Origin of the sequence: Acinetobacter colistiniresistens (genome assembly GCF_024582815.1) — a bacterium.
Taxonomy (GTDB): Bacteria; Pseudomonadota; Gammaproteobacteria; order Pseudomonadales; family Moraxellaceae; genus Acinetobacter.
The window spans coordinates 1,787,208-2,017,893 of record NZ_CP102099.1; the positions used below are offsets into that span (position 1 = coordinate 1,787,208).

Sequence of the window (230,686 nt, forward strand, 5' to 3'; positions counted from 1 at the left end):
AGGCATGCTAGAAGGCGGAGAGCCAATTGTGTATCAAGCACAGCTGGTCGGTGCTGTAGGGATTTCGGGAGTACAATCTTTTCAAGATGCAGAAATTGCCCAGTATGCAATTCAACAATTTTTAGAGCAACAAACCTAAATCATCATTTAAATTCGATTCTGGATGAAATATCGAGAGAAACACGAAAAAAATTAGTAAAAATACGTGTCATGCATTGTAATTCAGCGCTAAGCTTTTTATGATTGCCCGCTTGTTTTCATCCAGTCGTTGGAAGGCTACCTTGAGTGATTTTCTAAGTGAACATTTGATTCATCGTGATGAAGATTTTATGGTCATCCATAAACCTGCAGGCTTACTCACTGTGCCAGGGAAAACGCCAGATTTACAAGATTGTTTAATCAATCGTCTATTAGAACTAGAACCCAAAACCTTACTGATTCATCGTCTAGATCGTGACACTTCAGGTATCTTGGTCTTTGGCCTATCCAAATTTGGACAGAGCACGATTTCACGTCAGTTTCAGGATCGTCAGACTTCCAAAATTTATCAAGCTTTGGTTGCTGGGCATTTAGAAGGTCAGGGCACCGTCGATATTCCTGTAATTTATGATCCAAGCCGTCCACCCTTACATATTGTGGATGCCTCTTATCACAAACCTGCATTAACAGAATGGCAAGCGATCGAACATTTAGAAATTCAAGGACAAACTGTAACTCGAGTTCAACTGATTCCGATTACAGGGCGTTCGCATCAGCTTCGTGTGCATATGCAATATTTAGGTCATCCGATTCTGGGTGATACCTTATATGCCACACCCGAACAGCAGCAGCTTTATGCGCGTTTGTGCTTACATGCAACGCAATTAAGCTTCGCTCATCCTAAAACAGGTGCACAATTGACATTCGATTGTCCTGTACCGTTTTAGTCTAAAAACTTTTTTATGAAACACGATGTGATGCACGCTATTTGATTGCGCTTTGTGTCAAAATACATCGTTGAAAACTACATAAAATGCCTTAACTTTTATTTGGGTCAGGGCATAAAATGTGTAGGCTAACTTGAGATAAAGGTGGAAAAATTGCAGCAGTTTGCTATTGGTCAACGTTGGTTATCAGATACTGAAACTGAACTCGGTTTAGGGGTTCTTATTGATGTAGATGAACGTTCTATCAGCATTTTATTCCCTAAAAGTGATGAAACTCGCGTCTATGCACGCAACAATGCGCCTTTATCTCGCATCATCTTTAATGTAAACGATGAAGTCCAAGACCAAGAAGGCCTTAAGTGGATTGTTGAGTCGATTGAAGATCGTCATGGCGTACTTCGTTATGATGTGGTTCGTACATTGGAAGATGGCAAACAAGAGCGCAAGTCACTGAACGAAACCCGTATCGGTGCACAAATCCAACTGTCAAAACCTTTAGAACGTCTGTTGGCCAGCCAAGTCGATTATAAAGAATGGTATGACCTGCGTATTGAAGCGATGTTGTTGCAAGCACAAATGCATACCAGCCCTTTACGTGGTTTTCTCGGTGCACGTGTGGGCTTGATTCCACATCAGCTTTATATCGCACATGAAGTCGGTAAGCGTTTTGCACCACGTGTCTTGTTAGCGGATGAAGTGGGCCTAGGCAAAACCATTGAAGCAGGTTTGATTATCCACCAACAACTGAAAACAGGACGTTCAGAACGTATCCTGATTTTAGTGCCTGATTCACTGCAGTATCAGTGGATGATTGAAATGCGTCGCCGTTTCAATTTGCAATTCTCGCTATTCGATTTAACCCGCACTGCTTCGATCAAAGAACATGATCCTGATCTGAATCCATTCCTGACTGAACAATGCATTATTGCCAGTGTCGACCTGATGGTTGACCATGATGACTTGCGTGAGCAAGCCATGGAAGCTGGTTTTGATTTGCTGGTTGTGGATGAAGCGCACCACTTGATGTGGAGTGAGGAAGAGGGCGGTAATGATCGCTATGACCTTGTTGAAGAACTGGCAGAACAGACCGCAGGCGTACTACTGCTCACGGCAACGCCGGAACAGTTAGGGGTTGAAAGCCATTTTGCCCGTCTTCGTTTGCTTGATCCGCAACGTTTCAGTAGTCTCGATCGCTTCCTTGATGAAGAAGAACAATATCAACATACTGCAAAAATCGCGGAAGTGTTGATGTCAGATCAAGCATTAACAGAAGAGCATCTTGCTGCATTGGATGGCTTATTGGGTCATCGTATTGATGATCAGCCTGAACAGCGTATGCGTGCGATTCACGAATTATTAGACCGTCACGGCACAGGTCGTATCTTGTTTCGTAACACCCGTGAAGCGATTCAAGGCTTCCCTGGTCGTGATTGCCAGCCAGCGCCTTTGCCAGCACCAGAAGACTGGTCATTTGATGGCAAAATGCGTGAGCAAATGTGGCCAGAAGAAGGTCAGCTCGACGGTGCATGGATGGAAAATGATCCGCGTGTGCCGTGGTTAATGGAAGTGCTACGTAAAGAGTTAAAACACAAAAAAGTGTTGTTGATCGCGCGTAGCGGCCCTGTAGTTGAAGCACTTGAAAATGTACTGCGTTTACATGCGGGTATTCGTACCGCGATGTTCCATGAAGGCATGAGCTTATTGGAACGTGACCAAGCGGCAGCCTACTTTGCTGAAGATAGCTATGGCGCTCAGATTCTCCTCTGTTCGGAAATTGGTTCGGAAGGTCGTAACTTCCAGTTTGCCAGTGATTTGATCTTATTTGACCTGCCTGCAAACCCGGATGTATTGGAGCAGCGTATTGGTCGTCTGGATCGTATTGGTCAGGAAAACCGGATTCAAATTCATGTGCCCTATCTGATGGGTACAGCACAGGAGCGTATGTTCCGCTGGTATAACGAAGCGCTCAATATTTTCAGCAATATTTCTCCAACTGCACAAACGTTACAAGAGAACTTCATTGTTGAATTGAAGGATTGTTTATTGGCAGATCAAGGCCAGACTTTTGAAGATTTACTGGAAGAAGTCAATGTACAACGTCAAGCCTTGGAAGCAGAACTACAGGCAGGTCGTGACCGTTTGCTCGAGTATAACTCTTGTCGTCCAATCGTGGCGCAGGGGATTGTCCAAGCGCTTGAAGATTATGATGACAATACCACTCTGCCAATGTTTGTGAAGCGTTTCATGTCATCCACCAATATTGACTTTGATGAGCAGAGCAACGGTACAGTGATCATCAAGCCAACGGATCAAATGCAGGTTCAAGGTCTCACTTTGGACGAAGAAGGTATGACAGCAACCTTCTATCGTGATCAGGCACAGATCCGTGAAGATGCGCAATATTTGACTTTGGAACATCCGTTTATTGAAAGTGTGATGGAAATGATCCGTACACAATCATTCGGTTGTACCAATGTGGCTTTGCTGAAATCCAATGCGTTGAAACAGGGTTCGGTATTGCTTGAAGTGTGGTTCAAAGTTGATGTGGTGGCACCAAAAGCATTGAACCTGCCATCAAGTTTACCGAAACAATTGATTCGTGTATTACTCAGTGAAAATGGTCAGGACTTGTCTGCCAAGATCGATCCAAGCATTTTACGTCCATATCTGCATCATCTTGATGGCAATAGCTGTCGCCAAGTGGTGAAAGCACGCCGTGAAGTGATTGAGTCACGTTATGCACAAGCTTTAGAGATTGCAAAAGGATCATTACCAGAGTTAATGCAGCAAGCCAAAGAGCATTACAGCGGTAAATGGCAGTATGAAATTGATCGTTTAAGCTATCTCAAGCAATTTAATCCAAGTATTCGTCAAGATGAAATTGAGCGTTTACAGAAATTCCAGAAAGAGGGCCTAGGTCTCCTAGATGGTCTTTCTGTGACGCCAGAAGCAATTCAAGTTTTGGTTGTTGTTAAACCTTAACTTGAGGCGACGCAATAAAAAAAGAGGACCATTACAGTCCTCTTTTTTATTTTCAATACTTTTTAGTGATCAATATTGGCTTCCAAGAACCATAAATATTGATCCAGATCCTCGAGTGCTGCATGAATAATATCTTCGGAAATGGGATCTTGAATTTCGTCAATCGTGTCACGTAAATGATTGGCGACCACGCCATAGCGATCAGCCAGTTCTTTTAAATGATCCTGTACGGCATGAATCGTGACGGGATAAGCTTTGAGATGTGAACTTTTAGCAACCGATTGCGTTGTGCCCAGTGCGGTCCCACCGATCTGTACGGCACGTTCGGCGACATTGTCCAAGTGAGTGATGAGTGATGTTCTAAACATATCTAACATTTCATGCACTGCAATAAAGTTGCTCCCCCGCATATTCCAATGTGCTTGTTTGGTTAGCAAGGAAAGATCAATTAAGTTGGCAAGGATTTGATTTAAGATTTTTATGGTGGACTCTTTGATCGAGTCATCTAAATTATTACGTGTATATACTTTTAAAGCTTTTGCTGTTGAAGAATTCATAGTTACCTCATTCAATTCTAATGTGATGAAACATTGTGAATAAAAACCATTCATTACATCACTAGCTTATCGCTTGAATGTGCACTTGAGTGTTTTTGTTGTCTAGGCTTTTGTAAGTTTGCTTATCATCTATTCTCTTTTTGATAATAGCTGTTTTAATTCAGATTCATGGATCATTGCATTCGAAAAAGGGTCTTTTTGCATGTTGAGCATTGCTTAGATCAGCCCCGCATCTTTGCATTCCAATTTGATATAAGCATAGAAAATAGGGGCAACGATTAAACCACTTAATCCAAAAATGGATTCAAAAATCAGCATTGCCAATAACACTTCCCATGCACTGGCATTAATTTTAGTACCAATAATCTTGGCATTGATGAAGTATTCAAGCTTGTGAATAATCACCAGATAGGCAAGAGCGATGGCTGCCACAGACAGCGAAATGGTTAAGCCTGCCATGATGATCAAGGTATTTGAGATCAGGTTACCAATAATAGGCAGTAAGCCAAAAATAAAAGTCAGAATGGTCAGCGTCTTCGCAAAAGGCAAGTGGATATTAAAAATCGGTAAAACGATAAAAACGAAAATGATAAACAGACCAGTATTGATCAGGGAGATCTTTACTTGGGCAAATACCACATTCTTAAATGAAATTGAGAGCTTTTGAATGCGATGCAAAATTGCAGCTTTAAATGCAGGTTGTGGCGCATGTTGTTTAAAATTCTGAATCGATACCAAAATACCGACAATCAGGCCAATGACCATGGTCGCAAGGTTGTGCAGAATATCTGTGCCTGTATTTTTGACAATCGAAATATTATTTTTGATAAAGGATAAAATCTGGTTCTTGATATCGGCAACACTATGCGGTAGATAACCTGGTAAATACTGGCTCATCTCGGTCTGAAACTTAATCAGTGTTTGATCAATTTTAAAGTTAAATGAATTAAGCCCGGTTCCTTTTAGATCATAGATCACAAAACTAATCAGGCTGGTAATAAAGAAACCAAGCAAAACGATAGTGGCTACGCCTAAGATAATACTGATAAAGATTCGTGCCCGTTGTCCATCAATATGCTTCTCAACAATTGAACTTAAGCTATTAATAATTTCAAAGACCAGAAAACCAGCAAAAAAACTCGGTAACAGATGTAAAGGAATGACCATCATTAAAAATAAAGACATCAGAATAAAACTGGCGATGATACTTTGACGGTCATTAAGTAGATTCATGATCTATATGCCTGATTTGAGTTGTTGTTATGCTAAAGGACAAAAGTATGATTTTGATTACATTCGGAGAGTTTAAGCCGATAATTGAGCTTAATCAATTTCCATTTTATCAATATGACGTGCGCCTTCTAGAATCATACGGATCATCACCATGGTCTGCTCAGCCACTTCGGTACGCTGTTCAACAGGCAAATCCAGCACTTTTGCCCCCATATTGAACACCAATTGAGTAATGGCCTTAGCGACAAGATCGGCATGACTGATTTTACTGTTGTTCATTTGTTCTAAACGGATTAGGTCTTCTTGAAGCTCTTGCTGAAAGAAATTGAGTTGCCGATCAACCGCTGCTTTATATGAGGTTGAGCCCGTATAGCCTTCGCGTAATAACAAACTCAGGTTGCCTTCATCGGTATTCAATTGTTGAATAAACACTTCTACCGAGCTGCGGATAACGCTGTGTTGCTTTGAAGCCTGCAAGCGAGCTTCACGAATAATTCTGCGCAGCACCAAGCCAGATTGATCAATCAAGGCAATAGCCAGTTCATCAATGTCCTTGAAATGGCGATAAAAACTATTGGGTGCAATACCAGCTTCACGTGCAATTTCACGTAAGCTGAGAGAGGCAATACTTTTTTGTGGGCCGATCAGATTCAGTGTGGCCTGAAACAGCTCTTCTTTGGTAATGGTTGCTTTTCTACCTACAGAGCGCACAGGAGATTTCATGGGAATGACATCTTGTTCATTTACGTTGTCATTGCCGAGCGGTAAAAAAGAAGAATGAACCATTGTTTTCAATATATAAGTAAGCTACTCGGGATTATAACGATTGTCTGTGGACTTGTGAAATGTAAATTCTTATACGAGTGTATATACAAATATATATACATATGTATAATAATTAGCAAACAACCAGAGTAAAACTGCTCATGCAAGCAATTGAAAAGAGAAATTCTCTATTTAATTCGTTGGCTCAAAGTGTCATGAATAGCCATGACGCCAATTTTTGGTTACAGAAAATCAATCCATTGTGGTCCATTAATCAGCCTCTTGCCAAAATCGTAGAAAAACAAATTGTGGCAAAAGATACGGTCAGTCTAATGTTGCAATGCAACCGACATGTCGTTCGTGGGGTTGCAGGGCAGCATCATCCTGTGACTGTGGATATCGCAGGGCGTCATTACGAACGGACTTATAGCATGATGCAAGTCGATGCAGATCATCTTTGTCTAACCGTGAAAAAAGTGGATCAAGGTTTGGTGAGTTCATGGTTGGTTGAGCAAAGCCAAGCAGGTGACATTTTACGCTTAGGGCATCCCTACGGCGAGATGCAGCAATCTGTTGTAACCCCTCACTTATTATTGCTGGCTGCAGGAAGTGGTATCACGCCCATGTTGAGTTTGATTGAAGCTTTATGTCAGTCAAAACAATTGAATACTACGACGGTCCAATTGATGTATTGGGTAAAAACTCATGCAGATGCGGCCTATGCTGAATATCTGAAAGAAGTGTCAGAAAATTTTTCAAAATTTAGCGCTCAAATTTTTTATACCCAAGAGCAAGACTCACGTTTAAATCAGAGTCATGTTGATCAATTGACATCTTTAAATGAAACCACCGTGTATGCCTGTGGTCCTTCAGGTTTTGCTGCAACAGCAGAAAGTCTGTTTCAGAATGCTGCCGCACTGCACACAGAAGCATTTAGCTTAAGCCAATTTGAGCAAGAGCAATCCGAGACTGGCTTTATTAATGTTACGTTGACGCAATCCAATAAAACCATTGCCATTCCTAAAGGGCAGTCGATTCTTACAAGCTTGGAACATCAAGGGATCAAGCCGGATCATGGTTGTCGGATGGGCATTTGTAATAAATGTGCATGTAATAAGGTGCAGGGGGCAACCAAGAACTTGTTGAATGGAGCTGCCAATAATGAACCAACGCAGTTATTAAAAATTTGTGTCAATTCAGCCCAGTCTGATCTTGTGATTGATCTATAAGAGAGTCATTGATTATGAACATGCTTGTTAAAAATGAATTTTTTAAAAATCCAAAAAATCGGGATTTAACGACTGCAGAACTAGATGCTTTTGCTCGTGAATTGGATCAAATCAAACAAGAGGTACTGGATGATTTGGGTGAAAAAGACGCTCGATATATCCGCCGTGTTTATTCTACCATTCGCTATAGCAGTTTGGCTGGACGTGCTTGCCTGTTCTTAGGATGGTTTCCACCAGCATGGTTGTTAGGTACTGGGTTATTAGGCTTTGCCAAAATCATGGAAAACATGGAGTTGGGTCATAATGTCATGCATGGTCAATATGACTGGATGAATGATCCGAAGTTTAACGGTCAAACCTATGAATGGGATACGGTTGGAACGTCAGATAACTGGCGCCAAACCCATAATTATAAACATCATACCTATACCAATGTGAAAGGCATGGATGACGATGTTGGTTATGGTGTATTTCGTTTATTCCCAGAACAGCGTTGGTCGAAATTTACCTTAATTCAGCCTATTTATATTGTGCCTTTTAGTCTGTTATTCCAGTGGGGCGTCGCAATTCAAAACCTTGAATTGGGTAAAGTGCTGTATAAGCGTAAAAGCATGGCTGAATTTAAACGTGAATGGCAGCCTGCACAAAAGAAAATCATGAAACAAGTGTTTAAGGACTATGTATTTTTCCCATTGATTGCAGGCCCAGCAGCACTCCCTGTATTTGCAGGTAACTTGGTGGCGAATGGGATTCGTAATGTTTGGACATTCAGTATTATTTTCTGTGGCCATTTTACCAAGGATGTTGAGGTTTTTCCGAAGTCGATTTTAAAAGATGAAAGCCGCGGACATTGGTATATGCGTCAGATCCGTGGCTCATCTAATCTTACGGGATCAGAAGCTTTCCATATCCTAACTGGGCATTTGAGTCATCAGATTGAACATCATCTATTCCCAGATATTCCTGCACGTCGCTATCGCCAAGTTGCTCCCAAAGTGCAAGCCGTGTGTGAAAAATATGGTCTGCATTATAACAATGCCAGCTTTGTGAAGCAGTTTAGTGAAGTGGTTGGGCGTATTTTTAAATACGCATTACCTTTTAAAAAGTAAACCATAAAGCCTTAAAAAGCCCTGCATGTATTTGCTTCAGGGCTTTTTTTATTTCTTCTTTTTGGAAATCCACATGGTAATGGTGGCATGGAAAACTTTTTCATTGTGCTGATTAAGGACATCAACATTCACCAAGTATTCTCCAGCTTTGTCCCAATCGTAATGGTCATCAACAGGGGTGGCGATCGCAACCAGATCAGATTCGGCCTTCTTTAAATATTCAACCGTCATACCTTTCGGAATCCAACGATGTGTGTTGGGAACCGTGACTTCAGTCATGGTGCCACCTGCAAGTTCGGCCATATTACACATCGCAATTGCGTGTACCGTACCAATATGATTCAGCACAGAACGCTTTTTCTTGATGCTGATTTTACAAGAATTGGGTTTTAGTTCTTCAAACAAAGGCGAGATACTACTGAAATAAGGGGCTTTAACACACAGCAGTCGAGTGAATGTCCACTTTCCTGCAGGTAAGGCTGAGACTTTATTCCACAATTCTAAGGTTGAAGCCATGTTCAGATTTCCTGTGACAGAATTAAATTCTTTTACAGAATATAATTCTGTTTACAAGTTGCGGTCAAGTCATACACAATAGTTCCGACCATTGGTAAATTTGATTGAACTATGCAAACGGCACAGCAGTTATTGGAACGCTTATATCCACAACGTCGATCGTTGCTCAAAAGACAAATTTTGTTAGATGCATTGTCTTGTTTTCTTGAACATGGTTTGGAAACCACCAGTATTGAAATGATTAGGGAAAAATCTGACAGTAGTGTGGGGGCGATTTATCATCATTTTAAGAATAAAGATGGGGTCGTTGCAGCATTGGTATTTGCGGCTTTAGATGATCAGGCACAATTGCGAGATCAATATTTACAACAAGCAAAATCGCTGAAAGAACTGCTCTATGCGCTGATTTATAGTTATACGGATTGGGTCTCTGATCAGCCCAAGTTTGCACAGTTTTTATTACTTGCCCATTATAATGTGCGGCAGGGTGAGTATGGGCAAAGCTTAAATGATAAAAATAAACTCAGGAATCAAAAGATTGCCGGTTATATTTCCAATTATGCAGATGCCAGTTTATTCAAATCAGTACCAACCGAGTTAATGATGTCTTTGGTGATTGGTGCAACAGAAAGCTATTGTCGCGCTTGGTTGTCTGAAAAAGTAGTAACCAATCCTAAAATGTATAGAGAAAGCTTGGCGCAGGCGGCTTGGGATTCCTTACAACATTTAAGCAAAGTTCCATCAGATCAAGAGCATTAGGGGCATAAATGATGACAGCAAATCATTCGAAGCTACACTGTTAAATAGTATCTTGGTTAATCAATATAAATTAAATAATTCATTTAAAGTTGTGATGAGTTAGCTCTAAAATATTTGGGTGAAACGTTCTTCCAGCGTTTAAATGCTCTAGAGAAGGCAGAAGCTTCAGAATAGCCCAACTGTGCGGCAATTTCTTCAATGGTTAATTCTGTTGTGGTAAGTAAATCTTCTGCTAAATCTTCACGAATATTACTCACTAAGCGCTCATAGGTAATGCCTTCACTTGCTAGATGCCGTTGTAACATCCGAACGGTGATTTCAAGCTGTGTTGCTATCTCCTCTATATTAGGCATTTGTGAGGGTTTTAATAACAGGATATTGCGAATTTTTTGACTAAACTTGCCGATGGTGCTTCTACGTATCCAAAGATTTTGACATTCTTTTTCATAATAGGTACGGGTAAAGTGGTCGGCTTGAGGGAGAGGTAAATTTAACAGGCTGGTCTCAATAATAATGCAACTGCGAGGTTGGTCAAAATTAATGGCGTACCCTGTCAGTTCTACAAATCGATCTGCATACACAGGGGTGGGGAGAGCGACATTAATTTCCATGACAGGAAGTGAGAGCGGCAAAATATCCTTTTGCAGTGACATGATGGTGGTGTAGTCCCGTTCAGCTAGAAAATAGACCAAATCTTGTGGTAAGTCATCATGATTAAAGGTGATGACAGTATGTTCCCCGACTTTACTGGTTTCGAGTTTGCAAAAAAAAGAACTTAGCTGCAAATATCTTAAGGCGAGATGTAAAGCTGCTTCGATGGTTGGGCTACTGAGAATGGCAAACCCCCATGCCCCAAAGGTGGTGGTGTGATGTCTTAAACCAGCTTCAACCCCTATGGGGATTTCAGAACCTAATAAATCAATTAAGTTACGCAGTACTTGAAATTCTTGCTGAACATTGATTTCATGATGAATTTTCGATAAATCTTCAAGAGTAATATCACTCTTTTTTAGACATTGTGCAACGGTCAAACCATGCGATTGTCCGACGGCAACTAGCACACGAACAGCGTTTATATGGCGTGGAAAATCCCAGTGATGTTGCATATAATCATGTCATGAAATGTCATGTTTTATATTATAAAGTCATTCTTTTGTGATGCAATCCTTTATATCTTTGACCATGTTGTTAAGTTAGATTGGAAGGTTGCAGATGTTGGTCGCACACAACGATGACTCTAGTAAAAATCAAAGTTTAGTCCTTGAGTTAAAGGCTTTATATGATACAACGAAAGCAAAAGTTGGCGATGAAGATTTAGCTCATATCAGAAATGTTGCCGCGTATTCAAAAGCGATTAAAGCGCGTAGTGATAAGCTGATACAACAAGGTGGAAAACCCAATGCTGTAATGCGTGGCTCTGTGTTGGGTGCGTTGCATATCTTGCTGGAATTTTCTGAACTGGGTCATAACATTATGCATGGTAGTTATGACCATTTGCCAAATTGTGGTGAATTCCATTCTGAACGTTGGGTATGGGGGATTGTTGCAGATCCGCATGAATGGCGTGTGATGCACCATCAAAATCATCATCCTTTTACTAATATTGTTGGTAAAGACCATGATATAGGCTATTCATTTTTGCGTTTAAAACCTGGTCAGAGTTGGTATGGGCATAATATTATTCAATTTCCATTACTCTGGTCGATAGCTTTAACACCAAGTTATTATTTTACCTTTGTCACGGGGACATCGGCAGCGCGTACAGAAGGGCGTCGTGTATTAAGTAAAGAGACTTTAGCCCAATCATTTAAACTTATTAAGCAACATGCTTTAAAAAATTTTATAAAAGAACCGCTTTCTGTTTCCCCTAAGCGAGTGTTGCCGACCTTTGCAGGGAATTATGCTAGTACGGTACTGGGCTATTTTCTTACTACAGCAGTTTTATTGCTGGAACATCATGCCCCAAATGTCGAATTATTTAGTGACCCTGGCGATGATGAGTCGGAAGAGGAGTATTTTCGTCGTCAAATTTTAGCAACCAGTAATTTTACGCCGTATGCCGACCTGGATCATTATTTTAAAAAACTGCTTGCGGAAGAAGTGAGGTTTGATAATCCACCGCCCTTTGAGGTATTTTATGGTGGCTTAAATACGCATCTGGAGCACCATTTATTCCCCGATTTACCCTGTAATCGCCAACGTGAAATTCAACCGCGGGTTAAACAGCTTTGTTTAAAATATGGGCTGCCCTATAACGTGACACCGTTTGAAACGGTTGTTCCTTATATGATTAAAAATATTTTTAAACTCACTTTGCCAACTGGTGAGCTTGAACAAGGGAAACCGACAAAAATTCTAAAAAAACCGATGGAACTGCTGCGTCGCATTGCTTATGGCACTCGCTATAAACAACCCGACATCATGACCTATTTACAAAAACCATTGTTTTATAATGTGCCAGTTAAAGTGGTAGCGGTCTATCCACAGGCTGAGGGACAGGCCTTGAAAGTGCATCTGGAAAAGCCTTTGGGTTGGGAGGAAGTGACATGGGAAGCCGGCGCATTTATTTCAGTCCGTGTCGAGGTCGATGGTCAATCGCTTGTTCGCCAATATAGCTTATTAAAAGACAGTATTGATGCTGGGAATAGCCTGGAAATTACCGTTAAACGCGTTGCGGATGGTCGGGTTTCAAACTATATCAATGGCCACATCAAGACCAATTCGACAATGATTGTCGTCGGTACACCGCAATCATCACCCGATTTTATTATGAAAGAAGTGCCACAACAATCATTGTTTTTAGCGGGTGGTGTGGGCATTACCCCGATCATCAGTATGTTGCGTAAAGCACATCGCGAGGCGCCGGATAGTCGGGGGACATTGTTGTACTTCAACCGCAATGAAAGCTCAATTATTTTTGAACATGAACTACGTGAAATTGCTGATGCATCAGGGTTTGACGTACAGTTTATCTGTGATGCGCTCAATTCGGAAGATGCACATAGGGGACAGATGCAGCAGGCTAAATTAAGCCCTGAACTGCTCTCAACACTGGTGCCAGATATCACGCAACGTGAAGTCTATGTTTGTGCCCCGCCAGGATTCATCGCCGCGTCAAAATCCATGCTATTAGACTTGGGTTTGCCTGAAACACAGTTTCATACTGAAAGTTTTACCGCACCGAGTGTAGAGCACCCGACCGATGGCAAAGACCATGTCATTCAGTTTGCGCGAAGTGATGTAGAGATTATTGTCGATGGCGGTACAACTTTACTAGAAGCAGCTCGGCAAGCTGGGGTTCACATTGCCTCAGGCTGTGAAAGAGGACTGTGTCGTGCGTGTGTATGTAACAAACTTGAAGGCTTGACCCACCTCGATGAGCATAAGGCTAGCCCTGATACACGTATTACTACCTGTAACAGCCTGCCACGCTCTGACAGACTGGTTTTGGATGTGTAAGTGTAAGCACATTATGGATAATCGCTTAGATGAGAAAAATGCATGACGAAAATTGCAGTAATTCAGCCATCTTTATTGCTGGGTGAGGTTGATGCGAATCTGAAACGAGTTGAGGCTTTAATTCGCGACGCCAATCGTGAACATGCACCCGAGATTATCGTTGTTCCTGAGGCTTTTACTTCACCTAATGTTTATTCGCCTATCTTGCGAACCACGCCACAGCCAATTGATGGCCGCCCATTTCAATTGATGAGAAATTTGGCAAGAGAACTAGGTGTAGTTCTGGCTGGTGGTTTCCTCTCGATTCGGGGGAAGCATACGTATGGCACTTATCTGTTAGCTGAACCCAATGGGGTCGTGCATCTGCATGACAAGGATATTCCTACGGCCTGGGAGCAAAACTTTTATATTGGTGGCAAAGATAATGGTGTCGTGGAATGCCAAAGCTTAGGTTGCAAAGTTGGCCTTATGTCTGGTTGGGAGTGGGCCCGTATGGGGACAGCTGCCCGTGTGCGCAATGAAAAGGTACAACTGGTGCTTGGTGGTATGTTTTGGTGGTCAATGCCCTTGAATTGGTACGGCCCGCTAGGCCGCCTCTTGAGAGCGGAACATGCGTTGTATCGCGAGCAACAACGTCAATTACCAGGACAAGTGGCTAGGTTGACTGGCGTACCCGTGGCGCATGCTGCGCATGTGGGAAAAATTCAATGCAATACCCCTTTACTGCCTGTAGTCAACTGGCAAACTGAAATGATTGGTGAGTCTCAGATATGTGATTCTTCAGGGAAAATATTAGTAAGACTTGGTTACGATGATGGCGAAGGCCACGTTGCTGCTGATGTTTCTATCGATATGCCAAAACCTATTGATCCCATTCGTGATCAATATTGGATTTTTAAAATAACGCCATTAAGCCAAATCGGATGGCTTGCAACAAATTTACATGGAACTGTTTCTTACCGATTACGCCATCGACTCGGGAGATTTCCTTGGCAATCGTTGAAGTCACATGATTTGCCAAATTTCATAGATTCAGAACATGGTTGTTTATAACAAATCCCGTCATCAGCATCTATATGCATTTCTTTTGAATGATGTCATTTCAGCAAATGGCATTTTACTATCTGTAGAATATCGAGTTAGAACATGAGCAAGACCAATTACATTTCTCTAAACCGTTTTGCCTATCAGCTGCCGTTTATTGCTAGGAAGCTGCCAAAAATGTTGCAGGGCTTATTGATTACTCAAAATAGCAATGCCAAGTCCAAGACTGGTTTAGGCTGGGCTGTAGAAAAGGCAGCCAAGAAAAACCCTCAAGGTACGGCAGTGCTTTATCAAGATGTAAAACTGAGCTATCAGGAGTTTAATGCTTGGGCTAATCAGATTGCCAACTATTTTAAGGCACAGGGTTTTCGTAAAGGGGATGTCGTTGCTGTTTTAATGGAAAACCGGCCTGAATTATTGGTTTTGGTTGCGGGTTTGGCCAAAATAGGGGGCGTTGCTGCACTGATTAATACTTCACAAAGTGGTCGAGTACTTGAACACAGTATTAATCTGGTTAAGCCAAGAGCAGCAATTGTTGGGCAGGAAATGTATGAAGTACTGGCTCAGTCACAACACAATATTGAATTGACACAGGCTGCAATCTATTGGGTAGCGGATGCGGATACTCGTATTGACGTGGGTTGTGAACCTGAAAATACACAAAACTTGATGCGTTTGATTAGAAATTCTGCAAAACATAACCCTGCTACGACCAATAGTATTTGTGGCAGTGATGGTTTATTTCTGATTTATACTTCGGGGACAACAGGTTTACCAAAGGCTGCGATATTTAATCATGCCCGTTTTATGAAAGCTTATGGTGGTTTCGGATATACCTTGCAACTTGATAAAGACGATATTATTTATGTTACATTGCCGCTTTATCATGCAACGGGGATGGTGGTCTGTTGGGGGGCGGCTTTGGCTGGTTATTCCGGCATTGCGTTACGGCGTAAGTTTTCGGCTTCTGCGTTCTGGAAAGATATTTCTGCGTTTCAGGCAACTGCTTTTGGTTATGTTGGGGAGTTATGCCGATATTTATTGGAGACACCCCCATCAGCATATGATAGTAATCATCGACTGACTAAAATGATTGGTAATGGTTTACGTCCTAATATCTGGATGGAGTTTAAGCAACGTTTTGGTGTGCAACAGGTGATGGAGTTCTATGCCTCATCTGAGGGAAACATTGGTTTTAGCAATGTTTTCAATTTTGATAATACCATGGGCTTTTCACCTATGCCTTATGCTGTGGTGAAATATGATGAGGTGGCTGGCGAACCGCTACGCAATCAACAAGGCCATTTAATTCGTGTTAAACGTAATGAGACAGGTCTGTTGATTGGTAAAATTACTAAAAGACCCCCTTTTGATGGTTACACAGATGCCAGTAAAAGTCAGAGTTCTATGCTTACAGATGTCTTTAAACAGGGTGATTGTTACTTTAATACAGGAGATCTGGTCAAGAATATTGGTTTTCGTCATACGCAATTTGTCGATCGTACCGGGGATACCTTTCGCTGGAAAGGTGAAAATGTCTCAACAACAGAAGTTGAAAATATCATTAGCAGTTTGCCATTTGTGCAAGATGCAGTGGTCTATGGTGTTGAAATCGCGGGGACGAATGGGCGCGCAGGGATGGTCGCAATTACACTCGCAGGCGGATCTGCTATCGACAAGATAAAATTAAGCGTGCTGTTAAACCATTTAAAAGACAATTTGCCGAACTATGCGGTCCCACTTTTTGTTCGTATTCGGCAAAATGTGGAAACGACGGCAACATTTAAATATCAGAAGCATAGTTTAAAACAAGAGGCTTTTAATCCTGAAAAAGTGGGCAATGATAGATTGTTTGTGCTATTGCCCAAAGCTCTCCATTTTTCCCCTATAGATCATGTAATCTATGATGCAATTCATCAGGGTGACTATCGTTTTTAATCAATAAGACTCAACTTTAGAACAACCAATTTATTTTCTAATTGGAAGCGTTGGATAAAAATTAAATATTGCTCACGCAATTTTAGAGGGCGTATACGCTACTACGCCCTCGACCCATATTGACTTATTTAAACTGGATTGAACCATTGGCACTGACCGTGATTTTTGATTCACCTGCAGCCATGTCCTGTGCTGGTGCAGCTTCAGCCATTGCAAACTTGGCCATTCCACCACGCATCATTGGTTGCGGGAAATAATTGCTGGTATTCAAGTTTAAACTCACAAGATTATATTGGCCTTTATTCCATGCTTGGGTAATGGCTTGTGCGCGTTGTTGGAAGTTTTTCGATGCTTCAATCATGAGTTCATTTTCAACTTTTTTACGCTGTTCATCAGAGACAGTGAAGTTAACCGATTGAGTTTGGAAACTCTGTTGCAACTCGCTGATCAACTGACTTGCTGCTTTAAAGTCTTTACTTTCTAGCTGGATTTCAGCACGAGCACGCCACTCTTTCAATTTATTGCTGTCATTGTCGTACACAGGGTAGGTACTTTGTGCACCTGTTTCGACTTTAACTTGTGGATATTTACGGGCAATCGCTTGCGCCTGATTCATCAGTTGGTTGATCTGGCTAGAGAGCTCTGCAGGTTGTTTGTTACTTTTCTCAATAAATAATACGGCACGCATTTCATCATTGGCGACTTGGCGTGAGGCATCCGCCTGGATATTAACGATGTTGTAGTTCAAATTCTCAGTCTCGTGAGCAAAAAGGTTTGGGCTTAATGCTGCCCCGATCATTAATGTAGCAAGTGCTAAAGTACGCATAAAAATGTCCTTAGAATTGGGTATCGAAAAATTATTTTTACTCGTTCGATATTAAAAAGAACTGATGGTGAACTTCAGCATATTTTGTGGTGACTTTGTAAGAGATTAGCAGTGTTTTGCAACCACAAAACAAAACAAAAAATATTATAAATGAAAGGATTATATGTATTGATTTGACCATTTATCTAAAAATGGAAGCAGGATTAAAAAAGCTTACTTTCTTTAGCTTGTCACATAGTATGATGATAATTCATCATAACGATTGGAATGAAACATCTTTTCAATATGTTTAGATGCATGTAAGACAGAAAAAGTGTTTATTTTATTTCAAAATTAGGTATCATCTCGCTCCTAGTTGAAAGATATAAACATGTGTCTGCACTAGATTCTAAAAAGCACCGAGTCAAACGACCGCAAGTCACCAGACTTATTTCTTTTACCCATATCAGAGATGGTAATTCGATATGAGCGTTACTTCCGTAAATCCTGCCGCTAATGCAACTAACGAATATTATCTGACTCGCCAAAGTCAGATGGAATCGAATGTTCGTAGTTATCCACGTAAATTACCGTTAGCGATAGCGAAAGCACAAGGCTGCTGGGTTACTGATGTTGAAGGTACAGAGTACCTTGATTGTTTAGCTGGGGCAGGAACATTGGCTTTGGGCCATAATCATCCTGCGGTGATTCAAAGTATTCAAGACACACTGGCAAGTGGTTTGCCATTGCATACTTTAGACTTAACGACTCCTTTAAAAGATGCGTTTACTGAAGCGCTTTTGGCTTATTTGCCAGGCGGTCAAGAAGAATATTGCCTACAGTTCTGTGGTCCATCTGGTGCAGATGGTACAGAAGCAGCGATTAAATTAGCGAAAACTTATACGGGTCGTAGCACAGTGATTAGTTTCTCTGGTGGCTATCATGGTATGACGCACGGCGCGCTTGCAATGACAGGTAACTTGTCAGCGAAGAATGCGGTGAATGGCTTAATGCCTGGCGTGCAATTTATGCCATACCCACATGAATATCGTTGCCCACTTGGTTTAGGTGGGGAAGCAGGTGTTGACGCTTTAACTTACTTCTTTGAAAACTTCATTGAAGATGTTGAAAGCGGTGTCACCAAGCCTGCAGCTGTGATCCTTGAAGCAATTCAAGGTGAAGGTGGTGTTGTTACTGCGCCAGTAAAATGGTTGCAAAAAATCCGTGAAGTGACTGAAAAGCACAACATCGTTTTAATTTTGGACGAAGTTCAAGCTGGTTTTGCACGTTCAGGTAAAATGTTTGCCTTTGAACATGCAGGAATCGAGCCTGATGTTGTGGTGATGTCTAAAGCGGTAGGTGGTAGCTTACCACTTGCAGTATTGGGTATTAAACGCAAGTTTGATGCTTGGCAGCCTGCAGGTCACACGGGAACTTTCCGTGGTAACCAACTTGCGATGGGTACAGGTTTAGCATCACTTCAAGTGATCAAAGAACAAAACCTTGCTCAAAATGCGCAAGAGCGTGGTGATTTCTTACAAGCCGAGTTCAAGAAACTTGCGCAAGAATTCCCATGTATTGGTAACGTACGTGGTCGTGGTTTGATGATCGGTGTTGAGATCGTTGACGAGCGTAAACCTGCGGACCATATGGGTTCATTACCTGCGGATGCTCAATTGGCTGCTGCGATCCAGACGGCTTGTTTCAACAATAAATTATTGCTTGAAAAAGGTGGTCGTAACGGTACTGTAATTCGTTTACTTTGCCCATTGATTATCAATCAAGAAGAGTGCGTAGAAGCGGTTGCTCGCTTCAAGAAAGCTGTTGCTGAAGCATTGAAAGCAGTACGAGGCTAATTCATGGTTGATTTTGCAGAACATCGTAAAGCGTTACTCTGCAATGATGCTCAATCCATTGCTGACTATCAGTCAGCAATGGGCGAGGCGGTAACGGCCGTTTCAGCATGGTTGCAAAATGATAAAATGTACACGGGTGGCAGCATTAAAGATTTGCGCGAAGCAATTTCTTTTGCTCCTTCAAAACAAGGTTTAGGTGTACAGCAATCATTACAACGTATGGTTGAGCTTTTTCTCAACAAAAGCTTAAAAGTACATCACCCACATTCACTTGCACACTTACACTGCCCAACCATGGTGATGAGCCAGATTGCGGAAGTGTTGATCAATGCAACCAACCAATCAATGGACTCATGGGATCAAAGCCCAGCGGGTTCTTTGATGGAAGTACAACTCATTGATTGGCTTCGTCAAAAAGTGGGTTATGGTGCAGGTCAAGCAGGTGTGTTCACTTCTGGTGGTACACAGTCAAACTTGATGGGTGTATTGCTGGCGCGTGACTGGTGTATCTCGAAAAACTGGAAAGACGAAAATGGCAAGCCATGGTCGGTTCAGCGCGATGGTATCCCAGCAGAAGCGATGAAGAACGTCAAAGTCATCTGTTCTGAAAATGCACATTTCTCTGTGCAAAAGAACATGGCCATGATGGGAATGGGCTTCCAGTCTGTTGTCACTGTTCCTGTGAATGAAAATGCACAGATGGATGTTGATGCACTGGAAAAAACCATGGCACATCTTCAGTCTGAAGGCAAAATCGTAGCCTGTGTTGTTGCAACCGCGGGTACGACAGATGCTGGTGCGATTGATCCACTCAAGACAATCCGTGAAATTACCACTAAATATGGTTCATGGATGCATATCGATGCAGCTTGGGGCGGTGCACTGATTCTTTCAAATGACCATCGTGCAATGTTAGATGGTATTGAATTATCAGACTCAATCACGCTTGATTTCCATAAGCATTATTTCCAAAGCATTAGCTGTGGTGCTTTCTTGTTGAAAGACGAAGCAAACTATCGCTTTATGCATTATGAAGCAGAATATCTAAACTCTGCTTATGATGAAGAACATGGTGTACCTAACCTTGTGTCTAAATCATTACAAACGACACGTCGTTTTGATGCATTGAAATTATGGATGACGGTTGAAGCATTAGGCGAAGAGCTTTATGGTTCCATGATTGATCATGGTGTGAAATTAACACGTGAAGTTGCAGATTATATTAAAGCAACTGCAGGTCTTGAATTGTTGGTTGAACCACAATTCGCTTCAGTCCTGTTCCGTGTGGTACCAGAATCTTATCCTACTGAGTTCATCGATAGCTTAAACCAAAACGTGGCAGATGAATTATTTGCTCGTGGTGAAGCGAATATTGGTGTAACCAAAGTAGGTAATGTTCAATCATTGAAAATGACGACTTTAAGCCCAGTTGCAACGCTTGAAAACGTTCAAAACTTGCTTGCGCTTGTGCTTGCTGAAGCTGATCGTATTAAAGATGCAATTGCTGCGGGAACTTATGTTCCAGCGATTGATTAATTTCAGTCTGGCACATCCATCAAAATAAAAAAGAGGTCCGTTCGGGGCCTCTTTTTTATTGCATTTTAAGATTAAATTTAAGCATGGACTAGGCCGCAAAAATTGGATTGAATCCCATTTTTCTTAGCAGTCGACGATACATACTTGAGCTACGGTCAGCGGGGAAGTGTGCTTCCATCGATAAATCCAGGGGGAGATATTCAGGTTTCTGGGTTTCGACAATCAGGCGATCTTCTTCAAAAATCTGTAAATTGAATGCATAGGCATCCTCAACAGGTAAATCTTTATCATAATTACGGCAGATGGGTGCAAATAGGCGAGTTTGTCGCGCACTTACGGGAGAAGCGGCATTCATGATGACCTGTTTAGTTTGATTTGGGAAATGGATGGTCAGTGTTGCCGTAAAAGGCAGGCTGATTTCAAAATGTCTGAGCCAGTTAAAATTGTCTTGCCCGCGTTGCGCTGTCCCGATCGGATAGCGACCGACACTGCTGACATAATCCGCACTGAATCCATAACTGGTTTCTGTGGTGTGATAGTCTGGCACTTCAACATCGTCAGGGTCGCCAAAAGTATCAGGATGTACCCAAGCAAAATGGGCGACATCAATAAACCCTTCTAACTGGCGACCCGCAAAGCAATTTAAATTGACAAATGGACATACCAGTTGTTGGTAGTCTGAATCTTCCCAGTAGGGCATGTTGGGGATAACCGCTTCCTCATCAGGGCGAGCAGCTAAGCAACACCAGATCAGTCCATACCTTTCAGTGGCGGCATAGGTGGTGAGATGAAAGCGCTCAGAGATTTTATGCTGTGGATGTGCTGGAATGCGATTGCATTTTCCCTCATGCCCAAAGCGTAATCCGTGATAGCGACACACGATGCCCTGACCGTCATTATGGCCTAAGCTGAGGGGCACACCGCGATGCGGACAAATATCTTTTGCAACAATCAGTTCATCTGCCATTTTGTAAATCACCAATGGCATATCCAGCAACATGGCTGCTGTTGGCTGTTCCGAAATATCACGGGCAAGCGCGATGGGGTACCAGTGCTGAGCAAGCAGTTGCCAATCGTGCTCTGAAAACGTCATATGTACGGGCAAATCTATAGGATTAAAGCTTGTGATCACTTTGCTATTCATCTTGTTATCTTCTGGCTTATTTGTATTGAATATAACGAAGCCAGCTGTTCTAAGAAATTTCAATTAATTGAATGAAGTGTCGTAACTTTTAGAACGCAGAAGCTGGGCTGAAATTTTTGATGCAATGCCTGAAACTGGCATTGTAGAAGGAAGAGCATTTGACTTGCTGTTTAGATAGATTCTGTCCAGAGTTAATACGATGCTTTTTTATAATAACTCAGTAGAAAAATGTCGCTGTTATGCACAAAATGTGCATTTTAAATCTCAATCAGAAATAATTATGCATAAACTGTGATGCACAAATTCCATATTGTAGTGATAGATGCTCAATATTTTGATGGATAGATGTCATCCATTTTGTACTTGCAACCGCGTAGGTTAGATAAGGCAAAAATCATGATTACAATGAATAGAAGGAACAAGGTATGCAACACTTGAATATGCAAAACCCATTTAAACTCATTATTAACGGTCAATCTTGTCTGGGTGAAGCAGGCGAACTTGAGATTATCAATCCTGCGACAGGTGCAGTTGCAGCACAATGTGCACAAGCTTCGATTGCGCAAGTGAATCAGAGCATCGATGCAGCAAAACAAGCATTTAAATCTTGGCAACACAGTTCCCATCAGGAACGTAAAACCATACTGAATAAGATTGCGGATGGGATTGAGCAACATGCTGAAACTTTGGCTGAACTGATTGTACTCGAGCAGGGCAAACCATTGGCGTTGGCTCAAATGGAAGTACAGGGTGCAATTGGCTGGACACGTTATACCGCAAGTCTAGAGCTGCCAGTTGATGTTATTGAAGACAGCGAACAGAAGCGAATTGAACGCCATTATCAGCCCTTGGGTGTGGTGGCTTCAATCACGCCGTGGAACTGGCCGCTGATGATTGCGGTATGGCATATTATGCCTGCTTTGCGTGCGGGTAATGTGGTGATTAATAAGCCGTCTGAATTTACCCCATTAGCGACTTTGAAACTGTGCGAAATCATCCAGCAAGAAGTGCCCGCGGGCGTGATTTCAATCGTGGTAGGTAAAGGTGATATTGGTGAGGCTTTGTCGAGCCATCCTGATGTCCAGAAAGTTGTTTTTACAGGTTCGACCAAGACGGGTCAGCACATTATGTCTGGAGCCGTAAAAACCTTAAAGCACCTGACCTTAGAACTGGGTGGCAACGATGCAGGAATTGTTTTACCTGATGCCGATCTTGACCAAATTGCCAATCGAATTTTTAACGTCGCATTCTTAAATGCTGGACAAACCTGCGCAGCCTTAAAACGTTTATATGTACATGAAAGCCAATATGAGGCTTTGGCACAAAAACTGGCTGATATTGCCAATGCGCAGGTTGTCGGTGATGGCATGGCATCTGAAACGACCTTCGGGCCAGTGCAAAACCAGTTGCAATACCAGAAAGTCAAAGCCTTGATCACTGATGCGATTGTACAGGGAGCGAATGCTTTATCGGGTGATCAAGCATTACCTGAACAGGGCTATTTTATTGCACCGACTATTCTCACAGGACTGGATGAAACATGCCGCGTCGTACAAGAAGAGCAGTTTGGCCCAGTGTTGCCGATTCTAAAATATACCAGCATTGATGATGCGATCGCACGCGCGAATGCCAGTGAATTCGGGTTGGGCGGTTCAATTTGGTCTTCTAATCTAGATGCTGCAGAGTTTTATGCTTCACAATTACAGTGCGGCACAGTCTGGATCAATACCCATGCTGAAATTGTACCTCATGCACCTTTTGGTGGTTGGAAAATGTCTGGTGTCGGTGCCGAATTTGGTATAGAAGGCTTGTTGGAGAATACCGTTGGGCAAACACGACACATCAATAAACTTTAACTGAGCTTATTTTTAAGGCGGATGTGATATCCGCCTTTTTTATTTTGTTCAATCACTTGGTTTAAGTGGCTGGATGATAGTTATGATTTTTGGATTTGCTAAGGAAGTGATTCTGTTCTTTTATTTTTTTTAACACAATGTAAGATTTTATATGCCCGATAAAGCCATAAGACAATAACCGTTCCGTGACGAACTGGGACAATTGTTCCAGATTTTCTGCAACGACTTTTAAGATAAAATCGGCATCGCCACTGATTGAAAAAGCATCTTGAATATGGTCTTCTGCTTCGATTAAATCCTGAAAAGCTTGTTGTGATTTTGCTTCGTGGATCCTTAAATTAATATGAATCATAGCCGTCACCTCAAAGCCTAAGGCTTGTTGATGAATGCGTGCTGCATAGCCCAAAATCACGCCTTTTTGTTCAAGCAGTTGTCTTCTTCTAGAGCATTGTGAAGCAGATAAACCGATTAAATCTCCAACTTCCTGATTGGTGAGCCGTCCATTCTTTTGTAGGGCCTGAATGATTTGCCAGTCGAACTTATCCATTGCATAAAATCCTTTTATGATACACAAATATTGTATTTTTATTAAAATGCGTTTTTATTATGCACGAAATTTAACAGGTAGATGAAATATTATTTTTCTATGGAATAAAAAATTGACTTGAAAGGATATAGAGCAATGTTCATAGAAATCGGTGATTTTTTAAATCTTCGTCTCAAACAAATGGGTATCCAGCATCTGTTTGGCGTACCTGGTGATTTTAACCTTTCTTATCTCGAACAAGTTGAGGCCGATGCCGAACTTGAATTTATCGGTAACTGTAATGAATTAAATGCGGCTTATGCCGCTGACGGATATGCACGAATCAATGGTTGTGCTGCTTTAACCACGACCTATGGGGTCGGTGATTTAAGTGCGATGAATGGTATTGCAGGCGCTTATGCTGAGAATGTGCCTGTGGTACATATTTCAGGGACTCCACCTCTGCATGTCGTTCAAAAGGGGACCTTAGTCCATCACACCCTGATCGATGGTAACTATGACAACATCATGAACTGCATGAAAGAGTTTACCGTTGCCCAAACGCGCCTGACACCAGCCAATGCCATCTCTGAAATTGACCGTGTGTTACGTCAATGTTTTCTTGAACGTCGACCTGTACATATCCAGTTGGCATCAGATATCACGCACGTCAAAATTGAGCTTACAGAACGTTCACTCGATTTATCTTATCCAACGGTTGAGCCAGAGTTGTTGCACAGTGCAGTGAGCAAACTGTGCGAAGTGATTGCACAAGCCAAACGTCCAGCGCTACTGATTGATAATGAAGCTTCGGTTTTTGGGGTGACTTCGTTGCTTAGTGATTTATCACAAAAATGTGCGATCCCTTTTGCCAGTATGCTGACCGCTAAGAATATTATGGATGAAGGTTCAGCACGTTATGTAGGCACTTATGTCGGTGGGGCAAGTCAGCCGCATGTACGTCATACCATTGAGCAATCCGACTGTCTGATTGGTGTCGGTGTCCGTTTCAGCGATGTCGGAACAGGAGTATTTACCCATCAAATCGCCCCTGAAAACTATATTGAAATCAGACCTTATAGTTTGACGATTTTCGGGCAGGATTTTCCAGGCATTGAAATCGGACAACTGCTGGTGGAACTGAATAAAAAAGTTGCTCCACGGAAGTTAGCTCAGCCGATGTTGGAGAAGCAAGTACAACAGACCCTAGATGTGCCAGAACAGCAAAAACTCAGTCAAGACATCCTTTGGCACTATGTTGAACGTTTTCTAAAAGAAGATGATGTGATTATTGGTGAGGTGGGGACATCTAACTCTGCCTTGTCTGGGCTAAAGTTACCTGCAACGGCAAAATATATTGCTCAACCACTTTGGGGCTCTATCGGTTATACCTTGCCTGCTTTGTTGGGTAGCTTGCTCGCGGCACCTGAACGCCGTCAAATTCTATTTATGGGGGATGGCTCATTTCAGCTCACTGTGCAGGAGCTTTCGACCATTATTCGTCATGGATTAAAGCCGATTATCTTCTTACTCAATAATGGAGGTTATACCATTGAGCGTTTAATCATGGGGGAAAATGCAGCTTATAACGATATTCAAGACTGGAATTATACTGAGATTCCTCGGGTGTTTAACGGCAGTCAAGACTATAAAAGTTGTGTCGTAGAAACCGTAGGGCAGTTAAAGCAGGTCTTGGACAATATGCATCAGTTTGACGGAATGAGCTTTATTGAACTCAAACTACCTGCCATGGATGCCCCATCCAGCTTGAAAAAATTTGCGTCGGTGATTGCGCGTTTTGATTATGGTGATCGCGGTTATGAAATATTAAAGCAACGCGCCCAAGCATTGCCGTGTAAAAAAGCGATTTCCTTCTGATCTGAAGGAAAGTGAAAAATCTTCAAATTTATAAATTCATAAGAGAGCGCATCTGATTCGAAGTTCGATGTTGAGCTTCGGATTCAGCGCTGCATAAAAAGGTGTACAGGATGTGACACACACATTGGAGATAAATTGATGGATGCAAATCATACACATGAGTTAAAACAAGGACTGTCCAATCGACATATTCAACTGATTGCGCTCGGCGGTGCGATTGGGACGGGGCTGTTCCTAGGTCTTTCCCAAACCATCAAACTGGCAGGACCGTCTATTTTATTAGGTTATGCGATTGCAGGCGTGATTGCGTTTTTAATTATGCGCCATTTAGGCGAAATGGTGGTGGAAGAGCCTGTCAGTGGTTCCTTTAGTTATTTTGCCAACAAGTACTGGGGCAGAATGGCTGGTTTTATGTCAGGCTGGAATTATTGGGTGCTGTATGTATTGGTCAGTATGGCAGAGTTGAGTGCGATTGGTACCTTTATTCAGTTTTGGTGGCCAGATGTGCCCACATGGCTGACTGCCTTGATTTTCTTTATCTTGATTAACGGAATTAATCTGGTGAACGTTAGATTCTTTGGTGAGTCTGAGTTTCTGTTTTCCTGTATCAAGATTGTTGCGATTTTAAGTATGATTGGCTTTGGTGCTTATCTATTGCTTTCCGGCTCGGCTGGTCCTCAAGCTGGTATTGCCAATTTATGGCAGCATGGTGGCTTTTTCCCACATGGTACGCATGGCTTTATTATGGCACTGGCGGTGATCATGTTTGCTTTTGGTGGACTTGAGCTGATTGGGATTGCAGCAGCAGAAACCAAAAAACCTGAAACCACTATTCCGAAAGCAGTCAATCAGATCGTGTACCGCATTTTAATCTTTTATATCGGTGCAATCGGGATTCTCTTATGCCTTTATCCGTGGAATATGGTAGCGGAAGGGGGTAGCCCATTTGTGTTGATCTTCCAGTCGCTGAACAGTAATGGTGTTGCCAATGTGCTGAATTTTGTGGTGCTGATTGCGGCAGTGTCTGTGTATAACAGCTGTATTTATTGTAATAGTCGTATGCTGCACGGTTTGGCAGAGCAGGGGAATGCGCCTGCCATACTGAAAAAAGTCAATGCGCGTGGTATTCCAGTGCCTGCGGCTCTAGTTTCTGCTTCGATTACAGCGATCTGTGTGGTTGTGAACTATCTTATTCCAGGTCAAGCATTCCAGTTATTTATGATGTTGGTGGTTGCAGCACTGGTGATCAACTGGTTAATGATTTCTGTCACGCATTTAAAATTTAGCAAGGCCATGCGACTCAAGCAGCATCAAACCAAGTTTAAAAGCATCTTGAGCCCATGGAGTAATTATCTCACCATTGGCTTTGTCTGTTTCATTCTGATTATTATGGCCATGACACCTGATATGCGCTTGGCTGTGATTCTTGGTCCGATCTGGCTCGCGATTCTGGCAGCGATGTATTTCTTTAAATACCGTAAAAAAATAGTCGTTTTACCTGAAGTGCAATCCAATTTATAAATCATAAAAGGCACAGTTATGTGCCTTTTTTATTGCATCGATGTTGTATCGATCTAGAAGGGTGGAAACTTGTCCTGAACTAGATTGAGTTGAATCCCATGTTCTAAATAGGCTTTCAAGCTATCTACGACAGTAGTGAAGCCACCAGTATTATCAATAATAAAGGCAATCAGCTCATCACCTTGTAAGGGGATATTATAATTTTGAATTCTGAGATAGGTTTGATCGTCATTGATCGCTTCAAAGATAAAGTCTACGGTACTGCTCGGTTCACCCCACTGAATCTGAATCAATTCATTGCTAATGATTTTTGTCACCTTTACGTTTGTCGAAACTTGATATTTTTCCCAAGTCCATTCAACAGTTTTTCCTTGTTCAAGTGGCGCTGTTGCTGAACTAAACCAAAATTTTGACGTGATTTCAGGGGCAATAAAGGCTGTAAAAACTTCGGTGCTGGGTTTACGAATCAGCATTTGTGTTTCAATTGTGACAGGATTTAGCATTGTAGCTGTCCTTTTTTATAGAGAATTGTCATAAAACATATATAAACTAGTCACAGTTATTAAGGTGCTTTCTGTGAAGAAAGATATATGTTAAGTTTTATATTTATCAATAAAATCAATTATTAATCATCTGTTTTAAATGACTCTAAAACATCTTTACTGCAAAAGTGGAGTGAAAAACAAGCATTTGTGACGAATAACTTGCCAAAAGCTAATTGTGAAAAATGGCCATCACAAAAGCGTCATAAAGTTGTCACTTAATTGTCATATTATCTGCTCAAAATGCAGTTAACCAAAGTACAACACTTAACTTGAAAAGAGTTGTAAACCAAATTGCATAAATGAGAGAAAATAGAATGCGCTTAAATCCACGTCACATCGCAATTGCATTAGCTGTATCAGGGGCAACTGTTGTAACGACTGCAAATGCAGCTCGTGAAACGATTCAAATTGCTGGTTCATCTACTGTATTACCTTTTGCAAGTATTGTTGCTGAAGAGTTTGGCAATACTTTCCCTCAGTTTAAAGCACCTGTTGTTGGCTCAGGCGGTACAGGTGGTGGTTTGAAACAATTCTGTCAAGGTGTGGGCGATAACACCATCGACATCGCAAATGCTTCGCGTAAAATTAAAGATACAGAGCTTGATGCGTGTAAAAAATCTGGCGTAAACCAAGTACAAGAAATCAAAGTAGGTTACGACGGGATTGTATTCGCTTCAAATGTAAAAAAAGCGGCATATAAACTAAAACCTGTTCATGTATTCACTGCATTGGCAGCACAATTACCTTCAAATGGTAAATTAGTTCCAAACCCATATACCACTTGGAACCAAATCGACAAATCACTACCAAATGAACCAATTACTTTGGTTATTCCTGCATCAAACCATGGTACTCGTGAAGTATTCCAAGAAAAAATGATCGATGCGGGTTGTGAATCATTTGATTACTTTAAAAACCTGGATAAAGAAGAGCAAAAGAAAGCATGCTCTAACTTCCGTAAAGACGGTCGTGTGATTGAAATTTCAGGTGACTATACTGAAACACTTGCTCGCTTAAAAACTTCTCCAAGTGCGGTGGGCGTGTTTGGTTTAGGTTTCTATGATTCAAACCGTGATAAGTTACGTGTAGCAACAGTGAACGGTGTAACACCGTCTGAGAAAACTGTACTGGATGGTAGCTATCTCGTTTCTCGCCCATTATTCTTCTATGTAAAAGGCGAACATTTGAAATCGATCAAGGGCTTATCTCAATATGCAGAATTCTTCTTGAACAAGAAAATTTCTGGTAAAGGATCTAAGTTAGAAAAAGCGGGCTTGATTCCTTTAAGCGACAAAGAGCGTGCCAAAATCCTTGCTGATTTCAAAGCGGGTAAATCAGTTAAGTAATATTGTTAAAAGGGAGGCTGGTGAGACTTAGGTTCATCAGCCTTTTTGTCTAGCTAAGTTTTTTCAAATCATGAAAATTGAGAAAACAGTGGAGATTACATGAATCTGCTACTTATCGGTGTGTTATTAGCCCTTGTGGCCATTGCATATCAAATCGGGCTGAGCAAAAGCCGTAACCTAGCAGGTAAGGGAAATAACTCAGCAGCACTACATTCTCGCCCTGGTTATTATGGGACATTGGTTGCTTTGTGGTGTGGTGTTCCTGCTTTTTTAATTTTGATCATTTGGAACTTGGTAGAACCGAGCGTTTTACAACATATTATTTTCAATAATATCCCAGCTTCTGTAAGTTCGACTCTGGATGGTGCAGGGCGCGATGTCTTGACCAGTCGAGTAAAGGCAATTGCATCTGGTTTTGGGGTGACTGACCAGCCTGTAGCTTATGAGATTGTAGCAGCACAACAACTGGCAAAATTTCAAACGATTGGTTCTTTTGCAAAGATCGCAGTGGTGATCAGTGCAGCTCTTGCAGGTTTGGTCTGGGCAAAACGTCATGTGAGCCAGCAATTCCGTGCACGTAATCAAGTTGAAAAAGCCATTAATGTCGGCTTAATCCTGTGTTCTGGTGTTGCGATTTTGACAACGATCGGAATCGTTTTATCAATGTTGAATGAAGCTTTGCATTTTTTCCGTTTTGTTAGTCCATTTGATTTCTTTTTCGGGACTGAATGGAATCCAGGTTTCAGTACATCAGGCAATGCAGAAGGCAGTTATGGCATTTTACCCTTAATTTGGGGCACCTTGATGGTGAGTGGTATAGCCTTACTTGTGGCCGTGCCGATTGGCTTAATGATTGCAATCTACTTGGCTGAATATGCATCATCAAGTTTACGTTCTTGGGCTAAACCTGCGATTGAAGTGTTGGCGGGTATTCCAACTATCGTCTATGGTGTATTTGCACTGATGATTATTGGTCCATTCTTCAAAATGTTGGGGGAGCATGTTGGATTACATATTAATGCAACCAGTGCACTCACCGCAGGTTTTGTGATGGGGATTATGATTATCCCGTTTGTCTCATCACTGTCTGACGACATTATTACGCAAGTTCCTCGTGCGTTACGTGATGGTTCACTGGGCTTAGGGGCAACAAAATCAGAAACGATTCGTCAGGTAGTTTTACCTGCCGCATTACCCGGGATTGTTGGCGCATTTTTATTAGCGGCATCCCGTGCAATCGGTGAAACCATGATTGTGGTACTCGCTGCCGGAAATAGCCCATTACTACACGTTAATCCATTAGAAGCAGTTTCTACGGTTACAGTGACGATTGTGAACCAGTTAACTGGCGATACTGATTTTGCCAGCCCACAAGCACTGGTGGCATTTGCCCTTGGTCTGACGTTGTTTGTCATCACGTTGGGTTTAAACATTATTGCACTGTACATCGTGCGTAAATATCGTGAGCAATACGAATGAGTTCATCAAATACAACTTCTCTGGATCCGAATAGCTTAGATCCACAAGTGGCTGCTGAACAACGTGAACAGCGCAAAAGAAAAATTCAAAGCTCTTTAGCCAAGCGTCATCGCCGTGAAAAAACATTTCGTTTTGCGGGTTTCTCCGCAGTTGTGATTGGTCTAGCCTTTGTTGCTTTACTCTTCAGTAGTATTTTAAGTAAAGGTTTACCTGCCTTTTGGCAAAACAGTATTACGGTACCTATCTATTTTGACCCAGCCATTATCAATGCTGGTGCAAAACCAAAACCAATGCCAGGTGAAACACCTGCACATTTCGAAGAGCGTTTTGTGGCTTGGCAAACTGAGATGGGGATGGTGGACTGGGATGCTTTAATCGTCAATGGCATGGTTGCGAAAGATAAAACTTTAGAATCTCAGCGCGATTATTTGGGAAGTTTATATACCAGTTCTGAGGCCTATCGTTTACGTGATATGGTATTGAAAAATCCAGCTTTAGTTGGCAGTAAGCAAGAGATCAAATTCTTGGCTGATGCCAATGTGGATGTTTGGTTAGCAGGCAATATTGATCGTTCATTGCCAGATGATCAGCAGCAACTTGAACCTGAGGTACGTCAACTCGCAGATAAATTGAAAGCAGAAGGAATCATCAAGAGTACTTTTAATACCAATTTATTTGTCAGTCCAGACTCACGAAGTTCGCCAGCAACAAGTGGTTTGGCTGGTGCTTTCATGGGTTCGTTATTCATGATGCTCATTGTTATTGCTATTTCGATTCCAATTGGTGTTGCGAGTGCAATCTATCTTGAAGAATTTGCACCCAAGAATATGATGACCGATATCATTGAAGTTAACATTAACAACTTGGCTGCGGTTCCTTCCATTGTATTTGGTTTGTTAGGTGCTGCCATCTTTATTGGCTGGATGCATTTACCGCTATCTGCACCATTGGTGGGGGGGCTGGTGCTTAGCTTAATGACCTTGCCTACTGTGATTATTACCACACGCGCCTCATTAAAAGCCGTACCGCCATCGATTCGTCAAGCCGCACTTGGTCTTGGGGCATCAAAAGTACAAACCATTTTCCATCATGTCTTGCCACTAGCATTGCCAGGTATTTTAACTGGGGCAATTATTGGTGTAGCTCAAGCTTTGGGTGAAACAGCACCATTACTGTTAATTGGGATGAGTGCATTTGTTGCCAATATCCCTGCCACACCGCTGGATCAAGCAACGGCCTTACCTGTACAAATTTATTTATGGCAAGGTAATGAATTGCGTAACTTCTTTGAAGGACGTACCGCAGCAGCGATTATTGTATTACTTGCACTCATGATTGGTTTAAACGGCCTTGCTATTTGGCTCCGTAAGAAATTTGAAGTGCGTTGGTAATAGAGGAGAGTACAATGAATACGATTGATATTATGAACGCCGTAGAAAAGGATAAATCAGTGAATCCACAGCAAACAGAATTTACTTCACCTGAAGGGCAAGTTCAGCAATCGAACACGGCATTTGTTTCTCAGTTCGAAACGGCTGCTTCGAATAAAAAGCCAAAAACCAGTGAAGTGAAAATCAGTACCAAAGATGTTCATGTTTACTATGGTGATTCTGAAGCGATTAAAGGGATTGACCTAGATGTCTACCAAAATGAAGTGATTGCTTTCATTGGTCCATCAGGTTGTGGCAAATCGACATTCTTGCGTACCTTGAATCGTATGAATGACACTATTGATAGCTGTCGCGTGACGGGTAAGGTCACTTTAGATAATCAAGATATCTATGATCCAAACCTTGATGTGGTGTTGCTGCGTGCTCAAGTGGGCATGGTGTTCCAAAAGCCCAACCCATTTCCAAAGTCTATTTTTGACAATGTTGCTTATGGCCCTAAATTGCATGGCCTAGCACGTGATAAATATGATTTAGAAGAAATCGTGGAAAATAGCTTGCGTAAAGCAGGCTTATGGGATGAGGTTAAAGATCGTTTAAGCCAGCCAGGTACAGGTTTGTCAGGTGGTCAGCAACAGCGGTTATGTATTGCGCGTACCATTGCCGTGAGCCCGGAAGTGATCTTGATGGATGAACCATGTTCGGCACTTGATCCAATTGCAACAGCAAAAATTGAAGAGTTGATTTCTGAGTTGTCAGAACAATTTACGATTGCAATTGTAACGCACTCAATGCAACAAGCGGCGCGTGTCTCTGACCGTACTGCTTATTTCCATTTGGGTGACTTGATTGAAGTGAACTCGACTGAAAAAGTATTTACTCAACCAGATCATCAGTTAACCGAAGCTTATATTACAGGGCGTTTTGGTTAATCTGGATCAGATCAATCAAAGGGCCTGCGGGCCCTTTTTTGTTATAGCGATGAAAATGAGTCTATTTTGCAAAATCGCTATTGAATTTTTATTGAGCAGGCCACATCTTAGGTAAATAATGCCGAACTTATAGAGCACATACTTTATGTTATTCCATTTACCTAAATTTCCTGCTGAAATACGTATTAGTCATTTAAATGCGCGTGTGAATGAACAAAGAAAAAAAATTGCGCAAACTACAGCATCTCGTCTGGAGTTATTACAGCTGGTTCAACAATTAGCGAAAGAAGCGAAAGTTCGTAAAAAGAATGATCAAAAAATTTATGTCCTCGATTTTAAGGGCGATGTACAGGCTTCCGCTGTTGATACCATTCGTGAAGAAATTACTTTGATTTTGGCAACTGCGAAAGCAGGGCATGACCGTGTTGTGGTTCGTCTGGAAAGCCCAGGCGGTATGGTGCATGGCTATGGTCTGGCTGCAGCTCAGTTGGTGCGCTTACGTGACGCAGGGTTCCATGTCACGATTTGTGTAGATAAAGTGGCGGCAAGTGGCGGTTATATGATGGCATGTATCGCCAATGAAATCATTTCTGCGCCTTTCGCAGTTGTTGGGTCGATTGGTGTGGTTGCACAAGTACCAAACTTCAATCGTTTGCTCAAGCAGCATAATGTCGATTTTGAACTTTACACGGCTGGTGAGTATAAACGTACTGTGACCATGTTCGGTGAAAATACCCCAGAAGGTAAAGCGAAGTTTGAAGAAGAGTTACAGCAGACACATTCACTATTTAAACACTTCGTTGAAAAATATCGTCCGCAGTTGGACGTTGCAAAAGTGGCAACGGGTGAACACTGGTATGGTGAGGATGCACGTGAGTTGAATTTGGTGGACAAACTGCAAACCTCTGATGAGTATTTATTAAGCTTGCTTGGCAAGCATGATATTTATGTAATTAATACGCGTAAACGTCCAACTTTGGGTGAAAAACTAGGTTTACAGGCGGCTCAAATGGCTGAGAACTTGATTCCTGCTGTCATGGGTAAAATTACAGATAGCTTAGCTAAAGCCAACAGTACACTGGTACAAATGCGTGATCCAAAATTCTAATTCGAATTTGCTAAAAAACCAGTCCTATCGGGCTGGTTTTTTTATTTAGTCAGAATCAATTTCTGTATATTTTATGCTTGGGATTTGAATGTTTGGTGAATTAAACAAACATGACAAAACTTTTGATCGAAGAGATTGTGGCAATTCAGATCATTTGATATTTTAACTGCAAGATGAATTACTTAATTATTCATTAATCTAAAAAGTACTTAAAAATATAATTGATAAGTGAGCATAATAATGACAAGAGTCGTTGTTTTTTCAAAGAAAAACTCGAATGTTTTACAGGATGCGCAATTGCAAAAAGTGCTATTAGACCAGCCCTCAATTGTGCAAATTGGTGTAAATCAGGGTGATATTAAATCAATTGTCAAACAGGGTAATGATCTTGTTATTACGCTAAAAAGTGGTGAGAAAATCATCGTCAGTGATTTTTATAACGAAGCCAATCTCACAGAGCACAGTTTGGCCCTTTCTAAAGGTGATGGGACTTATGCTGTTGCGGAGTTCGATGATTCAGGAAAGTTTGTGCGTTATTCAACGATGACACAAGCGACTCAGCTTCAACATACAGCGATGACGACACAAGCTGCATCTGCTTCGGCTGCTGCTGATGAATCGGGGATTAGTAAATCACAGTTGCTCAAAGTTGGTCTGGCAGCCTTAGCCGCTGAAGGTGTGTATCTATGGGCTGTAAAAGATGATGATGCAGGCAAGAACAAAAGTACGCAACCAATTGACATTACACCACCAGTTACCCCAACTGCAAACTTAGGTGCAGATACTCAAACGATTACAGGTAAAACAGAAGCCCAAGCAAAAATTGTAATTAGAGACGCTGTAGGTAAAGTAATTGCAACTGGCCAAGCCGATGCAGAAGGAAACTATAGTGTCAAATTGGATCAGCCTTTGGTCAATGGTGGAAAGGTGAGTGTGACTGCTGTCGATAATGCAGGCAATGTCTCGAAAGCAACTGTGGTAACAGGCAATAAAGATACCATTGCACCCGACGCACCAACAGCACAACTCAATGCAGACGGTACCATTGTCACAGGTAAGGCAGAAGCAAATGCCAAAGTATCCATTTATGATGCTGACGGTAAACTCCTTGGCTCTGTCACCGCAAATAAAGAAGGTTTATATTCAATCAATGTGTCACCAGCATTAACAAGTGAAAAAGGCGGAACCGTTATTGCTGAAGATGCTGCCGGAAACAAGTCCAAACCTTCTCAGGTCTTTGCTGGAAAAGATACTGTAGCACCAGACCAACCGCTAGTTGAGGTTAATAAAGAAGGGAACTCTATTCAGGGGCGGACAGAAGCCAATGGCAAAATACAAATTAAAAATGCAGATGGACAAATTATCGGTAGTGGAACGGCAGATGCCCAAGGCAAATTTCAGATTACACTTTCACCTGCCTTAACGACGGATCAAAAAGCGTCTCTTGTTGTAGAGGATGCTGCGGGCAATCAGTCTAAGCCACTTGAAATAACAGCCGGAAAAGATACCATTGCCCCTGATAAAGCTGTTGCTGAAATCAATGCGGCTGGGGATACTGTGACTGGAACGGCAGAAGCAAACAGTAAGATTGAAATTAGAAGTGCTGATGGTAAAACATTGTATGGTTCAGGTACGGTGGGAGCAGACGGAAAGTTTACGATTACGTTATCATCGGCGCTAACCGATAAAAATATCGGTAAAATTTACATCATAGACGCTGCCGGCAATCGTTCTGATGCGACTGATGTTATTGGAACAAAAGACACGATTGCACCGAATAAACCCATACTACAAACGGTGACAGATGACGTTGGCCCAGTAAAAGGCCCGATTGTTGCTGGTGGTGATACCGATGATACAAAGCCAACCTTATCAGGCATAGGTGAAGCAAAGGCGCTACTGACGGTCTATGATAATGGTCAGCCAATTGGAACTGTAACGGTTGGAGATAATGGCAAATGGAGCTTTAATGTTAATCAGGATTTAAGTTTAGGGACACATAAAATTACTTTAACATTGACTGATGCTGCGGGAAATATAAGTGAAGTCAGTGATGCATTTAGTTTTAATGTGGTGGCACCCGTTGCTAAAGCATCTTTGGCAGATACGGTTGATCTGAATTCGCTTCACGGTAATCTGCCAGAGACTGCAGTGATGAATACTGAAAAAGCGAATTTGAATGAGTTATTACCTTCTTCAGTTCAAACATCAAATCAGTTGGATAGCGTTTTGGATCAACTGCTTAGCAACCACAATGTGACGCCTGTAACAACAAATACAAGTAATTCTGCTTTGGTTCATTCTGATTATGCACAAACCGTCAAGGTGGATCCGCTGGATCAACTGGCCGTGCTGCAACATTCCATTATTTAACAGATGTCCTATAGAAACGCTTATTTTTGAATAAGCGTTTTATCTTTGAGTAGCTGGATGCTACCCATCAAGATTGCCCCGATGGTTGCAAGCAACATATCTTTATGTGCATCCCAAATATCGCCTTGTTGACCATTATAATTTTCAGCATCTTCAGGGGACAAACTGATTGCTATCCACCATTCGATCAATTCATAAAACATGCTGGATGCCATGACAAATTGAATAACAAGTAAAAATAGGGTCAATGATTTGGCTGAAGGTAACCAGACTTGAAAGCCACGGTAAAAGAAAGGGTAGAGCAGAAGTCCATACGCAAAATGAACCAGCCGATCATACATGTTGCGTGACCAACCCATACTTTTATTCAAGTCAAAATCAAAAATCTGTCCAATCCAGTCATTATACGGGACATAAGAATATAAGTAGTGCGCGCCCAAAATATGGATCAGAAGAAAGCCGAGGTAGAGACAAAAACAATAAAAGCTGAGACCAATCTTTTTCATCGCGATGATGAGTATGATCAGCATCAAAACGGTACCGGCTTGATGGAGTAAATAGGCTTCAAACTCAAGAGGCTGAATACTTGCAATCGCAACCGCCAGAAGTACAGTTACAAGTGCAAGATAATGTTTTAACCCCAGTTGTTTTTCGATCATGCTGTATCCTAAGTTACAGTCAGGCAAATTATTTATAGTGCTTACTCTGTTGCCATTACAGTGACGTTTTCCTTATTTGTAGAGACGCCACCGAGTGCCTGACATGCTTGTTTATAAAGTTGATATTTTTGTTTTACAACCTCATCGAGTGGAATGTCAAAAAGATCTTCACCATTTTTATATTGTTCGATATAAGACGCCGCTTTTTCCTTGTTGACAGCCAATGATTGCTGATAAAAATTTGAGATAGATGAGTTTGCTAACTCACTAGATTCAATATTATTACATTGAAAACTCTGTAGGACTTTTTCTGCACGTTTTACCTCGTTTGATTTTCCAAACAGACAACCGGTTAAGCCCACAGTGACAATGAGCAAGTACAAAAGTTTCATGATCGATCAAGTGAAATTTTAAAGGGGCTATTATTGTATATATGATGAATTTTATAAATTAATTATTTATGTCTGACACGATAAAATTTTGATGCTCAGTCATTTGATCTAAGCAAAATTTCAATCGGTTCAAGATGTAAAGATAAAAAATAGATTTAATTGATTGATACAAAATAATTTTTAGCGTTATGCTAGATAAGCGCCGTTAGCAATATCTGGATTATGCAACTGAAGTACATTTTTTTATTTGCTCTATTGAGCAGCCTCACGACTTGGTCTTATGCAGATGGCTACAATTTTTTTGCAGAGGATCATGATGATACCGAAGAAATGTTTGATTCAGCTTATCCTCAGATGAAAACAGAATATTCCGTTTTGCATAACCAGTTTTTTCAAAATGAACGTTGGCGAGTCTATAACTATACTGCGTATCAAACCAATCATTTTAACCATAAGATGTTGACGGGTGATACCAGCAGTCTTTCTCTGGATGATTTCTCGATTTCAGTGGGCTATGGAATGATGTATCAACTGAATCAGACCAACCGGATAGGCTATGAATATTTGTCCAGTTTTCCTTTTGATCGTGGACAACTGATCCGGTTTTTCTGGTTACGGATTTTTTAACTGATTTTTTGATACAAACCCGCTCTGACGATCCCCGCTTTGGTTTCTTTGATTTTGTGCCATGTTGCGGGCAAGTTGAGTTGCGCTAGGTCGCGATCAGCCTCGACATAAATCAAGGCTTTATCACTAATCAATGGATTGCTAAGTTCAGCAAGCTCTTGCCATAAATCAAGGTCATAAGGTGGATCAAGAAACACGACATCAAAGTTATTTTTTAACTTGTTTAATGCCAACTGTGCTGTTGTGACCAGCAACTGGCAATTTTCTGCTTTTAACAGTTGAATATTATCTTTTAAAAAGCGTGCTTGGGCTGGATTGGGCTCAATCATAACGACTTTTGCTGCGCCGCGAGAGAGTGCCTCAAAGCCGAGTGCACCCGAACCGCTACACAGATCTAAAACCTGTGCATTTTGAATATCCCACATGAGCCAGTTGAATAATGTTTCACGGACACGGTCTGGTGTTGGGCGTAAACCTTCAATACTCGCAAAAGGGAGGCTACGACGTTTCCATTCACCACCAATAATACGCAATTGATTTTTCATTATTCAGTGATTCCATCCGCGGGTTGAGGCATATTATTCGCAGCAGGGCTAGAGGCCGCCGCAGATACAGACGTTACAGGGCTTGATGCAGCCTGTGTATTTTGTTCAGTCGTTGCAATACTGCCACTTGGTAGTTCGCCAGGTTTAATTCCCGCCGTCATTAACCCCCCACTGACTTGATGGCCTGCAGGGCGAAGTGGGTTCTTTTTACGTGTTACTAACCAGTAGTCAAATATTGGACGTGCCAGTTGGGCGGCTGAACCACCATGCTTACCATTTTCCCATACCACGGCAATCGCGATTTCTGGGTTATCAGCGGGAGCAAAGCCAACAAATAAACCATGGTCCCATTGTCGAGAAGACAGCGCAGCTTCGTTATAGCGTTTCCCTTGGGCAATACTTTTAACCTGTGCGGTCCCTGTTTTACCTGCAATTGAATATTGTAATCCGCCTTTGATACCACGACCTGTACCCGATTGAATTACATCGACCATAGCTTCATGCATATTGATCCAGTCTTGTTCTGTACCATTGAAGTTAATTTTGCCATCAGGTGCATTGTGGACGTTAAATTTTTTGGCGCCTTTGGTTTCTCTGAGTACATGTGGTGTGACATGTGAACCTTTATTGGCGGTAATAGCAGTTGCCATTGCCAGTTGTAGAGGCGTGGAGGTAAAGGCGCCTTGCCCGATACTGACGGAGATGGTTTCACCTTTTAGCCATTTGGATTTGCGTGTTCGCATTTTCCACTCTGGGCTTGGATAGAGACCTGTGCTTTCACTTGGCAAGTCGACGCCTGTTTTTTCACCGAAACCAAATTGACGCATCCAGTCATTCATTTTTTCAATGCCCATCCGATAAGACAGGACATAGAAATAGGTATCACAAGAAACGATCTGAGCTTTATGCATGTTCACTGAACCATGACCTGTCTTCTTATGGTCACGGAAACGATGGCTATCACCTGGCAGTGAGAAATAACCTGGATCGGAAATTGCAGTGCTCCAATCGACTAGCCCATAATGAATCCCCCCTAAACCAAACATCGGTTTAATGGTTGAACCTGGTGGATAAGCACCTTGAACCGCACGGTTATAAAGGGGCTGGTCGAGGTTGTCACGGAGGCCACTATAGTCTTTAGAGCTAATTCCCGTCACGAAGAGGTTCGGATTGAAACTTGGACTAGAGACGAGAGCCAGAATTTCACCTGTGCGTGGGTCCATTGCTACAATTGCGCCACGACGGTCAGCCAATTGTTTTGCCGCAATGGTTTGCAGACCATAATCAAGTGATAAATACAGATCATTACCACGCGCTGGATTTTGACGGCCTAAATTACGCAAGACATTGCCGTGTGCATCGGCTTCGACCGATTCATAGCCTGGCGTCCCATGCAACAAGTCTTCATAACTTTTTTCGACCCCGATTTTACCAATCAGGTTGGTGCCCGCATATAAGTCCTTATCAATCGATTTCAGTTCTTTATCATTGATACGACCCACATAACCAATCACATGTGCAAACAGTTCACCATGTGGATAGTAACGCGTCATTTGGGTTTCGATCTTGACTCCAGGAAAGGCATATTTGACTTCACTGAATTTGGCAATATCCGCTTCCGTTAAATTTAGCTTAATTGCAAGACGTTCTGTTTTGCGAGCGGTTTTGACACGGCTTTTAAAACGATCAACATCATCCTGAGTTAAACCTAAAACTGGAATTAAACGGTTAATGGTTTCATCAATATCTGCTACATCGGCACGGCTAAGTGTTGCTGTGAACACTGGGTAGTTATCGGCAAGTAATACGCCATTACGATCGTAGATATAACCACGTGCCGGTGCCAGAGGCTGTAAACGAATCCGGTTTTTATCTGAGGCGGTTGTAAAATCATCGTAATGAACAATCTGTAAATATGCATAACGACAGATGAGCAAAAGTAGAAAAATCGCCACCAGAAAGATTGCAAAAAAGATACGACCCTTATAAATGCGCTTTTCTTGTTGCATATTTTTTAAAGGAAAGTGCTGTTTCATAGGGTGTCGACTTAATTACAAAAATGGAGAGAGGAACAAGGCTACGCATTTTAACGTAAGTTGCATGATGATACTGTAGAATTTTCAACAAATCATGCAAATGATGCTGCGACAGTTTTTGACTTTGCAGACATGAAAATTGTATGGTCTTGTATATTAGAAGCAAAATAATTCTGTTAAAGTCACAAACTATTCGAAATAGGATTTTCCAATACACTCTTAGGGAAAATGGAGAAAATAATGAGAAAAATTTGCCTTTTATTATCGGTTTTAACACTTACAGGCTTAGCCCATGCTGACGAAAATCCGTTTAAGCCTGAGCCTAAATTAAAAGATGCAAACGTTTCAACATGGAATGTGGGTGCTGGTTTTACCAAAAAGTTATTACATGCCAACCTTGAATGGGTAAATCCTTATGGTATTGCTTATGCCAAAGCAGGCGCATTTTTAAATGATGACAATGAGCCTGGTGCGCAAGTTGGCTTCCGCTATCCATACTATTTAACGGGAACAGATAAAAATGGCTATTATCTGGGCGTCTATGCGGGACATCTCGACAGTAAGAACTACGGCGGTAAGCAAAAGGGCAATTTAGGTGTGGGTGCTGATATTGCTTATGTTTGGTTGAATAGTGAACGTATTAGTACATTCAGTGTGGGCGCAGGGGTACGAGAAAAAATAGAAGACGGCAATGGCAATACGGTGAAAAAATCCGAGCCTGTCCTTCAGTTTTCTTATACCTTAAGTTTTGGTTTATAAGAGGAAATTAACGTTCATCCTTTTATAGGCCATCATGTATCAATAATTCAGAGAGTCATGCATGTTTGATTACGTCAATGAATTGTGGCAGATTTTCCTAAATCGACCTGACCATCTGGCAGTCTTGAGTATCATCCCTGTGACCGCCTTTGTAACATGGGCGCACGTGTGGATGGCATTGAAAATGGTATTTTACCCAATCAACTTTTGGGGATTCCATTTAGGACCATTACCTGTAGGTTGGCAAGGGATTGTGCCACGGAAAGCTGGACGTATTTCAGGCATTATTACCGATAATACTTTATCTAAACTGGGTTCCTTGCGTGAATTTTTAGAAGCCATGGACCCAGAAGATATGGCAATGATTATTGGTGAACAAGTTGGTTTTGAACTTGAGCATCTGATTGATGAGGTGATGATTGATCGCAATGCGGTGCTCTGGGAAAACCTGCCTTATTCAATTAAACGCCGTATCTATGCACAAGCCCATAAACAATTACCAAATACCTTAAGAGAACTAGTGACTGAGCTGACCATGAACGTTGAGTCACTGGTGGATATGCGTGAAATGGTGGTCAGCCAAATGGAAGGTGACCGCCGTTTAATGGTGCGAATGTTTCTGAAAGTGGGTCAGAAAGAGATCAATTTTATTTGGCATATCAGCGCTTTAATCGGGATGTTCTTTGGTATTTTTCAAATGATCGTGTGGTTTGTGGTGCCTTGGCACTGGACCGTTCCGTTCTGGGCTGCCATTTGGGGCTTTTTAACCAACTGGATTGCCATCTGGATGGTATTTAACCCGATTGAACCACACTATATCCGCTACCCGCAGATTTTCCGCTTGACTAAAGATCGTAAATTTCCTTGGATTGTGCCTGTCTTGAAGATTGGTACTTATAATGTTCAAGGTGCCTTTATGAAGCGTCAGGAGGAGGTTTCAGATGTGTTTGCCAGTGTCGTGACTGAAGATTTAATTACTTTAAAGTCAATCATGACAGAAATGATGTACGGCAGTAAAAAAGATAAAACTCGCCGTATTGTCAAGCGTCATATCAATGAAATTATGGAAACTCCATTGGTCAGAACCTCATTGCAGCTATCATTAGGGCCAAGAGAGTATGCTAGACTCAAGACCGACTTGATTGATCGCTCAATTGAAATTACCATGGGACCAGTATGTGACCCAGCTCTGAATGCAAGTCGCGCGCAGAAGATCTTTCAAATGTTTAGAGACCGCATCCGTGAACTAACACCGAAAGAGTTCCAGAACCTATTGCGTCCTGCGTTCCAAGAAGATGAGTGGATCTTGATTGTACTGGGTGGAGTAACTGGTTTCTTTGCTGGTTTAATTCACTTATTTGTTGCTTTCTTATAATTAATTTGATGTTGGTTGAGTGATAAGTCTGTATGATATTGCTCAATTTAAGATTTATTGTTTTTAAATGAGGATGTTCTTTTATGCGCATTATTTTACTCGGACCACCTGGGGCAGGCAAAGGTACTCAAGCTCAGTTGATCTGTAAGCGCTACAATATCCCACAAATTTCAACCGGTGATATGCTCCGTGCTGCAATTCGTGAAGGTACTGAACTTGGCTTAAAAGCGAAAAGCGTCATGGAGTCAGGTGGTTTAGTCTCTGATGAGCTGATTATTGGCTTGGTTAAAGAACGTATTGCTCAGCCTGATTGTGAAAATGGTTGTATCTTTGACGGTTTCCCGCGTACGATTCCACAAGCTGAGGCATTAGAAACAGCTGGAATTAGTATTGATCACGTGATTGAGATTGCTGTACCTGACGAAGAGATTGTGCAACGTCTTTCTGGTCGTCGTCAGCACCCAGCTTCTGGCCGTGTTTATCACATCGTTTACAATCCACCAAAAGTGGAAGGTAAAGATGACGAAACAGGTGAAGACCTTGTTCAACGTCCGGATGACCAAGAAGAAACGATTCGTAAGCGTCTGGGGTCTTACCACAGTGAAACTGAGCAATTGGTTGGCTTCTATCAAGGCCGTGCTGCTTCTGGTGAAAATGCGCCGACGTATGACAAGTTAGATGGTTTACGTCCAATTGAAAATGTTCAAGCTGATTTATTTGCAATCTTAGATAAATAATTTAAGCTATTGATTTTTAAAAGAGCTCTTAACGTAGGGCTCTTTTTATTTGGAGAAAACCCGTGCTCAAAGTTGTTCTGATCTTAGTGGTTATCCTGAGTTTTGTATTACTCTTATTTTTGTTATATCAAAGCCAAAAAATGCTGCGTCATGTACAACAGCAGCAAGCTTTAGAAAATAAGAAAAATGGCAAAACCCGCCAGTTGCATCCAAAACTGCAACAGCAAAAAAAACCTCAGGATTAACTGAGGTTTTTTATTGCAATGGTTTTATTGGCGCCAAACTCAAATCGATCAGGCCAATTGCAAACATCGGAAACGATACATTCGCCACATTTGGGTTTACGTGCAATACAACAATAACGTCCATGCAAGATCAGCCAGTGATGTGCATCAATGATAAATTCTTTCGGAATCACTTTAATCAAGCGATCTTCGACTTCTAAAACATTTTTTCCAACCGCGAGTCCGGTACGGTTGCCTACACGGAAAATATGGGTATCAACGGCCATGGTCGGTTGACCAAAGGCAGTATTAAGCACGACGTTTGCTGTTTTACGTCCCACGCCTGGTAGGGCTTCCAGCTCTTTGCGTGTTTCTGGGATTTGTCCTTGATATTGATCGACCAGGATCTGACAGGTTTTAATCACATTTTCGGCTTTGGAGTTATATAAGCCAATGGTCTTGATATATTGTTTTAGCCCATCGACCCCAAGATTCAATATAGCCTGAGCGGTATTGGCAACAGGATAGAGTTTATCCGTTGCTTTATTGACACTAACATCGGTTGCTTGGGCAGACAGCAACACAGCGATCAGTAACTCAAAAGGAGAGGAATAGTTCAGCTCAGTCTGTGGATGAGGTCGTTGTTCACGCAAACGTTCAAAAAAAGTCTGAATCTGCTTTTTGGTCATATTTTTTACGGGCATTTAGATGTCCTGCAATTCATTTAAACGTTGTTGTAAAGCAAGCAATTGTGCTTGCTTTGACTCATCGGCACGAACACTGAGCTGCTTTTCCAGTTTTTTAACTTGGGTGCGTAGTTTAGCCAGTTCAATGGTTGTTTTTGCATCCAACGTCGTGCTTTCTTTGGGTTTCTCCGTCAGGGTAATCACAGGAACATTGTTCAATGCTTGAGAGAACTGAGCAAAGAATTCAACATCAATTTCTGCACGAACAATTGGCCCTTTACGGCTGAGACGGCGTGCTTCTTCGCGTTGGATATGGGCGTAATAACGCTGTCTTAAATCATCCTGTTCAGCTGTACGTTGGTCTGTGGTTGGTAATGGCTTGGTATCTGCAACCAGATCAATACAATCCACAGGACAAGGTGGAATACATAATTCACAACCAGTACACAGGTCAGTCAAAATGCTGTGCATTAATTTGCCGCTACCAATAATCGCATCGACAGGACAGGCACTAATACATTTGGTACAGCCAATGCATTCATCTTCACGAATGACTGCCTTGATCCGTTGTGGTCGACCATCAGCTTGAATATCCCAAACACTCGGTTCAGCTGTTAGGGGAGCACGTTTTAATAACGCTGCGAGTGCATCTGCAACGGGCTGTCCACCAGGCACACATTTATTTGCTTCTTCACCTTCAGCAATTGATTTTGCATAAGGTAAACAGCCGTCACGATGTCCACATAAACCACATTGTGTCTGTGGTAAAAGCTGGTCAATTTGGACAATAAGTGCGTGTTGTGCAGAAGGTGACATGTATCAAGAATGAAGCAAAAAAATAGGGAGCTTAGTATAGCAAATAATGCTTTAGCACGGCGACGCAATCTCAAATATCAAAATGAAAAATAGAAAAAATGGAATGCTTAACAATGGTGCTAATAGTGAAAATTTTTGGTGCATTTTTATGTATAAATGGAGTTTCTTGAGAGGTGGGATGAAAATATTGGTATTTTTTAAACTAAATTTACTTATATTTATTATATAAATAACGAACATTTTCTGATTCAAGTTTATGATTTTAATTGATAAAAAAGTTAAATGTAAAAAAATATTGTGATGAAATAGTAATCTGTATTTAATAGGGACAGAATCCTGTTTTGGTGCATTTTTCGCACCAAGATAATTCATGCACTCGGGGGTGAATGTTGAAATACAATAGCTTAAATGACTTTCTGGATTATGTTAAAGCGAGAGATCCTTATCAGCCTGAATTTTTACAGGCGGTTGAAGAGGTCATGACCAGCTTGTGGCCATTTATTGAGAAGAACCCTAAATATGCTCAGTATGGTTTGTTAGAGCGATTGGTTGAACCTGAGCGGGTGATTCAATTCCGCGTGTCATGGATGGATGATCAAGGCAAGACTCATGTCAATCGTGGTTTTCGTGTGCAATACAATTCAGCGATTGGACCATATAAAGGCGGGATGCGTTTCCATCCTTCTGTTAATTTATCTATTTTAAAGTTTTTAGGTTTTGAGCAAACCTTTAAAAATTCACTAACAACTTTACCTATGGGCGGTGGCAAAGGAGGGGCAGATTTTGACCCTAAAGGCAAATCTGAAGCTGAGATTATGCGTTTTTGCCAAGCCTTGATGCTTGAGTTATATCGACATCTAGGTTCGAATACAGATATCCCGGCAGGAGATATTGGCGTCGGTGGCCGTGAAGTCGGCTATATGACAGGCATGATGAAGAAACTCAGCAACGACACCTCATGCGTATTCACAGGCAAAGGGATTTCATTTGGGGGGTCATTGGCACGACCAGAAGCGACAGGCTATGGCACAGTATATTTTGCAGAGGAAATGCTGAAAACCCGTGGTGAGAGCTTTGCCAATAAAACAGTATCGATTTCAGGTTCAGGCAACGTTGCACAGTATGCTGCTGAAAAGGCGATGTTCTTAGGGGCTAAAGTCATTACGCTATCGGATTCAAATGGCACGGTTTATTTAAAAAATGGCTTTACGAAAGCGTTGCTGGAAGAAGTCATGGATCTGAAAAATATCCAACGTGGTCGTATTTCCGAATTTGCTTCGAAACATGGTTTTGAATATTTTGAAGGAAAAACACCGTGGCATATTCCTGCTGATATCGCGTTACCTTGTGCAACTCAAAATGAGTTGGGTGCTGAGGATGCTCTAACTTTATTGGCAAATGGTGTTATCTGTGTTGCAGAGGGTGCCAATATGCCATCAACGCTTGCTGCCGTTGAAAAATTTATTGCAGCAAAGATTTTGTATGCGCCAGGGAAAGCCTCGAATGCGGGTGGTGTTGCAACCTCGGGTCTGGAAATGTCGCAAAATGCGAATCGTTTGGGCTGGTCATTTGAACAGGTCGACGAACGCTTGCATGCGATTATGAAAGAGATTCACCGCAACTGTGTCAAATATGGGACTCAGCAAGATGGTACGATCAACTATGTCGATGGTGCGAATATTGCGGGTTTTGTAAAAGTTGCCGATGCCATTCTCGCGCAGGGAATTTATTAAAAATCTCTCTCAATCCTTCTTTATTAAAGAGGGATTGCCATAAAAAATCCGATGACAAAGCATCGGATTTTTATATATACGATTAAATTATGGTTTTTTCACAATTTCTTGTTCAACAACCATATCGAGTACGTCTGCAATACTTGATTGGTCAGCAGCAGGGTTTTTAATGTCAAAACGTTTAACACGTACAATCACACGTTGTTGTGGATTGTGCTCAAAACCTTCGATTTGACCGTAATACAATGACCAGTTTTTGTCTGCGTAAGTTTTTAAACCTTTGTCATCATATTTAATTTCACGAACTTGCATACAGGTTTGTGGTGCAACACCTGTGCATGATTTAGTTTCTGGTGAAATTTCGAGGAAAACTGTTTTACCTTCAGACTGGTATTTTGCTTCAGGTGTCATTTTACCTACAAAAGTATATTTTTGACCTTTGGCATCAGCAATCACTAAGGTTGGTTGCTCTGGATTCGCTGCATTGACTTCAAACGCGATTTGACGTTTTTGTAGAAGCTCACCTGCAAATTGTTCTTGCTTCATCAATGCTGGCTCACATGCCATTAATGTAGATGCGCCATCACCTGTAACGATCAAACCATTTTCAACTTTCCATGATGTGTTGAGACGGTTACAACCTGTGTTTACAGATAAACGATCATTGTCCAAGAAGCTTAATACGATTGGGCGTTTAGTATCAGCAGGTTGATATGACCATGTGTAGTTGGTTAATACATTGCTATTTGCCACTTTTGCACCTGTAAATACATGTTTTTGACCTTTGCTATCTGTTACAGTCAAAATAGCTTGACCATTCACTGTGCTGATTTCAAATGGTACTTTTTTCTCACTAAAGATGTCAGCAGATAAACGTTCTTGCTGCATTAAATCATCAGCACAAGCCATCATGGTAGATACAAGTGGAGAGGTTACAATTTTATTGCCTTCAATTTTCCAAGTACCACCTTGGTTATTACAACCTGTTTGGATTGCAAGTTGTTGATCAGCATTAAATCCAAAGGTTTTGATGCTTTAGAACCTTGATAAGTCCAGTTATATTCAACTAAGTTTTTTGCAGCAGTTGTATTAATTTGAGAAATTACATTATCAGTCACATTTTGCACAGTTTGGCACGCCATTAACGAAAGCGGAAGTAATGCAAGAACTAAATATTTGATTTTCATATTCAAAACAACGATAAGTAAATAACAGACATAAGCTTAAAGTATTCTTAAAAAGAGAACATGGTATCCGTTTAGGAGTTAAGTTCGTTAAATGTTTCTATTTGTAAAATTTTGGAAAATATAGAAGATTTATAGGCTTGCTGCTATTTGGTTCAAGCCTATTTTGTAATTTTGTGATGTAGTTGGTTATTTAGTCAAAACGATAAATGTCCATTCCCAATGAACCCATCGAGAAGCTACTATGCACAATATTGAAACGATGACCCGTACCCATTGCAAAGAATAGTGGTGCAAGATGCTCAAGGCTTGGGTGATTACGCTCAATATAAGGCAATGATGGCCAATTCAGTACAGCATCAAAATCTTGGTGACTAAGTTTACTGACGACAGTATTGCGAAACGTACTGGCCCATGTGGGTACATCGGCATCAGCATGCCATGATAACTCAGCTAGATTGTGCGTGATGCTGCCTGAACCAATCAACAGAATTTGTCGTGCTCGTAAAGGTGAAAGCACTTCTCCAATACGGTAGATATCATCAGCACTCATATAAAGAGGCAGTGAAATTTCAATCACGGGAATATCCGCATTTGGATACATGTGTAAAAGCGGCATCCAAACGCCGTGATCTCGTGGACGAGTACTATTTGCATGAGCTGGAATACCCGCTTCGGCAAATAAAGCTAATATTTCTTCTGCCAGTTTGGGTGCACCCGCTGCAGGATAGCGGATATTGTAGAGCTCAGGTGGGAAGCCGCGGAAGTCATGCCAGGTTTCTGGGCGTGTTGAGGTATTGACTTCTAAAGCTTGGCTTTCCCAATGTGCTGACATGACGATAATTGCTTGAGGCTTGGGTAAGTTGCTACTCAGGCGATACAGTGCAGGACCCACTTGTTCGGGATCAAGTGCTAGCATGGGCGAACCATGAGAAATAAATAATCCGGGTAAAGTCTGCAAGTCCATAAATAAACACCTGAAAGGGAATATATGATTATCCTGACAAATTCTGTACAGCAATGATATCCCTTAAAATTCAACATATTGTTCTAAAATCAGAACAGTTTAAGCCCGATGATAAGGGTGGTTATGATTGATACTCATGGCACGATAAAGCTGTTCAATGAGAAGAATTCGAACCATTGGATGTGGCATGGTGAGTTTTGACAGTGACCAATGCCAAGCTGCAGTTTTACGGACAGCTTCGGAATGACCATCAGGTCCACCAATCGCAAGCGCAATATCGTTGCCTTCGAGCATCCATTGCTTCATCGTGTCAGCTAGTTTTTCTGTACTCAGTTCGCGACCACCCACCTCTAAAGCGATCAAAGTCTCATTGGGCTTAAGTGCATTTAAAATGCTGTCACCCTCAATTTGGCAATATTTTAAAATATCGGCTGCAGAGTCATTTTTCCCACGCTTTGCCATTGGGAGCTCAATGACTTGCGTTTGCACGAAGGGTTGAATACGTTTGAAATAGTCTTCAAACCCAGTTAACACCCAAGCCGGCATTTTTTGACCAATGGTGAGAATGCGAATTTTCATAAGCGCGTTTGATTAAAGAAATGACAGCTATTATAACGCTGTTACTGGTTTATGGCGGAAGGGCGTGGTTTATCTAGTCATAAATAATACAAAAGACTCAAATAAATGACTCATAAAAAACGCAGCTCAAAATGCGTATGAGCTGCGATCAAAGTGTCATCCGTCTGGAGTTCGGATGACGCTAAAATGAGTTCAGAGTCAAATTTAGCCTTTATTTTTATCGACTCTATTTTATTATGCAAGATATTGGTTATTTTTCAACCGCATTGTGTAACAAAAAAAGAGAGCCGAAGCTCTCTTTTATTTACAATCATTTACTTAGTGACGTGCAGCTTTCGCATCTTCTACCGGTTTCACAATAGGTGTCTTCGGTAAAGGTTTTGGCGTGTCTGTCAAAGCTAAAGGTAGGATTTCATCAATGCTTTTCACTGCTTTGATTTCTAGTCCTTCTTTCACATTGTCAGGAATCTCGGCTAAATCGCGGATGTTATCTTGTGGAATAAACACCAGTTTAATTCCACCTCGGTGAGCTGCAAGAAGTTTCTCTTTCAAGCCACCAATACGCATCGCACGACCACCAAGACTCGTTTCACCTGTCATCGCAATATCTGGACGAATTGGAATACCTGTAAATGCCGAAACAAGGGCAGTGGTCAGTGCCAAACCAGCAGATGGACCATCTTTTGGTGTTGCACCTTCAGGTAAGTGAACGTGGACATCTGTTTCTTCAAAACGTGATGCTTCAATTCCCAATTCATCGGCACGGGTACGTACCACAGTCATCGCAGCGGTAATCGATTCTTTCATGACATCACCGAGTGAACCGGTAGTAATGAATTTACCTTTACCTTTTACTGCTGCTACTTCGATAGTGAGTAACTCACCACCGACTGAAGTCCAAGCCAAGCCATTGACACGACCCACTTGTGCTTCATCTTCTGCAATACCGAAGTCAAACTTATGTGGACCTAGGTATTCAGGAAGATTGGCAGAAGTGACGTCAATCTGTAAGTTTTTAGACTTTTTGCTGACGGCCTCTTTCACGACTTTACGGGCAATTTTAGAGACTTCACGTTCTAAGCTACGGACACCGGCTTCACGTGTATAACGTTGTACGATATCGCGGATTGCTTCTTCATGAACAGTTAGCTCTTTTGTACGTAGGCCATTGTTCTTGATTGCTTTTGGAACAAGGTAACGTTCAGCAATATTCACTTTTTCATCTTCGGTATAACCCGGTAGACGAATCACTTCCATACGATCCAGTAAGGCTTCAGGAATATTCATACTGTTCGCTGTACAGATGAACATCACTTCTGAAAGGTCAAGATCAAGATCTAAGTAATGATCATTGAACTTACTGTTCTGTGATGGATCAAGGACTTCAAGCAATGCAGAAGCTGGATCACCACGGTAGTCTTGAGCCATCTTGTCGATTTCGTCGAGCAAGAATAATGGGTTCTTCACCCCAACCTTGGTCAATGACTGTACGATTTTACCTGGCATCGCACCTATATAAGTACGACGGTGACCACGAATTTCAGCTTCGTCACGAACACCACCGAGTGCCATCCGAACAAACTCACGACCAGTTGCTTTGGCAACGGATTCACCCAGAGAAGTCTTACCAACCCCTGGAGGGCCGACCAAGCATAAGATCGGGCCTTTGAGTTTCTTAACGCGAGACTGAACCGCCAAGTATTCAACAATACGATCTTTAACGTCATCTAAGCCGTAGTGATCTGTATCCAGAATTTCCTGGGCTTTCGCAAGGTTAATACTGACTTTGCTGGCTTTGTTCCAAGGTGTATCTAAAATCACTTCTAGATAGTTACGTACCACCGCCGCTTCACTGGACGCAGGTTGCATCGCTTTCAGTTTACGAAACTCAGCTTCAGCTTTTTTGCGGACGTGTTCAGGTAAATCAGCTTCAGCAAGACGTTTTTCAATTTCGGCAACGTCATCTTCAGCACCGCCATTCATATCGGAAAGCTCACGTTGAATGACTTTCATCTTTTCATTTAGAAAGTATTCGCGTTGGTTCTTTTCCATTTGGCGTTTTACACTGTCATGCAGCGTTTGCTCAATTTGCTGTTCAGCAGATTGATTCATCAAATAGCTCATTAACTCTTGCAAGTGGTCTTCAAATTCGTCGTGTTCTAAAAACTTTTGTTTCACTTCGATATTTAAAGGCACACGCGTTGCAACGAAGAACATGAGTTGTAATAAGTCTTCGATTTTATTTGCTGCTGCAACGAGTTCACGTGCATTACGTAGTTTCGCTTCTGCATATTGAGCGAATAGGGTACGCAATTCATTTAAGCGAGTCTCTTGGGTCTCTTGATCCAAAGGTAATGTCATTGGGCTTAAACGATGTTCAGCTGTTAGGTATTCTTCGCCATCAATAATACGTTCAAGTTTAGAACGATGCAGACCTTCAATCAGTACTTTAATGCAGTTTTCATCATTTTCATGATTTACAACCTGTACGATTTTGGCCACAGTTCCATATTGATAGAGATTATCGTGATCAATTTCTTCTGTGAGCGAATCTTTTTGCGCAACTACAAATACTAAATTGTCACTGTTACGAGCCACATCCACTGCATTGATCGATTTTTCACGACCCACGAATAGCGCGATTTGCATGTGTGGATACACCACAACATCACGTAACGCTAATAGTGGTAATACACTTGGAACCTGTGGCTCTAAGCTTGTTTCATTATTTAAAATATATTCAGACATGGGCACTCCTAATGAGTGACAACGGTGTTGCCATGTTTTTATAGTGATGTGCATTTCAAAAAATACAAGGGGGTGGGGTTAGAAAATATAAAAAAAAGACTAAATTACTCAAGATTCATTGCGGAAATAAGAAAAAATAACCTGCTAAGGCTTGAAATAATGAAATTTTTTAGGGGTAAGCAAAGCATTGAGTGGTTGATCCCATTTTTGTCTTAATAAAGGTTGATCTACATATTGAAAGGCATGGGCAAGACCGAGTCGATAGGGGCGATGTTTGGCCGTCGCCAACGTTCGATCATAATAACCTCCACCCATACCGATTCGCGTTCCCAGATGGTCACAGGCCAAGAGCGGCAGGATGAGTAGATCTAAATGAGAGACATTTTTTCCGCGACTCGCCATCGGTTCTTTCATCCCGAATGGGTGATGAGAAAACCGTCTATTTAAGTATTGGCTAGAACTCACTCTTACCCAAACTAAATGCTGATTCATATTACAAATCATGGGCAAAAACACCTGTTTATTATTTTTAAAACAAAGCTTTATCAATTTATCAGTATGTAGCTCTCCAAAGGCATGTAAATAAAGTCCAATTTTTGATGCGGCTTTAAATTTAGGTGATTGTCTAAGTAGAAATAGAACTTGTTGTTCAGCCTGTTTTTGTTGGTAATGAGAAACTTGCTTTCTTGCTGAGCGAAGTTGTTTTCTTAATGAGTTTAATGTATGGCTCATAAGGATAAAAACTAGTTTTGATAAAGCCATCATACTTGATTTACACAGTAAATTCTAAAAGTAAAGAATCTGTTATTTATAAGTAAAATTTTAAATTCGCAGTATTATTTATATTTTTCTAACAAATAAACATTCAATGATTTATTCCAATAATTAATGAGAATTTTGGGTATTGATTACTATTTTATTATGACTTATGGAGCTATTACTCTATTTTTCACATTCTTTATAAAATAAAACAAAACGAAAACAAAATAAAACATTTTTAGGTTTTTGTGATTTAAATCATATATTTGTTAAATGTATTTTTTGCAAATATGAGAAATATGTCTCATATTTTTAATATCAATATTTACAGAATCTTTACCAATTTACTCGATTTTATTAGCATCCGCGACTCTTTTTTTGGCACCGAAACTAAAAATGCTCTCAATGGTGGCCAGATCCATAACATCTCGAACAGTATAAAGAACAGCATTGGTGGAGAGACTGTTGTTAATCAAGATGGCAGTATTACGACCAACAATATCGGTGGTACAGGTAAGAACAATATCAATGATGCGATTGGAACTTTGAATCAATCAAATCAAGAGTTGGGTAACAAGATCAACAACCTTGGTGATCAGTTACAACAAGTGTTCTACGACACCAACAAACGTATCGACAATTTGGAAGACAAAATGTCTGCGGGTATTGCTGCGACAGCTGCACTTGAGCAAGCACCTTATGTGCCAGGTAAGTTAACTATGGCAGTCGGCGCGGCTTACTATAACGATCAAAATGCAGTGGGTGTGACGTTCCGTCGTACTGCAGATAATGGTCGCTGGTCATTGACAACGGGTGCTGCTTTAGGCAGCCAAGGTAGCCCATTGGTACGTATTGGTGTAAGTACAATTATTGACTAATTGCCCTCAATAAGGAGAGTCCTAGACTCTCCTTATCCAACAGATATTGTGAGTAAAGAAATGAACAAGAATATTCAAATTTTGATGATGGCAACTTTTGTCGGTTTAACAACAACCACTACTTTTGCACAAGAAGAAGTTGTGGCTCAGCAAGAAGAAATTAAATTTCCAGCGGTTGAGAAAAGTTATTTAAAACAAGTACAGCGTTATGAATATGATAATGTTGCACGTTTAGACACAGGTCTGACCAAAGATCAAATTCGTCACATTTTGGGCCATCCTCAATTTAGCGAAGGCGTATTCTTTGTAAAAACTTGGAACTATGTTTTAGATATTCGTCAGCCAAATAGCCAAGACTATTTACGTTGCCAATTACGTGTCGATTTCGATAAGAAGTATCTTTCGGAAAGATTGTCTTGGAAAGGTGAAGCATGTGAGGGCTTAATGGCTTGGGGTGCGAATAACCAAGTTCCAAATGATGCAAATGTAAATGGTACACGTTCTGGAAGTGTATTCTTTGCTTTTGACCGTTTTAATACTGCTGCGATCGAACAAGGTTCTAGTTCTGTAACTTCAATTGCACAGCGTATCAAACAAAGTAATTCAACTGGACCAATTTTAGTTGCAGGTTTTGCTGACCCATTAGGTAAGTTTGCTTATAATCAGCAACTTTCATCACAACGTGCCAATACAGTGGCAAAATTATTGGTGAATGAAGGTATTGATGCAAATCGTATTCAAATTCAAGCCAATAGCCAAACTGATATATATCAGCAATGTACAGGTAATAAGGCAAATGCACAATTGGTTGGCTGTTTAGCTCCGAATAGACGCGTTAATGTGACTTGGTAAAATTTTTCAAATCAGAAAAGCCAGCATTTATGCTGGCTTTTTTATTTTGACATTTAGATACAAATATTAATGCGAAATTTGAACATAAATTTAGGAGGAGAATGTCAATTTACGTCATGTATCGACTTTTTTGTATATAAATTTGCATAATGTGAAGATTATGCGATTTACTTTTACTTGTAGTTAAAAATTAACTATTGATTTGTAATATTTAATTTTAGAAATAAAAATTAAAATTTTAATTTAAATTGGTGAATTGATAGATGTACAACATGTACTAATGTGATTTACATCTCATTTTAAAAAGTTATTTTAATAGTAATAAATTACATTTCTTTATTTAATAGACAGACTTGTACACATAAGTGAACACGTTGTAACTTTTATCTGCGTTTGGAAAAATATTATGAATAAGGTTTATAAGGTTGTATGGAACGCCTCATTGGGTGCTTGGGTAGCGGTTTCGGAACTTGCTAAGGGAAAAGTAAAAGGTAGTAACGGGAAGGTTGGGGGAATTTCGACTGTAGAAGAGTCTAATGAGAAGAGTCATTCCGAAACAATAAATTTAAAGACTTTATCATTAGCAGTAATTACTATTGTTGCCCCTAATTGGGTTTATGCAGGTACTGAGGTTAGTGGAACCCCGACTAAAAGTGGGTCTAATATTACCAATATTAATACTTGTACAGCATCTGCGACTACTACAAATGGAGTAGCAATAGGATGTTCTAGTATTGCTGGAGCAAAGGACTCTGTAATTGCGGATAGATCCAATCCATATAATACTAGTACTAGTAACAGCAGAGTAACTTTTGATACTACATCTGGTGGTAATACTGCGATTGGTACAGGTGCTTCTGCTGGAAATGCAAATCAGGGATTAGCTACTGCTATAGGGACATACGCAACTGCAAATAATGTTGCTGCAGTAGCAATAGGTGCCGCGGCTTTATCGACAGGAAATACATCTTTATCAATTGGTCGTCAATCTGCTGCAACTGCAGATTATGCTCAAGCTATAGGTAATGTAGCTGCAGCAACAGGAACTGGTGCTCTTGCTATTGGCCATTCAGCAACAGCTACAGGTTATCGTGGTATTGCGATTGGTTCACCTGATATTGATAATGCTTCTGTAGTTGCTGGCCAAGCTGGGGCAGCATATCAAACTGTTGGGCAAACGAAAGCATCTGGGCGGGACGCAATTGCTTTTGGTGGTGGTTCTCAATCGTTAAAAGATGAAGGGATGACTATAGGGGCCTTCTCTGGTGCAACAGAACAAGGTGCAGCAGTGGTTGGTGTCCGTGGTGCCGCATTGGGACAACAAAGTTTATCTATTGGTAATGGTGCAACGAATGTTACAAGCGGTACAAATGCACCTATTCAATTAGCAACGTCTTTAGGGCAAGGTACAATAACTAATAAAACGGTCGGTTCTCGAGTTTTTAATGGTTCTAATACAGTAAAAGATACCCTAGGAGGGACTGCCGGTACGCTAACTGGAACAGTGGATGGTGTTGCAATAACAATTAATCAGGCTGCTGGAACTGGTAATGCAACGACAGGTACAGTTGGTGCGATTACTGGTGGATCATACAACGGACAAACTTTAACCGCTGAACAAGCGAATGCATTATATCAATCTTTAGGACACGGCGGGTCAGTCACATTAGGACAGCGTGCGATTGCTATTGGTACTGCAACAGCTGCACTAGCAAATAATGCCTTGGCTATAGGTAGTACATCGTTAGCAAGTGGAGAAGGTTCTGTTGCAATTGGTAGTGGTTCTATTGCAACAAAAACGGATGCTGTATCTATTGGGCGAGGAGCTGGTAGTAGTGTTACGTCAGGTGTTGCTATTGGAGCAGAGGCAAAAGTCACAGGTGATAATAGTATTGCATTAGGGCAAAAATCAGTTGCTTCCGCACAAACAGGCTCTTCATTTTTAACAAATGTAGGGGCAACAACACAAGGAACAATTTCAGTTGGTGATGGCACTAACAATGTTAAACGTCGTCTAACTAATTTGGCAGATGGTGCCGTAGACTCTGATGGCGTAACAGTTGCGCAATTAAAACAATTCAAAGTAATAACAGATAAGCAAGGTGCTGATACTGCTGCTGCTTTAGGTGGTGGTTCAACTTATAATTCAACGACGGGGGCAGTTACAACCCCAACTTATAATGTAGGTGGTACTACAAAAACGAATGTTGGTGATGCTATTACGAATATTGATAATCGTACAACTAGCTTAGAAAATCAGACATGGAAGTTAAACACCAATTCGGATACTGCTGCAGTCGTAGGTAAAGACGCAGAAGTTAAATTTATTGATGGCAAAAATATTAAGCTTTCTCGGACAGGAACTAGCATTACTGTTGCAACAGCAGACTCTGTAAAATTTGATAGTGTTAATGCTGGTGGTACAGTTATTAACAACAATGGTTTGAGTTTTGTACAGGCAGATGGAACAACACCTGTTACCAATAGTCCAAGTATCAGTAAGACAGGCATCAATGCGGGTAACAATAAGATCAGTAATGTTGCGAATGGCGCGATAACATCTGGTTCTAAAGATGCGGTGAATGGTGGTCAGTTACAAGGCGTAGCGGATAGTGTTAAGACCGCAATTGGCGGCAACACGACCATTGATGCAACGACGGGTGCAATCACCACAAGTAACATTGGTGGCACAAGCTCGAACACCATTGATGGTGCGATCACGAGTGTAAAAAGCACAGCAGACGCAGCTAAAACAACAGCAGATAAAGGCATCAACTTTGGTGGCACAACAGGCAAGAACAACTATGCGTTGGGCAGTGATATTAATGTTAAAGGCGACGGTAACATCACCAGCACAACAGTTGCAGGCGGTGTTCAACTTGGCCTAGCGAACAACATTACCATCGGTAGTGGTGCCGGAACGAACCCTGTAACGATTAATGGTACAACAGGTACAGTTAGCGGATTAACGAATAAGGCTTGGAGTGGTACAGCCACATCTGGTCAAGCAGCAACAGAAGACCAATTAAAAATCGTAAGTGATGTTGCAAGTAATGCAAATAAAGGTTGGAAAGTTAACACTGGCGCTATAACTGGTGGAACCGTATCAGGTAATGCTTCAACGCAGGTTTCCCCAGACCAAGAAGTGAAGTTTATTGCAGGTAAGAATGTTGCAATTACGCAAAATGGTAAGGATATCACCGTTGCAACCAGCGATAACCCTAACTTTACTTCTGTTACCACTGGGAATAGTAAATTAGATAACAGTGGTTTAGTTATTAAAGATGCGGCTGGTGGCATTAATATAAGTAAAGATGGTGTCAAGTTTGTTGATGGCACAGGTACAGCGATTGCGAATAGTCCAAGCATCAGTTCTACAGGCATCAATGCGGGTAACAATAAGATCAGTAATGTTGCGAATGGCGCGATAACATCTGGTTCTAAAGATGCGGTGAATGGTGGTCAGTTACAAGGCGTAGCGGATAGTGTTAAGACCGCAATTGGCGGCAACACGACCATTGATGCAACGACGGGTGCAATCACCACAAGTAACATTGGTGGCACAAGCTCGAACACCATTGATGGTGCGATCACGAGTGTAAAAAGCACAGCAGACGCAGCTAAAACAACAGCAGATAAAGGCATCAACTTTGGTGGCACAACAGGCAAGAACAACTATGCGTTGGGCAGTGATATTAATGTTAAAGGCGACGGTAACATCACCAGCACAACAGTTGCAGGCGGTGTTCAACTTGGCCTAGCGAACAACATTACCATCGGTAGTGGTGCCGGAACGAACCCTGTAACGATTAATGGTACAACAGGTACAGTTAGCGGATTAACGAATAAGGCTTGGAGTGGTACAGCCACATCTGGTCAAGCAGCAACAGAAGACCAATTAAAAATCGTAAGTGATGTTGCAAGTAATGCAAATAAAGGTTGGAAAGTTAACACTGGCGCTATAACTGGTGGAACCGTATCAGGTAATGCTTCAACGCAGGTTTCCCCAGACCAAGAAGTGAAGTTTATTGCAGGTAAGAATGTTGCAATTACGCAAAATGGTAAGGATATCACCGTTGCAACCAGCGATAACCCTAACTTTACTTCTGTTACCACTGGGAATAGTAAATTAGATAACAGTGGTTTAGTTATTAAAGATGCGGCTGGTGGCATTAATATAAGTAAAGATGGTGTCAAGTTTGTTGATGGCACAGGTACAGCGATTGCGAATAGTCCAAGCATCAGTTCTACAGGCATCAATGCGGGTAACAACAAGATCAGCAATGTTGCGAATGGCGCGATAACATCTGGTTCTAAAGATGCGGTGAATGGTGGTCAGTTACAAGGCGTAGCGGACAGTGTTAAGACCGCAATTGGCGGCAACACGACCATTGATGCAACGACGGGTGCAATCACCACAAGTAACATTGGTGGCACAAGCTCGAACACCATTGATGGTGCGATCACGAGTGTAAAAAGCACAGCAGACGCAGCTAAAACAACAGCAGACAAAGGCATCAACTTTGGTGGCACGACAGGCAAGAACAACTATGCCTTGGGTAGTGATATCAACGTTAAAGGCGACAGCAACATCACCAGCACGACAGTTGCAGGCGGTGTACAACTGGGCTTAGGCGATACGTTGAATGTTAAAGATGCAATCAATGTGGGCAGCGGTGCAACCAAAGTTAAGATTGATGGCACAACCAATACCATTGGTGGCTTAAGCAACACGACTTGGAACGGCACAGCAGTATCAGGTCAGGCAGCAACCGAAGATCAATTGGCAGCAGTTGATGGCAAGTTGGGTAACTTGGACGATGCAGCGGTTAAATATGATGACCCTGCAACCAAAGACAAGATCACGCTTGCAGGTGCAGGTGGAACCACCATTACCAATGTTAAAGCTGGAGATATCAGTTCAGCAGCATCAACAGATGCGGTGAATGGTGGCCAATTATTCACAACGAATCAGAATGTAACCACTGCGCAAAATGCAGCAGATGCAGCACAAGCGACAGCGGACAAAGGGATTAAGTTTGGTAATGGTACCAGCAGTAACCAATTTGCATTAGGCGATACGCTGAATGTTAAAGGTTCAACGGATGGTAGCATCACCAGTACCACGACAGCAGATGGTGTCCAGCTTGGTTTAGGTGATACCGTTAATGTCAAAGATGCAATCAATGTGGGCAGTGGTGCAACTAAAGTTAAGATTGATGGCACAACCAATACTATTGGTGGTTTAAGCAACACGACTTGGAACGGCACAGCGGTATCAGGTCAGGCAGCAACTGAAGATCAATTGGCAGCAGTTGATGGCAAGTTGGGTAACTTGGACGATGCAGCGGTTAAATATGATGACCCTGCAACCAAAGACAAAGTGACTTTAGCGGGCGCAGGTGGCACCACCATTACCAATGTTAAAGCTGGTGCGGTGAACTCGACTTCGACTGATGCAATCAACGGCAGTCAATTACACGGTGTTGCAGACAGTGTTAAGAGTGCCATTGGTGGCAACACGACGATTGATGCAACGACGGGTGCAATCACCACAAGTAACATTGGTGGCACAGGTTCGAACACGATTGATGGTGCGATCACCAGCGTTAAAGCAACAGCGGACAAAGGCATCAACTTTGGTGGCACAACAGGCAAGAACAACTATGCCTTGGGTAGTGATATCAACGTTAAAGGCGACAGCAACATCACCAGCACGACAGTTGCAGGCGGTGTACAACTGGGCTTAGGCGATACGTTGAATGTTAAAGATGCAATCAATGTGGGCAGCGGTGCAACCAAAGTTAAGATTGATGGCACGACCAATACCATTGGTGGCTTAAGCAACACGACTTGGAACGGCACAGCAGTATCAGGTCAGGCAGCAACCGAAGATCAATTGGCAGCAGTTGATGGCAAGTTGGGTAACTTGGACGATGCAGCGGTTAAATATGATGACCCTGCAACCAAAGACAAAGTGACTTTAGCGGGCGCAGGTGGCACCACCATTACCAATGTTAAAGCTGGTGCGGTGAACTCGACTTCGACTGATGCAATCAACGGCAGTCAATTACACGGTGTTGCAGACAGTGTTAAGAGTGCCATTGGTGGCAACACGACGATTGATGCAACGACGGGTGCAATCACCACAAGTAACATTGGTGGCACAGGTTCGAACACGATTGATGGTGCGATCACCAGCGTTAAAGCAACAGCGGACAAAGGCATCAACTTTGGTGGCACAACAGGCAAGAACAACTATGCCTTGGGTAGTGATATCAACGTTAAAGGCGACAGCAACATCACCAGCACGACAGTTGCAGGCGGTGTACAACTGGGCTTAGGCGATACGTTGAATGTTAAAGATGCAATCAATGTGGGCAGCGGTGCAACCAAAGTTAAGATTGATGGCACGACCAATACCATTGGTGGCTTAAGCAACACGACTTGGAACGGCACAGCAGTATCAGGTCAGGCAGCAACCGAAGATCAATTGGCAGCAGTTGATGGCAAGTTGGGTAACTTGGACGATGCAGCGGTTAAATATGATGACCCTGCAACCAAAGACAAAGTGACTTTAGCGGGCGCAGGTGGCACCACCATTACCAATGTTAAAGCTGGAGATATCAGTTCAGCAGCATCAACAGATGCGGTGAATGGTGGCCAATTATTCACAACGAATCAGAATGTAACCACTGCGCAAAATGCAGCAGATGCAGCACAAGCGACAGCGGACAAAGGGATTAAGTTTGGTAATGGTACCAGCAGTAACCAATTTGCATTAGGCGATACGCTGAATGTTAAAGGTTCAACGGATGGTAGCATCACCAGTACCACGACAGCAGATGGTGTCCAGCTTGGTTTAGGTGATACCGTTAATGTCAAAGATGCAATCAATGTGGGCAGTGGTGCAACTAAAGTTAAGATTGATGGCACAACCAATACTATTGGTGGTTTAAGCAACACGACTTGGAACGGCACAGCGGTATCAGGTCAGGCAGCAACTGAAGATCAATTGGCAGCAGTTGATGGCAAGTTGGGTAACTTGGACGATGCAGCGGTTAAATATGATGACCCTGCAACCAAAGACAAAGTGACTTTAGCGGGCGCAGGTGGCACCACCATTACCAATGTTAAAGCTGGTGCGGTGAACTCGACTTCGACTGATGCAATCAACGGCAGTCAATTACACGGTGTTGCAGACAGTGTTAAGAGTGCCATTGGTGGCAACACGACGATTGATGCAACGACGGGTGCAATCACCACAAGTAACATTGGTGGCACAGGTTCGAACACGATTGATGGTGCGATCACCAGCGTTAAAGCAACAGCGGACAAAGGCATCAACTTTGGTGGCACAACAGGCAAGAACAACTATGCCTTGGGTAGTGATATCAACGTTAAAGGCGACAGCAACATCACCAGCACGACAGTTGCAGGCGGTGTACAACTGGGCTTAGGCGATACGTTGAATGTTAAAGATGCAATCAATGTGGGCAGCGGTGCAACCAAAGTTAAGATTGATGGCACGACCAATACCATTGGTGGCTTAAGCAACACGACTTGGAACGGCACAGCAGTATCAGGTCAGGCAGCAACCGAAGATCAATTGGCAGCAGTTGATGGCAAGTTGGGTAACTTGGACGATGCAGCGGTTAAATATGATGACCCTGCAACCAAAGACAAAGTGACTTTAGCGGGCGCAGGTGGCACCACCATTACCAATGTTAAAGCTGGAGATATCAGTTCAGCAGCATCAACAGATGCGGTGAATGGTGGCCAATTATTCACAACGAATCAGAATGTAACCACTGCGCAAAATGCAGCAGATGCAGCACAAGCGACAGCGGACAAAGGGATTAAGTTTGGTAATGGTACCAGCAGTAACCAATTTGCATTAGGCGATACGCTGAATGTTAAAGGTTCAACGGATGGTAGCATCACCAGTACCACGACAGCAGATGGTGTCCAGCTTGGTTTAGGTGATACCGTTAATGTCAAAGATGCAATCAATGTGGGCAGTGGTGCAACTAAAGTTAAGATTGATGGCACAACCAATACTATTGGTGGTTTAAGCAACACGACTTGGAACGGCACAGCGGTATCAGGTCAGGCAGCAACTGAAGATCAATTGGCAGCAGTTGATGGCAAGTTGGGTAACTTGGACGATGCAGCGGTTAAATATGATGACCCTGCAACCAAAGACAAAGTGACTTTAGCGGGCGCAGGTGGCACCACCATTACCAATGTTAAAGCTGGTGCGGTGAACTCGACTTCGACTGATGCAATCAACGGCAGTCAATTACACGGTGTTGCAGACAGTGTTAAGAGTGCCATTGGTGGCAACACGACGATTGATGCAACGACGGGTGCAATCACCACAAGTAACATTGGTGGCACAGGTTCGAACACGATTGATGGTGCGATCACCAGCGTTAAAGCAACAGCGGACAAAGGCATCAACTTTGGTGGCACAACAGGCAAGAACAACTATGCCTTGGGTAGTGATATCAACGTTAAAGGCGACAGCAACATCACCAGCACGACAGTTGCAGGCGGTGTACAACTGGGCTTAGGCGATACGTTGAATGTTAAAGATGCAATCAATGTGGGCAGCGGTGCAACCAAAGTTAAGATTGATGGCACGACCAATACCATTGGTGGCTTAAGCAACACGACTTGGAACGGCACAGCAGTATCAGGTCAGGCAGCAACCGAAGATCAATTGGCAGCAGTTGATGGCAAGTTGGGTAACTTGGACGATGCAGCGGTTAAATATGATGACCCTGCAACCAAAGACAAAGTGACTTTAGCGGGCGCAGGTGGCACCACCATTACCAATGTTAAAGCTGGAGATATCAGTTCAGCAGCATCAACAGATGCGGTGAATGGTGGCCAATTATTCACAACGAATCAGAATGTAACCACTGCGCAAAATGCAGCAGATGCAGCACAAGCGACAGCGGACAAAGGGATTAAGTTTGGTAATGGTACCAGCAGTAACCAATTTGCATTAGGCGATACGCTGAATGTTAAAGGTTCAACGGATGGTAGCATCACCAGTACCACGACAGCAGATGGTGTCCAGCTTGGTTTAGGTGATACCGTTAATGTCAAAGATGCAATCAATGTGGGCAGTGGTGCAACTAAAGTTAAGATTGATGGCACAACCAATACTATTGGTGGTTTAAGCAACACGACTTGGAACGGCACAGCGGTATCAGGTCAGGCAGCAACTGAAGATCAATTAGCAGCAGTGGATGGCAAGCTCGGTAACTTGGACGATGCAGCGGTTAAATATGATGACCCTGCAACTAAAGACAAAGTGACTTTAGCAGGCGCAGGTGGCACCACCATTACTAATGTTAAAGCTGGTGCGGTGAACTCAACTTCGACTGATGCAATCAACGGCAGTCAATTACACGGTGTTGCAGACAGCGTTAAGAGTGCCATTGGTGGCAACACGACGATTGATGCAACGACGGGTGCAATCACCACAAGTAACATTGGTGGCACAGGTTCGAACACGATTGATGGTGCGATCACCAGCGTTAAAGCAACAGCGGACAAAGGCATCAACTTTGGTGGCACAACAGGCAAGAACAACTATGCCTTGGGTAGTGATATCAACGTTAAAGGCGACAGCAACATCACCAGCACGACAGTTGCAGGCGGTGTACAACTGGGCTTAGGCGATACGCTGAATGTTAAAGATGCAATCAATGTGGGCAGCGGTGCAACCAAAGTTAAGATTGATGGTACGACCAATACCATTGGTGGCTTAAGCAACACGACTTGGAACGGCACAGCAGTATCAGGTCAAGCGGCAACCGAAGATCAATTGGCAGCAGTTGATGGCAAGTTGGGTAACTTGGACGATGCAGCGGTTAAATATGATGACCCTGCAACCAAAGACAAGATCACGCTTGCAGGTGCAGGTGGCACCACGATCACTAATGTGAAAGCAGGTGATATCAGTTCAGCAGCATCAACAGATGCGGTGAATGGTGGCCAATTATTCACAACGAATCAGAATGTAACCACTGCGCAAAATGCAGCAGATGCAGCACAAGCGACAGCGGACAAAGGGATTAAGTTTGGTAATGGTACCAGCAGTAACCAATTTGCATTAGGCGATACGCTGAATGTTAAAGGTTCAACGGATGGTAGCATCACCAGTACCACGACAGCAGATGGTGTCCAGCTTGGTTTAGGTGATACCGTTAATGTCAAAGATGCAATCAATGTGGGCAGTGGTGCAACTAAAGTTAAGATTGATGGCACGACCAATACCATTGGTGGTTTAAGCAACACGACTTGGAACGGCACAGCGGTATCAGGTCAGGCAGCAACTGAAGATCAATTGGCAGCAGTTGATGGCAAGTTGGGTAACTTGGACGATGCAGCGGTTAAATATGATGACCCTGCAACCAAAGACAAAGTGACTTTAGCGGGCGCAGGTGGCACCACCATTACTAATGTTAAAGCTGGTGCGGTGAACTCGACTTCGACTGATGCAATCAACGGCAGTCAATTACACGGTGTTGCAGACAGTGTTAAGAGTGCCATTGGTGGCAACACGACGATTGATGCAACGACGGGTGCGATCACCACCAGCAACATTGGTGGCACAGGTTCGAACACCATTGATGGTGCAATCACCAGCGTTAAAGATGCCGCAACCAAAGCGAAAACAACTGTTACTGCTGGAGACAACGTTGTTGTTACTCCAACAACCAATGCCGATGGCTCAAGCAACTATCAAGTCGCGACTGCAAAAGACGTGAACTTCGATAAAGTGACTGTAGGCAGTGTGGTGGTTGATAAAGCGACCAATACGATTAACGGTTTAAGCAACAAGACTTGGAACGGTACAGCAGTCTCAGGTCAAGCGGCGACTGAGGATCAATTGCAAGCGGTCAGCGATGCACAAAAAGCAACAGATGATGCAGCGGTTAAATACGACAACCCATTAACCAAAGACAAAGTGACCTTGGGTGGAGCAGGCTCTACCACACCAGTGACCTTGACCAATGTGAAAGCGGGTGCAGTCAATTCAACTTCAACAGATGCAATCAACGGTAGCCAGTTACACGGCGTCGCGGACAGCGTCAAGAATGCGATTGGTGGTTCAACTACGATTGATGCAACCACAGGTGCAATCACCACCAGCAACATTGGTGGCACAGGTTCGAACACCATTGATGGTGCGATCACCAGCGTCAAAGATGCCGCAACCAAAGCAAAAACAACTGTTACAGCTGGAGACAACGTTGTTGTTACTCCAACAACCAATGCCGATGGCTCAAGCAACTATCAAGTCGCGACTGCAAAAGACGTGAACTTCGATAAAGTGACTGTAGGCAGTGTGGTGGTTGATAAAGCGACCAATACGATTAACGGTTTAAGCAACAAGACTTGGAACGGTACAGCAGTCTCAGGTCAAGCGGCGACTGAGGATCAATTGCAAGCGGTCAGCGATGCACAAAAAGCAACAGATGATGCAGCGGTTAAATACGACAACCCATTAACCAAAGACAAAGTGACCTTGGGTGGAGCAGGCTCTACCACACCAGTGACCTTGACCAATGTGAAAGCGGGTGCGGTCAATTCAAGCTCAACTGATGCAATCAATGGCAGCCAGTTACACGGTGTCGCAGACAGCGTCAAGAATGCAATTGGTGGCTCAACCACGATTGATGCAACCACAGGTGCGATCACCACCAGTAACATTGGTGGTACCGGCTCGAACACCATTGATGGTGCAATCACCAGTGTTAAAGATGCTGCAACCAAAGCAAAAACAACCGTTACAGCGGGTGATAACGTGGTTGTAACCCCAACAACCAATGCTGATGGCTCAAGCAACTATCAAGTCGCGACTGCAAAAGACGTGAACTTCGATAAAGTGACTGTAGGCAGTGTGGTGGTTGATAAAGCGACCAATACGATTAACGGCTTAAGTAACAAGACCTGGAACGGTACAGCAGTCTCAGGCCAGGCAGCGACAGAAGATCAATTGGCAGCAGTTGATGGCAAGTTGGGCAACTTGGATGATGCAGCGGTTAAATATGATGATCCTGCAACGAAAGACAAAGTGACTTTAGCGGGTACTGGCGGCACCACGATCACCAATGTGAAAGCGGGTGCAGTCAATTCAACTTCAACCGATGCAATCAATGGCAGCCAGTTACACGGCGTCGCGGATAGCGTGAAGAATGCAATTGGTGGTTCAACCACGATTGATGCAACCACAGGTGCAATCACCACCAGTAACATTGGTGGTACCGGTTCGAACACCATTGATGGTGCAATCACCAGCGTTAAAGATGCTGCAACCAAAGCGAAAACAACCATTACAGCGGGTGATAACGTGGTTGTAACCCCAACAACCAATGCCGATGGCTCAAGCAACTATCAAGTCGCGACTGCAAAAGACGTGAATTTCGATAAAGTGACTGTAGGCAGTGTGGTGGTTGATAAAGCGACCAATACGATTAACGGTTTAAGTAACAAGACTTGGAACGGTACAGCGGTATCAGGTCAGGCAGCGACAGAAGATCAATTGGCAGCAGTGGATAGCAAGTTAGGTGGTTTGGATGATGCAGCGGTTAAATACGATGACCCAACGACCAAAGACAAAATCACATTAGCTGGAGTAGGTGGCACAACGATCACTAACGTGAAAGCAGGTGCGGTAAACTCAACTTCGACTGATGCAATCAACGGCAGCCAGTTACACGGTGTCGCGGATAGCGTCAAGAATGCAATTGGTGGTTCAACTACAATTGATGCAACCACAGGTGCGATCACGACCAGTAACATTGGTGGCACAGGTTCGAACACCATTGATGGTGCAATCACCAGCGTTAAAGATGCTGCAACCAAAGCGAAAACAACCGTTACAGCGGGTGATAACGTGGTTGTAACCCCAACGACCAATGCTGATGGTTCAAGCAACTATCAAGTCGCGACTGCAAAAGACGTGAACTTCGATAAAGTCACTGTAGGCAGTGTAGTGGTTGATAAGGCAAGCAATACCATTGAAGGCCTGAGCAATAAAGACATTACAGCCAGTGATTTTGCAACCAAAGGCAGAGCGGCAACTGAAGAGCAATTGAAAGTTGCAATCAGTAGCAATATCACTGAAGTTGTTGATGGTAATGGCAACAAAGTCAATATCATTGACCAAATTGTAAATACCAAACCAGACAACAAAAACCAAGATTCATTGTTCTTAACCTACGATAAGCAAGGCCAAGAAACCACAGATCGCCTGACGATTGGACAAACGGTTCAGAAGATGAATACCGACGGGATTAAGTTCTTCCATACCAATGCCGATACCTCAAAAGGTGATCTAGGGGCAACCAATGACTCAAGTGCTGGTGGTCTCAACTCTACAGCGATTGGCGTAAATGCAATTGTTTCAACAGGCGCAGACAGTGCAGTGGCTTTAGGTCACAGCAGTAAAGCTGGAGGCAAAGAGTCTATTGCAATTGGTAAAGGCGCCGAAGCAACAGGCCTGCAATCTATCAGTATTGGTACGGGTAACAAAGTGAAAGGTGATCACTCAGGTGCGATTGGTGATCCAACGATTGTGGATGGTGCAAACAGTTATTCTGTAGGTAATAACAATCAGGTACTGACAGATGATACCTTTGTACTTGGTAACAATGTGACCAAAACAGTGGCTGGCTCAGTTGTATTAGGGAGTGGTTCTGCTGCAACAACTGGTGCTGGTGTTGCAGGTTATGCATTGTCCGCTGTGACAGGCGCAGACAAAGCGGCCATTGATAAGACGACATCAACGACAGGTGCGGTTGCAGTTGGTGATGCTGCAAATGGAATTTATCGCCAGATCACAGGTGTTGCGGCAGGTAGTGCAGATGCAGATGCCGTGAACGTTGCACAATTGAAAGCGGTAGGCAATCAAGTTGTAACTACACAGAACACACTTGTGAATAGCTTGGGTGGTAATGCTACGGTCAATGCCGATGGCACCATTACCGGACCGACTTATAATGTGGCTCAAGGGAAACAGACTAATGTTGGTGATGCATTAACGGCACTCGACAAAGCCATTGGCACGGTAGGAACAACCTCTAAAACGACGGTGACCAATGGTCAGAATATTGTTGTGAATAAGAGCAAGAATGCAGACGGTTCAGATAACTATGAGGTTGCTACAGCCAAAGACTTAACGGTTGATTCTGTGACAGCAGGCAATACGGTTCTGAATAATGCTGGAATCAACATCGGTAACAATGCAGTTGTGTTGAACAATACTGGTTTAATCATTGCAGGTGGTCCAAGTGTCACGACCCAAGGGATCAATGCTGGGAATAAACAGATCAGCAATGTTGCAGCGGGTACCAATGCAACAGATGCCGTGAACAAGGGCCAATTGGATAGTGCAATTAGCAATGTGAATAACAATGTGAATGAGCTTTCCAATAATGCAGTGAAATACGACGATGCATCAAAAGACAAGATCACACTGGGTGGTACTAATGGAACAACCATTACCAATGTGAAAGACGGTAATATTGCTCAAGGCTCTAAAGATGCGGTGAATGGTGGGCAAGTTGCGCAAATCAGAGATGATTTGCAAGGGCAAATTACTAACAATACCAATAATATTAATAACATTAAAAATGATATTAATAATGGTACGGTGGGTCTGGTTAAACAGGCAAATAGTAGTGCTGAAGTTACCGTTGCCAAAGATACTGGCGGTACTAAAGTTAATGTTGCTGGTACCGATGGTAATCGTGTTGTCACTGGTGTTAAAGATGGTGCAATCAATAAAACATCTACAGATGCAATCAATGGCTCTCAATTAAATGCAACAAATCAAAAAGTTGTTGAGTTCTTAGGTGGCGGTGCTGGTTATGACAACATTACCAATAGCTTTACCAATCCAACGTATAACGTAGGCGGTAAGGACTATAACAATGTGGGTGGAGCAGTTGATGCATTGAATAAGGCAGATCAGGCATTGAATAGCAAAATTGACAATGTAAGTAATCGTCTTGAACAAGCCTTCTACTCGACTAATCAACGTATTGATGATGTAGAGAAAAAGGCCAATGCAGGTATTGCTGCGGCAATGGCACTGGAAGCAGCGCCATACATTGCAGGTAAATATACTTACTCAGCAGGTGCTTCTTATCATGGTGGTGAAAATGCAGTCGGCGTCACCTTACGTAAAACTGCAGATAATGGTCGTTGGTCAATCACAGGGGGGGTAGCTGCTGCATCTCAAGGTGATCCAAGTGTACGTATCGGTATCAGTGGCGTAATTGACTAAGGGTTCATTATTCAGGAGAGCCTTTAGGCTCTCCTCATCTCCAATAGATAAAGAGAGTTAAAATATGAAAAATATGATGATAAAAGTATTGCTTGTTGGGCTCGTTTCAAGTTTACCGATGATGGCATTTGCAGCAAGTGATGAGGCTGTGGTTCAACAAGAAGAAATCAAATTTCCAGCGGTTGAAAAGAGCTACCTGAAGCAAGTAAATCGTTATGAATATGATAATGTTGCTCGTTTGGGAACTGGTTTAACCAAGGATCAAATCCGGCATATCTTGGGCAATCCTCAATTTAGCGAAGGTATATTTTTTGTCAAAACCTGGAATTATGTACTAGATATTCGTCAACCAAATAGCCAAGACTATTTGCGTTGTCAGTTGCGTATAGATTTTGATAAAAAATCATTGTCAGAGCGTTTGTCGTGGAAAGGCGAAGCGTGTGAGGGTTTAATGGCTTGGGGGGCAAATAATCAAGTTCCAGCAGATACCAATTTAAATAGCTTACGCTCATCAAGTGTATTTTTTGCATTCGATCGATCAAATGCAAATGCAATTGAACAAGGTTCAAGCTCAGTTGCAGCAATTGCTCAACGCATTAAGCAAGCACCATCGAATAGTCCTGTGATTGTTGCTGGCTTTGCAGATCCTTTAGGTAAATTTGCTTATAACCATCAACTATCGGCGCAACGAGCCAATACCGTTGCTAAGCTATTGGTGAATGAAGGGATTGATGCAAATCGAATTCAAATTCAAGCCAATAGCCAAACTGATTTATACCAGCAGTGTGCTGGACATAAGGCCAATCGCCAACTTGTTGGGTGCTTAGCTCCAAATCGACGTGTTAACGTGAGTTGGTAATCCATCTTCATTCAAAATGGCTCCTTTAAAGGAGCCATTTTTATACAGATAGAAATTTATTAAAAATTATTATTTTTCAATCATATATTGATTATTTTTACAATTGGTCAAGAATTCTAATCCAGAGTTTAGTAAGAACTGAGATATAAGAATCGCTAAATATTTAATATTGTTGATTTTTATTTATATAATTTACTTTTTAGAGTAGCTCCCATAAATGGTCATTTATGTGAACTGTCTGACAAAAGATACGGAATCGTTTAAAAAATAGTCTAAAATATTGGCTGTGAGCTAACATCTTCAGATGTCAGTTTCATGTATTTAAATAATTTAAATGAGTATTTTTTGCTGATGAGTAGTCGCGATTAAACTGCTATTCAAGATGATATGAACTTATCGAACTAATCAAGATACTCAGTATTTGCAAACTTTTCAAAGAGGGTAGAACCATGTTGGAATCAAAGAAACTGATTGTGCTTGATCAGATGCTAATCTTAACCAAAGAAGGTAAACATGACTTGGTTTATGAAAATAATACTTTACTTAAAGTAAAAATGATTTCGAATCAGCATATCGTGGTGGAAGATGATCACCAAACTAGTTTTCTATTAAAGCGACAAGATGAAAACGTAATTTGGTCATTTATTTAAGGAAAGAGAGCCTGTAAATTATTTTGTGTAAGTTCCATTTTTTATAAATGATCTTTTAATCGATCATCGAACTGAATCGTAAACCAATTCATTGCTAAACGCCAATTTTGAATTGGCATCGTCCATTTCTTCGCAGCATTTGATGTTGCTAAGTAAATGACCTTCTTTACTGAGTCATCAGATGAAAAGATTTTCCTCTTCTTCGTTGAATGGCGTATTACGCTATTCAACGACTCAATCGCATTTGTTGTATAAATTGCATGACGTATTTCGGCTGGATAGCTAAAGATCGTTCGGATATTTTCCCAATTGGCCCGCCAGGATTCTCCAATTTTGGGATACTGGTGATTCCATTGATCACAGAAGATGTCTAGGGACTTTAAAGCATTTTCCTCTGTACTTGCCTGATAAATCGCTTTCAGACCCGAGGTAACAGCCTTGTAGTCTTTCCAGCTTACAAATCTCAGGCTATTGCGTACAACATGCACGATACACAGTTGAATATCAGTATGAGGGTAAACGGAGGCTATCGCGTCAGGAAAGCCTTTTAATCCATCTACACAGGCAACAAGAATATCCTGTACTCCTCGATTTTTTAGCTCTGTCATGACTGACAGCCAGAATTTGGCACCTTCTGTCTGAGCAATCCACATACCCAGTAATTCTTTTTGTCCATCCATATTGATGCCTAAAGCAAGGTATACGGACTTGTTAATCACATTGGAGTGCTGACGGACTTTGACAACAATACAGTCAAGATAGACAACAGGATAAAGGCTATCTAAGGCTCTATTTTGCCACTCAGTCACTTGCTCAATCACAGCATCGGTAACTTTGCTGATGAGAGATGCTGAGACATCGGCATCGTACATTTCTTTGAAGAAGGCTACAATTTCCCTATTAGTCATTCCTTTTGCATACAGTGAGAGGATTTGGTCATCCATACTGGTGATGCGTGTTTGGTGCTTTTGATAATTTGTGGCTCAAATGAACCTTCTCGATCACGGGGAATATCTAAAGCCAGTTGTCCATCTTGAGTTGTAATGGTTTTAGAACTAAACCCATTACGGCTATTTGAGCCTTTCCTGGACTGATGCTTTTCATAACCGAGATGGTCTGAAAGTTCAGTATTGAGTGCAGTTTCAATCATGAATTTTTAAAGACTGCTGTCATTTGGTTTAAGTCTTCTGGTGTTTTTAGACCTTTAGCCAATTCGGCAGCCATACTTTTGATTGTTGCTTCATCCATGTGAAGTACCTTTTGTAATTATCCTCTGAAGGATAAATGAAAATTAAGTACTTACACAAAATTTAGAACAGTCCCAGGAAAGAATGACCCGCATTTAAATGTTGAAAAACTATTAAAAATATAGATTATTCAAATGCTTGTTTGTATATGTGTTTATATCCTATGGATGCATTCATTTTTATAAAATGAGTAATGGTTCTAACTTTGACCGAATTGACACCATCCAAATAAAATCAGTCAATTCTATTTTTATGCGTTGTTCTTACATTGGATAAAGACTATTGGGAAATAGCTCGCTAAGGATGGACTAACAATGCAAAATAATAAATTCACACAGGTTTTAAGGCCGATTCTGCTGTCATCTATTATGGCTTCATCATTAGGCATTATGAATACAAGCTATGCGGCATCTGAGGGAAAATTGGATTTAAGCCTTTCCCCTCATTCACAAAACAAAGTTAAGCAATTATTGAATGATCCTAAGACTTGGCAGCAGATTCCAAAACAAGTCACGCTCTGTGTATTTTCTCCGAATGGTGAACATAGCGAAGCGTTTGAGCAAGCGACCAGTTATATTACCGAAATTCCAAGTATCGTTCGTGTCGCCAAACAATTTGGGGTCAATATGAACGTGACGCGCCCTTCGCATTTACAATTCAAATTAGATTTTGATTATCCAAAACTAAAAAAACAGGCATCGACCGTGGTTAATCTCAAGGTGTATACCAATGAGGCGGTGTTGACGGAGGATTTCCGTAGTAAGCGCTGTGATGGTGCAGGGATTAGCAACTTACGTGCAAAACAGTTTAATAAATTTGTTGGCAGTGTAGATGCCATTGGTGCCGTGCAGACTTATAAACAATTGAGTTCTGTGATTCAGGTTTTGGCCAACCCAAAATTTGATGACAAGATGATAAATAAAGATTATGAAGTGGTTGGGATTGTTCCTTTAGGGGCAGCTTATATTATGGTTACTGACCGTAATATCAATACTTTGGCCAAGGCTGCAGGCAAGAAGGTTGCAGTGTTCCAGTTTGATGAAACCCAAAAGAAATTAGTACAGAATGTGGGAGCACAACCTGTCTCTGTGGATTTGGTAAGTGTGGGGGGAAAATTTAATAATAAAGAGGTTGATATCATGGCAGGTCCAGCCATTTTGTTTGAACCACTTGAATTACAAAAAGGCATGACCGATAAATCAGGGAAAGCAGTTGGAGGAATTATCAAGTTTCCTGTGATACAAGTGACAGGGACATTGATTATGCAGCGCAATAAGTTTCCAGCAGGCATGGGATCAATTGCACGAGAAGTGATTTCAAAACAGTTGAATCCAGCTTTTGAGTTTGTTGACAAGATAGAAGCAAAGATTCCAGATAAATTCTGGATGAACTTAAATGAAAGTGACAAACCTGGTTATGTTCGTTTGATGCGTGAAGCACGGATTCAAATGACCAAAGAAGGCTTCTATGATAAAGATATGATGCGGTTGTTGAAGCAGGTTCGTTGTTCTCAAGACCCAAGCAATTATGAATGTGCTTTAAAGGATGAATGAGTTTTAGGCACTATTGCAGCATAGAAAAGAGAATCGTGGAAATACTAGGATTAAGTTATAAGCTTGGTATTTCCAACTTAAAAATAAATTTATAAAACAATATGTTAAGCTAAATAAACTAACAACATGGTAACAGATTTTAGCTTTTGAATATAAGTATCAAGTGAAGCTATCAGCAATTTTAAGCACCTACTCTTTAGAACTCAATGGGTTCGTCGTATTTTACATTTTTGTCGCTGGCAGAATTCCAATCAGTAGAAAGTACTTCAAACTACTATGATAGAGACAAGTTTTCATATCCGAACTGTTTTGTATTTTCGGATGATCTAGTGTGGTGTTGGGGGATGCGGTACAACTTGATCAGATTGGTTCAGATGGTGCTGTATATCAGGTGACTGGGGTGAAAAAATAAAAATTCATTTACAGCATTTTTGCAGCAATATTTAATGGATAGCGCTGAATTATTATAAAAATATTGAGAAAACTTAATTGAGTTATTTAAAAGTCTAAATGAAGCTAAATTATTATTTTTAATTATATGTAAAAAGATACTCCAGAGATGCCGCTGCATGGTCGTTACCCTGAACCCGATGAGTTCAAGGTGGAGGTGACGCATACTTACTGGGTTTCCTACTCGGGGTAGGCATACACTCAAAATACACAGAACACATCCATAAATTTAAGTATCGGCAGGGGAATAGACGTACTGGCGAACACCCTAGAGATGTTTCTTATTATAGTTAAATCAACGACCACCACAAGAGGGAAATATTGAGATTTGTATGTTTTACTAACAATTAGAAAATTAAGTTTAATAGAACTATAAAATCTAAAATGGGATCAATGTTATTTGAAAAAAATGGATCTCCGAAATGCCGCTGCATGTCTTTACCCTTGAACACTAAGGTTCAAGGTGGACAGCGCTGTATATTATCTGGGTTTCCTACTCAGGGTAGGCATACACGCTCAATATTCAGAAACGCTTTCCGATTAAGAAGGATATCACGGCTCAGGGGAATCAGACCGGCTGGCGTACACTTCAGAGATGTTTTTAATTATAGTGAAATTAGGGGCTATCGCAAGTGGGGAAAATAGAGAGATTTGTAAGTTTAAGTTTACAGTTGAGATGTTAAATAGAAGTGGTTGAATTAAAAATATAATAAAGAAACTGATTTTTAATAAAGAAAATAATCTCCAGAAGTACCGCTGCATGTCTTTACCCTTGAACACTAAGGTTCAAGGTGGAAAGCGCTGTATATTGTATGGGTTTCCTACTCTAGGTAGGCATACACGCTAAATATTCAGAAACGCTTTCCGATTAAGAAGGATATCACGGCTCAGGGGAATCAGACCGGCTGGCGAGTACTCCAGAGATGGATTGCATTATAGTCAACTCTGGCAATGATGCAAGGACTACACTAAAATTATTTGTAAGTATAACTTAACAATGTGTAAGTTTACGTTTAAGTCCCCAAAGAATGAAATAGCATGATTATTCATCTTTTGATAAATAATAATTAAAAAATAAATATATGAATTGACCTGATGGTAATACTCTGGTTTAGGTCTAAAGATGAGGAAGTAATAAAAATTACAATGGGTGCAAGATAAAAAGGAAAAATTGATTTTTGTGTAGGTAAAAGTCTAGTAAAGAAAAAAGCCTGAAATTTGCATTTCAGGCTTTTTGGAATTAGATGCTTTGTTCCACATCTTCGAGCATGGTTTCTAAAAGTCGCTCACAATGTGCATACTGCTGCAAAGATTTATTTAAGCTGAACACTTCTTGAGCCATTTGTAGTGCGACCATAATCACGAGTTTATTATGTTCAACGCGTGGGGCACTACGGCGCATGTCATGAAATTTCTGATTAAGTAGTTCTGCAGCGCGCTCTAATTCCTCACGTTTTTCTTCAGTTGTGTTGAGACGGAAGGTCTGTTCAATTAAGCGAAGCTCAACAACAATAGGTTCACTCATGATCAGGTCTCCTCTTGAGTTTCAGCATTCGGATGTGCAAGTTGCTGAATTTCTTGCGCATGTTGATCTTGTGCAGTACCTAAAATTGAAAGGCGCTGAATAATGGCTTCAACTTTAGATTTAGCCAGTTCATTTTTCTGCAACAGACGATCACGATCTTGCTGTAAATCCTGAATCTCTTGCTGGTTATGACGTTGCTGTGCTTGTAGTTTTTCTTTATTCACACGTAAGTCATTGCGCTCAGCCAAAATTTCTTGGAAGCGGTTTTTCAAATCAGTTGTACTTTTCTCTAAGCGGCTATAACGTTCTGCTAGAGTTGTTGCATCTTGATTCAGTTGTTTAAATTGATCTTGTAACTGAGTCAGTTGTTCAGTTAAGTTATCAACTTCTTCCTGCTTTTGCGTGATGATGCTATTTTTCTGCACAACTTGTGCATGATGGTCAGTTTCAGCTAATTGCTTAGCTTCGGTGAGCGATGAGTTTTCTCGCTCCAAGTGATGTAAGCGTGTTTTTAAAACACCAATATGCGCTTGTAGACGCTGTAATTGTTCTAACATAACGAAGGTCGCACAGAGTTGCAATCAAAGGTAATATATACAGCAGTATAGAGATTGGATAAACGAATGCAAGACGATATTTCAGGTTGGACAGAATGGAAAGCCCATTTTGATGGGATTGAAGAAATTTCAAGTCCAAGTGAGTTACACGGTTTACTAACAGGTATCGTTTGTGTGACACAAGCGCCGACCTCAGATGAATGGTCACAAATTTTAAACACCCTGAATGTGCCTGCTTTACAACCAGAGGCACTGGAGAGTTTAACCGATGAAGCAGAAGATGTTGCTCATGCTTTATCTGATGATGAATTAGATTATTTGCCTATGCTTCCTGATGATAGCCATTTGCTTGCAGATCGTGTGCAAGCTTTGGCGGATTGGTGTGCAGGCGTAGTCCTCGGTTTTGGTTTGGCTTCAGGTCATATTCGTGGCGAAGAACAAGAGCTGATTGAACATTTACAAGATGTTGCAGCCGTTGAGTTTGAAGACTCGGATAATGATGAAGAAGGCGAAGAAAGCTATCAGGAATTGTATGAGTTTGTACGCTTGATCCCTGTGAGCTTGTCGATTGGTCGTAAAAAGATTCCTGTTGCTGAAAGTTCTTTATTGCAAAATTTTCATGCCAAAAGCAGAAATCAAGACAATCAAGCAGCAGATGCGCAAACGGTTGTAGAAATGTTTACCCCACATCGTCCGAGTTAACTCGGGCGGTGCCTTAAGCTTTTATAAATAAAGATACTTACAATCATTCATCTTCATCAGAAGGACAATATGAAATTAAGTCAAGCTGATTTTAAACAACGTCGTGATCTTCTCGCTAAACAAATAGGCAGCAATAGCATTGCAATTATTGCGACTCGAGCAGAAATGTATCGTAACCGCGATGCGGATTATAAATATCGTGCAGACAGTAGTTTTTATTATCTGACTGGATTTGCCGAGCCTGAAGCCGTTGCCGTGATCGAAACCTTTGAAGAAGGTGAGGAATATAGCTATAGCTTGTTCTGCCGCGAACGTAATCGTGAAATGGAAATCTGGAATGGTTATCGTGCGGGTATTGATGGTGCGATTGAAATCTATGATGCAGATGAAGCTTATGCAATTGATCTGCTCGATGAAGAAATTATCGACAAGCTGTTAAATAAACAGTGTCTTTACTACCGTATTGGTCAAAATGCTGAGTTTGATGCACGTGTCAGTCAATGGATTCAAAAGGCAGATGCACAGCAGCGTCGTGGTGGTGCTGCGCCAGCAGAAGTCATTCAGCTTGATCGTATTGTCGATGAGATGCGTTTGAAAAAATCAGCTCAGGAAATTGAGCTGATGCAGATCGCATCCAATATCAGTGCAGAAGCGCATACGCGTGCCATGCAAACGGTTAAACCTGAGATGATGGAGTATGCACTGGAGGCGGAACTCAATTATATCTTTGGTAAAAATGGCTGTGTACCATCGTATAACAGTATTGTTGGCGGTGGTGAAAATGCCTGTATTTTGCACTATGTTGAAAATAACAAACCGTTAAAAGATGGTGATTTAGTTTTGATTGATGCCGCATGTGAATATGAGTTGTATGCGTCGGATATTACTCGTACGTTCCCTGTGAATGGTAAATTCAGTCCTGAGCAAAAAGCACTTTATAATGTGGTTTTAGAAGCACAGCTTGCTGCGATTGATGCAACGCGTATTGGCAATCACTATAAATATCCGCATGAAGTGGCTGTAAAGATTTTAACTCAGGGGCTGGTTGATCTTGGCTTGCTGATTGGCAATGTGGATGAACTGGTTGAAAGTGAAGCATTCCGCCAATTCTTTATGCATGGTACTGGCCATTGGCTTGGCATGGATGTACATGACGTGGGTGCCTATAAAACTGGCGAAGACTGGCGTGCTTATGAAGCAGGTATGGTCGTGACCGTTGAACCAGGTCTATATGTTGCGCCAGATGATGAAACGGTTGATGCAAAATGGCGTGGTATCGGCATTCGTATCGAAGATGACATTGTGGTCACTGAAAATGGCCCATTGGTTCTAACCAAGAATGTGGTCAAAACCGTTGAAGAGATTGAAAGCTTGATGGCAAATCATTAAGTTGAAGTTGAGAAAAAGGCTTATCAATAGATAGGCCTTTTTATTGACTTTGATGCCCAAAACAACTTTTGAATATATTTTAAAAACATAGACCAAACAAAGTACAAATTCCCTTCCTGATTTGAGTTAGAGTAAGATAGGTCCCGAAACATCAAGTCATGAAAAACTGATAAGGAATAATATTATGCAGCAACAGGTCATCATTGTCGGTGGAGGTATGGTTGGACTCAGCCTTGCTTTAATGTTGGCAAAATCTAATATCGCAGTAAAGCTATTAGAAGCTGTGAAATATCCGAATTACGATGACGAAAATGTTGCTCCTTATCATTCCAGTTTTGATGCGCGTAATACCGCCTTGTCACGTCGTAGTGTACAGATTTACCAAAAGTTAGGTTTGTGGGAGGCCTTACAACAACATGCTACCCCAATTCTGCAAGTACACATTACTGAGCAGGGCAGTTTTGGTAAGGCACGCTTAGTCGCCGAACAAGAAAAAGTAGAAAGTTTTGGTCAAGTAATTGAGAACGCCTGGTTGGGTCGTGTATTGCTGACCCAAGTACGTCAACAGCCATTGATTGAGTTGATTGATGGTGTTGAGGTCACTTCATTAACTCAAGATGTAGACCAAGTCCAAATTGAAGCCATGCGTAATGGTGAATATATCCACTCCTTAAAATCCAAGTTGGTGATTGCTGCGGATGGTCGCGACTCGTTTTGCCGACAAGCCATTGGCGTCGGTGTGGACGAACATGACTATGACCAAGTCGCGATTGTAACCACCGTACAAACTTCTAAACCACACCAGCACGTTGGTTTTGAACGGTTTAGCGCATTAGGACCATTGGCACTGTTACCTTTACCAGGGGAATACCGTCGTTCAGTGGTATGGCCTGTGAAAAAAGGCACTGAGGCGGAGTGGTTAGGTGAGGAAAATGATCAACATTTTCTTGATGCCTTACAGGAAACCTATGGTGACCGTGCTGGAAAATTTGAAAAAACAGGCAAGCGCTTTAGCTATCCATTGGCTCAGGTTTTGGCACATAAGCAGGCGGTTGGTCGTGTGGTGCTGATGGGCAATGCGGCACATACCATTCATCCAGTGGCAGGCCAAGGTTTTAACTTATGTTTGCGTGATGCAGATGTGCTGGTTCGTTTCTTGATGGAACAATTGGCGAAGTCAGATGATATTGGCGCGCCTGAAAATTTATTGGCTTATGAACAATCTCGTTTAAAGGATCAGCAACGTGTGATTAAGTTCTGTGATTCAGTGGTGCGTGGTTTCAGTAATCAAAATCCAATCCTCAAATTATTACGCAATACAGGATTGATTGCATTTGATGTGATTCCGGGGGTTAAGCCTCTGGTTGCCAATTATGCGATGGGGCTAAAAGCATGAGCGAGCTGTTAGATGTTGTGATTGTTGGCGGTGGCTTAGTCGGTGGATTAACGGCTTTATTGTTGGCACAAGGTGGGGTACAAGCGACGGTATTGGATGCTGCGCCTGTGCTTGATCAAGAGAAAACACTGGCTGTAATGAATCCTCGGGTATTGGCACTGAGTCAGGCGACGATTCACTTACTCAAAACAGTTGAGGTCTGGAATGATTTAGCGCGTCAGATGCCTTATTCAGGTATGCAAGTCTGGAATAAAAATGGCTATGGCGAAATTAATTTTGGCCATGCATCTGAACAGCAACCTCAATCAGATCAGGCTTTAGGTTCAATGGTTGAACCCAGTGTTTTGAATGTAGCAATTCAACAAAAAATGTTGCAGCTACTCAAAGACTATCGTACCCAAGTAAAAGTGGTTAGGATTGAGCAAATTCCGCAAGGCTGGTCAATTGAGTTGGCGGATGGCACAACATTAAAAACGAAGTTGTTAATTGGTGCAGATGGTGCGAATTCTTTTGTACGCGAGCAGGCGTACATTGAGTTGGATGTATTGGATTATCAGCAGGCTGCAATTAGTTGTGCAATTAAAACCACACAGCCCAATCAATATGTAGCACGCCAAATTTTCTTGCCGACAGGTCCATTGGCGTATTTACCAATGGCCAGTCTGAATGCGCAGGAGAACGGTTATTGGCAGTCGATTGTCTGGACTTTACCTGATGATTATGCCGATGAATACTCGGCATTAAATGATCAGGACTTTATGCGTTTGTTGACTCAGGAAAGCCTGCAAATGTTGGGGGAAGTGGTTGATGTGCGTTCCAGAGCACAGTTCCCACTAAAAGCACGTGCTGCACAGCGTTATATCAAGTCAGGCTTAGCATTGATCGGTGATGCTGCACATGTGATTCATCCTTTAGCTGGACAGGGTGTGAACATTGGTTGTCTGGATGCAGCTGTGTTATGTGATGTATTGCTGCATGATTTAAAACGTGGGGTCTGGGCCAATGAGCAGAGCTTATTGCGTTATGAGCATCGGCGCAAAGGGCAAAATGATGCCATGATGCACAGTATGTCAGCGATTGGTTGGCTTGAAAGTGCAGAACTGTTTCCATTTGTCTGGGCGCGAAACTTTGGTCTAAAACAGGTTGAACAATTCGACTGGTTCAAAGATCGCTTTATGCAACAGGCCAATGGATTGGGTGCATTGAAAGACACACAATATGCGTGCTAAAAAATAGTAGATATTTTTTAAACAATCATTTATAAATCAGAGTGAATTTGGTCGCAAAAAATACGATTTAATCAATATTGTACTTTGCGAAATGAAAAGAGCTTGCTAAATTTCATCAAGTTTCTGATGACCAAATAGCGATGATGAAAGTGTAGTCATTGTGGGGAGATAATATGACAGATATGAATGATTACGACGAAAACACAGAAGATTCTGCTGTAGACGACGAAGAGGCGAAAGCGGCAGAAAGTGGTGCAGATAGCGAAGAGTCGAGCGCCAATGATGCTGATCTTGCCGAAGCTGAGACCTTAACTGTGACAGCCAAACAGAAACAGCGTCAGGCTTTGGAAGATGAAGTTGCGGCCTTTCTTGCACGTGGTGGACAAATTACAGAAGTCCCACCTGGCGAGACTCACGAATAAACTGAGAAGATTTAAAAAGCATCACGATTGTGGTGCTTTTTTATGTTGATGTGCTGCATGTTCACATTCTAGTGGTTGATGCAGTTCTTTTAGAATGCCACATTGTTCAATCGTACGATGTTGAGAGCATTGCTGTTTTAAATGGAGCAGGTCTTGGTGTAGATGTTCTAGATTTCTAATTTTTTGTGATACCTCAGCAAGATATTGATCAATCAGCTGGTCAACCTGTGTACAGGTCTGATTGGGATTGGTCGATAAATCCTTGAGTTTTTGAATATCCTGCAAGGTAATCCCCAATTCACGACAATGCTTTAAAAATAAAAGTTCCGAAAGCATCTGTTCAGAATAATGACGATAATTTCCCGCCGTTCGTTTGGGTTTATCCAGCAGCCCAATTTTTTCATAATAGCGAATGGTATCGACTGAAACTCCTGACTTTTTGGCCAATTGTCCAATACTAAAACTGATCATGCTTGACTCTGGAGTTACTCTAGGGTTTTAAATCACTATAAAAGATTTAGCGAGAAAAGTCATGGCAGGATGTGGTTGCAATACAACGTGTTCGCCAACACAAAAAATTAGTCCAAAGTTTAGAAAGGCTTTGTGGGTTGCTTTAGTTCTAAATGCATTGATGTTTTTTGTTGAGATTATTGGGGGTTCACAGGCACGCTCAGTCTCATTGTGGGCTGATGCCTTGGATTTCGCAGGTGATGCCGCCAACTATGCCATTTCTTTGGCCGTGCTGTCCATGACCTTGTATTGGCGTGCAACCGCGGCCTTGTTAAAAGGTGTGACCATGGCTGCATTCGGTATTTTTGTGATCATGAAAGTGGTTTGGTCATGGTGGTTAGGACTAACCCCTGAGCCGATGTTAATGGGGGCAATTGGTGTACTTGCTTTGACTGTGAATGTGATCTGCGCACTAATGCTTTATGCATTTCGTGATGGGGATGCCAACATGCGTTCGGTATGGTTATGCAGCCGTAATGATGCGATTGCCAATATTGCCATTATCATCGCCGCAGTAGGTGTGTTTGGAACAGGCACCATGTTCCCTGATTTATTTGTAGCCTTTATTATCGCGTATTTGGGTGTTTCTTCTGGTCTAAGTGTGATTAAGCAGGCGAGAGTGGAAAGAAAAGTAGATCAGGGCAATATAATGACCAAGGCCTGATGGTTATTCTTGTGATGCGACACTGAATAGTAGGAGGAGATATGTTAAAAATCTCCTCCTTTTGTTTTATTGATTTTGTTGGGTGAGTTCCAAGGCCCGTTGATAAGCGACTTTCTTTTTAATACCAGTCAAATCGGCAGCCAGTTGTGATGCTGCTTTGACCGATAAATCCTGTAATAAACGTTTTAACAATTCATCCAGTTTATCTTGTTCCATGTCTTTTTCTGCAGTTGCACCACCCACGACCACCACAATCTCACCTTTTTCCTGATTATGATCATTTTCAATAAAAGTGACCAGTTCTTTTAAGGTCATTTTCTTGATGGTTTCAAAGGTCTTGGTGATTTCACGGGCAAAGCCGACAGGACGATCTTCACCAAAAACCTGCGCCATATCTTTGATACAGGCCAGAATACGATGCGGTGCTTCATAAAAAATCAGGGTTTGGGTTTCATCTTTTAACTTTTCTAGCTGACTGATGCGCTGAGAGGCTTTAGAGGGTAAAAAGCCTTCAAAACTAAAACGGTCGCTTGGCAATCCCACCACACTCAAGGCCGCAATCGCCGCGCATGCACCAGGAACAGGAATTACACGAATGCCATGTTCTTGTGCAGCACGAACAAGTTTAAAACCAGGATCACTAATCAGGGGAGTACCTGCATCACTAATCAGTGCAATACTTTCGCCATTGAGCATTTTTTGCAGAAGTTGATCAATTTTGTTACTTTCATTGTGATCATGACACGCTGTGAGTGGAGTTGAGATATTATAGTGCTTGAATAATTGAGCAGATTGACGAGTGTCTTCTGCGGCAACTACCGATACGGATTTTAAAATATCAATTGCACGAAAGGTCATGTCATCTAAGTGCCCAATCGGGGTTGCTACAACAAATAATTGAGCACTCATAAAAGGTAACTCCCTAATGTATTACAAAAAATATTGGCTGCTATTATGTTTGGCAGCATGTGTGAGTCCAGTTTATGCGGACGTACTGGTGATTCTACCTGAATCTGGTACGATGGCGCGAGCTGGTCAGAGCATCAAACGTGGTTTCTTGAGCGCTTATACAGCATCTGGCAGCAAAGAAAAAATCATTTTTGTAGATTCAGCCAAAAATAGCGTGGATACGATTTTTAAAAAAAGAGTGAATAACAAGACCAGATTGATTGTTGGACCATTGGCCAGACCTGATATTGAAACGGTCATGCGACTGAACCCAGCAATTCCTGTCCTTGCTTTAAATGATGTAAATAGCCAGACCGGCAACGTATGGCAATTTAGCTTGGCCAAGCAACATGATGCAGTTGCACTGAATCAATTACTTAAGAAAGACAAGATTAAAAGCTTATTAGTATTGCGCCAAGCTGGAACTGAATCTGCAACAGAACTGTTTATGATGGCGCTGATGTCTGAATTCGGCTCAAATATTCATGTGGTTAATGAACTGCCGAAAAAACTGGCCCGCAAAGAAGGTCTGCTGCTACTCGGTGATCAGCCATGGTTAGAACAGCTTGGAACTTTGCCTGAAAAAAATATCTACGCTACAGCATTAAGTATTGAGCAGGATAAACCTATTCCAATCGGCTTAAGTTTTTGTGATACGCCGGCCTTATATAATAGTCAGTGGGCGGATTTAATCGTGGCTTATCAACAACAACCTGAAAATATGGCGTTTCAGCGTTTATTGGCATTTGGTGGAGATGCGTGGAGTATTAGTCAGCAATTTTTAACTAGTTCCGATCGTCATTTTTCTTTTGAAGGCCGAACTGGCGCGATTGATGTAAAAGACGGCAAGGTTTATCGTCAGCCTTATTGCTATCAACAGCAGAAAAAGGGTATCCAGGTTTTAAAATAAGATTGAGCAGGTATGTCAACACACAGGCAGGACTTAGGCCAATGGGCTGAGCAGGCAGCACTTGTTCTTTTACAAACGCAGCAATATGAGTGCATAGCACGAAATTATCATTCACGTTATGGTGAAATTGATTTGATTGTAAAACGGGAGAAGCAGCTGGTTTTTGTCGAAGTTAAAGCGAGATCAGTGGGGAGTTATGCAGGAGCTTGTGAAGTGATTTCGCAGGCTCAGCAGCGTAAAATCATTAAGACGGCGCAGTGGTTTTTACATAAATCTCCACATTATGATGACTTTGATTGTCGTTTTGATGTGATTTGTTTTGATTTTCCACAGAAAATTGCAAAAACAGTACAACCAGATTTTTCAAAATTGCAGTATGATCAGCAATGGATTGAACATGCATTTACCTTAGATTGATTCATGAGTCTAATATAATGCTAAATATTGAAAATTGAACAAATTTGTTTGTAGATAGGGAGTCTTGCCAAGTGTTAAAACGTTTATCGATTACGTTGCTTTGCGCTGCAAGTTTATCGGGTTGTGCAAGTTTTATTTCTGGCGGTACAGGCACTTCACCCGTTGGAACGAATAGTGGTGAACGTAGTCTGGGGCAGATTTTTATTGATTCTTCAATCAAACGTACCGCAAATATCAATTTGTACAAGCTAGATCATCGTTTCAAGCAGTCACGTATCAATATTGAAAGTTTCCATAGTAATGTCTTATTAACAGGACAAGTGCCTGATCCATATTTAAAACAGTTGGCGGAAGACAATTTACGTTCAATGTCAGATGTCAAAGCTGTGCACAACTATATAACAGTAGGCGATAAAGTTGGCTATAACACTATCATGCAAGATGCAACGGTGACGGCGAATACTCGTGGCCTGTTAATGAAAGCACCTGTTGTCTCTGACAGCAAAGTGTTGGTGCATACAGAAAATGGTGTGTTGTATGTCATGGGGCGTTTAAATACTGCTGAATCAAGAGATTTAGATGATGTCTTACAAAAAGTGGGTAATGTGAGTAAAATTGTCACGCTCATTGACAATGTGGATCAACCTTCTGGTACGGTAGCCAGTTCAACCGCGGCATCACCGATGGTCGGAACTGCAACGACACAGCCTCTGGTTGAGACGCCAGTTGCAATTGATCCTGATCAGGCGGAACCTGCGACTATTACCCCAACTAATCCTTAATTTATGAAGCAACTTATCCAACAAGTACAAGAAAATGTAATCAAGGCGAAAACATTTTATCAGGAGTTTCGCCTTTATGATTTTGCTAGTTATTCGATTAATTACCTAACCCCAAAAGATACTTTTGAGAAGGAAGAACATCTGGCTTATGGGCTGAAAGCCAGACAGCGTCTGGATTTGTATCGAACCAAAAGTCCGAAGCAGCAAAGACCCCTGATCGTGTTTGTGCATGGTGGTTCTTGGCAACATGGTAATAAACGCGATTATTTATTTGTTGGAGAAAGTTTCGCACGGGAAGGCTATGATGTTGCAGTCATTAACTACCATCTAGCACCTGAGCATATCTTTCCGACCTTTATTGATGATCTCGCACAAGCGATTCATTACTTAAGTCAGAATCAAACCAAGCTGAACATTTCTACCGACAATATCATTTTGATGGGGCATTCTGCGGGTGCTTTTAATGTGATGTCAGTGGTGTATTCAGCCTATTCACAAAATTTTAAATATAAAGATAAGATTCGTGCCATTGTCGGTATGGCGGGGCCTTATCATTTTGATTATAAGAATGACCCATTGGCTGAACATGCCTTTGATCAGAAAGTGTCGTATCAACAAGTGATGCCATATTATTTTATCGAACCGAATCAGATTAAGCATTATTTATTGATGGCTGAACAAGATCAGCTGGTTAGTCAAGAAAATAGTTTTGATCTAGATAAGGCGTTAAGAGAAAAAGGTAATCACAGCCATATTGCTGTGATTCCGAAGACGGGGCATATTAGCATTGTTGCGACATTGGCAAGTCTGATGAGTCATTATTTTAAAACCAAACGTACCATCTTGCATTTTTTAGATGAAGCGCTAGAGCCCTAAACAATAAAAAAGCATCGTTTAAGATGCTTTTTTATTGTTGATCATTTGCATGATCATGCTATGTGCAATACTGCCTTTGAAGGGAATTTCAGGCAGTTGATCGAACTTGAAGAATTGTGCAGCGCTAATTTCTTCAAGCTGTAATTGAATATCGCCTGATTCATATTCAGCATGAAAGGCAATCATTAGATTGCTTGGAAAAGGCCAGGGTTGGCTCGACATATAACGAATATTTTTCAGTTTCAGTCCAACTTCTTCAAACGCTTCTCTTTGCACCGCTTCTTCTAGGGTTTCTCCAACTTCAACAAATCCTGCAATCAATCCATACATATTACTTTTATTATGGGCTGATTTGGCCAATAGGACTTCGTCATCACCTTTGGTAATAATGGTAATGATGCAAGGTTGTACGCGAGGATATTGATGATAGCCACAAGCAGGACAGACCATTGCATATTCTTTCGGATGAATCTCTGTCGCATGCCCGCAATGGCTACAAAACTTGTGGTTGCGCCGCCATTCCAATAATTGAACGGCTCGGCTGGCTTGCAAGAAATCACTACTGGACCAAGATTGAATCAACTCCCGAATAGGAACAAGTTGATAACCCTCGGGAATGGATTCATTTTCAAGCAGATCACGTGCAATGACGTGATCATTATGATGGATGGGGAGGTCACTTGCCAATTTTTCAACTTGTGGAAGTTGGAGATTTTGGTCGACTAACAGTTTTTGGTGTTGAAAAATGTAAGCAAGTGATAGTTGAGTCATTATGCGGCTATGGTTTGTAATTGTTGACTGTTTGATAATGCCACATCAAACATAGATTGCAATACAGGCTGCTTATTCTTCAGGTTATCAATCAGTAAATCTAAGCCAGCAACGACATTTAAAATGCAATGGATCTGTTCAGTATCGAAAGCTTGATTTTGCGCTAAACGATGTTGAGCAAAATGAGCAGCGCCTAATAAGGCGGTTTGTTGTGCAGAACTGCCCAAGAACAGTGCGGCACCAGAAAGCTCTTTTAAATAATCTGGCAGTGCTTCCAGACTATGCGCGCTTGGATCTTGAACATAAAGACTGAGGGTTTGTGTCAAGGTTTCAATCAGTGTTTTTGTTTCAGTGAGTAAGGCTTTATGTGCTTCATCTAAGCGGTCAAGCGAGATTTGCATATTGTTGACACGAAGTTGTAAACGGCTTGATGTGTAATTACGCTCCAAGATGCCAATCGAGTTCATTGAAGCCAGAATACTGTTCATTAACTGCTGTATTGAAGTTGCATCAGTTAATGTATTGGGTTGACTTAATTTGGCTGCCTGTTGAGTCAGCTCTTGGGCTGCCTCATTCAAATTCAGTACTTTGAAGACATTGGAAAGTTGATGCAATTTTTGCTGAATTTCTTGAGTCTTTTCAGCGGACATATTTTGATGGTTATACTCAATCTCATTACGGATTTGAGCCATTTCCTCAGTCATTAACTGGCTGATAGTATGTACGGTTTCATAGTCAGGGCCATATAAATGACGGCTTAACACTTGAAGTTGAGTGTCACTCAGTAGTTCATCACCAATATTTAGTTGCTCTCGAATGTGGTGTGACACATTATCTTCTTGGCTAATGCAAATACATAAGATGTCGGCAAGATCGGCAATGGTATTTTTAAAGCTAGCCGGTTCTAACAGGAATTTAGCAATATTGGTTTCAATTTGAATTAAAGTGCGTAGACGTGCTTCGGTAATTGAAAGCACGTCAATATGGCTTAAGCCCACATTGACCAGTTGCCAGTATTGCTGACTTGGCTGACCAACCGCTAAACCAGCCAGATAAACACCGACTAATTTAATCCCTTGCAGATCAAGTGGTGTTTCTGTTTGCTTGATCAATTTGTTTAAACACAGCTTATAGAGCTGATGAATATATTGTGATTGTTCTAGGCTTGGCGCTTGCGGTAAATTAAACGTTGGCGTAATGAACTCAAGCAGTGGCTGTACGGTTTGACCTTCTTTGGTCAGTGGTTTACCTAGTGCTTTTTCTAAACGATTGAGTGTGTCGAGCAGGAACTGTGGCACTTTTACTTCACGTAAGCAGATGAATTCAATATAACGTTTCAACATTGTAGTGCCTTCACTTAGAGCCACCACATCACTGGTTTGAATTTGCTGTGGTTGCGCCATAATTTTACGCATCAACTCCGCAGAGTATTGCGTAATTTGTGATAAATGTGGCATGTCAATTAAGGCAAGCACTTGCGTGCATTGTTCAAATTGGTTCAGTGCATCATCAATTCCAAATGGTAAAGCTTGTTCTTCAGCAAGGGTATTGACCGCTGTTTCTACCAATTTAATCGAATTGTCGATCTCATTTTTTATTATTAATAATGCCGTTGGGTCGAAATGAATCGAGGTTTGGTAAGACATATGACCTACACCTTTCCTAAGTTGTTATATCCATTGACCTCCTTTTTTAGGAGGTCTAAATCTTTAGGGTTAATATAACTTAACTTTAGAGGCTTGAAATACAAAAACTTACATTGAGCAGAAAATTTATTTTGCGAAAAGGCAAGGCTCTCCATGTTTTTGCTCAAATTGTTTGACCCAAGTCTCATGTTCATTCAGTTCCTGCTCTGAAGGTTCAATCACAGGTAAGTCCACTTGCACACGTTGACGGGTAGTTTTGCTTTGGTTTTGTTCAGTTTGAGAAAGGGCATCCATATCAAATGAAACTTGCCCGCCAGTCATGGCCAGATAGACATCAGCCAAAATTTCAGCATCCAGCAAGGCGCCGTGGAAGGTACGATCGCGTGCTGGAATTTCGTAACGGCGGACCAAGGCATCCAAAGAGTTCTTTTGCCCAGGATGTTTATTTTTGGCCATTGCCAAGGTATCGGTAACTTCGCAGACCTCTGAAAGCGGAGGGAGTCCAGTACGCTTGAACTCCATATCCAGAAAGTTCATATCGAAGGTGGCGTTATGCGCGATAATCTCGGCACCTTTTAAATAGGCAAAGAGTGTATCGGCAATTTCTGCATATTTCGGTTTGTCTTTTAAAAAATCATCGCTGATACCATGGACATTTTCAGAATCGCCAACAGCTTTTTCAGGATTGATATAGATATGAATCGAGCTACCTGTCAGTTTACGATTGACCATTTCAATCGCACCGACTTCGATGATACGGTCTCCATCTTGATAATAAAAACCTGTCGTCTCTGTATCAAGAATGAGCTGACGGGGGCCTTGAAGATGAACTTTGGCCTCTGTAATGACAATGTGTGGGTGTTGATTCAAGTTCGGTATTTCTATGTTCTGGTCAACTTGATTGTTATCAGTCTGTTCAGCTTGTAGCATATTGTCTTGTGGCTCTTCTTCAAGCATGTCTTCTGCCTCTACCTCTACATCTAGGCCGAAGGGGTCTGTTAACAGCCAGTCCGCTTCAGGCTTTTTTGTATCAGCGTTAGCCTGTGTTGCAGATTTCAATTGTTGAGCTGTTTGTTCGGCACCAAGATTTGCCAGTTGGTCTGCCATTTCATTACCTGCATGTCCAGCATGGCCTTTAATCCAGTTCCATTCGATATCTCGATTGGCGCAGATCGCATCCAGTTTTTGCCATAAATCAGGATTTTTAACATCTTTCCAGTTTTTCTTTTTCCAGCCATGAATCCATTCGGTAATGCCTTGTTTGACATAGTTGGAATCGGTCCAGATGATTAAGCGTGCGTCAGTTGGACAGAATGCAACACCTTCAATCGCGGCTTGTAGTTCCATACGGTTATTGGTCGTCTCTGGTTCGCCGCCAAACAGTTTATGTTCACCTTGTTCGGTAATGACATAAGCACCCCAACCCCCAAGACCCGGGTTTCCTTTGCATGCGCCATCAACATAAAGAGTGATTGTTTGTGACATATCTGAACCTGAACAATAAGCAGAATAAAAAATTGAGTATTTGCAATCCGAAAAGCGGGAGCAATATTCAAGTGTGATTTGAACCCATCCAAACTGGATTGGGGTGCCCAGAATTTTAGCATTCTTGAGCTATCTCTTGTATTGTAAAGCTAAATTCCGATTCTGAACGTTACAAAACTCATCTTTTTTAATTTCTTGTAACATTTCCATGCAAATCACGTTAAATTATTGCCTTGTCTAAGTGCCATGCTTTACTACAATGGCAAATTGAAGAAATAAACTAGCGTGAGTTGACTGGAAGTTTTTATGTATAAATCGAGCACTTTGATGTTGCAAAAATCTGCAACATCATTATTCAAAATCACTGTACTCACTTCTGCTCTAGCTGCGTTGGGAATTACTGCAGGTTGTTCTTCAACACCTTCGTCTGGCAAAACCTCATCTTCTAAACATGTGGGTTCAGGTTATCTGGATGCAAGTAGCCTAGATTCTTTAGAGGATTTACTTTCTGCAACGGATATGCGTGCTGTAGAAGGTGACCGTCTATTGGTGCTGAAACATGGTGATGTGTGGAAGCGGATGACGGTAGGTTTCAAGATGGATCTGAACCATTGGGATTCCCGTATTGAGGCACAACGTAGCTGGTTTATTTCACGCCAACCTTATTTGGATCGTTTAAGTGCACGTGCCAGCCGTTATTTATACCACACCGTAAAAGAAGCGGAACGCCGTGGTATGCCAACCGAATTAGCGCTACTTCCGATTATTGAAAGTTCTTATGACCCTGCTGCAACCAGTAGTGCTGCGGCAGCAGGTTTATGGCAGTTTATTCCGAGTACGGGCCGTATTTATGGTTTACAGCAAACCAGCCTGTATGATGGTCGTCGTGACGTTGTCGAGTCGACGCGCGCAGCGTATGAATTTTTTGGTAGCTTATATAACCAGTTTGGCTCTTGGGAACTCGCACTGGCGGCTTATAATGCTGGGCCGGGACGTATTCAACAGGCGATTAACCGTAACCGTGCGGCAGGTTTGCCAACTGATTATTGGTCATTAAAACTTCCTCAAGAAACCATGAACTATGTGCCGCGTTTCTTGGCTGTGGCGCAGATTATTAAAAATCCGGGTGCTTATGGGGTAAGTTTGCCACCAATTGCCAACCGTCCTCACTTCCGTGAAGTGAGTTTGGCTGCACCACTTGAGTTAAATCAGATTGCTTCGATTACGGGTCTCAGTCGTGCTGAACTCTATGCATTGAACCCGGGTTATCGTGGTGAAATGGTGGATCCAATGAGTCCAATGCGAATTCTGATCCCTGCGGATTTAAGCCCATCAATTGACGCAAAACTTCGTTCGGGTAAATCAAGTTCGGGTGGTTTCTGGGCAAGCAATAAAACACCACCAGCAATGAATAACAGTTCGTCGAATACCTCAACGACGATTCGTACCACGACAAGCACTGGATCTAGCAGCGCAGTCACGGTAACACCCCCGAATTTAACCGCAAGTAATACAACGCGCCCAACAACATCATCGACCAGTAAACTGAATACGCCACGCGGTTCCGATGCTTTAGCATCATTTGCAGCAGCTGCAGATGTACCGAGTGCGCCACGTATTCCAGTTGCGATTACCCCCGCTGCGAATATCAAACCAGTCAAAACAGAGCCACCAATTTCTTTGAAAGAACGTGAGCAAATTAGTGCAGCAATTAAGGAAGAAGGTAAGAAGGAAACTGTTGCACAAGCTTTAGAGCCACAAGCAACTCAGGCTGAAAGAGATCAGGTGGTTGCGGAAATCAAGGCCATTGCACCGAAAGGGACAGAAATTGTCGATCCATTTGATGGCAAGATTAAGTTGACTGCCATTCAGACCAGCCAGTCCGTTGCTGATGAAAAAGGTCAAGAAGTCAGTAAGGGCTTTGCTTATCCGAAGAACTTGGTTGAAGATACTGCGACTGCAAATAGTGATGATGCGAAGCGCAATCAGGGCAAGCCTTATATCAAAACCGATACTGATGTGGTGGTGGTTGCACCAAAAGGCAAGCGTAGTACCTATGTCGTACAGCCCGGTGATACGCTTGCAATCATTGCTCAGAAAAATGGGGTGAATTGGCGTGACATTGCGCAGTGGAACCAGATTGATCCAAACGGCACATTATTTGTTGGTACCAGTTTGTATCTTTATGATGCCAAACCTCAAGCTGAGCCTGTTAAAGCCGCTGAGAAGCCAGAGAGTTATGTGGTACAGTCAGGTGATAGTTTGACCAATCTGGCTTCACGTTTTGATTTAACGCTGAAACAATTGGCTGATTATAATAACCTGTCTGTAACGGATGGTTTATTCGTAGGGCAAAAGCTCACTTTAATTGAGCCGAAAACGAATACTCGCACAGCACATCAAACGACACGTGCCACAGAAAGTAAAGCAGCAACGGCTACAAAAGTTGCAACCAAATCGTATACCGTGAAACGTGGTGAATATTTAAAGTTGATCGCTGATCGTTATGCATTATCAAACCAAGAATTGGCTGATCTAACATCTGGCTTAACCCCGAGCAGCAGTTTGTTCGTCGGACAAAAAATTAATGTGCCATTGCATGAGGTTTCTCAGACTCAAGAAGAGTCTGAGCCTACCAAGAGCAATGTAAAACATGAAAATGTAAGTGCATCGAGCAGTTATAAAACGGAAAGTTATACGGTACAACGTGGCGATACTTTATCAAGTATTGCGACCAAGTCGAAAATTTCGCTTAGTGAATTAGCTGATTTGAATAACTTGAAGTCAAATAGTGGCGTACGTTTGGGCCAAAGCTTAAAGATTCCAGCGGGTTCAACTGTACCTGACCAATATGTGGTTCAGTCTGGTGATAGCTTGAATGCGATTGCAGCCAAGTACAATCTACAACTCAGCTACGTGGCCGATTTGAATGGACTGGAGCGAACAGCAGGGGTGCGCGTTGGTCAGCGTTTAAAGTTAAGCGGTGATGTACCCGCAAAAACGACGACCAGCAATACGACTAAAGCGAGAGATGAAAGTACCCCAGATGTCTATACTGTCAAGTCGGGTGATACCTTAGGCAATATCGCGAGTCGCCATAATTTGCAGTTGGATTATGTTGCGGGTTTAAATGGTTTAACTCGGACCAGTAATGTGCGTCTCGGTCAGAAACTGAAGTTGACAGGTGATCTTCCAAAAGCTGAAGCGGCAAAAACCGACAACACTAAAACAGCTCCTAAGGCTGCTGCACCAAGTCGAAATACTGAAAAATATACTGTTAAAGCGGGTGAGTCACTGAACAGCATTGCCAGTCGTTTTGGGATGTCGGGCCGTGAATTGGCTGATTTAAATGATCTCAAAGCCAATGCCAGTCTACAACGCGGTCAAAGTATCTCAGTTCCTAAAACAGTAACTGAATACAAAGTTAAGCGTGGCGATACCTTAATCGGTTTAGCAAGCCGTTATGGTTTGGAGACCAGCGCCTTGGCAGAAATGAATGATCTGACCCCAAGTACTCAGTTACGTATTGGTGATGTCATTAAAGTGCCTAACTTGTAATTACAGATGAGCTTTTCGCTTTTCACAAAAAGGCTTAGTCTATGTTATGGACTAAGCCTTTTTACTCCGATTGCCTTTGCGGCAATGCAAACCACGCCTTATTTGGCCATGCATGTGCAGCCGAAATACGCACAGCTCAAAGCGATGCCTTATGCTAATCCAAATGCACCTAAGGGAGGAATCCTGAGTCAATCCAGTTTGGGAACATTTGATAATTTAAATAGCATGAATGGCAAGGGTAGTTCGACTGAAGGGGTCAATTATCTGTTTGATAGTTTAATGGATCGCTCATTGGATGAACCACGGGTCATGTATCCATTATTGGCGGAAAAGGTCAGTTACGATCCAGAGCATCTACAAGCAGTGACTTTTCATTTGAATCCACATGCGAGATTTAATAATGGTCAGCCTGTTACCGCAGAAGATGTCAAATTTACCTTTGAGATGTATCAAAGCAAAGCCAATTTAGGTTTTCAGATGTATTTGTCTGATTTGGCTAAAACAGAAGTATTGTCCAGATACCAGATTAAATTTACGTTTAAATCGAAGAATAATGTGGAAATGCCGCTGATTGTGGCAAGCCTTCCAATCTATTCAAAACGAGACTGGAACAATAAAGACTTTACGCGGGTGACATTACAAACAATTGTTGGGTCTGGCCCTTATGTGATTGAGCGGATTGATGCAGGTCGTAGTATTACCTATAAGCGCAGCCCAAACTATTGGGCTAAAGATTTGCCTGTGAATAAAGGCCGTTATAACTTTGATCGACTTAAATATGTGTATTATCGAAATTTAGAAGTCAGTTTTGAAGGCTTTAAAGCCCGGCAGTTCAATTTATATGAAGAAAAAAATATCCGTAATTGGGTGACTGCTTATCATTTTCCAGCAGTTAGGTCGGGCTTGATCAAGACCTATAAAGCGCGTTTGGGAACGCCATTGGATATTCAGAGTTTGGTGTTTAATATCCGCCGCGCTCCTTTGAATGATATCCATCTTCGTCAGGCATTAACCTATGCCTATGACTTTGAATGGCAAAATAAAGCTTTATTTTTCAATCAGAATCAGCGATTACAAAGCTATTTTGACAATACCGATTTGGCAGCAACGGGCAGGCCGAGTACCGCAGAGCTAAAAATCCTGACTCCGTTCTTGGCTCAGTTAGATCCAGTCATGCGTCAAGGAGTACTGGCGGATTGGCATTATCCTGTTTCTGATGGAAGTGGTTTTAATCGACAGAATTTATTGACAGCGCAAAAGCTTTTAAAAGATGCGGGTTATGTTATTCGCCAAGGTCGACTGTATGATCGGCAAGGAAAAGCAGTTCGTATTGAATTATTGATGCAGCAAGAAAATCCACAACGTGAATTGATGCCTTTTGTGCGCAATCTGGGTCGTTTAGGGATTCAAGTCAATCTCAGACAGGTCGATGTTCCGCAATACATGCAACGGATTCGGCATCAAGATTTTGATATGATGGTATTGAAATTGCCACAGACCCTGACACCAGGCAAAGAGCAAGCCCAGTTTTGGGGGAGTGCTGCTGCGGATGAAGCAGGGAATTACAATTATTCAGGAATAAAGAATCCTGCAATTGATCAGATGATTACGAAGATTGTGGCGGCAAAAACACGTGAAGAAGTGGTGGTGTATACGCGTGTACTCGATCGTTTGCTGAGAGCAGGTTATTATCAGATCCTGACTTATGGAAAACCCGAGCGATGGTTCGCATATTGGGATATATATCAGCAACCACAAATTAAACCAAAGCTTTCTGTAGGATGGGAATACTGGTGGGTTGATGCTGCAAAAGCCACAAAACTTGATCAGCCTATGCGAAAACCTGAATTAAAATAATCAAGGATCTTATTAAATGCTTCACTATATTCTGAAAAGAATGTTATTGATGATCCCAACCTTATTTTTCATTTTATTGATTAATTTTATTATTGTGCAAATTGCACCAGGTGGGCCTGTTGAACAAGCGGTTCAACAGATCCAGAATGCACAGGGTTTAGGGGCAGGTAGCCATTCACAATCTACGCTCGGTACACTGGCACAGTATCAGGGTGCACGAGGCTTAAGTCCGGAGATGCTTGAAAAAATCAAAGCACAATATGGTTTTGATCGGCCTGCCTATGAGCGGTTTGGATTAATGCTTAAAGGGTATTTGACGCTGGATTTCGGCAGCAGTTTTTTTAAAGATAAACCCGTAACGCAACTGCTCTATGAAAAGTTACCTGTTACCTTGTCCTTAGGGATATGGAGCACTTTTCTGATTTACTTGATTGCGATTCCTTTGGGCATCAAAAAAGCCAAAAATAATGGTTTGCTGTTTGACCAATCCAGTTCGTTGTTGCTTGCGGTAAGTTATGCGATTCCATCTTTTGTTTTTGCTATTTTATTGATTGTTTTTTTTGCAGGAGGCAGTTATTTACAATGGTTTCCGTTGCAAGGATTGGTATCGGAAAACTTTGCCCAACTGAGTCTATTGGCAAAAATAAAAGATTATCTGTGGCATATGAGTTTGCCGATTCTGAGTATGGTATTGGGGAGTTTTGCTGCACGCACTTATCTGACTAAATATTCATTTGTGGAAGAGTTGAACAAGCCCTATGTGCTGACTGCGCGATCAAAGGGTCTAAACGAAAATCAGATCCTGTATGGACATGTTTTTCGTAATGCAATTTTGGTGGTGGTGGCAGCTTTACCGGAAACACTGGTCGGGATTTTCTTTGTGGGGAACTTATTTATCGAGATTATCTTTAATCTGGATGGTATTGGCCTATTAGGTTTTGAGGCAATTACCCAGCGTGATTATCCTGTCATTTTTGGAACTCTTTTTTTATTTACTCTATTTGGAATGATTTTGCGGTTAATCGGCGATTTACTCTATCAAGTGATTGATCCGCGTATTGATTTTGAATCAAGAGGTGGGCAATGATGTCACCTTTAATGCGCGCACGATTTTCTCGCTTTCAGCATAATCAGCTTGGTTTTCGTTGTTTTATTCTATTTATAATTATTTTTGTTTTGTCGCTATTTGCCGAATTCATTGCCAATGATAAACCGCTGTTGGTTCGTTATCAGCAGTCTTTTTATTTCCCGATCATTCGGGATTATCCAGAAACGACCTTTGGCGGTGTTTTTGAAACCACGGCAGATTATCAAGATCCTGTGGTGAAGCAGTTAATTGAAAAGCAGGGCTGGATGATTTCCCCACCGGTGTCTTTTTCCTATCAATCTCCCAATTTATCACTTGCGGTGCCTGTGCCATCAAAACCAAGTCCACAGAACTGGCTTGGAACGGATGATCAAGGTCGAGATGTATTTGCCCGAATTCTCTATGGTCTTCGCATTTCCCTCTTATTTGGATTTGCCCTGACACTGTGTTCTGCTGTCGTTGGCATTATTGTGGGGGCAATACAGGGGTATTACGGTGGCTGGATTGATCTGATTGGACAACGGGTGCTAGAAGTGTGGGGCGGTTTGCCAATGCTGTTCATTGTCATGATCCTGGTCAGTATGTTTAGTCCCAGTGTGTATTGGCTATTTCTGATCATGCTGCTATTTGGCTGGACGGAGCTGGTTGGATTGGTACGGGCAGAATTCTTGCGCGCACGAAATCTTGATTATGTTCGGGCAGCGCAAGCGTTGGGGGTGAGGGATGACCACATTATCTTTCGGCACATCTTGCCTAATGCAATAAGCTCAAGTCTGTCACAGATTCCGTTTATGTTGACTGCAAATATCATTGCTTTAACTGCATTGGATTTTTTAGGTTATGGTTTACCGCCTGATGCGGCTTCGCTCGGAGAGTTATTATTACAGGGTAAAAACAATCTCGATGCACCTTGGCTGGTGCTGTCAGGATTCTTTACATTGGCGATTGTACTGTCTTTATTGATTTATATTGGGGAGGCAGCGCGTGATGCATTCGACCCAAGACGCTAAGACTGTTTTACAGCCTTTATTAAGTGTTCAGCAACTCAATATCCAAAATGAAATAGGACACTGTCTGATCCAGGATTTGAGCTTTGATATTTACTCTGCCCAAACGATGGCGATTGTTGGCGAAAGTGGTTCTGGGAAATCAATCAGTGCGCTAGCCTTATTAGGATTGTTATCCGAGAACTTGGCGGTGCAAGGACGAGTTGAATTTGCTGGCCAAGCGTTTTTGTCTGCTCACCAAGCTCAATTGCAGCAGCTTCGGGGCAAACGAATTGCCATGGTTTTTCAAGAGCCGATGACAGCGTTGAACCCTTTGCACTGTGTAGAAAAAATAATTGCTGAAAGCCTGATTTTATCTGGGCTGAGTAAGGCCGATATTCGACAACAGACTCTCTGTTTATTGCTAGATGTTGGGCTTGTTGAGGCAGAGCAAATTCTCAAATGCTATCCACATGAATTATCAGGAGGGCAACGACAACGGGTGATGTTGGCGATGGCCTTGGCTTTAGAGCCTGAAATTTTGATCGCAGATGAGCCAACGACAGCTTTAGATGTTGTGCTACAAGCCCAAATTTTAGCGTTGTTAAAACGGTTACAACAGCAGCGAAAGATGGCGCTGATTTTGATTAGCCATGATCTGAATTTAATTCGGCATTATGCAGATCAGGTTGTGGTACTTAATCAAGGGCGAGTTGAAGAGCAGGGGGAGGTCAATGAAATTTTTACACATCCCAAGACGGTATATACGCAGAGTCTACTGAATCATGATTTTGGACACGCTTTGCAATTACAACCCAGTCAGAGATTACTGGAATTAAAAAATGTCACGGTAAAGTACCCCATTAAAAGGGGGCTATTTAATCGGGTTCAATCCTATAAAGTTGCTGCTGAAGCTGTGAATTTCAGCTTATCGCAAGGTGAGGCTTTAGGTATTGTAGGGGAAAGTGGTTCAGGAAAGTCTTCATTGGCGTTGGCTATCGCACGGTTGATCAAAAGTGAAGGTGAAATCCTTTTGCAGAAGAATGATTTAAACCAATTGACTCGAAAACAGCTTCGACCAATACGCCAAGATTTCCAGATTGTATTCCAAGACCCCTTTAGTAGCTTAAATCCGCGAATGTCCGTTGAACAAATTATCGCAGAGGGGCTTCAGCTACAAGGTATCTCCAAGCAGCAATGTCATGAGCAAATTGACACTGTACTTGCAAAAGTCGAATTGGCTACAGCAGAAAGAACCAAGTATCCCTATCAGCTCTCTGGTGGACAACGACAAAGGGTCGCAATTGCTCGTGCATTGGTGTTGAAACCTAAGTTACTGGTTCTGGATGAGCCGACATCTGCTTTAGATCGTACCACGCAACTGGCTATCATTCAGTTACTACGTCATCTGCAGCTACAAGAAAAAATCAGTTATGTATTTATCAGTCATGACTTACAAGTCATTCAAGCATTATGCCAAAAAGTGATAGTGATGCATCAGGGCAAAGTCTTGGAATATCAAGCCACAGCACTTCTATTTAGTCAGCCTCAAACTGAATATACGCGTCAACTCATTTCTGCTAGCGAATATTCATATTGAAATTAAATTGACATATGCTATTGTCAGTTTATCGGAAGAATGCTTGACAGGCACAATAATTAGATTAAATTAGAGCAAATACTCTAATTATAGCAGAGGATGACCATGAGTCAGATTGCAGACAGTATCCAGATTCGCAATACCACATTTAAAAATCGTATTATCAAAGCGGCCATGAGCGAAGCGCTTGCGAATGATGCAGGACAACCCAATGATCTACTGATTGGTCTATATGAAGCATGGGCAAAAGGTGGGTTGGGCTGTGCTGTGACTGGCAATGTGATGGTGAATATTGATGCCAAGAATGAGCCGGGTGTGGTTGCGATTGAAACCGAGCGAGATCTGCAGAAATTGCAGCAGTGGGCAGCGATTGGTAAAAAATATGGCATGGTGCAGTTGATTCAGTTGTCACATCCTGGCCGGCAATGTCCTAAAGGTCTAAACAAAGAGACCGTTGCGCCATCAGCGGTACCATTTAGTCCAGTGCTTGCAGCAATGTTTGGCACACCACGTGAACTCAAACATGAAGAAATTTTAGATATCATCCAGCGTTTTGCAACGGCTGCAGCTGTATGTGAAAAGGCTGGATTTGAAGGGGTGCAATTTCATGGTGCACATGGTTATCTTATCAGCCAGTTTTTATCACCTCTGACCAACAAGCGTACCGATCAATGGGGTGGTTCGATTGAGAACCGTATGCGATTCTTGCTGGAAATTTATAAGGCAGTCCGTGAGGCGACCTCTGAAAATTTCATCATTTCGGTCAAACTGAATTCGGCGGATTTTCAGCGCGGTGGTATTACTGAAGATGATGTCATTACTGTATTTAAGGTGATTGATGCAGCGGGGATCGATATTATTGAAATCTCGGGAGGGACTTATGAAGCGCCAGCAATGGCAGGAGTAAAAGCCGAATCTCGTAAAGCCAGTACCGTTGCACGTGAGGCATATTTCTTGGAGTTTGCCGAGAAGATCCGCCAACATGTCTCTTGTAAGTTGATGGTGACGGGGGGCTTCCGTACCGTAGAAGGAATGAATGCTGCACTTGAAAGTGGTGCATGTGATTTTATCGGGATTGCGCGCCCATTGGCGGTTGAAGTTGATTTACCTGAACGTTTAATTGCAGGGCATGATGTACGTTATGCTGTAAAACCAATTAAAACAGGGATTCCATTTGTCGATAAGATGGCGATTATGGAAATCATCTGGTATGCAGCGCAGTTTAAAGCCATTGGGCAAGGTAAAAAGCCGAATCCAAAATTATCCCCATTGTTGGTATTCTTGAACTATGCCAAAGGGAATATCAAAGCGGTGGTGAAAGGTCGAGTCAATTCTCGGAAGTCTGCATAAGATATATTAGGGCTCTTCGGAGTCCTTTTTATTATTCAAAGCAAATAAAAAAGCCACTGTCTTAAGATGCAGTGGCTTTTTCAAATTTGGCGTCCCTACGGGGATTCGAACCCCGGTTACCGCCGTGAAAGGGCGATGTCCTAGGCCTCTAGACGATAGGGACTTCTTGAGGTGGGTGTATATTAGGGTTCTGTCACCAAACTGTCAAGAAGGTGAGGAGACAGTTTGTTCAAAATATAGCAAAACAGTTCAGCCGTTTTCTGCGTATCATACAAAGCAGAATGCGCTTCCTTACCATCAAACTCGATTCCAGCCTGAATACAAGCACGTGCCAACACGGTTTGCCCAAACATGACCGCACTTAAGGTCACGGTATCAAAGACAGAGAAACTGTGAAACGGGTTTTGATTTTTGGTGCCAGAGCGTGCAATTGCAGCTTGCAGGAAACCTAAATCAAAGTGTGCATTGTGACCCACTAAGACAGCATGAGTACAATGCTGGGCTTTACGCACTTCATTCAATGATTTGAAAATACGACGCAAAGCGCTGCGCTCATCTTCAGCCATTGCAACACGCATTGGGTTGAATGGGTCAATCCCAATAAAATCGAGTGAACGACGATCAAGATTTGCACCTTCAAATGGATTGATATGTGCTTGAAATGATGGACCTGGGACAAACTGTCCTTGTTCATCATAGACAATCGGGATACAGGCAATTTCAAGTAGGGCGTCGGTTTGCGAATTAAAACCTGCAGTTTCTACATCGACGACAACAGGTAAAAATCCACGAAAACGCTGTCCGATCACAGGCGCTTTATTTTCTTCTTGGGTCACACTTTTCTCCATTGCAGTGTTTTACCTGCATGAAGTGGGATAATTTTCTGATCTTCTAGGTAATCAAAAGATTCAGCGACGGTAATGTCTTCTTTGACGAGCGTAATGGTTGAAGTATTGCGTGGTAGGCCATAGAAATCAGCACCAAACATGCTGGCAAAACCTTCCAGACGTTCTAGTTTACCGACTTGGTCAAATGCCTGTGCATAAAGCTCAATGGCATTAGGTGCGCTATAGCAGCCTGCACAACCACAGGCATTCTCTTTGGCATTTTGCGCATGTGGAGCACTATCTGTACCTAAGAAGAATTTTGGATTGCCGCTAGTTGCCACTTCCAGCAAGGTGGTTTGATGCGTTTGACGTTTTAAAATTGGCAAGCAATAGAAATGTGGTTTGACGCCACCCACTAACATATCATTGCGGTTGAATAATAAATGTTGAGGGGTAATGGTTGCTGCAACATTACGATCTTGTTCCAGTACAAAATTTGCCGCATCACTTGTTGTAATGTGTTCTAGTACGACTTTTAATTGTGGGAACTGCTTCAGTAACGGTGACAGTACTTCATCTAGGAATCTTTTTTCACGATCAAAAATGTCGACATGATTATGCGTGACTTCACCATGAAGCAATAGCGGAACTTGATGTTCTTCCAGTTGTTCGATCACAGCGTACACTTTACGAATATCACTAACGCCATTATCTGAGTTAGTGGTTGCACCCGCAGGATAAAGCTTGATGGCATTGACAAATTCAGACTCTTTAATTTTACGCACTTCATCCGGAGAAGTGTGATCGGTAAAATAAAGCACCATACGCGGGTCAAAATGAAGCCCTTCTGGGACATGGGCAAGAATACGCTCACGATAGGCTAAAGCTTCATCTACAGTTTTGACGGGTGGAACAAGATTGGGCATACAAATTGCGCGTGCAAATTGTTTGGCTAAATCAGGGACAGTACGTTTTAAAGCTAAACCATCACGCAGGTGTGCGTGCCAATCATCTGGTTGCAAAAGTGTAAGAGTATTCAAGGTCTACTTCAAACTTAAAAATAATACAAATAATAATGCATAAAGTGTGAAAATGGTAACTACAATTACGGATAAGTGGTTAAGCAAAGCACATGACAAAATGAGAATTTATGTTATTTTTTATGCGGCACAAAAATAGTGCAGTATAAAAAGAGTGTATGGGATGGACAATGGCTATGATCTTGATCAGTTGCAGAGGGCAAAAGAAGACCTAGAGCAGCTTGTTGCCGAGCCTGTAAATTATTTTGTGTAAGTTCCATTTTTTATAAATGATCTTTTAATCGATCATCGAACTGAATCGTAAACCAATTCATTGCTAAACGCCAATTTTGAATTGGCATCGTCCATTTCTTCGCAGCATTTGATGTTGCTAAGTAAATGACCTTCTTTACTGAGTCATCAGATGAAAAGATTTTCCTCTTCTTCGTTGAATGGCGTATTACGCTATTCAACGACTCAATCGCATTTGTTGTATAAATTGCATGACGTATTTCGGCTGGATAGCTAAAGATCGTTCGGATATTTTCCCAATTGGCCCGCCAGGATTCTCCAATTTTGGGATACTGGTGATTCCATTGATCACAGAAGATGTCTAGGGACTTTAAAGCATTTTCCTCTGTACTTGCCTGATAAATCGCTTTCAGACCCGAGGTAACAGCCTTGTAGTCTTTCCAGCTTACAAATCTCAGGCTATTGCGTACAACATGCACGATACACAGTTGAATATCAGTATGAGGGTAAACGGAGGCTATCGCGTCAGGAAAGCCTTTTAATCCATCTACACAGGCAACAAGAATATCCTGTACTCCTCGATTTTTAGCTCTGTCATGACTGACAGCCAGAATTTGGCACCTTCTGTCTGAGCAATCCACATACCCAGTAATTCTTTTTGTCCATCCATATTGATGCCTAAAGCAAGGTATACGGACTTGTTAATCACATTGGAGTGCTGACGGACTTTGACAACAATACAGTCAAGATAGACAACAGGATAAAGGCTATCTAAGGCTCTATTTTGCCACTCAGTCACTTGCTCAATCACAGCATCGGTAACTTTGCTGATGAGAGATGCTGAGACATCGGCATCGTACATTTCTTTGAAGAAGGCTACAATTTCCCTATTAGTCATTCCTTTTGCATACAGTGAGAGGATTTGGTCATCCATACTGGTGATGCGTGTTTGGTGCTTTTTGATAATTTGTGGCTCAAATGAACCTTCTCGATCACGGGGAATATCTAAAGCCAGTTGTCCATCTTGAGTTGTAATGGTTTTAGAACTAAACCCATTACGGCTATTTGAGCCTTTCCTGGACTGATGCTTTTCATAACCGAGATGGTCTGAAAGTTCAGTATTGAGTGCAGTTTCAATCATGAATTTTTTAAAGACTGCTGTCATTTGGTTTAAGTCTTCTGGTGTTTTTAGACCTTTAGCCAATTCGGCAGCCATACTTTTGATTGTTGCTTCATCCATGTGAAGTACCTTTTGTAATTATCCTCTGAAGGATAAATGAAAATTAAGTACTTACACAAAATTTAGAACAGTCCCCTTGTTGCCCAACATTCCAAGTCAAAAAGTTCTCATCAAACTTTACCTCAACAATTAGAAAATGAATTTTGGACCTTTAATGTTGATCGAACCCGCCTCAATGCAATTCAGTTTTTTGGGCAGGGAGTGATTACCTATACTGTTTTTGTTCTGCTGATTCTACCCTCTAATTTTATTGTCATACGTGCCAGTGAGCATTTTGTTCTCGATTTTATCTACAGTATTTTGAGTTTAATGGTTGTTGGTATTGCACTTTTCTTATTTTGGGTCTTTTCAAGATTTAAGAGGCTGAGTAATTTATTTTATCCGACAGCCTGCCTGATTGTTTTCTTAACTATTGTATTGACCTCAGTGCTGATGATGAGTGTTTCCAATCTGGTATTGCAGAATCAGGCGATGGTTTTAATTGCCTTTTTATATATGTTGGGATTTATTCTGAGTGGAATTCGACCATTACATATGTTGTGGATTGGCTCATTTGCTGCAGTTTCTATCTTGTTTATTTTATATTTACTTAATCATACAAGTGACTTTTTAATGATTGGGCGGACGCTGATTGGAAGTTTACTGCTCGGTTTTTCGATTAGTGTGATGTTAACCTCTAAAGAAAGAAAAATATTTATAAAGTCGAAAATATCAGAGATTGATGAACAGATTTTGCGGATTCAGGCCTCTGAGTTGTTACATTTGAGTCAGCATGATGAACTTACAGATGTATCAAATCGACGTACTTTTGAAGAAATGTGCCGCTATTATTATGATTTATCTTGTAGGGAGCGCAAATCATTATCGGTACTCTTTATCGATATTGATTTTTTCAAAAATTACAATGATTTTTATGGGCATCAAATGGGTGACCAGGTGATCTCGGCTATCGCGAAAAGCATCAAAAGTTCAATTCGGCATATGGATTTTATTGCACGATATGGTGGAGAGGAGTTTGTGGTCTTGTTGCCAGAGACTTCAGCTCAAGGAGCTTATGCTGTAGCAACCAATATTTATCGAGCAATTGACCGTTTAATGATTCCTCATGAAAAATCCTTAGTCGCAAATCATGTGACCATTAGCTTGGGGATAACTGTTTTTAATGGCAATCCAAAAATTAGTCAGGAGCTTTTGATTGATAAAGCAGATAAAGCCTTATATCGTGCGAAGCAATTAGGCCGCAATCAGATTTATTATCAGCCTCTACCCAACATAGAGCAAAATATTTAAGCGATAAAAAAACCGAAGATCGATGTTGATCTTCGGTCTTTATCAAATAATTTTTACATTATTCCAGGAATTTTACAGTCACACCTGAGCGTACTTTATTACCTAAATCATTGGCATCCCAGTTGGTTAAACGGATACAACCATGTGATGCAGTTTTAGAGATCAACGATGGGTTTGGTGTACCATGAATACCAAATGATTTCTTGCTTAAACCAATCCAGATATTCCCCACTGGCGCGTTAGGACCAGGTGGTAAAGTGAGTGGTTTAAGGTTCTTACCTTGTACAAAGTTCGATGGTGAGTAGCTATAGTACGGGTTGCGAGCAACACCGACTACTTTATAGGTACCCGTTGGAGAAGGCGTGTCAGAACTACCAATTGTTGCAGGAAAAGAAGCAATCATCTGGTTACGGCTGTTGAATAAATACAGCTGTCTTGCACCTTTGTGCGCAACGATCAAATGAATATCTTCTGGTAAATCATTGCGGACATTGGCAACAATGATTTTCTCGCCAGGTTTTTTAAAGGTTGCCGTTGGATTCAGTTTCTTTAAGAAATTTTCATCCATATGGAATTTTTCACCTAACATTTCTGTTACGCGGGTGTAATACAAACCTTTCATTTTTGCTTGTAAGGCGTAGTCTGACGGGATTGAATCCGCATACGGGCCTTTAAAGTCAGCATCGGTGAGGGTGTATTCAACATAAGCCGGTTTGGTTTGCTTCGCAACCAAGGCATCCCATGTTTCTTTAGTCAGTTGACCTGTTGGCGTTAAACCATTCATTTGCTGGAATGATGCAATGGCTTTTAAAGTATTTTTACCATTTGAACCATCAATTGCACCTGGTGAAGCATGCGCGTTATTCAGCATCACATGAGCGCGTGCATAGGCTGGAAGCTGTCCTTTGGGTAAAGTTTCAGGCCATTCAGCATTATTGATGCTGTCCAATGTCCATGAAACTTTAGCGGCAGGCGCAGCCGCTGCTGTATCTGGTGTATTTTCTAATTTTTGAGAGACGACGGATGCAGCACCTGTATTCACTTGAGGATCAGATGTTGCTGGCGCAGCAACGCTAGAGGCTGGATCAGCAGCAACAGCAGAAGTGGAACGGTCAATAGCTAAAGGATCAATAGGATCTTGTACTGAACCTGCGACTTTTTTGGGATTCAATGGTTGCTCAGTTGTTGGCGCAGCAAAAGCAACATTAGTAAGAATACAACTTAAACTCATAGCGAGTAATGAGCGAACAAACATGTAATTCAACCTTAAGAATTATTCATATTGAGATATAAGATATTGCAAGTATTACAGAAAATAATACGGCTTGCAGTAGCAGTTTTGTGTAAAAGCGAAATTTATTTGAAGGGAGGGCTTTTGTGAGGCATTGCGGTTATAAATTCCTGAATAACTTTGTTATGATGCGCTCTACATGAAAGAATTTAGAGATTGGTAATGACACCGTTGAAAAATGATCGTTTTTTACGAGCTTTATTACGTGAACCTGTAGACACCACACCTGTATGGATGATGCGTCAAGCAGGGCGTTATTTACCAGAATATCGTGAAACTCGTGCGCAGGCAGGAGACTTTCTATCTTTATGTAAGAATACCGAATTTGCGTGTGAAGTGACGTTGCAACCATTGCGCCGTTATGAACTGGATGCTGCGATTTTATTTTCAGATATTTTGACTGTACCCGATGCATTGGGTTTAGGCCTATATTTTGAAACAGGTGAAGGGCCAAAATTTCATAAAACAGTGCGTACTGAACAGGATGTGGCGAATTTACCAAAGCTCAATGCTAAGTCTGATTTAGCTTATGTGATGAATGCAGTTTCGACCATTCGTTCTGCGCTAAATGGACAAGTGCCATTAATTGGTTTTTCGGGAAGTCCGTGGACTTTAGCAACCTATATGATTGAAGGTGGTTCAAGCAAAGAATTCCGTTTTACCAAAAACATGATGTATGCACAGCCAGAAGTATTACATGCTTTGCTAGATCATTTGGCTGATTCAGTGATTGATTATTTGAATGCACAAATTGATGCGGGTGCACAAGCCATCCAGATCTTTGACAGTTGGGGGGGGGCATTGGCGCATAGAGAATATGTTGAATTCTCATTGAACTATATGACCAAGATTATTGCAGGTCTCCAACGCGAGAAAGATGGTCGTCGTATTCCAATTATTGTTTTCACCAAAGGCGGTGGGCAATGGTTAGAGACCATGCTGACGACAGGTGCAGATGCATTTGGTTTGGATTGGACCACACCACTTTATACTGCACGTGATGTGATTGCTGGTCGCGCGGCCTTACAAGGTAATTTAGACCCTGCCGTGCTTTATGGCTCAGCTGCTTCAATTGAAAAATCAGTCAAAGCAATGCTGGATGATGCCTATGCCAACGGTGAAAAAACGGGTTATATCGCAAATTTAGGTCACGGTATTACCCAATGGGTTGATCCTGCACAGCCAAAGATTTTTGTTGATACTGTACATGAATACAGTGCCAAATATTTAGGCTGATATTTAAACCATACTTTAAGGTCTAACACGTTAGGATCAGTTTCGTGCAGTTGATTGTTTTACCCCTTAATTTTATCACTAAGGCAGCTTCGGCTGCCTTATTTGGATTGTTGCTTTTAATTGCATTTGCAATTAGTGCACCGATGGGAAGCCATGAATATTATGGTTTTTTTCGTTATGACTATTTACTGTTTTACGCGCTAATCATTCAGGCCTGTTTGATTTACTTAAAACTGGAGTCATGGGCAGAAGCGAAGGTGATTGCATTATTCCATATCATGGCAATGGGCATGGAAATCTTTTTGACACATCCCGCTATCGCATCGTGGCAATATCCTCAGCCAGCTGTTTTCAAGATACTCACTGTGCCTTTGTTTGCTGGTTTTATGTATTCAGCGGTTGGTAGTTTTTTTGCCCGTTCTTTACGACTTTATCATGTCTCTTTCGAAAAGCTTCCCAGTTTCGGTAATATGCTAGGCTTGGCTGTATTGTCGTATCTTAACTTTATGACCAAATTCTTTATTCCAGATATTCGTGTTGGATTATTTATTTGGAGCGTGTTGATTTTCTGGAAAACCAAGCTGTCTTTTCAACTTGAGCAACGTCATTTTAAAATCCCGATGTTACCCGTTTTACTTGTGCTCGCTTTCCTGATCTGGATTGCTGAAAATATTAGTACCTTTTATAAAATTTGGCTGTATCCAAGCCAAGTGGACGCATGGCATATAGTAGGCTGGGGCAAGTTGGGGTCATGGTATCTATTATTATTACTCAGTCTGGTTTTGGTATTAAAAATCTTGGGTACGAGAGATAAAAATGGGTCTTGGAAGTTAAATTAAGTCGGTTGAGGTTCTTTTAAGAGACGTTGTCTAATTTTTTGTTATGAATATTTCAGATATATTTCAAAATTTGTTTGCTAAAACAAGTTAAGCTCGCTATTTTAATTCATGTGTAAAAAGGATTACACAATACAATAGTGATAAGAATAGCGAAATATAATTCTTGCTGGAGATCGTTCCTATGTTAAAAAAAATTGCATTAGCTGCTTTGTTAGCTGCTGGTTCAACTGTTGCAATGGCTGACAATGATGTCGGTTGTGGTGTGGGTACACAAGTTTGGGCGGGTAAAAAAGGCGTTGGTCCTAAAATTCTTGCTGCAACAACCAATGGTATCTTTACTAACCAATTACTAGGTATTACATTTGGTACTTTAGGATGCCGTCAAGGTGGTACTGTTACCGCTCAAGTCGTGACCTTCACCAATGAAAATGCTGAGTCTTTAGCGCGTGATATGGCGGTGGGTCAAGGTGAAAGCTTAAATGTTCTTGCTGAATTAATGCAAATTAAAGCCAATGACAAAGCACGTTTCTTTGCTGTGTCTAAAGCAAACTTTGCTGAAATTTATTCAAGTAAAAATACCAACTCACTACAAGTTTTAGATGCTTTACAAAGTGTGATGGCAAAAGACGCTGTGCTCAAAGCATACGTTTAATTGCGGCACGATAAAACCCTGTCTTGATGGCAGGGTTTTCTTATAATGATTCTGATTATTTTAAAAATTACGATTGAATGAAATTAGCTACTTTTGCGTTTGCATCGTTGTTGTCTCACTTTGTCCATGCAGCGGGTGAATCTGATGTTCAGACTTATTTGAATCTGGCCAATCAAAAACAATTAGATCAGCAGACCACTTGGCTACGCTTGATGTATGCCGACAACAAGCAAAACAGTGAAGTTGCTTACAGCGGCTATTTTTATGCAAAAGATGGTAGAACCAATTTAAAGCACGAATTACACGCTGATATTCAAGCCTTATTTCTTGAGACGGCAGATAACCAATCCATTCGTTGTAAATTTCCAGCCCGTAGCCGTTGGCTGATGCAACAGCTGAATATCGAGGCTCAACAACTTCCTCCAGCCAACTGCAATGAATTTGAGGACTGGATCAATCAAATCAAGCCACATAAAGCCACTTTGATCTATGCCACAGATTTTATGGGTAATCCAAGTTCGATGTTTGGGCATACTTTATTGCGTTTAGACCCTAAAGATCAGAAGCAATTAAACTTGGTGTCCTATGCGGTAAATTATGCGGCCACAGTCAGAGGCGAGGATAACTGGTCTTATGCGTGGAAAGGTTTGACAGGGCAGTATCCTGGTGAATACTCCCTGATGCCGTACTATCGCAAAGTAAAAGAATATGGTGATTTTGAAAGCCGTGATTTATGGGAATATGAACTCAATTTAACACCAGAAGAAACCCGCTTTTTGGTTGAACATATTTGGGAAATGCAGCATGTGAGTTTCCCTTATTATTTTGTCAGCGATAACTGTGCTTATCGTTTATTGGGTTTGATTGACTTGGTTCGTCCTAATTTAAACCTAAAACAGCAGTTCAATTATGCCGCCATTCCAATTGAAACCCTGAAAGTAGTTGATCAACAGAATTTGGTCAAGGAAGTGGTTTATCGCCCTGCACTCGAAACACAATTGCTTGCACAAGCCAAACAACATGGTACGCCTTTGGCCAAGGTTGCTCATCAAGTTGCGTTTACCAAGATTGATCAAATTCAACCCATTTTAAACACCTATCAGCCACAAGATCAGGCCAAGATTTTAGAAATGGCCTATGATGATTTATATCTGCAATATATCAGTCAACAGATTGATGCTGATTTTGCCCAGCCGCAATTACGGCAGTTACTTGCACAGCGTAGTCAAATTGATATTGATAAGCAGCGCCAAGAACCGATACGTCCAAAAAAACAACCTGTGGAAGGTCATCATGCACGCAATGTTTCGGTGAATGTGGGCGAGGTACAAGGACAAAAGTTTATTGAACTTGGGCATCGTCAAGCCTATCATGACTTGATTGATCCGCAAGGTGGCTATCGTACAGGTGCACAATTATTATTTTTAGACGGCAATCTGCAATACCGTGATGACAAACTCAAGCTCGAACATTTAGATCTTTTATCGGTCAACTCCTATAACCCCATTCAACCGTTTAAATCACCATTAACGTGGGGTTTTAATTTGGGCTGGAAGCAGGAAGCCATTGAAAATGGGCAGTTTAGTGAAGATGCCCAACATGGGGTGATGAATCTGAACATGCAAGTGGGCTATAGCATGGCCGATTATGATCGTCGACATTTGTGTTATGCGCAGCTACAAAGCCATATTCAAGGCGGAAAGGCTTTGGATAAGGGCTGGCGTGTTGGGGCAGGACCAACTTTAGGATGTATGAATCAGTGGTCAGACAATATCAATAGCGTGGTACAAGTTGAACTGCCGTATTGGCAAGACCTGAGTCAATGGAATCTAAGAGTGGGTACACAGCTTCAATATAGCTTAAATAGCAATCATGCCTTGCGCTTAAAGTGGGATTTTGAACAGCAAGATCATAAAGACTGGAATAAGGTGGGATTGGGCTATGTCCGTTTTTTTTAAGTCTAAACGAGGCTTGATCACTAGAATTTATAAGGATCAAACCTCAACAATCACATAGTATTTTTTAACTTTTTCAATAACTTCAAATGTACCCACAAATGCCGGTGGAATAATTCCGGCATTGCCAGCACTCACTTCAATAAATGAATTGCTTTTCGCATCATGGATACGGACAGTGCCTTCAATGACTTGAAAAAACTCTTGTTTATTGTCTGCAAATTGAATATTCCAAGCGCCAATTTCACATTGCCAGATGCCGCAGTCCATATGTGGATGTTCATATAAACTATAGGTTAAACGTTCAGGATTACCTCGAACCAGACGATCGGGACGAGGGTAATCAATAGTTGCGTCATTTGCGATTAAATCGCCAAAACCTGCTAACTGAATGGTTGATGACATCTCTGATGCTCAACTTAATAGTTTTCAGGTACAGCGCTTAAGAACTCACGACGTACATCTTTGTCAGTTTTAAAGTCACCAACAAAAGAAACGGTACGTGTGGTTGATTCTTGCTTGCCAACACCACGCATCATCATACACATATGCGCTGAGTCAATTACAACAGCAACACCACGTGCTTGCGTGACTTTTGCTACTGCTTCAGCAATTTGCTGGGTTAAATTTTCTTGAACTTGCAGACGTCGTGCGAACATTTCCGTAATACGTGCAAATTTAGATAAACCAAGTACCTGACCTTCAGGTAAATAGGCGATATGTACCCGACCATAAAATGGCAGTAAATGATGTTCACAGAGTGAATAAAATTCGATATTTTTGACCAATACCATTTCATGGTTATCGGAAGGGAAGAGTGCGCTATTTGTAACTTCTTCAAGGGTTTTACTATAACCTGAAGTCAAAAAAGAAAACGCTTTCGCCGCACGCATCGGTGTATCTTGTAAGCCCGGGCGATTTAGGTCTTCACCAACGGCAGTTAAGATATTTGCGTACGATTGCTGCATAGACATAACAATGTTCACTTAGGTGGGTTGAACAAAAACGGCAATTGTATCAGAAAACGATTAAAAATCTTAATTTTGATATAAATGCAGATTATTGCGTGTATTTCGGGTTCTTTTCGGCACGTTTCAGGAGCACTAAAACAGCACCTGTACCGCCTTGATTTTCAGGTGCACTGACGAAAGCCAGTACATCACGGTGCTGTCTGAGCCAACCGTTGACATAGGTTTTTAAAATGGCTTCTGGACCTTTGCCATGTACAATTTTAATGACGTTCTGGTTTTCATCTTTTGCTATTTGAATGATTTGCAGAACTGCTGCTCGGGCTTGCTCAACCGTACAACCATGTAAGTCGACTGCTTCGAACCAGCGAATTTTTCCTGCTTTTAGGTCTTCAAAGACTTTGTGCTGTAAAGTTGCAATTCGATAGCTTAAGGCAGCCTGGCTGGCAACAGGATTTAAGATTGCTTGAGTATCCGAGATTTCTGTAAGCTCTTGCTCAGCTCCACCTTCTGCCGCTGCACGTTTTGCCAAGGTCTGGGCATCGACTTTTTTGCTACGCGTCACTTTAGTATCGGCAATGTTCTGATTGTCGATCGGTTTGACCCCAAGCAGGGCTTTTTTAAAAAGTTCTGTATCTTCCAATTCTTCAGCGGCAGCTTGAGTTTTCGCTAGCTCAGCCTGTTTCGCAATCGCACTGGATTGAGGGTTAGAGATTTGCTTTTTAAAGGCTTTCAGTAAGTTAAACTGATCTTTAGAAAGCGATGAATCATGTTTACTCATAATGTTAGAAAAATAGGTAAGATACGAGAGAGGTTTAAAATTATAGTCTGAATTTGTGATGATTTGAACTGTATTGTATTTATAGAGGGGATGGACTTAATAGAGTCTTATCTAATTCAAAAAAGAGATAGTCTTATGGAAGAGAATCTATATATTTTAGTAATTCTTGTAAGGCAAATTCCACAGAAGTAATTGGTACATATTCAGCATATACAGTATTTTCTGTAAGATTTTCATAAGTAAAAAGGAATTTATATTTAAAATAAATATGAAAAAAATAGATGTCTTATTTCTTACCGCATGGTTTGTAAAATCATCAAATGTTTCCTCTAAGGTTAAATGATAATAATTTATAAATTGATTATTGGGGTACAAGTTTTCACGAAAGTTTTCGATTGTTAAATTATTATTAAAATATAAAGGGCTTGTTAGTAGATATTTGAACGCTCCAATGAAGCTAGGCATTTATGTAGGAGAGTCTAGTATTCCGAAGCAAACGCCATTGATGTTGACGGTAAGATGAAGACTAAATCTTCCTTACTGATGTGAATCAAATGAACTCCTGAGCTTTAAATTTGAAAGGCTTATTAAACTTTATATGTCTTAAAGAGAAAACCCAATCATAAACAATTGGGCTTTATATCTAGTTATAAATTTAAATCTGTTCAGGTTGCCCAAACAATTCATTAAATGCCTGATCAGGACGAGGCTGCTTCATAAAACTTTCGCCGACCAAGAACGTATGAATATCGTTGGCTTGCATCATGTCTACATCAGCAGGGGTGGCAATACCACTTTCAGTCACCAAGATACGAGAAGCAGGCAATAATTTCTTTAAACGCAATGAGGTATTTAAATCGACCTCAAAGGTTTTAAGGTTACGGTTGTTGACACCCAAAATGCATTGTTCTGACAGCTGTAAAGCACGTTCCAATTCAGATTCATCGTGCACTTCAACCAACACATCAAGCTGCTGTTCAAATGCAGTCTTCGACATTTCTTCCAGTTGTTGATCAGATAAACATGCCACGATCAATAAAATACAGTCTGCTTGCAGCGCACGTGCTTCAACTACATTATAAGGATCAATTAAGAAATCCTTACGCAAAGCAGGGAGAGCACAATGCTGACGTGCGATCGCAATATTTTCATCAGCACCTTGGAAGAAATCCACATCGGTTAATACCGATAAGCAAGCTGCACCTGCTTGTTGATATTGTTGGGCAATTTCAGCAGGATTGAAATCTGCACGAATGATGCCTTTAGATGGGGAAGCCTTTTTAATTTCAGCAATTACGGCTGGACGTTTGTGTTGTAAGGCATTGGCAAAACCACGAACAGGGGTGGCCTGTTTAGCCCACTGTTCAACATCATGCAAGCTACGTTGTTTTAAACGTGCTGTAAGCTCCTCATGTTTGCGGTCAACAATTTTACCTAAAATGGTATTTTGAATATCGATCATGAGAAGTCCTTAGTCTGCCTGATATTGTTTCAATGTCTTGGTAAATTCAGCCAAGATACTCATTTTTTCTAAGGCCTGTCCGCCATATAGAATATCTTGAGCCAGCTCAACAGCTTGTTTATAGGTTTTGGTAATGCCTGCGACGTAAATGCCTGCACCTGCATTTAGTGCAATCATATTCGCGGCTTTCTCACCAACCTCTGATTTATCTCGACTCAAAGCATCTTTGATCAGCTTTAAACTGTCTTCTGAACTATTGACCACTAAGCCTGTGAGGGTTTGAGAGGCAATACCGACATCTTCTGGGTTCAACGTCCATTCGGTAATTTCACCTTCTTTAAGTTCCGCTACCGCGGTTGGTGCAGCTAGGCTGATTTCATCCAGACCATCTTTAGAATGCACAACCAATACATGCTCGGCACCGAGCTGTTTTAATACTTCAGCAATGGGGCGGCAAAGTTCATCTGAAAATACACCAATCACAAAACGGTTCACACCAGCAGGGTTGGTCAATGGTCCCAGTAAGTTGAAGATGCTGCGGATTCCTAGTTCACGACGAGGACCAACAGCGTATTTCATGGCTTTATGATGATTGGGCGCAAACAGGAAACCTACACCCATTTCACGGATGCAGCGTTCAGTTTGTTGCATATCTAGGTCAAGCTGAATGCCGATTTGCTCAAGTAGATCAGAAGATCCTGATTTACTAGACACACCGCGGTTACCGTGTTTGGCAATGGTTGCACCTGCAGCGGCAATCACAAAGCTAGAAGCGGTTGAAACATTAAATAAGTTTTGACCATCACCGCCTGTACCGACGATGTCGACGAGATGCGGAATATCACTGACATCAATCTTGATGGCAAACTCACGCATGATACGTGCCGCAGCGGTGATCTCATCAATACTTTCACCTTTCATGCGTAAGCCCATCATCAGTGCACCAATTTGCGCTTCCGTTGCTTCACCTTGCATGATACTGCGCATTACATCTTCCATTTGAGGCTGGGTAAGATGAATGTTTTTGGTAATGTGATTAAGGGCCTGTTGGATATTCATAGTCATGAGTTACAGCATCAATGATTAAAATTTTGAGTGAAGTCAGTTGTCTGAGTAGATGGTTTGGCTTTTTGTGATCCATGATTCACTAGCTGCGAGCTATGTTATCAGAAAATAAACAAAGTTTTTTGTCGTTCGGTCATAGTTTTAAAAATTTTGCTTGTTCATTGATGTGGTATTTTTGAATAGTTCAATTTATTTCTGGAAAAAGGTTTTAATTTATTCTGATTTTTATGATAAGGACTTAACCTTTTGGTATATCTTAATCATACATATCTCTAGAAAAATGAGTATAAATCAACTAAATAAAAGTGGATATATTAGGTCGGTCTTAATTTTATTCATTCATAAATATGTACCTAAATTACTTGAAATATCTTGGGGCTGCTAAAAACAAAGGTTGTTTTGTTGTTGTCTTTATTGCATGCCTTCATCCATTAGAAAGTTATGCTGAGAGCAATGTAGAGCAGCCACAAAGCAAGGCAACATCGGATAAAGTGGTGCGTGTAGCGGTCACAGGTTCACGTATCTCAAAAGCACAAAAAGATGGTCCAACCAGTGTAACTGTGATTACCGCTGCCGATATTGAAAAACAAGGCTATACCAATGCTTTTGATGCCTTAAATAATCTGGCCCAAAACACGGGGTTTGTACAAGGCGCCGATTTTGGCAATATCCGAACGCCTGCGGCAAATGCCATCAGTCTACGTGGATTAGGACCGAACTATACCTTGACCTTAATCAATGGTCATCGCGTCGCGGACTATCCTGTAGCGTATGAGGGCAATGTTAATTTTGTCAATCTGGCCAATATTCCTACTGCAATTATTGACCGGATTGAGATTTTAAATGGAGGTGCTTCTGCAATTTATGGTTCAGATGCAATTGCAGGTGTGGTGAATATCATTCTGAAAAAGAAAACGGATGGCACACAGATCAATCTCAAAGCTGGTACTACCAAAGAAGGCGGAGAAAATCTACGCTTACAACTGAGTGGCAGTAATAATCTAGATAAACTGAGCCTTGTTTATGGTTTAGAACTAAGTGCGCGTGAGCCGATTTTCGCAACAGATCGTCATTTCATGTCTACCAGTACAAAGAAAGGTGAAGCACCGACAACAATTGTTGGACGCCGGAATGCGGAGACAGGACAATATTTGCCCATTGGCGGGGATGGTTGCCAAGCATATGAGCAGCTTTTCAAGAGTTCCGTACATAACTTTGCTAAAAATGGTGATCGTTGTACCAGTGATCGTGTACGTTCAACTTATTGGTCTGTACAAACCCAAAATCGTAGCCAAAACGGTTACTTGGGGTTGGATTATAGCTTGAATGATAAAACGCAATTATTTGCAGATATCCTGATTGGCGCAAATCAGATCCAGAATAATACTCGTTCACCGACATGGACTTCGCTGGGAACTAATGGCTACTTTTTCAATCAAAACTCAGGCAATTATGAAATCTGGAATCGTGCTTTTGCACCAGAGGAGTTTGGTGGCCTGAATAAAGTTAATAAGAAATGGCAGGAGTTTTCATCAAATTTAAATTTTGGTATTCGAGGGGATATTGCTGACAGTAGCTGGAATTATGAAGCGGCATACAACGGTTCGATTTATACCAGTAATTTACGCAATCCGATCAATCAGCTTGCTGGTATAGATGAATATTTCTTAGGTTCACGTTTAGGGGTAGACAAAGATGGTGTTCCAATTTACGCACCAGATTTAAAACGTTTAAACCAGCCTCTCAATCCAGACGAGATCGGAAGAGTTTGGGGGAGCAGTGAGCAGAAAGATCGCTCTTGGGTGCAAAGTGTGAGTTTGGCTGCCAATGGTGATGTATTTGAGTTACCTGCGGGAACGGCGAAATTGGCAGCAATTGCTGAAGTTGGGCGGCAAGGTTTTAAAAATAGACCAGATAAAGCTTTTGAGCAGGGTAAATTTAATACAACCAGTTATGGTGAATATGGTGGGACGCGTTCGCATCAAGCCCTGGGAACCGAGTTGTTCCTTCCTTTAGCAAAACCATTAAATTTAACTTTATCTGGACGTTATGATCGCTATGCGCTTTCGGATAATAGTATTGATAAATTTACTTTTGGGTCAGGGCTGGAGTTTCGTCCAGACCCAACCTTATTACTTCGCAGTAATTACCAAACCAGCTTTCGTGCCCCTGACATGAACTATTTATTCTTAAATAAACAAAAAGGATATTACTCGAGTACGACGGATTATTTACGCTGTGAGCAAACAGGACAGCCATTAAGTAATTGTGAATTTAGATTGTATTCCCCTGGCGCAGATTATATTAAAGTCGGAAACAAAGATTTAAAACCTGAAAACGGCAAATCTTATGGTTTTGGTTTTGTCTGGTCACCTGTTAAAACTTTTGATTTATCGGTTGATTACTGGAATATCCAGATTGATGATCAAGTGACGAACATCAGTGCAGACAAGTTGCTTAAAACTGAGGCTGATTGTCGTGCTGGACGCAGAAATATTAATGATACGCAATGTGTAGATGCACTTGCACGGATTGAACGTAATCCTACAGATGCTGTGGTTAACCCGAATGTGATTCGCAATATTAATATTGTTCCAATCAATGCCGCTTCCGTCAGTTCTAGTGGTATCGATTTGACCAGTAAATTGCGCTGGAAAACTGATCATTGGGGTAATTTCCTGTGGAGCGTCAATTTTAGTCGCACACTGAAGAATAAATATCAGCAATCCAAAGAAGATCCTGCTGATGATTTACTTTGGGATAAAAGTAATCTTGATTGGCGTGATCGCTTTAATAGCAGCCTGAGCTGGAAGCGCGGTCCATTTGAGTCGACCGTATTATTGAGTCGTTATGGAAAATTACCGAAAGCCGATGAGTCTGGTTGGTTGAACCCGATGTATGTTGTCAATTGGAGTGGAACTTATCAAATTTCATCTCAGGCATCGGCTTCGATTATTGTAAATAATTTATTTGATAAGGATAAGTTGGATTACACAGGTGGATGGGCCTATTATGCAACAGGTTATCCTCTCTATGGCCGTCAAGCTTGGTTAGAGTTTAACTATAAATTCTAAAAATGATGTGTGGATGCAGCGGAATGGCACACCATTTGCTGCGTCTTTTATTTTAAAAACTACAGAGGATAGATCTCCTATGTTGGTCAAACCTTCATTAAAAAAAACATTATTACTTACAACTTTACTTTCTTTATCAGCAACGCAAATTTTTGCATCCAATACCAAGGAACAGATTCCGATTGGAAAATTACCTGAATGGGTTGTGCCTGAATCTTATGATTTAGACTTTAAAATTGATCCTGCTCAAAAAGGTTATACAGGCAAAACCACGATTCATTTAAAACTTACTCAAGCGACCGACCATCTGTGGATTCACGGTAAATCCTTGTCGGTACAAGAGGCTAGTATTATCTCTGCAGCTGGACAGAAAACCAAAGCGAAATATGAGCAGGCTTCGGAAGTCGATGGCGTGAGTGTGATTAAGTTTGCCAAGACCTTACCTGTTGGGCAATATCGTTTAGTACTTGATTTTAATGCTGCTTATGATCAGCAACTGGATGGCATTTATAAGATCGAATTTGAAGGTAAACCTTATGTCATGACCCAGATGGAAGCGATTAGTGCCCGTCAGTCATTTCCATCTTTCGATGAACCACGGTTTAAAACGCCTTTTACAATACGTTTAACCATTCCAAGTAAATATTCAGGTTTTGCCAATACCCATCCAGTCTCTGAACAAGCTGAAAAATCAGGTTGGAAAACTTTAAGTTTTGCACCGACCAAGCCACTGCCGACTTATCTATTGGCACTGGCAGTTGGCCCTTGGCAAGTACAGACAGGCCCAGATATTGCTGCGACTGAGTGGCGTAAAGAGGCAATCAAACTGCGAGGAATCGCACCGGATGGTAAGGCTGAAAAAATGCAGCATGCCTTATCTGAAACGCCAGCCATTTTAAAAACCTTAGAAGACTATTTTGCTTTTGGTTATCCATTTGACAAGCTAGATTTGCTTGCAGCGCCTGACTTTGCTGCTGGTGCAATGGAAAATCCCGGACTGATCACATTTAGAGATTATTTGATGCTGCTGGATAAAGACTCTCCTGTGTCTTTTGTGCAGAGTTCATTTAATGTCAATGCACATGAATTAGCTCACCAATGGTTTGGAGATGTGGTGACCATGCCGTGGTGGGATGATTTGTGGCTGAATGAATCTTTTGCAACGTGGATGCAAAGCAAAATCACCCAACAACTCCACCCTGAATTTAATGCCGATCTGGAGCGTGTCGCAGATACGGCAGGGGCGATGAAAAGTGATAGTCTGGTTAGTGTACGTCGTATTCGCCAGCCGATTTTAAGCAATGCTGATATTCAAACTGCTTTTGATGGGATTACCTATCAAAAAGGGGCAGCTGTTTTAAATATGTTTGAAAGCTATTTGGGTGAGGAAAAATTTAAGCAAGGGGTGCGCAACTATATTAGAAAGCATCAATATGGCAGTGCGACTGCCAATGATTTAATTAGCGCATTGGCAGAACAGTCAGGTCAGGGCGAGCGGTTTGCTAAAGCAGTAAAAAGCTTTATTGACCAACCTGGTGTGCCTTTAGTGAGCACTTCATTAGAGCAGCAGGGCAACAAAGTTTTCTTAAATGTAAAGCAAAAGCGCTATCTACCTGTAGGCTCTAAAGGAGATCCCAACAGTCTCTGGGGCGTCCCATTATGTGTACGCTATGAAGTACCAAATGCGCCAAGTAAAGTTCAGTGTGAACTGATCGACCAAGCAGAAGCCAAGATTGAATTAAAAGGGGCGACTCCAGACAGCTGGTATATTCCAAATGCCGATGCCGCAGGCTATTACCAGTTTAGTTTGCCAGAAAAAGAGTTGGCACGTTTAACGGCGGCAACAGGGAAACTGTCCAATACTGAACAGTTGGCCTATGCTTATGCAGTTTCTGCAGCATTTAATCATGGTGATATTAACGTTTTGGCTGTTGTTGATGTGGCAAAAAAATTCGCTTCTTCTGACAGTCGTCAAATTAGTACTGCATTATTCCAGCAGTTGAGTACGATCCAGCGCCATATCTTAAAAACAGCAGCTGAACGCGAGCATTTTAGAAAAGTCTTAGCAAATTTATATCTGCCAAAGCTAAAGCAATTGGGTTATGTCGGTAAAGCAGGTGAATCAGCTGAAGATAGCTTGTGGCGAAGTGAATTGGCTCAATTCCTTGCATTAGAAATTCAAGTGCCTGAAGTCCGTGAGCAATTTCTAAAACAGTCCGATGCACTGTTTGCTCAGAAGCAATTGAATTTTGCACAGCTCACACCAGAATTATTGCCAACCGTTCTGGCAGTCCGTGTACAAGACAAAGGCAAGCCTGCATTTGATCGATTATTGGCTGAATTAAAGCATATTACACAACCGACACAGCGCCTTGCAATTCTCACGGCTTTAGGCGCAGCCAACCAGACTGAAACACGACCATTGGCACGTCAGCTTGTTTTGGATTCACGCGTTAAAGTCGGCGAAGTTCGTACCGTGATCAACTCAATTAATAATTATAGCGGCGAGCAAGGTGGATTGTGGACATGGTTCGAAGCCAATCACGATGCTGTGTTTGATCGCTTAGGCAAGTCTTCTGCGGGACGTTTCCCTGCATTGTTTAGTGGCGCAGCATGTTCACAACAAGAAGTGACACAGTTAAACACTTTCTTTGCACCGCGTACCAAAGAGTTGGTGGGCGTTGAACGAGGTTTAAACCAGACCAAGGAACGAATCCAGTTGTGTGAATCTTTGGTGGCAAAGCAAGACGGTTCACTCCTACAACAGTTAAAGTTGTAATTGATTCAGTCACTAAACAAGCCAGCGTTAATCTGTTGGCTTGTTTATTTTAGCTGTCATATCGAAGGGCGGTTTAGATGTCAGGGTCATTTATAATTCGAATTAATGTTGATCGTCCTAACGCACTCATTGCTGGATTACTTTTCTCATAGTACCAGACCAGCCCCAGTGCTTGTTGGAAGGCCCAGGCAGCACCTCTTTTCCATTCAATATCATCCGATTGAAGATTTTCTTTGATGAGTTCTCGTCGTGGGGAGTCAAATAGATGCCATGCAGCAACCAGATCGAGAGCTGAGTCCGCAGGCCCAAAACTGCCACAGTCTAACAGGCCAATGAGCCGCTGATTTTGAACTAGTAGATTTGCAGGAATTAAATCTTTATGACTCATGACATCTCGTTGCCTATGAGGAAGCTGGCGCAAACGTACCCATATAGCGTGAAGCATATCAACATCTAATAAATTTTTACTTTTCTTTAAGCATGTTGATATCCAGTCATCATGGTCTGTCAGATTGCCACCACGTCCTTTGCCATCAAAACGGCGCTGATGTGTATGTGCTGATCTCAGGTTTAGGATGAGATCTGAGATATCTTGAGCCAAGGATGTGGACGATGAAAAATCAATCGGTGTGGCAATATCGCCTTCAAGCCAATCTTGTATGATCCAATGCATTGGGAAATCTATACTGGGCTGTCCGATCCCGATCATTTGAGCACATGGTACGGTTGTGCATTGTGAAATTTCCTTCATTGCGGACGCTTCAGCTAGAATCTGTTCGTTGCACAGCTTGTTATCAATTAAACGTAATGGAAATTTGGCAGCTAATTTATCTCCAAGACGGTAAATTGCGTTCATTGTTCCTTGAGTATCTAGTTTTTTTATTTCGAGATTGCAGTATTGTGGAAATTGTTCATGGATCATATTGGTGACAATGTCAGTGTCAATATTGACTTGATCATTATGCATCATATTGAATGAATTCCTCGAAGGTTTTGAACAGGTTGTTTATTGATTTTGTGGGCAGGAATTTTTATCAGTATGTATTTGTATATCACACACGGCAAACCTTTTTTAATGTTAAATTTACCGTGTGTTTTTTATGCTTGTATCAGTTTAAGCATCATTGTCTGGTTGAGGATTTCTGACCCCCAGTAACTGACTGGTGGCTGTACCTGCGGCCATTGAACCATTCACGTTCAAAGCAGTACGTCCCATATCAATCAAAGGCTCGATTGAAATCAGTAATGCTACTAGGGTAATCGGCAAGCCCATTGCAGGAAGGACGATTAAAGCGGCAAAAGTTGCACCACCCCCCACACCTGCTACACCGATTGAACTGAGGGTAACGACGACAACCAATTGAGCAATCCATAAGGGGTCAAGTGGATTGATGCCAACAGTAGGCGCAACCATTACCGCCAACATGGCAGGGTATAAGCCCGCACATCCATTTTGACCAATTGTTGCACCGAAGGAAGCAGAGAAGCTGGCAATTCCTTCTGGTACGCCGAGTTGCTTGGTTTGCGCTTCAATATTGAGTGGAATACTGGCAGCACTTGAACGACTGGTAAATGCAAAGGTCAATACAGGGAATACTTTCTTGAAAAAGTCGATTGGATTGACACGTACAAATAACAAAAGCAACGCATGGACAAGGAACATAATCGCAAGTCCGAGGTAAGAAGCAATCAGGAACTCACCTAATTTTACAATGTCAGCCAGATTTGCTGTAGCGACCATTTTAGTCATCAGTGCCAATACACCATAAGGGGTAAATTGCATCACTAAACGAACCAGACTGATCACTAAGGCTTGTAATGCTTCAATACCATGTCGGATTCTTTCGCCGTTGACGGTGTCTTTATCCATGAGTTTGAGCGCAGCAACGCCCAAAAACGCAGCGAAGATGACAACACTGATAATCGCGGTAGGACGAACGCCAGTCAAATCAGCAAATGGGTTCTGCGGAAATAGCGAGAGCAGGAGTTTCGGGACATCTAAATCCGTGACTTGCCCAATGTATTGGCTTTGAATAGTCGCTAAACGTGCGGCTTCTTTTGTGCCCTGTACCAGTCCTTCGGCAGATAAACCAAATAAATTGGTCACAGCTGCACCGACCAGTGCGGCAATCGCCGTCGTGATTAACAGAATACCAATGACTAATACACTGATTTTTCCGAGAGAGGTGGTTTGGTGTAGTTTCACGACAGCACTTAAGATCGAAACGAAGATCAGTGGCATGATCACCATTTGTAATAGTTGAACATAACCATTACCGACAAGGTTAATCCATGCGATTGAATGTTCGATTACAGGACTATCACCATAGATCGTTTTCAATCCTAAACCAAAGAAGATACCCACCACCATACCGATGAGTACTTTTTTAGAGAGACTCCAATCTTTTCGATAGGTGAAAAACAAGCCTGCCAGTAGCAGGACAAAAACTATAATATTTAATAAAACCAAGGTATTCACAATAGGTTATCCTGATCGATATTTCAGGGGGGTGCTAAAACAATGGGGTGGATTCTACCATTCAGCAGCTCTGAAACTTAATCATTCCTATGACTATAGTTAATCTAAAAAATTAAAAAGAAATCCTTTTATCAAGAAATGAGGAATTCAATTCACTTTTTATAACATGTGAAAAGTGGATTAATTATTGAAAAAGAATGATTTGTTTTTAAATAAAACCTTATTGCTTTATTTTAATGCTGGAAATTTAACCCGTATGTATGAGTTGTATATTGTTTTTATATGTTCAAAATAAAAGCAGCCCATTACATTAAAATGGGCTACTGAGGACTTAAATTAAAATCAGAACTTGAATCTAAGCATAAATATCCAAGAAGTTTTTGAAAATTTGATGGCCATGTTGGCTTAAAATTGATTCAGGGTGGAACTGCACGCCTTCGACAGGCAGTGTTTTATGTTTGACCCCCATTATTTCTTCAATCGTGCCATCTGTCTGGTTAGTCCAACAAGTCACTTCTAGGCATTCTGGTAAGGTTTCTTGCTCAATCACCAACGAATGATAACGCGTAGCAGCAAAAGGTGAAGGCAGATTACTAAAAATTCCTTTGTCACTGTGGTGCATATCAGATAGGCGCCCATGCATTACTGTTTTGGCACGGATAATATGACCGCCAAAAGCCTGACCAATGGCTTGATGACCTAGGCAAACGCCAAGCAAAGGAACCTTGCCAGCAAAGTGATTGATGGCTGGAATGGAAATGCCTGCTTCACTCGGAGAGCATGGACCAGGGCCAATCACCAGATATTTCGGCTGCCATCGCTCAATATCCTCTAATGTTACTTGATCATTACGAACAACTTTTACTTCTTGATTCAACTCGCCAAAGTATTGAACGATGTTGTAAGTAAATGAGTCATAGTTATCGACCATTAGAAGCATTTTATATTCAACCTATTGATTATATTTAAGGTTTTAACAAGTGAGTGCTGATATTGCTCACATTGTTACTCACTTTAAGAAGAATGGAGAATGATGGACCACAATTCTTAGACGAATAATCATAGCAAAAACAAATAGCCAATGTTGAATATTTCGGAAATCTCAGCACTTAAATAAAGGGCCAATTTTGTTTGTAGAAATGAGCTGCTAATCGATAATAAATTTTTGTAATTGAAAGGCTTGAGAAATAAAACTGAAAGTGAATCGAAAGTCTAAATGAATTGATTGGAATGATGTTGAAAAGAATGATATAAAAAGCCAATTTACGCGAATAATAAAAGCGTAATTGGCACTACATTGGTTCTTTGTTATATGTATTGCACTATTTTGGTTCATTATGTCTTTTTTGGGGACGCGCTAAAATAGGAATGTTTAAATATGGTGCATTTTTAAATGCAGACATTATAGTAGGCATAGGGCAGGGAACCTAAAGCATTTTTTCTGCAAAGAATTTCAATGTTTTAGGTATGCTTTTAAATTGTTGGTATGATAATTGCTAATTATACATCAACAACTAACACGCACTTAACAAGTGCATAAAAACTTCATTGGAGCAAATGAGCATGGCGAACAAGGTCCTTCAACTCATCAAAGAAAGTGGCGCAAAATGGGTCGATTTTCGCTTTACTGATACTAAGGGTAAAGAACAGCACGTAACTTACCCAGCTGATACCATTGATGAAGATACATTTGAAGACGGTAAAATGTTTGATGGTTCTTCAATTGCTGGTTGGAAAGGCATTGAAGCTTCTGACATGATCTTACGTCCAGATGCTGAAACAGGTTTTCTTGACCCGTTCTTTGCTGAGCCTACAGTTGTTGTAACTTGTGACGTCATCGAGCCTTCAACTGGTCAAGGTTACGAGCGTGACCCACGTTCGATTGCTCGTCGTGCTGAAGAATATTTAAAATCTACAGGTATCGGTGATACAGCATTCTTTGGTCCAGAACCAGAATTCTTCGTTTTCGACGAAGTAAAATGGGACATCGATATGTCTGGCGCGCGCCACACATTGATCGCTGAAGAAGCTGCTTGGTCTACAGGTAAAGACTATGAAGCAGGTAACTCAGGTCACCGTCCACGTGTTAAAGGTGGTTACTTCCCAGTTCCTCCAGTTGACTCTCATCAAGACATGCGTGCTGAAATGTGTGCACGTATCGAAGACATCATGGGGCCTGGTCGCGTAGAAGTACATCACCATGAAGTTGCATCTTGCCAATTAGAAATTGGTGTGAGCTTCAATACTTTGGTTCGTAAAGCGGACGAAGTTCAACAGTTCAAATATGCAGTTTGGAACGTTGCTCACCAATATGGTAAAACAGCAACATTCATGCCTAAGCCAATGGTGGGTGATAACGGTTCTGGTATGCACGTTCACATGTCAATCTCTAAAGATGGCAAGAACTTGTTTGCTGGTGATGAATATGCTGGTTTATCAGAAATGGCATTATTCTTCATCGGTGGTGTAATCAAGCATGCGCGTGCGTTGAATGCGATTACCAACCCAGGTACAAACTCTTATAAGCGTTTGGTTCCACACTACGAAGCGCCGATTATGCTTGCTTACTCAGCACGTAACCGTTCTGCTTCTATCCGTATTCCTTACGTTTCTAGCCCTAAAGGCAAGCGTATCGAAGCACGTTTCCCTGATCCATTAATGAACCCGTACTTAGGTTTTGCGGCATTGTTGATGGCTGGTCTTGATGGTATCCAAAACAAGATCCACCCAGGTGAAGCTGCTGACAAGAACTTGTATGATCTTCCTCCTGAAGAAGAAGCAAAAATCCCAACAGTTGCTCACAACTTGGAAATGGCGATTGCTGCACTTGAAGCGGATCATGAGTTCCTGTTGAAAGGTGGTGTATTCACTAAAGAAATGCTTGATGCATATATCGAACTTAAAACTGAAGATGTACGTCGTCTTAACACGACAACTCACCCAGTTGAATTTGATATGTACTACAGCCTGTAATATATCCAATTCCAAAAAGCTCGCTTCGGCGAGCTTTTTTTATGTTTTTGATTCAATTGAAAGTCATACGTTTTTCTTAAGAAATTCATGTACACTCATAGGGTCTGCTGGCACTTCACAGATGCTTGCGACAGAGGACATTTTTTAGATGTTACAAGGCGGGTCGTATGAAATTTAGTGCTTCTAAATGAATACGGGCTAACGTAGTAACATCAAAAAATGACCCTGTCCCGAAGGGTTATGTCTAAAACTTCCCCAAACTTCGTTATGAAACTTGACAAGGGTATCGCCATTGTCTACGTTCCATGCCTTGTTTGTGTGGTTTTAGCCTATAACGCAATGCATGGCTGAAGTATCAGCAGACCCTAATGATGTTTTTAGTGAGCCAAGCATGCGAAATTTACGACCAAACAGAATTAAGGGACGAGAGATCCCAGCTGAATTGAAAAAATGGTTGTATGCATCAGGCTCTCTCACTCAACAGTTGACTGATTTGGGTGAAGGGGAGTTTCATGTCGAACGCCTTAAAGAGCATTTCCAGCGACTCACTTTTAATGACAGCCAGTGGATGCAGATGCCGACACATCATATTGCCTGGGTACGTGAAACCAATTTATATGGCAGTGAAACAGAAGCTTGGGTTAAAGCAAAAAGTATCTTTCCAATTTTAAGCTTACATAAGAAAGCACGGATATTTAGACATATCCGTAATAAGCCTATTGGCTGGTTTTTATTTCAACGAACGACTCCTGCCTGCGAAAGACGGGTGATTTATCTAGAAGAAGGTTGGACCAGACAAAGTTGTTATACTTGGCATGGTTGCAAATTTATTGTGCAAGAAACCTTTCTTCCCGCATTTGAACAGTTTATTCGACAGCATTGACTCTAAGGATTCATCATGGAAACAGTGCAACACACAACATGGCGGCAACGTTTAGAAGCGTATTATTATTTATGCCGCTTTGATAAACCGATTGGTACAGAACTGGTTTTTTGGCCAACCATGTGGGCGTTATGGATTGCTGCGGGTGGTTTACCACCGTTGCAGATTTTAATCGCCATGGTCTTAGGTACTATTTTTATGCGTGCGGCGGGTTGTGCGATTAATGACTTCGCAGATCGCAAAGTAGATGCGCATGTGGAACGAACTAAAACACGTCCATTAGCGACAGGAGTGATTCGTCCACGCGAAGCGGTTTATGTTTTTTTGGGTTTGGTTGCTGCTAGTGCCTGTACCTTGTTTTTTCTCCCTATTGCGACCTTTTATTGCGCTTTAGCGGGGTTGGTACTGGCGTTTATTTATCCCTTTATGAAACGATATACTCACTTGCCACAAGTAGTCCTGGGTATGGCATTTTCATGGGGGATTCCAATGTCATTTACGGCAATGGGGAAACCTCTAGATTTAACCTGTTGGCTTTTATATTTCGGCAATTTGGCATGGACAGTGGCTTATGATACCCAGTATGCAATTACCGATCGCGAATATGATTTGAAGATTGGGGTGAAATCAACAGCGATTCTGTTTGGTCGTTATGATATCCAGATTATTGGTTTACTACAGATTCTAAGCTTACTACTTATTGGTGGTGCTTTGTATCAGGAAAATTTATTACTTCCATTTGGATTGGTCGCATTGTTGATGGTTGCGGCAGACTTTGCCTATCAAGCTTTTAAAATCAAAGATCGGGATCCACAACTCTGTTTTTGGGCATTTCGGCATAATCGTTGGGTCGGACTGATTATTTTTATTGGAATTTTTTAGAATTCATATTTTAAATTGACTGAATAGTTGAAAAGTGTCCTATGCAGGGCACTTTTTTTGTGCATTAATAATGTGGCATGTAGTTTCATGCTTTAAATAAAACAAGGACTAAAAGGATATTTTATGAAACGGTCTAAAATTGCATTGGCAATAACATTCTCTATTTCGGCTTTATTTTTAACCGCATGTAATGACAATGACGATAATTATACTGGGGTAGACTCGGATAAAACCTATCTGTCTGAAGCAGCTTATTCCAAGGATAAGGTAGATAATGCTGCATCAATCAAAATCATGACGTATAACATGGTCAATGTTCAAGGTCGCACTGCCAAAGCCACTGCTTTGGTGATGTTCCCTAAAATTGCCCAACCTGAGGATGGTTACCGAGTAGTTGTTTGGGAGCATGGTACCGTTGGTGTAGGGGATAGCTGTGCACCCAGTAATAATGTAGTGAATCCACGCTTTAGAATTCTTGCGGATAGTTTATTGGCAGCAGGCTATGTGGTGATTGCACCTGATTATGAGGGCCTAGGTACACCAGGAATTCATCCATATCTAAACTTGGGCAGTGAGGCGAAGTCTGCGATTGCAGCAGTTAAAGCAGCAAAAGATCATTACGGAACAAAGCTTAATGGACAGTGGATGTCGATTGGTCAATCGCAAGGTGGTCAGGCTTCTTTAGGCACAGCAGAATATGCAAATGCTGATGTAACTTATAGAGGTGCTGTTGCTGGTGCGCCAGCATCCAGTCTGGGTAAAATTATTCTAGAAGTTGCACCAACAGCTTTAGCAGACATAGAGGCAAAAGAGATAGCAGCGGGTGTACCTTTAGCAAACCGTATATCTGTGGATTCCTATGCAACGCTACTTGCCTATGCAGCATTGACAGGAGTTGGTATCAAAGCCTATGAACCACGATTTAATTATCGTGACATTTTTCAAGAAAGAGCTAAATCCCTCGCTGAGTTTGCAGAAGGTACAACTGGCGAAAATGGACTGTGTTTGGATGATGGAAATGATCCAAGTTTAAGTCTGATTGAGAAGTTTAAAACGGATATCATTCAATTTATGACGGTTAATCCTGATAAGAAGGTTATGGATTATCCTGGATTAGATACCAATAACTTCAAGAATAATCAAACTGTTCAGAAGTTCTTGGTGGATAATCAACCTGGAACCAAGCGAATCGATAAGCCTGTATATATTGTTCAAGGAACAGCTGATACAAATGTTCCATTCCCTGTAACTCAGGGATTAGTTGCTAATTTAAAGGCTCTGGGATCAGCAAGTGTAACACTTGATCCTGTCCTGAATGCAACGCATACACAAGCGATTGTGTGTAGAAATTTGCAAGTGTATAACTTTGTTCAAGCGCAGATGCCTGCAAAGACCAATATAGTGGTTGATCCGACCAAAATTGATGCTAGTCAAAGCGCGCAGTGTACTGGTAAATTCTAATAATTGCTAGAAATAAGCTTTAAGCAAAGAGCCTCTTTATAGCGGCTCTTTTTTGTTATATTGTTACGCATCTTGAAATTGATGTCGTTTGAGTTTGAAGTACGTATGAGTCAGCAACCTGTTGAAAAAAGATCTGTTCCTTGGTTATTGATGGGGTTGGGATTATTGATTCCAATTTTTATTGTGGGGATGGCTTTTCTTGCGGCACGAAGCGATGCACAAACCAAGAAAAAATATGATCAGCAACATGCTGAAATCGCAAAAAAGTTTGAACAACAAAAACAAGCTGAACCAACCACTCAGGCTGAATAATTCCTCTGAGGACGATTTATTATCGAATATCCATCTGTAACTGTTTTACAGATGGAATTTGTGTATAGCGCTGTACCAAATAGCCTGCTTCTTGCAGCATCTGATCGCGTTTTTTATCTTCTAACTCTTTTCCGATATGGCTTGGGTCATCTAACTCAATAATCGCCAGCACTTGCATTTCCTGATCCAAAATCACAAAGTCAGTTACTTTACGATTAAATTTACTGCGGATTTTATAATGATCACTGGTAATCAATGCACTAAAGGCAACTTGTGCAAGTACGTGGTGTTGTGGAAAGGCTTGTTGTAACCGGATAAACATTCGTGATTCGAATGAAGTAATGACGGGACGAGCGAAGAACTTTTGTTTTGGAAAGAAAGGGCGTAGGCAGCTAAACAGCAGTAAAGCTGTACTAATGAAGCCTATGGTAAGAAAGAGGAGATGGTTAGATTGAAACATATGCTTATCAAAGGGCGAATAAAAAAACCCACTCAATAGAGTGGGTTTTTTAGAATCTTGGCTCTCCCACCTGGGCTCGAACCAGGGACCTGCGGATTAACAGTCCGTCGCTCTACCGACTGAGCTATGGGAGAATCTGGAGCGAATTTTAGGGGGTAAATGAAAGTCCGTCAAGTAAAATGAGTATAAATAATAATCGCTTAACTAAAATATTAGGTATTAACGTGCAACTTGGTTGCATTGCGCCAATTCAGGCGATTGGGCATTCCAGATGGCACCTGCCGAGTTTTTATAATAACTAATCTTACCGATACGTAATACTAGGCTTTGACAGGAGTCTAAGGAGAGAGAATTGCCCCAAGGGCCAGACATTGTGCAAACTGCTCCATTACACTTCCACACGACATTGGGTCCATTCTCAATTGGGACAGTCACAGTACCTTTATAAGAAGAACCTGCATACCAAGTGGTTTGAGTGGCCATTGCTGGGCTGCATAGGAATATCAGACAGAATATAAACTTTTTCATTATGTGTTTTCCTTAACATCATCGTTAAATTTTATTTTCTATTAAAAATAGAGAGAAGGATAAAATATATACCATATTCAACATGAAAATGAATAAATGAATCGTAGTTATAAAGATGGAAAAGAGTTTTATGCTGATAAAATAAAAAGCCCTGATCAATGATCAGGGCTTTTTAGAATCTTGGCTCTCCCACCTGGGCTCGAACCAGGGACCTGCGGATTAACAGTCCGTCGCTCTACCGACTGAGCTATGGGAGAATCTGAGTGCCATTATAGGTGGGTTTTAAAATTGGTCAAGATAAAAATGTCATGTTTCCTTCATTTTTGCATCGTATGCTTTTTATTTGCACAATTGCGATAAAGTAGCAAAAATAACTTGAACTTTGAACGGGCTATTGCTAGATTCGAATGAGAAAGAACGTTTAGATATTCATCTAAACAGTGTGGATTTAACCCTACTTGCCAGCACTAAAATGGCTAAACTGGAGGTCGAAATGACTATTCTAAATATTCAGTCTATTTTTTCAAATTTTTCTTTTTATCAACAACACTACCTCGAAATTATTCAAGATCCTGAGCAATATTACACGCCTGTTGAACATGCTTTGCTCAATACCTTTCCATTTAAACAGCAGGCCTTGTATCTGGGCGATTTGTTGCAGTTATGGTTTGGCAACAAATGGAAAATTCAAACAGCTAAAGACCTCTTGCTACAAAAGAGTGCTGCGAATATTGATGAACAAACACCTTTGTATTTGTTTCAGTTAGGCGGTGAGCTTTTTTTAGGCGCAAATACTGCGCTTGCTTGGTCTGTGGCAGAGCAAAAGATTGTCTCAGTACAAGTAAAAAGCATTTGGCAATATGCAGTATTTAGCCACTTATGTATTCGACCGAAAAAGTTTCATGTGAATAAAGCAATTGCATAGGGCTATGGTGAATAGCCCATATCTATCCTTAGAGTTTTTATGGGCGAATGATCATGCAGGTTGCGGTTGCATGGGCATAAAGCTTGCCATCTGCATCGACAATCTTGCCTTCAGAGATGCCTAAATTTTTACTGATATTAATGATATTGCCTGTTGCAATTAACTTTTGATTTTTAGGGATAGGCCGACACATTTTAATATTCAGGTCAATTGTGCCATAACCAACGCCTGCTTCTAAAAGTGTATGAACTGCACAACCTGTTACTGAGTCGAGTACCGTTGCAGCAAAACCACCGTGTACGCCCCCGAGAGGGTTAAGGTGACGTTGATCTGCCTGTACCTCAAATTTGATATAGCCCTCAGCAACTTCAACTGGTTGCATGGGAATCGTTTCACTAATACTGGCTGGTGGAATTTGCCCTGCACGCATTGCGGTTAGAAATTCTAGTCCGTTCATTTCTTTTGGGTGTTTCATCTTTTTTTCCTGAATAGTTCTAAAAAGGAACTTATTCATAACCTAGTCTTTCTATTACAGGCTGTCAATACAGTTCATCGCTGAAGAGTAAGTTTTACAAATTATTGATTGCGCGATGCTTGCTTTGTTTTATGCTAACGATAATTCATCAATAACAATTTTGAATAACAGGTAAATTTATAATGAAAGGACAGTGTGTGTGTGGCGAAACCACATTTGAAGTTGAATTAAGTAATCATGATGTACATGCCTGTCACTGTTCAATCTGTCGTCGACAGACCAGTGGTGTGATTATGACCATTGATGTGAAACAGGGCAGCTTAAAATTTTTAAAACAAGACCATCTCTCTGTTTATAATTCATCGGCTTGGGGGGAGCGAGGTTTCTGTAATGCTTGTGGTACCAATTTATTTTGGCGGACTAAAGATCAGAATTATTGCAATATCAACGCCTTTGCATTGAATGATTCACCGCAAGATTTGAATCTTGATCTGGAAATCTATATTGACTGCAAACCTGAGTTTTATGCATTCCAGAACTCAACCAAGAAAATGACTGAAGCTGAGGTGGTTGCGCTCTTTAGTGGTGAATCTGCTGAGTAAGATTCCGACTTTCTATTAGACATAAAAAAGAAGCTTCATAAAGAAGCTTCTTTTTATTGCGGCAAAAATTATTTTGCAGCTTTTTCTGCTTGGATAGATGCAATTGCGGCATCAACACCTTCAATTGAATCGGCCGCTTTTTTGATACGTGCTAAAGCATCAACTAATACTTCATCAGCAGTTGCATAAGAGATACGCATAAATCCACCTAAACCAAACGCATCACCCGGAACAACAGCAACACCAGTTTCTTCCAGTAACCATTCAGAGAATTCTGTGCAAGATTTTAAGCCTTTGGCACGAATTAACGGGCGAATGTTTGCATAAGCATAAAACGCCCCATCAGCAGGTAAGCAAGAGATACCTTTGATGTCATTTAAGCCATTCACAACTAGATCATGACGGCGTTTGAACGCTTCAATCATTGGTTGTAAAACGTCTTGTGGACCATTCAATGCCGCTTCAGCCGCAACTTGTGAAATTGAAGTTGGGTTTGAAGTGGATTGAGACTGGATTTTTTTCATGGCGCCAATGATTTTCGCAGGGCCTGCTGCGTAACCAATACGCCAGCCTGTCATGGCATAGGCTTTAGAAACACCATTTAATACGATAGTACGGTCATATAAGTCTGGTGCAACTGTCGCGATGTTGTAGAACTCATCTTCCCAACGGATTGGTTCATACATGTCATCAGATGCAACAAAAACCTGTGGGTGACGGCGTAATACTTCTGCTAAAGCTTCTAATTCAGCTTTGGTATAAATCATACCTGTTGGGTTAGACGGGCTGTTCAGTACCACTAAACGTGTGTTTGGGGTAATCGCCGCTTCTAATTGTTCAGGTGTAATTTTGAAACGTTGTTCTTCACCACATTTCACGATGACTGGTGTACCTTCAGCAATGATCACCATATCTGGATAACTTACCCAGAATGGCGCAGGGATGATCACTTCATCACCTTTGTTTAACAAAGCAAGCGCTAAGTTAAAGAAGCTTTGTTTACCACCGCAAGACACCAAAATTTGGTTGGCTTGATAATCTAAATTATTATCGCGTTTGAGTTTCGCAATAATTGCTTTTTTTAAGCTTGGAGTGCCGTCTACCGCTGTATATTTGGTAAAGCCCTTATTAATTGCTTCAATTGCAGCATCTTTGATGTGTTGAGGGGTATCGAAGTCTGGTTCGCCTGCACCTAAACCAATCACGTTTTTACCCGCAGCTTTAAGCTCAGCAGCTTTGTTGGTAACTGCAAGTGTAGGGGACGGTTTGATAGCATTGACACGATCAGAGAGACGTACGTCCACGGCATTATTCCTTCTTATGGGATTAAAAAATAAAAAAAGCAGGTTATCTTAGCTTAAATAGACTTCTTTGTGGCCGAAACTTGCCTGAATCGCATAAAAAGTTACTAAATTTTAGGCTCTAGAATCATTCTGTTTTTTTACATATTTTATTTTTATCAAAAGCACAAAAATCTATTACAATATGTGGTTAGAAATCTAGATTTCGAGAGAATTTCAATGACTACCCAACAACCTAAAGCCAAAAAGGCTTTAGTGAAATTGCCATTTCCTATGCCATCTGCTCAGGATGACGCTGAAGATGCAACTCATAATCAGGTTCGTCCAAAACCTGAGCAATATGCCGATCGCACTTGGATGCCACCACGCGGCACACGTCGTTCGATGGGTAAGCGTTAATAAAAAAGCCAATCTGTTGATTGGCTTTTTTTCTGATTATTGGCGACGGTTTACAGGATGTTGTATTTGCAACTCGCCACGCCAAAGCTTGAGAAAATCATATTCATCAATGTCATACAATTCCATTAAAGCAATAATTACACTAACAAAGGTCATGGCACCTTCTTCATTGTTATGGAAATTAAAAATCTTGCCATTAAGCTTGCCTAAAATATCATTAATTTCGTGTTCACGACCACGGCCATAACGATCACGTGGATAGAGCTCTTCATTTAACACCACCAGTGCAATGGCTTTTTCTGCTGTGCTTAGATTGGTCTGATCCAGTGCTTCTTGGAAAGATTCATAGCCATGATCAAAATAGAAAATAACCTCATCTGAAATAAAGGCATGTACAGCATCGGCGGTTAGATCTGGAAATTGCGAAACGGCATCATCTTCGATATAGGGACGAAATGATTCTGGGAAAATCACATTACTGTTAATCCCTTTAAATAAAGGCGCTATTTCTGATACTTTATAACCTGCAATCCCGCACCCTAAAGCTGTCAAAAAGTAATTCATTTTGGGGTGATTTTTTGCGTAGATTTTAAAGTCGTCGACATAATGCTCAATTTGGGAGAGGGGCATTTGTTGTAGATGTTCATTTAAGGTAGGAATCGCGAAAGTCTGTCCAGCCCAGCCACGGCCAACACCTCTCACTGCTGCAAAATGTTGGGCTGCGATTCGAGCGGCACCACTGTCATGGATGCCTGCTAAATTACTGCCAAAAACAAAAACAGTGTCTTCAGGGAGTTCCGTAATTATTGTTTCATCATGATATTGGTAAGCCATATTATTATCATTGCAATAGAGTATAAATTCATGTTGCAGTTGATTATGCAAAGGGTCAAGTGCTGTTTGTATTTTTCTTTTATATTTTATTTTAAAGTCGCATTTTGTCTTGACTAGGACTAATCCATTTAAAGGCAGATTAAAATTTGGAGTGACTCATGGGTGAAATGTTTAGATTATTAGATCGAAAGAAATTTGATTGCGCCCATTCTCTTTTGCTTGATAAAGTAAATCATCTGCACGCTGCAACCCTTCTTCAAGTTCATGAAAGTTATGTATTTGCGTGAGGCCATAGCTGGCTGTTATTTTAATTTTACAACTGGTAAATGAGGTCTGTTCAAGTCGTGTCTTGAGTTGTTGTGTTCGAGATAATGCCTCAGTTGCATCTTTGGCAGATATTAAGTAAATAAACTCTTCGCCACCAAAACGTGCCATTAGATCATTTGGTTTTTGCTGTTGTAACATCACTCGACTTACTTTTTGTAAGACTTGATCACCAACATAATGTCCCCATGTGTCATTAATTAATTTAAAGTGGTCAAGATCGAAGCAAACTAAAAAATAACAGTGGTTGCTGAAAGCGAGTTTTTCACTTTTTTCGGAAAAACCTCGACGATTAAGCAATTGTGTTAGAGGATCATGTAGACGTTCATTGTTGAGACGCTGAATTACATCCTTGACTGCACCACCGCTGATTACAATTGCGAATAAAATATTTAAAATAATATTGACTGACATGCCCAATAACCACCATGTTGATGAGGTGAGGATGAAATGGTCTCTATCGATGGTATCTAGAAATATAAAATTGATGATGGCACGACAAAAAGAATAGGAGACATTCAGCAAATAGAAAATCAAAATCCAGCGATCAAATGATTTACTGGTGGATAGCGATTTTAATGCCGCTGGGATTGCAATAAAGCCAATCAATCCTAAGCTGGCATTCAAAATAATTAACCTTAGCCATATTTGCGGATTTACATAGGAAAAATAGGCCAGTGTAATAATGGCAAAGGTTGAGAGTGTTAAAGCAACGTAATGATTGAAACTGGTATTTAGTTTGATAGTAACTGCATATGCACCAAGCCAACTCCCTAATAAATAAAGAATTGCAGTAAATGGAGCAGCAATCGTTAGTTGAGGGTTGCTCATTAGGCATTGTATGAAAAGCGCAATGGAGGGAATTGCATAGGCCAAACCGATCCATAATAAAAAAATCTCAGCTTTAAAAATTAAGCGACAGAATGTAAAGGCCAAACCTATGAAAAATAGGCAGCTGGGAACGATTAATATAAAATATTGTGTGTTAATTGAATTCACAAAGGAAAATAAAGTTCTTGATATTTTTGAAGCGCATAGATTAAGGTGATTTTGTATAAGAATTCAATCTTTTAGTTGAAAATAAAAAATTAGCCGTACTTTGTAAGGTATATAAATATGTGAATTTGAAAATAATTCTTCAAGCTTAAGCTCTACATCTAAAAAGGTATTAAAGTGGCTAAAATAGATTGTAAATTCTACCCAATGACTCCATTAATAGCACATATTCAGAAAAGAGAAGTCCCGTGAGCGAAAACCAACCTTTTGAGTTAGTCACCAATTACCAACCGGCGGGAGATCAGCCTCAGGCGATTGAAAAATTGGTTAGTGGTATTAACCAGGGCTTTCGTAATCAATTACTGCTTGGTGTAACAGGGTCAGGTAAGACCTATACCATGGCCAATGTGATTGCCCAAACGCAACGGCCAACCATTATTATGGCGCACAACAAAACACTTGCGGCACAGTTGTATGGTGAATTTAAAGCCTTTTTCCCAAATAATGCGGTGGAGTATTTCGTCAGTTATTACGATTACTATCAACCTGAGGCATATGTCCCATCCTCAGACACCTTTATTGAAAAGGACTCTGCGATTAATGATCACATCGATCAAATGCGTCTTTCCGCAACGCGCGCTTTATTAGAACGACGTGATGCCATTATTGTGGCTTCAGTGTCGGCAATTTATGGTTTGGGTGATCCAAATGCCTACATGCAAATGCTGTTGCATATTGTACAAGGTGATCGCGTCAGTCGTGATGAGATCATTCGCCGTCTAGTAGAGATGCAATATACCCGTAATGAACTGGAGTTCTTGCGTGGTACCTATCGTATCCGTGGTGAAATCATTGATATTTTCCCAGCTGAATCGGATAAAGATGCGATTCGGGTGGAATTATTTGATGACGAAGTTGATTCGATTCGCTGGTTTGATCCGCTAACAGGAAAGTTGGTGCGTAAAGTGCCACGCGTAACCATCTATCCAAAAAGTCATTATGTGACACCAAAAGATCATTTGACCCGTGCAATTGATACCATCAAAGACGAGTTGAAAGATCAACTGAAGTTTTTTAAAGAACATGACAAGTTATTGGAAGCGCAACGGATTGAGCAGCGTACGCGCTATGATTTAGAGATGATGCAACAATTGGGCTATACCAATGGCATTGAAAACTACTCACGTCATCTTTCTGGTCGTGGAGCTGGTGAAGCGCCACCAACCTTATTTGATTATATCCCTGAAGATGCGTTGTTGATCATTGATGAATCGCATGTGACCGTTCCACAAATTGGAGCGATGTATAAAGGTGACCGTTCGCGTAAAGAAAATTTGGTCAATTATGGTTTCCGTTTACCAAGTGCCTTGGATAACCGTCCAATGAAATTTGAAGAATGGGAGCGGATTGTTCCGACCACTGTTTTCGTCAGCGCAACGCCAGCCCATTATGAACTGGAAAAGTCTGAGCAGATTGTTGAGCAGGTGGTACGTCCAACAGGTTTGATTGATCCTGAAATTGAAGTTCGTCCGGTGCTCACCCAAGTCGATGATGTGCTCTCTGAAATCAATATTCGTAAACAGTTAAATGAACGTGTCCTTGTTACCACCTTGACCAAACGGATGGCTGAGGATTTAACTTCATACCTGAAAGAATATGGTGTCAAAGTCGCTTATCTGCATTCGGATATTGATACGGTTGAGCGCGTCAAGATTATTCACGAATTACGGACAGGCGTGCATGATGTTCTGGTCGGCATTAACTTGCTGCGTGAAGGGTTGGATATGCCAGAAGTTTCTCTGGTTGCCATTCTGGATGCGGATAAAGAAGGTTTCTTGCGTTCTGAACGTTCATTGATTCAAACCATTGGTCGTGCTGCACGTAACGTCAAAGGTAAAGCAATTTTATATGCCGATCGTATTACTGATTCGATGCGTAAAGCGATAGATGAAACTGAGCGCCGGCGTAATAAACAAATTGAATTTAATGAGTTACATGGTATTACCCCACGTAGTGCAGTTCGTCAAACCATCAAGGAAATTGATACAGGTGAAGTACTGACTGATGATGAAATTGATGAAAAAGTGCTTGAACAAGCACAAACTATCAGCGCAGATGAACAGCATCTTTTATCTGATCCAAAACTGTTTGCAAAACACATCGGCAAACTGGAAAAGGAAATGTTGAAAGCCTCGAAAGAGTTACAGTTTGAGCAAGCTGCAAGATTGCGTGATGAGATTGTTCGTCTCAAAGCGCATATGTTGCAGTCTTGATCTAGGTCGGGAATCCTGAAAAGGGATACATATCGCAACAGTTTTTGTTTATAAAGTAAGCTATTTTAAATTGCTAACTATATGACTATTGATAACAAATTACTGTTTTGAGGATGTCTCATGCCTTTTATTAAAAATTTCCCGAAAGCGAGTTGGCGCCTTGCAAAGATTGCCATTGGCGGGGCTGTTTTAACTGGGCTGGCTGTTGGAACGATTGCTTATGCACAAGCAAAACCCTTGCCAACAGTTGACAAAGTAGAACTCGATAAATATTTGGGTGTTTGGTATGAAGTGGCGCGAAAACCGATGTTTTTTGAGCGGAAGTGTGCTTATAACGTCACTGCTACATACACCTTAAATGAAAATGGCAATATTGTTGTTGATAACAAATGTTATGACAGTGAAGGTAATTTACAGCAAAGTCTCGGAGAGGCTTTTGTTGATAATGCTCCCTTTAATACTAAATTACGAGTGAGCTTCTTGCCTGAAGTCGTGCGTTGGGTGCCTGTAATCCGTGGTGATTACTGGATTCTAAAGCTTGATAATGACTATCAAACGGTTCTGGTGGGGGAGCCACGCCGTAAATATTTATGGGTGCTTTCACGCATACCTAATCCTAAAAAAGAAGTGATTCATGAATATTTAAATTATGCTCAATCATTGGGTTATGATATTGCGGATGTTATTTATCCTGAACATCATTAAATCAGTTATACTTGTTGAAAAACCATGCATGCATGGTTTTTTTATTTTATATAGTGGATAAATCACGTACTTTTTAAAATATTCTTCAAGCAGAGGCTGAAAATGATAAAAGGAATTGCTTATTCAATTTTGGCTTCTGTTACTTTTGGCGTTCTCTATTTTTATAGTCAGTTCCTCGGTTCTTTGGATAGTGAGCAGACTTTTGGTTGGCGAATTATTGCCACAATTCCATTTCTGACCCTATTTATGTGGTTAAGTGGTGATTTATCCCTGATCAAAACTGTGTTTAAACGGATTCTTGCCAATCCCAGCTTATTATTACTTTTATTGACCACTTCAGTACTCACTTCAGCTCAGCTCTGGCTATTTCTATGGGCCCCCATGCATGGCAGAGGCCTGCAAGTTTCTTTGGGTTATTTTCTTTTACCCTTAGTTCTGGTGTTGGCAGGGAGTTTTTTATATGGGGAGAAGCTCTCCAGATTCCAGTATGTCGCAGTATTGCTGGCTGTGTTAGGCGTTGGGCATGAAATATGGCGTTTAGGCAGTATTGCTTGGGAAACGGTATTTGTTGCATTGGGGTATGCTGCTTACTTTATTTTGCGTAAAAAGATTCAAACCGATCACTTAGGTGGTTTTTGGTGGGATCTTATGCTGATTTTACCGATTGCGATTTTCTTTACTCAGGCTGGTGAGATGTCATATCTCAAATTCTTGGATCAACCGAGCTTGGTTTTTGTCGTGATCGGATTAGGTTTGTTAAGCGCGATTGGGTTGGGAAGCTATATTCTTGCTAGTCGCTACTTACCTTTAATTATTTTTGGCTTACTCGGCTATTTGGAACCCGTATTGTTAGCCTTGGTTTCGTTATTGCTTGGAGAGAAAATTGGCGCTGATGAATGGTTGACGTATATCCCAATTTGGTTGGCCGTTTTTCTGCTCGTGATTGAGGGGGCGACACATTTATATCAACAAAGACGCCGCAAGCAACATTTGCAATTGAACTTGAAACAATACTCGCAACGTTTGAGTGATGGGGACTAGATTGAGGCGAATCTAGTTTTCTAACTAAATTCCTTTAATCTTTGCATATAAATAATAGCTCAGGTTGATGGTCAGAAACATTAAAATACGCCCATATTCTCGGGGAAGACAGCCTATCTCACCATTACAGTTGAAAAAGGGTTCGCCAATCCAAGAAATAGGAAAATAAACGATATTTGTCAGCCCAAGCCCGATCATTCCAATAAGGCCCATAGAGATTTCACAGGCAAGGGGAATACTAATCAGCAATAACCATGTTTTAAAATTCATTTGCTCTTCATGTTTTTGAATACTAGGTACGACCAAGTTGATACGTTATTTTTGTTTTTATTTCAATAGCTTGTGTAGTGATTCTGGCTTTTAATCTGATTTGGTGAGCATTTTAAACTTAGAGGGTGATTTAGATCATATTTCGCTGAGTACTAAATTTTTTATAAGTAAAATCACTGAATGCATAGGAGAAATTTCAGCTATTCTGATGATTAAAGTCACTTTTACCAAAATTCACAAAAATAATTATAGGTATTTTATGAATTTATAGTCAATTAGGACAAAATCTTAGCTCGTTTAGCGGCTTTTGATTCAATCTTGATGATAATTCTATTACAATAATGGCGTTTTAAAAATTCACGCCCAGTATATATAAATTAGAGGACGTAACTGTGAGCAAAGAAACAATCGTTGCCCTACATGCAGAACACCAAGGTCGTTGGAAAAACCGTGAAGAAATCGCGGAACGTATGATTACCCTCATCGGTCAATTATACCGTGAGAAAAATATTGTTGTTTCTGTTTACGGTCGTTCTTTAATTAACCGTTCAGTAATTCAAATTCTGAAAACGCATCGTCGTACACGTATGCTTGATGTTGAACTTTCTGTGGTAAATACCTTCCCGATTTTGGAAGCGTTAATGAAAGTTGACAATATCGGTTCTGCAGAAGTTGATATCGGTAAGCTTGCTGTTGAATACAAGAACCAAGGCGGTGATGTAGACGCTTTTGTTGCACAAGCGGTTGCTTCAATCAAAGGTAATGCTGCTACTGCTGCACCTAAAGATGTTGTTCTTTACGGTTTTGGTCGTATCGGTCGTATCTTGGCACGTTTAATCATCAGCCAATCAGGTTTGGGCCGTGGTTTAAGCTTGAAAGCAATTGTTGTACGTAAATCTTCTGACGGTGACTTGGCGAAACGTGCTTCTTTATTACGTCGTGATTCGATTCACGGTACTTTCGACGGTACAATTTCTGTTGATGAAGAAAATGAAGCAATCATTGCCAATGGTCAATTCATTAAAGTGATTTATGCATCAAGCCCAAGCGAAGTGGATTACACGGCTTACGGTATTGATAACGCACTTCTTATCGACAACACGGGTAAGTGGCGTGATGCTGAAGGCTTAAGCCAACACTTGAAATGTGCAGGCGTTGCGCGTGTCGTATTAACTGCACCAAGTAAAGGTGAGATGAAGAACGTTGTATTTGGTGTGAACAACGGCGATATCTTGGATGAAGACAAGATCATCTCTGCTGCAAGCTGTACAACCAACGCAATTACACCTGTATTAAAAGTTTTAGATGACAAATACAAAGTATTAAATGGTCATGTTGAAACAGTTCACTCGTTCACAAACGACCAAAACTTGATTGATAACTACCATAAGGCAGACCGTCGTGGTCGTGCTGCAACATTAAACATGGTCATTACTGAAACTGGTGCTGCAAAAGCAGTTGCAAAAGCATTGCCAGGTCTTAAAGGCAAGTTAACAGGTAACTCGGTCCGTGTACCAACTCCAAACGTTTCACTTGCAATCTTGAACTTGAACTTAGAGAAAGAAATTGATCGTGAAGAAGTGAACGAATACATTCGTCAAATCTCGATCAACTCGAAGTTACAAGGTCAAATCGGTTATACCAACTCAACTGAAGTGGTATCAAGTGACTTTATCGGTTCGCGTACTGCGGGCGTGTTTGATGCACAAGCAACTATCGCATCTGGTACGCGTTTAACAGCTTATGTTTGGTACGATAACGAAGTCGGTTACAGCTGCCAAGTATTGCGTATTGCTGAACAAATGTGTGGTGTAAGCTATGCGAAAGTTCCTGCTGAAACAAATGCATAATTTGTTCGCAAAGCGATAACAAAAAGCCCGGTTTTTAACTGGGCTTTTTTATTGACTGTACAGAATATATGCTGAATTAAACATAAAAATCGATAAGAATAGGCGAAAAGGGAAATAATTAATTAAGGAATCGTGCATTGTTGCAGTTCAGACGTTTGTTTGTGATATTTGCTTTAATTGTAGTGGCCAACTTGTGCGGCGTGTATATCGCAATGTGGGTATTTAAGCATTTTAATATTTATATTCCATTGAAGAATCAGGATGTCGCTATTGACTTGCAAGAGCCTTTACAGGTTCGGGTTAAAGTCAAAGATGCACTCAATGTGGATGTGAATGGGCGTGTTGATGCCAAGATACCAATTAATGAACAACTGAATATTCCACTCACTCAAACCCTGAAACCACGTGTCTATTTCGATAATATGGTTCCTATCAGTACCACGATTCCTGTTAAAGAAACCATTAAAGTGAACCAAAGTCTGCCGATAGATACCAAGGTTCAGGTTAAAATTCTAGGTCGTGATGTTACTTTGCCATTGAAAGGCTCGATTCCATTGCAACTGGATGTACCGATTGATATTCAAGTTCCCTTACAGCAAAAAGTTCATTTAAAATTTGATGCGCCTGTTCGTACAGAACTGAAAGAAAACTTGAACATTCCGTTGAAAACACAATTAAATGCCAATATTCCAATTCAAGGTAATTTAAATGTCCCGATTACCTCTGAGCTGAATGCTACTGTGGATGTAAAAAATACCTTACCGGTTAAAATTGCGCAGGGCGAGTTAAAAATTCCATTGTCTACCATGTATCTGGATCGGGTCAAAACTCAACCCGTAGAAGTACAAGCTGCTGAACATAATGTAAAAGTAGGTGAATAATGGATATCACCAAATCGTTTAAAAGCTTGTTGATCAGTTTTGTGATCGTCACCACTTTGGTGGCCATCTTGTTTTGGTTCTATTTGAATATTCAGGCGTCATTGATTGTTTCTGCACAGCAGGCGGATATTCGTTTGCCTGAATCATTAGGAACTAAAATTCAGGTGGGAGATCATTTAAGGGTCAAGTCCGAAGGTCAGCTCAAGACGGTATTGGATATTGATCAAACTTTGCACTTGCCATTAAAAGGCAAGTATTTGGCTGATCTAAGTTTTGAGGTGGAGACACCGATCACGGTCAATATTAACTATGAAACCATGTTGAAAGTGGATGAAGTGATGCCGATCGAGACCAGTACGGATTTGATTTATCAAAATAAATTATTGCCTAAGTTTCCTTTGAGTTTGAATATTCCAGTGAAGTTAGATATTCCATTTCAACTGAAACGAACCTATACCGTTCCTGTAAAAATTGTTTTTGATGGGCCGGTTTATTTTGATTTTGATGAGTCAGTTGATTTAGCTGTGAAGCATCAATTTAAGCCAAGCTTTTATATGAATGATGCAATTAATATGAGCAATATCTCTTCTTTCGATGCGATCATGTATAACTCTGTGCAGCAGACTAAAGCGAATTTAGATATGCAAATGCAGTTACCGTTGAAGAATGTAAGACCGTAATTGAGGAGAAAAAATTCTGCTAGTCTGCTGACTAAAGTCATGAAATTGAATATTGAACAAATAATACATTTAAAAAAACAATTTGCTGATTTTTCTATTCGAGAATTTTATTAAAATGTGGCAAAATAGTCCGCTTTTAAGAATTTGAGGATTGGCACATGCGCTTTGTTGATGAAGCAGTCATTACCGTAGAGGCTGGCGACGGTGGCAATGGCGTAGCCAGTTTTCGCCGTGAAAAATTTGTCCCTTTTGGTGGCCCAGATGGCGGAGATGGGGGGCGTGGCGGAAGTATTTACATCCAAGCAGATGATGATACCAGCACACTTGTAGATTACCGTTATACACGTCGTTATCGTGCAGAACGCGGTAAAAATGGTTCGGGTGCGAATTGTTCTGGCCGTGGCGGTGAAGACGTGATTTTAAAAGTACCTGTGGGTACAACCATTGTGGATACTGAATCTGGTGACATCATTGGTGACTTGGTCGCTGATGGTCAACGCGTAAAAGTTGCGCATGGTGGTGATGGTGGTTTGGGTAATACTCACTTTAAATCATCAACCAACCGTTCGCCACGTAAGTGTACACATGGCATCAAAGGCGAATATCGTGAAGTCCGTTTAGAGTTGAAAGTACTTGCAGATGTTGGCTTACTCGGTATGCCAAATGCAGGTAAGTCAACCTTTATTCGTGCAGTTAGCGCAGCAAAACCTAAAGTTGCCGATTATCCATTTACCACGATGGTTCCAAATCTGGGTGTAGTCGATGCGGATCGTCATCGTTCATTTGTCATGGCGGATATTCCAGGACTGATTGAAGGTGCAGCAGAAGGTGCAGGTCTGGGAATTCGCTTCCTGAAGCATTTGGCGCGTACCCGTATCCTGTTGCATATTGTGGATGTTCAACCCATTGACGGTTCTGATCCTGCCCACAATGCACGCGCAATTTTAGGTGAATTAGAGAAGTTCTCTCCAACACTGGCAAAACTTCCAGTGGTATTGGTGTTGAACAAGCTTGATCAGCTTCCTGAAGAGTCGAGAGAAGAGTGGTGTCAGCACATTCTTGATGAATTGCAGTGGAAAGGCCCTGTATTCAAAACTTCTGGTTTGATGTCGGAAGGGACGAAAGACGTTGTGTATTACTTAATGGATCAGATCGAGCAGCAACGTGAGCGTGAAGTTGAAGATCCTGAGTATGCAGCAGAAGTGAAAGCATTCCGTGAGCAGCTTGAAGCTGAAACACGTGAACAAACCATCGCAGCAAAAGAAGCATATCGTGCCATGCGTAAAGCTCAGCGTGAAGCTGGTTTGGACGATGATGAAGACTTTGATGATGATGAGGATGAAGGCGATGTAGAAAGCATCTACATTCGTGACTAGTAAACCGAGGGAAAAATGATAGAAGTGGTCGATGGGCAACGTCAGCTCAATGCGTGTAAACGAATCGTTGTTAAAATCGGATCATCTTTACTCACTGCAAACGGGCAAGGTTTAGATTTAAATGCAATTTCGCATTGGGCGAAACAAATTGCAGATCTACACAATGCTGGACATGAGATTATTTTGGTCTCATCAGGTGCAGTAGCAGAAGGGATGGTACGTATGAAACTTGCGAGTCGACCCACCGATCTACCCAGTTTGCAAGCTTGTGCTGCCATTGGTCAAATGGGCTTGATCCATACGTGGTCAAGTGTATTGGATCAACATGGTATTCAAACAGCACAAGTGCTGCTCACTCATGATGATCTAGCCGATCGTCGTCGTTATCTTAACTCGTGTGATGCTTTGCAAAACCTGATTGATTGGCATGTGATTCCTGTCATCAATGAAAATGACACGGTTTCGACCGATGAGATTCGCTTTGGCGATAATGATACCTTGGCAGCAATGGTTGCAGGACAAGTCCAAGCGGAATTGTTGATTATTCTGACAGATCAGCAAGGTATGTTTGACTCTGATCCGCGCAGTAATCCGAATGCGAAGCTGTTCTCGGCTGTTCGTGCATTGGATGATGGCCTGTTTGAAATGGCAGGCGGCGGTGGTGTACTGGGGCGTGGTGGTATGGTCACCAAAGTCCGTGCAGCGCGTCTTGCAGCACGATCAGGTTGCCCAACCTTGATTGCCAGTGGTGAAAGTGACAACGTATTAGCACGCTTAATGGCGGGCGAGATGCTGGGAACTTTATTTACCACAGACAATGACCGCGTGACGGCACATCAGCAATGGCTGGCTGCACATTTACAAACCGCGGGTCGTTTGGTGATTGACGATGGTGCGGTTGAAGCGATCAAGCTCAAGCATCGTAGTTTATTGCCTGTGGGCGTTAAAGCGATTGAAGGGCATTTTGATCGTGGTGATGTGGTGGAATGTGTCGATAAAAACGGTGCTCGTATTGCCGTTGGACGTGTGAATTTTAGTTCGCGTTCAGCAGAAATGATCAAGGGTTTATCGTCGGAAAAGGTGTATCAGGTACTCGGTGAAGCACGTTCGCTAGAAATGATCCATCGGGATCATATGGCGATTTATTAAATTGTTTTCAATGAAAAAGCCTGCTTTAAGCGGGCTTTTTCATGTCTGCCAGTTCTAATTGTGTACCGTTTAATGAGGGCAGGGCTTGCTTCGTGCCCACCATATAAGCATGGTCTGCTAGAGAAAGCATCTCTAAATCTTCTTCACTATTACCATACGCATAGATACTTTGGTAATTTGCTAAATTGTATTTCTGCAAAATACGTAATTTCTTTTGTTCACAGCTGCAATCTTCTGAGCGATAACGGCCTGTTAAAACGCCATCCTTGATCTCTGTCTGGGTACAAATTAAGTCGATATTCAGTAGTTTACAGATTGAATCTAGGTACAGATCAATAGAGGCGGAAACCAAAACAACATGATCGCCTCGTTGCTGGTGTTGTTGAAGTTGTTGTAGTAAATCTGGATCTAGGTGTTTAATCAGTTTTTGTGCATATTCCTGAGCTAGTTTTTCAACAAAATCGATTGGAATGGCTTTGAACATGGTTTCGAACAGGCGGGGTCGCATCGCATGAGCAGGGTAGAGGCGTAAATAATAGGCTTGAATCCAAGGGAGAATCTTCAAGCCTTTTTTGACAATATGGCGTTTGGAAAGCACAAAGAAAATAAACCCAGTAAAACTATCTCTTGGGTAAAGTGTCCCATCAAAATCAAATAAAGCTAAATTTATAGTCTGATGTGTTTCGCTCTTTGCATGCATGTTTCATATCGTCCATTTACGCGACTGGCGAACCAATTGGTATTATAGTCACGACTGAGTTTAGGGCCTGAAATGATGACTTCAGGCATCATTGCATAAATTGGTTCTTTATTGGTTTTACTTTGATACAGCTTTTGAATGGCTAAATAGGTTTGTGTATCTTCGAATTTTTTCTCTTTCTCTTTTTTTAAATCCGCGCGAATTTGGCGTGGCGTCACTAAAACCTTGTTATTAGTAAAGGCTGCGATAATCTCTTTTTCAGATTGGCTGAGGGTCGATTGTGGGCTACCGTCTTTATTATAAAGCAGTAAATCACCATCCAAATCGAGGTCTTTATTTTGAATTACCTCAACCATTTTTTGAAAAGCGGCATTACGGCTGGAATACATACCTGAGTTGTAATCAGCAAAGCGATAAATGGCTTTATCATAATCGGCAGAATACTCCATCAAGCGATGGATTCCATAATATAAACCACCGTATTGGGTGTAGAGATCATTACGGAGTTCCGCGATATTACCACTTTGGCGCTTATGCTCTTTGGCATAATTAATATGCACTTGCATTGAACCTAATGTCGTAATCGGGTTCATTTTCTCACCGATGTCTTGCCCGACCAACTTGGCTGCACCAGTTAAAGCACTAACATGATAGTGCTTTGACATATAATCAAAAATTTCGCGATAAAGTAAATCAAGTTCACGCTCGGTTTTCACTTTGCGCATTTGGCTCATGTAGTTATTTTCGGGTGATGGCTGGTTTTTTAATACGTCTTCAAAATAACCAGCAACGGTACCACCAATAGTTTCACCCAGTTTGGCTTCAAACTTTTCATTTAGTCGAGTATTGATTTCCTTGACAGCTTTTTCACCCAGCCCAGGTACAGCAGGATCAGCAACAAAATTCGATTCCTGATCGACCACAGCGACAATACTACAGACATTCTGCTTGGTTTTCGGAATATTGAGTTGTTGCATGATATCGAAGATATCTTGCGACCATGATTGGCGGTCATTGACGCGAGGCGGAAGAACTTTGGTAATTTGTTCTGCCTTCATTTCAGGCTCTTTACCATTTGACCACCACGCATTATCACCACAAGCTGCTAAACTTATGCTGATTGCCAAGAGGCTAAATGTCTTGAATAGAGGACGAGTCGAAAACACTTGGTTCATAATGAAACAACACCGCACAAAAAGATGAGCCGAACGGGCGAATGAAGTATACTATGTTGATCAGAAATTGTAAGAAAATATATGTATATTGGTTCATATCAACTGTCAAATAATTTGATTGTTGCTCCGATGGCAGGTGGGTTAGACTATTTATAATAATAATTTAAAATCAATATCTTAGTGTTTTTTGCGTGGCGTATGGCGTAGAATTGGCGTAAAAAAAGGAGGTGAAATCAATTCACCTCACTCCAATTTCTCTGAGACTCTTTTTGCAGTGAATCCAACCAAACTGCAACATCCGTTAAGTTTACAAAGTATTCAGATTTATTACCATCTACCTTAAATGCTGGGAAAGGTAGTTTACATTTAGCTGCTCGTTGTTTTGCAGCTGCCATATCTAAATGTGGCATGTAATCTTCCACAATATCTTTTAAGGCAACAACAGGTCTTTTATAACGCAAAATCAACATCATTGATGTGTCGATTTGGTCATTTCGATTGATCGCTACTCCCATTACGAATTCTCCTGTGCTTCGATCATGGCTTTTTCCTGCTCACGATCCGCTAACTGCATATCAATTGTTTTTTCTGCCAGACTGTCAACGTAAGGTGCATACCAAGGCTTATGCCATGGAGCGCCACCGGCGGCCTTTAATGCATCATCAAGTGTTGGAAACCAATGGAAATTATGTAGCTTTGCTCCGTAACCATGTGTGTACCAAAATTTCATGCAGTTACCGATATAACCACGGCAGTCCTGCAGGTAATAACCACCTTCATGTTTCGATTCTTCAGGCACCGCTTGGGCTTTGGCTTCCTCCTTACTAACCGTACCCATTTCAATAAAATCGGCTTCATAAAGTCTTTTAACTTCAGCCGAAAACTCCTTAAAACCAAACTCAAAAGTCTGCACACCGCGACCAAGGCGCTTTTCAACATCAGCATGAAAGTCTGAAAATTCACCGCACAAAATGCCAGTAAAGCCTGAAATTATTACTGCCTGTTCTTTTGTTAATTTCTGAATATCCATCACGCCACCATTAAATAGTTAAAATTTTTACTACGAGCTACTTCAACTCTTGCTTCGCGCTCTAATCCGACTAAAAACTCTCGATATCCGTTTAAGTAGCATCCACAAAATTGCTTGAATTTTCGCTGACATGCTTCATTCATCAAATAATCTTGCTGCATTCGGCCTTTGTGACAGAAGATTTTGAGTACACTGTTACCGCGACGCATAACCACAGCATCTTTTTTCACTTGTGGCCTGTATCCATCACAGTACAACCAGTAAGTGAATAAGTTTGTAAATCGGCAAGGTAGGCGAGTGATCATGTTGCTACCTCAGCTTGGGTGTTATATCCGATAGCTTTAAACAGTGGGTTCAATGCAGAAATATCTAACTGCTTTTTAGCTCGAGTAGCAGCAACATATAAAAGTCGAGCTTCATCTTCGGTTAGGATTTTTTCACCAGGTGCAGCAGCTTCTTTATAAAAGAAATCACCACCAAGTTTGACCTTGTTAAACTCCAAGCCTTTAGACTTATGAGCTGTGGTCACAATGCAGTCATAATCACTGGAGTTGCTTTTTAGCAATGCATCAATCAAAGCAGCTTCACCAACTGTATTAATCAGACTCACGAGTGCTTTTAAGTCATTTCCTGAAACTTCTTCGGTATATTCAATGACTTCTTCCCAATTGCTAAAGCCTTCAAATACACTTCCATCGTGGACTTTTATTCCAGATTTAACTTTTTTGGCATCTTCAATGTTTTTTAATAAAGAACCTGTATCAACTTCCAAACGTGGTTCACGTCCAATTTTTACCAGCTCAACCATGTTGGAAAGGGCAGCAGCATTGGTACGATAGATAAATGCATCTGCAACCATATCGGTGACTTCACCAACATTAGAGTCAATTTGTTCAAAACCACGTAATGGAATTTCTTCATCCAAAACATTGAACAAAATTTTATTCGCAAGATCAGCAATGTTTTCACCAAAACGGAATGATTGACTCAAACGTGTTTCAGCAATATCTAGGGATTGCATCGCATTGACAGCACCACGAAACGCATAGATTTGCTGGTGACGATCACCCACATAAATTACCTGAGCACGTTGCTTACTCAAGACATTTAACATGATTGGATCAGCATCTTGTGCTTCATCAAATAAAATAAAGTCAGCATTAATCACTGGATTGCTCAATGCCCAATATTTTAGGTAATGGTCATGTTCAAGACGGTTTATACCAGTAGGATTTAGAATGTCATTCCAGTAATCATGTGCCTTAGGTAAAAGGATATTTGCCAATTCAGCACGATATGTATCATCCATCCAATCAGGTAAAGCAGCGTAAACTTGTGATAGTTGAATTTCGCTGTAATTAGATCGGCAGAAATAACCAACGGCATTCATCATAGATGTGGCCATACGTTTTGAATTAAATAAACGCTTCTGGTCATCCTCACCACGTTGTTTAACCAATGCCACTGGTACTTGATAATTCTCAAGATCATGGCGAGATGCCAATTGGTTTGACATCAAGCGACGATTTTTTAATTTATTGGTCAGCCAGCGTGGAACTGAGTTATAAGCTAGGCTGTGAAATGTTTTGCACTTAACATTATGGTTAAATTTAGACTGTGCTTCTGTTGCAATAGCCTTGTTAAATGCCAAGTACATTCCATGTTGGTGATGCTTTGCATTACCAATCAGTTTAAGGGTAGAAGTCTTACCAGCACCGGCGTATGCGGTCACTTTACAAGACTGACCATGTAATGCCATATCAATGGCATGTTGTTGTTCAATAGTTGGATTCATATTTCTATCTCACTACTGGTACCCTCATGTGTGAGGGCACCACATGCCATTAGTTAAGGTGTAAGTTCTGCTGATTTACGTTCAAATAGTGCGCTAACTTCATCAATTTGTTCATCACTCATTGAACTTGTATTGGGTTCAAAACGTTCAGCCATAATTGAGTTGATTAATTCGATGGTATCGGCACTATCCAAATCAACCAGTAATTGCACATAATTTTTACGGTTGGCATACGCAGTAGAAATATCTGTTTTTGCAGGTTCGCCAAGATCGGCAGGAATTGTTTTAGCTAAAGCCTTTAATTCCTCAATTGTGTTTAGAGCATTAATTTGATTAATGAGTCCTTTAACATCAAAGTTATTAGAAGCCATATCTATGACAGTTTCTTGAGATTGTGCACGTTCAGCCATTTGAGCTTTAAGCCCACTCGAACCTTGATGTTTTTTTACCGTTGATTGAACTGGGGTAACATCAAGTTCTTCACGTTCAGCAATTTCATCTGGGGTATAAACACCTAGAATTACATCGGGTGTATATAAGCGTGACCAACGTTTAATAGCAAGATACGCAAGTTGTTGGCGTGGATCACTTACCCATAAAGGTGAATTGCGTACTGAGCCTACTTGTCCCATAGAAATATCAATTTCACGTGGAGAAGTTTCACCCTTTAATGTTGCCCAAACTTTAATGCCTTTATCCCATGATTTATCTTCCTTGCCGTTGATCTTTGCCCAATCGCCATACCATTCAAAATTTAAACGACCTGTGATAGGTGCACGATTGGTAATCACAGCATTCACAAGTTGCGCTTCATACCCTAATACACCATTAATTTGATGAGTTTTTTGAGCTACAGCAAAAGGGTCCATTTGCCACTGTGCTGATTGCATAATGATGGCTAAACAATCTCCAGTATTGCCCTGAAGATGTTTCGGCACTGCAAATTTTGATGAAGCCATGACACTTGCAATGCGCTCAAAACGATCCATAATTTCAGGATTCATCATGATGTCAAAAGCAGTTAAGTGGGCAATCTGACCATTTTGTGGGGTTGTTAATGCGTTCATAATAAAATTCCTTAAACTGTTTCTTTAAATTTGTTTGAAATACGGAAAACTCGGGTGCTGGAGGTTTTGCTATATTTCGCAAATAAATCAGGTTCTTCTTTTTTCAACAGCGTACTGTCGATACGAGTAGAGGATTGTTCTTTGTAGGTGCAGATGGACTTGCCCTGGCTAATCATCATTTCAGCATCCTGCATCGTGGAGACAATCTTTAACTTGATTTCATCTTCACGAGCCTTGTCCGCTTTTTGGCGACCTTGAACAGTGATAAGTTCTTCAGCAAGCTTGATATGTTCAAAATCAGCTTCGACTTGTTTACCCACAACATGATTTGACCAGCGATGTAAAACATCATCAAAACAAGTAGGATCTGGTGGAACATCAGCAACAACATGGTTGAACCAGAACGCTTTAACTTGACGAAAAATTGAATCAATCAAGTCTTCATCACGTTCAATGCGATACATGCGGAACTTATTGCCACCAATAAGAACGGCAAGATGCCATACTTGGAAGCCTGTAAGTTTCATGTACCAAAGACACTGAGTAAGGTAATAGTCTGGAATTTGATCTGTTCCTTCTTCACCAAATAACTTGGACAAATATTCTGAAGCTGTTTTACATTCCAATCCTTGGTCTGTAGTTAGTTTCCCATCTTTAAGGAAAACACGACCTGCGATTTTAGGATTTACAACAGCACGGTCAATGTTACCGATAGCCCAAGACTCTCCGATGTTTTCAAGAGATAATTGTTGAGTAACACGTTGAACTTTCATCCCTGAACGACGTGAAAACTCTTTAGCAACAACGTCTTCAAGTAAATTGCCAAAATGAGCTGATTCATTTTGTGATTCTTTACGTTCATTGCGACCTGTTTTGTCTAACCACAATTGGTATGGTGATTTGTACGGACTAAAACCAAGGATTGCAGCAACGTCTGAACCACCAATACCTTTTTTACGACCAGCGAGAAATTGGTCACGATTAACTTGTGTATTCATGTCTTAACCCTCATTCCATTCAGCAGAATCCAAATCCCAACCTTTCAATTCCAAAGCTAAAGGCTTCATATCTTCTTCAACTGAATAACGATTACTGACTAAAACACCGTCTTTATATTCTTTGATGAACCAAAAATTTCCACCTTCGTCATAGGCTTTAAACGTACAACTGAGGTTGAATTTTTTGATAAGTTCATCGGTAACAGGTATTGGAGCCGACCATGCCGTATCAAATTCAATAGTGTTGCCATTAACAACTACTTGGTAAGCATTCCATTTGGTTTCCCAATTTTTTACGCACCACTGGTACCAGGAAGAACAACCATATTTGTTGTAATTATCGAGAACTGTTTTCCCAAGCTCTATAAATTGATTTAGGCTATCTTTATTGTCTTTGATTCGTTCAAAATCTACTTTTGAGCTTTCCAGTTCAGATTCCCATGAAGAAAAATCATTAAAAACAGAACCAAAATATTTACGGTGACGGAATGGGGCAGAGAAATGTTCCTCTTTTTTATAGCCATCCGTTAAAACATAAACAAAAGCTGCATCTTTTGTACTGCTTTCATCGATACCCAATGATTCAGGCATCTTGATTAAGGTATTAAAATCGAAATCAGATTTTTCACTTTTAACAAACGCCAATACTTCTTCAGCATTAGGAGAATGAATAATAATCTTATTGGTTACATGATTTGGCATTGTGTTCACCTTATACTGTTTGATTGGCACTATATTTCGTTGCAAGAGGGCGGTAGCTTTCATCAGCAGTACGCTGACAGTTCACACAAACCATTGCTGGTATGACGTTACGATGGAAATATTCATCATCGTAGCCATCACGTGTTTCGGTATTTCCGCAGTGCTCACATTCATAAATTGCTGTGAAATCACGACGGATTTGAGAAGTAATCTTTTTGATTTTCATGCTCTAAATCCTCTACGTGAATTCATGATTTCCAAGCGAATTGAACCAATTCCCACGTCAATAACTAATTCACGAAAATTTTCATTTGAAGTGATGCCAAATTTGAAAGCCCATCCACCACCAAATCGACCAGAACTTTTGACTTTGAACGGATTCCATCCCCAAAATTCACCGTTATGCTGATCAAATGGTTCATCTTTAGAAACCACATGCCAAGGAAAGCCATGCATTAGGCAAATAACAGTTTTATTTCCAACATCGAATTCAAATTCGTTGTATTTGACAGGCTCACCAAATAAAGCTCGGTATACATCAGCTTGAAGGTTTTCAGACGGATTATTTTTTCCGCTTGTAGCTGTTTTAATTTCAATTAAATCAAGCATATTAACCTCTCAATTTCTGTAATTTCACAGCGATAGAGTCTTCAAGAGCATCATTGATCTTGTCGATTTCATAACGATCAAGATATGCATTGATTTCGCCATCTTCATCACCGACCAATTCAGGTTCTAAGCGATCAATCTGAATGCCTACAGCACGATTAAAGCCGTTACTATCATCGAAACCTGAATAGTCAAAATTCACTTCGATGTAATACTGGTCATTTGCTGTTAATAAGGTTGCATGACAGTCATGTTGACAGTCGTTGTATGGGCCTAAATCGAGCTCATCCACCTTGTAGATGTCTGATGCCACTGTGATCTGCTGCTGTTCTTCAACAGGTAGCTTGGCTGGTTGATACATTTGCACAGACGCAAAAACTGCTGTCATTGCTACTGCACCACCTAAACCCAACAAAATTGATTTGAAATTTAATGAAACCATGTTCATAATCTCCTTATAGCGATTGCTATACCCCCTAAAGAAGCCCCGTCCTCGATCAAAATTTCGGGGCTTTTTATTGCTTAATTTTTAGTTTTAAGCGGAAAAGGTACCAATACGGACAGGGTTTTCAGGAAGCAAGGCAATCACTTTTTCCTTGAATTCTTGAATAATTTCATTACGCAAGAGTTCTTCTTTAACGATTTGCAATGCAAACGATGGCTCACCATCTGAGCTATTTACTACAAGACGCAAGCGAATAGTTTTGTCATCAAGACCGACATAAGCTGGATCAATGATTTCAAAATAACTTGGTAATTTCCCTGCTGTGCTTGAAGCTTCAACTTTGTCAAAGACTGAGCGAGTTTCTTGCATGTTTGATACTGACGAGTCAGTAGTTGAAGATGCGCCAACTTTCATGTTGCGAACTGCATTAATTGCTTCCGCAATATGGATCGTTTCACCAGTTTCACTTGTTGCAGCGAATACACTTGCCCAATCTTCAAGTAATGTTGTAAAACGCTTTTGATTGAGTTTGGTATCTTTAAGTTGGTTTAGTTTTTCCCAAACTACAGTTGGTTCAAGCTGTAATACTGCTTTATGGTCACAATGACCTTGAGCCAATCCAACAACTTTGAAGTTTAAAATTGCCGTTGCTGATACATTTTTGTGGTCAACAAATACAGGGGCATAAACTTTTACTTCAGGAACAGAATTTTCAGACTGCGTATTACCTAAAACATAACTTTTGAAATCTTCAAAAGATGGGGTTTTTAAAACACCACGTGCACGGTTACGACCAGCTTGAAATTGTTCTAAATCATGAACATTGAAATTTTCATGAATGGCAACAAGTTCACCACGAGATAAATCATTTACAGGTAACGCAAGTTCAACGATTTCTTTAGCAGAGTTTTCCATTTTCAGTACCTTATGGATGGTTGGTAAAATTTTTGTAATGAGAAGCGGCTGTTTAAGCGTCTTCAGTGAATAATTGACTTGTATGGTTAGCGAACAAAGTGACATCACCACCAGCATTCAAATGCATTGGAGTTTTTGAGGTAGTGTCCTCTGCACGTTTACCTTTTGCTGTTGGTTCAACAAAAGCGAGTGTGTGTGCAATTTCGACCTGGCTTGAATCACCGATACGAGCAATATCAAGTGTGATTTTGATTTGCCCTTTTTTGTTGTGCTGAACAGCACCTTGAGAAACCATGCTGATAGCTGCACCGAGTTGGTTAGCAAAGGTTCCTGCACCTAAGTCAGCAACAAATTGCTGTGCGTTGGTTGGTTTGGTAGACATTTTTACCTCACATTGGGTTAGTGTGTGAGATAAATATTAGGTAAACCTAATTATTTAGTCAATAGGTATTCCTAATTTATTTTTAGGATTGCCTAATTTTTTGTTTTTGATAAAAGAAAACCTGCATATAGCAGGTGGAGTGGTGTTTATTGATATGCTGTTACATCATTAAGATAGGTGGATTACCAAATTTATTAAATTAATTTCCCCATTTTTCCCAGTCACGATAGCCAGTTAAGCCATGCTTTAAAATCTTTATAGATGAGTCTTTTTCATTATTTCTAAGTTTTTTTCATATTGGCTACAATATTTAAAATATTCAAAAGTTTGGTGTCCTCTTATCACATATTCGATATGATAATTACCAAAACCCTTAACTTTTAAATTCGGGTGCGTGACTCTTTGTAAGTGATTTCTGAGTAAATCAAGTTCACTTGGCTTATTTCTGCGATCAAGCCAAAAAACGATATAAAAAAATATAATTATTAAACCAATAATGCCTAAGTTATATATAAAGTCATGCATTCTTAGATACCTAAATTATAATGATTTAACTTTTTCTTACTCGTTTGGGCTTAAAACACTTATACCTTCAGGTGTTACCATTTTTCCAATTTCGCAATCTGCCAAACCCAACCAATAATTTCAAATTGTTGTGAGATTCTTTCTTCTGCTGTAAGTTCAATTTCTTTATATTCTTCTGAATTATCAGATAACAATCGGATTCCACCAAAGGGTAGGTTATATAAACGTTTGCAGTAATGAAGCCCACCTATACAAATCACATAGATACGACCATCTTTAACCTCTTTGCGACCAAGATCAATGTGGATTGTATCGCCATCATTAATGGTTGGTGTCATTGAGTCGCCTGATGCAGTTGCAGCAACTGCATTAGATTCTGTGATTGCTAAATTGCGTAAAGTCGCTTTGGACATTCTTAATTTACGTCTTTCATTAGCAATAGCTTCATTGAATGAACCACCGCCACAAGCAAAAGAAAAATCCTTGAAAAATGGGATTTCTACTTCGTCATCATCTACTGGAGTATTGGTATCCCATTCATTTACCTGGGTGAATTGAGGATTAATTTCACCATCTTGTTTAGGTGAGCCTTTACCAGTCGCAAGCCAAATAGGGTTCACATTCAAGTGATTTGCAGCTCGTAGAAGATTCTCACCTTCCATTGTTTTTGATTTACCAGAAAGCCAGTCACTAACAGATGGTGGCTTAACACCAACAGCACGAGCAAGTTCTACACCCTTTATTTTTTTTGGTGGTAAAACTTCCATTGCATATTTAAGTCTTTCAGCAAGTGTCTTCATAAATAACTCTCAAATCATTAGGAAATCCTAACATGAATAAAATTAGGTATGCCTATTGATTATTTATAAGGAATGCCTAATAATTGCTTTTGTTATAGGAGAGCAACATGAATGACAACCAACTTATAGAAGCCCTTGGTGGATGTAATGCAGTTGCACGGCTTTTAGGTATTACAGGACCTTCAGTGAGTGGTTGGAAAGCTATTCCAACTGACAGAAAAATCCGCCTAGCTGTGATTGCAGAAGATCGTGGAATCTGCACACGCAAAGACCTTTTCCCAGAAGATTATCAGGACATTTGGATTGAACTAAGAGAGCCTGAACAAATTCAATAGGTGAACCTATGGAAACAAAAATAATGTTTGTATTCAGCAAAAAACTGTTGGCACCCATGTCAACACGTGTACCGCTGGAAGTCCAAGAGATCATTGATACTTTGGCTGAAAGCCAAGGTAGTGATCGTGCTAAGTGGTTAAGAGATGCCATAGATAAAAAGATCGAACTGGAGACAGGTCAATCATCATCTGAGCACATAGAAAAATCAAAGAATACAACGTCTACGAGTGTATTTATGAATGTATGCAGAAATTTGAAAAGTTTTTGGCAGGCATTAAAAAAGCCCGACGTTGCAGGTCGAGCTTCTAGTATTCATCAACATTCAGGTAAATGAACATGAGTAATTTAACAGAACATAAGTGCGCTGGCAAATGTCCAGAGTTTAAAGGGGAACAGTGCCATCATTGTTTGATTCAGAAAATTGAAAAACGTGAGTTTGAATTGGGTGTTGCGCCTGATAGTGCGTATTTCATTGGTATTGATTTAGCTGCTGATGGAGAAGATAAGTCGGTTGAAGTGGCTTATTGCGTAATCTCTAAAAAATACTGTACCTGCCCAAACGGTGTGCAGATTTGCTTACATGAGCATGGCGGTGCAGTGGTGGAGGTGCAGTCATGACAAACCCAATCTGTCCATACTGCAATAAAGAGTCTGATGGGGTAGATGGCACAGCCATTTATCCTCATAGACCTGACCTGTCACATAAATGGTTTTACCAATGTGTGCCTTGTGATGCCTATGTTGGTTGTCATCCTGGTACTAAAAACTCACTTGGTCGATTGGCAAATGCTGAACTTAGAAAATGGAAGTCTATAGCACATCGAGTGTTTGATCCGTTATGGCGTGATGGCCACATGAAGCGCAAGGAAGCCTATAAAGCTTTGGCTGAAGTAATGAATATTCATCCAAATGACTGCCATATTGGGATGTTTGATGTTGATCAGTGCAAAAAAGTTTATTCAATTTGCATGAATGAACAAATCAAGAAGGTGACAGCATGATTGATAACACCTCAATTCTCGCCCTAACTGACATTATCCAATTGCCTGAAGCTGAACGCTTACAGGCAATCAAGGATAAGTTTTCAGCAAAATCACATGATGAATTACTTAATTTACTTGGCAATGTTCTGAATGTTGCTGTGAATTATGCCCAATCGTGTGATGAAACATTGTATTTACATCTCGTCACCACTGGCGATATGCACCCATACGCAATAGACAAGCTTATTTCACCTAGTTTCCATGGTGCTTTGAATGGGCTGATCTTGGCGCAAAAAGCACCTAATCAAGATGTTCTATGTGAATCGTGTGCTTATCGTTGCGGCACTTTAGCAAATCATTGTCTTTCTACTCAATCAGACTTGGCTCATGCCTTGGAGTTGGATGCTGTTTTTTATTGCCATAAAGATATTGAAAATTTGCATAGTCCGTCTGCTACAGATCGTAAGCGCATGAAACCATGCAAAGGCTGGGCACAGCATGTGAAGAAACATAAGGGAGTAGCAGCATGAAATCAAATGAAGCTAAAAAACCTATGTATATCTTTACTGAACTAGGTAAAGAAAAACTTTGTAAGCACTGTGATGAATACTGGCCTACAGATTCAGAGTTTTGGTTCATGATTAAATCAAAGTTAAAGGATGGAACCATTACATTTCGACCAGAATCAGCATGTAAAGGCTGCTATGACCGTGTTTATAGGCCACATCATGTAAAAGGTGTGAATAAAGTTCGTTCAAGTCATGAAAAGAAGGTGGCAGCATGAAAGAACTCCACAAAACTTTGCTGTTCATTTTCATGCTCTTTGGGGCTGCTTTAATTCGATTAGGGGGTGTGGCGTGATTAAAAAACGTAATAAAAGATACAACCCCAATAAACCTGCTTTAAATCCTGTACGCAAGTTTCAGCTTATTGGTGAAGCGATTGAAGAAAATCTCATTCTCGACCTTTGGCAATTAACAAATGGGAAATCTGAGGATCAAACGCCTGAGTTAGCCCATTTGCTAACTTTGACCAAGGGTACGCTTGTGATTGCCATGCGTAAGGATTTAATCGACAAGGAGCAAAGCTTCCATATCAGTTGTGACATATACGCAGATCATCCAGATGGCCGATCTATACAGCTCGATTTTGAAATAGCTGTACCTGAACGCATGACATATGGACAGTTTTTGAATGGTTGTGAAGAAGATCAAGAGCCGATTTACATCGTTGAATGTGGTGTTAAAACTCGCTGGAAAGGTGCCAACAAGTTAATGGATGAATATTTGCATGAAGTTGCGGGACCGGGATTCAAAATTGTAAAGCAGCCATACATTGTGACTTGCTTTTCTGCATTCAAGAACATGGCATGTCAGCGCGAATTTAAAGCCGTGCAGATCTCCCTTACTGGTAATGGTTTAGGGGTGGCAGCATGATTATCGGAGTTGCTGTTAAAGCAGGTGAGCTTATGGTCGCTCTACCAAAACCTAATCGCCATGCAGATTGTATCAATATTATTTTGTCACTTGGTTTGGTACCAGATATTCAAAACCAATGGGGTAAATCATTACACCAAGGTTTTTATTGTGAGCAAGGAAAGTTCTATACACGCCCACAAGCAGCTTTACACGCTATCGAATGTGGCCAACAAGAATGGACAGAAAATGACTTAGAGCTAATAGCCTTGGGTGAAAAGAAATTTTCGCGTATGGGGCTATGTAGTGAAGATTTGTGGTGAGGTGGAATTTATGAATCATCCTCTTATTCGATACCATGGTGGTAAGTTTCGACTTTCAGACTGGATTATTAGCCATTTCCCTCCTCATGAGACATATGTTGAACCATTTGGTGGTGGAGCATCTGTTCTTTTGTCAAAACAGCCAAGCCGTATGGAAGTTTATAACGATCTTGACAGTGATGTCGTAAATTTCTTTGAAGTTATACGTGACCCAAATCTTTCAATTGAATTGGCGAAACAAATTGAGCTCACACCATATTCACGCACAGAGTTTTTAAATGCTCGAGCTGATACAACATGTAAGGTTGAGCAAGCTAGACGTTTGGTGATACGTGCACAAATGGGTTTTGGAAGTGCAGGAGCAACAAAAGGAAATACTGGTTTTCGTTTAGACACAGCTCGAGGCGGAAGTGACATTGTGACTATTTGGCAACGACAACCAGAAGTAATTCTTCAAGCTGCTGCACGCTTAAAAAAGGTTCTTATTGAAAATCGTGATGCTGTCAAAGTGCTTCAGGATCATGATCGAGAAAATACCTTATTTTTTGTTGATCCACCATATGTTTTAGATACTCGAAATATGGGCGGTAAAGCATATCGGCATGAGATGACTAATGCCGATCATGAACAGCTTGTAAGCATTTTACAACACTGTAAAGGCATGGTGATTCTATGTGGATATGAACATCCAATTTATGAAGCATTGAAGTGGAAAAAAATTAAAAAGTCTGTTGCCGCTGCTGGCCAGTCAGGTTCCGTTCAACGTGAGGAAGTGCTTTGGATTAATCCACAAGCTGAAAATCAACAAGATTTATTTAGCGAGGTGGTATGAGCAATTTCAACTTTGTAAAAGCTGTACGTCAAATCTCGATGCCACCAACAACCAAGTTAGTGGCAATTACTTTGGCTACATACGCTGATTATGAAACTGGTGAATGTTATCCGTCTATCCAAACGCTCATGGACGATACTGGACTATCAAATCGAGCAGTGGGCTTACACATTAAACACATCGAAAATTTAGGAATATTGGTTGTAGATCGTTCAAATGGTCGTCGATCTTATTACCGTTTTGATGTGGAAAGTCTCACAAAAGCAGTGACGCAGGGTCACAGCTCTGACAATGAAAGCAGTGACTCTGATAACAATACCAGTGACTCTGACGACAGTGAACCAGTGACTCTCACGCAACAACCAGTGACTCTGGTGCAAAAAGCAGTGACGCAGGGTCATACTAACTACCAAGAACAACCAATAGAACAACCAATAGAACGTAGTAGTAATACACACGAGGAAAAAATTTCACTACCGCCAGCTCAGTTTGTGCAGTACCACAATTTTGATCTTGCAAAAATCTCAGTGATCGAACTTGGTCAGAAATATTCAACATTAAAATCTGATTTCATCGAATTGTCTAAACCTAGACACCCTGATCTTGATCAACACGATCTTGAAAACCTGTTTGATGAATTTGGAGATTGGTTTGCATCACCGAATGATTACGGTAAGCAATCTTTCAAGACAGCACAGAAGTGGGCTGTAGCGTTCCTGACATGGGTAAACAACAACAAGCATAAACTTATCAACCGAAAGGCGAAAAATAGCGTCACTGAGCAATCAGGACGAAATAAACCTATCCAAACACCATCTGCATACCAAGCTAAACAGGAAAATGTAAATCGTTGGTTGCGTTATGGTCAAAAAGTCCGTGAAGAACAACATCAGGAATCATCAATTATTGATGTGGTACCTGAACCCCCAAAGAGCTTTCTGATTGAGGAGGTGGGTCATGCGTGAGTTCACCATTACTGAAGCACGTCGTTTAATTGACAAAATGCGTATTCGTTACGGTAAGAAATTTACAGATTTTTGGGCAGCAGTTGATGAAGCCGATCTTGAACAGGCAATGATTGAGGACTTTTCAGGATTGACAGTTCAGCAGCTGGAAAATGGGTATAACCGTATGCTCCATGAACCATGGCCACCATGTATTCAAGATTTTAAGATTTGGTGTTTACAAGGTTCACATTGGCTCACTGAAAATGAAGCATGGCAACAAGCATTAGCATACGAGAAATCGAATCAGACAATCTCAATCAGTGTACATGTGCTCAAAACCATTAAAGAATTTAAGAAAGGTTTTGATGAATTAAATCCACGTGCTGAATCACAGTCAAAAGCATTCAAGGATATGTACGTTCGTATCGTTTCAAATGCGAAATTGATGGGAGATGTTCAAGCATTCACTGATCCAGTTGGAGCATTAAAAGCACCTAAGGAAGATGAGAGAAGAATCACTACCTGTCCACCTGAATTGATGGCTCAGGTGAAGGGTATTAATAAAAATTCTAATGCAGGTAGAGCATGACAAATTATTTATCACAATCTCAAATTAAAAGACTGGTCCATCAACGTGACAACAAGCCTAAACAGCCAAAGTATGGGAATCATAAAGTTGTCGTTGATGGTGAAAAAGTTGCTGATTCACAGCATGAATATCGTCGTTTAAATGATTTAAAGGTCTTACAACGTGCAGGTGAGATCAAGGATTTACAGACTCAGGTTCGATACAACCTGATACCGGCACAGAAAATTTGTGGTGAGAAAGTACGTGGCACAGATTACATAGCAGACTTTGTTTATTGGACTAAAGATGATCAGTTCATCTGTGAAGATGCCAAAGGTCATAAAACTGCGGATTACATCATCAAACGTAAATTGATGAAATTAATTCACAATATTGACGTAGTTGAAGTTTAAGAACGATTTAGGGGAGTATGACAATGAAGTCTAACGCTGAAACAATCCTTGAAGCCATTGAGGATTTACATAATCAAGAGCAAATCGTTACTAGAGAAACTTTGTCACAATTGACAGGCTTCAAATTATCTATCGTTGATGATCGTTTAAGTCATCTTGTCGATAGTGGCCAGATTATCCGTGTACAGCGTGGTGTATTCATTCCAGCCCCTAAACATCGCCCATCTCGTATTATGTCCAAGATGGTTTTACCTGATGGTACCGTTAAAATTGAAATTGGTGATGATCAGATTTTGACATTAACACCACGTGAAGCTCGTAACCTTGGCAATCTTATGGTTGCTGAAGCAATGCAATATGCAAATATTGAAATGGGTCATCATATGGCAATACTTCAGAGCGAAGTTTCAGGTCAAGTACGTAAATTATCGAAGCAAGTAGGGGATCTATTAGATATAGGCAAGCAAGGTGAATTGTTATGAATCTGATTGGTAAAAAAGTTGTATCTATATTTGATTCAAAAGATACAGGTCTTTGGATGGTTGAACGTCAATGGCCAAGTGAATTTAAAACGGATGAAATTGATGTAGAAGTTCGACGTTATAACACAAGAACTACTACATGGTTTTATGGTTATAGGCGCACTTTTAGAGAAGCAACAGAAGAAGAAATTCAACATGAAGGTCGTTTTGATGGTTCATGCCCACATAAGTTCATTACATATGATCGACTTTTGATTATAGAAAATATTCCACCTAAACTACAAAAATACAGTGACGCTGATTCATGGATGGTTGATTGCTGTGAATGGTGCGGATTAAAACAAAAAAATGGAAATATATTAGAAAAACCAATTCGCTGGTAACCCCCTCTAAGGTTAGACCTCCCCACATATATACATGATCATTAAACCAATATGAGGTTTGGTGATCATGGCTGAAAAAAAAGTAATTGATTGGGAAAAGATCGAACTCGATTATCGAGCAGGTATTAAGTCTTTACGTCAAATTGCAGGTGAGCATGATATTGCAGAATCAGGCATTAGACGTAGAGCAAAGCAATACGAATGGGTTCGTGATCTATCTGAAAAAATTAAAGCTAAAGCAGATGACATTGTGCGCAAGGAGAGTGTGCGCAGCAGTGTGCGCACGAAAACGACCATTTCAGAAAAAGACACTATTGATGCAAATGCCAATGAAGTAGCGTCAGTCCGATTAGCACACCGTAAAGATATTCAACGTTCACGCAAGATTGCTATGAGTCTTTTTGATGAGCTTGAAAAGATGGTCGGTCAAGAGAATGTCAAATTGCTGGAAATGTTAGGTGAGCTTATGTGGTCACCTGATGATAAAGGCAATGACAAAGTAAATGACCTTTACATGAAGATCATCTCAATGCCTGGTCGTGTGAAGTCTATGAAAGATTTAAGCGACACACTCAAAACATTGATTGCTTTAGAACGTCAAGCGTTTGGACTTGATGATGAGAACAATAAACCTGTTGATGCACTGACTGCATTACTTGAACGAGTAAGCACTGGAAATAGTTCTGCATTTAAACCAATTGCCGATGATCCTGAATATTAGTGCATGTACGTGAATGGAACGACTAATCACCCACACCAAAACAATTTCATTCACGTACACGCTTCAAAAATGCACCAATGTTGTGCAAAATGGAGTAAAAATTGATTTATAACACTAACTTACAGCCACTACCGACAAATGCCGAGGAGCTTGAACGCTGCTTGGCAGACCCTGTTTGGCGTATTTTTAGTGGCTGTTTATATAAGATCAAAATTAAAGGTGATGACTTTGTAAATGAGTTAGGGCAAGTAGAAGAAGCTCCAACATTTGAATTACCGTTCCAGCCTAATGATGCACAGAAGAAATTCTTAAATCGGTTGTGGTACCGCAATATTATTTTAAAAGCACGTCAGTTAGGTTTCACCACATTGATTTGTATATTGTGGCTTGATCACGCTTTATTTAATGCCAATCAACATTGTGGTGTTATTGCACAGAACTTAGAAACTGTCGGTGATATTTTCAGTGACAAGATTAAATTTGCCTACGATAACTTACCGCCTGAAATATTAGAACGCTTTCCACTCAAAACGAATAATGGAACTGAGATGGAATTCGCCCATAATGGTTCTAAAATTTCAGTGGCCGTATCATTCCGTGGTGGTACCATGCACCGCTTACTTATTTCTGAATACGGTAAGATTTGCGCTCAATCACCTGGTAAAGCGAAAGAGGTTCGTACAGGTTCATTACCAGCAGTTCCAACAACAGGTATATGTGTCATTGAATCTACTGCTGAAGGTCGTGGTGGTGACTTCTTTGATAAGGTTCAGATCGCACAGAAGAACTTTGCATCACGCAAAAAACTTACGCCAAAAGATTTCAGACTACATTTTTATGGTTGGTGGGAAGAACCTAAGTACCGTATTGATTCATCAGAAGTCATTATTACTCAGAAAGACCACAATATTTTTGATCGCATTGAAATTGTTGTATCCAGAAACTTAGGCAAGAAGATCAAAATTGATCCTGATCAACGTGCTTGGTATGTATCGACACGTGATAATGATCTATCTGGTGATCAAGCTTTGATGTGGCAAGAGTATCCCTCATTTCCTGATGAAGCATTTCAGGTCAGTACAGAAGGGAACTACTACGCAAAAGATATGCTTGAGTTGCGTAAACGTAGTGGTATTGCTCAAATTGAAGTTTTAGATGTACCTACGTGTACCTTTTGGGATATTGGCAACCATGATGGTTGTGCAATTTGGTTCCATCAAATGATGAATCAGCAAGATCGCTTTATTGATTATGAAGAAGATCATTTTCAAGATTTACGTCATTACGTGAAACTGATTAAAGATAAACCTTATATCTATCATACTCATTATTTACCGCACGATGCAGCACATCAACGGCTTGGCGATTACAACAAGTCAGTATTAGAAATGCTTGAGGAATTATTGCCTGGTCATAATTTTGTAGTCATTCCACGTATTACGTTACTCACAACTGGTATTCAACAGACTCGTAGACATTTAAAGAATGCTTGGTTTGATGAAGAACGATGCAAATTGGGTATCGAACGTATTGAAGGCTATAAGAAAAAGTTTAACCAACAAGCCAATATGTTTATTGATCAGCCTGATAAATCCAATGGTTGCTCAGAAGGTGCAGATGCACTTAGACAGTGGGCACAGGCTAAAGATGCAGGGTTGCTTGGTGATTACGTCTATACGGCTAGTCTTACTGGTATGAATCAAGGTACAACACATCAAAATCAACATGGTTATGTCGAAGCACCTCCGACAGATTGGCGTTTATAAGGAAAAGCTATGTTTACTCAAGAAGATACAGCTACAAGTGAGCAGATTAGCGATGATGATACGCTCAGTCTGGAAGAATTAACGGAGATCATGCACGAAATTGAGGAACAACCTCATTGGCGTCATATCGCAGATAAAGAGATGGATTACGCAGATGGCAATCAATTAGATACAGATTTGCTTAACCGTATGCAACAGATCGGTATTCCACCTGCAGTAGAGGACAGAATCAGTCCAGCTTTATTGTCGATTATGGGTTATGAGCTACAGACTCGTACTGATTGGCGTGTAAAAGCTAATGGTGAGACTGGCGGTGATGATGTTGCTGATGCCTTGAACTACAAGTTAAATCAAGCTGAACGCTTATCTAAAGCAGATAAAGCGTGTAGTGATGCTTTTCGTCCTCAAATTTCATGTGGTTTAGGATGGGTTGAGGTAAAGCGTGAGCAAGACCCATTCAAATATCCTTATCGTTGTGTTGTAGTTCATCGTAATGAAATTCATTGGGATATGAAGTCTACAGAACCAGACTTATCTGATGCACGCTGGTTACGCCGTACTCGTTGGGTTCATCCTAAACGATTGATGAGTGCTTTCCCTGAACACAAGGATCTAATCCAAACAGTTGGTCGTTATGGCGGTTCATGGTGGCAGCAACCTGATGTGCTCGATGGTGGAGCAAGTACAGGCTTACAAAATGCTTGGCTTGATGCACGTTCATGGACGATAAGTGAAAACTACTGGTATAACCCTACATCTAAAGAGATAAACGTTACTGAGGTTTGGTACCGTCGTTGGGTGCATGTACCAGTTTTAAAGTTCAGTGATGGTCGTATCGTTGAGTATGATGCCAATAATATGGCTCATGACTTAGCAATTTATCAAGGTGTTGCACGTGTAGAGCAGGCTACCATATCAAAATTGCGTCGTTCATATTGGCTTGGACCACACCTTTTACATGATAGTCCTTCGCCATATTCACACCATTATTTCCCTTATGTACCTTTTTTTGGGTTCCGTGAAGATAATACTGGCATACCGTATGGCTTTGTTCGTGGCATGAAGTACAGTCAGGATAGTATCAATTCAGGTATTTCTAAACTGCGTTGGGGCATGAGTGTTACACGTGTTGAACGTACCAAAGGTGCAGTGGCTATGACAGACGAACAATTACGTCGTCAAGTTGCACGTCCTGATGCTGATATTGTATTGGATGCAGCACATATGGCTAGACCTGGTGCAAGATTCGATATTAAACGTGACTATGAATTATCACAGCAACATTTCCAACTGATTAGTGATAATCGTGCTGCCATTGAGCAAGTAAGTAATATTACTTCTGGGTTCCAAGGTAAAAAAGGTAATGCTACTTCTGGAAAACAAGAACAGTTACAGATCGAGCAGTCAAACCAGACCTTAATGAAGATGATGGATAATTTCCGTGAGGGACGTACCCTCATGGGAGAAATGCTACTATCAATGATTGTTGAGGATATGGGTACTCAGCAACAGACTATCATTATTGAAGGTGATGCGGTACGTGAGGATCGTACAGTTGTTATCAATAAACCCGAGGTTGATGAACATGGTTATCCTTATGTTAGTAATGATGTTCAACGTACACGCTTGAAAGTTGTACTTGATGATGTTCCAAGTACCAGCACTTTCCGAGAACAACAACTTAATGCCTTGTCTGAGATTGTTAAATCCTTACCTCAAGAGGTTCAAGTTGCAGTATTGCCTTATGTGATGGCCTTGACTGACATTCCATTCAAGAAAGATATTATTGAATCTATTCGTCAAGCTACACAGGCACCGACACCAGAACAAGTGGAACAACAAATTAAAGAAGCTGTTGATAAAGCACTTGCCGATGCTGGTATTGATCTAAAACGTCGAGAGCTTGAACTTAAAGAGCGTAAAGCAGTAAGTGAAATTAAGGAAATAGATGCACGTTCAGTACAAATTGGTGTGCAAGCTGCATATTCAGCAATGCAAGGAGGTTCACAGGTAGCAATGATGCCACAGATCGCACCTATTGCTGACGAGATTATGAAAGGTGCAGGTTACCAGCGTCCTAATCCGATGGGTGATGATCCAAACTTCCCAACTGCAGAACAGACAGCAGCACGCAATATTCGTAGTCCGTACATTGAGGGTGAAGGAGCACAGGTTGGCAGTGAGCAATTGCCAATGGTTCAACAGAATACAAGTCCAATGAACCCACCAGTACCACAGCAAGGTTCAACAGGAATGCAGGGGATTGAGACTCCACGAACCAGTGACAACATGCCCCCTGTAAGGCAAGAGTAATTTTCATTGTTCACAGATACTAAGGCAGTCGAATCGGCTGTCTTTTTATTGAGGATTTATTCAATGCCAGCACCAATTTTAAAATACTTCAACTATGAGCATCTACCTGAACACTTACAGGTTGTAAGTAAGCCTATTGGTGATTTGGCTCGTCAAATGGATGAGCAGTTGCCAGATGGGCCAGAAAAATCCACTGGTTTACGAAAGTTGCTTGAAGCCAAAGATGCTTTTGTACGTCAAGCATTGGATAAATAGCAATAACGTAGGATTTTATAAGCTAAGTTTGTTAAAATTTAACCGTTGGCTAGGCTGATCCCCGAAAGATGCGTTTACCTACCGCATTTGCCAACACTATAGTAGGTTTTGCAGAGGTGCAAAATGTATAAAACAGAAATTATAAGTAAGTTTGGTGGTATTAATAAGTTAAAAGATGCGATTAAAACAAAGTCACTTGATGATGTTTATTGTTGGGAGAATGGCAATTGGTACACGCAAAGATACTGGATTGATATTGCTAGTAAAAATCTCACAGGTGAAACATTATTAGACTTAATGACGGGAATCCCATTGGATGCCACTCATTTTTCTGGTCCGCTTTTCCTTAAAAAGGATGAAAAAGGAAATGTTTATGAGTGGGTACCAAAGCCAAAAAAATGGCTATATGTAGGATGGCATCCAAATGCAAGCATTAAACCACTCGATTGAGTGGTTTTTTATTTTTTGATTTGCCAATCCACAGCATGATTGCCATTGTCACAATCATGGCTCACACATTCACCTTTGTGATTCACCTGAATTACGCCACAACCTTCACAAATAACATTTGCTAGATAGTTCGGCTTACATTCATTGATAAACCCATTACTCATTCCATATTGCTTGGCGCATTGAGCACAATATTCTGCCATTAATCCTACCCCCTGTAAGGCTAACGACATCATATATAAATCCTAGACACTTGTCTCATGTTGAGCAATCAACAGCTAAACGCTAGATAACTCTAGCCATTCGCCTTTGCGGTCACAGCGATAAGTGATAGGACAGACATGGATATTACAGAGCAACAAAATGAGTTGATTGAAGCTAACGGTGGTAAAGCATCACCTGAACTTGCAGCGCAGCTTTTAGAGCAAGCGTTAAATGGCGATACCGCAAATGCGGAAAATGGTAGTCAGCCAGCAACTACCCAAGTTACAGAAGAAAATACCCCAAAAGTTGAAGGTCAAGACGGTACGCATGAGGAGCATAGCTCCGCAAGAGCTGATACACAACAAGCACAACAGCAACAACAGGTCGATGAAAGCCAGTTAAATGCTGAAAATGCTGTGATCTTAGCTAAAGACGGAAAACACACCATTCCCTATGACAAGTTAGTGGAAGCACGTAACGGTGAAAAGGAATGGAAGCAAAAGTTTGATGAAGCTCAACAACAGTTGGCACAACTTCAAGCTGATGCACAGGAACGTAAAGATAACGGACAGGATCCAACTACACAGGACAACCAAGCAAATATCGCACAACAAGCGATTGATCAGGGTGTAGACCCTGCAATCTTTGGGGATTTTAGCGAGAAAGATTTGGCTGCTGGTATTCAGAAACTTGTTAATTCACAGGTTTCAACTTTGGTGCAACAGCAATTACAAACTGCTTTAGCTCCAATTCAGCAACAACAGCAGGTCAGTGTAGAGCAAGCCCATTTTAACGAAATCTTTACAGCACACCCAGATGCAGAATCTATTGTTGAATCGAAAGAATTTAATGATTGGAAGAATGCACAACCAAGTTTTCTGAAAGATGCGTATGAAACAGTTTTGGATAAAGGTTCAGCTGCTCAGGTGGTAGAACTTCTAGGATTGTATAAGTCGAATACCCAATCAGGTCAACAAGCTGCTCAACCTGCCAATGATGCAGTAAAGGCAGTAGCGCAAAAAGCTGTGAGTCAGGCTCAAACACCACCACCGAACAGTCTGAGTGATTTGCCTGCTGGTAGTCCTGCTGGTGTTTCTCGTGATGAGCGTTTGGCAGCAATGTCGCCAGCGCAACTTGCAGAGGAAATGCAAGGATGGACACCCGACCAAGTGGAGCAATTTCTCAATAGACGTGTTTAAACATACGTGATGAGAGTATTTGAAACATGACTACTAAAACTAACGCAAGTTATGGCGATAAGACCAATTTAGTTACCCAAGCGGTAGGTCTGTTCGCTACACACATGAATCGTAACAGCACCTTAAACCTATTGGCTGGGAAAATGCCTAAGGGCGAAGCAGGTGCGGAAGCGACTCTCCGTAAACAAACCACATCCCATATGCCTATTGTTCGTGTTCAGGACTTAGGAAAAGGGCGTGGTGATGAAGTGACATTCCACTTACTAAATCCAGTCGGTGCATATCCAATTATGGGTAGTGCGTATGCTGAAGGTCGTGGTGTGGGGATGTCTTTGAATGAAGATCGCCTACGTGTGAACCAAGCTCGTTTCCCTGTTGATTTGGGTAACGTGATGTCACAGATTCGTAGCCCAGCTGATTTGCGCAAACTTGGTCGTCCAGTCGCTCAGAACTTGATGGATCGCTATTGTGATCAGTCATTACTGGTGCATATGGCTGGTGCACGTGGTTCTCATAACAACATTGAATGGGTTATTCCTAAAGATAATCATAAAAACTTCAATGAAATCATGGTAAACCGTGTTAAAGCACCAACTAAAAACCGTCACTATGTTGTTGATGGTTCTGGTGTGCAGAGCGTTAAAAGTAATGCAGGTGAGTTTGATATTGCAACAACTGATCTATTTACAATGGATTCAGTTGATTCAATGAAAACTGTTCTGGATCAAATTGCTTTACCACCACCTATTTGTAAGTTTGAAGGTGATGTTGCTGCGGAAGATTCACCATTACGTGTATGGCTTGTATCGCCAGCACAGTACAACAAATTTGCTGCCCAACCAGGTTTCCGTTCTTTCCAATCATCTGCATTTGCGCGAGCAAGTCAGGCAAAACAACATCCGCTTTTCTTAGGTGATGTGGGTTTATGGAACGGATTTATTATCCGAAAAATGCCACGTCCGATTCGTTTCTATGCAGGTGACACAATTAAATATTGTGCTTCGTATGACAGTGAAGCTGAATCAGATTTAATCGTACCATCAAGTTTTGGTAGCACTTTCGCTGTTGACCGTTCAATTATTTTGGGTGGACAAGCAATTGCGGAAGCAATGGCTGCAAGTGATAAGTCTGGTGTGCCTTTCTTCTGGTCTGAAAAAGACCTTGATCATGGCGATAAATGGGAATTATTGATCGGTGCCATTCGTGGTACATCAAAAATCCGTTTCGCTGTTGATACTGGTGAGCGTACAGAATTTACCGACTATGGTGTAACTGTTGTCGATACCGCTGTGCCAATCATTGGTGCTAATCAGTAATTGTTTTGGGTATGTCCAGTTATGGGCATACCTCATCTTATTCTAATCCTTGGAGATTTTTAAAATGGCGACAATTAAGAAGAAGCCTAGTGGTTATGGTCAGTTTGGTGGATTCTCACCATATGGCAATGTTACAGCGTTAGCATTTTTTCTTGCCACGAATGCTTCAGGTGCCGTAATTGATTCAGACACAACTGCTGCAGTAGCAAGTGGTGATGTTATTGATTTAGGTGAACTACCAGAAGGTATGCGCCTTGATGATGCTCAAATCCTGATTAAAACAGGTATGACAGCCACCGTTACAGGTTCACTTGGCTTTAAATATGTTGATGGTGATAGTACAGAAGTACCACAAGATGCAGCATATTTTATCAATGCTGGTGATCTTGCAACGGCAGGTCGATTACGTGCTAATACAGGTAAATTGGTAACCTTGCCTAAGGCTGCACGATTGATTTTAACCACTGGTGGTGCAGCGAATGCCAAGGCAAGCGACATCAAGGTTATTGTCAGCGGTGAATTGACAGGTCCTCGTTAATGTTTTGATGGTGTAGGTTTTAGACAGACCTACACCATTCTTTTTATTTTTTAACTTATTACGGTGATAAGATGAAAACGATTGCAATAGCGATGATGTGTCATGCAATTAATGCTGCATATTGCCAATCAATGGGTGATGATAGTCAACCTACTTGGGATGACACACCAGAATCACATAAACAAAGTTTGATTGCTGGCGTTGAAATGCATTTGGCAAATCCTGATGCCACACCTGAACAGTCTCATGAGTCTTGGTATAAGGTCAAAGAAGCTGAGGGCTGGAAGTATGGTGAAGTAAAAGATATGGAGAAAAAAGAACATCCATGTTTTTTACCTTATGAAGAATTACCAGATGAACAAAAGGCAAAGGATTATTTATTCCGTACAACGGTGCATTTGGTTAAGCACTTGCCTGATCCTGAAGATTACTTGGCATTGAGTGCGGAAGTTGTGAACCTACGCCAAAAGGTTGAGCATCAAAAGAATGTCGCAATTAATACAGCGACAATCACCCCAACCAATGTTGTTCAAAAATCTGCTGGTGTATCAATTCAGTATATTGGAAATAAATCTCTATATACCGACCACTTATACGAATCAGCTTTAACCTTTGAACAAGGTCAAGTGCGATCAATTCCAAGTGATTTGGCAACCAAGTTTTTAAAACATCCTGAGTTTACTCGTTATGAGGGTGAGCCTGAATCCATTTCTGGTGAATCTACTGAGCAAGGCTTAGATGATGATACGTCAAGTATTCTCAATCGCTCTAAAGAAAAACAGCAAGAAGAAATTGATAAAGAAAATAAAATTCTTGATGAAATTGAAACGATTGGAAAAATGACAAAGGCTGGCTTGGTTCAATATGCTTTAGAAAAGTATGAGCAGAAACTTAGCCCACAAAAAAATCTTGATGAATTAAAAGAATCAGTTACTCAAATGATTCATCAATATGGGGTTGTGTAATGCAGCTAAATGACCTGATCAGCCGTTTTCGTACACTGGCCAACGATAAAGTAGAACCATATTTTATTGATGATGCCAGTGTCATTGATTGGCTTAATGATGCCGTAAGTGAAGCGTGTATCCGTGGTCGTTTATTGCATGAATCCCAAAACAATGATGTTTGTAAGATTAATATATTGATTGGTTCATCTCGTTATCAGTTACATGAATCGTTATACGAATTGACTCGAGTGTGGTTCCAGCCAAGCGATGGAACAAAAGGGCAATACTTGACTTTAATGTCAGCTGAATTACTCGATCATTACTATGATGGTGAGAATTGGCGAGTGAAACAGGGTAAACCTGAACACATTATTCAGGATGACACAGGTATTCGTCTTGTTCCAATTCCTGATGTAGGCGGTGAATTACAATTGGAAGGCTATCGTGTGCCATTGTCACCAATGGAAAGTGATACTGATATTCCAGAAATTAACCAAATTCACCATGTTCAATTGATTCAGTGGGTTCTACACCAAGCGTTTAAGGTACCAGATGCAGAATTCTTTGATCCAAATCGGTCAGTATTAGCAGAGCAGGAATTTACAGACTATTTCGGTATTCGTCCTGATAGTGATTTGCGACGCATTACTCGTGAGGATATACCGCATAACGTTATTCCATTCATGCCATGACTTGCTTGTGACATAAGCACCCCTGTAAGGCTAAAGCTTTTCAGGGGTTTTTTACATAATGATCTTACTTATTTTATTTAATCATGCACAAATATGGGCAAACGTACAATTGATTTAAAGACCGAAGATACGCTTTACATTGGCGGTGCCAAAGTTCAATTAATCAAAAAATCTGGGCAATTGGCTCGAATTTGTGTTGAAGCAGATAATCACATTGAAATTAAACATGAGCGCATGAGTGCTTCCGATTCAGCTACGGAGACTCAAGCACATGGCAAACACACTCTATGACTTTGCACGTCAGCGTTTTTTAGAAGCACAAATTAACTGGATGACAGACACGATTAAAGTTATCCTGGTTGATACTGGTGCATATACACCACAAACATCTGTACACCAATATTTATCTGATATCCCAACATCGGCACGTATTGCAGGTCCGGTCACGCTCACATCCAAAGCTACGACAGGTGGCGCAGCTGATGCAGCCGATGTGACCTTTACCTCTGTTACTGGCGCATCAATTGAATCTATCATCATTTATGCGGATACAGGTGTGGAAGCAACAAGTCCATTGATTGCTTATATTGACACTGCAACCGGCCTACCTATCACGCCTAATGGTGGTGACATTATTGTGACCTGGGATAACGGCACAAATAAAATCTTCAAGGTGTAATCACCTGAATTTCTTATCCGTTAATAGCCTCATTTTTTTATGGGGCTGAACCCATCATATAAAGGTGATGCTCATGGCGACAAGTGAACAAATAAAACAACCGACTACAGAAAAGCCACCAACACAAGGCGTTGGTGTGCAAGGGTTCAAGGCTGATGTATATGCTGCCGACGAAGAAAAGATTGATTGGCCACACTTGATGGCGCAACCAAAGTTTCAAATGTACTGTGTTGAACTCAGCCGACGTAATCACGGTGAAGTTGAATTGTGGATCGGTGGCTTTGTGAAAGATAAGCTGATGGAAGGTGAGAGCGTTTTCTTTGATCAGTATTGCACCTGGCATGATCAGAAAGGTTATTGGAAACAGGAAGATTATTACGGAAATTTAATTTAAGGTGAAAATATGGCTTCTAATACTGATATTAGATTGTATTACCATACTAATTTAAACGCACCTGAACTCACCCCTGAATTTGGCAAGTTAAATGCGCTGCTAAAAACTGTACTTGTTGATGGTTTTACTATTGGCGATGTGGCAAGTGTTACTGCAGTTGATAAAATCGTAACTTTGGACTTTGGATATAACCACACCTTAACTATCTGCCAAGTTGTAGAAATTTCTGGTGCGAATGAAGTAGAGTTTAATGGTGTATTCAAAGTTGTGGCAGTGCCGTCTACAACATCAATACAGGTTAAGTTGCAAAATAATGCAACAGTCAGTACCGCTACAGGTTTAATTATATGCAAGTTGCCTAGTCTTGGTTGGGAATGTCCGTTCTCAAGTGGTGGTAGAGCCGCATATCGTTCAGCAAATACAGATAATCCTAATCGACCTTACTTACGTATTGTTGATGAGCAAGATTCATTGTGGAACAGTGCCTATTCAAAGTATGCGAAAGTCGCTTTAGTTGAGGAAATGGCCGATATTGATACCTTGGGTGGTGTTATTGTTCCATATGATAGTGCCAATCCTGATAAAAATTGGGTCGCTACAGGCTCTGGTGCAACTGTAATTAATGGTTGGGCAAAATGGTATTATGGGTACAATGACGCTAACGGTGATAGTATTTTCAGATATTCTAACTCACCTGCATATTCGGATATATTGACTGTACCTAGTGGGGTTCGCAAATGGGTGATTGTTGGGGATAAGGATACGTTCTATATTTTCAATACCGCATCACCAAACTCAGTTTATATTCCCTACGGTTTTGGTAAATTTGAGAGTTATTTTGAAGGTGATGTGTTCAATCACTTTTTATCATGTTCTCTTTTTTATAATCCTGCAAACACATTATCTAGCACAGCTTTCCGTGGTCAAACTACTGGGCTGCAAGGTGGTTACGGTTCACTGCTTTTACAAAGACCTATCAGTGGTGCTGCAAATTACATTACTGGCCAAATTACCGCAAATAAACTGTCCGTAACAGGTGTTACAAATATTATTGCCGCTGTTGCGAGTTTCAACAAAGTGTTTTCTGCACAAGCAGATTTATTTTCAGAAAATACATTTAGGGGATATCTCCCATATCTAAATTGGGTGTATCAAGCGAAACCTTATCCTGAATTGTCTATTTTTGAAGATAGTGGTGAATACTTTATCGCAATTAACCATATATCAACAACCACTAACACTGGTACTCAGCCAGGGCAAAGTTTTATTAGCTTGGGTGTGCTATGAGAATAAGAAACAGGATTAAATGTTTTACCTACAACAACAATATCGGGCAATTAGAAAATAACCCAATCGACGGTTACGTTATTAAGGGAATGGTTAAAATTGAAGGTGCCAATGTTGGTCGTGGTTGGAAGGTTGTCTTGTTATGTAATTCATCACTAAATAAACTTGCTGCGACTTTGACAGATGCTAATGGTGAGTACACATTTAAAGGTTTAAAACGTGAATATAAATTCACGGTTATTGCTTCACCACCACCGGAGCAAAAAGTAAATACATCGGTATTTGGTAACATTACTATTGAGTAAAATGTATGTCATACAAAGCACCGTCAAACCTTTCTGTTGTTTTTAATTATAGTGACAGCGGAGAATATAGCGCACCAAACTATAAAAATGTGGTGTTCAATATTACCGAAAATAATACGGTAGTTAGCTATATCACAGTTGATGGTAAAGACCATAGTGACTATGGTATTGCATCAGTGCAGCTTGGTACGCAAGGTATTTTTACTAGCGGTTTCGACTCATTATCTATGGGTATTGCTAGGGCATTACCTGCGCGATACTTAATATTAACAGGTTTTAATACATTCGGTTCCGGCACTTCCACTGTAATTAATAAAACTACAGTGCTTAAAGTTAATGGGTCTGACGGTTCAAGATACGGAACTGCATCTTTAAAAAATAAAAATATAGACGTTGTTGTTAGTGGTTTTGAAAGCACATCATACGGCACACATGCGACCTATAATCTTCGAAAATACATTTTAGCTGCAAGTTTTAGCACAGCTCTTTACGGAAAACCGACTGTATATAACTTGCGGCAATATGTTCAGTATTCAGGTTCAAACGTATCGCGTTATGGTACCGCTTATGTTCAAGGTGGTGTTAAATCTGTCGTTGTAAAGGGATTTAATGCAAGTGCTGTTGCTGCTCCTAAAGTAATCAATACACGTGCAGATCAGTATGCCAATCCTTCTGGTATTGCAGTCATTGCGCTACCTAAGCCGAGTGTTTCTCCACGGATTATCTATGTATCAGGAATTATTGCCTGGGGATTTGGTACAGCATGGATACAGCGCAACCCATCTCCAAAAGGTTTTACTACCGATAGTTATGGTAATGCCTGGGTTTCGCATAGTCCGCGCTACATAACTCCATTTAAGGTTGAAGCATTCCTTTCAGGCTATGCCAAAGTCTTTGATCCAACACAGCGGATCTATCATGAAGGAAGTCCACCAATACCTGCAGGTATTTTTGGTGATACATCTATTCTCAATACGCGCAGGATTATCAATGTTCGAGGTAGTGATCAATCGCTTTATGGTGACTGGTCCGATGTTCGCTCTAACCTGAGCACAGCAGGTGTGCAATCTTTTGATGCCAATCTTTTTGGTAACACGGAGATCCGCAATAAAACACCTTCGGTCATACCTGGTGCATGGGATGGTGCCACGTTTGGCAACACCTTTATTAGTGATCGGATACGTCGTATCAATGCACGTGGTATCGACTGGCCAGAATCACAGCGGTTCGGCAAGCATGTTCTCACCAAACCACCTGAGCTTAAATCCTCCGGATTTAATGCATTGCGTTTTGGTGAGCCGTGGATTAGCAACAAGACACGTGAATTGCCGCCGCCTGGCATGAACACTTTACGTTTTAGTGATCCGGTAGTCTGGTTCCGCTATCGCTATGTATCTGTGACCGGTATTGGCATCCCTGGATTTTCACAACCTAAGTTCGAGCATGGATTACGTTTTATACTTGGCCAAGGTAATTCTCATCTGCGTTTTGGTGCACCAATTGTTTGGTTTAAGGTGCGATCAATCCAGGTACCTAGTATATTCCGAGAATTTGAATCACGGCATCTAGTAGGTGGTACACAGCATATTAAACTTTCCGGCTTTGATGCTGCCCGGTTTGGTGAGCGGATCATACCTGAAATCCAGGCAACCTATACACAAGGGTTTAATTCTCAAGGTTTTAGTGAAGCAACACAGATAGAATTGCACACTCGTTGGGTACGTGCGACTGGATTCTTGAGTTTTGGCAAACAGGCTTCTGATCGGTACGGCGCAGCGAAAGTCTGGAACAAACGCCAGTACATTCAGCATAGTTATGATTCCGGTGATGGACTAAACCCGGGCGGCTTTGGCCAATGGAATGCAATTGCCAACCGTAACCGTAGAATAAGAGTCATTGGTTTTGATGCGGCCCGGTTTGGGTATCACCAGATTTATAACAACGCGCGTCCTTTGCTGCCACTTTCATTCATGCCTGGTGTGTTTGGCACTGCCATGATTTCAGATCGGGTACGTCGCATTCGTCTGGAAGGAATGGAAGCACCTTATATGAGTGGATGGGGCCGAGTATTTAACGCTGCACATCTGATCTCTGCACTAGGTGGTAAACATGAGGTTTTTGGCAGTCCATCTGTGTTGAACACACGTCGGGAATATCGGTGGGTCGGGGCCTTTGAATCTATGCAGTTTGGGCAACCGATGATTGCTTTTCGGATTCGCAATATCCATATAGAAAGCCGTTACAGTATTGCACCGATCTACCTACCGCTACCCAAATTTGATCTACATACGCGCTATATTGAACCGCAAGGACCGGAAACAGATGCCTTTGGTGGCCCATCCCTACATATTAAATGGAATATAATCACCACTCGATGGTCACACCGCGAACTGTTTGGCGATCCGTTTGTACGCAATCTCACTCCTGAATTAAAACATCGTGGTGCCAATTCAGAAGAATTTGGTAAACCTGCAATACGGCTACAGTGGGAACGCTACCAGGTAGAAGGTTTTGGTAGTGAAATCTTTGGTCGTCAGCTTATTGCTTTTCGTGACAGGTCTATGATGGTTTCAGGATTTAATGCATTTGCTTTTGGTCGTATTAATGTCACCAAAACTGGTGCACCACCGTACAGCTTACAAATGATTACTTTGGATTGGGCTGGTGAAGGTGAACGTCCTGATAACTTTAGCGGCAATGGTATCGAGGTGCCAAGCAACCAAGTGCCAGGAGCAAGCCTGAAAACCAACGTGATTTTTGCGAGTGGTTTTGTAGCAACACAAATGGGAAGCCATCATGCACAATCTAATGGCATCCTAGTCGAACCTGGTATTCAGCAGTTTGCAATAGGCGATCATATAGTCGGCTTAAAGAATCGATCCATTCAGGTGCCAACTCTGGGTGACTTTGGTATAGGTATTGGGGAAACGCGGCCTTCTATTTCACCGCATACTATTTATGCGGTGATTGAAGCACCGGCACAAGCTATCCAAAACCATTACAAACACGGACGTTTACATTACGTCAACAGTGATAATGGTAATCGTGCGCCTGGTGAAGTATTTGGCCGTACTGTTGTCACATTAAGACACCGAAAATTAAGTTTGGGTGTAGGTAATCAGAGCAATATTGGCAAACCATCTTTAATACTGCGCAAACATTATTTAAGACCTACAGGGATTCAATCATTCCGTATGGGGTGGCATTTCCTATCTGATGGATCTCCGCGTGAATTAGTGCAGTTTGACAGTAATAATAATGCTTTATACGGACGACCAACAGTAACATCACCTTATTTTGGACCTCGCTATATTCGTCCTGGTGGATTTAATGCCGCTGCATTTGGTAATAACTGGATAGAGCATTTCCACCGCACCGTTAAAGCAAATGGATTTAATGCCCTAGCTATGGGTGTAGGACGACAAGGTGATACACCATATAAGCCACAAGGTTTATGGATTGGTCCACAAATGCCAACTATACCTAAAGGTTATGATGCTGCATTGTTTGGCACTACATGGATTAGTAACAAGGTTCGGGGTATTTCCACTATAGGTTTTGATAGCATGGAAAATGATTGGGATATTTCTAGCTTTAAAGAGCGTATGAAAGTGATCCTAGTCAAAAAGCCGATCATCATCGAACCTAAAGAAATTCAACCGTTGTCATTTGACCAAACAGCATACGGTGTAGCTAATATTCGATTAAAAACACATTACATTCGACCTGACGGCAACTCAGATCAATATAGGAAAGGTGCTCCAAAATGAAAAGATTAACCCCCTTGCGTGGTCTTGATAATGTTTCAGATGATGACAGCATGTCGAGTTTTGGTCGCGAACCGTTTGTTAAGCTGCGTGATGCTGTAAACGTCAATATTAGCTCAAGCGGTCGTGTGCAGCTGCGTGAAACCGGTGCTGTTGTCACAGAAACACCCTATAAGAATCTATGGAATAGCCCATTACACGGCGATACATTTGGTACCTTAAATGGTGAATTGGTCAAAATCAATCCGGTGGATTGGTCACATGAAAGTCTAAATATTGAATTGAAAGGAAGCGTAAATTACCTAGTCGTGAATAATTTTATTATTATTTCCGATGCGCTTGCCCTATATAAATATGACGGCGTAAGTGTGATTAAACTGACGATTGAAACTCCACCTGAACCGATGGCGCGTTTATCTATTGGATCACTACTAGATGGAACATACACTGTTGCAATTGCCTGGTCTAAAGATGGCCGTGAATCAGGCTTATCTTCAAGTGTAAGTCTAAATGTTGAAGGCGGTATAGAACTGATCTTACCGTATAACTACAGCGAAGATGCTGACCAGGTTGTGATTTACATGACCGAGCATAACGGATCTGAACTGTTGAAGGTGGCGACTGTAGCCATTAATACGGCTACATTTACCATTAGCAGCGATAAGGACCTGACACGTGCTGCTCAGTTTCAGCACCTTTCACCCATGCGTACTGGCAAGTTTTTAAAGCTTTGGCGTGGTCGATTGCTGACTGCGGATAAAAACATGCTGTACTTTTCCCAGGCTTTAAACTTCCACCTATGTGATGAGCGTTATGATTTTATTGCTTTACCGCAACGTGTGACCTTTGTGGAGCCGGTTGAATCTGGTATTTGGGTCGGTCAAAGTAATACTGTGGTCTTTCTCAGTGGTGCCGACGTAAAAGAATTGAACCTTGTGCAAACAGGAGCCAAGCCACCTGTGCCTGGTACGGCACTGCGAGTGAACAGTGATTTGCTTGGCGAAATATCTGCAGGTCTTGAAGCTGTTTTATGGTTGGCCGAGAATGGCTATTGCATCGGAACGCCTACTGGAAACCTGATTGAAGCCCATGCCAACACATTGAAAGGCATCACCGCAAAAGCTGGACAGTCTGTAAGGTTTGATGATCGAATTGTCACTGTACTACATTGAGGACTGGTTTAACAAAATCCGGTCATGACAATGGAAAAAATTAATAAATCTGCACTTTTGGGTGCATTGGCTCGCGGTGAGTTCACTGAAACAGACAACCAAATTACATTCGACAAACTTGGTGGTATTCAGTTTAAAGGTGAATACTTCCATCGTGTCAATGGTGGTGAATGGGAACATGCTGATAACCTTGTGGTAAATGAAGGTATTTCACATATCCTTAATGTGGCACTAGGCGGTAAAGCAAAAACAGCTAAATACTACCTGGCATTATTTAGCGGTAGCACTGCACCGGCACCGACTTGGACAGCGGCAAATTTTGCAGCGGTGGCATCTGAGATCGTTAGCGGTACCGAAGGCTATACCAATGCCACACGTCCTGAATGGACACCGGTGGATACCAACGGCAACTCGATTGATAACATGGCGGCAGCTGCTCAACTGACGATTGCAACGACTGGAACATTAACTGTGACAGGTGCGGCACTTCTCACCAATTCCACGAAAGGTGGTACTACTGGTACGCTGATTTCAGCAAGTAAATATCCTGTAGCACGTACATTCCAGAATGGTGATATTTACGAGATTGGTTATCGACTAAGCGCGACGGTGTAAGCTATGGCAAGCCCTAAACCTTATGGGCTTCATGTAATTAGCGGTGTACTCACTGATAACGATATTAACCGTATCGCTTCTGTGATTCACCGCTTTCTTACTTTTAAGGAAGCCAGTCAACTTGAAAACCTAAAAAACACCTATGATCTTCCCGACGGTGGATACTTCATCGTTCAAGATATGGGCGGTATTTTTCGCGTCATTGCTGATAAAAAAGAACCGCAAAAGTTCTATTTTCAGGATGATGGCTTGGTCAAAATGTATATCCCAATGTTCTTTAGTGGAGTCGTGGAAAAAGCCACAATCCGCCAAGGTGAGAAAGTTGAACTCAAGCTTACTCAACAATGTCGCAATCGTATCGGGCAGCAGTTGCAGCATGAAATACCACAGCTAGTAAAACTAGATCGTTTCACTATTATGCCAGGTGATAAGTTTCAAGAGTTTAAGTCAAGTATAGAGTCGATTATTCAGCGTACACAGTATTATGCCCACAATCCAGGCTGGTACAGCGGTAGTATGTCTAAGCTCATGCAGTTTGTAGGTGGTTTTGGTCGCCAGGATTTTGATGCGCTGCCTGATAATGATATTGAACGTATCAGCTTTAAGTTGCCAGATGAGCTGTATCAAGAGTTGATTAATAAATATTTTGATGTTCGATTGCCAGGCTATACAGGACTTCCACCCACATCCGGTCAATTTCAGTATGACTACAAGTGGGGAAAAACACACGCTGTAGCTTTTGATTCAGCAAGTCGGCCATGGTTGGTCCAGGTCGGTGCAAAGGTTTATGTGATGCCTTTACCGATAATACCATTAACAGCTGATCCAAAATTTCACGAATATATTTATGAGTTAGGCGACCAGGAGTTAATTAACGTACTTGAAACCTTTGGTGCTTTTCCTTCCGGTGAATCATTCCCTGATAATGGTGAGGACTTTCAACGATGGCTTCGTGCAGGGGTCATTATTGAAATCTGTAATAGTGGGGAGTTTTTGTCACATCAGGCATTTTTTACTGCTTGTGGTTGGTCCTTTAATAACCGTGGTAATTCAGCCTATAACACAGGATACCGCTACGACAGCAATGGAATTGCAGAGAGTGCCACATTCCGATTAAGCCTGAACTTACAGCCTTCACAGGTACATTATGGAACCGATAAAGTGACTATTAATGGTGAGACTGGTTTAAGTGATAGCGAACAAAGCCGATTGACTGCCTATTTATCTAAGATCATGTCATCCATAGGAGCAGAAGGAAGCCTTGCGAAAACAATAAAATATAAAATGCGTCACATCCCTCATGCTGCAATCCTACAGCGCACTACTGCAAGTTTGAATGATGGGGGTTCGATCAATGATGAAATCAACTATTGGGATAAGTATGTGTGTGATCCAATAGCACCCCATACTGGAAAAATACATAAGTTATATACCGGTAAACTTTATCATCATGCTAAACCTATCAATCAACCGCAAATCAAATTCCCTGAATATACCGAAGGTTTATGTGTATCTTTTGATTTTGGGCCATTAGAACTTGGAGTGTCAGCAGAATGTGACACTATTATGTATGCCTACTATGACAATGATTCATTAAAGGTAGTGAAATATTTTTACACCAGTAAAAAATATCAACGTCAAGTAGATACGAACTATGAGCAATACATGACTGTAGGTTCTTGGTATAAAAATGAAACGTCAGGTGATAGCACGATCTCAGGGCATTTTTATCTGACGGATATTGATGACCGGGAGGATATTGCGCCTACTGAAACCAAGACCACGATTAAAGGTGAAGATAAAGGCTATGATAGCAAACCCCGTTTTGCTTTTGATGGCTTTTATGAACGTCCAGGCACTATATGGCGTAATCGTTATTACACACATTTAACTAAAACCGAAAAAGTACGTGACAAATCGGTAGCCTTGTCCGTCTTGGTACCAATGTTTAACCGCAATACCGTACTTCATGCTAAAAAAATGGTATCTGGAAATAAGACCAATTCGGAAGGTTTAACGCTTGGTTCTGTGCAAGATCCATACAGCTATCGTTACTGGACCAATGATCCTGTATTTGCTTGGCTAGGAAGTCTAGAGAAAATGACAGGCTCACCATGGCCAAAAAATGGTAATCCGGTATGGGTTGAGCTTGAACGATACAGTCCTTCACCTGCCAATGACTTTGCTGATAATGGTCCGTGGATACATGGATTTCCGGCCGACTATACTTGGTTGATCCATCCTGATAATAACACCTGGCAACAAAGTGGCGGTGGAGGTGCACCACCAGTTCAGACCTATAGTAGATCAACCACTACGCCAATAGAAACTACAGGAAATATAAAGTGGGTGATCAATGACCGGATCGTAACAGTATCCAATAAGGTACCAGACAGCCGTTACTTTTTACCCTCACCTGACGAGTACGGTTTTGGTATGAGTAGAGCAGGGAGTAAGGTTTTTCTAGGTGATGTGGAATATGCCAATATTAGTGAAACTAATGATGCAGGTTTTTGGAAATATACCGGTTATTCAAACCTGGTCAACCATAGCCGGTCATATCATTTTATCGGGGTGATTAATGAGTAACTATCGTGACGACACACAAGAAACGATTGTGTTGAGCTCAGAAGCATTTGGCAAAGTCACCTCGGGTGATGTTGAAAACTTTTCTTTCACTGAAACCATACTTAGCAAGGTTCGACATAATGTAGAGGAAATCATCCGGCTTGGGGATGAGGATTTATCACGCCGTAAAGGACGATTAGACAGTGAGCTTGGTTTCGCTGATCAGGTGATCCACTCTGTACGAAAATTTCAACTGATTGAAGAAGTCTTTATCCTGACTGATCATAGTTTTGTAAAACAATCTGAACTAATCACTGAGGATCTTGGCCTGGGAGAAGTGGAGCAGGTAAGTTATAAGACTGTACACATCGAGCCATTTAAAATGGCCGATGCACATTTCACCTATAAAACTGCACTCCAAGGTGTTCGTGAAAACTTAAAACTACGCGACAGCCTACACGCCCTGTCACGTTCTAGTGATCTAATTGAAGAAAGCCTGGTCTTGTCAGATACCACACGTGACAAGTTAAAAACCCTGATTGTTGAAACACTAGGACTTGGCCATCAGGTTGAACAACATAACCTTGTCCATAGCCAGGTATCAGAAAGTTTTAAACTGCATGACCATGCTGTAAGAATTGTCAGTGACACGGTTGAAGATACGATCCGGTTTGCTGATGAGTTTAAAAAACTATCTGACACGGTTGAACTGGTGATTGAAAGCCTGATGTTTTCAGATCAGGTATCAGGGCAACGTACAGTTAAAACCTTGACTGAATCCAGTTTAAGTTTTTCCGAATCGTTTGAAGGTGCTAAACGAGCAATGTCCAGTGTGACTGAGCTTGTATTTTTGGATGCTGAATATAGCGACAGTCACAACATTGTCGGAGCATGGACCACCACGGCTGATGGTTGGAACATGAGCCGCTACTACGATTTTCCTTATGAACAACTGATTGTGATTGGTGGCCGTCTTTATGGGGTGGCCGCCACTGGTATTGAAGAACTCAAGCAAGGTGCGCAAAGCATCACGGCGCAGATCAAAACTGCAAAACTTGATTTAGGTGATGGTGGCTTAGTTCATCCTGAAAGCATGATCCTGGAATATAGCCTAGACGGTAATTTATCCGTTGATGTTGGTACCACACAAAGCGGATACCTTCAAAAGTTTAATTATGTTCTACAAAAAGAGCCAAGCGAATACTTAACCAATGGCCGTGTGGTCTTTGGTCGCGGTTTACGTGGCAGACACTTTGAATTTGCAGTCAATATTGAGGGGTCTACAGCATACATTAACGACATGGTTGTGAACATCACTAAAACAAAACGGAGAATTTAAACATGATTATCCCTACACTCAATGTCGTTGATCAGGCGATTTCCGAAGTTCAGGACAAGATGAAATACTTTGAAGGGCGTAGCAATCAGTTACTCGGAGAAATGAGTAATGCCATGACGACGCTATCTAGTGTTACGGTCGAACCGGTGGGTAGTGCACCAGAATTGCCACGCCCTGAGAATGCGCAATTTCCAACGATAGATATGCCAGATACGCCTGAATTAAATGTGACTGTACCTACACCACATTTACTAGATTTGGATATTGAAAAGCCGGCTGCACTTACATCTCCTGAAATCCCTAGTCTTGAGATCAATTTGCCTGATGCACCGATCATGCAGAATGAGATTGAGATTCCATCAGAGCTTACCAATTTTGCTTTACCTGAAATCGATACCAATATTGAAATCGGCACACTGCCACAACTCAGTTTAAGTGGACTGGACGTTGCACGAAACACAGTCAATATTGATGTTTCAGAGCTTTTAGGCGGCCTGGATTTATCTGATCTGAATTTACCCGAAGCACCTGAAAACCCAATCTTAAACTTTCCAACATTGCCAAGCCTGGGTAATTTTGATTTGCCAGTGCGACCAGATATTGATATTGGCAGTGTAGAAATCCCTGACGCACCTGAAATTGTGTTGCCTGAAATTGGAGAGCTTCAAGCGATTACATTACCAATATATGAGCCAGAATCCTTACCGGTATTCGATGAATTGCCACCTGAATTTAGTGTAGAGCTACCTAGCGATATTGATAGCATTATGCACCAGGCCCAGGCGATTGCCGCAACGGACTATCAAAGTTACAACAAGGACAGCGCAATTCAGCCTTTAGTCGCTGAAATTCGTGCCTGGATGAATGGCACTGCTACCGGTACCGGCTTACCTTCAGAGATTGAAAATTCACTTTTCAATCGTGCACGTGAACGCAATAGTCGTGAAACCGAACGCGCAGTACAAGATGTGATTGATCAGTGGGCCAGTCGCGGTTATAGCTTGCCACAGGGGTCCACCCAAAAGCAGATCGATGCCATCCGGGATGATGCACGTTTAAAAGCTGCGGATCTGAACCGTGACATTATGATCCAGTCTTTTGAAAAGCAGCTTGAACATATCCGATTTTTGACAGAACAAGGCATTGCCCTGGAACGATTAAAACAGGACCTATGGCTTGCCTATGTTAGCAATGTGATGGATGCAGCCAAGTTCCAAGTCGAGAGTAAACTTAGTCTATTCAATGCACAAATCTCGATTTTTAATGCACGTAATGATGCATTTAAATCCATGATTGACGTATATAAGACCAAAATTGAAGGCACCATTGCCAAGATCACGGCATTTCGCTCCCAGGTGGATTCACAAGTGGCGATTGGTCAGATTAATCAACAGACCGTTGATATTTTTAAAGCCAAGATTGATGCGGTTATGTCGAATGTGGATGTGTATAAAGCACTGATCCAAGGTGCAACTGCACGTGCTGACCTAGTGAAAAGTCACTTTGATGCTTATAAAACAGAAGTGCAAGCATACAGTGAGCAGGTCGGGGCAGAACGGATCAAGGTTGAAATGTTTGATTCACAGATCAAGGCCGAAGGTACCAAGGTTCAAGCCTATGAATCAATGGCACGGACTTATGCCACCACCATTGAAGGTCTTTCATCTAAAGCCAATATCAAGATGAAAGAAGGTGATATGAAACTGGAGGCGGCACGTGTCAGGATTGCAGAGTTTCAGGCCAATACAGAATCGTATCGTGCATCAATGGATGCGCAGTCGAAGAAATTGCAGTTTGAAACAGAAGCATACACGGCTAATCTGGAAGCCATGAAGTCTCAGATTCAGCTTTCAATTGAAAAGATGAATACGCAAAGTAATATTGTGGAATCTAATTCACGTACACGAATTGCCTTAGCTGATGCTTTATCTAAGTATGCTGAAATGAAAATCCGTGTCGGTATTGCTAATTCGGATACCTTGTCACGCTTTGCTGATATGCGCTCACGTACTGCAATCGCCGTATCAGAAGCACATTCGCGTTATGCAGACCTGGCGTTAAGGACAACGATTGCCAATAGTGATATTTATAACCGCTATATTGAATCTCGTACACGTGTTGCCTTGGCGAATGCTGATACTCAGGCCAAATATGCTGACTTAAATTTGCGCACAAATCTGGCCTATGCAGATACTCAATCCAAATTTGCTGATATGAAAATGCGTACAGGCATCGCCAATGCAGAAACACAGGCGCGTTATGCTGATATGAATATTCGGACTAACTTGGCATATGCTGAAATGCAGATCAAAAAATATGAAGTTGATCTCAGCCATGCCATCAAGAAAGCCGAACTTGCAGCGGAAAGTATGAAAGGCATTGCACAGTTCAATACGCAGCTTGCCGCAGGTGCCATGTCAGCCATGCACGTGTCGGCAAGTATCAGCGGAAGCGGTTCAAGTTCATTGTCTTATAGCGCAAGTGAATCTGAATCCAAGAGTGAAAGCCACAACTATAGCTACTAACCCTGTAAGGCTAACGCTTACAGCCTGTATTGATTAAATATACATGATATTTATATTGGAATAAGTGTCATGTACGGCTTAAAAAAACGTTCAAAGCAAGATGAAAATGGACTAATTCAAGGTGCAGGTACTGGCACTTCTGATGATATTAAAAAAAATGTTCCAGCAGGTAGCTATATTATGCCTGCTGATTCTACTCAGCAGATTGGTACCAATAATTTAAAAAATATGGGGAGTCCCACGCCAGTTAATCTCAGTAACGGTGAGTTCCAACTCTCGCCTGACCAAGTTCATTCGGTTGGTGTGCAAACACTTGATGCTATGAAAAATCAAACACATATGCCTGTTGATCAACCTCAATTGGGTTTCAAGCCTGGTCAAAATAAACCTGAGTTATTTTTTGCAAATGGTGGATTGGTACCAAGTGCCTACCCAAGTGCAGATGATATTCGTCGTGCACAACAAAATAGAATTGGTGGACCACAAATGCGTGATGTTTCAGGCATAACTCGTGATGTTAATCGCCCTATGCCTAGTACGAATGTTAATAACACTGCATCGAGTACCGTGACATCTAACTCCACACCATCATCTAGTCCAGCGAATCCAGCGCCAACCCAAGGAGGTGGTTTTGGAGCAGGAGTAAGAAATTTCGTTAATAACAGTAAACTTGTAAAAGGCACTGGATATTTAGGAGCGGCATCGGCCTTATTTGCAAATGCTGCCACACCAAGTGAAGACTATCGGGAACGTTTTGGCTTTGGTGATCAGTCACCTGAAGATTTGGGTACTGTAAAAGGGTTTGCTAAAGACTTCGGTATCAGAGGATTAGGTTATGCATCAGATTTGGGTAATGCCTTAACTTTTGGACAAGCTGGTCGGTTTTATGCAGATAAACAACGTATTGCAAGTGAAGCAAAAGCAGCTCAACCTGAATTTAATAATAAACAAAATAAGCCAAATACTGTTGTAAACAATCCATTTGGTAATAATAAAACACCACCTACTACACAAACACAGCCTGAAGCTCAGACTCCATCAAACTCTGTACAGAACTCTGATCCTTATGCTATTCAGCAAAAAGGAAACAGCTTTAGTTATGCTAATCCTAGTGCAGCAGCTCAAGCACGAGCAGATGGTATTAGAGAAGGCGAAGGACTAGGATTCAAAGTAAGACCAGTGAATGACCCTCGTGGGGTAGCAAATTTATTTGCCAATACTCAAGAAATGGGACCGACTGAACAACAGATTCAAAATGCAATCGCTCAACGTGAAATGAATTTAGGCTTAGGTATGCGAGGTTATGGTAATAATCCTGTACAAGCACCTCAACGTAATGAAGCACAGGAAGCAGAACGTCAAGCTGTAATTCGTGCAGCAAGCACACCGATTGCAGGGGCAAGAGGATTAACTGCGAATCAAGTTCGTACTTTGTCTGATTTACAGCAAGGTGAGGATAATCGTGCCAATCAACGTTATACCACTGATGCAAACAATGTTGCTGCTTTACAGCGTGAAGCCATGGGGCAAGCTGGACAGAACTATCGTACAGAACTAGGTGAGCAAGGTACAAATAACCGATTTAATGCAAATTTAGGCTTTGATGCACAAAAATTCCAAGCAACCAATGATTTAGCTAATCGAGAATTTAATCTTAATGCCACTGAAAAAGGTTTTGGCATTCGTAACTCAGCACGATTAGAGAAATTGTATGAACAATATGATTCTGCGAAATCGGATGAAGATCGTAAATCCATTCAAGAAAAAATTAATCGTTATGCAGGTAGAAAAGAGTCTGAGTCCAGTAATCCATATATTACAGTTAAACGTGGTGAGATATTGGATGAAAAAGGGAATACCATACAGCCAGCAGGCGAAGTTCTCTTTAATCGTATAACTGGTCAAACTATTGACCCTTTAGCTCAGATGCCACAATCAACCAACATACCAAATGGCATGACACGTCAAGTAGGTACAAGCAATGGCAAGCCTGTTTATGAGGATGCTCAAGGTAATCGATTTATAGGTAATTAATACAGTAGCCAACTGAAGTTGGCTACACTATATTTTTCTTATCAATGGTTTGTATTGTATTGATTAACATTATTTTATTTTTATTTGGTTCTAGATAATGCTGATAGGTGTTTTTACTTTATTCTGATGTTTTAAGTAGATGTATATAAAAAGAATAGCATGAAAAAAGCACCTAAAATTAAAGTACCAAATAACAATAGAGATATTGATGAAAACAGTTCATTGGTAAAAGAGTCTGAGACAAAAAGAGGTATATATATGATACCAGCAGCAATTATGTAGCAGTATTTAATGTATTTAGAACTGTTTTGTAGAGACTGAATATCATTAATTATTCGCATCTTAATTTTTCTTTTGAGCTTTAGACTAAGTTCTTTTTCAGATAGTTTTTCCAATGGAATATTATTGATAATGAAGTATTCAACAAAGAATACAAATCCAAAAGTTAAAACCCCAGCTAGTACACCTTTTATATTATATTCACCAATTAACCATAAATTAAACAAAAGAATTATCCCACAAGCAATTCGATATTTTTTTGTGATTGTCACTTTTAATTCCCCAATGCAATTTATTACAAGCTAATTAACAGTCATAAAATGTCTATCCCCCTCTAAGGTTAGACCTTTTTTAACCCTTTATACATGCTATGCACATACCAATAGGAGTGCATCATGTCAGAATCTACCCTAAAACCATTTACAGGTAAACTTGACGAAAATATTGATACAAATCAACAGCCAGCATTAAAACCATTTACTGGTGCACTTGATGGTGAAAAAAAAGGTGTAATGGGACACTTAAAAGATACTGGCTTATCTGCTTTAAAAGGTGCGGTTGCTGTGCCTGAATTGGCTGTTGGTATCATGGATGTCATGTCTGATGGTGCTACCGGTAAAACACTTGAAAATAAAGATGGTGCTATTGGCTTCCGACCTAAAGAAGCTAAACAAGCTCTAGGTGATTTACATACAGACCAATATAAAGCCCAACAACAAGAATTTGCTGATGCTGGTAAAGATGGAAATTGGGTAGATAAAGTCGTTGATAAAACAAAAGTTGCCTTAACAAACCCATCATTAATTGCTAATACCGTAGTTGAATCTGTACCTTCAATGTTAGCTGGTGGCGTATTAGGTCGTGCTTTAGGTATAGCTAACCCTATTGTTGCTGGTGCTGTTGGTGAAGGTGCAGTTATGGCAGGTAGCCAAGCTGAACAAATTCGCCAAGAAACTGTAGATGGACGCTTAACAGCAGACCAGTCTTTAGCAGGAGTAACAACAGGTGTACTTGGTGGTTTAATTGGTTTTGCTGGTGGTCGTCTTGCCCAGAAAATGGGTATTGGTGATGTTGATACCATGCTTGTAACAGGGCGTGCTGGTCCAGCTGAAATCGCTGGTGAGATTGCATCAATGCCTGCGAAGTCTTTACCTCGTCGTGTAATTGAAGGTGCAATTTCAGAAGGCTTTTTAGAAGAATTACCTCAATCAGTTTCAGAACAAGTCATACAAAATTTAGCCCTAGATAAGCCTTGGCATGATGGCATTGAAGATGCAGCAGTCATGGGTACTTTGGCTGGTATGGCAATGGGTGGTGCTGCCAATATCTTATCTGGCCATAACACAGGTACAGAATCCCAAGATAACCAACAACAATCAGGTTCACCTAATTTACCATCAGCACCATCACAATCAGGCTCAAGTTCAGATAGTGCATTGACTGGTGAATATATCCCACGTGAAAATGTGCCACAGGGTGATAATCAAGGTCGCACAGCTTTTGTTTATGATCAACCATCAATGGATGCTGATAATTTATTAAACAATAATGGCTTTGATTATGGCAGTGCAGCAACTGGTAATCCAGTCAGCCCAGATACACCACCAGCACCGAATGGTAATTATTTTGATGGTGATTATGGCAGTGAAGCAGCCTTTGATGATTTGTTGAATTCTGTACCACCAGCCAGCCAAACACCTTCACAGCAAATGGGGATTAATCCCAATGATGGGCCTATGTCATCTGCAGCAGCTTTGGCAGTGGATAGTGGGGCATCCCCGATAGCTCAATTGGGATATACGCCAGAGCAACAGACTCAAGAGCAAAGCAATACGCCGATTAGTGATGTTGTACCGAATGATTATCGCCAATTATTAGGAAACCATAATGAAGGACAATCCTTTAATACAAACTTTGAAGATGCAGCAATACAACAAGGAAATGCACAATCTGACAATGCAGGCGAATCAATTTCTCAACAGTATGACATCAATACAGCGGATGAAATGGCAGGAGAATTTGAGAAAAATGGAACAGAATCGGCACCTCAAACGAAAACTACTCAACCAATCTTAGGCCAAGACGGCAAAAACAAATGGTTTGGCAGTCAGGAAAAAGCACAAGCGTTCTTAGATAAGAAAAATATAGGTAATGATTATCAGGTAGTTCAGGATGGCAAGCGTTTTGAGATTCAACCTAATGTAGCTCAAGTACAAGATGGAAACCAATCACAACTCAAAGCTTTGGAACAACAATTTGAAGAAGCTAAAACCGTTCCTGAAAAGGCAAGGATTCGTAAAGAAATTAATGCACTTCAGCAAGGCGATAATCAACCAAGTGCAATAGAAAATACTATTTCAGCTTCTGAAAATAATATTTCTATGCCTAAAAATACTATTTTGGATGCTCAAAATAATATTGACAAAACCCAAACTAACAATGTTGCAGATCAACTTGCACAACTCGAACAACAGTTTTTAGATGCCAAATCTGTTCCACAAAAAGCAAAACTTAAAAAACAGATTGATCAGCTTAAGTCTCAGCAAACTGAAATGACTACAACACCATTTAGCTCTGAGCAAATTCAAAAACAATATGGTGATACAGCTGAAAGTGTAATGTCTGATATTGAAATTTTGGGTGATGATTTCACAATTGATTTGCGTGATGACAATAAAAAGACCAATGCATTAAATAATCCTAATTACAACGCTGTACAGAAAGCTGATGGTTCAGTAGAAATAGTAGGCATGAAGCATCCAAGTACAGGAGAGTGGGTAGGTAAAAAGCCTAATGCTATTAGTATTGATGAAAATGCACATCAGGCTGCAACAAGTTCACAAAATAATACCCCAGAACCGACTCAAGCCCAGATTGAAGCCGGTAATTATAAAAAAGGTCACATCAAGGTACATGGCCTTGATATTGCTGTTGAAAATCCACGCGGTTCAGAACGTCGCGGTACTGATCCAGATGGTAACGAATGGTCGCATAATATGAGCGACCATTACGGATATATCAAGCGTACTATTGGTGCTGATCAAGAGCATATTGATACCTATGTAGGTAAAAATCCTGAATCTGAAAATGTCTTCATTGTAGATCAGATTGATCAGGTCAGCGGTGGATTTGATGAGCATAAGGTGATGCTTGGTTTTGACAGCCAGGAGGAAGCCATTACTGCATATAAATCCAATTTTGACAAAGGTTGGAAGGTTGGTCCTGTTACTCAAATGTCTAAAGATCAATTTAAAGATTGGTTAAAAAATTCAGATACCTCTAAACCAGTGGCTGAAAGTGGAAAAAAAACAGAACCACAATACCCTGTCAATAAATGGCAAGAGGAAATGAACAAGGCTTTGGCCAAGGCAGATCCAGAGCATCCAAGTTTTAAAAAATTACAGGCCAATGCTAAACATGGTCTGAAATCTGTTTCTGATCGTGCTAGTGCTTTACGCCAGGCGCGTGAGATTGAGAAAAAGTTAGAAGCACCTAAAGCTGAGCCTAAAAATCCTAAAGCATCTACAAACACTATTTTCACCGAAGATGCAGCAGAAAAAGCACGTGCATTATTGCGTAAAAAATTAGGTCAATTGAATGCTGGTATTGACCCTGAAATTTTACAAGCTGGTATCACTCTTGCTGGTTATCACATTGAAAAAGGTGCTCGTAGTTTTGCAGCATATGCCAAAGCAATGACCGAAGATATGGGTGATTTGGTTAAGCCGTATTTGAAGTCTTGGTATATGGGTGTAAAGTTTGACCCACGTGCAGCTGACTTTGATGGCATGAGCACATCGGCAGAGGTCGAAAATTTTGATCTGAATGGAGATAATAATGAACAATCTGCAAGCAGCAATGCAAATACGCAAGGAACGTCAACAGTACGAGGAGGACGAGGACGTACTTCACAATCGAATGCTCCACAAGCAAATAATCCAAATGTGGAAACAGGAGTATCCACAGGAAGTGGAACGTCTAACCAGAATCAATCTACTGGACGATCTCGCATACGTGACACAGGAACGGATGTGGAGAACGATGGACGAGTATCTGGACGCGGGATGGAATCCAGCAGACGCAAGGATGCAAGCGGAACTGGACAACTATCAGTTGATCAACCCACAAGATTAGAATCGCCAGCAGCAGTAGCCAATACTGCGACTGATTTCTACATGGCTGACCCAGATATTATTTTCGGTGGTAGCCAGAAACAGCGTTTTGACAAGAATAAAAAAGCACTCGAGCTATTAGAAGAACTCAATGCAGAAGGCCGTCAAGCAACAGCAGAAGAACAAGTGGTGTTAGCAAGTTACACCGGTTGGGGTTCGTTTGGCCAAGACCTATTCCAAGGTACATGGAACACGCCAGTTTTTAAAGATGGCTGGAAAGATGAAAACCTTTGGCTGCGTGAAAAATTAGGTAAAGAGTCTTGGGAGTCAGCAAAGGATTCCGTTCTGAATGCTTTCTTCACCGATCCATACACCGTCCAAGCAATGTGGTCTATGGCTGAAAAGATGGGCTTTACTGGTGGGCGTGTTCTTGAACCGGCGGTAGGTACTGGTAACTTTATCAGTTTAATGCCGATGCACATTAAACAGCGTAGCCAGGTGACAGCGATTGACCTGGACATTACCACCGCTGCGATTGCAAAACAGTTATTCCCTGAAAGCAATGTGCAGAACATGCCATACCAGAAGTCTAAAACACCAGACAACTTTTATGACTTGGTGATTTCTAACGTGCCTTTCTCGAATGATGTGAAGATTGCAGACCGTCGTTATAACCAATTCAATCCAAACTTACACGATTACTACTTCCTAAAAATGCTAGACCAGGTGCGTCCAGGTGGTATCGTGATGGCGATTACTTCATCCGGTACGATGGACAAACAATCCGAAGTGATTCGTCGTGAGATGGGCAAGCAATCTGAACTGATTACATCGATCCGTTTACCTGCAGGTGCGTTTAAAGATTTTGCCGGCACTAATGTTGTAACCGATATTATTGTGCTGCGTAAACGTACTGAACCTTTGACCATGACACCGGATGCAGATTGGATCGGATTATCCGAAGTTAAAACGTCAACTAAACCAGTGAAGGTCAATAGCTTTTACGCCAATAACCTACGTAATGTTTTAGGGACCATTGATTATAAAGGCGGTGATCCACGTTTTGCCGGCATGACGGTACTTAGTAATGGTGAAGCCTGGCTGAAAAAGGAACTTAGCCAATTGTCTGATCTGGTGAGTGAAAACACATTATTGCCACGTCATAACGATGATTACCTGACTTACTATGCAAACAAGGCCGGTGAGCGCACCAACACATTAACCATGAGTAATGGCGAATTGATGTTTGTCTATGGCGACCAAATGGTTAAAGCTACCGATCTTTTTGAATACAAAATCAAGGATGCAAAGAAAACCGCACAGCGTCAGAAATCGATTGAGGATTTGGTTGCAATCCGTAAAGCCTACACCGATTTAACCGATGCAGAACGTATCGATCAAGACAATGTAGAGCAGCTGCGCAAAACTTTGAATAAACTTTACCTGGCATATACCAAAGAACATGGTCCATTGGCTGATTCGTTTGGTTTGCAATACTTCCGTAAACTAAGCGATGCGTATTACTACAGTCTAGCGGCTTTAGAGGTGAACGGTAAACCGGCTGAGATTTTAAAGAGAAGTGTTGTTCGTGGAGCCGCTGCTCTTGATAACCCAACAGTATCGGATGCCTTTGTGGTGGAACGGAATAAATCCGCTGCGCCTAGTCTGGCCAACATTGCAAAAATGGCTCAGGTATCAGAGGACCAGGCACGTGCTGAACTACTAGAAAAGGGTGCGGTATATGTATTGCCGAATGGCGATATTATGCCAAGCGATATGTACCTATCTGGAAATGTTCGCCAAAAATTAGAAGAAGCACAAAACGCAGTTGCAGAAGGCAATACTGACCTGCAGCGTAACGTCGATGCACTCAAAGAGATCATTCCAGAGGACATTCCATACTTCAACATTGAAGCCAAAATGGGTGCAACCTGGGTGCCATTGTCGGATTATGAAAAATACATTGCACACATGCTCGGTATGACCGATAGCAACGGCATTACTGTGACATTCCCATCAGGTAAGTGGAAGGTCAAACTTGATCCTATTGCAGCACGTCGTACCGAAGCCACGACCAACTATGGCTCTAAATACAAGTCATTCCAAACGGTGGTATCTGCTGCACTGTCTAACCAGAACATTACTGTGAAGTATAAAAATGCTGATGGTTCTGAAAGTGTGGATGTGCAAGCCACGGAAGAAGTGAACGAGAAAATTTCCAAGATTAAGGAGGATTTTGCAACCTGGTTATGGTCCGATCCTGAACGCCGTGTGCAACTGGAAAAAGAATATAACCATGCATTCAATGCTTGGGCGACACCTAAATATGATGGTTCGTTCATGTCGATGCAGGGTATGGCGTTAAGCCTGGGTAATGGTCCGTTTAACTTGCGTCAGCACCAACAGAATGCCATCTGGCGAGCGATTGTCAATCGTCGTTCCATTAATGCGCATGAAGTGGGTACCGGTAAAACCTTTACCATGGGTGGTATTGCACTTGAATCACGTCGCTATGGTATTGCTAAAAAGCCATTGATCTTAGCCCACAATGCCAACAGCGCAGCCGTAGCCAAAGAAATTCAGATGATGTATCCATCGGCGCGTGTACTGTTTATCAGTGAATTAGGTAAAGCAGTCCGTCAGATCCGTATGCGTCAAATTGCCAATGATGATTGGGATGTGGTGGTGATGCCACACTCGATGATTGATAAGCTCACTTTGTCTGAAGAAACCTTGATGGCTATGGCTGCTGATGATATTGCAGCACTAGAAGCAGAGCTTGAAGAAGCACTGGCCGAAGAAGGTGGCGCAACTTTAGATGAAGTCTTGGCGATGGATAGCGAAACCGTCAATAAAAAAATGGGCTTTAAAAACCCGACTGCCAAGCAGCTTGCAAAACAACGTCTGAAACTTTTGGAGGACATTCAAAAGCAAGCCATGGATTCAAGTAAAGCCGATGCGGTGAACTTTGAAGAACTTGGTGTAGACATGATCATGGTAGATGAGGTGCATGAGTTTAAAAAACCAAGCATTGCCACACGTATGAACATGAAAGGCTTAAACACCAGTAGCAATAAACGCTCAGTGAATTTGCAGTTGCTCACTCGTTATGTGCGCCGTATGAATAATGGCGGTAACGTGCATACCTTTACCGGTACACCGATCACCAACACCCTGACTGAAATCTACCATCAGATGCGTTATGTGATGGAAGAAGAAATGCAGAAACTTAATGTTGCTGCCTGGGATGGCTGGTTTGGTAGTTTTGCGACCGACATTACTGATATTGAATTGTCTGCAACCGGTGAATATCAATTGGTCACTCGTTTGGCCGGATTTGTAAACGTGCCAGAATTGCGCAAGATGATTGGTCAGTTTATGGATATTGTTTTTGCTAACGACATGCCAGAAATGCAGCCACGTAAAACCAAAACCGGCAAAGTATTGTCAGATGAAGGTTTAACTGAAGCAGAAAAAGCCGAGTTGCTAAATGGCCGTACCGAAGGTGCCAAAGATCGTCCGTATAAAAAAGTGATTAACGTCACCACGGAAATGTCACCAAAACAGGAACAAACACTGGCTGAGATTCAGTCCCTGGCGAAAGAGTGGGAACGGGCAAGCGGCAAAGAAAAACGTAAGTGGATGCGTGATGGCGACCCACGTGCACCGCTATCGATTAGCACCGCCGCGAAAAAGGCCAGCTATGATGCGCGTATTGGCGATCCTGAGTATGTAGGCAAAGAAGGACAGACCGAAGATTTTGAAATGTCAAAAGCATCTCAAGTGGTTAAAAACGTGATGGAGGTATATCACTCACACCCACTTGCAAGCCAGGTCATTTTTGCAGATACCGGTTATAACACTACAACCGAACGTAGCACCGGCCAGAAAGATGACAAAGGTAAAACGATTCGTGAGCGAGTTAAAGTCTTTTCACCGATCAAGGATATTGTAGAACGCCTGGTTCAATCGGGTATCCCACGTGAACAAATTGCCATTGTCGATGGTTCAGTCAAAGCCGAAGCACGTAAAGCGATTGCCGACAAGGTGAATACTGGTGAGATCCGTGTGGTGATTGGCTTAACTCAAACACTGGGCGTAGGCGTAAATATGCAGCGTAATCTACGTGCAATGCATCACTTGGATGCACCGTGGATGCCGGGTGAACTTGAACAGCGTAATGGTCGCGGTTTACGCCAGGGCAACCAATGGAACACGGTACTTGAGTATCGTTACATCACCGATAAGTTAGACGGTAAATCATGGCAAGTCTTGGCCATTAAGGACCGTTTTATCAATGCCTTTATGAAAGCCGATGGTAACGTTCGTTCGATTGAAGGTGATGCTGCTGCGGATAACGGTGAAGATAATGCAGGGGATATTATGTCCTCATTCTCAGAAGCCTCCGGCGACCCACGTGTACTGCAACGGATCAAGATGAAAGAAAAACTTGAGAAGCTGCAACGAAAAGAGCGTTTGCATACACAGGGTATAGCGGATATGAAGCGTACCATTGGCAACACGCAACGTCGCATTGCTCGTTTTGATGAGCAAATTGCCGAGTATGAAAACAATGCTGTTTTGGATCGTATTCAAAAACTAATGCAGTCACAGTCTGAAAACTTCTCCGCAGAGGTGGACGGCAAGAAATACGACAAACACAAGGAAGCATCGGACGCGATTCAACAATTCATTGCCGACCATGTGCGTACTGGCTCATCACGAATCACATTAGGAAAGTATGGCAATGTCACTATGTCGGTTGAATGGGATAGCCTGCAACCACAAGCAACATTATCGATGAAGATTGGGCCGATTGAATTTAAGGGTAATACCTTACGTGGCATCGAGGGTAAGTTACGTGGTGTTAGCCAAGATATTCAAGCTATTGAAGATGCCAAAGCATCGGCGCAACAGACCATTGATAGCCTGTCAAAAGCAGTCGAGCAGCCATTTGGACAATCTGATCAATTGGCACGTACTCAAAAGCAGCTTGAAAATATTGAGCAAGACTTGGAAAGCAACCCGGTAGCACCGCCGATCTGGTTACGCCGTGGTACGCCAATTGATTCAGAAGTGTATTACAAAGGCAAACTGTTTGTCGTTTCTGGTCATCGTTATACGAATGACGGCTGGTTTGTGTCGGCAGAAGATGCCAAAGGCAGTCTTGATATTCCATACATGGAAGCAACAGACAGTGTAGGTATGCCGATTTACGAGGAACGTGAATTTGAAGCGCCAAATATTAATGACAAAACAAAGGCAGACAATGATGTAAAAAATGAAATTAATGACTATAGCCGTGACAAATTAAAACCTGATAACGAGCGTAGAGGTATTTCACCGCTGGATACTACCTTTAATGCTTTATCAGTTGTCAGTGCTACTCGACGAGTCCTTTCTGTTCTTCAACATCTCAAACTGTCCGCTACACAAGATTCGTCGATTAGTGGTCGAATTACTGTTGGAAGTGCTGGAATTAAGGGGGGATTTGATGTTCAAGTTATTTCTAGCTTTGATGGACTTCCTACGGAAATACAAAAAGATGCCACATACCAAGATGATAAAGGTAATACCCAAAACTATGATGTTAGTGCTGTTTGGCATAAGGGTACACTCTATGTAGTTGCTGATCAGGTATATGGAGATAATGAAAAACAGATTACTACATTTGATGCTTATGAGGAAATGTTAGCGCATGAAATCATTGGCCACTTTGGTGTACAACAGATATTTGGCCAAGAATATAAAACCAAGTTGCAACAACTCTATAATGCTTTAGGTGAGCTTGAAGGCATCCGCAAAATCGCCAGTAAAAATGGTGTAAATATGGCACAGTTTGAAAGTGCATATATTGAACCATACACTCAAGGTGTTAAAGATGAAATTTATACCGAATCAGATGAACAACAAGCCTTGGTTGGAGAATTATTTGCTTTTGTTGCACAAAATGCTAAGTCACGTCCTTTTGTACGTCAAAAGCTAAAAGAAGTTATTGGATATATTCGTCAGTGGTTCCGTGATCGTGGCTTTGATAAATTCCTTTCACGTTACAATGATGCCGATTTGATGATGTTTTTGTTAGAAGCTCGTAAGGCTGTAGTTGATCGAAGCTATTTTGGTAAATATAAAAATCAAGAATTTTCATCTAAGAACAATTCTGATACTCCACTTTATAGCCGTCGCACTAAAAGTAATTCAGGTTCTACAACTCAACAAGTACGAGACGTGTTGATTGATCGTTTTGGTAAAGAGACCATTGATGAGCTTGAACGACAAGGTAAGCTTGAGATTATTCAGGATTATCAGGTTGAAGGTGTTGAGGGCTTCTATTACAACGGTAAAGCGGTACTCGTTGCATCGAATCTGACTGCTGAAAGCACAGTGCCAACATTCTTACATGAGTTGGGTGGTCATGCTGGTTTTCAGAATATGATGAACCAGAAACAATATAATGAATTGATGAATCAATTTAATAAATTGGTTGAGCAGGGTAATCCTGTTGCTTTAGCTGCAAAGATGCTTGCAGAACGTGAACAAGGCTCTGAACGTCAGCAGCTTGAATATTTACCATATTTATTAACCCTTTCATCTACTATGCAACAACGTAATGTGATTCAACGGAATGCACTGCAAAAGTTGATTAACAATATTGTTTCGTATGTAAAAGCATGGGTATTTGATAATTTTGGAATCAATCTTAATTTGAATCCTGATGATATGCTTGCATTATCAGAGCGTATGATTGGGCAAATTAAACATCAATCATCATTGGATTTAATTCGTCAAAAATATCATGGTACAAATCAATGGATGACAGCACCAAACGGTGCAAAGACACATCTTTCAGAACAACAATGGTTACAAGTCCGCACACCAGAATTTAAGAAATGGTTTGGTGATTGGGAAAATGATGCAGCAAATGCTTCACAGGTATTAGATGAAAATGGAGAACCTAAAGTTGTATATCATGGTACAGCATCTGAGTTTAATGAATTTAAACAAGGCCATGGCATATTAGGTGATGGTATTTACTTAACTGATAGTTTTGATACAGCAGATGTATACGCCAATATCCGTGGGGAAAATGGCTTTGTACTTCCATTATTTGTAAACATTCGGAATGCGTTCAAAACTACAGGTAATGTTTCACGTGATGAAGTTGTAGAAGCGACAACTTCTGGGAAATATCAGGGAATTGTTCATCAGTTTGAAAATCAAGAATATATTGTTGCGTTAGAGCCTAATCAAGTAAAAATGGCTGAGGGGAATAAAGGCACATTTAATAGTGAAAGTTCAGATATTAGATTTAGCCGTTCAGCAAAAGACATTATTGATAATCTGAGTAAAAGCCTAGGTAATATTTCCATTTCATCGGTTAAGGATAAAACAGATGATAAAAAGATTGATTGGTTAGGTATTGGATTGTCTGCTTTAGGTCGTCGTCAGCTTACTGAAATCTATGCAAAGTTATTGCCACAACTGAACAAATACAATGAGTTGGCTGCTCAAATGGATGCCGATAAGAACGATGCTGGTGCAGAAGCTGATAACATTGTGCGTGAGTGGGCAAATTTAAACGATGAGGAAGCATTAGCTGATGTAATGCATGATTCGACTTTAGCGAAAATTGACCCTACAAAGCCTTATGTCAGTGGAGATAGCATTTCAAAATATAAGCAATTGCGTGATGCCTATAACTCACTATCACCAGAAGCTCAGGCAATGTATTTAAAAGCACGTGATGCTTATAAAAAGCACTATGCAGAAGTACATAAAGCAATTAAAGAGCGCATCTTGCGTTCTGAATTATCCAATCAGAAAAAAGCTGATTTACTTAAACAGATGGATGATAACTTCTTCGGTTATGTCAAAGGAGTATATTTCCCATTGGCTCGTTTTGGTAAATATGTAGTGGTGATGCGTAATCAAAATGGTGAAGTTGAGAGCGTTAGCCGTGCTGAAACGATGGGAGAAGCACGGGCATTACGTTCTGAATTGATGAAGAAATACCCAGACTTTATAGTTAAAAAACCGAAATTAGATAAGGAATACAACAAATCCAGAGATGCTGTTGGTCGTGGATTTATGTCTAATCTTTTTGATGAAGTGGGCAATCTGGGCATGGATGAAGAAGCACAAGCCGAATTTAAAGATACGCTAGGTCAGCTCTATTTATCATCTTTACCTGACTTATCTTGGGCGAAACATGGCATTCATCGTAAGGGTACAGCAGGGTTTAGCCAAAATGCGCGTCGTGCCTTTGCTCAGAATATGTTTAGTGGTGCAAACTATCTTGCTAAGTTGCGCTATGGCGATCAACTAGCACAGCAACTTGATGAGATGCAAAAGTACGCCGATGAAAAGGAAAAGCAGGATAGCTCCTATGATCAACCAACAGCTCAAAGTGTCATTGAAGAAATGAACAAACGTCATGACAATTTAATGAATCCAAAGTCATCACCCTTATCAAGTGCATTAACCAGTCTGGGCTTTATTTACTATCTAGGACTATCACCAGCAGCAGCGATGGTCAACTTATCGCAGACAGCATTGGTTGCATATCCGATCATGGGTGCAAAATGGGGTTTTGACAAAGCAGCTAATGAGTTACTGAAAGCATCCAATGATTTTAGGAAGGGTGTAGAGTTTCATAAAGTGAAGTGGGAAGGCTCAAAGACTGACCTTTACAAAACAATTAGCTCGGATATTTCTAAATTTCTAAATAAAGATGAAAAACAGGCTTATGAAGATGCTGTGGCGCGTGGCGTGATTGATGTCACTCAGGCACATGATTTAGCAGGAATTGCACAGGGTGAAGATAGTGGTGTGATGTGGAAGACACGCCCGATTATGCGTGCAGCGAGTGTCATGTTCCATAGTGCTGAAAGATTTAACCGTGAAGTTACTTTTATTGCAGCATATCGTCTAGCGCGTCAATCAGGTGAAAATCACGATTCAGCATTTGATCAAGCTGTAGATGCGACCTACAAAGGACACTTTGATTACAGTTCTGGCAACCGTCCACGTATCATGCAAGGCAACGTTGCCAAGGTTCTTTTACTGTTTAAACAGTTTGGTCAAAACATGCTTTACACATTGGCTCGTCAGACCTATCAGTCCATTAAAGGTGAAACGGAAGCTGAACGAAAAGAAGCTCGTAAATCACTTAGGGCTATTTTGGCAATGCACGCAACTTTTGCTGGTGCGCTTGGGTTGCCTATGGTTGGAATGTTGTTGTCGGTTGCATCTTGGATGGGTGGGGATGACGATGACCCTTGGGATGCTGAAGTTGCATTACGGAACTATCTTGCTGAAGCATTTGGACCAACGATTTCAAATATGCTAATGAAAGGTGCGCCACGCGGTATTGGTGTGGATATTTCTGGTCGCGTTGGTATTAATAATTTACTGTTACCAGATGTACAAGAAGGGTTAGAAGGGAAAAAGTGGTGGGATTCAGCATCAGCAGCAGCTTTAGGTCCTATTGGCGGGATTGGGGCAAATATCGCAAAAGGTGCACAGGAAATTTCAGAAGGGCATAATCTACGTGGAGTGGAAAGTATGCTGCCAGTGTTTCTTAAAAACTTTGCTAAAACCTATCGTTATGCTGATGAGGGTGTCCAAGACAAAACTGGTGTATCTATCATGGATGAAGTTAGTTCAATGGATTTACTTGTCCAAGGTATGGGGTTCTCACCATCTGATGTTCGTACAGCCAGTGAAGGCAAAACAGCAATTTATCAGCTTAACCGAAAGCTTAATGAGCGTCGTAGTCGTTTAATGGCTTTATGGTCACGAGCGAAAATGATGGATGACCAACAAGAGATGGATGAAATTTGGGAAGAAATTCAAGGTTTCAATGACAAAAATCCATCACGTCGTATAACTAGAATGAACCTTAATCAAAGTTATCGTAATCGCCAACGTCGCATAGATCGTGCGGAAGATGGCATATATTTGTCACGGAATCGTCAAGATGCACGTGAAGCTGGTTACTTTGCTTTTGGTGAATAACCCCCTGTAAGGTTCGCTAAATAACCACCTTTAAATAAAACTCTACGAAATAAAGTAGAGTTTTATTTCGGGGCAAGTTATGCAAGAAAACACAATTCCATGGATCATCAAAGTTGTGCCTGCCGTAGTGGGGGCTATTCTTGCCCTGGTATTAAGTGGTGACATTGATAAAAACGGAAAAATTCAAGTTTCTCTGGGTGTTATAGGCAAGTTTTTATTCAGCGTTTCAGTCAGCCTTTATGGCGGTTCGGCATTTATTGAATATTACGAATTATCAAAATATTCTCACATGGCTCAAGGCTTTGTGATGCTTATGTTTGCAGTTTTTGGATTATTAGGGATTGGCATTCTTTATCAGTCCATTGCACTGATGCAGGGTAAGCCCTTATCTGAAGTTATTAGTGAGGTCAAAGCTGCCTTTATTTCAATACTTAGTAATGGTAAAGGTGACAAACAATGAGCGTAGATCAATCACAACAAGTTGCTCAGGCATATTCATGGCTTCGTGCTATGTCTGGTGGCAAATTAAGTCAATCTCAGGTTGTAGCTGGTGATCAGATTATTGAGAAAAATGGCTTAAATGTTTTTGCAAAACTTATTGGCTTTGAAATACCTACACCTTTAGTAAATGGACAGCGAGATATTTCTGAGAATGGTTATGCAATTATTAGAGATGCTGAGGGGTTTCGTTCAACAGCTTATTTAGATACAGGAGGTGTTTGGACTATTGGCTTTGGTACCATTAAATACCCAAATGGCACATCAGTTAAAAAAGGCGATACTTGCACGAGAAATGAAGCTGAACAATGGCTTAAAAACGATTGTGTATGGGTTGATGCTTGTCTTGATAAAAATGTCAAAGTCAATCTTAATCAAAACCAATTTGATGCATTGGCTTCTTTTGTCTACAACATAGGCGAAACAGCATTTGTAAAAAGCACAATGCTTACTCTTATTAATCAAAACAGTTTGACCTCAGCTGCAAGTCAATTTGATCGTTGGGTGTTTGATAATGGAAAGCGTATTCAAGGCTTAGTCAATCGTCGAGCAAAAGAAAAATCATTATTCCTAAAGGTGGCTTAAATGATTGATGCTGTGTTAGGTAAATTTTACAAATACATTATTTTAGGCTTAATGATATTTATCTTTGGCTATGTTTTTTATGCCAATTCTCTTGCTGGAAAATTGGCAAATGCTGAAAAAGTTAAAACTAAAGCAGTAGCTGATGCTATTAAGCCTTATCAAGATGCAATTGATCAGGCTCAAGAGGAAAAAGCCGCCATTATGCAAACATGGTCAGCTAAAATTATAGAGGTAGAACAAAATGCGATTAAAAAAATACAAGATGCGAATGCTGCCGCTCGTAGTGCTGACTTGGCTGCTAGTGGGTTGTCAAAGCAACTCAGTGAAGCCAACAAACGTTTGTCCAGTGCTCCCAAGCAAACCATCATTAACTACACCATTGCCAACTCAGAATTACTCGAAAGTTGCACAACAGAATATAGAAGTTTGGCAGAAAAAGCTGATGGACACGTCATTGATGTCAGGCGACTAAATGAAAGTTGGCCAGAACTAAATAAAACCCTCAATTGAGGGTTTATTTCTTGATAAGATTTGAAATATCGGCATCAAAATATTTAGTAATATCAAACCATTTTTCTATTTCTTTTTCCCATTTGTACACACGTTCATTTTCAATTTTTAATACATCTAACCCTTTGATGCTAAAGTGAGTCGTATCATTTGGAAGCTGTTCCCAATCAATAGCCCCATTATCATTAAACCAATTTTCCCAAGCATTTTGTATGTATGGGACCACAAAAGATTGTTGCACATCATTCCATGCAAATATGTTCTTTATATTGGATTTTTCTTTATACATATCTTTAACACTTTTAGTCGGGCGGAATGATTTCATAAATCTTTCCAACTGTTCTTTAATAAAAGAAAATTCAGTATTTATAACGTCAGGTGTTTGAACTTGAGAATAAGCTTCCTCTGCATCCGCAATATCAGCAGCTGATACATACCTTTGTTTTAAAGCAAATTTAGAATAATTATCGTCATATTGTTGTCGGGCAAATTGAATAGCTGTCTGATAATCTAAACGTTCACCACGTTTTCTTAGGTTTACATACCGTTTAAGACTATTCCATGATGAATGTAATGTAATCGTTTGAAGTTGCGGTATCGTAAAACCATCCTCTGCATAGCGTGTTGCAGCTTCATGGCGTAAATCATGGAACCTTAAATCTTCAATTCCATTTAAACGACATGCCCTACGAAAATAATCACTGACCGTCTGTACATTGACAGGCAATAAAAGCTCATCACTATAACCCAGCTCCAGCATTCTTTTTCGAGTAGAAGGTTCGAGTAATTCTTCAATAATGAGGAGGGCATTAGGCTCTAAATGGGCAAACTTATGATTTCCCTTAGAACCATCTGGATTTTTAACGTCTCTGATCTTCCACTGACTATTTTTTTTGTCAAAATCAGCTAAACGCATTTCACATAGTTCACCTTCACGACGACCTGTATAGATCGCAAGCCACATGACCAGGTGCATAGGAATGGCATTGCGAACTCGTTTCCAGCCTTTATAAAAGTGATTGGTCAGAATATGAAGTTCTTCTGATGTGATTAAACGATCACGTTCCTTTGATTTAGTAACAATACGAGCTTTTTTTAGACCGATCAGCGAATGTGACAATTCATTTTTTGCATGTGCAACATCTTCACCCCATACAAGTTCAGCATGGTTTAGAACCGATGAGATATGGGATAAATCTTTTAATGCAGTTGCTGGGGCAACTCCATCTATCATTTCAATTGGATTGCCTTTTCGTCGCTCAATGGCAAATGATGAGAAATCTTGACGTGAAAGGGTATATGCATCTTTATGGGCAATATCATAATTACAGATATTTTTTAGTGCTGCAGTCTTGGTATCAGCAAATTCGTCACTAATTTCATCTAAATATTGAGTGATGAATTGTTCTAAAGTTTTTGACACAACCTTAGCTTCTGGATTTAGAATAGCAGGATTAACCAGAATCTCTGCTTCAAGTCGCTTAATCCATTCTTTGGCTAATGACTCTTTTGCAAAAGTTCTTGTTTTAATAAATGGTGGTAAGCCTTTACGAGTTATTCGTATTTGAGCTCTGTATCGAGTTTTACCATCTGCTGTAGTTCGTTCTGCAATTGTTCCCATATTTACGCCATAAAGTTGGATTTACGCCACAAGGGTGATTATGGCGCAAATAAGGCGTAAAGAATAGTTAAGAATGATTGAAAATGATGTAAAACCTTTGAGAATATGGGAAAGTGAAAATTGAGTAAAAACAACGTAATTGCAGAATTGTTTGATAAATCAAAGCATTCTCCTGTTTTTGTTGCCCCGATGGCAGGCGTTACAGATCGGCCCTTTCGGACGCTATGTAAATACTTTGGTGCAGGACATGCGGTCAGTGAAATGATGACTGCTGACAAGACATTGCGCATGAGTAAAAAGAGCTTATATCGAGCCAATTTTGATGGTGAACTCGCGCCAATTTCAGCACAGATTGCAGGCTCTGATCCTGAACAATTGGCGGAAGCGGCACGTTATCAAGTCGCAAATGGGGCACAAATCGTTGATATCAATATGGGATGTCCCGCGAAAAAGGTCTGTAATAAACTTGCAGGCTCTGCATTGCTGCAAGACGAAGATTTGGTCGCACGTATTCTTGATGCTGTAGTGGCAGCTGTGGATGTTCCTGTCACTTTAAAAACCCGTTTAGGCTTTTTAAATGGCCATGAAAATATTATGCGTGTTGCCAAGCGGGCTGAAGAGTCTGGAATTGCAGCATTGGCTTTGCATGGCCGTACCCGTGAAGATATGTATTTGAATACTGCACGATATGAGCTGATTAAACAGGTTAAGGAACTGATCGATATTCCATTGATTGCCAATGGCGATATTGATAGTCCGGAAAAAGCCAAATATGTGCTGGACTATACAGGGGCTGATGCCATTATGATTGGGCGTGCGGCTCAAGGTCGTCCTTGGATCTTTCGGGAAATTGCGCATTACCTAAAAACAGGGGAGCATCTTGCTGCGCCTGATATTGCCGAAGTTAAAACAGTATTACTTGGGCATTTGGCGGAACTGTATCAGTTCTATGGTGAATACTCAGGTTGTCGTATTGCCCGTAAACATATTGCTTGGTATACCAAAGGTTTACGCTCAAGCAATGAGTTTCGTCAGAGCATGTATAAAGTTGAAAATACGGCAGACCAAGCCAAGGTCGTCGAGGCTTATTTTGATCAGCTACTGGATCAAGGACAGCGGATGAGTGATGTGCAAGTCGAACTGGTTAATTTATTAGATATCAAGTAATCATTGTTATAGATCTAAAAAAGCCTGTAATGAGATTACAGGCTTTTTTATTGCATTACGCTAAATGCGCTGTGATTTTTTGCAGAATTTGCAAAATCACATCAAACTCACTTTGTAATGGAGTGCTTTTACGTGTAACTAAAGCCAAGGTGCGGCTTGGTGCAGCTTCAATTGATTTCACTGCAATATCTTCATTGAAGTGAATCATACTGTTTTTTAATGCAATCTCTGGCAATAAGGTAAAGCCAAGATCCGAAGAAACCATTTCAACAAGCGTTGGTAATGAGCTTGCTTTTAAGCGGTGATCATTTTTACGCTCACCCACAGGACAGGCACTAAGCGCATGGTCACGTAAACAATGGCCTTCTTCAAGTAACATCAAACGCGATAGATCTAAGTCATCTAGGGAATTTGCATTGGCGGCATTGTTATCTTTCTTGTTGTATACAAGAAACAGATGCTCTTTGGCAATTTCAGCGACTTTTAAACTACGTGTGTCAAAAGGGAGCGCAAGTACAATCATGTCCAGATTGCCGTGTTCTAACTTTTCTACAATTTTCTCGCTTTGTGCTTCATGTAGATGCAGTTGAATTTTTGGCAATTGTTGATGCACTTCTTCAAGCAGTTGCGTCAGAATAAATGGTGCAATAGTCGGGATAATACCAAGATGTAAATCACCTGTTAAAGGTTCACTCATTTCTCGGCTTAAGCGCATTAAGTCTTGGGCATCTGCAAGTAATACTCGTGCTCGAGCCACAACCTGTTCGCCTAGAGGCGTTAGACGGACGTTTTGACGATCACGCTCAACTAAGACGCCACCCAATAAACGCTCTAATTCCATGATGCCACCCGATAATGTTGACTGGGTAACAAAGGAACGACGCGCTGCTTCAGTAAAATGTAAAGTTTCTGACAACGTAACTAAATATGATAGCTGTCTTAATGAGGGTAATGCAGCCATAGTGTCCTAGTGTGATGATCTAAAGTGGTGAGCAAACAAACCACTAAGTTGTGGAATGAAATGTGCAGGAATATCATGCCCCATTCCTTGGATTAATTCAAACTTAGCACCAGAAATTGCTTTTGCAACAGCTTTCCCATGACTTGGCGGTAACAATCGATCTTTTGATCCATGTACAACCAAAGTTGGCTGAGTCATCGTTTTGTTCAATGATAACAAAGAACCCGTACATAATATTGCTAAAAACTGTTGAAGTACACCCGCAGGGTAAAAACTACGACGATATAATTTGCGAATGGTTTGAATTGATTCGACTAGATTGACATAACCGGGTGACCCAATAATCCGGAAAACGTTTAAACTATGATTAATAATTGTTTCTTCATCGTGTGCAGCTGGCTTGCCAAGTAAGCTAAACAATTGCTTGGGATATGGCGGTGGTAAAAAAGGCTGATTGTTACTGGTGAAGAGTAAAGCCACTTTTTCTATTTTTTCTGGATATTTCGCGGCCACAATCTGTGAAATCATCCCTCCCATGGATGCGCCAAGCAGGTAAACTTTTTCAAGACCTAATTGATCAATTAACATGGCAACATCATCGGCCATATCATACAGGGTATAAGGTGCACCTTCATTGCCAAGGCCAAACATGAAGCGACTCATGAGTTTGATTGTGTTGAGCCGTTTTCCCTGATTGCGGATTTTAGAAGATAAACCAATATCCCGATTATCGAAACGAATGACATGGAAACCTTGGTCAATGAGAGCCTTACAAAAGAAATCAGGCCAAAATAGCATTTGTGCACCCAAGCCCATAATTAACAGGATGGTTGGGTGTTCAGGATTTCCTCCAATTTCAACATGCAATTCAATGCCATTACCTAAAGTGACTTTGGTCTCTTGCATAAATGAAGCATAGGGTGACACATTAAATTGAAGAGCACTGTTCATGATATCCGTTCCGAGTTGAATTCTTCTTATGCGTTTGGGAGATACAGAACTTTTTTCTGCAACTCCCGTATTTAAACTTTAAACTTGTGCTGGAATCAAGTCTGGAACCAACTTGGTTAAGCTTAAACGTTGCTTTGCTGCTGTTGCACCGAGAAGCACAAAACCTCTTAATGTGCCTTCGCCGTCAGCCGCTTTGGCCAACATGCCATCCTCGAACTCCTCTGTTTCCCAGTTCACGTCAACGTTTAGGGGAGCTGGTAAAACAGTTAATGGTGCAGCAGGTGTTTTAACTGCAACTGGCATGGCTGGATAGTGTACCGCAGTGCTCTGACCACTCAGGGTTTTTGCTAGAGCACGCGCTTGTTGCATGATTGGCATGACATATGGCAGCAACGTACCATTTACCTCAGCGCAGTCACCTACGGCATAAACATCTACTTGATTGGTTTCCAATAAAGTATTGGTAATGATGCCACGACTGGTTTGAATGTCTGCTGCTTTCGCTAAAGCAATATTTGGCTGTAATCCAATAGCCGATAGTACGATATCTGCAACTAAAGTCTGACCATTGGCTAAAGTGACGGCATAGTCTTCACCGTTATTAATTTTCGTGACTTTTTCAACTGTTGTTGAAAGGGCGAATTTTATGCCTGCTTGTTCTAGATTGGTTTTGAATGCTTCAGCGACATGATTCGGCAGTAGGCGACCCAGAGGTTGTGCTGCAAGATCAATCACGGTTACATCATAATTGCTATGTAACAAGTCATTGGCAAACTCACAACCAATGAGACCTGCTCCTAGAATCACCACACGCTTATCTTTGCGTTTAGCCAGATTTTCACGGAAGTTGCGATAGTCGATGAGTGAGTTCACCACATGAATATCTTCACTGCCATCGCCTGCGATTGCTAAGCGAATCGGATTTGCGCCGACTGCAAGTACCAGTTTTGAATAGGGTTGAGTCAGCGTTTCCCCATTTTTTTCTAATGTGATTTCATGGTTGGCGGCATTGATTTCTTTTACCCAGGTTTCTGCTTCAATGCGCATATTTAGTTGGGTGGCCATTTTGTTGGCATCGCCTAAAGCAATTTGTTCAGGTGCTTTATTGCCTGCAAAGGCATTGGATAATGTTGGTTTTGCATAATTTACCGCATCATCCGCGCAGATCATAACGAGTTCTTGTTCAGGACTCAGTTTACGAAATTCTCGAGCAACGGTATAACCCGCCATACCTGATCCGATGATAACGATAGGATGCATTCTAATCTCCAATATTTTCTTATTTAAAAACAAACGATAGCAAAAAAAAGACCATGATCACTGTCATGGTCTTCTCGATCTATTTAGATTTCAACCATTTCAAAATCAGCTTTTGAAACGCCGCAATCTGGGCAAGTCCAATCATCAGGAATATCTTCCCATTTGGTACCTGCTGCAATGCCGTCTTGTGGCCAGCCTTCTGCTTCGTCGTAAATCCAACCACAAACGATACATTGATATTTTTTCATGTGACTCTCCAAACTGATAGGTATGCTCAAATTGCCTTTCAGTAAAACTATTCCATAATGTCGCTACGATCGCTGCAATAGAACTAACTTGTGTTGATCGGGAGTTAGATTTTTACGCAGAACGCCATTTAAGTAAAGTAAATGCAAGAGTTTAATCATTTATTCAAATAGCGATATGGCTATTCTATCTGAAAGTCTTGTTATTTGAGCAATTGCTCTAATTTTTTACAGCAATATAAATGCTTATGTAATTAAAAATGAATAATCGTATGAATATAGTGTGTATAAAAAATAAACATTCGAGAACACGTTATGATAAATCACAACAATGATAATGGAGAAAAGTACATGGAAACGCTGTCATATAATATAAAAATTTATGCTACCCCAGAGAAAGTCTGGGAGGTTTTGTGGACACCTGAAAGTTATCGGGAATGGACAAAATTCTTTGCTTGCGATTCAACCATGAAAACCGATTGGAAAGTCGGCGGTAAAACCTATTTTAGCGATGGTAGAGGTAACGGTATGGTCTCCACCATTGAAAGTATACAGGTACCCAAAGAAGTTGTTTTTAAACATCTCGGAATGATTAAAGATGGTAAGGAAGATCTGGATAGTGAGGAGGTTAAATCCTGGGCGGGCGTTTTAGAGAAATATATGCTGTTTGATTTTAATGGTGAGACCCAATTACATGTTGAAGTCGATATTCAACCTGAACATGCAGAATTTATTCATCAAGGTTTTGATCAAGGGCTGGCTATCGTTAAACATCTAGCTGAGAAATAAAGGATCAATGTGTGTTTTTCGAGTGGCTCATTGTTGCGTTATCTCGATTCAAAATCTGATAAATCTTGATTTTTTTGAATTGTCTGGTTGAAACAATACGAAAATGGATTGTGATCTGCTATTCTATGTCACTTCTTTTTTTACTTAATCGAGGCAGAGATGACGCAACAAAACGCTCAATCGACTTCTGAACAAACACTTTCCGAAAACGATTTAATCGCACAGCGTCATGCCAAATTAAAGCAAATCCAAGAGACTGCAAAACAAACGGGTAAGAGCCCGTGGCCGAACACATTTAAGCGTGAACACTATACTGGCGATCTGCAAGAACAATTTAAAGATCAAGACAAAGCACAAATTGAAGGTGCTGAAAAAGTTTATGTCAAAGTTGCAGGCCGTGTGATGTTGAACCGTGGATCATTTATTGTGATCCAAGACATGACAGGTCGTATCCAGCTTTATGTAGACCGTAAAGGTTTGCCAGCAGATATTTTAGAAACCATTAAAAGCTTGGACCTCGGTGATATTATTGCTGCCGAAGGTTATATTGGACGTTCGGGTAAAGGTGACTTATATGTTCACCTTGAAGGTTTTGAACTATTGACCAAATCCCTGCGCCCACTGCCAGACAAATTCCATGGTCTAACGGATACTGAAGCGAAATATCGTAAACGCTATCTAGATTTGATCGTCAACGAGGAGACACGCAAGACCTTTGAAATTCGTGCCAAAGTCGTTGCGGGTATTCGTGCCTTTTTGACCAATGAACGTTTCATGGAAGTTGAAACGCCAATGATGCATGTGATTCCAGGTGGCGCATCTGCAAAACCGTTCGTGACCCATCACAATGCATTGGATATGGAGCTTTACCTCCGTATTGCACCAGAATTATATTTAAAGCGTCTGGTGGTTGGTGGTTTTGAACGTGTATTTGAAATTAACCGTAACTTCCGTAACGAAGGGGTTTCAACACGTCATAACCCTGAGTTCACCATGATCGAGTTCTATCAAGCTTATGCTGACTATAAAGACTTGATGATCTTGACTGAAAACATGCTTGAAAAACTGGCAGTCGATATCTTAGGTACAACTGATGTGCCTTATGGTGAAGAGGTCTATAGCTTCAAAGGTCCATTCAAGAAAATTTCAATGTTTGATGCGATTCTTGAACATAACCCAACCTTTACACCTGAAAATGTCAATGATCGTGAGTTCTTGGCGAAGTTCATTCAAGATGTATTGAAAGAGAAAGTAAAACCAGGATTTGGTTTAGGTAAGTTGCAAACCATCGTATTTGAAGAAACAGTAGAAACTCAATTACGTCAGCCGACATTCATTACGGAATATCCGGCAGAAACTTCACCGCTTGCACGTCGTAATGATGATAATCCACATATTACAGATCGTTTTGAATTCTTTATTGGCGGTCGTGAATTGGCAAATGGTTTCTCCGAGTTAAATGACCCGATTGATCAGGCAGAACGTTTTCAGGCACAGGTTGCTGAAAAAGATGCGGGTGATGATGAAGCCATGCATTATGATGCAGACTTTATTGAAGCATTGGAGTATGGTTTACCGCCGACAGCAGGTCAGGGGATTGGGATTGACCGCTTAGTTATGTTATTTGCGAATGCGCCAAGTATTCGTGATGTACTTTTATTCCCTCATATGCGCCGTAAAGATTAATCTTTTTTGCTTGTAAAAAGACCACCTATTTGAGGTGGTCTTTTTATTTCTACGTTAAAAAATGTAATTGTTTCGTTTGATGATTGAAATGCGAGTGTAAAAAAACGATCATGTGCACATAAATAAATTTGAGAACAGTTTGGACATGCTGCTAAAAAAATCGCTTTATCTCGCATTATTTACGTCTTTTTCTGCGACTACTTTTGCACAAGGCCTTGTTTTAAATGATGCAAATTTACGTACGGACCTAAACTGGCTGAATCAACAAGGTGTGATTCAAATCAGTACATCGACTTGGCCGTTAAGTGGTGATGAGGTTAAGCGTGCTTTATCTCAAGCAAAAGTCAATAACAGTGCACAGCAGAAAGTTGTCAATTCTGTAATGAGTGCGCTGCAAGCTGATAATGAAACAGTGAAAATTGGCTTACATGCAGGTACTGATCTCAAGCAAATTCCACAAACCTTTGGTGATAACCAGAAATCTCAATACCAGGCAGCTGTCGAGTTTAATGCGGGCGGTGAGAACTGGGATGCAAAGTTACGAGTTAATGGTGAAAAAGACCCTTTGATTGATAATGGTCATGATGCGAATGTTGAAGGCTCATATATTGCGGGGAAACTCTGGAATCAATGGGTAATTGCGGGCCAAATCCCAACGTATTGGGGACCAGGGCATGACGGAAGTTTGATTCGTGGTGATGCAAGCCGTCCAGTCTATGGGGTGACGGTACAACGTGCAGTACAAAACGCTTTTGAATCTAAGTGGCTTTCTTGGATTGGCCCTTGGCAATATCAAGCATTTGTAGGGCGCTTACAGGATTATGAATCAGATCCTGGTGTCAAATTATTAGGTATGCGTTTGACTGCACAGCCCTTACCTTATTTAGAGTTAGGCGCATCTCGAGCAATACAATTTGGTGGAGGCGATCGTTCTGAAAGTTGGAAACGCTTCTGGAAAGCTATGGTGGGTCATGATAATGTAGAAGATGGTAGTCAGGATCCATCAAATCAATTGGGTGGATTTGATGCTCGCTTGTCATTGCAGCCTTTATTACAAATCCCTGTAAGTGTATATGGACAGATGATTGGTGAAGATGAGGCAGGTTATTTACCTTCAAAATGGATGTATCTTGCAGGTACTGACTTCTCATCGAGTTATAAAAATATGCCTTATCAGCTTTATGCTGAGTGGGCAGACACTCGTACTAATGGAGAGATTAGAGGTATTTCTTATACCCATTACGTATATCATGATGGTTTTTACCAGCAAGGTTTTCCATTAGGGCATGGGATGGGCGGTGATGGTCAAATGTATTCTGTAGGTGGTAATATCCGTTTTGATGTGATGAATAGTTTGAGCGCGCGCGTTATCTATGCCAAAGTCAATCCATTAAGTTTATCTGTCAATCAGGCATTTCCTGACAAGGATACGATTAAAGGTTTAGATCTAACCTGGACACATAATATCAAACCCACACTTCCATTAAAAATTAATGGTTGGGTAACAGATTCAGATCGAAATGGTCGTGATGGTGGTGTTTCAGTCGGTGTTGAAATTCCATTGGAAACGAAGATGTTCCGTTTCTAAGCGATATTAATCGATCAATGAGAAGTCCGTTAAGGGCTTCTTTTTTTAATTAATTCACGTGAAATCGAGTCTATTGTTATTCTCAAATCTTATTTTCATATCATAATTTTGCATATTGATATGAAAAAACAAGCTAAAGAACTGAATCTAAATTATTATAATGAATAACCTTTACTCAGTAGTTCATTCTACTACAAGTAAGAATATCGATATCATGAAAAATTGGAGTTGTTATGGCACTCGTTCCTCCACACAGTCTTCAAAGTGGTGGTGTAATTCCACTTATAGATTTTATGGATAGCATGGATAAGGGGGAAATTGTACATGACTGAAAATAGATTAACGCACCTCAAACAACTTGAGGCAGAAAGTATTCATATTATTCGCGAAGTCGCAGCTGAATTTGAAAACCCTGTGATGCTTTACTCGATTGGTAAAGATTCAGCGGTGATGTTACACCTCGCTTTGAAAGCATTCTATCCAGCGAAACTTCCATTCCCGCTACTACATGTAGATACTGGTTGGAAGTTTAAAGACATGATCGCTTTCCGTGACAACATGGCAAAAACCCATGGTTTCGATTTGATCGTACATCAAAATGTCGAAGGTCGTGAGGCTGGGATTAACCCGTTCGATCACGGCAGCTCAAAATATACCGACATTATGAAAACACAAGGTTTAAAACAAGCCTTGGACAAGTATCAGTTTGATGCTGCGTTTGGCGGCGCACGCCGTGATGAAGAAAAATCACGTGCCAAAGAACGTGTTTATTCATTCCGTGATAATAAACATCGTTGGGATCCTAAAAACCAGCGTCCAGAACTTTGGAATCTGTATAACGGTAAAGTGAACAAGGGCGAAAGTATTCGTGTCTTCCCATTGTCGAACTGGACTGAATTAGACATTTGGCAGTATATCTATCTGGAAAATATTCAAATCGTTCCTCTTTATTTCTCTGCGGTTCGTCCAGTGGTCGAGCGTAGCGGTACCTTGATCATGGTGGATGATGAGCGTATGCGTTTAAAAGAAGGGGAAGTTCCACAAATGAAATCGGTACGTTTCCGTACGCTTGGCTGTTATCCACTCACGGGTGCAGTTGAGTCTGAAGCAGATACCTTGCCTGAAATTATCCAAGAAATGCTTTTGGCAACCAGCTCAGAGCGTCAAGGTCGTATGATTGACCATGATGAGGCGGGCTCGATGGAAAAGAAAAAGCAAGAAGGTTATTTCTAATTTCCTTAAGCAAGTCCCTCTTTTAAAAGAGGGATTTAGGGAGATTAAAAGCGATTTCTAAAGAATATGTGGAGTTTTGAGCAATGTCTCATCAATCAGATCTTATTAGCCAAGACATCTTGGGTTATTTAAAACAACATGAGCAAAAAGACTTATTACGCTTTTTGACTTGCGGTAACGTCGATGACGGTAAAAGTACCTTAATTGGTCGTTTACTTTATGATTCAAAATTGATTTATGAAGATCAATTACAAGCGGTAACCCGTGACAGTAAAAAAGTTGGTACGACGGGTGATGCACCTGACCTTGCCTTACTGGTCGATGGTTTGCAGGCTGAACGTGAGCAGGGCATTACCATCGATGTGGCTTATCGCTATTTCTCTACGGAAAAGCGTAAGTTCATCATTGCAGATACGCCTGGACATGAACAATACACGCGTAACATGGCAACAGGTGCATCAACAGCTGATCTTGCGATTATCTTGATTGATGCGCGTTATGGTGTGCAAACTCAAACCCGTCGTCATTCATTTATTGCAAGCTTGCTCGGTATTAAAAATATCGTGGTTGCAATTAACAAAATGGACTTGGTGGAATTCTCTGAAGCACGTTTCAATGAAATTCAAGTTGAATATGATGCTTTCGTCAGTCAACTTGGTGATCGTCGTCCTGAAAATATTGTGTTCGTACCGATTTCGGCACTGAATGGCGATAACGTGGTGAATCCATCAGCAAGTACGCCGTGGTACAAGGGTCAAACCTTGATGAGCATTCTTGAATCAGTGGAAATTAAACGCGAATCAAATAAACATGAATTCCGTTTCCCGGTTCAATATGTGAATCGTCCAAACCTCGATTTTCGCGGTTTCGCGGGGACCATTGCGTTGGGTGAAATCAAGGTTGGTGATGAAATTGTTGCTTTGCCATCTGGCAAAAAATCAACAGTCAAAGAAATCGTCACCTTTGATGGTAACCTTGAACAAGCTGTTGCTGGTCAAGCCGTGACGTTAACTTTAAACGATGAAATTGATATTTCTCGTGGTAACGTTTTGGTCCGTGCAGGCGAACAACCTTTGATTTCACGTAGTGTACGTGCTTCAGTGGTGTGGATGAATGAACATCCGTTGGTGAAAGGTAAGCTCTACAACGTCAAAATTGGCACGCAAACTGTTCCAGCGAAAGTCACTGCAATTAATTTCCGTGTTAATGTGAATACGTTGGAACATACGCAAGTTGAAGAGCTTGAGTTGAATGCGATTGCGGATGTTGTGGTTGAGTTTGATGCGCCAGTGGTCTTCGATCAATATCAGGATAGCCGTTACACTGGCTCATTTATCTTTATTGACCGTCTCAGCAACGTGACTGTTGGTGCGGGCATGGTTGAAGCTGCAGTTGAATGGACGGCGCATAGCAATCCTGTGACTGCTGAAGATCGTGCGGCACGTTTAGGTCAAAAACCTGCGGTGATTGGTGTGTCTGCATCGTTGATTGAAAAAGCTCAAGCATTAGAAAGCTTATTGATTCAACAAGGTGTAGTTGCGATTGCAAAAGCCAATTTAACGGTTGAGCAAATTGCCTTGTTACGTGAAACTGGCGTTGTGGTTATCACAACGACCGTTGAAGGTGCTGATACCGAGATTGCTGCTGAAACACTTGAAGAAGCTGTTGAAAAAGTTGTGGAATTGGTTCGTCTTTAATCGACTGAATTGATTTTAAAAAACCCGCGTAAGCGGGTTTTTTGTTGTATTGTGTATACTCGATATTTTTATATAATTATATTTCTAATAAATGAAACTTGAAACCCTTAATAAAAATGCTGAATTCTATATCGCTTCACTAGCTCTGGGAGTATTAGAGGGAATTCAACAGGGTATTATTTCTCCTGAAGCTGGAATATGGTCTTTAGCAAGGCCGAGCTTTTCTAATGATGTCTTAAAATCCACCATAATTTCTGACGATCTGAAATACGTAATAGCATGTTTTGATGAGATTGATGCTTTATCTAGCTTTGATGGTGGAGAGGTAAGGCAACAGCAAATGATTAATGAGTTGAAAGAGAGGTGTCTAAGTTGTTTGCAGGTCATTGATTATAAAAATATTGATATGAAGATGACATCTTCAATAAATGATGAAGATGCTTTATAGATTATGTCTGATTGTTCCACTTATCAAGGAGGCGGAACAATCAAAAAATTAAAAATATTTTGGGTTTTTGAATTAAATATTCTTTTATATCTTTAGGATAATCTTGAATCATCTTTAAAAAGACTTCCTGATCACCTTGATATAAAGCACGGGTTGCTTCTTCATAATTTGGCATATTGCCTAACATCGCAGACATGAAACGATCAGTCGCTTGTTTGGCAAGCAGGATATTACTTTCAGAATTAGGATCATTCAGCTCTTTATCAATCAACTTGCGGATCAGTGCTGATGCGCTTGTACTTTGTTGATCTAACCAATCCCAATGTTTTTTCTGTAAAGTGATTTCACGAGAGATAACCCCGAGTTTAGGCCGTCCAACTTTTTTAATTTCCTCTGGTTCGGCGTAGCGTTGTTGAAGTTCTTGTTCAGAACCCGAAAGATCGAGATCAATTTGTTGCCCTGTTTGATCATTAAAAATCAAAATGCTTTCGGTTGTTTCAGGAATAAGCTTAATCTTCAACACGAGATCAGTCGGCTGGCCGCTTGCAATCAGTGTACTGCCTGAGAATGCAGTGTAGGTGGTTTGAGTATTCATTTTAATCACATATTTTTATCTGGGTAAAATAATATTATCAGGGTAAAATGAATTTGGCAAATAAATAACCAAAAAATCGAAGAAGATCTGATTGTACAAACGGGATCTTTAGAGTACGCATTACAACAATAGCAAAGATGGCTGGCCATTTTAAATTTTTATTCTGCTTTAATATTGCTTTTATGAGACAATATGTCTTTATTTATGTGTATAAGGACTCCCATGATTGAGCAATCTCCTGAATCTTTAAGCGATATCGAAATTTTAGACATTTTACAGTCTATGAAAAAAGATAAGCTGGATACGGAAGCAAACGAGATGATCCGTAATGGGGGGAAAGCTGGGCGTCAAGAAGCACATAAACAGGCTCTGGTTGCACTCAGTACAAGCTTTGAAGAAAAGTTTGTCGAAGCAGTGACACTGGCACTGAGTTTGAATGCAGGTCAGGCGAAAAAGATCCGTTATAAAAAAGACCGTATTCGTATTTTAAAAGTGCGTGGTATTGACTATCTGGCAATAGACGGTGCAGAAACTGCTCAAGTGTTGGCACAGGTTGCACAAGCTATTGGCCGTGAAGATGCGACAGTCACACACGATTTGCATAATATTTTTCCATTCTGGAAAGAAGGCTGGCCGATGGTTCAGTTTGACAATGCTTATAAAATCTTAGCAGAAGATATCAGTATTCATTATCAAGCCGTACTTGATGAGCTCATTTCATTATATGGTGGAAACTAGGGGATTCTAAACATCCTGCTCTAATGCGGTTTCCAATAGAAAATAACAAGGATTGTTAATTTTATGACCTTAGCACCGAAGATTCCGCCAGAAGCGCTTAATGTGCTCAGGGCAGGGCAATTGATTGATGCCATTAAGATCACACGGGAAAAAACAGGTTTAGGTCTCAAGGAATCTAAAGACTTAATTGATCAGTATCTGCAAGATCATCCACAAGAACAGGCACAGATCCAAGAGCAATTGGTACAGCGTAGTCGTGGTGGAATGAAAGTCTTGATTTTGATCTTCTTGATTTTGGCTGCCGTAGTCTGGTTTGTCCTGAAATAAAAAAAGCCCTGTATAGGGGCTTTTTTTATGGATGGCTCGGCTTAATCATCTTGGGTGATAGGGGAATCATTTTCTAGGTTTGGTGTAATTTGAGTCACCAGCAATTGGTCAATTTTATAGTGGTCGATATCGACTACTTCAAATTTAAAACCGGCATATTCGACCGCATCCGCAGGACGTGGAATTTTGCGTAGACGATACATGATAAAGCCAGCGATTGTTTCGTAGTTTTCATTTTCTGGGAATTCTTCAATTGCTAAGGCATGTTTTACATCTTCAATTGGAGTGCTGCCATCAATCAACCAAGAATGATTATCTCGTTTGATAATCTGCTGCTCTTCATCCATCGGGGTCACCCAGTCACCCATAACGGTGATCATGATATCGCTCAAAGTAATGACACCGACCACTAAAGCATACTCATTGATCACAACCGCAAACTTTTCTTTGGTTGAGCGAAAACGGTCAAGAAGTTCTGATAGCGTGAGGCTGTCTGGGATAATCAGCACATTGCGGATAATCGATTCATTCAGTTGAGTGAAAGATTGATTATTTAAAATACGAACCAGAATATCTTTGGCATCTACATAACCAATCACTTGATCGATATGTTCATTACAGACTAAAAATTTTGAATAAGGATGGTCAGCCAGTTTTTGACGAATGCTGTGTTCAGCTTCATTCAAGGTGAAATAAACGATGTTTTCTCGTGCAGTCATGCTTGATGGAACAGTACGCTCTTCAAGTTCAAATACATTTTCAATGAAATGATGTTCTTGTTTTTGTAAGACACCGGCTTGCGCACCTGCATTCATGATGGCAGAAATATCATCAAAGGTCATGCTGTCATCACGCTTGGTATCAATTTTAAAGACTCTGAAAATTGAATTAGCAATGATGTTAATTGCCCAAGCTAAAGGCCTGCAAATTTTGATAAAGATGGTAATGGGATTGATGACTTTGATGGCTAGTTTTTCAGGAAAAATCATCGCCAAACGTTTTGGCATCAAGTCGGCAAATAAGATAAAAAGAGATGTGACGGTTAAAAAGGATAAACTAAAACCAATTGTTTCTGCCCATGGGCCTGGGTAAAGCTCGGTTGCTAAATTGTAGAAATAGGGGCGTAATGATGATTCACCAACAATACCGCCTAAGATCGCGACGGCATTGACACCGACTTGAGTTGATGCAAAAAAGTCTGCTGAGTTTTCTTGCAACTCAATCACTTTATTTGCGCGTTCGTCACCACTTTCAGCAAGGAGTTTCAGTTTAATTTTTCGTGATCCAGCAATCGCGATTTCAGATAAGGATAAAAAGAATGAACATGCGACTAGAATAACTAGAATCATCATGCTTTGAAAAATATCCATACATCACCTATGTTGGTAGGCCGCAGCCTATAGTTCGCTTATGTAAATAATGCTTGCTTTGGCATTATTTCACTCGCTTATTCTTTAATAGAATATAATGTATCAATAAGTAAAAGAAATAAGTTTTTATTGATATTGTTATTAAAACAGTCAGCCATACTTAAGATATGGCTGAAATTTCATCTAGTTAATTTGGCCAATTAAAAAAAGCTATGTGGTAATTGTGAGTTGCCATTATTTAATAAATACTCACGATTTTCTTCCTCAATCATTTGGCGTGCAACAAACAAAATCAGTTGTCTGAGCCAGCGATGAGCAGGATGATGATGCAATAACGGACACCAAGCCATTTTTAATTCAAACTCTGGAATATAAAATGGAGGATCCTTTATAACCAGTCTAGGATTCTGAGTTTGCAAACGTGCCATACGGGTGGGTAAGGTTGCGATCAAATCTACATTTTGAGCAAGCAGAGCGGGCATTTGATAGTGACGGGTAAAGACAGAAATCTTGCGACGTTGCCCGATACGTTCCAAAGCTTGATCAATCCAGCCTAAACCTGCCTGTTTTTCCGGATTTACGCCGAAACCAACGCCCATGCCAGTTTTAGATACCCAAATATGTTGAGCATCTAGATAACTTTTTAGATTGAGGTGGGTTACTGCGGGATGTTTGTCGTTCAGAATACAGCTAAAGCTATCGCGCCAAACCAAGACTTGATGGAAACTTTGCGGGATTTCATTGAAGCGATTAATCGCCAAATCAACTTTACCCTGCTCCATATCACGATAAGACACATCACTCGGAGTTAAGAAATCCAAAACCACATTAGGTGCTTCTGAGCGTAATGCTTTCACTAAGCGTGGAACAAGTGTGGCTTCAGCATAATCGGATGTCATAATCCGGAACACACGATTACTGGTATAAGGACGGAATTCGGTACGTGGTTCAAGAATCATTGAAAGATCTGACAATGCATCTCGAATACGAGGTTGTAATTCTAGTGCACGTTCAGTAGGGGTCATGCCTTCAGAAGAGCGAATGAGTAGGGGATCATTAAACAGATTGCGTAATCGACGTAAAATATTACTCATTGCAGGTTGGGTAACACCCAATTGCTCCGCTGCACGGGTGACATTTTTTTCACGAAGAAGTACATCAAGATAAATTAATAAATTGAGATCGACCCGCTCCAGATTCATAAAAAAAATACCGAAAATAAAATCCTTGAATTGCCTTGAATTATGACATATCCAAAGCTATTTGTGTAACTTAATCCTACATAAAAGCGACAGTAGCGAGATGTGTACTGCAACTTGGCACATTCTGTTGGTTTATTTAATTTGAGAGGTATTTAGGTGATTATTTCTTCGATATCATTTGTGGAAAAACACGGCTAAAAATTGTCATTTTGAGTGTTTTTAAGAATCAAATTTTGGCTTTTTCTGAACTGATGAGTCTAATAAATGACTCGAAAATCGAATAATTATACTTGATAGCGTATTTTAAAAATTAAATAAAAACATGTGTTTGTGTTGCATTTTTCGCATTTTTGAAAAATGTTTATACATATATTTTTTAGAAAATACTGAAGATTAAGCCAGAATATTGGATAAATCGCTTGCCAAAGACTAAGCTTTGAGACATGTTGATGAGGCGCTTGAAATCTAGACTAAATAAAATCAGGATTTTTAGCCCACATTCGATGCCAATCCTCAAAGGAATAGATCATGACTACATATCAAACAGCGATTGATGCAATCCGCGAATTAAAAGCAAAATTTGGCAACACTTGGGCAGATATTAGTCCTGAAGATGCTGCTCGTATGCAATTGCAAAACCGTTTCAAAACTGGTTTAGACATCGCAAAATATACAGCTGCGATTATGCGTCGTGATATGGCTGCTTATGATGCTGATTCTAGCAAATATACTCAATCATTAGGTTGCTGGCACGGTTTTATCGCGCAACAAAAAATGATCGCGAATAAAAAATACTTTGGTACAACTGAACGTCGTTATATCTACCTTTCTGGTTGGATGGTTGCTGCACTTCGTTCAGAATTTGGTCCACTTCCTGACCAATCTATGCACGAAAAAACATCTGTTCCAGCATTGATCGAAGAAATCTACACATTCTTACGTCAAGCTGATGCGAAAGAATTAAACGATTTATTCCGCGCACTTAAAAAAGCAAACGAAGCGGGTGATACAGCTAAAGCAGCTGAAATCACTGCTCAAATCGACAACTTTGAAACTCACGTTGTGCCAATTATTGCTGACATCGACGCTGGTTTCGGTAACGAAGAAGCGACTTACTTACTTGCTAAGAAAATGATCGAAGCGGGTGCATGTGCACTTCAAATCGAAAACCAAGTATCTGACGCAAAACAATGTGGTCACCAAGCTGGTAAAGTAACTGTTCCACACGAAGACTTCATCGCTAAAATCCATGCATTACGTTATGCATTCTTAGAAATGGGTCTTGATGATGGTATCATCGTTGCGCGTACTGACTCTGAAGGCGCTGACTTGACTCAAAAAATCCCAGTGGTTAAAGAGCCAGGCGACATCGCTTCTCAATACATCAGCTACTTAGACACAACTGAAATTGACATCGCTGATGCTCAAGAAGATGAAATCCTGATCAAGCGTGATGGTAAATTACACCGTCCTAAGCGTTTAGCTTCTGGGTTGTATCAGTTCCGTGCTGACACTCAAATTGACCGTGTTGTACTTGACTGTGTATCTAGCCTTCAAAATGGTGCTGACCTTCTTTGGATCGAAACTGCGACTCCAAACGTAGAAGAAATTGCTCACATGGTTAACCGTGTACGCGAAACAGTTCCAAATGCGAAGCTTGTTTATAACAACAGCCCATCATTCAACTGGACGTTAAACTTCCGTCAACAAGCTTACGACCGTTGGGTTGCTGAAGGTAAAGACGTTTCTGCTTACGACCGTGCTAAATTAATGAGCGCTGAGTACGACGCAACTGAATTAGCTGCTGATGCTGATGCTAAGATCCGTACTTTCCAAGCTGATGCTGCTCGTGAAGCGGGTGTGTTCCATCACTTGATCACACTTCCGACTTACCACACTGCTGCGCTTTCTACTCATGAGCTTGCACAAGGTTACTTCGGTACTGAAGGTATGTTGGCTTATGTTGCTGGCGTACAACGTAAAGAAATCCGTGGTGGTATCGCTTGTGTTAAACACCAAGCAATGGCGGGTTCTGACATCGGTGATGATCACAAAGAAATCTTCTCTGGTGACAACGCACTTAAAGCACACGATGATGCTAAAAACACAATGAACCAATTCGCTGCTCACTAAGCACTGAACTGATTCAAGAAAACCCTGCGAAAGCAGGGTTTTTTCATTGCTTAAAAATTGGATGTGCTGTGGTGGTTTGAATGTGATTCTTTTCAGAAGGGAAGCTAAGTTTATTGTTTGAGTCTCTGCTGTCAGGCCAGACAAGAGGCTACATTTAAAAGATTTGCCAAAGAATAATTAATATTAAGCCTCATTCTTATTGTCGTAAAAGCTGTTGTCCTGATGCGCGATATGAGAAATATCGTGGCAATAAAAAACTGCTCATCAAGAGCAGTTTTTTATTCAAGAAATAATCAATTATTTCTCAACGCCTGCTGGTTGACCTGCAAGTTTTGCATTTGCATAGTCCCAGTTTACTAGGCTTTCTAAGAAAGTCGCGATGTATTTTGGGCGTAAGTTACGGAAGTCGATGTAGTAAGCATGCTCCCAAACGTCGATTGTTAATACTGCAACTTGACCATGAGCAAGTGGTGTATCTGCATTGGCAGTTTTAGTAATCGATAATTTACCGTTTACTTCATCAGCCACTAACCAAGCCCAACCTGAACCGAATTGAGTTGTTGCAGCGGCAGTGAATTCTTCAGCAAATTTTTCGTAGCTACCAAAAGCTTCATCAATTTTAGCTGCAATCGCGCCAGTCGGTTTACCACCACCATTTGGCTTCATGCTGTTCCAGTAGAATGTGTGGTTCCATACTTGAGCAGCATTGTTAAAGATACCTGCTTTAGATGCATCACCAGCAGATGCTTTGATGATTTCTTCTAAAGTTTTACCTTCAAGGTCAGTACCTTTGATTAAGTTGTTTAAGTTAACAACATAAGTATTGTGGTGTTTGTCGTGATGGTATTCTAAAGTTTCGCGAGTGATGT

187 protein-coding genes, 3 tRNA genes, 3 other RNA genes and 8 pseudogenes (2 of these 201 only partly in view) are annotated in these 230,686 nt (G+C 41.1%); 122 read left to right on the plus strand and 79 right to left on the minus strand.

Annotated elements, in window-relative coordinates; genetic code table 11:
- From NQU59_RS08505 to rapA, 3 genes are all read left to right on the plus strand, one after another.
- Nucleotides 1–139 carry the final stretch of a GlcG/HbpS family heme-binding protein gene (locus NQU59_RS08505; protein WP_257065897.1) on the plus strand. It extends 278 nt beyond the left edge of the window, so the window shows 139 of its 417 coding nt (coding positions 279–417); the start codon falls outside the window, past its left edge; the stop codon is at nt 137–139.
- 142 nt (nt 140–281) lie between these two features.
- On the plus strand, nt 282–926 hold the full coding sequence (locus NQU59_RS08510; RefSeq protein ID WP_010590054.1) for an RluA family pseudouridine synthase: 645 nt from the start codon (nt 282–284) through the stop codon (nt 924–926).
- A gap of 144 nt (nt 927–1,070) precedes the next feature.
- Entirely contained in the window at nt 1,071–3,908 is a 2,838-nt protein-coding gene (gene rapA / locus NQU59_RS08515; RefSeq protein ID WP_257065900.1) for an RNA polymerase-associated protein RapA, read from the plus strand.
- 62 nt (nt 3,909–3,970) lie between these two features.
- Here rapA and dps read toward each other — a convergent pair whose 3' ends face one another.
- The 3 genes from dps to fabR all read right to left on the minus strand — a co-directional run bounded on the left by dps (nt 3,971) and on the right by fabR (nt 6,484).
- Complete coding sequence (gene dps, locus NQU59_RS08520; protein ID WP_257065902.1) at nt 3,971–4,465, minus strand: DNA starvation/stationary phase protection protein Dps; 495 nt, start codon at nt 4,463–4,465, stop codon at nt 3,971–3,973.
- Between the two features lie 216 nt (nt 4,466–4,681).
- The gene (locus tag NQU59_RS08525; RefSeq protein WP_005243370.1) at nt 4,682–5,698 is read right to left on the minus strand and encodes an AI-2E family transporter; all 1,017 of its coding nucleotides are present in this window, start codon (nt 5,696–5,698) and stop codon (nt 4,682–4,684) included.
- Between the two features lie 90 nt (nt 5,699–5,788).
- Nucleotides 5,789–6,484, minus strand: coding sequence for an HTH-type transcriptional repressor FabR (gene fabR, locus NQU59_RS08530; RefSeq protein ID WP_005243368.1), 696 nt, complete (start codon nt 6,482–6,484; stop codon nt 5,789–5,791).
- A 140-nt stretch (nt 6,485–6,624) separates the two neighbouring features.
- Here fabR and NQU59_RS08535 point away from each other — a divergent pair, with 140 nt between their 5' ends.
- Both NQU59_RS08535 and NQU59_RS08540 read left to right on the plus strand, forming a co-directional pair.
- Nucleotides 6,625–7,692 carry a ferredoxin reductase gene (locus NQU59_RS08535; RefSeq protein ID WP_257065906.1) on the plus strand — a complete coding sequence of 356 codons (1,068 nt, stop codon included), beginning with the start codon at nt 6,625–6,627 and terminating at the stop codon, nt 7,690–7,692.
- A gap of 14 nt (nt 7,693–7,706) precedes the next feature.
- Entirely contained in the window at nt 7,707–8,801 is a 1,095-nt protein-coding gene (locus tag NQU59_RS08540; protein ID WP_005243364.1) for a fatty acid desaturase family protein, read from the plus strand.
- Nucleotides 8,802–8,849: 48 nt separating this feature from the next.
- Here NQU59_RS08540 and NQU59_RS08545 read toward each other — a convergent pair whose 3' ends face one another.
- Nucleotides 8,850–9,317, minus strand: a complete 468-nt coding sequence (locus NQU59_RS08545) for a hotdog fold domain-containing protein (protein WP_257065909.1) — start codon at nt 9,315–9,317, stop codon at nt 8,850–8,852.
- A 111-nt stretch (nt 9,318–9,428) separates the two neighbouring features.
- Between NQU59_RS08545 and NQU59_RS08550 the strand changes: the two genes are divergently transcribed.
- Nucleotides 9,429–10,076, plus strand: coding sequence for a TetR/AcrR family transcriptional regulator (locus tag NQU59_RS08550; RefSeq protein WP_005243356.1), 648 nt, complete (start codon nt 9,429–9,431; stop codon nt 10,074–10,076).
- A gap of 83 nt (nt 10,077–10,159) precedes the next feature.
- Here the strand turns inward: NQU59_RS08550 and NQU59_RS08555 are convergent, their stop codons facing one another.
- On the minus strand, nt 10,160–11,182 hold the full coding sequence (locus tag NQU59_RS08555) for an AraC family transcriptional regulator (RefSeq protein WP_257065911.1): 1,023 nt from the start codon (nt 11,180–11,182) through the stop codon (nt 10,160–10,162).
- Nucleotides 11,183–11,288: 106 nt separating this feature from the next.
- On the opposite strand from NQU59_RS08555, the gene NQU59_RS08560 reads away from it, so the two are divergent.
- The 3 genes from NQU59_RS08560 to NQU59_RS08570 all read left to right on the plus strand — a co-directional run bounded on the left by NQU59_RS08560 (nt 11,289) and on the right by NQU59_RS08570 (nt 16,517).
- Nucleotides 11,289–13,535, plus strand: coding sequence for a fatty acid desaturase (locus tag NQU59_RS08560; RefSeq protein ID WP_257065913.1), 2,247 nt, complete (start codon nt 11,289–11,291; stop codon nt 13,533–13,535).
- 42 nt (nt 13,536–13,577) lie between these two features.
- A complete protein-coding gene (locus NQU59_RS08565) occupies nt 13,578–14,588 on the plus strand; it encodes a carbon-nitrogen hydrolase family protein (protein ID WP_257065915.1) in 1,011 nt (336 codons plus the stop codon).
- 93 nt (nt 14,589–14,681) lie between these two features.
- The gene (locus tag NQU59_RS08570; RefSeq protein ID WP_257065916.1) at nt 14,682–16,517 is read left to right on the plus strand and encodes a long-chain-acyl-CoA synthetase; all 1,836 of its coding nucleotides are present in this window, start codon (nt 14,682–14,684) and stop codon (nt 16,515–16,517) included.
- A gap of 124 nt (nt 16,518–16,641) precedes the next feature.
- On the opposite strand, the gene NQU59_RS08575 is transcribed toward NQU59_RS08570, so the two are convergent.
- Nucleotides 16,642–17,343 (minus strand): SIMPL domain-containing protein, encoded by a 702-nt coding sequence (locus NQU59_RS08575; protein WP_005243350.1) that lies wholly within the window; start codon nt 17,341–17,343, stop codon nt 16,642–16,644.
- Nucleotides 17,344–17,807: 464 nt separating this feature from the next.
- Between NQU59_RS08575 and NQU59_RS08580 the strand changes: the two genes are divergently transcribed.
- Together NQU59_RS08580 and NQU59_RS08585 are read left to right on the plus strand one after the other, a co-directional pair.
- On the plus strand, nt 17,808–19,178 hold the full coding sequence (locus NQU59_RS08580) for a diaminobutyrate--2-oxoglutarate transaminase (RefSeq protein WP_004652118.1): 1,371 nt from the start codon (nt 17,808–17,810) through the stop codon (nt 19,176–19,178).
- Between the two features lie 3 nt (nt 19,179–19,181).
- On the plus strand, nt 19,182–20,714 hold the full coding sequence (locus tag NQU59_RS08585; protein ID WP_005243348.1) for a pyridoxal phosphate-dependent decarboxylase family protein: 1,533 nt from the start codon (nt 19,182–19,184) through the stop codon (nt 20,712–20,714).
- An 88-nt stretch (nt 20,715–20,802) separates the two neighbouring features.
- Here NQU59_RS08585 and NQU59_RS08590 read toward each other — a convergent pair whose 3' ends face one another.
- Complete coding sequence (locus NQU59_RS08590; protein WP_005243347.1) at nt 20,803–21,858, minus strand: aromatic ring-hydroxylating oxygenase subunit alpha; 1,056 nt, start codon at nt 21,856–21,858, stop codon at nt 20,803–20,805.
- Nucleotides 21,859–22,283: 425 nt separating this feature from the next.
- On the opposite strand from NQU59_RS08590, the gene NQU59_RS08595 reads away from it, so the two are divergent.
- On the plus strand, nt 22,284–23,714 hold the full coding sequence (locus tag NQU59_RS08595; protein ID WP_005243346.1) for an aldehyde dehydrogenase family protein: 1,431 nt from the start codon (nt 22,284–22,286) through the stop codon (nt 23,712–23,714).
- A gap of 61 nt (nt 23,715–23,775) precedes the next feature.
- Here NQU59_RS08595 and NQU59_RS08600 read toward each other — a convergent pair whose 3' ends face one another.
- A complete protein-coding gene (locus tag NQU59_RS08600; protein WP_005243345.1) occupies nt 23,776–24,261 on the minus strand; it encodes an Lrp/AsnC family transcriptional regulator in 486 nt (161 codons plus the stop codon).
- 135 nt (nt 24,262–24,396) lie between these two features.
- Between NQU59_RS08600 and NQU59_RS08605 the strand changes: the two genes are divergently transcribed.
- Together NQU59_RS08605 and NQU59_RS08610 are read left to right on the plus strand one after the other, a co-directional pair.
- On the plus strand, nt 24,397–26,118 hold the full coding sequence (locus NQU59_RS08605; protein WP_257065926.1) for an alpha-keto acid decarboxylase family protein: 1,722 nt from the start codon (nt 24,397–24,399) through the stop codon (nt 26,116–26,118).
- 138 nt (nt 26,119–26,256) lie between these two features.
- Entirely contained in the window at nt 26,257–27,639 is a 1,383-nt protein-coding gene (locus NQU59_RS08610) for an amino acid permease (protein ID WP_005243343.1), read from the plus strand.
- Nucleotides 27,640–27,692: 53 nt separating this feature from the next.
- Here NQU59_RS08610 and NQU59_RS08615 read toward each other — a convergent pair whose 3' ends face one another.
- Nucleotides 27,693–28,142 carry an SRPBCC domain-containing protein gene (locus tag NQU59_RS08615; protein ID WP_257065928.1) on the minus strand — a complete coding sequence of 150 codons (450 nt, stop codon included), beginning with the start codon at nt 28,140–28,142 and terminating at the stop codon, nt 27,693–27,695.
- A 356-nt stretch (nt 28,143–28,498) separates the two neighbouring features.
- Here NQU59_RS08615 and NQU59_RS08620 point away from each other — a divergent pair, with 356 nt between their 5' ends.
- The 6 genes from NQU59_RS08620 (at nt 28,499) to blp2 (ending at nt 36,810) form a co-directional block, all read left to right on the plus strand.
- Complete coding sequence (locus NQU59_RS08620) at nt 28,499–29,530, plus strand: substrate-binding domain-containing protein (protein WP_005243341.1); 1,032 nt, start codon at nt 28,499–28,501, stop codon at nt 29,528–29,530.
- A gap of 99 nt (nt 29,531–29,629) precedes the next feature.
- A complete protein-coding gene (pstC, locus tag NQU59_RS08625) occupies nt 29,630–31,009 on the plus strand; it encodes a phosphate ABC transporter permease subunit PstC (RefSeq protein ID WP_257065930.1) in 1,380 nt (459 codons plus the stop codon).
- Nucleotides 31,006–32,400 carry a phosphate ABC transporter permease PstA gene (pstA, locus tag NQU59_RS08630; protein ID WP_257065932.1) on the plus strand — a complete coding sequence of 465 codons (1,395 nt, stop codon included), beginning with the start codon at nt 31,006–31,008 and terminating at the stop codon, nt 32,398–32,400. Before pstC ends, pstA begins: the two co-directional genes overlap by 4 nt.
- A 14-nt stretch (nt 32,401–32,414) precedes the next feature.
- Entirely contained in the window at nt 32,415–33,329 is a 915-nt protein-coding gene (gene pstB, locus NQU59_RS08635; RefSeq protein WP_005243335.1) for a phosphate ABC transporter ATP-binding protein PstB, read from the plus strand.
- Nucleotides 33,330–33,474: 145 nt separating this feature from the next.
- Entirely contained in the window at nt 33,475–34,437 is a 963-nt protein-coding gene (gene sohB / locus NQU59_RS08640) for a protease SohB (protein WP_005243333.1), read from the plus strand.
- Nucleotides 34,438–34,677: 240 nt separating this feature from the next.
- Nucleotides 34,678–36,810 (plus strand): Ig-like repeat protein Blp2, encoded by a 2,133-nt coding sequence (blp2, locus tag NQU59_RS08645; RefSeq protein ID WP_005243332.1) that lies wholly within the window; start codon nt 34,678–34,680, stop codon nt 36,808–36,810.
- A 20-nt stretch (nt 36,811–36,830) separates the two neighbouring features.
- Here the strand turns inward: blp2 and NQU59_RS08650 are convergent, their stop codons facing one another.
- Both NQU59_RS08650 and NQU59_RS08655 read right to left on the minus strand, forming a co-directional pair.
- Nucleotides 36,831–37,469 carry a DUF2238 domain-containing protein gene (locus NQU59_RS08650; protein ID WP_005243330.1) on the minus strand — a complete coding sequence of 213 codons (639 nt, stop codon included), beginning with the start codon at nt 37,467–37,469 and terminating at the stop codon, nt 36,831–36,833.
- A gap of 41 nt (nt 37,470–37,510) precedes the next feature.
- On the minus strand, nt 37,511–37,861 hold the full coding sequence (locus NQU59_RS08655) for a hypothetical protein (RefSeq protein ID WP_005243328.1): 351 nt from the start codon (nt 37,859–37,861) through the stop codon (nt 37,511–37,513).
- Between the two features lie 222 nt (nt 37,862–38,083).
- Here NQU59_RS08655 and NQU59_RS08660 point away from each other — a divergent pair, with 222 nt between their 5' ends.
- A complete protein-coding gene (locus NQU59_RS08660) occupies nt 38,084–38,488 on the plus strand; it encodes a hypothetical protein (RefSeq protein WP_005243322.1) in 405 nt (134 codons plus the stop codon).
- On the opposite strand, the gene rsmD is transcribed toward NQU59_RS08660, so the two are convergent.
- Nucleotides 38,485–39,033 carry a 16S rRNA (guanine(966)-N(2))-methyltransferase RsmD gene (rsmD, locus tag NQU59_RS08665; RefSeq protein ID WP_005243320.1) on the minus strand — a complete coding sequence of 183 codons (549 nt, stop codon included), beginning with the start codon at nt 39,031–39,033 and terminating at the stop codon, nt 38,485–38,487. The genes NQU59_RS08660 and rsmD overlap by 4 nt on opposite strands.
- Nucleotides 39,033–41,069, minus strand: coding sequence for a penicillin-binding protein 2 (gene mrdA / locus NQU59_RS08670; RefSeq protein ID WP_005243319.1), 2,037 nt, complete (start codon nt 41,067–41,069; stop codon nt 39,033–39,035). The genes rsmD and mrdA overlap by 1 nt, the downstream gene beginning before the upstream one ends.
- A 240-nt stretch (nt 41,070–41,309) precedes the next feature.
- Here mrdA and NQU59_RS08675 point away from each other — a divergent pair, with 240 nt between their 5' ends.
- The 4 genes from NQU59_RS08675 to NQU59_RS08690 all read left to right on the plus strand — a co-directional run bounded on the left by NQU59_RS08675 (nt 41,310) and on the right by NQU59_RS08690 (nt 44,185).
- Nucleotides 41,310–41,828, plus strand: a complete 519-nt coding sequence (locus NQU59_RS08675; protein ID WP_005243317.1) for a hypothetical protein — start codon at nt 41,310–41,312, stop codon at nt 41,826–41,828.
- Between the two features lie 61 nt (nt 41,829–41,889).
- The gene (locus NQU59_RS08680; protein ID WP_004652140.1) at nt 41,890–43,203 is read left to right on the plus strand and encodes a membrane protein; all 1,314 of its coding nucleotides are present in this window, start codon (nt 41,890–41,892) and stop codon (nt 43,201–43,203) included.
- Between the two features lie 83 nt (nt 43,204–43,286).
- Nucleotides 43,287–43,940, plus strand: coding sequence for an adenylate kinase (gene adk / locus NQU59_RS08685; protein WP_004652141.1), 654 nt, complete (start codon nt 43,287–43,289; stop codon nt 43,938–43,940).
- A 62-nt stretch (nt 43,941–44,002) separates the two neighbouring features.
- Entirely contained in the window at nt 44,003–44,185 is a 183-nt protein-coding gene (locus NQU59_RS08690; RefSeq protein WP_005243315.1) for a hypothetical protein, read from the plus strand.
- Here the strand turns inward: NQU59_RS08690 and nth are convergent.
- Nucleotides 44,182–44,868, minus strand: coding sequence for an endonuclease III (gene nth / locus NQU59_RS08695; RefSeq protein ID WP_005243314.1), 687 nt, complete (start codon nt 44,866–44,868; stop codon nt 44,182–44,184). The genes NQU59_RS08690 and nth overlap by 4 nt on opposite strands.
- Nucleotides 44,869–45,666 carry an RnfABCDGE type electron transport complex subunit B gene (locus NQU59_RS08700; RefSeq protein ID WP_005243313.1) on the minus strand — a complete coding sequence of 266 codons (798 nt, stop codon included), beginning with the start codon at nt 45,664–45,666 and terminating at the stop codon, nt 44,869–44,871.
- A gap of 386 nt (nt 45,667–46,052) precedes the next feature.
- Between NQU59_RS08700 and gdhA the strand changes: the two genes are divergently transcribed.
- Nucleotides 46,053–47,399 carry an NADP-specific glutamate dehydrogenase gene (gene gdhA, locus NQU59_RS08705; RefSeq protein WP_016651708.1) on the plus strand — a complete coding sequence of 449 codons (1,347 nt, stop codon included), beginning with the start codon at nt 46,053–46,055 and terminating at the stop codon, nt 47,397–47,399.
- Between the two features lie 87 nt (nt 47,400–47,486).
- On the opposite strand, the pseudogene NQU59_RS08710 reads toward gdhA, so the two are convergent.
- The 5 genes and pseudogenes from NQU59_RS08710 to NQU59_RS08730 form a co-directional block, all read right to left on the minus strand.
- Nucleotides 47,487–48,586, minus strand: a pseudogene (locus NQU59_RS08710) (META domain-containing protein).
- A 190-nt stretch (nt 48,587–48,776) separates the two neighbouring features.
- Nucleotides 48,777–49,550: a DODA-type extradiol aromatic ring-opening family dioxygenase gene (locus tag NQU59_RS08715; RefSeq protein ID WP_005243310.1), complete on the minus strand. Its 774-nt coding sequence runs from the start codon at nt 49,548–49,550 to the stop codon at nt 48,777–48,779.
- 99 nt (nt 49,551–49,649) lie between these two features.
- A complete protein-coding gene (gene rlmH, locus NQU59_RS08720; protein WP_005243309.1) occupies nt 49,650–50,129 on the minus strand; it encodes a 23S rRNA (pseudouridine(1915)-N(3))-methyltransferase RlmH in 480 nt (159 codons plus the stop codon).
- A gap of 318 nt (nt 50,130–50,447) precedes the next feature.
- Nucleotides 50,448–52,877 (minus strand): endopeptidase La, encoded by a 2,430-nt coding sequence (lon, locus tag NQU59_RS08725; RefSeq protein WP_016651711.1) that lies wholly within the window; start codon nt 52,875–52,877, stop codon nt 50,448–50,450.
- A gap of 144 nt (nt 52,878–53,021) precedes the next feature.
- Nucleotides 53,022–53,609 (minus strand): 5-formyltetrahydrofolate cyclo-ligase, encoded by a 588-nt coding sequence (locus tag NQU59_RS08730; RefSeq protein ID WP_032861984.1) that lies wholly within the window; start codon nt 53,607–53,609, stop codon nt 53,022–53,024.
- A gap of 425 nt (nt 53,610–54,034) precedes the next feature.
- On the opposite strand from NQU59_RS08730, the pseudogene NQU59_RS08735 reads away from it, so the two are divergent.
- The 5 genes and pseudogenes from NQU59_RS08735 to NQU59_RS08760 all read left to right on the plus strand — a co-directional run.
- Nucleotides 54,035–54,514, plus strand: a pseudogene (locus tag NQU59_RS08735) (YadA-like family protein); the annotation flags it as partial.
- Nucleotides 54,515–54,574: 60 nt separating this feature from the next.
- Nucleotides 54,575–55,366: a trimeric autotransporter adhesin/peptidogylcan-associated protein TpgA gene (tpgA, locus tag NQU59_RS08740; protein ID WP_016651715.1), complete on the plus strand. Its 792-nt coding sequence runs from the start codon at nt 54,575–54,577 to the stop codon at nt 55,364–55,366.
- Between the two features lie 418 nt (nt 55,367–55,784).
- Nucleotides 55,785–70,679: pseudogene (locus tag NQU59_RS08745) on the plus strand (ESPR-type extended signal peptide-containing protein); the annotation flags it as partial.
- Nucleotides 70,680–70,743: 64 nt separating this feature from the next.
- Nucleotides 70,744–71,538: a trimeric autotransporter adhesin/peptidogylcan-associated protein TpgA gene (gene tpgA, locus NQU59_RS08755; protein WP_005243301.1), complete on the plus strand. Its 795-nt coding sequence runs from the start codon at nt 70,744–70,746 to the stop codon at nt 71,536–71,538.
- A gap of 449 nt (nt 71,539–71,987) precedes the next feature.
- Nucleotides 71,988–72,188, plus strand: coding sequence for a hypothetical protein (locus tag NQU59_RS08760; protein ID WP_005243300.1), 201 nt, complete (start codon nt 71,988–71,990; stop codon nt 72,186–72,188).
- Between the two features lie 41 nt (nt 72,189–72,229).
- On the opposite strand, the pseudogene NQU59_RS08765 reads toward NQU59_RS08760, so the two are convergent.
- A pseudogene (locus NQU59_RS08765) lies at nt 72,230–73,338 on the minus strand (IS256 family transposase).
- A 411-nt stretch (nt 73,339–73,749) separates the two neighbouring features.
- Here NQU59_RS08765 and NQU59_RS08770 point away from each other — a divergent pair.
- Nucleotides 73,750–74,988, plus strand: coding sequence for a putative solute-binding protein (locus NQU59_RS08770; protein WP_005243299.1), 1,239 nt, complete (start codon nt 73,750–73,752; stop codon nt 74,986–74,988).
- Between the two features lie 91 nt (nt 74,989–75,079).
- A pseudogene (locus NQU59_RS08775) lies at nt 75,080–75,458 on the plus strand (SMI1/KNR4 family protein).
- A gap of 76 nt (nt 75,459–75,534) precedes the next feature.
- Here the strand turns inward: NQU59_RS08775 and ssrS (NQU59_RS08780) are convergent.
- The 5 genes from ssrS (NQU59_RS08780) to NQU59_RS08800 form a co-directional block, all read right to left on the minus strand.
- Nucleotides 75,535–75,716, minus strand: a non-coding RNA gene (gene ssrS, locus NQU59_RS08780) — 6S RNA.
- A 132-nt stretch (nt 75,717–75,848) separates the two neighbouring features.
- Nucleotides 75,849–76,037, minus strand: a non-coding RNA gene (ssrS, locus tag NQU59_RS08785) — 6S RNA.
- A 138-nt stretch (nt 76,038–76,175) separates the two neighbouring features.
- A non-coding RNA gene (gene ssrS, locus NQU59_RS08790) (6S RNA) lies at nt 76,176–76,365 on the minus strand.
- A gap of 313 nt (nt 76,366–76,678) precedes the next feature.
- Complete coding sequence (locus tag NQU59_RS08795; protein WP_005272490.1) at nt 76,679–76,963, minus strand: cell division protein ZapA; 285 nt, start codon at nt 76,961–76,963, stop codon at nt 76,679–76,681.
- 2 nt (nt 76,964–76,965) lie between these two features.
- Entirely contained in the window at nt 76,966–77,520 is a 555-nt protein-coding gene (locus NQU59_RS08800) for a hypothetical protein (RefSeq protein WP_005243297.1), read from the minus strand.
- A 66-nt stretch (nt 77,521–77,586) separates the two neighbouring features.
- On the opposite strand from NQU59_RS08800, the gene NQU59_RS08805 reads away from it, so the two are divergent.
- The 5 genes from NQU59_RS08805 (at nt 77,587) to NQU59_RS08825 (ending at nt 82,658) form a co-directional block, all read left to right on the plus strand.
- Nucleotides 77,587–78,222 carry a UPF0149 family protein gene (locus tag NQU59_RS08805; protein WP_016651740.1) on the plus strand — a complete coding sequence of 212 codons (636 nt, stop codon included), beginning with the start codon at nt 77,587–77,589 and terminating at the stop codon, nt 78,220–78,222.
- 69 nt (nt 78,223–78,291) lie between these two features.
- Nucleotides 78,292–79,611 (plus strand): Xaa-Pro aminopeptidase, encoded by a 1,320-nt coding sequence (gene pepP, locus NQU59_RS08810; protein ID WP_016651741.1) that lies wholly within the window; start codon nt 78,292–78,294, stop codon nt 79,609–79,611.
- Between the two features lie 184 nt (nt 79,612–79,795).
- Nucleotides 79,796–81,007 carry a 2-octaprenyl-6-methoxyphenyl hydroxylase gene (gene ubiH / locus NQU59_RS08815; RefSeq protein WP_005243293.1) on the plus strand — a complete coding sequence of 404 codons (1,212 nt, stop codon included), beginning with the start codon at nt 79,796–79,798 and terminating at the stop codon, nt 81,005–81,007.
- A complete protein-coding gene (locus tag NQU59_RS08820) occupies nt 81,004–82,236 on the plus strand; it encodes an FAD-dependent monooxygenase (RefSeq protein WP_016651742.1) in 1,233 nt (410 codons plus the stop codon). Before ubiH ends, NQU59_RS08820 begins: the two co-directional genes overlap by 4 nt.
- A 173-nt stretch (nt 82,237–82,409) precedes the next feature.
- Complete coding sequence (locus tag NQU59_RS08825) at nt 82,410–82,658, plus strand: hypothetical protein (RefSeq protein WP_005243290.1); 249 nt, start codon at nt 82,410–82,412, stop codon at nt 82,656–82,658.
- 21 nt (nt 82,659–82,679) lie between these two features.
- On the opposite strand, the gene NQU59_RS08830 is transcribed toward NQU59_RS08825, so the two are convergent.
- A complete protein-coding gene (locus NQU59_RS08830) occupies nt 82,680–83,129 on the minus strand; it encodes a MerR family transcriptional regulator (RefSeq protein ID WP_016651743.1) in 450 nt (149 codons plus the stop codon).
- A gap of 61 nt (nt 83,130–83,190) precedes the next feature.
- On the opposite strand from NQU59_RS08830, the gene NQU59_RS08835 reads away from it, so the two are divergent.
- Nucleotides 83,191–83,832, plus strand: a complete 642-nt coding sequence (locus NQU59_RS08835) for a cation transporter (protein WP_005243288.1) — start codon at nt 83,191–83,193, stop codon at nt 83,830–83,832.
- A gap of 66 nt (nt 83,833–83,898) precedes the next feature.
- Here the strand turns inward: NQU59_RS08835 and rsmI are convergent, their stop codons facing one another.
- A complete protein-coding gene (rsmI, locus tag NQU59_RS08840; RefSeq protein WP_257065957.1) occupies nt 83,899–84,741 on the minus strand; it encodes a 16S rRNA (cytidine(1402)-2'-O)-methyltransferase in 843 nt (280 codons plus the stop codon).
- A 16-nt stretch (nt 84,742–84,757) separates the two neighbouring features.
- Between rsmI and NQU59_RS08845 the strand changes: the two genes are divergently transcribed.
- From NQU59_RS08845 to NQU59_RS08860, 4 genes are all read left to right on the plus strand, one after another.
- Complete coding sequence (locus NQU59_RS08845; protein WP_257065959.1) at nt 84,758–85,690, plus strand: penicillin-binding protein activator; 933 nt, start codon at nt 84,758–84,760, stop codon at nt 85,688–85,690.
- A 12-nt stretch (nt 85,691–85,702) separates the two neighbouring features.
- Nucleotides 85,703–86,107: a YraN family protein gene (locus NQU59_RS08850; protein WP_005243285.1), complete on the plus strand. Its 405-nt coding sequence runs from the start codon at nt 85,703–85,705 to the stop codon at nt 86,105–86,107.
- 71 nt (nt 86,108–86,178) lie between these two features.
- Nucleotides 86,179–86,889 carry a BON domain-containing protein gene (locus NQU59_RS08855; protein WP_016651746.1) on the plus strand — a complete coding sequence of 237 codons (711 nt, stop codon included), beginning with the start codon at nt 86,179–86,181 and terminating at the stop codon, nt 86,887–86,889.
- A 3-nt stretch (nt 86,890–86,892) separates the two neighbouring features.
- Nucleotides 86,893–87,765 carry an alpha/beta hydrolase gene (locus tag NQU59_RS08860; protein WP_016651747.1) on the plus strand — a complete coding sequence of 291 codons (873 nt, stop codon included), beginning with the start codon at nt 86,893–86,895 and terminating at the stop codon, nt 87,763–87,765.
- 18 nt (nt 87,766–87,783) lie between these two features.
- On the opposite strand, the gene nudC is transcribed toward NQU59_RS08860, so the two are convergent.
- The 3 genes from nudC to dnaQ all read right to left on the minus strand — a co-directional run bounded on the left by nudC (nt 87,784) and on the right by dnaQ (nt 91,667).
- Nucleotides 87,784–88,536, minus strand: a complete 753-nt coding sequence (gene nudC, locus NQU59_RS08865; RefSeq protein WP_005243281.1) for an NAD(+) diphosphatase — start codon at nt 88,534–88,536, stop codon at nt 87,784–87,786.
- The gene (locus NQU59_RS08870; RefSeq protein WP_257065967.1) at nt 88,536–90,182 is read right to left on the minus strand and encodes a chemotaxis protein; all 1,647 of its coding nucleotides are present in this window, start codon (nt 90,180–90,182) and stop codon (nt 88,536–88,538) included. Before NQU59_RS08870 ends, nudC begins: the two co-directional genes overlap by 1 nt.
- A 126-nt stretch (nt 90,183–90,308) precedes the next feature.
- Entirely contained in the window at nt 90,309–91,667 is a 1,359-nt protein-coding gene (gene dnaQ, locus NQU59_RS08875; RefSeq protein ID WP_257065969.1) for a DNA polymerase III subunit epsilon, read from the minus strand.
- A 306-nt stretch (nt 91,668–91,973) separates the two neighbouring features.
- On the opposite strand from dnaQ, the gene NQU59_RS08880 reads away from it, so the two are divergent.
- The 6 genes from NQU59_RS08880 (at nt 91,974) to NQU59_RS08905 (ending at nt 102,105) form a co-directional block, all read left to right on the plus strand.
- Complete coding sequence (locus tag NQU59_RS08880; protein ID WP_257065971.1) at nt 91,974–95,225, plus strand: LysM peptidoglycan-binding domain-containing protein; 3,252 nt, start codon at nt 91,974–91,976, stop codon at nt 95,223–95,225.
- Nucleotides 95,226–95,231: 6 nt separating this feature from the next.
- A complete protein-coding gene (locus tag NQU59_RS08885) occupies nt 95,232–97,082 on the plus strand; it encodes an extracellular solute-binding protein (RefSeq protein ID WP_257065972.1) in 1,851 nt (616 codons plus the stop codon).
- A 16-nt stretch (nt 97,083–97,098) separates the two neighbouring features.
- Complete coding sequence (locus NQU59_RS08890) at nt 97,099–98,169, plus strand: microcin C ABC transporter permease YejB (protein WP_257065982.1); 1,071 nt, start codon at nt 97,099–97,101, stop codon at nt 98,167–98,169.
- Nucleotides 98,169–99,179: an ABC transporter permease gene (locus NQU59_RS08895; RefSeq protein ID WP_010590059.1), complete on the plus strand. Its 1,011-nt coding sequence runs from the start codon at nt 98,169–98,171 to the stop codon at nt 99,177–99,179. Before NQU59_RS08890 ends, NQU59_RS08895 begins: the two co-directional genes overlap by 1 nt.
- Complete coding sequence (locus NQU59_RS08900; protein ID WP_257066230.1) at nt 99,157–100,755, plus strand: dipeptide ABC transporter ATP-binding protein; 1,599 nt, start codon at nt 99,157–99,159, stop codon at nt 100,753–100,755. Before NQU59_RS08895 ends, NQU59_RS08900 begins: the two co-directional genes overlap by 23 nt.
- Before the next feature lie 105 nt (nt 100,756–100,860).
- Nucleotides 100,861–102,105, plus strand: a complete 1,245-nt coding sequence (locus NQU59_RS08905) for an NADH:flavin oxidoreductase/NADH oxidase family protein (RefSeq protein WP_257065984.1) — start codon at nt 100,861–100,863, stop codon at nt 102,103–102,105.
- Between the two features lie 87 nt (nt 102,106–102,192).
- On the opposite strand, the gene NQU59_RS08910 is transcribed toward NQU59_RS08905, so the two are convergent.
- From NQU59_RS08910 to NQU59_RS08925, 4 genes and pseudogenes are all read right to left on the minus strand, one after another.
- A tRNA-Glu gene (locus tag NQU59_RS08910) sits at nt 102,193–102,268 on the minus strand.
- Nucleotides 102,269–102,287: 19 nt separating this feature from the next.
- Nucleotides 102,288–102,953 carry a ribonuclease T gene (gene rnt / locus NQU59_RS08915; RefSeq protein WP_005243269.1) on the minus strand — a complete coding sequence of 222 codons (666 nt, stop codon included), beginning with the start codon at nt 102,951–102,953 and terminating at the stop codon, nt 102,288–102,290.
- Nucleotides 102,938–103,972, minus strand: coding sequence for a dihydroorotase (pyrC, locus tag NQU59_RS08920; RefSeq protein ID WP_005272410.1), 1,035 nt, complete (start codon nt 103,970–103,972; stop codon nt 102,938–102,940). The genes rnt and pyrC overlap by 16 nt, the downstream gene beginning before the upstream one ends.
- Before the next feature lie 263 nt (nt 103,973–104,235).
- A pseudogene (locus tag NQU59_RS08925) lies at nt 104,236–105,443 on the minus strand (IS256-like element ISAba26 family transposase).
- Nucleotides 105,444–105,518: 75 nt separating this feature from the next.
- Here NQU59_RS08925 and NQU59_RS08930 point away from each other — a divergent pair.
- Nucleotides 105,519–106,733 (plus strand): annotated as a pseudogene (locus tag NQU59_RS08930) (GGDEF domain-containing protein); the annotation flags it as partial.
- Between the two features lie 58 nt (nt 106,734–106,791).
- Here NQU59_RS08930 and NQU59_RS08935 read toward each other — a convergent pair.
- The gene (locus tag NQU59_RS08935) at nt 106,792–107,988 is read right to left on the minus strand and encodes a L,D-transpeptidase family protein (RefSeq protein WP_005243266.1); all 1,197 of its coding nucleotides are present in this window, start codon (nt 107,986–107,988) and stop codon (nt 106,792–106,794) included.
- A gap of 198 nt (nt 107,989–108,186) precedes the next feature.
- On the opposite strand from NQU59_RS08935, the gene hemE reads away from it, so the two are divergent.
- The 4 genes from hemE to NQU59_RS08955 all read left to right on the plus strand — a co-directional run bounded on the left by hemE (nt 108,187) and on the right by NQU59_RS08955 (nt 112,709).
- Nucleotides 108,187–109,260 carry a uroporphyrinogen decarboxylase gene (gene hemE / locus NQU59_RS08940; protein ID WP_005243265.1) on the plus strand — a complete coding sequence of 358 codons (1,074 nt, stop codon included), beginning with the start codon at nt 108,187–108,189 and terminating at the stop codon, nt 109,258–109,260.
- A 44-nt stretch (nt 109,261–109,304) separates the two neighbouring features.
- A complete protein-coding gene (locus tag NQU59_RS08945; protein WP_005243263.1) occupies nt 109,305–110,099 on the plus strand; it encodes a DUF817 domain-containing protein in 795 nt (264 codons plus the stop codon).
- A 181-nt stretch (nt 110,100–110,280) separates the two neighbouring features.
- Nucleotides 110,281–110,751, plus strand: coding sequence for a DUF3015 family protein (locus tag NQU59_RS08950; protein ID WP_005243262.1), 471 nt, complete (start codon nt 110,281–110,283; stop codon nt 110,749–110,751).
- Nucleotides 110,752–110,828: 77 nt separating this feature from the next.
- Nucleotides 110,829–112,709: an Lnb N-terminal periplasmic domain-containing protein gene (locus NQU59_RS08955; RefSeq protein WP_257066008.1), complete on the plus strand. Its 1,881-nt coding sequence runs from the start codon at nt 110,829–110,831 to the stop codon at nt 112,707–112,709.
- A gap of 36 nt (nt 112,710–112,745) precedes the next feature.
- On the opposite strand, the gene NQU59_RS08960 is transcribed toward NQU59_RS08955, so the two are convergent.
- From NQU59_RS08960 to trpD, 5 genes are all read right to left on the minus strand, one after another.
- On the minus strand, nt 112,746–113,111 hold the full coding sequence (locus NQU59_RS08960; protein WP_257066010.1) for a cupin domain-containing protein: 366 nt from the start codon (nt 113,109–113,111) through the stop codon (nt 112,746–112,748).
- A 14-nt stretch (nt 113,112–113,125) separates the two neighbouring features.
- Complete coding sequence (folE, locus tag NQU59_RS08965; protein WP_171057872.1) at nt 113,126–113,674, minus strand: GTP cyclohydrolase I FolE; 549 nt, start codon at nt 113,672–113,674, stop codon at nt 113,126–113,128.
- A 91-nt stretch (nt 113,675–113,765) separates the two neighbouring features.
- Complete coding sequence (locus NQU59_RS08970) at nt 113,766–114,455, minus strand: Smr/MutS family protein (protein ID WP_257066012.1); 690 nt, start codon at nt 114,453–114,455, stop codon at nt 113,766–113,768.
- 655 nt (nt 114,456–115,110) lie between these two features.
- Nucleotides 115,111–115,917, minus strand: a complete 807-nt coding sequence (gene trpC / locus NQU59_RS08975; protein WP_257066013.1) for an indole-3-glycerol phosphate synthase TrpC — start codon at nt 115,915–115,917, stop codon at nt 115,111–115,113.
- 9 nt (nt 115,918–115,926) lie between these two features.
- Complete coding sequence (gene trpD, locus NQU59_RS08980; RefSeq protein ID WP_010590093.1) at nt 115,927–116,976, minus strand: anthranilate phosphoribosyltransferase; 1,050 nt, start codon at nt 116,974–116,976, stop codon at nt 115,927–115,929.
- A gap of 353 nt (nt 116,977–117,329) precedes the next feature.
- Between trpD and NQU59_RS08985 the strand changes: the two genes are divergently transcribed.
- Both NQU59_RS08985 and NQU59_RS08990 read left to right on the plus strand, forming a co-directional pair.
- Nucleotides 117,330–120,056 carry a TonB-dependent receptor plug domain-containing protein gene (locus NQU59_RS08985; protein ID WP_257066014.1) on the plus strand — a complete coding sequence of 909 codons (2,727 nt, stop codon included), beginning with the start codon at nt 117,330–117,332 and terminating at the stop codon, nt 120,054–120,056.
- 7 nt (nt 120,057–120,063) lie between these two features.
- Nucleotides 120,064–122,835, plus strand: coding sequence for a M1 family metallopeptidase (locus NQU59_RS08990; RefSeq protein ID WP_257066016.1), 2,772 nt, complete (start codon nt 120,064–120,066; stop codon nt 122,833–122,835).
- Between the two features lie 73 nt (nt 122,836–122,908).
- On the opposite strand, the gene NQU59_RS08995 is transcribed toward NQU59_RS08990, so the two are convergent.
- The 3 genes from NQU59_RS08995 to NQU59_RS09005 all read right to left on the minus strand — a co-directional run bounded on the left by NQU59_RS08995 (nt 122,909) and on the right by NQU59_RS09005 (nt 126,254).
- The gene (locus NQU59_RS08995; protein WP_005243252.1) at nt 122,909–123,805 is read right to left on the minus strand and encodes a phosphotransferase; all 897 of its coding nucleotides are present in this window, start codon (nt 123,803–123,805) and stop codon (nt 122,909–122,911) included.
- 144 nt (nt 123,806–123,949) lie between these two features.
- Entirely contained in the window at nt 123,950–125,314 is a 1,365-nt protein-coding gene (locus NQU59_RS09000; RefSeq protein ID WP_005243250.1) for an L-cystine transporter, read from the minus strand.
- A gap of 355 nt (nt 125,315–125,669) precedes the next feature.
- Nucleotides 125,670–126,254 (minus strand): aminodeoxychorismate/anthranilate synthase component II, encoded by a 585-nt coding sequence (locus NQU59_RS09005; RefSeq protein WP_005243249.1) that lies wholly within the window; start codon nt 126,252–126,254, stop codon nt 125,670–125,672.
- Nucleotides 126,255–126,871: 617 nt separating this feature from the next.
- Here NQU59_RS09005 and glnA point away from each other — a divergent pair.
- The 5 genes from glnA (at nt 126,872) to NQU59_RS09030 (ending at nt 131,825) form a co-directional block, all read left to right on the plus strand.
- The gene (glnA, locus tag NQU59_RS09010; protein WP_171057879.1) at nt 126,872–128,287 is read left to right on the plus strand and encodes a type I glutamate--ammonia ligase; all 1,416 of its coding nucleotides are present in this window, start codon (nt 126,872–126,874) and stop codon (nt 128,285–128,287) included.
- A 391-nt stretch (nt 128,288–128,678) separates the two neighbouring features.
- Nucleotides 128,679–129,170: a chorismate--pyruvate lyase family protein gene (locus NQU59_RS09015; RefSeq protein ID WP_026040203.1), complete on the plus strand. Its 492-nt coding sequence runs from the start codon at nt 128,679–128,681 to the stop codon at nt 129,168–129,170.
- A gap of 15 nt (nt 129,171–129,185) precedes the next feature.
- Nucleotides 129,186–130,052 carry a 4-hydroxybenzoate octaprenyltransferase gene (gene ubiA, locus NQU59_RS09020; RefSeq protein ID WP_257066030.1) on the plus strand — a complete coding sequence of 289 codons (867 nt, stop codon included), beginning with the start codon at nt 129,186–129,188 and terminating at the stop codon, nt 130,050–130,052.
- Between the two features lie 123 nt (nt 130,053–130,175).
- Nucleotides 130,176–131,513 carry a lipase family protein gene (locus NQU59_RS09025; RefSeq protein ID WP_005243245.1) on the plus strand — a complete coding sequence of 446 codons (1,338 nt, stop codon included), beginning with the start codon at nt 130,176–130,178 and terminating at the stop codon, nt 131,511–131,513.
- Between the two features lie 105 nt (nt 131,514–131,618).
- Nucleotides 131,619–131,825: a hypothetical protein gene (locus NQU59_RS09030; protein WP_026040204.1), complete on the plus strand. Its 207-nt coding sequence runs from the start codon at nt 131,619–131,621 to the stop codon at nt 131,823–131,825.
- A 19-nt stretch (nt 131,826–131,844) separates the two neighbouring features.
- Here the strand turns inward: NQU59_RS09030 and NQU59_RS09035 are convergent, their stop codons facing one another.
- The 4 genes from NQU59_RS09035 to NQU59_RS09050 all read right to left on the minus strand — a co-directional run bounded on the left by NQU59_RS09035 (nt 131,845) and on the right by NQU59_RS09050 (nt 133,070).
- Nucleotides 131,845–132,285 carry a DUF2726 domain-containing protein gene (locus NQU59_RS09035; RefSeq protein ID WP_026040205.1) on the minus strand — a complete coding sequence of 147 codons (441 nt, stop codon included), beginning with the start codon at nt 132,283–132,285 and terminating at the stop codon, nt 131,845–131,847.
- Nucleotides 132,286–132,343: 58 nt separating this feature from the next.
- Nucleotides 132,344–132,419: transfer RNA gene (locus tag NQU59_RS09040), tRNA-Asn, on the minus strand.
- Between the two features lie 85 nt (nt 132,420–132,504).
- Entirely contained in the window at nt 132,505–132,813 is a 309-nt protein-coding gene (locus NQU59_RS09045) for a hypothetical protein (protein WP_257066036.1), read from the minus strand.
- A gap of 181 nt (nt 132,814–132,994) precedes the next feature.
- Nucleotides 132,995–133,070 (minus strand) — tRNA-Asn (locus NQU59_RS09050).
- A 236-nt stretch (nt 133,071–133,306) separates the two neighbouring features.
- On the opposite strand from NQU59_RS09050, the gene NQU59_RS09055 reads away from it, so the two are divergent.
- The gene (locus tag NQU59_RS09055) at nt 133,307–133,738 is read left to right on the plus strand and encodes a hypothetical protein (protein ID WP_257066235.1); all 432 of its coding nucleotides are present in this window, start codon (nt 133,307–133,309) and stop codon (nt 133,736–133,738) included.
- A 37-nt stretch (nt 133,739–133,775) separates the two neighbouring features.
- Here NQU59_RS09055 and NQU59_RS09060 read toward each other — a convergent pair whose 3' ends face one another.
- On the minus strand, nt 133,776–134,213 hold the full coding sequence (locus NQU59_RS09060; RefSeq protein ID WP_043971824.1) for a PaaI family thioesterase: 438 nt from the start codon (nt 134,211–134,213) through the stop codon (nt 133,776–133,778).
- Between the two features lie 182 nt (nt 134,214–134,395).
- On the opposite strand from NQU59_RS09060, the gene NQU59_RS09065 reads away from it, so the two are divergent.
- Nucleotides 134,396–134,815 carry a GFA family protein gene (locus tag NQU59_RS09065; protein ID WP_043971827.1) on the plus strand — a complete coding sequence of 140 codons (420 nt, stop codon included), beginning with the start codon at nt 134,396–134,398 and terminating at the stop codon, nt 134,813–134,815.
- Between the two features lie 68 nt (nt 134,816–134,883).
- Here the strand turns inward: NQU59_RS09065 and NQU59_RS09070 are convergent, their stop codons facing one another.
- Entirely contained in the window at nt 134,884–136,119 is a 1,236-nt protein-coding gene (locus NQU59_RS09070) for a pyridoxal phosphate-dependent aminotransferase (RefSeq protein WP_005243238.1), read from the minus strand.
- Nucleotides 136,120–136,335: 216 nt separating this feature from the next.
- Here NQU59_RS09070 and NQU59_RS09075 point away from each other — a divergent pair, with 216 nt between their 5' ends.
- A complete protein-coding gene (locus NQU59_RS09075) occupies nt 136,336–136,515 on the plus strand; it encodes a hypothetical protein (protein ID WP_016540500.1) in 180 nt (59 codons plus the stop codon).
- Nucleotides 136,516–136,551: 36 nt separating this feature from the next.
- On the opposite strand, the gene NQU59_RS09080 is transcribed toward NQU59_RS09075, so the two are convergent.
- Both NQU59_RS09080 and NQU59_RS09085 read right to left on the minus strand, forming a co-directional pair.
- Nucleotides 136,552–137,349 carry an A1S_2505 family phage non-structural protein gene (locus tag NQU59_RS09080; protein WP_257066049.1) on the minus strand — a complete coding sequence of 266 codons (798 nt, stop codon included), beginning with the start codon at nt 137,347–137,349 and terminating at the stop codon, nt 136,552–136,554.
- 171 nt (nt 137,350–137,520) lie between these two features.
- Nucleotides 137,521–138,672: a GGDEF domain-containing protein gene (locus NQU59_RS09085; RefSeq protein WP_257066051.1), complete on the minus strand. Its 1,152-nt coding sequence runs from the start codon at nt 138,670–138,672 to the stop codon at nt 137,521–137,523.
- 245 nt (nt 138,673–138,917) lie between these two features.
- Here NQU59_RS09085 and uvrB point away from each other — a divergent pair, with 245 nt between their 5' ends.
- The 3 genes from uvrB (at nt 138,918) to rarD (ending at nt 142,688) form a co-directional block, all read left to right on the plus strand.
- Entirely contained in the window at nt 138,918–140,942 is a 2,025-nt protein-coding gene (gene uvrB, locus NQU59_RS09090; protein WP_043971833.1) for an excinuclease ABC subunit UvrB, read from the plus strand.
- A gap of 120 nt (nt 140,943–141,062) precedes the next feature.
- The gene (locus tag NQU59_RS09095; RefSeq protein ID WP_005243233.1) at nt 141,063–141,647 is read left to right on the plus strand and encodes a lipocalin family protein; all 585 of its coding nucleotides are present in this window, start codon (nt 141,063–141,065) and stop codon (nt 141,645–141,647) included.
- Between the two features lie 102 nt (nt 141,648–141,749).
- Nucleotides 141,750–142,688, plus strand: coding sequence for an EamA family transporter RarD (rarD, locus tag NQU59_RS09100; protein WP_257066062.1), 939 nt, complete (start codon nt 141,750–141,752; stop codon nt 142,686–142,688).
- A 24-nt stretch (nt 142,689–142,712) separates the two neighbouring features.
- Here rarD and NQU59_RS09105 read toward each other — a convergent pair whose 3' ends face one another.
- Nucleotides 142,713–142,958 (minus strand): hypothetical protein, encoded by a 246-nt coding sequence (locus NQU59_RS09105; RefSeq protein ID WP_010590098.1) that lies wholly within the window; start codon nt 142,956–142,958, stop codon nt 142,713–142,715.
- A 392-nt stretch (nt 142,959–143,350) separates the two neighbouring features.
- Between NQU59_RS09105 and NQU59_RS09110 the strand changes: the two genes are divergently transcribed.
- From NQU59_RS09110 to proB, 5 genes are all read left to right on the plus strand, one after another.
- Entirely contained in the window at nt 143,351–144,808 is a 1,458-nt protein-coding gene (locus NQU59_RS09110) for a glyceraldehyde-3-phosphate dehydrogenase (protein ID WP_005272197.1), read from the plus strand.
- A 137-nt stretch (nt 144,809–144,945) separates the two neighbouring features.
- Nucleotides 144,946–145,689 carry a hypothetical protein gene (locus NQU59_RS09115; RefSeq protein WP_043971841.1) on the plus strand — a complete coding sequence of 248 codons (744 nt, stop codon included), beginning with the start codon at nt 144,946–144,948 and terminating at the stop codon, nt 145,687–145,689.
- Nucleotides 145,689–146,369 carry a hypothetical protein gene (locus NQU59_RS09120; RefSeq protein WP_005243227.1) on the plus strand — a complete coding sequence of 227 codons (681 nt, stop codon included), beginning with the start codon at nt 145,689–145,691 and terminating at the stop codon, nt 146,367–146,369. The genes NQU59_RS09115 and NQU59_RS09120 overlap by 1 nt, the downstream gene beginning before the upstream one ends.
- Before the next feature lie 158 nt (nt 146,370–146,527).
- The gene (gene cgtA / locus NQU59_RS09125) at nt 146,528–147,745 is read left to right on the plus strand and encodes an Obg family GTPase CgtA (RefSeq protein WP_257063168.1); all 1,218 of its coding nucleotides are present in this window, start codon (nt 146,528–146,530) and stop codon (nt 147,743–147,745) included.
- 15 nt (nt 147,746–147,760) lie between these two features.
- Complete coding sequence (gene proB, locus NQU59_RS09130) at nt 147,761–148,894, plus strand: glutamate 5-kinase (protein ID WP_005243225.1); 1,134 nt, start codon at nt 147,761–147,763, stop codon at nt 148,892–148,894.
- A 25-nt stretch (nt 148,895–148,919) separates the two neighbouring features.
- Here proB and NQU59_RS09135 read toward each other — a convergent pair whose 3' ends face one another.
- The 15 genes from NQU59_RS09135 to NQU59_RS09205 all read right to left on the minus strand — a co-directional run bounded on the left by NQU59_RS09135 (nt 148,920) and on the right by NQU59_RS09205 (nt 160,037).
- Complete coding sequence (locus NQU59_RS09135; protein WP_043971843.1) at nt 148,920–149,594, minus strand: HAD-IB family hydrolase; 675 nt, start codon at nt 149,592–149,594, stop codon at nt 148,920–148,922.
- Nucleotides 149,561–150,769 carry a DUF1615 family protein gene (locus NQU59_RS09140; RefSeq protein ID WP_043971844.1) on the minus strand — a complete coding sequence of 403 codons (1,209 nt, stop codon included), beginning with the start codon at nt 150,767–150,769 and terminating at the stop codon, nt 149,561–149,563. The genes NQU59_RS09135 and NQU59_RS09140 overlap by 34 nt, the downstream gene beginning before the upstream one ends.
- A 233-nt stretch (nt 150,770–151,002) precedes the next feature.
- Entirely contained in the window at nt 151,003–151,284 is a 282-nt protein-coding gene (locus tag NQU59_RS09145; RefSeq protein WP_009586842.1) for a pyocin activator PrtN family protein, read from the minus strand.
- Nucleotides 151,284–151,799: a DUF7736 domain-containing protein gene (locus NQU59_RS09150; protein ID WP_257063171.1), complete on the minus strand. Its 516-nt coding sequence runs from the start codon at nt 151,797–151,799 to the stop codon at nt 151,284–151,286. Before NQU59_RS09150 ends, NQU59_RS09145 begins: the two co-directional genes overlap by 1 nt.
- Nucleotides 151,799–152,029: a hypothetical protein gene (locus NQU59_RS09155; RefSeq protein ID WP_216076641.1), complete on the minus strand. Its 231-nt coding sequence runs from the start codon at nt 152,027–152,029 to the stop codon at nt 151,799–151,801. Before NQU59_RS09155 ends, NQU59_RS09150 begins: the two co-directional genes overlap by 1 nt.
- A gap of 71 nt (nt 152,030–152,100) precedes the next feature.
- Complete coding sequence (locus NQU59_RS09160; RefSeq protein ID WP_257063172.1) at nt 152,101–153,594, minus strand: 3'-5' exonuclease; 1,494 nt, start codon at nt 153,592–153,594, stop codon at nt 152,101–152,103.
- A gap of 53 nt (nt 153,595–153,647) precedes the next feature.
- Nucleotides 153,648–154,661 (minus strand): RecT family recombinase, encoded by a 1,014-nt coding sequence (locus tag NQU59_RS09165; RefSeq protein ID WP_257063173.1) that lies wholly within the window; start codon nt 154,659–154,661, stop codon nt 153,648–153,650.
- An 11-nt stretch (nt 154,662–154,672) separates the two neighbouring features.
- On the minus strand, nt 154,673–155,659 hold the full coding sequence (locus NQU59_RS09170) for a YqaJ viral recombinase family nuclease (protein WP_257063175.1): 987 nt from the start codon (nt 155,657–155,659) through the stop codon (nt 154,673–154,675).
- A 3-nt stretch (nt 155,660–155,662) separates the two neighbouring features.
- Nucleotides 155,663–156,361, minus strand: a complete 699-nt coding sequence (locus NQU59_RS09175) for a DUF1281 family ferredoxin-like fold protein (protein ID WP_257063176.1) — start codon at nt 156,359–156,361, stop codon at nt 155,663–155,665.
- A gap of 10 nt (nt 156,362–156,371) precedes the next feature.
- Nucleotides 156,372–156,587, minus strand: coding sequence for a hypothetical protein (locus NQU59_RS09180; RefSeq protein ID WP_257063177.1), 216 nt, complete (start codon nt 156,585–156,587; stop codon nt 156,372–156,374).
- Nucleotides 156,584–156,970, minus strand: coding sequence for a hypothetical protein (locus tag NQU59_RS09185; protein WP_257063178.1), 387 nt, complete (start codon nt 156,968–156,970; stop codon nt 156,584–156,586). The genes NQU59_RS09180 and NQU59_RS09185 overlap by 4 nt, the downstream gene beginning before the upstream one ends.
- Nucleotide 156,971: 1 nt before the next feature.
- Entirely contained in the window at nt 156,972–157,412 is a 441-nt protein-coding gene (locus NQU59_RS09190) for a hypothetical protein (RefSeq protein ID WP_257063180.1), read from the minus strand.
- A gap of 93 nt (nt 157,413–157,505) precedes the next feature.
- Entirely contained in the window at nt 157,506–158,330 is an 825-nt protein-coding gene (locus NQU59_RS09195) for a YfdQ family protein (RefSeq protein ID WP_257063181.1), read from the minus strand.
- 52 nt (nt 158,331–158,382) lie between these two features.
- On the minus strand, nt 158,383–158,712 hold the full coding sequence (locus NQU59_RS09200) for a hypothetical protein (protein ID WP_010112842.1): 330 nt from the start codon (nt 158,710–158,712) through the stop codon (nt 158,383–158,385).
- 599 nt (nt 158,713–159,311) lie between these two features.
- On the minus strand, nt 159,312–160,037 hold the full coding sequence (locus NQU59_RS09205; protein WP_180175462.1) for a LexA family transcriptional regulator: 726 nt from the start codon (nt 160,035–160,037) through the stop codon (nt 159,312–159,314).
- A gap of 107 nt (nt 160,038–160,144) precedes the next feature.
- Here NQU59_RS09205 and NQU59_RS09210 point away from each other — a divergent pair, with 107 nt between their 5' ends.
- The 19 genes from NQU59_RS09210 (at nt 160,145) to NQU59_RS09300 (ending at nt 172,224) form a co-directional block, all read left to right on the plus strand.
- The gene (locus NQU59_RS09210) at nt 160,145–160,372 is read left to right on the plus strand and encodes a Cro/CI family transcriptional regulator (protein WP_004761406.1); all 228 of its coding nucleotides are present in this window, start codon (nt 160,145–160,147) and stop codon (nt 160,370–160,372) included.
- Between the two features lie 8 nt (nt 160,373–160,380).
- Complete coding sequence (locus NQU59_RS09215) at nt 160,381–160,707, plus strand: hypothetical protein (protein WP_049044693.1); 327 nt, start codon at nt 160,381–160,383, stop codon at nt 160,705–160,707.
- A gap of 2 nt (nt 160,708–160,709) precedes the next feature.
- Nucleotides 160,710–160,991 carry a hypothetical protein gene (locus NQU59_RS09220; RefSeq protein WP_257063186.1) on the plus strand — a complete coding sequence of 94 codons (282 nt, stop codon included), beginning with the start codon at nt 160,710–160,712 and terminating at the stop codon, nt 160,989–160,991.
- Nucleotides 160,988–161,374 carry a DUF3268 family zinc-finger domain-containing protein gene (locus NQU59_RS09225; protein WP_257063187.1) on the plus strand — a complete coding sequence of 129 codons (387 nt, stop codon included), beginning with the start codon at nt 160,988–160,990 and terminating at the stop codon, nt 161,372–161,374. Before NQU59_RS09220 ends, NQU59_RS09225 begins: the two co-directional genes overlap by 4 nt.
- Entirely contained in the window at nt 161,371–161,886 is a 516-nt protein-coding gene (locus NQU59_RS09230; RefSeq protein ID WP_168377808.1) for a hypothetical protein, read from the plus strand. Before NQU59_RS09225 ends, NQU59_RS09230 begins: the two co-directional genes overlap by 4 nt.
- Nucleotides 161,883–162,140 (plus strand): hypothetical protein, encoded by a 258-nt coding sequence (locus NQU59_RS09235; RefSeq protein WP_061517846.1) that lies wholly within the window; start codon nt 161,883–161,885, stop codon nt 162,138–162,140. The genes NQU59_RS09230 and NQU59_RS09235 overlap by 4 nt, the downstream gene beginning before the upstream one ends.
- Nucleotides 162,141–162,213: 73 nt before the next feature.
- Nucleotides 162,214–162,792: a hypothetical protein gene (locus NQU59_RS09240; protein ID WP_257063192.1), complete on the plus strand. Its 579-nt coding sequence runs from the start codon at nt 162,214–162,216 to the stop codon at nt 162,790–162,792.
- Nucleotides 162,789–163,094: a hypothetical protein gene (locus NQU59_RS09245; protein ID WP_111883832.1), complete on the plus strand. Its 306-nt coding sequence runs from the start codon at nt 162,789–162,791 to the stop codon at nt 163,092–163,094. Before NQU59_RS09240 ends, NQU59_RS09245 begins: the two co-directional genes overlap by 4 nt.
- Before the next feature lie 10 nt (nt 163,095–163,104).
- Nucleotides 163,105–163,926, plus strand: coding sequence for a DNA adenine methylase (locus NQU59_RS09250; RefSeq protein WP_257063193.1), 822 nt, complete (start codon nt 163,105–163,107; stop codon nt 163,924–163,926).
- Nucleotides 163,923–164,891: a helix-turn-helix domain-containing protein gene (locus tag NQU59_RS09255; RefSeq protein ID WP_257063194.1), complete on the plus strand. Its 969-nt coding sequence runs from the start codon at nt 163,923–163,925 to the stop codon at nt 164,889–164,891. Before NQU59_RS09250 ends, NQU59_RS09255 begins: the two co-directional genes overlap by 4 nt.
- Entirely contained in the window at nt 164,884–165,462 is a 579-nt protein-coding gene (locus NQU59_RS09260; protein WP_065992532.1) for a hypothetical protein, read from the plus strand. Before NQU59_RS09255 ends, NQU59_RS09260 begins: the two co-directional genes overlap by 8 nt.
- Nucleotides 165,459–165,854: a DUF1064 domain-containing protein gene (locus tag NQU59_RS09265; protein WP_111883828.1), complete on the plus strand. Its 396-nt coding sequence runs from the start codon at nt 165,459–165,461 to the stop codon at nt 165,852–165,854. The genes NQU59_RS09260 and NQU59_RS09265 overlap by 4 nt, the downstream gene beginning before the upstream one ends.
- 23 nt (nt 165,855–165,877) lie before the next feature.
- Nucleotides 165,878–166,336: a hypothetical protein gene (locus tag NQU59_RS09270; RefSeq protein ID WP_010112825.1), complete on the plus strand. Its 459-nt coding sequence runs from the start codon at nt 165,878–165,880 to the stop codon at nt 166,334–166,336.
- Nucleotides 166,333–166,719, plus strand: a complete 387-nt coding sequence (locus NQU59_RS09275) for a hypothetical protein (protein WP_257063199.1) — start codon at nt 166,333–166,335, stop codon at nt 166,717–166,719. The genes NQU59_RS09270 and NQU59_RS09275 overlap by 4 nt, the downstream gene beginning before the upstream one ends.
- A 67-nt stretch (nt 166,720–166,786) precedes the next feature.
- Entirely contained in the window at nt 166,787–167,440 is a 654-nt protein-coding gene (locus NQU59_RS09280) for a hypothetical protein (RefSeq protein ID WP_257063200.1), read from the plus strand.
- A gap of 101 nt (nt 167,441–167,541) precedes the next feature.
- On the plus strand, nt 167,542–169,206 hold the full coding sequence (locus NQU59_RS09285; protein WP_257063201.1) for a terminase: 1,665 nt from the start codon (nt 167,542–167,544) through the stop codon (nt 169,204–169,206).
- 9 nt (nt 169,207–169,215) lie between these two features.
- The gene (locus tag NQU59_RS09290; protein WP_257063202.1) at nt 169,216–171,519 is read left to right on the plus strand and encodes a portal protein; all 2,304 of its coding nucleotides are present in this window, start codon (nt 169,216–169,218) and stop codon (nt 171,517–171,519) included.
- 63 nt (nt 171,520–171,582) lie between these two features.
- Nucleotides 171,583–171,774 (plus strand): hypothetical protein, encoded by a 192-nt coding sequence (locus NQU59_RS09295; protein WP_257063203.1) that lies wholly within the window; start codon nt 171,583–171,585, stop codon nt 171,772–171,774.
- Between the two features lie 123 nt (nt 171,775–171,897).
- Nucleotides 171,898–172,224 (plus strand): hypothetical protein, encoded by a 327-nt coding sequence (locus NQU59_RS09300; protein WP_257063205.1) that lies wholly within the window; start codon nt 171,898–171,900, stop codon nt 172,222–172,224.
- Nucleotides 172,225–172,232: 8 nt separating this feature from the next.
- Here the strand turns inward: NQU59_RS09300 and NQU59_RS09305 are convergent, their stop codons facing one another.
- On the minus strand, nt 172,233–172,460 hold the full coding sequence (locus tag NQU59_RS09305; RefSeq protein WP_228271263.1) for a hypothetical protein: 228 nt from the start codon (nt 172,458–172,460) through the stop codon (nt 172,233–172,235).
- Nucleotides 172,461–172,565: 105 nt separating this feature from the next.
- On the opposite strand from NQU59_RS09305, the gene NQU59_RS09310 reads away from it, so the two are divergent.
- From NQU59_RS09310 to NQU59_RS09390, 17 genes are all read left to right on the plus strand, one after another.
- Nucleotides 172,566–173,627 (plus strand): hypothetical protein, encoded by a 1,062-nt coding sequence (locus NQU59_RS09310; protein ID WP_257063209.1) that lies wholly within the window; start codon nt 172,566–172,568, stop codon nt 173,625–173,627.
- Nucleotides 173,628–173,653: 26 nt separating this feature from the next.
- The gene (locus NQU59_RS09315) at nt 173,654–174,943 is read left to right on the plus strand and encodes a phage capsid family protein (protein ID WP_061517831.1); all 1,290 of its coding nucleotides are present in this window, start codon (nt 173,654–173,656) and stop codon (nt 174,941–174,943) included.
- Nucleotides 174,944–175,007: 64 nt separating this feature from the next.
- A complete protein-coding gene (locus NQU59_RS09320) occupies nt 175,008–175,481 on the plus strand; it encodes a hypothetical protein (RefSeq protein WP_042890533.1) in 474 nt (157 codons plus the stop codon).
- Between the two features lie 71 nt (nt 175,482–175,552).
- Nucleotides 175,553–176,446, plus strand: coding sequence for a RyR domain-containing protein (locus tag NQU59_RS09325; protein ID WP_065992566.1), 894 nt, complete (start codon nt 175,553–175,555; stop codon nt 176,444–176,446).
- On the plus strand, nt 176,446–177,120 hold the full coding sequence (locus NQU59_RS09330) for a phage adaptor protein (protein ID WP_257063211.1): 675 nt from the start codon (nt 176,446–176,448) through the stop codon (nt 177,118–177,120). The genes NQU59_RS09325 and NQU59_RS09330 overlap by 1 nt, the downstream gene beginning before the upstream one ends.
- Nucleotides 177,121–177,213: 93 nt before the next feature.
- Nucleotides 177,214–177,411 (plus strand): hypothetical protein, encoded by a 198-nt coding sequence (locus NQU59_RS09335; RefSeq protein WP_061517827.1) that lies wholly within the window; start codon nt 177,214–177,216, stop codon nt 177,409–177,411.
- Nucleotides 177,392–177,799 (plus strand): hypothetical protein, encoded by a 408-nt coding sequence (locus tag NQU59_RS09340; protein WP_257063212.1) that lies wholly within the window; start codon nt 177,392–177,394, stop codon nt 177,797–177,799. The genes NQU59_RS09335 and NQU59_RS09340 overlap by 20 nt, the downstream gene beginning before the upstream one ends.
- 73 nt (nt 177,800–177,872) lie before the next feature.
- Nucleotides 177,873–178,193: a hypothetical protein gene (locus tag NQU59_RS09345; RefSeq protein WP_257063213.1), complete on the plus strand. Its 321-nt coding sequence runs from the start codon at nt 177,873–177,875 to the stop codon at nt 178,191–178,193.
- 9 nt (nt 178,194–178,202) lie between these two features.
- Complete coding sequence (locus NQU59_RS09350; protein WP_257063214.1) at nt 178,203–179,480, plus strand: hypothetical protein; 1,278 nt, start codon at nt 178,203–178,205, stop codon at nt 179,478–179,480.
- Nucleotides 179,477–179,785 carry a hypothetical protein gene (locus tag NQU59_RS09355; protein ID WP_257063215.1) on the plus strand — a complete coding sequence of 103 codons (309 nt, stop codon included), beginning with the start codon at nt 179,477–179,479 and terminating at the stop codon, nt 179,783–179,785. Before NQU59_RS09350 ends, NQU59_RS09355 begins: the two co-directional genes overlap by 4 nt.
- 89 nt (nt 179,786–179,874) lie before the next feature.
- Nucleotides 179,875–183,555 carry a hypothetical protein gene (locus NQU59_RS09360; protein ID WP_257063216.1) on the plus strand — a complete coding sequence of 1,227 codons (3,681 nt, stop codon included), beginning with the start codon at nt 179,875–179,877 and terminating at the stop codon, nt 183,553–183,555.
- On the plus strand, nt 183,552–184,724 hold the full coding sequence (locus NQU59_RS09365) for a hypothetical protein (protein ID WP_257063217.1): 1,173 nt from the start codon (nt 183,552–183,554) through the stop codon (nt 184,722–184,724). Before NQU59_RS09360 ends, NQU59_RS09365 begins: the two co-directional genes overlap by 4 nt.
- 30 nt (nt 184,725–184,754) lie before the next feature.
- Nucleotides 184,755–185,339, plus strand: coding sequence for a hypothetical protein (locus tag NQU59_RS09370; protein ID WP_257063218.1), 585 nt, complete (start codon nt 184,755–184,757; stop codon nt 185,337–185,339).
- 3 nt (nt 185,340–185,342) lie between these two features.
- Nucleotides 185,343–187,928, plus strand: a complete 2,586-nt coding sequence (locus NQU59_RS09375; protein ID WP_257063219.1) for a hypothetical protein — start codon at nt 185,343–185,345, stop codon at nt 187,926–187,928.
- Entirely contained in the window at nt 187,921–189,246 is a 1,326-nt protein-coding gene (locus NQU59_RS09380) for a hypothetical protein (protein WP_257063220.1), read from the plus strand. Before NQU59_RS09375 ends, NQU59_RS09380 begins: the two co-directional genes overlap by 8 nt.
- 2 nt (nt 189,247–189,248) lie before the next feature.
- On the plus strand, nt 189,249–191,771 hold the full coding sequence (locus NQU59_RS09385) for a hypothetical protein (RefSeq protein WP_257063221.1): 2,523 nt from the start codon (nt 189,249–189,251) through the stop codon (nt 191,769–191,771).
- A 69-nt stretch (nt 191,772–191,840) separates the two neighbouring features.
- Nucleotides 191,841–193,805: a hypothetical protein gene (locus NQU59_RS09390; RefSeq protein WP_257063222.1), complete on the plus strand. Its 1,965-nt coding sequence runs from the start codon at nt 191,841–191,843 to the stop codon at nt 193,803–193,805.
- A 131-nt stretch (nt 193,806–193,936) separates the two neighbouring features.
- Here NQU59_RS09390 and NQU59_RS09395 read toward each other — a convergent pair whose 3' ends face one another.
- Nucleotides 193,937–194,356: a hypothetical protein gene (locus NQU59_RS09395; protein ID WP_257063223.1), complete on the minus strand. Its 420-nt coding sequence runs from the start codon at nt 194,354–194,356 to the stop codon at nt 193,937–193,939.
- 123 nt (nt 194,357–194,479) lie between these two features.
- On the opposite strand from NQU59_RS09395, the gene NQU59_RS09400 reads away from it, so the two are divergent.
- The 4 genes from NQU59_RS09400 to NQU59_RS09415 all read left to right on the plus strand — a co-directional run bounded on the left by NQU59_RS09400 (nt 194,480) and on the right by NQU59_RS09415 (nt 209,806).
- Nucleotides 194,480–208,213 (plus strand): PLxRFG domain-containing protein, encoded by a 13,734-nt coding sequence (locus NQU59_RS09400; RefSeq protein ID WP_257063224.1) that lies wholly within the window; start codon nt 194,480–194,482, stop codon nt 208,211–208,213.
- Nucleotides 208,214–208,292: 79 nt separating this feature from the next.
- Nucleotides 208,293–208,673, plus strand: a complete 381-nt coding sequence (locus tag NQU59_RS09405; protein ID WP_004761334.1) for an SLAC1 family transporter — start codon at nt 208,293–208,295, stop codon at nt 208,671–208,673.
- Nucleotides 208,670–209,296 (plus strand): lysozyme, encoded by a 627-nt coding sequence (locus tag NQU59_RS09410; protein WP_257063226.1) that lies wholly within the window; start codon nt 208,670–208,672, stop codon nt 209,294–209,296. Before NQU59_RS09405 ends, NQU59_RS09410 begins: the two co-directional genes overlap by 4 nt.
- Nucleotides 209,297–209,806, plus strand: coding sequence for a hypothetical protein (locus NQU59_RS09415; RefSeq protein ID WP_180172947.1), 510 nt, complete (start codon nt 209,297–209,299; stop codon nt 209,804–209,806).
- A gap of 4 nt (nt 209,807–209,810) precedes the next feature.
- Here NQU59_RS09415 and NQU59_RS09420 read toward each other — a convergent pair whose 3' ends face one another.
- On the minus strand, nt 209,811–211,427 hold the full coding sequence (locus tag NQU59_RS09420) for a tyrosine-type recombinase/integrase (protein ID WP_257063230.1): 1,617 nt from the start codon (nt 211,425–211,427) through the stop codon (nt 209,811–209,813).
- A gap of 147 nt (nt 211,428–211,574) precedes the next feature.
- On the opposite strand from NQU59_RS09420, the gene dusB reads away from it, so the two are divergent.
- The gene (gene dusB, locus NQU59_RS09425; protein ID WP_257066237.1) at nt 211,575–212,594 is read left to right on the plus strand and encodes a tRNA dihydrouridine synthase DusB; all 1,020 of its coding nucleotides are present in this window, start codon (nt 211,575–211,577) and stop codon (nt 212,592–212,594) included.
- A gap of 55 nt (nt 212,595–212,649) precedes the next feature.
- Here the strand turns inward: dusB and oxyR are convergent, their stop codons facing one another.
- The 4 genes from oxyR to rubA all read right to left on the minus strand — a co-directional run bounded on the left by oxyR (nt 212,650) and on the right by rubA (nt 216,014).
- Entirely contained in the window at nt 212,650–213,555 is a 906-nt protein-coding gene (gene oxyR, locus NQU59_RS09430; protein ID WP_005243213.1) for a LysR family transcriptional regulator OxyR, read from the minus strand.
- A gap of 6 nt (nt 213,556–213,561) precedes the next feature.
- Complete coding sequence (estB, locus tag NQU59_RS09435) at nt 213,562–214,506, minus strand: esterase EstB (RefSeq protein ID WP_257063232.1); 945 nt, start codon at nt 214,504–214,506, stop codon at nt 213,562–213,564.
- Between the two features lie 78 nt (nt 214,507–214,584).
- Entirely contained in the window at nt 214,585–215,766 is a 1,182-nt protein-coding gene (rubB, locus tag NQU59_RS09440; protein ID WP_005243211.1) for a rubredoxin reductase RubB, read from the minus strand.
- A gap of 83 nt (nt 215,767–215,849) precedes the next feature.
- Nucleotides 215,850–216,014 carry a rubredoxin RubA gene (gene rubA, locus NQU59_RS09445; RefSeq protein ID WP_004678010.1) on the minus strand — a complete coding sequence of 55 codons (165 nt, stop codon included), beginning with the start codon at nt 216,012–216,014 and terminating at the stop codon, nt 215,850–215,852.
- 348 nt (nt 216,015–216,362) lie between these two features.
- Here rubA and NQU59_RS09450 point away from each other — a divergent pair, with 348 nt between their 5' ends.
- The 6 genes from NQU59_RS09450 (at nt 216,363) to NQU59_RS09475 (ending at nt 223,452) form a co-directional block, all read left to right on the plus strand.
- On the plus strand, nt 216,363–216,800 hold the full coding sequence (locus NQU59_RS09450; protein ID WP_005243210.1) for an SRPBCC family protein: 438 nt from the start codon (nt 216,363–216,365) through the stop codon (nt 216,798–216,800).
- Between the two features lie 159 nt (nt 216,801–216,959).
- Nucleotides 216,960–218,486, plus strand: coding sequence for a lysine--tRNA ligase (lysS, locus tag NQU59_RS09455; RefSeq protein WP_005243209.1), 1,527 nt, complete (start codon nt 216,960–216,962; stop codon nt 218,484–218,486).
- Between the two features lie 145 nt (nt 218,487–218,631).
- Nucleotides 218,632–220,074 carry a capsule assembly Wzi family protein gene (locus tag NQU59_RS09460; protein WP_257063241.1) on the plus strand — a complete coding sequence of 481 codons (1,443 nt, stop codon included), beginning with the start codon at nt 218,632–218,634 and terminating at the stop codon, nt 220,072–220,074.
- Nucleotides 220,075–220,398: 324 nt separating this feature from the next.
- On the plus strand, nt 220,399–221,307 hold the full coding sequence (gene cysD, locus NQU59_RS09465; protein WP_005243206.1) for a sulfate adenylyltransferase subunit CysD: 909 nt from the start codon (nt 220,399–220,401) through the stop codon (nt 221,305–221,307).
- Between the two features lie 83 nt (nt 221,308–221,390).
- The gene (gene cysN, locus NQU59_RS09470) at nt 221,391–223,004 is read left to right on the plus strand and encodes a sulfate adenylyltransferase subunit CysN (protein ID WP_257063242.1); all 1,614 of its coding nucleotides are present in this window, start codon (nt 221,391–221,393) and stop codon (nt 223,002–223,004) included.
- Nucleotides 223,005–223,095: 91 nt separating this feature from the next.
- Nucleotides 223,096–223,452 carry a hypothetical protein gene (locus NQU59_RS09475; protein ID WP_005243202.1) on the plus strand — a complete coding sequence of 119 codons (357 nt, stop codon included), beginning with the start codon at nt 223,096–223,098 and terminating at the stop codon, nt 223,450–223,452.
- A gap of 23 nt (nt 223,453–223,475) precedes the next feature.
- On the opposite strand, the pseudogene NQU59_RS09480 reads toward NQU59_RS09475, so the two are convergent.
- Nucleotides 223,476–224,056: pseudogene (locus NQU59_RS09480) on the minus strand (DUF2239 family protein).
- A gap of 213 nt (nt 224,057–224,269) precedes the next feature.
- On the opposite strand from NQU59_RS09480, the gene NQU59_RS09485 reads away from it, so the two are divergent.
- Together NQU59_RS09485 and NQU59_RS09490 are read left to right on the plus strand one after the other, a co-directional pair.
- Entirely contained in the window at nt 224,270–224,785 is a 516-nt protein-coding gene (locus NQU59_RS09485) for a hypothetical protein (protein WP_257063246.1), read from the plus strand.
- 63 nt (nt 224,786–224,848) lie between these two features.
- Nucleotides 224,849–225,112 (plus strand): hypothetical protein, encoded by a 264-nt coding sequence (locus NQU59_RS09490; protein WP_016651800.1) that lies wholly within the window; start codon nt 224,849–224,851, stop codon nt 225,110–225,112.
- Between the two features lie 41 nt (nt 225,113–225,153).
- Here NQU59_RS09490 and NQU59_RS09495 read toward each other — a convergent pair whose 3' ends face one another.
- Both NQU59_RS09495 and NQU59_RS09500 read right to left on the minus strand, forming a co-directional pair.
- Nucleotides 225,154–226,482, minus strand: a complete 1,329-nt coding sequence (locus tag NQU59_RS09495; protein ID WP_005243198.1) for a hemolysin family protein — start codon at nt 226,480–226,482, stop codon at nt 225,154–225,156.
- 200 nt (nt 226,483–226,682) lie between these two features.
- Complete coding sequence (locus NQU59_RS09500) at nt 226,683–227,684, minus strand: LysR family transcriptional regulator (RefSeq protein WP_004652708.1); 1,002 nt, start codon at nt 227,682–227,684, stop codon at nt 226,683–226,685.
- A gap of 528 nt (nt 227,685–228,212) precedes the next feature.
- Here NQU59_RS09500 and NQU59_RS09505 point away from each other — a divergent pair.
- A complete protein-coding gene (locus NQU59_RS09505; protein ID WP_004652709.1) occupies nt 228,213–229,817 on the plus strand; it encodes an isocitrate lyase in 1,605 nt (534 codons plus the stop codon).
- 297 nt (nt 229,818–230,114) lie between these two features.
- On the opposite strand, the gene NQU59_RS09510 is transcribed toward NQU59_RS09505, so the two are convergent.
- On the minus strand, nt 230,115–230,686 hold the 3' portion of the coding sequence (locus NQU59_RS09510) for a superoxide dismutase (RefSeq protein WP_005243197.1). 55 nt of this gene lie beyond the right edge of the window; only the last 572 of its 627 coding nucleotides appear in the window; its start codon lies off the right edge, out of view; the stop codon is at nt 230,115–230,117.

Bases quoted from the DNA above. Each gene is read 5' to 3' on its own strand.
- NQU59_RS09180 (WP_257063177.1), bottom strand. From the start codon at position 156,587: ATGAAAATCAAAAAGATTACTTCTCAAATCCGTCGTGATTTCACAGCA.
- dnaQ (WP_257065969.1), bottom strand. From the start codon at position 91,667: ATGTCACAAACAATCACTCTTTATGTTGATGGCGCATGCAAAGGAAAC.
- NQU59_RS08605 (WP_257065926.1), top strand. From the start codon at position 24,397: ATGTTCATAGAAATCGGTGATTTTTTAAATCTTCGTCTCAAACAAATG.
- dps (WP_257065902.1), bottom strand. From the start codon at position 4,465: ATGAATTCTTCAACAGCAAAAGCTTTAAAAGTATATACACGTAATAAT.
- NQU59_RS09035 (WP_026040205.1), bottom strand. From the start codon at position 132,285: ATGTTTCAATCTAACCATCTCCTCTTTCTTACCATAGGCTTCATTAGT.
- NQU59_RS08620 (WP_005243341.1), top strand. From the start codon at position 28,499: ATGCGCTTAAATCCACGTCACATCGCAATTGCATTAGCTGTATCAGGG.
- sohB (WP_005243333.1), top strand. From the start codon at position 33,475: ATGTTATTCCATTTACCTAAATTTCCTGCTGAAATACGTATTAGTCAT.
- NQU59_RS08895 (WP_010590059.1), top strand. From the start codon at position 98,169: ATGTCACCTTTAATGCGCGCACGATTTTCTCGCTTTCAGCATAATCAG.
- NQU59_RS09365 (WP_257063217.1), top strand. From the start codon at position 183,552: ATGAAAAGATTAACCCCCTTGCGTGGTCTTGATAATGTTTCAGATGAT.
- NQU59_RS09030 (WP_026040204.1), top strand. From the start codon at position 131,619: ATGAGTCAGCAACCTGTTGAAAAAAGATCTGTTCCTTGGTTATTGATG.
- NQU59_RS09170 (WP_257063175.1), bottom strand. From the start codon at position 155,659: ATGAATACACAAGTTAATCGTGACCAATTTCTCGCTGGTCGTAAAAAA.
- estB (WP_257063232.1), bottom strand. From the start codon at position 214,506: ATGAACAGTGCTCTTCAATTTAATGTGTCACCCTATGCTTCATTTATG.
- pstC (WP_257065930.1), top strand. From the start codon at position 29,630: ATGAATCTGCTACTTATCGGTGTGTTATTAGCCCTTGTGGCCATTGCA.
- NQU59_RS09505 (WP_004652709.1), top strand. From the start codon at position 228,213: ATGACTACATATCAAACAGCGATTGATGCAATCCGCGAATTAAAAGCA.
- NQU59_RS08880 (WP_257065971.1), top strand. From the start codon at position 91,974: ATGTATAAATCGAGCACTTTGATGTTGCAAAAATCTGCAACATCATTA.
- NQU59_RS09120 (WP_005243227.1), top strand. From the start codon at position 145,689: ATGGATATCACCAAATCGTTTAAAAGCTTGTTGATCAGTTTTGTGATC.
- cysD (WP_005243206.1), top strand. From the start codon at position 220,399: ATGACTGAAAATAGATTAACGCACCTCAAACAACTTGAGGCAGAAAGT.
- NQU59_RS09250 (WP_257063193.1), top strand. From the start codon at position 163,105: ATGAATCATCCTCTTATTCGATACCATGGTGGTAAGTTTCGACTTTCA.
- rarD (WP_257066062.1), top strand. From the start codon at position 141,750: ATGATAAAAGGAATTGCTTATTCAATTTTGGCTTCTGTTACTTTTGGC.
- NQU59_RS09145 (WP_009586842.1), bottom strand. From the start codon at position 151,284: ATGGGAGTAGCGATCAATCGAAATGACCAAATCGACACATCAATGATG.
- NQU59_RS08985 (WP_257066014.1), top strand. From the start codon at position 117,330: ATGTACCTAAATTACTTGAAATATCTTGGGGCTGCTAAAAACAAAGGT.
- tpgA (WP_016651715.1), top strand. From the start codon at position 54,575: ATGAACAAGAATATTCAAATTTTGATGATGGCAACTTTTGTCGGTTTA.
- gdhA (WP_016651708.1), top strand. From the start codon at position 46,053: ATGTTGAAATACAATAGCTTAAATGACTTTCTGGATTATGTTAAAGCG.
- NQU59_RS09420 (WP_257063230.1), bottom strand. From the start codon at position 211,427: ATGGGAACAATTGCAGAACGAACTACAGCAGATGGTAAAACTCGATAC.
- NQU59_RS09325 (WP_065992566.1), top strand. From the start codon at position 175,553: ATGAAAACGATTGCAATAGCGATGATGTGTCATGCAATTAATGCTGCA.
- NQU59_RS08870 (WP_257065967.1), bottom strand. From the start codon at position 90,182: ATGTCTTACCAAACCTCGATTCATTTCGACCCAACGGCATTATTAATA.
- NQU59_RS09320 (WP_042890533.1), top strand. From the start codon at position 175,008: ATGGCGACAATTAAGAAGAAGCCTAGTGGTTATGGTCAGTTTGGTGGA.
- oxyR (WP_005243213.1), bottom strand. From the start codon at position 213,555: ATGGCTGCATTACCCTCATTAAGACAGCTATCATATTTAGTTACGTTG.
- NQU59_RS08820 (WP_016651742.1), top strand. From the start codon at position 81,004: ATGAGCGAGCTGTTAGATGTTGTGATTGTTGGCGGTGGCTTAGTCGGT.
- NQU59_RS08905 (WP_257065984.1), top strand. From the start codon at position 100,861: ATGAGTCAGATTGCAGACAGTATCCAGATTCGCAATACCACATTTAAA.
- folE (WP_171057872.1), bottom strand. From the start codon at position 113,674: ATGCAGCAATCGTACGCAAATATCTTAACTGCCGTTGGTGAAGACCTA.
- NQU59_RS08650 (WP_005243330.1), bottom strand. From the start codon at position 37,469: ATGATCGAAAAACAACTGGGGTTAAAACATTATCTTGCACTTGTAACT.
- NQU59_RS09500 (WP_004652708.1), bottom strand. From the start codon at position 227,684: ATGAATCTGGAGCGGGTCGATCTCAATTTATTAATTTATCTTGATGTA.
- NQU59_RS09065 (WP_043971827.1), top strand. From the start codon at position 134,396: ATGAAAGGACAGTGTGTGTGTGGCGAAACCACATTTGAAGTTGAATTA.
- lon (WP_016651711.1), bottom strand. From the start codon at position 52,877: ATGTCTGAATATATTTTAAATAATGAAACAAGCTTAGAGCCACAGGTT.
- blp2 (WP_005243332.1), top strand. From the start codon at position 34,678: ATGACAAGAGTCGTTGTTTTTTCAAAGAAAAACTCGAATGTTTTACAG.
- NQU59_RS09160 (WP_257063172.1), bottom strand. From the start codon at position 153,594: ATGAATCCAACTATTGAACAACAACATGCCATTGATATGGCATTACAT.
- NQU59_RS09415 (WP_180172947.1), top strand. From the start codon at position 209,297: ATGATTGATGCTGTGTTAGGTAAATTTTACAAATACATTATTTTAGGC.
- NQU59_RS09080 (WP_257066049.1), bottom strand. From the start codon at position 137,349: ATGGCTTACCAATATCATGATGAAACAATAATTACGGAACTCCCTGAA.
- NQU59_RS09315 (WP_061517831.1), top strand. From the start codon at position 173,654: ATGACTACTAAAACTAACGCAAGTTATGGCGATAAGACCAATTTAGTT.
- NQU59_RS09330 (WP_257063211.1), top strand. From the start codon at position 176,446: ATGCAGCTAAATGACCTGATCAGCCGTTTTCGTACACTGGCCAACGAT.
- NQU59_RS08590 (WP_005243347.1), bottom strand. From the start codon at position 21,858: ATGAATAGCAAAGTGATCACAAGCTTTAATCCTATAGATTTGCCCGTA.
- NQU59_RS08595 (WP_005243346.1), top strand. From the start codon at position 22,284: ATGCAACACTTGAATATGCAAAACCCATTTAAACTCATTATTAACGGT.
- NQU59_RS08600 (WP_005243345.1), bottom strand. From the start codon at position 24,261: ATGGATAAGTTCGACTGGCAAATCATTCAGGCCCTACAAAAGAATGGA.
- NQU59_RS09485 (WP_257063246.1), top strand. From the start codon at position 224,270: ATGATTGAGCAATCTCCTGAATCTTTAAGCGATATCGAAATTTTAGAC.
- nudC (WP_005243281.1), bottom strand. From the start codon at position 88,536: ATGACTCAACTATCACTTGCTTACATTTTTCAACACCAAAAACTGTTA.
- NQU59_RS08580 (WP_004652118.1), top strand. From the start codon at position 17,808: ATGAGCGTTACTTCCGTAAATCCTGCCGCTAATGCAACTAACGAATAT.
- NQU59_RS09280 (WP_257063200.1), top strand. From the start codon at position 166,787: ATGGCTGAAAAAAAAGTAATTGATTGGGAAAAGATCGAACTCGATTAT.
- NQU59_RS08540 (WP_005243364.1), top strand. From the start codon at position 7,707: ATGAACATGCTTGTTAAAAATGAATTTTTTAAAAATCCAAAAAATCGG.
- NQU59_RS08760 (WP_005243300.1), top strand. From the start codon at position 71,988: ATGTTGGAATCAAAGAAACTGATTGTGCTTGATCAGATGCTAATCTTA.
- NQU59_RS09375 (WP_257063219.1), top strand. From the start codon at position 185,343: ATGGCAAGCCCTAAACCTTATGGGCTTCATGTAATTAGCGGTGTACTC.
- ubiH (WP_005243293.1), top strand. From the start codon at position 79,796: ATGCAGCAACAGGTCATCATTGTCGGTGGAGGTATGGTTGGACTCAGC.
- NQU59_RS09230 (WP_168377808.1), top strand. From the start codon at position 161,371: ATGATTGATAACACCTCAATTCTCGCCCTAACTGACATTATCCAATTG.
- NQU59_RS09075 (WP_016540500.1), top strand. From the start codon at position 136,336: ATGACTACCCAACAACCTAAAGCCAAAAAGGCTTTAGTGAAATTGCCA.
- NQU59_RS08960 (WP_257066010.1), bottom strand. From the start codon at position 113,111: ATGTCATCAACCATTCAGTTAGCAGGTTTTGGCGATTTAATCGCAAAT.
- NQU59_RS09295 (WP_257063203.1), top strand. From the start codon at position 171,583: ATGCCAGCACCAATTTTAAAATACTTCAACTATGAGCATCTACCTGAA.
- NQU59_RS09055 (WP_257066235.1), top strand. From the start codon at position 133,307: ATGACTATTCTAAATATTCAGTCTATTTTTTCAAATTTTTCTTTTTAT.
- NQU59_RS09185 (WP_257063178.1), bottom strand. From the start codon at position 156,970: ATGCTTGATTTAATTGAAATTAAAACAGCTACAAGCGGAAAAAATAAT.
- rubA (WP_004678010.1), bottom strand. From the start codon at position 216,014: ATGAAAAAATATCAATGTATCGTTTGTGGTTGGATTTACGACGAAGCA.
- NQU59_RS08655 (WP_005243328.1), bottom strand. From the start codon at position 37,861: ATGAAACTTTTGTACTTGCTCATTGTCACTGTGGGCTTAACCGGTTGT.
- trpC (WP_257066013.1), bottom strand. From the start codon at position 115,917: ATGATCGATATTCAAAATACCATTTTAGGTAAAATTGTTGACCGCAAA.
- NQU59_RS09410 (WP_257063226.1), top strand. From the start codon at position 208,670: ATGAGCGTAGATCAATCACAACAAGTTGCTCAGGCATATTCATGGCTT.
- NQU59_RS08800 (WP_005243297.1), bottom strand. From the start codon at position 77,520: ATGTTAGAACAATTACAGCGTCTACAAGCGCATATTGGTGTTTTAAAA.
- NQU59_RS08715 (WP_005243310.1), bottom strand. From the start codon at position 49,550: ATGGACTTGCAGACTTTACCCGGATTATTTATTTCTCATGGTTCGCCC.
- NQU59_RS08850 (WP_005243285.1), top strand. From the start codon at position 85,703: ATGTCAACACACAGGCAGGACTTAGGCCAATGGGCTGAGCAGGCAGCA.
- NQU59_RS09350 (WP_257063214.1), top strand. From the start codon at position 178,203: ATGGCTTCTAATACTGATATTAGATTGTATTACCATACTAATTTAAAC.
- NQU59_RS09495 (WP_005243198.1), bottom strand. From the start codon at position 226,482: ATGGATATTTTTCAAAGCATGATGATTCTAGTTATTCTAGTCGCATGT.
- pstA (WP_257065932.1), top strand. From the start codon at position 31,006: ATGAGTTCATCAAATACAACTTCTCTGGATCCGAATAGCTTAGATCCA.
- NQU59_RS09380 (WP_257063220.1), top strand. From the start codon at position 187,921: ATGAGTAACTATCGTGACGACACACAAGAAACGATTGTGTTGAGCTCA.
- mrdA (WP_005243319.1), bottom strand. From the start codon at position 41,069: ATGAAACAGCACTTTCCTTTAAAAAATATGCAACAAGAAAAGCGCATT.
- fabR (WP_005243368.1), bottom strand. From the start codon at position 6,484: ATGGTTCATTCTTCTTTTTTACCGCTCGGCAATGACAACGTAAATGAA.
- NQU59_RS09245 (WP_111883832.1), top strand. From the start codon at position 162,789: ATGATTATCGGAGTTGCTGTTAAAGCAGGTGAGCTTATGGTCGCTCTA.
- pepP (WP_016651741.1), top strand. From the start codon at position 78,292: ATGAAATTAAGTCAAGCTGATTTTAAACAACGTCGTGATCTTCTCGCT.
- NQU59_RS09215 (WP_049044693.1), top strand. From the start codon at position 160,381: ATGGAAACAAAAATAATGTTTGTATTCAGCAAAAAACTGTTGGCACCC.
- tpgA (WP_005243301.1), top strand. From the start codon at position 70,744: ATGAAAAATATGATGATAAAAGTATTGCTTGTTGGGCTCGTTTCAAGT.
- NQU59_RS08890 (WP_257065982.1), top strand. From the start codon at position 97,099: ATGCTTCACTATATTCTGAAAAGAATGTTATTGATGATCCCAACCTTA.
- NQU59_RS08955 (WP_257066008.1), top strand. From the start codon at position 110,829: ATGAAATTAGCTACTTTTGCGTTTGCATCGTTGTTGTCTCACTTTGTC.
- NQU59_RS09490 (WP_016651800.1), top strand. From the start codon at position 224,849: ATGACCTTAGCACCGAAGATTCCGCCAGAAGCGCTTAATGTGCTCAGG.
- NQU59_RS08860 (WP_016651747.1), top strand. From the start codon at position 86,893: ATGAAGCAACTTATCCAACAAGTACAAGAAAATGTAATCAAGGCGAAA.
- NQU59_RS09005 (WP_005243249.1), bottom strand. From the start codon at position 126,254: ATGCTTCTAATGGTCGATAACTATGACTCATTTACTTACAACATCGTT.
- NQU59_RS08575 (WP_005243350.1), bottom strand. From the start codon at position 17,343: ATGCGTACTTTAGCACTTGCTACATTAATGATCGGGGCAGCATTAAGC.
- NQU59_RS09205 (WP_180175462.1), bottom strand. From the start codon at position 160,037: ATGAAGACACTTGCTGAAAGACTTAAATATGCAATGGAAGTTTTACCA.
- glnA (WP_171057879.1), top strand. From the start codon at position 126,872: ATGAGCATGGCGAACAAGGTCCTTCAACTCATCAAAGAAAGTGGCGCA.
- ubiA (WP_257066030.1), top strand. From the start codon at position 129,186: ATGGAAACAGTGCAACACACAACATGGCGGCAACGTTTAGAAGCGTAT.
- NQU59_RS08795 (WP_005272490.1), bottom strand. From the start codon at position 76,963: ATGAGTGAACCTATTGTTGTTGAGCTTCGCTTAATTGAACAGACCTTC.
- NQU59_RS09150 (WP_257063171.1), bottom strand. From the start codon at position 151,799: ATGGATATTCAGAAATTAACAAAAGAACAGGCAGTAATAATTTCAGGC.
- trpD (WP_010590093.1), bottom strand. From the start codon at position 116,976: ATGAATATCCAACAGGCCCTTAATCACATTACCAAAAACATTCATCTT.
- NQU59_RS09140 (WP_043971844.1), bottom strand. From the start codon at position 150,769: ATGAACCAAGTGTTTTCGACTCGTCCTCTATTCAAGACATTTAGCCTC.
- hemE (WP_005243265.1), top strand. From the start codon at position 108,187: ATGACACCGTTGAAAAATGATCGTTTTTTACGAGCTTTATTACGTGAA.
- NQU59_RS09105 (WP_010590098.1), bottom strand. From the start codon at position 142,958: ATGAATTTTAAAACATGGTTATTGCTGATTAGTATTCCCCTTGCCTGT.
- NQU59_RS09095 (WP_005243233.1), top strand. From the start codon at position 141,063: ATGCCTTTTATTAAAAATTTCCCGAAAGCGAGTTGGCGCCTTGCAAAG.
- NQU59_RS09345 (WP_257063213.1), top strand. From the start codon at position 177,873: ATGGCGACAAGTGAACAAATAAAACAACCGACTACAGAAAAGCCACCA.
- nth (WP_005243314.1), bottom strand. From the start codon at position 44,868: ATGCCCGTAAAAAATATGACCAAAAAGCAGATTCAGACTTTTTTTGAA.
- cgtA (WP_257063168.1), top strand. From the start codon at position 146,528: ATGCGCTTTGTTGATGAAGCAGTCATTACCGTAGAGGCTGGCGACGGT.
- NQU59_RS08560 (WP_257065913.1), top strand. From the start codon at position 11,289: ATGTTGGTCGCACACAACGATGACTCTAGTAAAAATCAAAGTTTAGTC.
- NQU59_RS09255 (WP_257063194.1), top strand. From the start codon at position 163,923: ATGAGCAATTTCAACTTTGTAAAAGCTGTACGTCAAATCTCGATGCCA.
- rnt (WP_005243269.1), bottom strand. From the start codon at position 102,953: ATGGAGAAAAGTGTGACCCAAGAAGAAAATAAAGCGCCTGTGATCGGA.
- pstB (WP_005243335.1), top strand. From the start codon at position 32,415: ATGAATACGATTGATATTATGAACGCCGTAGAAAAGGATAAATCAGTG.
- NQU59_RS08555 (WP_257065911.1), bottom strand. From the start codon at position 11,182: ATGCAACATCACTGGGATTTTCCACGCCATATAAACGCTGTTCGTGTG.
- NQU59_RS09305 (WP_228271263.1), bottom strand. From the start codon at position 172,460: ATGATGTCGTTAGCCTTACAGGGGGTAGGATTAATGGCAGAATATTGT.
- NQU59_RS09220 (WP_257063186.1), top strand. From the start codon at position 160,710: ATGAGTAATTTAACAGAACATAAGTGCGCTGGCAAATGTCCAGAGTTT.
- NQU59_RS08525 (WP_005243370.1), bottom strand. From the start codon at position 5,698: ATGAATCTACTTAATGACCGTCAAAGTATCATCGCCAGTTTTATTCTG.
- NQU59_RS09175 (WP_257063176.1), bottom strand. From the start codon at position 156,361: ATGCCAAATCATGTAACCAATAAGATTATTATTCATTCTCCTAATGCT.
- NQU59_RS09300 (WP_257063205.1), top strand. From the start codon at position 171,898: ATGTATAAAACAGAAATTATAAGTAAGTTTGGTGGTATTAATAAGTTA.
- NQU59_RS09340 (WP_257063212.1), top strand. From the start codon at position 177,392: ATGGCAAACACACTCTATGACTTTGCACGTCAGCGTTTTTTAGAAGCA.
- NQU59_RS08995 (WP_005243252.1), bottom strand. From the start codon at position 123,805: ATGATGCATAATGATCAAGTCAATATTGACACTGACATTGTCACCAAT.
- cysN (WP_257063242.1), top strand. From the start codon at position 221,391: ATGTCTCATCAATCAGATCTTATTAGCCAAGACATCTTGGGTTATTTA.
- rubB (WP_005243211.1), bottom strand. From the start codon at position 215,766: ATGCATCCTATCGTTATCATCGGATCAGGTATGGCGGGTTATACCGTT.
- NQU59_RS08805 (WP_016651740.1), top strand. From the start codon at position 77,587: ATGCAAGACGATATTTCAGGTTGGACAGAATGGAAAGCCCATTTTGAT.
- NQU59_RS08675 (WP_005243317.1), top strand. From the start codon at position 41,310: ATGAGAAAAATTTGCCTTTTATTATCGGTTTTAACACTTACAGGCTTA.
- NQU59_RS09225 (WP_257063187.1), top strand. From the start codon at position 160,988: ATGACAAACCCAATCTGTCCATACTGCAATAAAGAGTCTGATGGGGTA.
- NQU59_RS09370 (WP_257063218.1), top strand. From the start codon at position 184,755: ATGGAAAAAATTAATAAATCTGCACTTTTGGGTGCATTGGCTCGCGGT.
- NQU59_RS09270 (WP_010112825.1), top strand. From the start codon at position 165,878: ATGAAGTCTAACGCTGAAACAATCCTTGAAGCCATTGAGGATTTACAT.
- NQU59_RS09265 (WP_111883828.1), top strand. From the start codon at position 165,459: ATGACAAATTATTTATCACAATCTCAAATTAAAAGACTGGTCCATCAA.
- rlmH (WP_005243309.1), bottom strand. From the start codon at position 50,129: ATGAAAATTCGCATTCTCACCATTGGTCAAAAAATGCCGGCTTGGGTG.
- NQU59_RS08660 (WP_005243322.1), top strand. From the start codon at position 38,084: ATGCAACTGAAGTACATTTTTTTATTTGCTCTATTGAGCAGCCTCACG.
- NQU59_RS09235 (WP_061517846.1), top strand. From the start codon at position 161,883: ATGAAATCAAATGAAGCTAAAAAACCTATGTATATCTTTACTGAACTA.
- NQU59_RS09460 (WP_257063241.1), top strand. From the start codon at position 218,632: ATGCTGCTAAAAAAATCGCTTTATCTCGCATTATTTACGTCTTTTTCT.
- NQU59_RS09355 (WP_257063215.1), top strand. From the start codon at position 179,477: ATGAGAATAAGAAACAGGATTAAATGTTTTACCTACAACAACAATATC.
- NQU59_RS08700 (WP_005243313.1), bottom strand. From the start codon at position 45,666: ATGTCACCTTCTGCACAACACGCACTTATTGTCCAAATTGACCAGCTT.
- NQU59_RS09060 (WP_043971824.1), bottom strand. From the start codon at position 134,213: ATGAAACACCCAAAAGAAATGAACGGACTAGAATTTCTAACCGCAATG.
- NQU59_RS08970 (WP_257066012.1), bottom strand. From the start codon at position 114,455: ATGAGTAAACATGATTCATCGCTTTCTAAAGATCAGTTTAACTTACTG.
- NQU59_RS08565 (WP_257065915.1), top strand. From the start codon at position 13,578: ATGACGAAAATTGCAGTAATTCAGCCATCTTTATTGCTGGGTGAGGTT.
- NQU59_RS08835 (WP_005243288.1), top strand. From the start codon at position 83,191: ATGGCAGGATGTGGTTGCAATACAACGTGTTCGCCAACACAAAAAATT.
- rsmI (WP_257065957.1), bottom strand. From the start codon at position 84,741: ATGAGTGCTCAATTATTTGTTGTAGCAACCCCGATTGGGCACTTAGAT.
- NQU59_RS09475 (WP_005243202.1), top strand. From the start codon at position 223,096: ATGAAACTTGAAACCCTTAATAAAAATGCTGAATTCTATATCGCTTCA.
- NQU59_RS09290 (WP_257063202.1), top strand. From the start codon at position 169,216: ATGTTTACTCAAGAAGATACAGCTACAAGTGAGCAGATTAGCGATGAT.
- NQU59_RS08585 (WP_005243348.1), top strand. From the start codon at position 19,182: ATGGTTGATTTTGCAGAACATCGTAAAGCGTTACTCTGCAATGATGCT.
- NQU59_RS08545 (WP_257065909.1), bottom strand. From the start codon at position 9,317: ATGGCTTCAACCTTAGAATTGTGGAATAAAGTCTCAGCCTTACCTGCA.
- NQU59_RS08570 (WP_257065916.1), top strand. From the start codon at position 14,682: ATGAGCAAGACCAATTACATTTCTCTAAACCGTTTTGCCTATCAGCTG.
- NQU59_RS09025 (WP_005243245.1), top strand. From the start codon at position 130,176: ATGAAACGGTCTAAAATTGCATTGGCAATAACATTCTCTATTTCGGCT.
- NQU59_RS08550 (WP_005243356.1), top strand. From the start codon at position 9,429: ATGCAAACGGCACAGCAGTTATTGGAACGCTTATATCCACAACGTCGA.
- NQU59_RS09015 (WP_026040203.1), top strand. From the start codon at position 128,679: ATGCGAAATTTACGACCAAACAGAATTAAGGGACGAGAGATCCCAGCT.
- NQU59_RS09195 (WP_257063181.1), bottom strand. From the start codon at position 158,330: ATGGAAAACTCTGCTAAAGAAATCGTTGAACTTGCGTTACCTGTAAAT.
- NQU59_RS09405 (WP_004761334.1), top strand. From the start codon at position 208,293: ATGCAAGAAAACACAATTCCATGGATCATCAAAGTTGTGCCTGCCGTA.
- NQU59_RS09400 (WP_257063224.1), top strand. From the start codon at position 194,480: ATGTCAGAATCTACCCTAAAACCATTTACAGGTAAACTTGACGAAAAT.
- NQU59_RS08830 (WP_016651743.1), bottom strand. From the start codon at position 83,129: ATGATCAGTTTTAGTATTGGACAATTGGCCAAAAAGTCAGGAGTTTCA.
- NQU59_RS08730 (WP_032861984.1), bottom strand. From the start codon at position 53,609: ATGAGCCATACATTAAACTCATTAAGAAAACAACTTCGCTCAGCAAGA.
- NQU59_RS09190 (WP_257063180.1), bottom strand. From the start codon at position 157,412: ATGGTTTCATTAAATTTCAAATCAATTTTGTTGGGTTTAGGTGGTGCA.
- NQU59_RS09200 (WP_010112842.1), bottom strand. From the start codon at position 158,712: ATGTCTACCAAACCAACCAACGCACAGCAATTTGTTGCTGACTTAGGT.
- NQU59_RS08885 (WP_257065972.1), top strand. From the start codon at position 95,232: ATGAGCTTTTCGCTTTTCACAAAAAGGCTTAGTCTATGTTATGGACTA.
- NQU59_RS09385 (WP_257063221.1), top strand. From the start codon at position 189,249: ATGATTATCCCTACACTCAATGTCGTTGATCAGGCGATTTCCGAAGTT.
- NQU59_RS08610 (WP_005243343.1), top strand. From the start codon at position 26,257: ATGGATGCAAATCATACACATGAGTTAAAACAAGGACTGTCCAATCGA.
- NQU59_RS08935 (WP_005243266.1), bottom strand. From the start codon at position 107,988: ATGTTTGTTCGCTCATTACTCGCTATGAGTTTAAGTTGTATTCTTACT.
- NQU59_RS08825 (WP_005243290.1), top strand. From the start codon at position 82,410: ATGACAGATATGAATGATTACGACGAAAACACAGAAGATTCTGCTGTA.
- NQU59_RS09450 (WP_005243210.1), top strand. From the start codon at position 216,363: ATGGAAACGCTGTCATATAATATAAAAATTTATGCTACCCCAGAGAAA.
- NQU59_RS09310 (WP_257063209.1), top strand. From the start codon at position 172,566: ATGGATATTACAGAGCAACAAAATGAGTTGATTGAAGCTAACGGTGGT.
- NQU59_RS09210 (WP_004761406.1), top strand. From the start codon at position 160,145: ATGAATGACAACCAACTTATAGAAGCCCTTGGTGGATGTAATGCAGTT.
- NQU59_RS09045 (WP_257066036.1), bottom strand. From the start codon at position 132,813: ATGAAAAAGTTTATATTCTGTCTGATATTCCTATGCAGCCCAGCAATG.
- NQU59_RS08680 (WP_004652140.1), top strand. From the start codon at position 41,890: ATGTTTGATTACGTCAATGAATTGTGGCAGATTTTCCTAAATCGACCT.
- NQU59_RS08950 (WP_005243262.1), top strand. From the start codon at position 110,281: ATGTTAAAAAAAATTGCATTAGCTGCTTTGTTAGCTGCTGGTTCAACT.
- NQU59_RS08615 (WP_257065928.1), bottom strand. From the start codon at position 28,142: ATGCTAAATCCTGTCACAATTGAAACACAAATGCTGATTCGTAAACCC.
- proB (WP_005243225.1), top strand. From the start codon at position 147,761: ATGATAGAAGTGGTCGATGGGCAACGTCAGCTCAATGCGTGTAAACGA.
- NQU59_RS09135 (WP_043971843.1), bottom strand. From the start codon at position 149,594: ATGCATGCAAAGAGCGAAACACATCAGACTATAAATTTAGCTTTATTT.
- NQU59_RS08900 (WP_257066230.1), top strand. From the start codon at position 99,157: ATGCATTCGACCCAAGACGCTAAGACTGTTTTACAGCCTTTATTAAGT.
- NQU59_RS09260 (WP_065992532.1), top strand. From the start codon at position 164,884: ATGCGTGAGTTCACCATTACTGAAGCACGTCGTTTAATTGACAAAATG.
- NQU59_RS08535 (WP_257065906.1), top strand. From the start codon at position 6,625: ATGCAAGCAATTGAAAAGAGAAATTCTCTATTTAATTCGTTGGCTCAA.
- rsmD (WP_005243320.1), bottom strand. From the start codon at position 39,033: ATGAAAAATCAATTGCGTATTATTGGTGGTGAATGGAAACGTCGTAGC.
- NQU59_RS09275 (WP_257063199.1), top strand. From the start codon at position 166,333: ATGAATCTGATTGGTAAAAAAGTTGTATCTATATTTGATTCAAAAGAT.
- NQU59_RS08770 (WP_005243299.1), top strand. From the start codon at position 73,750: ATGCAAAATAATAAATTCACACAGGTTTTAAGGCCGATTCTGCTGTCA.
- NQU59_RS09165 (WP_257063173.1), bottom strand. From the start codon at position 154,661: ATGAACGCATTAACAACCCCACAAAATGGTCAGATTGCCCACTTAACT.
- lysS (WP_005243209.1), top strand. From the start codon at position 216,960: ATGACGCAACAAAACGCTCAATCGACTTCTGAACAAACACTTTCCGAA.
- NQU59_RS08845 (WP_257065959.1), top strand. From the start codon at position 84,758: ATGTATTACAAAAAATATTGGCTGCTATTATGTTTGGCAGCATGTGTG.
- NQU59_RS09335 (WP_061517827.1), top strand. From the start codon at position 177,214: ATGGGCAAACGTACAATTGATTTAAAGACCGAAGATACGCTTTACATT.
- NQU59_RS09390 (WP_257063222.1), top strand. From the start codon at position 191,841: ATGTACGGCTTAAAAAAACGTTCAAAGCAAGATGAAAATGGACTAATT.
- adk (WP_004652141.1), top strand. From the start codon at position 43,287: ATGCGCATTATTTTACTCGGACCACCTGGGGCAGGCAAAGGTACTCAA.